The following is a 230,686-nucleotide window of genomic DNA, read 5'->3' as shown; positions in this document are numbered from 1 at the left end:
CCCGGTGAGACGGGCATCGTCACCGTCACCTACAAAAATATCGGCGGTGCCACCGCCTATGACGCAGTCTCCCGCATCAGCGCGGTCGACCCCTTCACGAGCAACGATGACACCGCCTACCTTGGCGATATCGCCCCCGGCGAGAGCGCCGTTGCAAAGTATGAAGTGATCGTCGACAAGGATGCAACGATCAAGACCTACGGTCTCGACTCCGAAGTCCGCTACAAGGATGCGCTCTCCAACAGCCTGATATCCGACCCGGTGAAGGTGCAGATCGAGATTACCGAGGTCTCCGGCCTGATGTCGGCCCTTTCCAACCCGATCGTCATCATCCTGGTGCTCTTCGTCGTCCTTGGAGCAGGATATTATCTATATACGCAGCGCAAAAAGAATGAGTAATGGAGATATTCCCCGATATCCCCCTGCCTGAACCGCAGCTGAGAACCGTGGATGCGATGCGGGCAGTCCTTGCCGACAGGGACTGCCGGGCTTCCGGTCCACTCTATTTTATGTACCGGAGCCTTGCCCGGACGGATGCGGATCGAAAGTGGCTGGAGGAGAACCGTATCCGGTATGATCTGACCGTTATTCCCCCGGCGACGCTCTGCAGTGAGTTTGTCAAGACGAAGGGGCATTATCACCCCGCAAATCCCGCCGGGACCGGATATACCGAACTCTACCAGGTCATCGCAGGTCAGGCGCACTATCTGCTCCAGACGGAGGACGGCTCGGATGCGATGGTCGTGAGAGCAGCCGCCGGGGATGTGGTCCTCATCCCGCCGGGATACGGGCATGTAACCATCAACCCCACGGACGAGGAGCTTCGGATGGTAAACCTCGTCTCCGACGCATTCGACAGCGTCTACGGACCCTTCGAGGGGTTGCGGGGTGCGGCGTTCTACGAGATGTGTTCGGGGTGGGAGAAGAACCCGCTCTATCCCTCTCATCCGGACCTCCGATTTGAAGATGCCTGTGAATACCCCCGCTACGGCATTGCTCACGGGCGGCCCATCTATGATCTCGTCGGGTCGGAGGATATCGCGGGCATCCTCAACCGTCCCGAGGAATACCCGGATCTCTTCTAGCCTTCATTGAGGAGGCTCGGTGCCGGCATCCGTTTGTGCATGGTGGCCCGCACCTTGCCGAGGATCATCTCCTCGGTCGCATTTTGTGCCTGCCACCTGTTCGCCTCGAGAGCCGTGAGCGCGGCGTCGATCTGGGCGTAGGAAAAACCGATGTCGCTCTCGTCCGACTGTCCGGGCCAGAGGCCTGCCGAGGGAGGTTTTTCGATGATGGAGGCGGGGACACCCACCTCCCGTGCACATTCGTAGACCCGGCTCTTGAACATGTGAATGATCGGCTGGATATCGGCGGCGTTGTCACCGTATTTTGTACAGTAGCCGAGCAGGTACTCGGATTTGTTGGAGGTTCCACAGACGAGCCCGCCCAGGCGGTTGGCGTGGTAATAGAGAATGGACATCCGGATGCGTGCCATGAGGTTGCCCTTCAGGTACGGCGTCTCCTCAAAATCCTCCATCTTTGCGGCGGCATCGAGGAAAGGGGCGATGGGAATGACCCTGAAGGGGATGGCGAAGAGTTCGCAGAGTCTGCGGGCATCCTCGATATCGTCCTCATGGGTGACCGGAGAGGGGAGGGAGATCCCGAGGATATTTCCTCCGCCCACGGCCCGTGCGCAGAGTGCCGCTGCAAGGGCCGAGTCGACACCGCCGGAGACCCCGATGACGATCCCCTTTGCACCGGAGGACCAGAGGGTGTGGCGGATCAGCTGTTCGATACGTTCGCATTCGCATCCGATTTGACAGGTACTGGGTGTCATATATTTTCTCCTGAGGTGATTCTGATGAGTTTTCGAAGGGCCCCCTTCGTCCCGACCACGATCACTTCATCGCCCTCCTCCATCATGTAGTCCGGGCCCGGATGGACGATGGATGACCTGCGTGTCCTGACGGCAAGCACGAGAACCCCCGTATCGTGCTGCAGGGATTCCACGGATACGCCTCCCTTCTTTTGAATGTATGCCGCGGCAATCTTTCTGCCGTCGGGAAGGGCGATGAGGATGTGGATGTGATCCGCAAGCACGATATTTGCCGCCATCATTCCCCCGAGGGTGGGGGTGTCGGCTACATAGTCCGCTCCTGCCTTATAGAGCTTGTCGACCGATTCGGGTACATGCGTCGCCGCGAGGATGCGAACCCTTGGGTTCAGGCTGCGGGCCATGAGGGTCGTGAAGATATTCACATCATCGTCATTCGTGCAGATAATACAGACCGATGCCTCCCGGATACCCGCCCGTACCAGGATATCCTCGGACTCCGCATTTTCGTGGATGCCGGGGACGGTGTCCACGTACGGGTCGATGGCGATGGCCTTGATGCCTTCGTTTCTGAGTTCTCCGAAGGCGATCCCCCCGATGCTGCCGTATCCGGCGATGACCGCGAAATAGCCCGCCTCAATCCCACGCCGTAGTTCGCTCTCCCGGAACCCGAGGATTGCCTTCTCCGGCCCGAGGACAAAGAGCATCGTTGATTTGTCTATCACATCATCATCACGGGGGGAGATGACGAACTCCGACCCCCTCCAGTAGGAGAGGATCTGGAAATCGAACCGGTTGTTTTTGTTCAGGTCGCCGATGGTGCTCCCGACACAGGTGTATCCCTCGAGGATCGGGAGCATAAAGATCTTTTTTCGGTCCGTGGAGGCGCACTCGGCCTGGGAGTGGATGTTGCAGTAGGGGTTTTCATCGTAGAGCGTCTCGAAGTAGGGGCCGGGGATGGCGTGGCGGGCGATGTTCTTTCCGGTGACATGCTTGGGGGAGAGCACATATTCCGCTCCGGCAAAGCGGAGGAACCGCTCGTAATCAGGATAGTCCGCGATGGAGATGATCTTCGCCTTCGTCCGGTCCCGTATGCCGAGGATGACCTTTGCCGACGTATGCTCGTCCTCGCAGAGGATGACTGCTTCGGCCCTTTCGATATGGGCGTTCGTCCATGTATCGTCATCATTGTAATCCCCCCAGATGATGTAGGGGGCGGTCCTGCGCATCGAAAGGGCTTCACGCGCCTCGTCGATGTTGTCCTCGACGAGGACGATGTCGATTGAGGAGACCCGCAGCATATCGATGAGGGAGCGTGCGGTCCCGGAGAATCCCACGATGACCACATGATCCCGGACCTTCCGGTTGAGTGTCTTCGGGGGGGTGCGCTGGAAAAGCTTCTCCAGGTACGGGGCAAAGAGGGCCGGCAGGATGAGGAGCACCGTCAGCACGCCGGTGAACATGATGAGGATCATCAGGATGACGGTCAGCTCACTCTCGACCGGGAAGGGGATGCCGTACCCGACGGTGGTGATCGTCATCACGACGAAATAGAGGGCATCCAACATGGTAAACGGGGTCTGCTCCACATAGCGGACGATGACATAGGTGGCAAGGGAGTAGAGGACGATCTGGGCAAAGAGGAGGAGGATATACAGGCGCAGGCGCCGGTCGGGTGCGGCACCGATGATCCGTCGGTGCAGCCGCCTCATCCCCGGTTCACCTCTCTCAGGATGGCGCAGCTCCGGCACGGGCCGAAGGTCGGCTCCCCGCATTCGCTGCAGATGGTGGTGGTCATCGTGGTCCCCTCCCCGCATCCGGCAAGATCATCACGCAGGCCCAAAAGAGCGTATTTCGTGGAGGGGTGCAGCCAGGAGTAGTCATCCAGCAGGCGCCGGACGTCTCCCCGGAGGGCATTGTGGGAGTACGGGCACCCCCGGTCAGGGAGAAGGCCTACCGTAAGGTGGGAGTAGAGGGCCACCTCGCGTTCCGGGACCGCCTCGAAGGGGCGTATTCTCGGCACCATCCCTTCCGCCGGTTTCGGCGACATCGTCACCCGGTCCGTATCGCCACGCAGGACATTCATCAGGACCGACTGGGCCTCGTCGTCGAGGGTAAACCCGAAGGCCACCTTCGTGCACCCCGCTTCCCTGGCCACCCGGTTCAGGAGCCGACGGCGAAGTACCCCGCACCATGAGCAGGACTGCCGGTCCCCCCGCCGGGAGACGATCTCATCGATGGTCGTCGCATACTCGCCTGCAAACGAGGCGGTCGTCCAGGGGATATCATACCGCCGGGCGATCTCCTTCGGCTGGGAGACGTCGCGGTATCCCCCGATACCTTCGTCGATGGTGATCGCAAGAAATTCGATGTCCCGCCGGTCGCCGAAGGTGGTGGCAAAGAAGTGCATCAGGGCAGCCGAATCCTTCCCTCCCGAGAGGGCGATCCCGATTGTATCCCCGGACCGTATCCAGCCGTGCTGTCGAATGGTTCGTTTGGTCCGTGCTTCCACACTTGCAAGAAAATGACGTTCACAGAGGTGGAGGCCGGAATATCGCTGAAAAATGACCGCTTCATGTCGGCACTTGGAACACTGCATGGCTGGTATCAATCAAAGATATATCATCTTCCGTGATAAACCCATACGTACACAATGCCTCTTGATGCCGACGATATCCGGGAACTCCACCGGTTTGAGATAAAGACCCTGCTCGCTCTCGAACGCCTGATGAAGCGGTACCGCTGGGTGCCGGAGGACGTGCTGAGACATCGGACCGGGCTTTCCGCATCGGAGCTGGAGTACCGGCTGGGGCATCTGATGGCGATGGACATGGTCAAGTCGAGCTCGGTCCCGTACAAGGGATACCAGCTCGTCTTCAGGGGGTTCGACGCCCTCGCTCTCCATGCCGTCAGCAGGAAGGGATCGGTCACGGCCCTCGGCTGCATGCTCGGGGTCGGCAAGGAGGCCGTCGTCTATGAAGGGATGGGGCTCGGGCCGGTGGCGCTGAAGTTTCACCGGGTGGGGCAGCAGTCCTTCCAGACGGTTCGCAGGTCCCGCACCTACATGCCGGAGTACCGGCATTTTCCGTGGATCTTTGCGTCAAGTTTTTCCGCACGGCAGGAGTATGATGCCCTGCATGCCCTCCACGGCGAGGTCGCGGTGCCGGTCCCGGTGGACATCAATCGCAACCTGATCGTCATGACGTATATCCACGGCTGCCCCATCGCCCAGGCGACCCTCGAAAACCCTGCCGACGTCTTCGAGGAGGTGGTGGAGAATGTACAGGGCGCCTATGCGCTCGGGTACATCCACGGCGACCTCTCGGAGTTCAATATCATGGTCGACGGCAGGCAGGCGTGGCTCATCGACTGGCCGCAGTGGGTGGACCCCGCCCATCCCTCGGCAGACGAGATCCTCCGCAGGGACGTCACGAACGTATGCACCTACTTTATCCGCAAATATCAGCTCGACATTTCCGTGGAGGAGACCCTTGAACGGGTGGTTGGTTGAAGGTATTCGGAATTGACATCATCAGGGGGTCGGTCCGGTCACGGACCAAACGGCCCCATTTCGCCCTTGTACAACGGGTGGACGGGGAGGAAGTCTCCGTCGGGGAGGTATCCCTGTACCGCCTCCTCCGTACCGTTGCAGACGAGGAGCCCGATATCCTCGCCGTCGACTCGGTGCAGGAACTCGCGCCAACCCCTCAGGATCTCTTTGCCATTCTTCAGGCGCTGCCGCCTGCCACCATTCTCGTGCAGTCGACCGGGGGTGAGAAACAGGAATCCCTCCCCCGTATCGCGGGACGCTACAACCTGAAGTTCAACAAATACGACCCCTACGCCGAGGCACGCGCCTCCGCCCATGTCGCCGAACTGGGCGGGGGGGCCGAGGTGATCGCCTTCGAGAACACCTGTGACATCATCGTCTCCCGCGGCCGCTCGCTCGGGAAGGGCGGGTGGAGCCAGAACCGGTACGCCCGCAAGGTGCACGGCGCCGTCCGCCAGACGGGCCGGGACGTGGAGGCCGTCCTCGACCGGGAGGGGCTCTCCTACACCCGGCACGAGGTGAAGGCGTTCGGGGGGCTCGGCCGCGTTCACTTTGAGGTTGCAGCACCCCGCGAGGACATCCCCGTCAGGAATATGCGGCTTCCCGACGTGCAGGTGAAGGTCTCGGGCCGCCGGCTCGACCGGATACGCTACCGCCCCCTCTCCCCCGCACAGCGGTATCTCATCGTGGGCATCGACCCGGGGACGACGGTGGGTCTTGCCGCCCTCTCGCTCGACGGCGAACTCGTCTGCCAGACGAGCTCCCGGCAGATGGCGATGCCGGATGTTATAGAGGCCCTCTATACCTCGGGAAAACCCCTCGTCGTCGCAACCGACGTCTCCCCCATGCCCGCCTCGGTGGAGCGGATACGCCGGGCCTTTGCGGCCGTCGCCTACACCCCGAAGGGGGATATCTCCGTCGAGGAAAAAAAGGCGCTCTGTGAGGGGTACCCCTTCCACAACGACCACGAACGCGACTCGCTTGCGGCCGCCGTCGCCGCCTACCGTCACTACCAGGGCAAGTTCCGGAACATCGCCAAACGGGTCCCGCCGGGCTCGGACCTCGACGAGATCCGGGCGGGGGTGGTCCGCGGTCTTCCCCTCGAGCAGATCCTCGGCCGAAAGGGAGTCCCTGCCCCGGCAGAGGAGGCGGAAGAGAAGGGGGAGGTCGTCCCCGGGCCGCGGGATGACCGGCTCCTCAAGCTCGACGGGATGGTCAAGTCACTCCGTGCGCACGTCACGGAGTTGCAGGATGAGATGGCGGAGAAGGATCGGGAGATTACCCGCCTGGAGGGCCTGATCGGAAAGGAGCGGAGCCGGCAGGCAAAGGACCTGAGAAAGGAGGCCGAGATCGCAAAGCGGGACGAGATCATCACGACCATCAAGAAACGCCTCCGGCGGGAGGAGCGCAAGAGCAAGAAGCTCATCCGCCAGATCGAGCGGCTCCGGCGCCTCTCCGCACAGCAGGCCGGCGAAGATCGTCTGCCCGTCAAGGTGCTCCCCTCCCTCAGCCGCGACGGGGTGCGCTCGGTCGACGGGGATCTCGGCATCGGGGAGGGCGACGTCCTGTATGTGAAGGCGACCGCGGGGTGGGGGACGAGTGTCCTCGACCTCCTTGCACAGACCGGCATCCGGGCGCTTCTCACCCGCGAGCATGATGCGCGGCTGGAGACGGAGTTTCTCGAACGGGAGCTCGTCCTCCTCGACGCGGATGCGGCAGGGGCCGAGGTCCGCGGACGGGTCGGGTCGGTCCCGAAGGAGGGGCTGGAAGAGGCGGAGGAACGCTGGGAAAAGCGGCGTGCCCGGTGGACAAGGGAGAAGAAATCGGAGATGATAGAATCCATCTACAAGGAATACCTGAGCGAACGCGAACGGGAGGTGAAACGGCATGGATGACCGCGACCTCGTGAAGGTGGTGGCGGAGGTGATCGGCGCGGACCGCACCGCGGACGACTGTGCCATCATCCCGTTCGGGGACGAGGTGCTCGTCCTCACGACGGACATGCTCCACGAGACGACCGATTTTCCCGCGGGGATGACGGACTACGAACGCGGGTGGATGGCGGCCGCGGTGACGCTCTCCGACGTCGCCTCGATGGGCGCCGCACCGGTGGCCCTCGTCCTTGCGGCGGGGCTCGACCGGCCGGAGCGCCTGCGGGGGATTACGACGGGGGCAAACGACTGCTGCACCACTTACGGGTGCCGGCTTGCCGGGGGCGACGTCGATGCCCATGACGAGTGCACGCTTGTTTCGACCGGCCTCGGGAGAGTGGCGGCGGACCGCGTCGTCCGGCGGACCGGGGCGGTGCCGGGAGACGTTGTCGGTGTCGTGGGGGCCTGTGGGTGCGCCCAGGCGGGGCTGGACGGCTCTCCTGACCACTGGAAGGCGCTTGTCATGCCCCGTCCCCGTGTCCGCGAGGGGCAGGCCCTCGGAGAGGGCGGGGCGACTGCCATGATGGACATCTCCGACGGGCTTGCCCTCTCCCTGCATGACCTCGCCGCGGCCTCGGGTGTCGGCATCGAGGTGGCGATGCCCGCCGTTCCCCTCCCCGAAGGCGTAAAGGAACCCGCCGCGTCCCGCTACGCCCTCTATGGGGGCGGGGATTTCGGCCTCCTCTTCACCTGTCCGGCGGAATGCTGGCCGCTGGAGGGGGTTGACAGCGTCATCATCGGGCGTGTCGTGGCAGGGGAGGGCGTCCGCCTCGATGGAAGGCCGCTGCCCGCCCGGGGATATGCCCACCGGTGGGACGGGAATGACAATGGGGACGTGGGCCCTGCCGACAGCTGATCCCCCCGGCATTCCCCCTCTTCCCGGTGGTACCGTTCCTCGCCTGAGAACAGTATTATATCCCTGATGGATGCAGTATGGTCATCGCCGGACGGGCGGCATGGCCGTTAATGTCCGGGGAGATCGGGGATGATGGGATATGTACGGACCGGCAGGAGAGGGCATCTACAATAACCAACGGGTCCTTGCGCTGGTGCCTGCCCTTTCGGCGATGGCGGACTACTCGCTCACCTTCTTCTATGCCGGGGGCACCGGGGAGATTCTGCAGTATGAGTTCTCACCGGTCGTGAGATTTGCCGCCGAAAACGGTATCGTCCCGCTTGCGGTTGTCGCCCTCGTACTCCTGTATTATCTCCTCTCCTACGCCGCCCTCCGGGCGCTGTGCGGCACCTGTGTCTATCCGTTTGCAGTTGCCATACTGATGGCGGTCTCTCTCACCCATGTGATGGGAGGATTTTCCTGGCTCGTCCGGCTGCCGTTCTATTCCTTTATGGTCCACGGTCTTACCATCACGACTCTCCTGCTCTGTGCGACGGGCCTCATATGGGGCCTCTTCCGCTGTCCAGGGCAGTTGCGGATCCGCCGCCCGTGATGGTGCGCCGGAACGATCTCCCGCCCATACGGCCGGGTTGTTTTGGCCTCCGGGACGTCGTGCCCGTCGGACGGGTAAATGACGGAGGACGCCGTCCTGACGATGCCGTTTCCGGGCCAATAAACGGATGTTTTGGAGATATTCGTGGAAAAATAAAAAGGAATCGTCAAATAATTCCCTGTTCAACGAATTAATACCGTATTTTTAGAAAGGAGATTCCATGGCGTCCGTTCCCTGTGTAAAGAACCAGAAAATGCTCTTGTTTGCCATATCCATCGCCGCGTTCATGAGTGCACTGGACAGTTCGATTGTCAATATCGCCCTGCCGACCATCTCCACCTCCTTCGATGTCTCGACGGGGATGGTCACGTGGGTATCGACGATGTACCTGCTGGTGCTGACGAGCTGCCTCCTCATCTTCGGGAAACTCGCCGATCGGCGCGGCTACCGGATGATATTTCTCAGCGGATTTGTCGTCTTCTCCGCAGGGTCCCTTCTCTGCGCCCTCTCTCCGTCATTTCTGGTGCTCGTCGGTGCCCGTGCCCTGCAGGCGGTGGGAGGTGCGATGCTCAGTGCCATCGGTGCCGCCATGGTCTCCGCCTACCTGCCGAAGGAGGACCGGGCGAAGGCGATCGGTTCGGTGGTGACGATGGCGTCCCTCGGGGTTGCCGTCGGGCCGTTTTTAGGTGGCATTCTCACCGGCATGCTCTCCTGGCACTGGATCTTTCTCATCAACGTCCCGGTGGGTATCCTTGCGCTTCTCATCGGCGCCGCCTACATCCCCTCCGCGGTGCCGCAGGGCGGGACGGCGGAGTTCGACGCCCCCGGCGCCGCCCTCCTCTTCATCTCGCTTGCCGCGCTCATCTACGCCCTGAACATGGGGGTCAGCCTCGGGTTCACCTCGCCCGTCATCCTCGGTGCCGCGGTTCTCTGTATCGCAGGGTTCATCCTCTTTGTCCGGAGGGAACGGTCGGTCGGAGACCCGCTCCTCGACATCAGCCTCTACCGGAACCGCAACTTTCTCTTTGCAAACATCGGCGCGATGCTCATGATGCTCGCCTACTCCGGGTCGAACTTCCTTTTGCCGTTCTTCCTCGAGTACGTCCACGGCCTCTCCACCGCGACGGCGGGGCTCTTTCTTACCGTCCCCTCGGTCACCCTGATGGCCGCCGGATACGTCTCCGGCGCCCTCTACAACCGCCTTGGTCCCCGCCGCATCTGCCTCGCGGCAACCGGTATCTATCTGGCCGCCTTCGTTCTCCTCTTCAGGCTGGGGGTCGCCACCCCGCCCTCGGTCATCATCGCCGCCCTTGCCCTCCTCGGGTTCGGCCTCGGCCTCTACTACTCGCCCAACACGAGCGAGATCATGTGCATGGCCCCGAAGGAGAAGCAGGGAATGGTCTCGTCCCTTGCCACCACCGAGCGCAATGCCGGGTCCACGGTCGGCATCGTCCTCTTCGAACTTGCCTTCATCCAGGCGCTCGTCACCATCTCGATGCACGAGGGGGTCACCGATGGGGCCCTTGCCGGGCAGCCTGAAGTGGTGCAGGTCCTCCTCGCCTCGGCGTTTGACATGGCCTTTTTTGTGGGCGTCGTCGTCGCGGCGGCCGCCCTCGTCCTTGCGTTCTTCACGCGTGACCCGGAGAATATCGACGAGTGCGTCGTCGAAGAAGCAGCGATGATGGTGTAGGGAAGGGAAGGACAGGAAGGGAGGGGGATTTTTGCCCCCGTACCATGGTTCATATTTTCATATTCCTCTCGGGCATTCCCCCGCAGGGATTTCGTTACCCGGGTGCAGAGCGCAGGTTCAGGGACTTTGGATGGTCTCGAGAAGGGAGCGCCTGCTTTCTGCCTTTCACGCTGCCTGACCAACCGTCATGCCATCGTTTCGGACGCCGGAGGGTACCGGCGCTGATGGGGGCGGCCGTCCATTCGGGGCATGGAATGTCGAAAAAACGTCCAAAGAATGGATGTACGGCGTATTCTCCTGACAGCCGAATGATGAAAAACGAGTGGACCTGGCGGGATTTGAACCCGCGGCCTCTACGTTGCGAACGTAGCGATCTCCCCCTGATCTACAGGCCCTCGGAACGCTCCCGGCGACCCTGCGTGCGGTCTCCGGTCATTTGTCCAAAATAGTATTGGTGTGGGAGAATATCAAATTAGAGGATAATCTCGATATCCAGTTTCTCCGCAAGCTCCTTGTAGCGGTTGCGGATGGTGACCTCGGTGACGCCTGCGACCTCTGCGACCTCGCGCTGGGTCCGGCGTTCGCCGCCGAGGATGGAGGAGATGTAGATGGCGGCTGCGGCGACACCGGTCGGGCCGCGCCCGCTCGTCAGTTCGCGCTCGCCCGCCTGCCGGAGGATCTCGACCGCACGGGACTGGACCTCGCCCTTGAGGTTCAGACCGGAGCAGAACCGCGGGACGTAGTCGATGGGGGACGTCGGGAGGAGCTTTAACCCGAGTTCACGGGAGATGAACCGGTAGGTCCTGCCGATCTCCTTTCTTGAGACACGGGACACCTCGGCAATCTCGTCGAGGGTACGGGGGACGCTGCACTGGCGGCAGGCTGCATAGAGCGCTGCTGCGGCGACGCCCTCGATCGACCGTCCGCGGATGAGGTTCTTGTCGACCGCATCGCGGTAGACGACGGCGGCGGTCTCACGCACGTTTCGCGGAAGACCGAGTGCGGATGCCATACGGTCCAGTTCGGAGAGGGCGAAGGCGAGGTTCCTCTCTGTTGCGTTTGAGACACGGATACGACGCTGCCACTTGCGCAGACGGTAGAGCTGGGCACGGTTTTTGGAGGAGATGGCACGGCCGTAGGAGTCACGGTTCCTCCAGTCGATCATCGTGGAGAGACCCTTGTCGTGGATCGTAAACGTCATCGGGGCGCCGACACGGGACCGCTTCATCCGCTGGTCGTGGTCGAAGGCACGCCACTCGGGACCGCGGTCGATGAACTCCTCGTCCAGAACCAGACCACAGTTCTGGCAGACGAGTTCGGCACGCTCGTAGTCCTGAACGAGCTGGCGGCTGCCGCACTCGGGACAGACGGTCTTGGTCGTCTCCTCGATCTTTGTTGTTTTCTCCTGTTTTTCCGCAGTTCTCTGGCGCAAAGCCTCGCGCTGGGACTGAAGCTGTTTGAGTTTCTCAATTTCCTGCATTGTATCTCACCTTGATTATTTCGTGAAGAGCTTCTCCCCCGGGATGGTGGTGCACGTGCCTTTGCAGACAACGAGTCCATAGGGCGCTCTGATGTTTCCAAACACCTCAACCAGCTTTCCAACAGGTTTCAGGCGACGGTCCGTGACGGTGGTGTGTAGACGCGGAAGCTGTCCCGGATCGCACTCGATGACGAGGGTCCGACTGCCACAGATATGTTTTACTCGTCCTGCCAGTTTCAATTTAAAAAACCTTCCAAAATGTGGTTGACGGTGTGCTTCGTAACCTATATATGTTTGGCATAAAGGTATAAAAAACCTTTCAATATCCTTATATATCGGTGGAACAATTTCCGATGTCATGCCTGCCACAGCGCCGTGCAAAAACGGGGCGCGAGAGGGTTCCCGGAAAGTTTTTAAACGATATCCGGGATTTTCTGCGGCATGGGTTCCCCTTCCCTGTGGCATTCCCTCTGCTTCCGGTGCGCGGAACCGGGTGGCTGATTTACCTGGGGAGGACGGCAAGTGCCGCGGTGTCGAGGGCGGCGGCGCACTCATCAGCGGTCATGCCTGCCCCCCTTGCAATTGCCATCCGGTCGGCCGCCGTCATCAGGTCTCCGGGGGCATGCCCGTCGGAGTTGACCACCAGCCTGCAGCCGGTCATGCGGGCGAGCTGGACGATGTGTCCGTTGGTGCGGTTGTGCCCGCCCCGTGCGGTGATCTCGAGTGCGATACCGTGTGCGGCGGCCTGGCGTGCATCTTCCGGGGTGATGAGTCCGGGGTGGGCCAGGACGTCCACATCCGGGCAGGTGCATGCGGCGGCATTGGTGCCGGGCGCCACCGGTTCGACCGTCGTCTCGCCGTGGACGATGACGATGTCCGCCCCTGCTGCCTTTGCCCGGGCGGCGAGGTCGGCAATCTCCGCCGGGGGGATATGGGTGAGCTCGACGCCGTTTAACAGCCGAACGCCATAGGCAGCTGCACTGGTGCGGACCTTCTCCGTTGCCGCAATGAGGCTGTCGATATTTGATGCGTCCGCATGGTCGGTGATCCCCACAACGGTGTAGCCGAGAACCGCCGCCCGGCGAATCAGCTCGGTCGGAAGGAGTTCGCCGTCCGACATGATCGTGTGGGTATGGAGGTCATACATGGGTACTCACCGGATCTTTGCCGCAACCCTGCGGATCAGCTCTTCCTTACTCCCCTTCCATTCAACGATGACCCTGCCTTCCTTCTTCAGCCAGCGGCCCGGGTGGGATGCCGCCTCCTCAATCCTCGCGGAAAGGCCGAGGCGTTTTGCCGCCTTATGGATGGCCTTTGCCGTCGGGTTCTCCTGTGCCATTGCTGCCGGCACTCTGCGCCCTCCGCTGCGCGTGAGCGACTGGTCAAAGTAGCACGGGTAGAGGATGCGTTGTGGATCCATGCTGTACTATATGACATTGTGAAGGTATAAACCGAACTTCTGAGATACCACTATTCATGCATCATATTGACGTCAGCATCGAGAAGGATGTCTTCGACGCGAACAACCGCCTTGCGCACCGGAACCATCACCGTCTCATGGACGCCTCGGTACGGGCCTTTGATCTCCTCGGCGCCATCGGATCCGGCAAGACGGCGCTCATCGAGCAGATGGTGCCCCGGCTCAGGGAGCGTGGCCTCGTGGTCGGCGCCATAGCCGGTGATGTCTACGGGGACGACGACTTCCAGCGGATCGTCGCAACCGGTGCCCCCGCGGTGAATGCAAACACCGGAAAGGAGTGCCACCTCGATGCCCATCTCGTCGGGCATGCGCTGGACCAGATTCCGCTCGATGAGATCGACATCCTCTTCATCGAGAATGTCGGGAACATGGTATGCCCCACCGATTTTCAGCTGGGCGCCGAGAAGCGTATTGTCGTCGTCTCCACCACCGAGGGTGACGATGTCGCAAACAAGCACCCGATGATGTTTCGGGAGTCCGATATCGCCGTCATCAACAAGGTGGACCTCGCAGGGTATGTCGGCTGTGATGTCGGGCGGCTCGAGGCGGATATTCACCGCTATAACCCGAATATGCCGGTGTTCAAAACCAACATGAAGACGGGTGAAGGGGTCGACGCCCTCCTCGATGCGATCGTTAAATGATCAGTGCAGTTAAATATCTGCAAAATGAATTATTATAGCACTTCAGTGGGTAGACCGCCGGTACTGCCGGCACCGGCCCGCTCCTGAATATCATCCTACAACCAAAAGGTGCGTATACAATGCAGTGGCATGGCAGATCAGTAAGGAAAGAAACCGGCGGACGGCTCACGCACGCCCGCGGGAAAAGGAAAGCAGAGATTGGAAATGCATCCGCGGATTCACACATCGGTGAAGACCGCCGCCGTATCATGCGGACCATGGGGGGCAACCACAAGGTCCGTGTCCTTCGTGCACAGTATGCAAACGTCTCCGACCCGAAGACCGGTGTAACAAAGAAGGTCGGCATGGAGACCGTCGAACAGAACACCGCAAACCCCAACTTCGTCCGGCGGAACCTCCTGACCAAGGGAGCAATCATCAAGACCGAGATCGGCAGGGCACGCATCGTATCCCGTCCCGGACAGGATGGCGTCATCAACGCTGTCCTTGTTGAGTAGGCGGATACAATATTATTTTTTCCCGCAATGCTTGCGGGTGACACCCTTTTCCTCAGGCACAGGCAGGTCTGGATGAGGTATTGTGACTTTTTGGAAAGCGGATGCTTTTTAGTCAAGCGCCGACTCATACTGTACTGATGCGACGCATATATCATCGGTTTCCCAAGCGGTGTGATCTCGTCTTTGATGTCAATGTCCCGTTCAATGATGCGGTTGCGACGATTGTACGGCTCAACGGCAGTCATGAAGCAGCGAGACTTGGTGATGAAATGGTGAGGATCGATTTCCAGGTACAGGTGGCGGATCATAAGATATCGTTCCAGCCGGTCGATGAGGTGCCTGGTCTGCTCTACGACCTTACGGAGGCGGTCGATTTTCAGATAGAACTCAAGGAGACGGTCCTCAGTTCGGAGCGCAGGATCCCCCGGTCCCGCAATGTGTTTCTCGTCCGGCTCGAGGAAGCGGGGATGGCGACCGAATGCACTATAGCCAAGACCTCTTCCATGGCCGGGCTGGACGCCCTCGACCTGAAACGTTTCATTCTGGGTGCTGTCAGTTGACGCTCGAACAGACGATCGCCGCGCCGTTTAAGGCCATGAGGAAGGAGGGTCTGCGCCCGACCGAATTCATATATTTTTTTGCCATCGATCGCAAGTGGATGGACCGTGACAAGGCCTCCCTTGTCGTCAGCCTCGGGAGGAAGCAGGGGCTCCTCCGGGAGGAGGGGGGCCTTCTCATCCCCACCTTCGATCCCTCGGCAGTGAACATCCCGCTGGGGTTTCGCCCGACAAATGATATCTTCAATGTTCAGGATAACGCCTGTGACCTTCTGATGGGACGGCTCGCGCAGGCCCGCGGTGTCGGGGTGGAGGCGGTGGCGGCCGAGGTCAATGCCCTTATCCGGGAGTCCTTTGACGGCCACCTGCGTCCCGAAGCCGCTCTGGTGATCGTGGCCCGTCGCCATGGCGTCCCGTTTGAGGACATGGTGGGGGCTCTGCGACAGACGCTCTCCGGCGACGGCTGCTGAAACGGCAGACACTTTTTTTTGCAATGTACGGAGATGCATCTCTCCTCCGATTGCGTGAAGGTTCCTGCGGCCGGATCCTTTCAGGGCAGCCCCTGCTCTTGTCCGGGTCTTCGCATTCGAATCCCCTTCTCTGCATGCGGCAGAGAAGAAAAGAGATATGTGTATTTCTCAGGTTCTCTGTTCCTTCACCTGCATGAAAATGCAGGTTACTCTGCAGCTTCTGCCGGGGCGAAGTACTCCTGAAGAGTCTTGTCGCCGTAGCCGGTGACCTTTGCGTTGATCTGGACGAAGTCGCCCGTGATCTCTGCTGCCCGGACACTCTTTCTCCTGCGCTCACCGTGGTAGGTGGGGGCAAACCCGGTACCCTTGGAGAGGAGGAGGCGCCGCCTGCCCGCACCGGGAAGGTCCTTGCGTGCCGGGATGCCGGTCTTGTCGGTACCGCCGGTGATCATAATCGTGTAACCGGCAAATCCGAGTGCGTCGCCGGAAATCTCGTCGCCAATGCTTTTGCCGATAAAGGCATTTGCCACTCCGCCGGTCGCTTCAACTTTGTATGATGCGCCGTCACGGGGGTCAGATAAAACAACTTTGAATTCAGCCATGATGTATTCTGCTCCTGCGAAAGTGTCTATAATATTAGTTGGAATGTATTAAAAATCATGGGTTCCATTACCCGGGGTGCCGCCATGATTACTTGCCCCAGAATGGGCGTTCTTTGCGCTTCATCCGGGTAAATTCGTCCAGAATGTCAATCATTGAGGCGGAGAGGTGATTCATCATCTCATGCTCGAGCACCTTGACGTGATGCTCCGGAATGTCGACGTAGAGGTCGTCGCCCACATTGATCTGCCGCCCCACGGTCGGCCCTTCGATGGAGATGGCAACCTCGAGACCCTGTATAGCCTCGCTGATGTTCTCCTGCCCGCTCTTGATCTGTTTCACCCTGCCGACCTTTCGCCCGTCCAGGTGGACGAGGTTGACGCCCGCCTGCAGTTTGCCGCCGATGATCCTGACGCCGACCACTGCGGGGTTGGACTGGCGGAAGACGCAGTCGGGAAGGAGGGTGATCTTGGCCGGAAGGACAAGTTTTTCAAAACTCTCCTTCTCCATCGTACGCCTTGTCTCCTCCTCCCAGTCGAGGTAATCGTCGATGAGGTGGTAGATGACGCCCGCCTCGAAGAGATGCACATGCCGGTTTCCCGGCTCCTCGAGGGTGTCGAGGGCATCGGGGAGGATGGGGGTGTTAAAGGCGAGGAGGACCGAATGGAGGGGGTTTTTGACGGTGCTGACCTCGATGATGTCGTGCCTGCTGACCGGCCCCACCTCGGCCCGCATGATCGGGATGTTGTTCTCCTCGAGCTCCTTGGAGAGCGCCTCAAGGGCCCCGATGGTGTCCGCCTTGATGAAGATGCCGTCATCCGAGAGGGTGACGGCCACATCCTCCATCTCGTGGATGACTGCCTCGACGATCTCATCCCGATCGCCGCGGATGACCCGGAGGGGCGAACCTGCGATGGCGCCCTCGAGTTTCGGGGCGGAGACCTTGATGCCGGTTGCGGCCGTCACCTGCTTCACCCGGTCAAAACGGTCCTCGGTGAGGATCTCCTGCATCGGGCGGGGCTGCAGGAGGGAGCGGATCTTCGTCTCGATCACGCCGCCCCCCTCGGCCCCAACGACGATGTCGTCGCCCACATTGAGCTGTCCGTCATAGAGGATCACGTCGAGGGTGGTCCCGAGGCCCCGCTCCTCCTTCACCTCAAGGACCGTGCCGATGCCCGCCCCGGCCGTCGAGAGGGCGAGGTCCTGTGTCATATAGCGCTGGGCAAGACCGATCATGACCATCAGGAGGTCGGGGAGGCCCTCTCCCGTGATGCCCGAGACGGGGACGATGGCGATGTTTTTGGCAAAGTCCCTGACCCGGTCGTACCGCTCGCACGAGAGGCCCATCTCAGAGAGTTCCCCGATGAGTTCGTAGGTCTTCATCTCGACATCGGTCTTCACGCGGTCGTTCTGCTGGGCGAAGGTCTGTGCAAAGGGGGCATTATTCTGTTTCTTCCACCCGTGAATTCTATCCACCTTGGTGGCTGCAATCACGAACGGGGTCTTGTAGGTCTTTAAAATCTGGAGCGCCTCGCGGGTCTGCGGCTGGAAGCCCTCATTGATATCCACAACGAGGATGGCCATGTCGGCAAGGGCGCCGCCTCTGGACCTGAGCGTGGTGAAGGCATGGTGTCCGGGCGTGTCGATGAAGAGGAGGCCGGGGACGTCGAACTTCATCTTGCCCGAGGTGCCGCTCATCTCTTCGATTGCGTGGAGCGGCACGATGGTCGCACCGATGTGCTGGGTGATGGCCCCGGCCTCCTTGTCGACGACCGATGACCCGCGGATCTTGTCGAGAAGGGAGGTCTTGCCGTGGTCCACGTGGCCCAGCACGCAGACGATCGGCGTCCGGATCGTCGATGCGACGATTCCTTTCTGCTCTGTTTTCTTCTTTTTTGCCATGGTATTGTCCCTCCGCCCGTTTTATTGGTTGAAAAAGTATTCCGGCACTCCTGCCGGGCCCGCAGCCCGCATCCTGTGCCAGTGTCTTTGGTACTCATATAAATAGTCACCGGGATTCTTAAGAGTGCCTGCGTGGCCCTGCGTGCCCCTCTCCGGGTGGCGGTGGATTGACGGGTCGTTCGGACCTGATCGTGGCGGACGGGGGTGCGTGTTCATCTCTCCCCGGGATGCGCCTCTCCGTGGACGCCTCCGGGTGCCGCCGTTTGGGGGGAGTCGGGGGTATTTCCATGGGGCGTTCCGGCACGTTTCCCCCGTCCGCTGCCCCGGATGTTCCTGTGCGGGCGGAGCAGAATCAATAGATTAAATATTTGGGACGTAGAAAATAGAAAGGCATTTCTGCCGGGGTAGGGTAGTGGTTATCCTCAAGGATTGTGGTTCCTTGGACTCGGGTTCAAATCTCGGCCCCGGCCTTTGTTTTTTCCTTCTGCCTGATGGAGGCGCGGAGGGTTCATTTGTTTCGAGCGAAGGCCCTCTTTTGGTTCGAAGCGTCGCCGGGACGGTATCTTGATTCATCGTCCTCTGCCCTGTGCTTGACCGGCAGTGGGAGGTCTTCCGCATCTCTTCTTCTCCTCTCTCCCGTGTGAGGGTATGTGGATGGGGGATGCATCAGGGGCGGTTCCCGGTTCAGTAATCGACACCGACGCTGACGTCGAGCAGAAATGCGGAGGAGAGGCGTTCAAAGAACTCAATGAACTCTCCGACGCGGGAGTCGTTATCCTCCGGTGGAGGGGGGAGCGAGTGGTTTGCATCCGGCGGCTCGCCGGTCGGGTCCGCTCCCGCCAGAATGAGGAGGAGCATGATGTGTCGGCCCTCAAGGGGGCTTGTGCCGAAGAACAGTTCGAGGAGCTGGCTGGAGGTGATCGTCTCCCTCGTGAACATGTTTTGCCGGATGGTGGCAGTTGCCGCTTCTCTGCTCTCGAAATATGTTCCGCGTCCTTCCTTTCGCATTGCCTCGAAGGCTGCCCCCGTCAGGCCGATACGGGGTATTCTCTCCACCACCGATGCATTCGTCCCCCCTTTCTCAATGGCGGCGGTGCAGAGTGAGCAGAGCCACTGCTCTGCGGAGGCGGAGATGGGGTAGGAGATGGAGCCATAGCACCGGAAGGGGCCGGTTCCTGCGATCGGGCACTTTTTACAGCCTTTTCCCAGGCGGGCGAGCTCATCGCCGAGGTCGAGTGCCTGGCCCACCGTGAAGCGGGTGCTCCGTTCTTCTCCGTCGGGCCCGTAGAGGACGTAGATAAAGGGGGTTGCACGCATCTCCTCCTCTGACGCACCCTCCTGCGGCGGGTGCTGCATGATGGCCCGGGCACTGGTCATGAGTTTTATTCGTGTAACAATATTCCCAATCGGGAGTGCCTCCTTTACCGGACATTCGCGGTGAATGAGGTACTCGATTGCCATGCTACATTGTTGTCAGGGGACATGTTAACTATTCGGCTTTTGGAAGGGGGGTTCTGATCATCAGGAGATAATGATGCTGACGGGATGCGGATAGGTTCTTCACGAGAGCGGTCTTCATCCTGATAAACCGGATGGGGCGGTGGTCACCCGCTGCCGGGCGTCCTCCTTCCTTCGGGTTTATACCCCTTGCCGTGAATATCGGTAGTATGCAGCATCCTGCCGGTCCGGATGTTCTTCGCCGCAACGCCTACCTCCTCATCGTTCTCTTCGGCATTGTCGCGATGTTCGGGGACGTGATCTACGAAGGGGCACGGAGTGTTGCGGGACCGTACCTCTACTATCTTGGTGCAACCGCCTTTGTCGTCGGTCTTGTGGCGGGGGTGGGGGAGTTTCTGGGCTATCTCCTCCGCCTCGTCTCCGGCTATCTTGCCGACATGACGCGGCATTACTGGACGCTGGTCTTCCTGGGCTACGGGATGCTCATTGCGGTGCCGTTTCTTGCACTTGCCGGGTCATGGGAGGCGGCCGCGGGGCTCTATATCGTGGAGCGGATGGGCAAGGGCATCCGGGCGCCTGCCAAGGATGCCATCCTCTCGAACCTGACGGCTTCGACGGGAAGGGGGTGGGGGTTCGGCATCCATGAGGCGCTCGATCAGGTGGGCGCCGTCGTCGGCCCCCTGATCTTCACCGGGGCGTATCTTGCGCAGGGCGATTACCGGGGCGGGTTTGCCCTCCTTGCCGTCCCCTTTGTCCTGATGATCGCCGTCCTCGTCATCATGCGGTTCCGGGCCCCCGACCCCGCCACCTTCGAACCGTACGCGGCGTTGGAAAAGGAGGCCCCGCCCCTCCGGGCCCTCGCCCGGTACGGTATCTTTACGGCGCTGACAGTCGCGGGATTTGCGGCGTTTCCCCTGATCAGCTTCCACTTCGTCGCAGAGGGCATCGTCCCCGGCGCACAGATCCCGCTCTTTTATGCGATTGCGATGGGGGTGGATGCGGTGGTGGCCCTCGTCGCCGGGCGGGCCTACGACCGGTTCGGCCTGGGAACCCTCGTCCTGATGCCGGTCCTGGGGATGGCCGTCCCCCTCCTCGTCTTCGGGACGGCATACGCGGCCGCACTAGCCGGTGCGGTCCTCTGGGGGGCGGTGATGGGGGTGCAGGAGACGGTTCTCCGGGCGGCAGTGGCGGATTACACGCACATATCAAAACGGGGCCGTGCTTACGGCATCTTCAATACGATCTACGGGGCATCCTTCTTTGCCGGCGGCCTTGCCGCCGGGTGGCTCTACATGGTGTCGCGGCCGACCATGATCTTCCTGATGGTCGCCCTGCAGGTGGCAGCCCTCGGGGTTTTTGTCCTCGCAAAGAAGGATCTGGAAGGGAACATGGGGGGCCGGAAGGGTGGTGAACCGGTATGATCAATGAGGGGGGGAATATCCGATATTACGAACGACAGTATATGCGCCATCCATTGCTTCTGGCCGTCGTCGGCTTCATCGGAGCCCTGATGTGGGTGGCCTTTGTGCGGCAGATCATCTATGGCATTCCCTTCGGGACGAACCCGGCTCCGGACTGGCTGATGTGGGTCTTCGTCCTGCTCTTCGGTGTCGGCCTGCCCGCCCTGATGTATGGAGCCCATCTGGAGATACTGCTTCGGGACGGTGTTCTCATGTACCGGTATGTCCCCTTCCACATCCGATGGAAAACGGTGCCCTGCAGCGACATCGTCCGGGCAGAGGCGGTGACCTATTCGCCCCTGCGGGAGTTCGGCGGCTGGGGCATCCGGTGGGGGCGGTGGGGGCGTGCCTACTCCGCCGCCGGCACCCGCGGGGTGCGCATCGAATGTCGTGACGGCGACCGCTTTCTCCTCGGCACGGGCCGTGCGCAGGAGCTTGCGCAGTGCATTGCGGTATGCAGGGGAGGATGAATGTATTCTGTGAGCAAATATCCAGATAAAAGAAAATTCGATGGTTGTATTAAAAAAAATCCCACGGATCTTTCGTTTTTCCTTTCTTCTTTGATCGGCCTGAACCAAAGATGTCAGGAGTATCAATCCTAATCTGATCAAAATTAGGTGATGCAATTTTCACTCCTCTCATTTGAGAGTTCGTGGAATTGTCATTGATTTTTTGTCTATTCCTCAATATATCCTGAATATCTTTTTTGACTTTTTCAGGGCGCTTTTTAATGAATTCTTTTTGCCTTGATTTGGTTATTGCGTTACGAGGTTTAACAGCATGGACATTGTCATGGCAAATAGAACAGAGAACAAGTAGATTGCTTTGAGTATTCAGATCCTTTTGCCCGGATGCGGTGTGAACTGGGACAATGTGGTGAACCTTGAGATTATGTAGGGGATATTTTTTCCTGCACATTTCACATTTATTCCCCGTAGCCTCTTTGATTTTCTTTATTTTGGCCGGTGTTAATGCCTGTCTTGTTCTTTCCGAATCGGAACGATCATCAAAGAATGGATTATTTGGGACCATCTCACTCTCTCCGGACTCCTTTGAATTTCCCTCCTGATTTTTTTGCCCCGACGATCTTACCCGTTTTTGAATCTCTTTTATAATGCAGACCTGTCTTTGGATTTGAAAATTGGCTGGCGTTTTTTACTGCACCTTTTCGGTGTCCCTTTCCTGTGTTCTTCGCCATGCGAGAGAATTGGATTGCCAAAGGAAAAAGTTTGTGTCAATATATTTCAGGGCATATACAATTATAATCCAGAAAAAGAGGGAATATTTTTAGGTATTTTTCAATTCTTTGTCATTATTTGGATCGAAAGAATCATCTCTACTCGGTGGCCGTCCCAACTTCCCGGGCGATCGAACAGAAGTACATCCGGTCATCGTACTGGACAAAGGTCCGGGAGACCTCGACGTCGATGACGGTCCCGTCCTTTCGCCGGTGGACGGAGATGCTCCGTTCCTTTTTTCCCGGCACTGCCCCTGCCCACATCCGTTCCCACCGTTCCTTGCTGATGGAGGGATTGACATCGAAGACGGTAATGGAGCCGAGTTCGTCGTGCCGGTAGCCGAGGAGATCCTCTGCCGTCCGGTTCGCCTTGTAGACCTTCCCTGCCGCATCGAAGAGGAGGATGGAGTCCGAGGCGTGGTCGAAGGCGAACTGGGTGAAAAGTATCTCCCGTTCGAGTGCTTCCTTTTCAGCGATGACCTCCAGAAGCGAGCGGTTGGCGACCTGCATCTCCCGGATCCGCTCCGCGATGAGGGCTTCAAGGTTCTCGTGATACTGGCGGAGCTGTTCGGTGCAGTTTTTGAGGGCCGTGATGTCGTGGCCGGCGGCGTGAAAACCGGTGACCCGTGCCCCCTCGCCGAAGAGCGCCCGGAATGTCCACTTCTCCCATGCGAGGGTCCCCTCGGGAAGGACGGTTCGCACCTCGACAGTCCGGGCGGGTTCATCTGCGGTCAGGGACGTGAGGATATCCTTGACCCGCTCCCTCCCCTCGGCCGAAACCATCGGGAGGAACCTGAGCCCCCGCAGTTCGTCTTCGCTTCGGCCTGTCCGGCGGCAGAATGCGGGGTTGGCAAACGTCACGGTCATGTCGGGTTTCAGGTGGACGATCGATTCGGTCTGATCCATCGTGAGCGCCTCGTATCGTTCCTGCCAGTCGCCTGCGTGCTCCTTTGCCGTCCGGTATTCTGTCTCGTCCGCGAAGACGATGGCACAGCCCTCTTTCCCGTTGTCGAAGACGACGGGTGGGAAGCGGAGGTGGAGGGCCCGTTTTTCCCCTCGAACCCGTGCCCGCAGACGCAGGCTTCCCGGCGTGCCCTGGATGGACAGCCGCACTCTTTCGAGGACGCCGTCATCCCTGAAGATCGAGTGCGGCAACTCCTCAAGGGAGATGCCGTACAGGGCGTCGACCCCGCAGCCGAAGAGGTCGAGAGCCCGCTGGTTTGTCTGTGCAACCTCCATGCGGCGGCTGACGATCACGGCCGGCTCATCGACATAGGCGAGGAGGGCGGCAACGGGAATGCGCCTCGCCGGGTAGTAGTTCTTGGCGGCTCCACTCTGTTTGATATCGACATCGCCCCGCAGCATGAGGATATCGAGATACCTGGCGGCGGTGTTGCGATGGATATGCAGGGCATCTGCGATCTCGGTGATACTCAAACCTTTTGGATTTCCGGCGACAATTTCCCGTACGGATCCCATTTCCGTGAATTTTCCCGTCATATTGTTCTGGTGCCCCCCACGCGGTGTGCAGGATAAATGCAGTGCATATTTGTGGTGCATTCAAAGATTTAATACCTGTTATCTGGCAACTATGATCCATAGTGCACTGCATGGTGCCTGTAAAACCTCCTTCTTCTCAACCGCTATCGGAATGGAAGGGGGGGAAACTCCGGATATTTACATGATTAATCATGTAGGTGAGTGCAATGTCAGGAACATTCGATGTCCCACTGGAAAAAAAATCCTACCGCCCCGACCCGTCATACCGGGACCAGTCATGGCTGGGGTCATACGATGAGGCCTACAAACGGTTTCTGGATGACCCGGAGAAGTTCTGGGCGGATATCGCGGGTGAACTGGACTGGTATCGGCCATGGGATGCGGTCCGGGAATGGGAGCTTCCCTACGCCCGCTGGTTTACGAACGCGAAACTGAATATTACTGCCAACTGTCTCGACCGGCATGCGGCAAGCGAGCGGCGCAACAAGGTCGCTCTCATCTGGCGTGGCGAGGATGAGGAGGTCGAACGGGTGCTTACGTACCGGCAGCTTCACCGCAAGGTGATGCGGTTTGCAAATGCCCTCAGGGATCTCGGGGTGAGGAAGGGGGATACCGTCTGCCTCTACATGCCGCTCGTCCCCGAGCATATCATCGCCCTTCTTGCCTGTGCGAGAATCGGGGCGGTGCACAGCATCGTCTACGGCGGGTTCGGGGCCGCCGCCCTCAATGCCCGCATCCGTGATGCGGGGGCAAAGATCGTCATCACCGCCGATGTAGGATATCGCCGCGGGAAACGTGTGGCCTTGAAGACCATCGTGGACGAGGCGGTCGTCAATGCCCCGACGGTGGAGAAGATCGTCGTCCTGCGGCGCACCTCGCCCTCGCTCGAGCTCTTCTCCGAGATGGAGGTGGATTTTGAGGAGATCATGGAGGCGGCCGACCCCTACTGCGAACCGGAAGTGATGGATGCGGAGGACCCTCTTTTCATCCTCTATACGAGCGGGACGACCGGCCCTCCCAAGGGAATCGTGCACACCTGTGCCGGCTACATGGTCGGGACATACTACACCACGAAGTACATCTTCGACATGAAGGACAACGACGTCCACTGGTGCACGGCCGATCCGGGCTGGATCACCGGTCACAGCTACATCGTCTACGGGCCGCTCGCGGCCGGGGCGACGGTGCTGATCACCGAGGTGGTCCCGGACTACCCGGACCCCGGGATCTTCTGGCGTATCGTGGAGGACTTCGGGGTGACGATCTTCTACACCGCCCCGACGGCGATCCGGATGTTCATGCGGTTCGGCGAGGAGTGGCCACAGAAGTGCAACCTCGATTCCCTCCGGCTCATCGGGTCGGTGGGCGAACCCCTCAACCCCGAGGCCTTCGAGTGGTACTATCACACCATCGGCGGAGCCCGCTGCCCGGTGCTCGACACCTGGTGGCAGACCGAGACCGGGATGCACATGATCACGACCACGGTGGGCGAGAAGATGAAGCCCGGCTTTGCGGGGCGTCCCATCCCCGGTGTCGTCGCCGATGTTGTCGACAGCGAAGGGGCCTCTGTCGCTCCCGGCACCGGCGGCCTCCTCGTGATCAAGGAGCCGTGGCCTTCGATGATGCGGGCGGTGCACAACAACGACGAGCGCTACCGGAAGTACTGGTCGACGATCGACTCGTACTATACTGCAGGGGATCTCGCGGTGAAGGATGAAGATGGCTACATCATGGTCCTCGGGCGGTCGGATGATATCATCATCGTCGCCGGGCACAACCTCGGGACGGCCGAGGTGGAGAGCGCCCTCGTCTCGCACGAGGCGGTCGCCGAGTCGGCGGTGATCGGCAAACCGGATGTGATGAAGGGGCAGGCGATCAAGGCGTTTGTCATCCTCCGGGAGGGGTTCAAACCGAGCGAGAAGCTGAAGAGCGAGCTCACCTACCATGTCCGGATGAGCATCGGCCCGATTGCGATGCCCTCGGAGATCGACTTCGTCGACTCGCTCCCGAAGACGAGAAGCGGCAAGATCATGCGGCGCGTCCTGAAGGCGAAGGAGCTCGGGATTGATCCGGGGGATATCTCGACCTTAGAGGAGTGAAGGGGGCGGAAGGCCTGAGACTCTTCGGGAACACAACAGGCCGGGAATTGGGGGCTTTCCCTGTTCCTCCCTTCTATTCTGATACGGGTGGTCGCTGAGGTCCCCGGGCCTGGTGCGGCACCTCATGTCTGGTTGGGAGCCGGGTGAATTGCATGGGTGGTTTTCCGTCTTTTGGTGTTTTTCTGTATCCCTGATTTGGGGTTGAAATTGGTATTTATTCCTTAATGGTTTTCTTTAGAAATATTGGGGGTAATATGGGCTTATATCCTGTTTTGGTGGACATAATGCAATAATAAAAAAAGATTCAAATAATTTTATTATATTTTATGTTATTTTATGAAAATTTCCTGTAGGAAGTGGGCGGATTTCTGGGAAAACTTAGGTAATAATATTTAAATATTGTTATTTGATCAGGATATTTTAAATATTTGTGTGGGATATAGGGCGAGTGCCCGAACAAAGGGAGATGGGGTGTTTGATCAGAATTTCAATGGGTAAATGTTCAGGGGTAGCAGGCATCCGGTTCCCGGATGCCGTGTGTTGTCCGACACCAATACCATCTGAACACAACCCACATATGACCACTCGGAGGGATGAACCTTAATCTTTATGCAATGAGTTTTCTGGATTGTATGCCGGGCATCTGAGATGGAATACGGCAGTTTTGCAGGTTCGGCTGCGTCTCACATCGCTCATTTTCGTGTGTCTCCCTTACAGCGATTGCATATCTGGATTACGTAAAGTGCCCGATGTCCGGAATCCATGGGTTTCCTGTGAAATCTGTGGATGAATCCTGATTCCCCCCGTGGTCATTGTTTTGACCAAATCGGGATGCGCCAGTATGTAGAAGCAAAAAATAATGGAGAAATTTGAACATGAAACGAAGAAACGTAGTACAACATGAACATGGGGTGCCGGTCCTGCCGGTTCTTCTCGTCGTCCTTGTCGCAGCCCTCGTCCTGACGGCGATGGCGGCGCCGGCGATGGCGGCCCCGCCGGGACAGGACAAGAAGTCCAACGGGCTGACACCGACGATTGACCTGTCCTCTGCGGGGAATGTCGTTGAGTATCAGGGAGCCATCTTTATCCAGGGGCCGCTTCCCGTAGCGACGGGGACCGGAACCTTTGCACCGTTCGTGCGGACGAGCGGGCAGAATGACGTCCAGAAGAACTACAACACCGACTTCCGTCCGATCCAGGAAGGGTTTGATACCGACAAGAACACCCAGTGGACGCACAGCCTCCAGCTGAAGGATGTTCCAATTGTCGAGTATGAGTATCCTGCAGGAACCACGAATTATTACTATGAGTTCAACGGTGACATCAACCAGGTCAATGGGAGGTCCCTCCTGTCGATCGACGAACTCCGGGTGTTTACTGCCGGGCCCGGCGGTGACAACCTGCACATGTATAATGATGGTACCAAAACGTTCGACGATCCCGGTGTTGCGGTAGCGCTTGAATGGAATCTCGATGGCATCACAGAAGATGCGTGGATCAAGCTCGATTACGCCCTGGAAGCAGGGAGCGGAAAGAGTGACCTGACCGTCCTTGCCCCGGTGGGTTTCTTCCCCGCAGACAAGAACGTGTATGTCATCTTCGTAACGAAGAGCGGCGTGGTCTACCCGCACAACGACGGATTTGAAGAGTGGGCGGTCGAGATCGTCGAGAAGGGCTCGCTTGAGGTGACAAAGGATGTCATCTGGAATGGTGTCACTCCTGACGGGACGACGTTTGAGATCTGCATCACCGGACCCTCGTACCCGGACGGCGACTGCAAGACCACCACCGGTGGAACGCTCCTCTGGGAGGACCTGGTCCCCGGCGAGTATATCGTCACCGAAACCTCCCCGGGCAGTGAGTGGGAGGTCCCGGTGATTACGGGCTCGCCTGCGACAGTGGTGGCTGACGAGGTGGCAACAGCGACGGTCACGAACGAGCACAAGCTTGGCTGTCTCGATGTGACAAAAACGATCGACTGGAACGGTGCGGCAGCAAAACCGGTCGAATTTGCGATCATGATCACCGGACCGTCCTACCCCACGGGTGATACGAAGTATGCGACCGCTGATGGGCAGGTCCTGACATGGGACGATCTGATCCCTGGATGCTACACCGTTGAAGAAGTGGACGTTGACCCGGCGCAGTGGACGGTTAAGTACTGTCCCGACAGTGAGGTCATGGTTGAGGCTGGCGAAGCATGTGCCCAGGTAGGTGTGACAAACATATACAACCGTGGCTGTCTTGAGGTGACCAAGATCGTCGACTGGGGTCTGTGCGATCCAAAGTCGGAACAGACCTTTGAGGTCTGCATTACCGGCCCCTCCTATCCGGATGGCAGCTGCAAATGCATCGGTTACATGGGTGGCACAGTGGTCTGGGAGGATCTGATTCCTGGTGAATACACGATCAGTGAAACCGACCCCGGCTCAGCGTGGATGGTCTGCATCGACGGGTCGCCGGTAACTGTCGAGCCCGACGGTGACTGTGCAGAGGCAACCGTGACGAACACCTACGTGCCGGCAACCATCGGTGACTTCGTCTGGGAAGACATGGATGCAGACGGTATCCAGGACGCCGGAGAACCTGGCGTCGCGGGAGTTCAGGTCACGCTCTTTGATGGCAGCAGCATGAAGGTCGCCGAAACGGCGACTGATGCGAATGGCAATTACCTCTTCAACTGCCTGAAGCCCGGCTCGTACTATCTCAACTTTGATCTGCCCGATGGATGGAGATTCAGCCCCGCAAACCAGGGCGCTGATGACGCAAAGGACAGCGATGCAGACCCGTACACCGGTGATACCACCATGACGACACTGAGCGCGGGTGAAACCGACCTCACGTGGGATGCCGGAATGTTCAAGCCGGTCGACATCTGCGTCCGGAAGTTCCAGGACGACGAGCGCGACAAGACCTATGATGGTGATGAAGAGCTCCTTGAAGGCTGGGAGATCAAGCTCTGGACAGGTGTTGACGGGCCGAGTGAGGTCATTGCATGCGGCTTAACCAACTGCGAGGGCATGGTCTGTTTCACCGATCTCGAACCCGGCAAGTACTGGGTGAGCGAGACGATCAAGGGCGGATGGTACCCGACGAACATTGACTTCCAGGTTGATTCACTTGGTGTCATCTATGTCGGCGTTCTCCTGTCCGGCGATGAGGCAACGATCAACTTCGGCAACTTCCAGCCGGTGAAGGTCTGTGCGTACAAGTTTGAAGATGTCAACGAGAACGGGATTCGTGAACCCTGCGAGCAGATGCTCGAGGGCTGGAAGATGACCCTCTGGATTGACGATGATGACTGTGACGGAAAGGATGCGCCGACCCTGCCGGTCGCGTGGGGGTACACCGACGAGAATGGCAAAGTCTGCTTTGATACGTACATGTCTGAATACATGTGTGGCGAACTCCTCATGCCGGGCAAGTACTGGCTGAGCGAAGACATCCAGGAAGGCTGGGTGCCGACAAACGCTGATTTGATAGTGGATTCACTTGCCATCAAGGAGGTCGGTGTTCTCATACCGGGCCAGCTGGCGAAGGAGTACTTCGGCAACTACTACCCGAGAAATGAATGGTGCGGATACACCATCGGATTCTGGAAGAACAACATCTACAAGTACAACGAGGAGTGGACAAATGGCCGTCAGGTGCCTGACTGGTTCTTCGAGGGTATCGATCCCTGCGCCGTCTGTATGGATGTTGATCCGGCATTCTGTTCCGGATGCTGTGGTTGGGAGCATGTCTATGGTCTGATTGCCGACTACGATGCTTCGAATGCTCAGGAGAAGGCCGTTGCCCAGATGCTTGCAATGAAGCTTACCGAGCTCTACGTTGAGGGCGACTTCGGCAACTATGTCATCGACTATAACCGCTACAAGTGGTATGACTGTGATGCCTGCGGGTGGGTCTATGAGGACTGCTACTGGGTCCTGAAGGACGCATCCAAGTGCATTGGAGGAAATCCGATGAATGTCGGGGACCTCTGGGAGCTGATCGAGGATCTCTATTGCGACAAAGACTACAGCGCGGCACAGGAGCTTGCCGACTGCATCAACAATTACAAGTGGGGATGCGAGGACTACGACGGCTATGACAATGGTGTGATCTGCACCTGTGAGGAGAATAGCTGATAATCCTGGAAATGTCGGGGAATGGAGAATGGTCGTTCTCCGGCCCTCCCCTCCCGTGATGCGAATCGCGGGGGGAGGGTTGTCCCTGCAGGCGGTTCACTTGAGCTTGCCTGGTATCCGGGCCCGGGAACGACGGTTGCTGGCCGGAAGGCCTGCCACGCCGGGAGGGTTTGGTTCACAATGGATGTATCGCCACCAGTTGCGGGTCCATTGCCATTTGGATAAGTACATTTTGTGAGATGAATTGGGGTTGTGCTCCGCCGTTGGGGGGAGGCAGGTCTCACCATGTGGCGGGTGGGTGACGTATCGTCCATGAACCCATTTTGATGCGGTATCGATGTTTCCGGTGAAACGTTGCTACCGGGTGACGATGGGAATCGAACGGGCTATTCTCCTCAATACGCAGACGGCTATATTGCCGGGTTGTGGCAGCGGGGTGATGGCCATGATCACGAACGCCTGCGCAACTGAATGGTGCGTATGCCCTGGATTCCGGAAGAACAATATCGTATTTTCTCGCCGGCAACACAAATGCGTTTCAGGTGCCGGATACATCGACATTCCGGACGCCCGGTATGGTGGGTCGTATCATCCCCTGAATGGCGATAAAAGGCTCTTTGATTGAGCATATTTCCTGGGAAAATTTGAATCGTTTCTCCTATGGGTGTAGGGGGGAGTAATGGGGCGGAGATAAAGAAAAACCGGTTTATATTATTTTAATTTATCGATATGCAAAGAGAATTATATATAGTTGGACCCCTAATATGGGCTTAGCCCAAACAAAGGGGGATTGGGGTGAATTTATTGAAGTATAAGTGTTTGTGGACAGATAACGGCATTCTTCTTCGTGAGGATGTCCGCTGGTTGCCACCACTGTCTTTCTGTCCGTATCTGTCGTTCCGGGGGGAATGCCGTACAAGTGAATGATGCATAATTTCTTGCCACAATAACCGGGCAAAAGAGATGGAAACGTTGACTTCCATCAAAAGGGGCTTTTATCTCTTGTATTCAAGTATCCCCCGCACAGCCGTTTCAGCCTCTTCGTAGTACTTCTGTTAGTGTACCAGTTGTAGCTATGCGTCTGGATGGCGAACCCGGTTTTCCCCCCCTGCACTCTGTGTGGCGAGAATGTTTCCCAGGATAATAATTCAAAATTCAGAAAATGGAGTTGAAAAATTCAAGGAGAAAATGAAGATGAAAACAGAAAAAGAAACACGTAATGAACGCGGCATACCGCTTCGGTATGCTGTTCTTATGGTGCTGGTTCTGGCGCTCTGTCTATCGGCCTTTGCGGTGCCGGTGGCAGCTGAACAAGTAGAGCCGGTAGTAGTGTGGAATGGTACTGTATTCCTCACTGAACTGGATCTGTCCGTTGCGGATAATTGGGTTGAGTACCAAGATGTCTGGTTCTTACAGGGTGCCTTACCCTCAGCAACGGGGACAGGTACTTTTAGTCCTTTTGTGCGGACGAAGGGCAATGAGGATATTCAGCAAAACTACAACACGGGATTCCGCCCCATACAGGACGGGTATGAAACCGACAAGAACGTTCAATGGACTCGAAATATCCAGTTGAGCGAATTCCCAATTGTGGAATATCCGGAAGATTCGGGAAATTACTATTACGAAGTTAATGGTGATATCAATCAGGTCGCAAGCGATCCTCTTCTCTCGATCGACGAACTGAGGATTTATTTGGATGATGACCCTGATCTGCACGCTTATAACTGGACAAGCAGAAAATTCGAGTCGCCAGGAGGTGAGAATGCTGTTCTTATGTGGAGTCTCGATGCTGAGGGAGAGGCCTATATTAAGCTCAATTACGTTCTTGAACCCGGCAGCGGGAAAAGTGACCTGACCGTTCTTGCACCGGTGGAACTGATGGGCACAGATCGCTCAAAGTGGGTTTACTTCGTCACTGAGAGTGGTATACAACCCGACATGGAGCACAATGCCGACTTCGAAGAGTGGGCCGTCCGGATCGAAGATAAGGGTTGCCTTGAGGTCGTGAAGAACGTCGACTGGGGTGATATTACTCCGTATACGGTCCAGTTTGAAATCCATGTTGTCGGACCCGGCTATGATGGCTACCTATACTTTGATCAGATCGGTGGAACCCAGACGCTCTACGACCTGACACCTGGTGAGTACACCATCACCGAAACGGCGATAGGGGATGAATGGATTGTGACTGGCAGTCCCCAGACAGTCATGGTGTATGCTGGCAGTGAATGTTCCGTAGCCCCCGTTACGAACACGTACAATCCCGGCTCCCTTGAGGTAACGAAAGATGTCATCTGGAACGGCGTAACTCCCGACGGAACTCTCTTTGAGATCTGTATCACCGGTCCTTCGTATCCGAGTGGTGACTGTAAGAGCACGACCGGCGGCGTCCTGAGATGGGACGACCTGATTCCCGGCACCTACACGGTCACGGAATCTGCTCTCGGCAGTGAGTGGGAAGTCCCCGTCATCGACGACTCCGGCGCTACTGTTACAAGTGGTGGTGTCGGAACCGCGACGGTGACGAACGAGTACATCCTCGGCTCCCTTGAGGTAACGAAAGATGTCATCTGGAACGGCGTAACTCCCGACGGAACTCTCTTTGAGATCTGTATCACCGGTCCTTCGTATCCGAGTGGTGACTGTAAGAGCACGACCGGCGGCGTCCTGAGATGGGACGACCTGATTCCCGGCACCTACACGGTCACGGAATCTGCTCTCGGCAGTGAGTGGGAAGTCCCCGTCATCGACGACTCCGGCGCTACTGTTACAAGTGGTGGTGTCGGAACCGCGACGGTGACGAACGAGTACATCCTCGGCTCCCTTGAGGTAACGAAAGATGTCATCTGGAACGGCGTAACTCCCGACGGAACTCTCTTTGAGATCTGTATCACCGGTCCTTCGTATCCGAGTGGTGACTGTAAGAGCACGACCGGCGGCGTCCTGAGATGGGACGACCTGATTCCCGGCACCTACACGGTCACGGAATCTGCTCTCGGCAGTGAGTGGGAAGTCCCCGTCATCGACGACTCCGGCGCTACTGTTACAAGTGGCGGTGTCGGAACCGCGACGGTGACGAACGAGTACATCCTCGGCTCCCTTGAGGTAACGAAAGATGTCATCTGGAACGGCGTAACTCCCGACGGAACTCTCTTTGAGATCTGTATCACCGGTCCTTCGTATCCGAGTGGTGACTGTAAGAGCACGACCGGCGGCGTCCTGAGATGGGACGACCTGATTCCCGGCACCTACACGGTCACGGAATCTGCTCTCGGCAGTGAGTGGGAAGTCCCCGTCATCGACGACTCCGGCGCTACTGTTACAAGTGGCGGTGTCGGAACCGCGACGGTGACGAACGAGTACATCCTCGGCTCCCTTGAGGTAACGAAAGATGTCATCTGGAACGGCGTAACTCCCGACGGAACTCTCTTTGAGATCTGTATCACCGGTCCTTCGTATCCGAGTGGTGACTGTAAGAGCACGACCGGCGGCGTCCTGAGATGGGACGACCTGATTCCCGGCACCTACACGGTCACGGAATCTGCTCTCGGCAGTGAGTGGGAAGTCCCCGTCATCGACGACTCCGGCGCTACTGTTACAAGTGGCGGTGTCGGAACCGCGACGGTGACGAACGAGTACATCCTCGGCTCCCTTGAGGTAACGAAAGATGTCATCTGGAACGGCGTAACTCCCGACGGAACTCTCTTTGAGATCTGTATCACCGGTCCTTCGTATCCGAGTGGTGACTGTAAGAGCACGACCGGCGGCGTCCTGAGATGGGACGACCTGATTCCCGGCACCTACACGGTCACGGAATCTGCTCTCGGCAGTGAGTGGGAAGTCCCCGTCATCGACGACTCCGGCGCTACTGTTACAAGTGGTGGTGTCGGAACCGCGACGGTGACGAACGAGTACATCCTCGGCTCCCTTGAGGTAACGAAAGATGTCATCTGGAACGGCGTAACTCCCGACGGAACTCTCTTTGAGATCTGTATCACCGGTCCTTCGTATCCGAGTGGTGACTGTAAGAGCACGACCGGCGGCGTCCTGAGATGGGACGACCTGATTCCCGGCACCTACACGGTCACGGAATCTGCTCTCGGCAGTGAGTGGGAAGTCCCCGTCATCGACGACTCCGGCGCTACTGTTACAAGTGGCGGTGTCGGAACCGCGACGGTGACGAACGAGTACATCCTCGGCTCCCTTGAGGTAACGAAAGATGTCATCTGGAACGGCGTAACTCCCGACGGAACTCTCTTTGAGATCTGTATCACCGGTCCTTCGTATCCGAGTGGTGACTGTAAGAGCACGACCGGCGGCGTCCTGAGATGGGACGACCTGATTCCCGGCACCTACACGGTCACGGAATCTGCTCTCGGCAGTGAGTGGGAAGTCCCCGTCATCGACGACTCCGGCGCTACTGTTACAAGTGGTGGTGTCGGAACCGCGACGGTGACGAACGAGTACATCCTCGGCTCCCTTGAGGTAACGAAAGATGTCATCTGGAACGGCGTAACTCCCGACGGAACTCTCTTTGAGATCTGTATCACCGGTCCTTCGTATCCGAGTGGTGACTGTAAGAGCACGACCGGCGGCGTCCTGAGATGGGACGACCTGATTCCCGGCACCTACACGGTCACGGAATCTGCTCTCGGCAGTGAGTGGGAAGTCCCCGTCATCGACGACTCCGGCGCTACTGTTACAAGTGGCGGTGTCGGAACCGCGACGGTGACGAACGAGTACATCCTCGGCTCCCTTGAGGTAACGAAAGATGTCATCTGGAACGGCGTAACTCCCGACGGAACTCTCTTTGAGATCTGTATCACCGGTCCTTCGTATCCGAGTGGTGACTGTAAGAGCACGACCGGCGGCGTCCTGAGATGGGACGACCTGATTCCCGGCACCTACACGGTCACGGAATCTGCTCTCGGCAGTGAGTGGGAAGTCCCCGTCATCGACGACTCCGGCGCTACTGTTACAAGTGGCGGTGTCGGAACCGCGACGGTGACGAACGAGTACATCCTCGGCTCCCTTGAGGTAACGAAAGATGTCATCTGGAACGGCGTAACTCCCGACGGAACTCTCTTTGAGATCTGTATCACCGGTCCTTCGTATCCGAGTGGTGACTGTAAGAGCACGACCGGCGGCGTCCTGAGATGGGACGACCTGATTCCCGGCACCTACACGGTCACGGAATCTGCTCTCGGCAGTGAGTGGGAAGTCCCCGTCATCGACGACTCCGGCGCTACTGTTACAAGTGGCGGTGTCGGAACCGCGACGGTGACGAACGAGTACATCCTCGGCTCCCTTGAGGTAACGAAAGATGTCATCTGGAACGGCGTAACTCCCGACGGAACTCTCTTTGAGATCTGTATCACCGGTCCTTCGTATCCGAGTGGTGACTGTAAGAGCACGACCGGCGGCGTCCTGAGATGGGACGACCTGATTCCCGGCACCTACACGGTCACGGAATCTGCTCTCGGCAGTGAGTGGGAAGTCCCCGTCATCGACGACTCCGGCGCTACTGTTACAAGTGGTGGTGTCGGAACCGCGACGGTGACGAACGAGTACATCCTCGGCTCCCTTGAGGTAACGAAAGATGTCATCTGGAACGGCGTAACTCCCGACGGAACTCTCTTTGAGATCTGTATCACCGGTCCTTCGTATCCGAGTGGTGACTGTAAGAGCACGACCGGCGGCGTCCTGAGATGGGACGACCTGATTCCCGGCACCTACACGGTCACGGAATCTGCTCTCGGCAGTGAGTGGGAAGTCCCCGTCATCGACGACTCCGGCGCTACTGTTACAAGTGGCGGTGTCGGAACCGCGACGGTGACGAACGAGTACATCCTCGGCTCCCTTGAGGTAACGAAAGATGTCATCTGGAACGGCGTAACTCCCGACGGAACTCTCTTTGAGATCTGTATCACCGGTCCTTCGTATCCGAGTGGTGACTGTAAGAGCACGACCGGCGGCGTCCTGAGATGGGACGACCTGATTCCCGGCACCTACACGGTCACGGAATCTGCTCTCGGCAGTGAGTGGGAAGTCCCCGTCATCGACGACTCCGGCGCTACTGTTACAAGTGGCGGTGTCGGAACCGCGACGGTGACGAACGAGTACATCCTCGGCTCCCTTGAGGTAACGAAAGATGTCATCTGGAACGGCGTAACTCCCGACGGAACTCTCTTTGAGATCTGTATCACCGGTCCTTCGTATCCGAGTGGTGACTGTAAGAGCACGACCGGCGGCGTCCTGAGATGGGACGACCTGATTCCCGGCACCTACACGGTCACGGAATCTGCTCTCGGCAGTGAGTGGGAAGTCCCCGTCATCGACGACTCCGGCGCTACTGTTACAAGTGGTGGTGTCGGAACCGCGACGGTGACGAACGAGTACATCCTCGGCTCCCTTGAGGTAACGAAAGATGTCATCTGGAACGGCGTAACTCCCGACGGAACTCTCTTTGAGATCTGTATCACCGGTCCTTCGTATCCGAGTGGTGACTGTAAGAGCACGACCGGCGGCGTCCTGAGATGGGACGACCTGATTCCCGGCACCTACACGGTCACGGAATCTGCTCTCGGCAGTGAGTGGGAAGTCCCCGTCATCGACGACTCCGGCGCTACTGTTACAAGTGGCGGTGTCGGAACCGCGACGGTGACGAACGAGTACATCCTCGGCTCCCTTGAGGTAACGAAAGATGTCATCTGGAACGGCGTAACTCCCGACGGAACTCTCTTTGAGATCTGTATCACCGGTCCTTCGTATCCGAGTGGTGACTGTAAGAGCACGACCGGCGGCGTCCTGAGATGGGACGACCTGATTCCCGGCACCTACACGGTCACGGAATCTGCTCTCGGCAGTGAGTGGGAAGTCCCCGTCATCGACGACTCCGGCGCTACTGTTACAAGTGGCGGTGTCGGAACCGCGACGGTGACGAACGAGTACATCCTCGGCTCCCTTGAGGTAACGAAAGATGTCATCTGGAACGGCGTAACTCCCGACGGAACTCTCTTTGAGATCTGTATCACCGGTCCTTCGTATCCGAGTGGTGACTGTAAGAGCACGACCGGCGGCGTCCTGAGATGGGACGACCTGATTCCCGGCACCTACACGGTCACGGAATCTGCTCTCGGCAGTGAGTGGGAAGTCCCCGTCATCGACGACTCCGGCGCTACTGTTACAAGTGGCGGTGTCGGAACCGCGACGGTGACGAACGAGTACATCCTCGGCTCCCTTGAGGTAACGAAAGATGTCATCTGGAACGGCGTAACTCCCGACGGAACTCTCTTTGAGATCTGTATCACCGGTCCTTCGTATCCGAGTGGTGACTGTAAGAGCACGACCGGCGGCGTCCTGAGATGGGACGACCTGATTCCCGGCACCTACACGGTCACGGAATCTGCTCTCGGCAGTGAGTGGGAAGTCCCCGTCATCGACGACTCCGGCGCTACTGTTACAAGTGGCGGTGTCGGAACCGCGACGGTGACGAACGAGTACATCCTCGGCTCCCTTGAGGTAACGAAAGATGTCATCTGGAACGGCGTAACTCCCGACGGAACTCTCTTTGAGATCTGTATCACCGGTCCTTCGTATCCGAGTGGTGACTGTAAGAGCACGACCGGCGGCGTCCTGAGATGGGACGACCTGATTCCCGGCACCTACACGGTCACGGAATCTGCTCTCGGCAGTGAGTGGGAAGTCCCCGTCATCGACGACTCCGGCGCTACTGTTACAAGTGGCGGTGTCGGAACCGCGACGGTGACGAACGAGTACATCCTCGGCTCCCTTGAGGTAACGAAAGATGTCATCTGGAACGGCGTAACTCCCGACGGAACTCTCTTTGAGATCTGTATCACCGGTCCTTCGTATCCGAGTGGTGACTGTAAGAGCACGACCGGCGGCGTCCTGAGATGGGACGACCTGATTCCCGGCACCTACACGGTCACGGAATCTGCTCTCGGCAGTGAGTGGGAAGTCCCCGTCATCGACGACTCCGGCGCTACTGTTACAAGTGGCGGTGTCGGAACCGCGACGGTGACGAACGAGTACATCCTCGGCTCCCTTGAGGTAACGAAAGATGTCATCTGGAACGGCGTAACTCCCGACGGAACTCTCTTTGAGATCTGTATCACCGGTCCTTCGTATCCGAGTGGTGACTGTAAGAGCACGACCGGCGGCGTCCTGAGATGGGACGACCTGATTCCCGGCACCTACACGGTCACGGAATCTGCTCTCGGCAGTGAGTGGGAAGTCCCCGTCATCGACGACTCCGGCGCTACTGTTACAAGTGGCGGTGTCGGAACCGCGACGGTGACGAACGAGTACATCCTCGGCTCCCTTGAGGTAACGAAAGATGTCATCTGGAACGGCGTAACTCCCGACGGAACTCTCTTTGAGATCTGTATCACCGGTCCTTCGTATCCGAGTGGTGACTGTAAGAGCACGACCGGCGGCGTCCTGAGATGGGACGACCTGATTCCCGGCACCTACACGGTCACGGAATCTGCTCTCGGCAGTGAGTGGGAAGTCCCCGTCATCGACGACTCCGGCGCTACTGTTACAAGTGGCGGTGTCGGAACCGCGACGGTGACGAACGAGTACATCCTCGGCTCCCTTGAGGTAACGAAAGATGTCATCTGGAACGGCGTAACTCCCGACGGAACTCTCTTTGAGATCTGTATCACCGGTCCTTCGTATCCGAGTGGTGACTGTAAGAGCACGACCGGCGGCGTCCTGAGATGGGACGACCTGATTCCCGGCACCTACACGGTCACGGAATCTGCTCTCGGCAGTGAGTGGGAAGTCCCCGTCATCGACGACTCCGGCGCTACTGTTACAAGTGGCGGTGTCGGAACCGCGACGGTGACGAACGAGTACATCCTCGGCTCCCTTGAGGTAACGAAAGATGTCATCTGGAACGGCGTAACTCCCGACGGAACTCTCTTTGAGATCTGTATCACCGGTCCTTCGTATCCGAGTGGTGACTGTAAGAGCACGACCGGCGGCGTCCTGAGATGGGACGACCTGATTCCCGGCACCTACACGGTCACGGAATCTGCTCTCGGCAGTGAGTGGGAAGTCCCCGTCATCGACGACTCCGGCGCTACTGTTACAAGTGGCGGTGTCGGAACCGCGACGGTGACGAACGAGTACATCCTCGGCTCCCTTGAGGTAACGAAAGATGTCATCTGGAACGGCGTAACTCCCGACGGAACTCTCTTTGAGATCTGTATCACCGGTCCTTCGTATCCGAGTGGTGACTGTAAGAGCACGACCGGCGGCGTCCTGAGATGGGACGACCTGATTCCCGGCACCTACACGGTCACGGAATCTGCTCTCGGCAGTGAGTGGGAAGTCCCCGTCATCGACGACTCCGGCGCTACTGTTACAAGTGGCGGTGTCGGAACCGCGACGGTGACGAACGAGTACATCCTCGGCTCCCTTGAGGTAACGAAAGATGTCATCTGGAACGGCGTAACTCCCGACGGAACTCTCTTTGAGATCTGTATCACCGGTCCTTCGTATCCGAGTGGTGACTGTAAGAGCACGACCGGCGGCGTCCTGAGATGGGACGACCTGATTCCCGGCACCTACACGGTCACGGAATCTGCTCTCGGCAGTGAGTGGGAAGTCCCCGTCATCGACGACTCCGGCGCTACTGTTACAAGTGGCGGTGTCGGAACCGCGACGGTGACGAACGAGTACATCCTCGGCTCCCTTGAGGTAACGAAAGATGTCATCTGGAACGGCGTAACTCCCGACGGAACTCTCTTTGAGATCTGTATCACCGGTCCTTCGTATCCGAGTGGTGACTGTAAGAGCACGACCGGCGGCGTCCTGAGATGGGACGACCTGATTCCCGGCACCTACACGGTCACGGAATCTGCTCTCGGCAGTGAGTGGGAAGTCCCCGTCATCGACGACTCCGGCGCTACTGTTACAAGTGGCGGTGTCGGAACCGCGACGGTGACGAACGAGTACATCCTCGGCTCCCTTGAGGTAACGAAAGATGTCATCTGGAACGGCGTAACTCCCGACGGAACTCTCTTTGAGATCTGTATCACCGGTCCTTCGTATCCGAGTGGTGACTGTAAGAGCACGACCGGCGGCGTCCTGAGATGGGACGACCTGATTCCCGGCACCTACACGGTCACGGAATCTGCTCTCGGCAGTGAGTGGGAAGTCCCCGTCATCGACGACTCCGGCGCTACTGTTACAAGTGGCGGTGTCGGAACCGCGACGGTGACGAACGAGTACATCCTCGGCTCCCTTGAGGTAACGAAAGATGTCATCTGGAACGGCGTAACTCCCGACGGAACTCTCTTTGAGATCTGTATCACCGGTCCTTCGTATCCGAGTGGTGACTGTAAGAGCACGACCGGCGGCGTCCTGAGATGGGACGACCTGATTCCCGGCACCTACACGGTCACGGAATCTGCTCTCGGCAGTGAGTGGGAAGTCCCCGTCATCGACGACTCCGGCGCTACTGTTACAAGTGGCGGTGTCGGAACCGCGACGGTGACGAACGAGTACATCCTCGGCTCCCTTGAGGTAACGAAAGATGTCATCTGGAACGGCGTAACTCCCGACGGAACTCTCTTTGAGATCTGTATCACCGGTCCTTCGTATCCGAGTGGTGACTGTAAGAGCACGACCGGCGGCGTCCTGAGATGGGACGACCTGATTCCCGGCACCTACACGGTCACGGAATCTGCTCTCGGCAGTGAGTGGGAAGTCCCCGTCATCGACGACTCCGGCGCTACTGTTACAAGTGGCGGTGTCGGAACCGCGACGGTGACGAACGAGTACATCCTCGGCTCCCTTGAGGTAACGAAAGATGTCATCTGGAACGGCGTAACTCCCGACGGAACTCTCTTTGAGATCTGTATCACCGGTCCTTCGTATCCGAGTGGTGACTGTAAGAGCACGACCGGCGGCGTCCTGAGATGGGACGACCTGATTCCCGGCACCTACACGGTCACGGAATCTGCTCTCGGCAGTGAGTGGGAAGTCCCCGTCATCGACGACTCCGGCGCTACTGTTACAAGTGGCGGTGTCGGAACCGCGACGGTGACGAACGAGTACATCCTCGGCTCCCTTGAGGTAACGAAAGATGTCATCTGGAACGGCGTAACTCCCGACGGAACTCTCTTTGAGATCTGTATCACCGGTCCTTCGTATCCGAGTGGTGACTGTAAGAGCACGACCGGCGGCGTCCTGAGATGGGACGACCTGATTCCCGGCACCTACACGGTCACGGAATCTGCTCTCGGCAGTGAGTGGGAAGTCCCCGTCATCGACGACTCCGGCGCTACTGTTACAAGTGGCGGTGTCGGAACCGCGACGGTGACGAACGAGTACATCCTCGGCTCCCTTGAGGTAACGAAAGATGTCATCTGGAACGGCGTAACTCCCGACGGAACTCTCTTTGAGATCTGTATCACCGGTCCTTCGTATCCGAGTGGTGACTGTAAGAGCACGACCGGCGGCGTCCTGAGATGGGACGACCTGATTCCCGGCACCTACACGGTCACGGAATCTGCTCTCGGCAGTGAGTGGGAAGTCCCCGTCATCGACGACTCCGGCGCTACTGTTACAAGTGGCGGTGTCGGAACCGCGACGGTGACGAACGAGTACATCCTCGGCTCCCTTGAGGTAACGAAAGATGTCATCTGGAACGGCGTAACTCCCGACGGAACTCTCTTTGAGATCTGTATCACCGGTCCTTCGTATCCGAGTGGTGACTGTAAGAGCACGACCGGCGGCGTCCTGAGATGGGACGACCTGATTCCCGGCACCTACACGGTCACGGAATCTGCTCTCGGCAGTGAGTGGGAAGTCCCCGTCATCGACGACTCCGGCGCTACTGTTACAAGTGGTGGTGTCGGAACCGCGACGGTGACGAACGAGTACATCCTCGGCTCCCTTGAGGTAACGAAAGATGTCATCTGGAACGGCGTAACTCCCGACGGAACTCTCTTTGAGATCTGTATCACCGGTCCTTCGTATCCGAGTGGTGACTGTAAGAGCACGACCGGCGGCGTCCTGAGATGGGACGACCTGATTCCCGGCACCTACACGGTCACGGAATCTGCTCTCGGCAGTGAGTGGGAAGTCCCCGTCATCGACGACTCCGGCGCTACTGTTACAAGTGGCGGTGTCGGAACCGCGACGGTGACGAACGAGTACATCCTCGGCTCCCTTGAGGTAACGAAAGATGTCATCTGGAACGGCGTAACTCCCGACGGAACTCTCTTTGAGATCTGTATCACCGGTCCTTCGTATCCGAGTGGTGACTGTAAGAGCACGACCGGCGGCGTCCTGAGATGGGACGACCTGATTCCCGGCACCTACACGGTCACGGAATCTGCTCTCGGCAGTGAGTGGGAAGTCCCCGTCATCGACGACTCCGGCGCTACTGTTACAAGTGGCGGTGTCGGAACCGCGACGGTGACGAACGAGTACATCCTCGGCTCCCTTGAGGTAACGAAAGATGTCATCTGGAACGGCGTAACTCCCGACGGAACTCTCTTTGAGATCTGTATCACCGGTCCTTCGTATCCGAGTGGTGACTGTAAGAGCACGACCGGCGGCGTCCTGAGATGGGACGACCTGATTCCCGGCACCTACACGGTCACGGAATCTGCTCTCGGCAGTGAGTGGGAAGTCCCCGTCATCGACGACTCCGGCGCTACTGTTACAAGTGGCGGTGTCGGAACCGCGACGGTGACGAACGAGTACATCCTCGGCTCCCTTGAGGTAACGAAAGATGTCATCTGGAACGGCGTAACTCCCGACGGAACTCTCTTTGAGATCTGTATCACCGGTCCTTCGTATCCGAGTGGTGACTGTAAGAGCACGACCGGCGGCGTCCTGAGATGGGACGACCTGATTCCCGGCACCTACACGGTCACGGAATCTGCTCTCGGCAGTGAGTGGGAAGTCCCCGTCATCGACGACTCCGGCGCTACTGTTACAAGTGGCGGTGTCGGAACCGCGACGGTGACGAACGAGTACATCCTCGGCTCCCTTGAGGTAACGAAAGATGTCATCTGGAACGGCGTAACTCCCGACGGAACTCTCTTTGAGATCTGTATCACCGGTCCTTCGTATCCGAGTGGTGACTGTAAGAGCACGACCGGCGGCGTCCTGAGATGGGACGACCTGATTCCCGGCACCTACACGGTCACGGAATCTGCTCTCGGCAGTGAGTGGGAAGTCCCCGTCATCGACGACTCCGGCGCTACTGTTACAAGTGGCGGTGTCGGAACCGCGACGGTGACGAACGAGTACATCCTCGGCTCCCTTGAGGTAACGAAAGATGTCATCTGGAACGGCGTAACTCCCGACGGAACTCTCTTTGAGATCTGTATCACCGGTCCTTCGTATCCGAGTGGTGACTGTAAGAGCACGACCGGCGGCGTCCTGAGATGGGACGACCTGATTCCCGGCACCTACACGGTCACGGAATCTGCTCTCGGCAGTGAGTGGGAAGTCCCCGTCATCGACGACTCCGGCGCTACTGTTACAAGTGGTGGTGTCGGAACCGCGACGGTGACGAACGAGTACATCCTCGGCTCCCTTGAGGTAACGAAAGATGTCATCTGGAACGGCGTAACTCCCGACGGAACTCTCTTTGAGATCTGTATCACCGGTCCTTCGTATCCGAGTGGTGACTGTAAGAGCACGACCGGCGGCGTCCTGAGATGGGACGACCTGATTCCCGGCACCTACACGGTCACGGAATCTGCTCTCGGCAGTGAGTGGGAAGTCCCCGTCATCGACGACTCCGGCGCTACTGTTACAAGTGGCGGTGTCGGAACCGCGACGGTGACGAACGAGTACATCCTCGGCTCCCTTGAGGTAACGAAAGATGTCATCTGGAACGGCGTAACTCCCGACGGAACTCTCTTTGAGATCTGTATCACCGGTCCTTCGTATCCGAGTGGTGACTGTAAGAGCACGACCGGCGGCGTCCTGAGATGGGACGACCTGATTCCCGGCACCTACACGGTCACGGAATCTGCTCTCGGCAGTGAGTGGGAAGTCCCCGTCATCGACGACTCCGGCGCTACTGTTACAAGTGGCGGTGTCGGAACCGCGACGGTGACGAACGAGTACATCCTCGGCTCCCTTGAGGTAACGAAAGATGTCATCTGGAACGGCGTAACTCCCGACGGAACTCTCTTTGAGATCTGTATCACCGGTCCTTCGTATCCGAGTGGTGACTGTAAGAGCACGACCGGCGGCGTCCTGAGATGGGACGACCTGATTCCCGGCACCTACACGGTCACGGAATCTGCTCTCGGCAGTGAGTGGGAAGTCCCCGTCATCGACGACTCCGGCGCTACTGTTACAAGTGGCGGTGTCGGAACCGCGACGGTGACGAACGAGTACATCCTCGGCTCCCTTGAGGTAACGAAAGATGTCATCTGGAACGGCGTAACTCCCGACGGAACTCTCTTTGAGATCTGTATCACCGGTCCTTCGTATCCGAGTGGTGACTGTAAGAGCACGACCGGCGGCGTCCTGAGATGGGACGACCTGATTCCCGGCACCTACACGGTCACGGAATCTGCTCTCGGCAGTGAGTGGGAAGTCCCCGTCATCGACGACTCCGGCGCTACTGTTACAAGTGGTGGTGTCGGAACCGCGACGGTGACGAACGAGTACATCCTCGGCTCCCTTGAGGTAACGAAAGATGTCATCTGGAACGGCGTAACTCCCGACGGAACTCTCTTTGAGATCTGTATCACCGGTCCTTCGTATCCGAGTGGTGACTGTAAGAGCACGACCGGCGGCGTCCTGAGATGGGACGACCTGATTCCCGGCACCTACACGGTCACGGAATCTGCTCTCGGCAGTGAGTGGGAAGTCCCCGTCATCGACGACTCCGGCGCTACTGTTACAAGTGGTGGTGTCGGAACCGCGACGGTGACGAACGAGTACATCCTCGGCTCCCTTGAGGTAACGAAAGATGTCATCTGGAACGGCGTAACTCCCGACGGAACTCTCTTTGAGATCTGTATCACCGGTCCTTCGTATCCGAGTGGTGACTGTAAGAGCACGACCGGCGGCGTCCTGAGATGGGACGACCTGATTCCCGGCACCTACACGGTCACGGAATCTGCTCTCGGCAGTGAGTGGGAAGTCCCCGTCATCGACGACTCCGGCGCTACTGTTACAAGTGGCGGTGTCGGAACCGCGACGGTGACGAACGAGTACATCCTCGGCTCCCTTGAGGTAACGAAAGATGTCATCTGGAACGGCGTAACTCCCGACGGAACTCTCTTTGAGATCTGTATCACCGGTCCTTCGTATCCGAGTGGTGACTGTAAGAGCACGACCGGCGGCGTCCTGAGATGGGACGACCTGATTCCCGGCACCTACACGGTCACGGAATCTGCTCTCGGCAGTGAGTGGGAAGTCCCCGTCATCGACGACTCCGGCGCTACTGTTACAAGTGGCGGTGTCGGAACCGCGACGGTGACGAACGAGTACATCCTCGGCTCCCTTGAGGTAACGAAAGATGTCATCTGGAACGGCGTAACTCCCGACGGAACTCTCTTTGAGATCTGTATCACCGGTCCTTCGTATCCGAGTGGTGACTGTAAGAGCACGACCGGCGGCGTCCTGAGATGGGACGACCTGATTCCCGGCACCTACACGGTCACGGAATCTGCTCTCGGCAGTGAGTGGGAAGTCCCCGTCATCGACGACTCCGGCGCTACTGTTACAAGTGGTGGTGTCGGAACCGCGACGGTGACGAACGAGTACATCCTCGGCTCCCTTGAGGTAACGAAAGATGTCATCTGGAACGGCGTAACTCCCGGCGGAACTCTCTTTGAGATCTGTATCACCGGTCCTTCGTATCCGAGTGGTGACTGTAAGAGCACGACCGGCGGCGTCCTGAGATGGGACGACCTGATTCCCGGCACCTACACGGTCACGGAATCTGCTCTCGGCAGTGAGTGGGAAGTCCCCGTCATCGACGACTCCGGCGCTACTGTTACAAGTGGTGGTGTCGGAACCGCGACGGTGACGAACGAGTACATCCTCGGCTCCCTTGAGGTAACGAAAGATGTCATCTGGAACGGCGTAACTCCCGACGGAACTCTCTTTGAGATCTGTATCACCGGTCCTTCGTATCCGAGTGGTGACTGTAAGAGCACGACCGGCGGCGTCCTGAGATGGGACGACCTGATTCCCGGCACCTACACGGTCACGGAATCTGCTCTCGGCAGTGAGTGGGAAGTCCCCGTCATCGACGACTCCGGCGCTACTGTTACAAGTGGTGGTGTCGGAACCGCGACGGTGACGAACGAGTACATCCTCGGCTCCCTTGAGGTAACGAAAGATGTCATCTGGAACGGCGTAACTCCCGACGGAACTCTCTTTGAGATCTGTATCACCGGTCCTTCGTATCCGAGTGGTGACTGTAAGAGCACGACCGGCGGCGTCCTGAGATGGGACGACCTGATTCCCGGCACCTACACGGTCACGGAATCTGCTCTCGGCAGTGAGTGGGAAGTCCCCGTCATCGACGACTCCGGCGCTACTGTTACAAGTGGTGGTGTCGGAACCGCGACGGTGACGAACGAGTACATCCTCGGCTCCCTTGAGGTAACGAAAGATGTCATCTGGAACGGCGTAACTCCCGACGGAACTCTCTTTGAGATCTGTATCACCGGTCCTTCGTATCCGAGTGGTGACTGTAAGAGCACGACCGGCGGCGTCCTGAGATGGGACGACCTGATTCCCGGCACCTACACGGTCACGGAATCTGCTCTCGGCAGTGAGTGGGAAGTCCCCGTCATCGACGACTCCGGCGCTACTGTTACAAGTGGCGGTGTCGGAACCGCGACGGTGACGAACGAGTACATCCTCGGCTGTCTCGAAGTGATCAAGAACGTCGACTGGGACGGCGTCACTCCCGACGATGCCAAGACGTTCGAGGTCTGTATCACCGGACCTTCGTATCCGAGTGGCGACTGCAAGACGATCGGCTACCTCGGCGGCACGCTGAAATGGGACAACCTCGTTCCTGGTGACTACACCGTCAGCGAGACCAACCCCGGTCCCGAATGGCTTGTCAGCATCAGTGACACCACCGTCACGGTCACTCCCGGCAACGATACGTGCAACCAGACCACGATCGACAACGACTATCTCAACGAATGGTGTGGCCTGACCATTGGATTCTGGAAGAATAATGTAGGCAAGTACCTTGACGAAAAGCCAAACGGCCGTCAGGTGCCTGATGAATTCTTCGAGATAGACTATCCAACCCCGCCCTGTGGTATGATAGACCCAACCTGTCTTGCCTGGGAGGATGTCTATGAGCGGCTTGCGAACTATGATGCATCGGATGCGAAGCAGAAGGCTATTGCACAGATGATTGCAATGAAACTCACCTCGGCGTACAGCGAAGACGGGTTCGTATATTCCATTGATTACTCACGGTATTCGTATGAAGACGAATATGGAGCAATCATCTACATGGAATGCTATGACGTTCTGAAGGCTGCATGTGAATCTGAAGAAGTCAACTGCAAAGGAACGATTGTGTCCGTAGCGGAACTCTGGGATTACATACTCAACGTCCTCTACGAGGGAGGAGAGTACGGTGACGCACATGAGCTTGCTGATTGCATCAACAACTACAAGTGGGGATGTGAGGAATTCACTGCATATTATCCGGATGACGGCGTGTGTACTTCAGATGTGTGCATGGCTGGCAGTGCAGAAGCACCTGGACAGTTAAAGAAAGAGGAGAATAAAAACGCGAAGGATGAAAAATTCTTCATTAAAATAATGTGAGGATAGGGCTTTCCCCATCCCCATGTTATAAATCTTCAATTTTTTGTCGAATTGAAGGCTGTTTATTTTGGAATCCTGAAATTGGGGCCGGATACCTGCTGCTTTATGAATTAAATGCTATTGTGCTGGTCTGCCAGTCGGTGGTTATTTATGGTCGTCTGATTACCCTCATCATATGAAGTGGAGACGTTTGTGGGTAGTGTTTCTCGTTTTCATCTGTTGCATGGGTGTTGTCGATGCTCAGGGAAATGAGGGGGAATATTATGCATTTCTTTTCTCATCGAATAGCTGTGGTTCCTGTGAAGATGTGGATATGCATGTTTTTACTGAAATAACTGCATTGTATCCGGAACTGCTGGTGGTTGATTACGAACTTTCTGAGCATACGGAAAATGCTCTATTGAACCGTGATTTCTCAGAAAAATATAGCGTTGTGCAAAGTATACCAAAAATGATCCTAGGTAATAATCACGCTTTCGTCGGAAAGAACACCATCCTCACCAATATCACCCCCATCCTCGATGCACAAAGGAACGGAACCTTTGCAGATTCCACGTCCCTTCTCACTTTCAAGACACTCGATATTTCATCACTGGAAGGCTACCCGAAGCTCTGGCGGGCGAACCGGGTCCTCATCTTCGAAGAAGGCGGTGCGGAGAATGCATTCCTGAAGGATCTGATCAACACCCCGAATATCAATACTACACTCGCCGGTCACCAGTACGAAACCATCACCCCGCCCCCTATCCGGGTCGGAAAACAGAACATCACCTTTGAGCATGCCGTCCATGTCGAAGGATGGGAGCTCCAGTGGAATGATGTGGAATTGCCGGCCGATGCAAACACCTCCGTTGCCACGCCACTCGCTGTCTGGGGTGCACTTGGCGCCTTTGCCGTTGTAGCAGTGGCTGGTGCGAATACAATGACCCGGAAAATCAATTAAGATAGATCCGATCAGCCATACCTATTTTTTAAAAAGAGATTTCGTCCTGAACCATACCGTCCTCCTGGGAAAAGGCTCCCCTCTTCCGGTATGGCTTTCGCCCGGACACATCGTCTACAGAAGACACATGAAAACAACAATCGCAACAATCGTCGCAATGCCATAAATGATGGGTCGATAGCCCCTCTTCTCCACAAAGTTACATCTCATGCCCTCACCTGTTTCATGAATCGTTGTCGAATTATCTTAAGCGCTGTGTTCGCGGCATGGGTCTGATGAACGCATTCTCACTCCAGCATCCCCCGCAGCACCGTCACCGCCCGTCCGGTAAGAAGCACCTCGTCGCCGTCCACCGTCACCATTATCTCCCCGCCCCGCTTGGACGCCTGGAAGGCCTGTAAGTGATCACGTCCCGTCAGGTGCTGCCAGTAGGGGCCGAGAACGCAGTGGGCCGATCCCGTCACCGGGTCTTCGGGAATGCCCGCCGCCGGCGCAAAGAACCGGGAGATGATGTCATACCGTCCGCCGTCGGATGCGGCGGTGAGAATGATGCCGCGGGCGGGGAAGCCCTCCAGCGCCTTCATGTCGGGTGCCGCCCCCTCGACGAGGATGGCGCCGCCGGTACGCACCAGCCAGTCGTAGGTGCTCACCCGGAAGTCCTCCACCGGAACGCCGAGGGCCGCCTCGAGCCCTGCAGGCACCGGGGCCGCCTCGGCGGGAAGGGCGGGGAAGGTGAGTGTCACCGTGCCCGCATCCACCACCGCTTCAAGGTCGCCGCCGGCAGACGAGAAGGAGACGATCGCTCCTTCCTCCTCTTCACCCTCCTCGACGAGAACATGTGCCGCCGCACAGGTGGCATGCCCGCAGAGGTCGACCTCCATCGTGGGGGTGAACCACCGGATCTCCCACCCGGTACCCGAACGACGGACAAATGCCGTCTCCGAGTGCCGCATCTCACCGGCGACCGCCTGCATCCAGTCCGGCGAGACCTCCCCCTCAATCAGGCAGACCCCTGCGGGATTGCCGGTAAACGGCCGGGAGGTGAAGGCGTCCACCGTAAAGTACCTGCATGCCATACCAGCCTGAGGATCAGTCCTCCGGCATAATAAAAGATCGGATGAGGTCCTATTTTCGGCCGTAATAGGAGAAGAGCAGTTCGGTCACCCGCCGGACATCCTCGCCGTCCTTCCGGACCCCCGCGAGATAGGCGGAGAAGACCTCGTCGGTGACCACGTGCAGGCCGGGCTTGAAGAGGTCCGCGTGCTGCTGAAGGTCGAAGGAGCGTGCCTCGGCCTCGGTCAGGTGAAGGGATCGGTATTCCCCTTCATGTGGCCTGTACACGGGGTTCTCCTCCCGGGGCGTCCGCAGGACGAGATCGGCAAGCGGCGTCGAGGGGATGGGCTCTGCGATGGAAACGAAGACATCGTCGAGCCCGTACATCGTAATGAAGTCCTTCGTCTCCTCGTACTCCTCCTCCGTTTCCGTCGGGTATCCGACGATGAAGCTCCCTGCGACCTTCAGTCCGTGTTCGCGGCAGGCCTCCACACCTCTGCCCGCATCGTCGGCGGTCACGCCCTTCCCCATCAGGCGCAGGATGCGGTCGCTTCCGGATTCGAGCCCGAAGAAGACCCAGCCGATTGTATAGTCGCGGATGGCATCGAGGACCGTGTCGGAGATGCAGTCCACCCGGATGTCCGGAGATGAGATGTTCTTCGGACCCATGATCTCCGCCATCCCCTCCAGAAGGGCGGCGAAGGCATCGTCGTTCACCGCCCCGCCGGGACCGCAGCAGTAGAGCGACCCGGTGCCGCCGGAGACCGAGAGACGCTTTGCTCCGGCATCTTTGAACGCCTGCACCTCGGCGAGCACGTCCTCCAAATCGCGGCTGCGGACCTCCCGCCCGAAGAAGCGGGGTACCTGACAGAAGGTGCAGGCGCCGATGCACCCGCGGTGACTCTCGATATAGGCCGACGCCCCGCGGATGTCCTGGCTGCCGATACCGGGAGGTATGAAGGGCAGGGGGCGGTGCACGGACGCCGGGGGGGCGGGGCCGGTGAAGCGCATCTCATCCGCCTCCATCCATGCACATCCGGGGATGCCCTCATGCGGACCTTCCGCCAGTAGCCGGAGCACCGTCTCCTCGCCCTCGCCGACGCAGACCGCATCGGGGGAGAGTTCGCCGAGCACGATATCCGGTGCGGCGGAGACGGGTCCGCCCACATAGACGGCACCGCCCCTCTCCCGGTGGCCGGCGACAAATGCCTTGATGCCCGGGTTCATCAGGTGCTGGGTGGAGTAGAGGGAGAGGAGAACGGTGCTGTCCGGGTCGGCGGCAAGTTCTCTTCTCAGTTCGACCTCATATCCTGCGTCACGAAGCACGCCCCCGATGAGCATCGCCCCGTAGGTGTGCATATCCGGCGAGATGACGGTGACTCTCATATACTCTATTGTTGTGATGGCAGAGGCATATAAGCGATCCATCGGGAACGGGAACATCCACCCTGACCGGTTCGCCCTCAAAGTCACGGGGGTATCCGGCTGGAGAAATTTATGTAAAAATGATTGGTGGTTTTAGTCCCTGCGGCGAGATGCAGCGAGGAGCCCTGCGATGCCGAGACCGGCCAGAAGGCCGAAGACCGGAACCGGGGACTGGGTCGGAGTGCTCGTGGGGGAGAGGCTTGCCGAGACATAGGACGTCGCACCGGAATTCACTTCGACCGTGCTGGAATAATCGGTATACCCGGAGAGCTTGAGGGTCACCGTGTAGCTGCCGGGAGTAAGGTCCGTAAGGGTGACCGGGGTTATGCCCTTGTTGACGTTGTTAAGGTACACCGTTGCACCGGTGGGAGACGAGGTGACATCGATGGCGCCGTTGCCGGTCGCACCGCCCTGCAGGTTTGCGGTCACCGTCGAGGTCTGTCCGGAGTTGACGGTCACCGAGGTGACGGAGTCCTGATAGCCGGCAAGGGTCACCTTCACCGTGTGGGTGCCTGCGGTGACGCCGTTGATGACGAGCGGTGTGCCGGGTTCGGTCTGTCCATGGTAGACGCCGTCAAGGTAGACCGACGCATAAGCCGGGTTGGAGGTGATCGAGACCGTTCCTGTCGTAGGGTTGGGGATCGCCTTCAGGGTCGCGGTCACGTAGGTGACCTGATTGGAGTGGATATTGAATTGGTTGGACCACTCCTCGTATCCGGGCATCGTGATCTCGAGGATGTGAGCGCCCTGGGAGAGGCCGCCGACGGTCCGGGGAGAGGTGCCCTTGTAGTCACCGTCGATATACACCTGCGCATTGGAAGGTGTGGTGGTCACCGAGATGGTGCCGTAGGTCGCCTGTGCCTTGAGGACCGCCTGGGTGGTCACCGTCTGTCCAGCGGTGATGGTGATGGTGTCGTAGTAGTCATTGTAGCCGGGGTACTTCAGGCGCAGGTCGTGGCTGCCTGCCGAAAGGCCGCTCACCGTCTCGGTGGTCGTACCCTTGTAGACGCCGTCGATGTAGACGTCGGCACCGCTCGGGGAGGAACTGATCCTGATGGCGCCGGTCGTTGGCTGGATGGGGTTCAGGGTCAGGTAGACCGACTGGTGTTCACCCGCGCCGGGCATGGTGGGAAGATTTGCGGATGCAGAACTGTAGCCGTTCTTGGAGGCGGTAACGGTGCTGTACGGCGTCGCCGTCGAGTAGACGGCAACACTCAGAATGCCGCCGGTAGTTTCGCCCTTGTATTCGCCGTCGAAATAGATGGCAGCGCCGTCCACGTTTGTATGGATGTCATACCATCCTTCATCTCCGCCGATGGTACCGGCGCACATTGCCGAAGGCACTGCCGCACAGAGGAGAAGCAGAGCCATTGCAGCTGCAGGAATACTGTAGTTCATATGAATCATAGTGGAATTATTGCTGTGCATATAAATAATTGCTGAAAAATTTATCATTCTTCCATTCTGGCCAGAATCGGTCGATTAAGGCTGACGAAATAATTCCCGATTAATATCCGGGGATGATAAGGATTCTTGAAATGGCAAAGAAAAAAAAAGGTTCAGGAATTCCGACGGCGGGCACAGATGAAGATCCCCCGAGGAGGGCAAGAGCGAATGCTGCCATGAGGGTTGATGCAGGGGTCTCTGCCGGAAGGGGTGAAAGGGTCCCCGACACATATGAGGTTGCTCCGGCATTCACGACAGCCTCTCCTGACCAGTCACTGTATCCCGGAAGCCGGAGGCTGATGGCATAGGTCCCTGGTGCCATCCCGTCGATCGTCACCGGGGCGATGCCGCGTTTGGCATTGTCGATATAGACGTCCGCCCCCGTCGGCGAGGAGGAGATGGAAAGTGTGCCGTCCCCGGTCGTGGCAGGCACGAGTTGTGCCTCCACGGTGGTGGTCTGTCCCGAGTTCACCGTCACCTGGCTCATCGAGTCCTCGTATCCTGTCAGCCGGACCATCACCGTGCGGGTCCCCGGGGAAACCCCGCTGATGATGAACGGGGAGCCCGGTTCGGTCTGCCCCTGGTATCCCCCGTCGAGATAGACCGATGCATAGGAGGGGTTGGATGTCACCGCGATGGCTCCGGTCGTCGGAGCACTGACAGGTGTGAGTACCTGGCTCATATAGGTCGTCTGTTTCGCATAGATTCTGGCCGTCCCCGTCCAGTCCTGGTACCCCGATTTTGTCAGCTCAATGAAATGCGACCCCTCGGTGAGACCGCCGACCATCGCCGGGGTGACCCCCTTGTAGGTTCCGTCCACGTAGACATAGGCACCGGAGGGAGAGGTGGTCACCGAGAGTGTCCCGTAGACCGGTTTTTCACTGAGGGTGGGGCTCACATAGGTGGTCTGGCCTGCGTAGACATAGACCGTCGTCTGGTACGAATAATAACCGTCCTTTTCGACGCTCAGGTAATAGGAGTCATGGTTGAGCTGTATCGTCTGGGGTGTACGCCCCCGGTAGCTGCTGTCGACATATACCGATGCCCCTGACGGGACGGAATTGACATTGAGCCACCCGTATGAGGGGACGAGCGGGGAGAGAGTAAGGCTGACCGAATACCGTTTGTCCATCACCGGATAGGGGAGGGAGGCTGAGGCACTGTTGTATCCGCCGCGCCGGGCGGTCACCGTGCTGTAGGATGAGGGGACGGGAACCTCCACCGAGAGGTACCCGTTTGCTGTCTGTCCCTGGTAGATCCCGTCGAAGTAGATGCTCGCCACATCCACGTTCGTGTAGATGTCATACCAGGCGTATCCCTGGATCGGCTGTGAAGCCCCCTGTGCCATGGACGGCGAAACAAGGGCGGCAGCACAAAGAAGGAGGGCTATCAGGAACCATGCATACGTTTTCATGCTGATCAGTCCTCCCTGCCGCAGAATAGTATAAAAGCGTTTGTGAGTCTCCGGGGATTTGCATTCACCGACCGCCGGTATAATCCCTCCCGACCTTCCGGGCATACCTGTCGAGGACGGCGATCGCCATGATGAGCAGGACGGCCATTCCCCCGAGGACGAGCCAGTGGGCAGGGCCCGCGGCACCGACCGAGAGGCGGACGATGAGGTTGGCGGGATTGCCGGGGAGGGCAAGGGCCGCCATGATGACGACCACAAGTGCCGTCGAGAAGATGAACTGGGCATTCGTCCGCTCCCGGTAATGGAGGGCACAAAATGCGGAGAGGAGGATCATGCCGAGGGCGCCGGCACTGACATGCAGGAGAATGGGCATCGTTCCCTGGATTGCAATGCCATTTGCCATAAGAAGGATAAGCCATGCTCCTGACTGTACGGGCACAATCACGAAGCAGGCAAGCACCTTTCCCCAGACCATGTCGGAAAAGGATGCGGGGGTGGAGATCAGGGTCTCGATGGTATTGTGCTGGAATTCCTCGGTGATGAAGTCGATGATAAGGGCGGCGGAGATGATGGCGGGCATGAAGATCAGGAGGGGGATGAGAAGGCCATAGACAAACTCGAAGAAGTTCGTCCGCGGGGCTTCGTTCGGAAGACCGAGATCGACCGGTGGTGCGGTCAGCCGGTCCCCCCGGACTTCCCTCAGGTCTGCCTCATATGCGAGAAAGACATCCTTGAGTTTTGTATTGACGACGGATGACCGGATATCGTTTTGAATGGTATAGAGGGTGATCTTGATCGGCTGTTCGGCATCGGGCGCCGTATCGGGGACCCATACCACTGCGGAGATCTTCCGTTCCTCGAGGGCTGCGATGGCGGTGGAAAAATCCATCTCGTAGACCCTGAAGTCCCCTTCCTCCTTCAGTTGATTGAGAAGCGGCGAAGCGGTCCCCGTGTAGGCGATGGGGTCACGGGTCGTCGAGTACTCCGCGAGTGCATCGGGGTCATACATCGCCGCCAGACCCACCAGTAAAAACGAGGAGAACATGGCGATGAAAATCTGGAGAAGAATGGCAAAGACGATCGTCTTCTCCGTTCCGAGCGAGCGGATCTCTTTTTTTGCGATCGTTCCCACATGGTGCCATCCCATGGTCAGATCCCCCCGGTGAGGATGAAGAGGTTATAGATGCTGTGCACGGCTGTCCCGCCCAGAAGAGCCACAGGGTACGACCGCGGTCCGGCGACCTTCAGGATGGCGGTCACGACAAATGCTCCCGTAAAGTGGAGAGTAAGGGGGAGCCAGAGAACGTGAAGACTCGAGAAGAGTGCCGCTCCGAAGAGTGATTCGGAGATCTGGGCAAGGGTTGCAAAGAGGAGCAGTTTTTCCCCAATGAAAAATCCCGCCATCACCGCAAGACAGCAGAGAATGAGGTTTTTCCATGTCAGGAATGACGGCCGCCGGCTGTACACGGCAAAGATGCCCACTGACTTTGCCCATTCCTCGATGAATGCCGCGATAACGACCAGCAGCACGAGGGAGAGCGGCAATGGGAGATTGAAGAGAACGACAAGCCCCATCATCTGGGCCATGAGCACGAAGGGGATGGTACAGATGGTCAGCCCGAATAGTGCCGCGAAGGGATGCGAGGCCGGAATGAGTGCCGCTACGTATTCCCTCATCTTCATTCTCAGCGGGTGAAGGCTGAAGAGGCGTTCCTCACGGAAATTTACAATGCAGATCGCGAATATGATGGCGCTCGTTGCCCAGAAGAGGAAGGTGGAGTAGAAGTAGTCGCCGAGAGTGAATCCCCCACCCTCCAGATCGTAGATGACGAGGGTGAGGGGGGATATGAGGGAGATGACGTGGATATGGGCAAAGATGCTCGGGAAGAAGAGATAGGAGGTGGCAATCGTCGAGAAGAATATCGAGATGAAGGAGAGCTCCTTGAAGCTGCGCGATGTCATTCCGATGAGGAGGGCACCCGCGAGGAAGAAGAAGATGACGGGGACGAGGGCGACGATGACGGCAAATGTCGCCCCGGTATGGATGGTGAGGATGGCCGTGACCGCCACCATCAGCACGAGATAAGGGAGCATCTTTCCGGCGATGACCACCCATGGCCGGGCAGGAGTCGAAAGGAGGATCTCACCTCTTCGGTCGATTCGCTCGTTCATGATACTCATCATGAAAAATTGCGAGGTGAAGTACAGGGGGAAGATGAAGACGAATATGAGAACGATTGCGTCGAAGGGAAGGGAGGGGGTGATCTGGGAGGGAGTTGCATAGTCCCCGAGGTCCGGTCCGGAGGAAAGGGTGTCGGTATACCGGGCGACCGCACTCTCATCACCCTCGGACGCAACAAGTGCCGCCCGGAGTTCTTCTTTTGATGCACCAAGTTCGGGCGAAGGGGTGGGGAGTTCCACCACCGGCCGGTCCGGGATGAGACTCGCACCCATGCGCCGGAGGCTGCCGATCTGCTGCCCCGACTGGGTAGCCGTAAAGTCGAGTTCGCTTTCGACGTATTGCAGATCGATCCAGAGGGGATAGGCAGCGAACAGGTCCCCCTCGCGGTTATAGACAGCGGTGAGGTAGGAGACATAGTCGGTCTGTATGGCATTTGCCGCTGCCGAACCCTTGTCCGTCTCCGCCACCGAGAGGGCTCCGCGGGTGAACAGCAGATCGGGGTCTGCCGCCTGCAGGAGGGTCTCGTCGGAAGAGAGGAAGGCCACGAAGCGGGGATCGGATGAGAGGAGGGAGGCCACCTCGGGGGAGTCGGTTCCCGCCGTAAACATCCCGTCCTGCAGATGCATACCGGTCTGCTGGACATATCCGGTGGCAAAGATCAAAAGGACAAAGAGGAGGATGGCTACCGGTACCACCTCGCGTGACATCGATGTCGCCGTACGCCGCACTTCCCATCTGCCGATGGAAAGGATGTCTCTCGCCGCCGCCCCCCTCACGTAATCAGAGGTGGCAGGTAATGATACATTAAGATTTATAATGATGAATACAAACCTCTGCCTGATTGGATGATACGTGCGGAAGGGCTCATCAAGGACTATGACGGATTCCGGGCGCTCGACGGCGTCAGTTTTGAGACGGATGAACCCGGCATATTCGGGATTATCGGGCATAACGGAGCGGGGAAGACGACCCTCCTGAAGATCATGGCGGGGCTCATGCAGCCGACCGCCGGAACCCTTGTCATAAATGGTATCGACGTCGTACGCGATCCCGTCAGTCTGAGGAGGACCCTGGGGTACCTCCCCGAAGAGTCCCGCCTCTATGACACGATGACCGTCGATTCCTATCTCTCGTTCTTCGGCGAACTCTACCATCTCGACCGCGCAACGATCGCCGATCGGGGGGAGCGCCTCCTGAGCTCACTCCAGCTGGATCATGGCGGGAAGAAGATCGGCGAACTCTCCAAGGGGATGCGGCGCAAGGTGGCAATTGCGCGCTCACTCATCCACGATCCGTCGCTCCTCATCTATGACGAACCCACCTCCGGGCTTGACCCGATGACCTCTCGCTACATCATCGAGTATCTGGCACGACTCCGGGACGAGGAAGAAAGGACGATCCTCCTCTCCGCCCACAACCTCCTGCAGGTCGAGGAGATCTGCGACCGGATTCTCATTCTCCGGAAGGGTCGGGAGATTGCCTTCGGGACGATGGACGAACTCCGGTCGAAGTTCGGCACGTTCAGCTACCACATCCGGTTCACCGTCCCCGACGCATCAGTTCTGCCGGAAGCACTTGCGGTCTCCCGTGACGCGGGGGAGTACGTCACCGAGGCCGCGGATATGTCCGCCCTCAATGCCGCCACCGCCCTCATAGCAGGCGCGGGAGGGACGGTCAAACGCATCGAATCGAGGTACCCCAGTCTCGAAGAAATGCTCCTGAAAATCGGGAAATAACTTTTTCATGGTGGGCACCGGGGCTTTCCTCCCCGGACATCTGCCGCCCCTTTCTCTCCCCTGCGGTGGGAATACAAAAATTAAAATCCTCAATATCTGCTTAAAATCCGCATAAAAAGATGTAAACGGGCCTGAAGGGATTTGAACCCCTGGCCGACGGATTAAGAGTCCGTCGCTCTTCCTGACTAAGCTACAGGCCCACTCGTTTGACCTAACTACGTGGTAGGTAATTGGTCATATACTTTTCGGAGATCCTTAATTATCCCTGAACAACAGAAACTTACCTTACCATGCCTGAGACGAATCCGCAAGGATCTCAAACGACGGCAACCACCGAATACCTGATACTCGGATGCGGAAGTATCGGATACAATGTTCTCTACGAGCTCCTCAAAGAGACTGCCGACATCGTCATCATAGATAGGGACGAGCACAAGGTGCAGGATCTCAGGGATCAGAAATATGAGGCGCTCGTTCGCGATATCGGAGACCCGGACATGCTCAGGGAAGTCCCGGTACCGCGTGTGGTCTTTGTCCTCGCAAGTGATGAAAAAGGCAATCTTGCGGCAGTCAGGACCATCAAGAGTACATTTCCATCCGCGTACGTCATCGTCAGAGCCGTCGATTCGGGGACCGTTGACCTGCTCTCCGCAGTTGGAGCAGATGAAGTACTCCACCCACAGGAAGTGTTTGCGAAGAAGGCGGTTCACCACGCACGCAAACTGCAGTCCTCCCGTCAGGCACGCAGGTTGAATGACCTGCTCTCCAGCTGGCGGGGTACGATGGGAATCGTCACGCATACCAACCCTGACCCGGATACGATCTCCAGCGCGATGGCGCTGTGCGCTCTCGGAAAAGCGGCGAGTAAGGGTGTACTGGAATGCCGGATTCTCTATGACGGTAAGATTGGTCACCAGGAAAACCGTGCCTTTGTCAATCTCCTCGACATCAGGATGGAGCGCATTACTCCGGACATACTCAGGGACTGCGATTACCTTGCGATCGTCGATTCCCCGGCCCCCGGCGTGAACAACGCGCTTCCAAAGGAGTCCCACGTCAATATCATCATTGATCATCACCCGAATGGCGATCTTGCGAAAAATGCTGCGGATTTTGTCGATAAACGGCCTGACATGGGTGCGACCGCAAGTCTCATGACCCAGTACCTGCGGGAACTCGATGTCCCCGTGGACTCCAACATCGCAACCGCTCTTTTTTATGGCATTATGGCCGACACGCGCTGTTTCCGGCGCAATACCACCCCGCAGGATCTCACCCTAGCCGCGTTTCTCCTTCCGCTGACGGAATCCGAACTGCTGGAAAAGATCACATCGCAGTCGGTTTCGCAGGAGACGCTCGAGGTGCTCGGCAATGCCATTAAAAACCGCCGGCTTCTCTCGGGCTATCTCTTCTCCAGCGTCGGGTACGTCAGAAACCGGGATGCCATCCCGCAGGCGGCGGACCTCCTTATCCAGCTGGAAGGGGTCAACACCTCGCTTGTCTATGGCATCACCGACAATGTGATCGCATTCTCCGCCCGGAACAAGGATATCCGGCTCAATATCGGGCAGGCGATGGAGGAGGCGTTCGAGGGAATCGGCGAAGCGGGGGGGCACTCCGCAATGGGCGCCGCAACAATCCCCCTCTCTGTCTTCACGCTCGCCCGCAACAAAGACGAACTGCTGGAACTCATCATTGATCCGATTCTCAGGAAATTCATGCATATTGTCGGTATAGATGAAGAGGAATCAGCGAATGAGATTTGAGGACTGGGAACCTCACTATCTCCGCATCCTTGATACCTTCGGGTTTGACCGGGAAGGTGACGAGGAGGCTGCGGAGATTGCTGCCGTGCTCACGGCGCAAGACGATGTCGCACGTCTGGAAGAACTCTGTGCCGGGCGGACGGTTACCGTCTGCGGGAATGCACCGTGCCTGAAGGACGACCTTCCCTGCTGCGAAGAAACCGTCTTTGCCGCCGATGCCGCGGCCGATCTCCTCTGGCGTGCGGGCATCCGTCCGGACGCGGTCTTCACCGACCTCGACGGCGCCGAGGAGAGCTTCGTTGCGATGAACCGCGAGGGAACGGTGATGGTGGTTCACGCCCATGGCGACAACATCCCCCTCGTCCGGCGGTGGGTCCCGATGTTCGAAGGGCCGCTGGTCCTGACCTGCCAGACACGTCCGTTCGGCCATGTGCACAACTGGGGGGGGTTTACCGACGGGGACCGTGCGGTCTTTGCAGCCGACGCCCTCGGGGCGGACAAGGTCGTCATCCTTGGGTTCGATCTCGATGACATGTCGGTTCCTCCCATGAAGCGCGGTAAACTTCTCTGGGCGCGGGCCCTCCTCTCCCTCATCGGCTATGACCTCTGATGCATGGATCATCGATGGATATGTGGACGAGCCCGCATGTTTTGGCGTGCCGCCCTACATTGCACCGTACATCCGCTACTGTGCCGGGGTCCTCTCTTCACACGGCTACCGTGTACGGTATGCCACCATCGACCAGATACGGCAGGATGCCGCCCTGTTACAGGAATGCGACCGTGCAGATGTCGTGGTCATGATCGCGGGCGTAACGGTGCCCGGGAAGTATCTCGGCGGCACCCCGGCATCCCTGACCGAGATCCGGCAAATCGGGGCTGCCCTCCGGCATCCACTGACCGCACTCGGCGGGCCGGTCATCTTCGGGAGCTCCGCCGGAGGAGGAGAGGCGGCGGTCCGTCACGCGATATCGGGATTCCGTCATATTCTCAGCGGCGAAGTTCCTGCAGCACTCGACGCCCTTCTTTCCGGCGGTGAACCAGAGGGGACGCTCTCCTACGCTGATATCGATCGATGGGCGGTTGCCGGGGCACCCGTAATAACCGACCATCCATCCTTTCCCCGCGTTATGTGCGAGCTGGAGACCGCACGCGGCTGTTCGCGTGCCGTCACCGGGGGGTGCTCGTTCTGCACCGAACCCTTCTATGGACTGCCACGCCGGCGGGAGATGCCGGGCATCCTGGCGGAAGTGGCGGCCCTCGCATCGGCAGGAGCGGTTCATTTCCGCCTCGGTCGCCAGCCCGACCTCCTCGCCTACGGCGCGACGGGGGGAGGGGAGTTTCCCCGGCCCGACCCGGAGGCACTCGAACGGCTCTTCGAAGGCGTCCGAACGGCGGCCCCCCTCCTCCGGACCCTGCACATCGACAATGTCAACCCCGGCACGATTGCGCGCCACCCGGAGGCTGCCCGCGAATCCCTCGAGTCCATCGTCCGGTGGCACACGCCAGGGGATGTTGCCGCCTTCGGGATGGAGACGGCAGACCCTGCGGTGGTGCGGGCAAACAACCTCAAGGCGCTGCCGGATGACGTGATGGAGGCCATCCGAATTGTCAATACGGTGGGGAGCGGCAGACGGAACGGGGTGCCGGAGCTCCTTCCCGGCCTCAACTTCGTCTGCGGTCTCGCCGGTGAGACGGAGGCCACTTATGACATGAACGAGGTCTTCCTCCGAGATGTCCTTGCGGAAGGCCTCATGGTGCGGCGGGTGAATATTCGTCAGCTCATGCCGTTCGAAGGGACGGCCGCATGGGAAGACAACACCCTCGGAGAGCATGATGCCCGGTTCCGCCTCTTCAAGGAGCGGGTGCGAAAGGAGTTCGACGTCCCGATGCTCAGGAGGGTGTTTCCCGAGGGCACCTGCCTGAAGGATGTGATGGTGGAGGAGAGCGGACAAACCAGTTTCGGCCGGCAGATGGGCTCCTATCCGATACTCGTCGGCATTCCAATGTCCCTCCCGTCAGGGACGACGCTCGATGCGGTCGTCGTCTCGCACGGGATGCGATCGGTCACGGGCCTTCCCGCACCCATAGCCATCAATGCCCTCCCCCCGTCGGCACTGAAGTGGATTCCCGGTGTCGGGAAGAAACGGGTGGCCTCGCTGATGGCCCGGCGCCCCTTTGCCGACATGGCCTCATTCCGGCAGGCGATAGGGACGGAGACGCCTGTGGACCCGTACCTCACGTTCGGGGAACGATAACAACGGATCAGTGGGCCGTCAGGTGGTTGTGACCCTGACTTCCTGCAGTTCCATTATTTTGAGAATGTCCGACCGGGTGACGATGCCCACCACCTCGCCGTCCCGGACGACAGGTATCCTGCCGAAGGTGTTTGGCGCAAGTATCCTGAGCGCCTCGTAGAGGCCGCTGTCGGGGGCGACCGTCACCACCTCGCGTGTCATGATATCGCGGGCCTGGAGGGCCTCCCTGTCGATCTGGGGGGCAGTGTGGATGTCCTGCAGGGTAACCATGCCGACGAGTGCCCCCCGCTCGACAACGGGGAACCCGAGATGCCGCGTCGACTGCATAAGGGCAAGCACCTCGTGGATGGGCATATCGGGGGAGATGACCTTCACCGGAGAGGTCATCGCATCCTTCACATACAAGCCCTTGAGGAGGAGGTTGTAGCGCACCATCGCCGCTTCCTGCCCTGCCCCGAGATAGATGAAGACCGCGATCAGGATCAGAACAAGGTTGAAGGAGAGGATGCCGATGATCCCGAAGATGATCGCGACGATACGCCCGATTTCAGCGGCGATCTTTGTTGCCCTGTCGATGGGAAGCCAGAATGCGAGGATGGCCCTGAGGACACGCCCGCCGTCCATGGGAAATGCCGGCAGAAGGTTGAAGACGAAGAGGATGATGTTGAGGATGCCGAGATACCCGAAGATATAGAAGAAGAGACCGGCAAGCGCATCGTTCGGGATAAAGAGAAGGCTTGCGTATGCGACACCTTCGGAGACTATGCCAAGAAAGAGGCTCATGAGGGGGCCTGCGATTGCCATCGGCAGTTCGTCACGCGGGTTGGGGGAGATCTCGTCCTCGATCTCGGATGCGCCCCCGAGAATGAAGAGGGTGATGGACCCGACCTTCATCCCTTTCCTCAGGGCGACCCATGAATGGGCGAGTTCATGGAGGAATACGCCCGTAAAGAGAAGAAACGAAAGAATGGCTCCCAATACATAGGGCATAACTCCTGTAGTGATGTATTCGGTGCTGATCGGCTCGGTGAGGCCGAAAACCTGTTCGACGAGGGCGACCGTGAGGTCGATCTGCGTCCCGATTATGAAGGCGAAGATCGGGATGATCAGAAAAAAGGTGAAATGTATGCGGATCGGGATGCCGCTGATCGTCCCGATCTGAATGGAACTGTCCATGGAAATGGATTATATTTTTAATATTTAATGATTATACCCTAAAACGATACCAATGAAGAGCGCAATAACGGAAATGTTCGGGATGCACGTCTATACCGATAAAGCGGTGTATGTCGGTGATGTGGACGATGTGGTCATCAATGTCGACGGGAAAAAGATCGAGTCCCTGGCCGTCTCGAAGCTGAATCCCGAACTCATTGAACTGAAAAATTTCAAGGGAATCAAGATCCCCTACCGCATCATACTTGCGGTCGGTGATGTGGTCATCATCCGCCATCTCGTCGGTTCGCTCGAGAAAAAGGAGGATTAAGGCCAAACATCATTTTCCGGCAGTTCCCAATGCCGGACCAATACTTTTTTCGGGAATGCCCCACCCATACCATTGAGCGCTTCTGTCATGGAAGAAAGAGAGATATTTAAAAATCTGACAATATTTGCCCCTCTCATCGTACGTCTCGACGGACGGGCGTTCCACCGCCTGACCCGGGACCTGGGCCTGAAAAAACCATATGACGAGAGGTTTTGCCATGCAATGGCTGACGTCTGCAGGGCGCTGATCGAGGATTCCGGTCTCGAACCCGCCTTTGCATATACCTTCTCGGACGAAATCTCGCTCTGCTTCCTGCAGGCACCATTCAGGGGCCGGGTGGAGAAGATTGATTCCGTCTGCGCGGGGTTTGCCGCAAGTGCCCTGACTCTTGCCCTCGGTGTCTCCTCGCCGCTCTCTTTCGACGCCCGTATCATCCCGGTCGACGAAGCGGCCGCATGTGCCTACTTTGACCTGCGCCAGCGTGAGGCATGGCGCAACCACATCAACGCCTACTGCCAGCAGGCTCTCATCGACGGGGGGATGACCTCCCGGCAGGCGGCGCGGGAGCTGAAGGGCATGAAGGCACCCGGCATGCACGATTTTATGTTCGAGCGGGGGGTCAATCTTGCAAGGACGCCGTCGTGGCAGCGTCGCGGTGTCATTGTCCGGCGGGTGCCGGTCATAAAAAAAGGATTCAATCCTGTCTCCGGGGAGCACGTGGAGGCCGAACGGAGGGTGGTCAGGACCGATGCAGACCTGCCCCTCTTCTCCACCCCGGAAGGGGCGGCCTATATTCGTTCACTCTTCCGCGCGTGAAAGGGCGATGGTGACCGGGATACCTTCGATATCCCAGTCCTGCACGAGGTCGCCCTCGCCGGCGTAATCCGCAATGGCGAAGGCCGTTGCCCGGACCTCGCCTGCAATCTCATTCTCCCAGCCGGCAAGGAGGCCCTGCACCCGTGCGTCTCCGATGACGACGGCCGCATTGATAAAGTCCTCGACGTTCAGGTCCATCTGGCGGCGCATCTCCTGGATACGGCGGATCACTTCCCGGGCGTAGCCTTCGGCCTCGAGCGCGTCGGTGAGGGTCACATCGACGCAGACCGTCGCGGCATTCATGGGGGCGGCAAAGACCCCTCCGGGAAGTTTCTCCGAGAACTCCACGTGGTTTGTCGAGATGGTGAAGCCGCCGACATCGGCACTTCCTTCGGAGAGAAGGGCGCTTCTCAGGGCGGCCGCATCGGCCGCTTCGATTGCCGCCTTCACCTTCGGTCCTTCCTTGCCGAACTCCGGGCCGATGGCACGCATGTTCGCCGCTGCCGCCCAGCCCATCTTCTCCCATGCGCCGGTAACGACGGTCACGCCACGGGCGTTGGCACGCTGGCAGGCAAGAGCGTTCATTGTTCCGATGGCGGCTGCCACCGCGTCATCGTCTGTGAGGACGGTGACCTCGCCCACCGGCCAGCGGAGTTTTCGTCCGCCTTCCTGGCGTGCGGTTGCCACCGCGTCGTCGAAGGACCGGATGACGTCCATCTCCGTCTCGAGGTCCGTGTCAACCAGTGCATCCTCCCCTGCAAACCACGGGAGCATGTGGACGCTCTGCGGGTCGTCACCGGTACGGAGGTTGTCGTAGATATGATCGGTCAGGTGGGGGGCAAAGGGGGCAAGGACAGTGCAAAGACGGCGCATCACATAGTACATCGTCTCATATGCCTGCACCTTCTCCACGGCATCCTCCTCGAGCCACATCCGCTGCCGGACGAGCTGGACATACCAGCGGGAGATGTCCTCGAGGATGGTTGTCAGGATTTCACGGGTGGCCTTGTGCAGCATCCCCTCGGGAATGGCGTTCGTCACTGTTCGGGCCATACTGTTGACACGGGAGATGATCCAGCGGTCCTCGTCCGGCATCTCAGCGAGGTGTTCAGCAACATATTCGGCGTTCCAGACCCCGTCCGCCCCGGTCATGGGGGTAAACCCGTCGAGGATCATATAGGGGAGTGGGAAACGGTAGACGTTCCAGAGGATGTTGACCGTCCGGTTGGTGGTGCGCACGCCCTCCCAGTTAAACTTCAGGTCGTCCCATGGAGCGCTTGCGGAGAGGACGTACAGGCGCAGGACGTCGACGCCCACCTTTGCGATGACCTCTTCGGGGGTGACGACATTGCCGAAGGATTTGGACATCTTGCGCCCTTCGGCGTCGAGTGCGAAGCCGTGCATGAGCACCTTCTTGTAGGGTGCCCGGTCAAATGCGATCGTCGAGGCGCCGAGCTGTGAGTAGAACCAACCGCGGGTCTGGTCCTGCCCCTCGGTGATGAACGATGCCGGCCAGAGGCGTTCGAAGGCCTCAGTTTTCCGGGGGAACCCGAGGGTTGCCCAGGAGGCCATCGCAGAGTCAAACCAGACATCGAAGATGTCCTCCACACGGCGCATTTCGCCGCCGCAGGCGCAGGGAACGGTGATCGTATCGACGTAGGGGCGGTGCGGGTCGGTCAGGTCCGAACCCGCCGCCTCGTTGAGTTCGGCGACGGTGCCGAAGACCCGGCGTGCATCGCAGGACGGGCATTGCCAGACCGGTATGGGGATGCCCCAGTACCGCTGCCGGGAGATGCACCAGTCGCGGGCATCGGCGACGAAGTCGTGGAACCGTGCCGACCCCGCCCAGTCGGGTTTCCACTCGACCTTTGTAATCTCCTCGAGGAGCTTCTCCTTGATTGCCGGGATGGCGAGGAACCACTGCTCGGTGGAGATCATGATGATGGGAGTCTTGCATCGCCAGCAGTGGCCGTACCGGTGGACGATGGTGGTCCGTGCAAGAAGATGGTCGCCGAGGGCCTCCATGACGGCCTCGTCGGCGTCCTTGACGAACATGCCGGCAAAGATGCCCGCATCTTCCGTATAGGTTCCCGAGTGGTCGACGGGGCAGACGGAGGCGAGTCCCTCGCGCTGGCCGACGACGTAGTCGTCCCACCCGTGGCCCGGTGCCATGTGCACGAGCCCGGTGTTTTCCATGGTCACGAAGTCCGCCGCAACGACGCGGTGGGCGATCTCCTTTTGCATCGGGACGACATTTACGAGGGGTGAGTCATAGGTCGTCCCGACAAGGTCGGCCCCGGTGGCGGTCTGCAGCACGGAAAAGTCCTGGTAGCGCCCTTTCCGGAGGACATCCTCCACGAGGGGTTCGCCGATCCAGAGGATCTCCTCCCTGCCGTCCTTGACCGCACGGACCCGGGCATAGACAAAGTCCACATCGACCGCGACAGCGACGTTGGCGGGAAGTGTCCAGGGCGTGGTCGTCCATATGACGAGGTATTCATTGTCACGGCCCTGTACGGGAAATTTCACGAAGATCGAGGGGTCCTCTTCGTCCCAGTATTCCACCTCGGAGTCCGCGATCGCGGTCTCACAGCGGGGGCAGAGGTTGACGACCCGGTACCCCCGTTCGAGGAGGCCTTTCTCCTCGGCCCGCTTCAGGGTCCACCACGCCGCTTCGACATAGTCGGGGGTGATGGTCTGGTACGGGTTGTCAAAGTCCATCCAGACCCCGAGGTTTTTGAACTGTTCGGACATGATGTCCTTGTGGGTGATGGCAAACTCCTTGCACTGCTCGATGAATGAGGCAATCCCGTACGCCTCGATATCCTTTTTAGAGGTGAAGCCCAGTTCGTGCTCCACCCGCACCTCGATGGGCAGTCCGTGCATGTCGTATCCTGCACGGTCGATGACGTTCTGGCCCTGCATCCGCTCGAAACGGAGCATCGAGTCCTTGATGATCTTGTTCCATGCCGTGCCGAGGTGTATATGCCCGGTCGTATAGGGGGGGCCGTCCACGAAGAAATAGTCCGGGTCGGCGGCATGCATCTCTTTGACTTTGCGATAGATATCTTCCTCATTCCAGAAGGTGCGGACCGCGGACTCCACATCCTCTGCCTGATAACTGCTCGTGACCTCTTTCACCAGAATCCCTCGGGTATATATCGGTAAATATTGCACGCAGGGAAACATAGGTATTTGTGTAAATGACGGGGCAGCAGGAAGGAGGAATACGAATGATGCAGGTGGCCGTAATCGGTGCAGGTGAAGCGAACGGGAAAGAACTTTTAGATGCCGCAGAGACCGGACGGTGCATCGGACGGGCGGGTGCCGTTCTCGTCTGCGGTGGCAGGGGCGGGGTAATGGAAGCCGCTTCCCGCGGCGCCCGTGAGGCGGGGGGAATGGTGGTGGGAATCCTTCCCGGCGAGGGGCCGGGGAACCCCTATCTGACCGTTGTCATACCCACCGGTCTCGGGATTGCCAGAAACACCCTCGTTGTTGCAGCCGGGGATGCGGTGATTGCCGTCGGAGGGGGGTACGGGACGCTCTCGGAGATCGCGATGGCCCTGAAGCGGGGCATACCGGTCTTCGGGCTCGGAACATGGGATATTGACGGAGTGATCCCCTGCCCCTCCCCCGCAGAGGCGGTATCGCGGGCACGGGCCGCCACGCGGTATGCCGGGTCTCCCGGCGGCAAGGATTGAAGCCCCGCCGGAACAGACGTTTTCATCAGGTACTGGAGAGGTGCGTGTGGACATTGCCATAGTATATTCGGAAATCGACCCTGCGGGAATGAACATCAGGGATCATCTGCTTCACGAGATGGGGCTGGACGAGGTGCCGGAGGGGGCCGTCCCGTTTGCCGGGCACCACGTCCGGTTCATCGGTGCAAAAGGCCGCCTGATCCACGAGGAGGGTCTGGATGCCCGTGCAGCGGCCGATCTCATCATCTTCATCTCCCGGCATACCAGCAAGAATCCCGTTCGCGCCCTTACGGTGCATGTCACCGGCAATTTTCGCGATGCGGCACTCGGTGGTGCCCCCCGTCAGCTTGCCCGGGCGGCCCCGGAATGGATGCATGCGGTCCTCCTCCGCCTTGCCGCCTCCGCGCCGGACGGCTTTCGTGTGTCCTACGAGGTGACGCACCACGGCCCCACGGACCTTGCAACACCCTCGTTTTTTGTGGAGATCGGCAGCACGGAGGAGGAATGGGTCCGGGAGGATGCGGGCAGGGCGGTGGCACAGAGTGTGGCAGGGGCTCTCCATGACGGCCCCTCGGCTTGTGTCGTCCTCACGGGGTTCGGGGGGAATCACTATGCGGCCCGACAGACGGAGATCGCCATTGCCACCCGTGCCGCATGGGGCCATATCGCCCATACGCGGGAAGTGGGGATGCTGGATGCGGAGATGATCCGCCGGATGACTGCAATGTCCGGTGCAGATGCGGCCTATATCGATCGCAAGGCCCTCTCCCGGGATGACCTTGCCCATGTCATGACGCTCCTCGACGATTGCGGGATTGTCCGCCTGAGCGAGAGCGAACTCAGGCAGATGGGGGATCTCCCGTTTTCAACCTATTGTGCGTTCAGGGCGCGTGCAGCCGAGGAATCGGATGGGGCGCGACTGATAATCCTTGGAATTTCCGGTGAGGGATTCCCCGTACGACTATCAATTCCTCCGGATCTCTTTGATGAGGCTCTCAAAATTGATGAAAACCTCTTTTGGGACTTGATACGGGATATTCCCGCCGCTGGCATCACCACGCAGTCCGGACGGCCGCTTCCGGTGTTTTTTGCCTTCGCCGGACATGAAGTCCAAGTACTGCATCTTTTAATAACATCCTGCGTCAAAATCTTAGTCAACGATGGATCGACTACGGTCAGTGGTGATAGTATCACCATCCGGAGAGTTCGGTTTAACCCCCGGCGGGCAGCTGAACTGGGGGTGCCGAAAGGACCGCTTTTCGGACGACTGGCCGCAGGCCATGAGATTGAAATTGGGGGGACGGTGATCACTCCCTCAATGGTATCTGATGTGTCTGAACAGGTAATCCACGTCCCGGGATTGGAGAGCTATCTATGAGATCAATAGTAGAAGAGGCAATCAAACGGTCGAACAGAGAGACCGGGGTTATTCTGGACACTACATGTGAAGATGACCTTGAACTTGAGGAGATTTTACAGCAGCTCCGGACACAGATCGCCGTCATCGGGTGTGGTGGCGGTGGATCCAACACGATGACCCGGATGAAGGAGGAAGGTATTGAGGGTGCCGAGCTCATTGCGCTCAATACCGATGCCCAGCACCTGATCCGGACAAAGGCGGATACCCGCATTCTCATCGGACGCAAGCGAACCCGTGGCCTGGGTGCGGGCTCGGTGCCGCAGGTTGGTGAAGAGGCTGCTGTGGAGGCGGAAGAGGAGATTCGCAAACATGTCGAGGGGTGTGACATGGTATTTATCACGGCAGGCCTCGGAGGAGGTACCGGTACGGGCTCCGCGCCGGTCATCTCCAAGGCTGCCCGTGATGAGGGGGCACTGACCATTGCCGTCGTCACCCTGCCCTTCACGGCAGAAGGTGCCATTCGCATGGAAAATGCGGAAGCGGGACTCGAGCGCCTGCGCGATGTTGCGGACACCGTCATCGTGGTTCCAAACGACCGGCTTCTTGAAGTCGTTCCGCGCCTCCCCCTCCACGCAGCATTTAAGGTCTCTGATGAGATTTTAATGCGCGCAGTAAAGGGAATTACCGAACTGATTACCCAGCCCGGCCTCGTGAACCTTGACTTTGCCGATGTGCGAACTGTTATGGAGAAGGGCGGCGTTGCTATGATCGGTATGGGCGAGAGCGACAGCGAGGACAAAGCTGCCGACTCCGTCAAGAAGGCGCTCAGGTCGCCGCTCCTCGATGTCGATATCTCCGGTGCGACCGCCGCTCTCGTCAATGTGGTCGGTGGGCCGGACATGACGATGTCCGAGGCAGAAGGAGTCGTACAGGAAGTCTACGAGCGCATCGACCCCGATGCACGGATTATCTGGGGAGCACAGGTTGACCCGGAGATGCAGGGGAGAATGCGTACCATGCTCGTCGTGACGGGTGTCAACTCTCCCCAGATATACGGGCGCAGTGAGAGGTACCCCTCCCATCATGCTGCAATGAAGGAATTCGAGATCGACTTCCTCAGGTGAAATAAGACATGGCAGACCTAAAAAATATCAATGAAGAAGTATTCAAGAAATACATCCGTGTCCTCAAACTTGCGAGGACGCCGACGAGAGATGAATTCAATAAGATTGCTATCGTTGCTGCAATCGGTATTCTGATAGTGGGTATGATTGGGTTTATCCTCTATGAGATCATGGCTCTCGCCCTGTGATTGGAATGAGTGACTTCGGAAATAAAATATACGCGCTGAAGACGACGGCGAACAAGGAACGCAAGGTAGTTGACGACATCGTCAAACTCCTGAAGGACCACCCCGAGTTTGACATCAAGTCCATCATGGCGCCTGATGAACTGAGGGGATATGTGCTCATTGAGACGCCGGACGAGTATGCCCGTATGGAACAGATCGTACGTCTGATCCCGAATGCGCGGGCGGTCGTCAAGGGCGAGACCTCCTTTGAGGAAGTCGAGCACTTCCTTGAGCCGAAGGCAGCGGTCGCCGGTATCGACGAGGGGACCATCGTCGAACTGATCGCCGGACCGTTTAAGGGCGAAAAAGCGGTTGTCAAGCGCGTGGATGCCGGAAAAGAAGAGATTACCGTTGAATTGTACGAATCGATGGTGCCCATCCCCATCACGGTCCGCGGGGACAATGTCCGGGTTATCGAGAAGGCACAGGAATAACGCCCTCTCACATTTTTTGGTTGCGTCTCCCTTACCTTTAAGAGGTTGTACGCAAACCTGTACTGACCCAAGCTGAGTGCCGCTCCTTATACTGCGGTAACGTAGGCATGGTGATATTACAATGGGAGAAGTAGTCGAGGTATTGGTACCCGGCGGAAAAGCCACGGCCGGACCCCCGTTAGGGCCGGCACTGGGACCACTCGGAATTAACGTGAAGGCAGTTGTTGACGAGATCAACAAAAAGACCGCCGAGTTCAACGGGATGCAGGTACCTGTTCGTGTTGAAGTCGACGAGAAGAAGAACTTCACGGTATCCGTTGGTGTCCCGCCCACGACCGCCCTCATCATGAAAGAGGTCGGCATCGAGAAGGGTTCCGGTGAACCCAACACGGTGAAAGTGGGGGACCTTCCGCTTGAGGCTGCTGTCCGCATTGCCCGCATGAAGACGGACGACATGCTGTCCTATGATCTGAAAAACCGCACGAAAGAGGTTATCGGGTCATGCGTCAGTGTCGGCGTAACCGTTGAAGGAAAGGATCCAAAGGAGATCTTTGCCCTCATCGATGCAGGCGAATACGACAGTGTCCTGAATGAATAGACTATAAAAAAAACACCATAGGAGATCTGCTCTCCCGCAGGTCGTACCACTATGGAGGTAATGAATGGTTGAAAGGGTCCAGATTCTGGAAGCCGTAAACGCGGCAATAGAAGCTGCGCCTGAGCGTAAGTTCCAGGAAAGCGTTGAAATCGCAATTAACCTGAGAAACATCGACATGGCGCAACCGAAAAACCGTATTGATGAGACGATGGTTCTGCCAAATGGCACGGGTCGGATCGAAAAGATCGCCGTCCTTGGTAAAGGAGATATCACCACCCAGGCAAAAGCTGCAGGTGTAGACCTCATCATCGGACCTGAAGAAATCGAACGTCTGGGCGGAGAACCCCGGGAAGCTCGCAAAATGGCGAACGAATACCGGTATTTCCTCGCAGAGACCGCGGTTATGCCTCTTGTAGGTCGTTACCTCGGTACCAGGCTCGGTCCACGCGGTAAAATGCCAACCCCCGTTCCCCAGGGAATGGATGTAGGACCCATTGTCGAACGTCTCCGCAAATCCGTCAAGTTCCGTACAAAGGACAAGACCACCTTCCACGTGAAGGTCGGTACTGCCGCTATGGCGCCTGAAGAGGTTGCAGACAACATCGACGCGGTCCTGAAGAAGGTTGAAACATCCCTTGAGAGTGGTGCAATGAACATCCGGTCGGTATACGTCAAGACATCCATGGGTCCGGCAGTGAGGTTAGTGTAATGGCACTATATACAGTGAACCTGCCCCAGTGGAAGAAAGACGAAGTTGAAGTGATCAAAGCGTATGCACAGGAATACGCCCTCACCGGTCTTGTCGACCTGCAGGGCATTCCGGCCAGCCAGCTCCAGGAAATGCGCCGCGACCTCCGCGGCTCTACAGTCCTGAAGATGACGCGCAACACGCTCATTGAGCACGCATTCGGTGAATTGGGCGAGCCCATCTCCGGTCTCAACACCCATATCGACGGACAGAGTGCACTGATCTACACGAATGAAAACCCGTTCGCTCTCTACAGGAAGCTCCAGCAGACGATGAGCAAGATGGTCGCCCGTGCAGGTGACATCGCAGCCCAGGACATCGTCGTCGAGAAGGGTCCGACGTCCTTCAAGCCCGGTCCTATCGTTGGTGTGCTTCAGCAGGCAGGCGTTCCTGCCGCAATTGAAGGCGGAAAGGTCGTCATTCGCGAGACGAAGACGTTCGTCAAGGCAGGGGAAGAGATTACCGCCAAGCAGGCCGACGTGCTTGCAAAGCTTGACATCCGCACGAAGGATGTCGGACTGAGTCTTCAGGTCGCCTACTACGACGGCACGTTCTACGAACCGTCCGTACTGGCAATCGATGAGACAGAATACTTCAACAACATCGTCCTCGCAGCACAGCAGGCGTTCAACCTGTCGGTCAACGCAGTGTATCCGACAGCGGCAACGATCGAGGCTATCATTGCAAAGGCGGCAGGCGAAGCACGCAACCTCGGTGTCGAGGCTGTTGTGTATGAGAAGGGCGTCGTTGAAATGATCATCGGACGGGCAAATGCGCAGGCAAAAGCCCTGAAGGGAGTTGTTGAATAATCAGATTAGAATTGAGGTGTTTGAAAATGGAATACATCTACGCAGCACTTATCCTGCACAACGCAGGCAAGGAAATTACGGAAGAAGCGGTCACCGCAGTACTGGCCGCAGCAGGTACCGACGTTGACGATGCACGTGTGAAGGCACTCATTGCCGCACTTGACGGTGTGGACATCGAAGAGGCCATCGCAAAGGCAGCGGTTGCACCCGCAGCAGCAGCACCCGCAGCAGCACCCGCAGCAGCGGAGGCAGCTGTCGAGGAAGAGGCTGAAGAGGAAGAGGAAGAGGCAGAAGAGGACGGCATGGCCGGCCTCGGTGCACTCTTCGGCTAAATCTTTTTTCTTCACCTCCCTTTCCGGGAGGTAAGACGCAATTCTCTTACGTATCCTGTATATCGTTCCGCATTATTCCATCGGGTTCTTTCGCAGATCTTCCGGCCGATGCCGTTCGTGCCATTCTGTCCGCACGCGGGCTATGGGTTTTTTGAACGTCCATTTTACCTTTTGTTCGTATGTAAGATGCAAAATTGCAGTCGGATTGTAGATAGGGGCCGATGATGGCATATAAGCGGGTGCGGCAGGATTAAGAACCTCCCCAGTCTATATCGAGGTATGGTGCGGGGTGTCTCCCGGGGCGTAGTGCCAATACTTGTTCTCTCCATGCTTGTATGGGGGCTTGTGGCGGGGGCCGGGGCGGCCGACGTCCATTCCTGTACGGGTGCGGTGAATGACGCGGGGCGGGTCGTGTTTTTTTTCTTCAGTGAGACATGTCATGCCTGTACTAAGGCGCATCCTGTAGTGGAGAACCTCTCAGTTGCATACCCTGCGGTTCGTTTTGAATACTGCGATGTGACGGGCAACGCCTCCGTTCGTGACCTCTTTTTCCAAATGGGTCAGGCGCATGGCGAGCCGTATCCGTCGTACCCCGCCGTCTTCACCAGCGACGGCCTCTTCCTCGAAGGGTATACTGCGATTTCGACAAAATTGCCCGGATACCTCGAAAATGGCACGGTTTCCGTTTCCCCCTCTCCCGATGCAACAAGCGATGCGGGGGTGGTTCCGTCTCCTTCCTCGCCTCCCCCTGCCGGGCCGTCGCTTCTCATCATCGCAGGGGCAGCCCTCGTTGACGGGGTCAATCCCTGTGCCTTTGCGGTGCTGGTGTTCCTTCTGGTCACTCTTCTCAGCGCAGGAAGCAGGAAGAGTGTCATTGCAACCGGGTTTGCCTATGCCGCGGGGGTGTTTCTCATCTACATCCTCTCCGGCATCGGCATCCTGGCGGCTGTCCGTGTCCTTGATATCGGCGCAGGGTTCTCCATATTCGCAGCGCTGGTGGCAATTATCATCGGGATATTTATGGTGGCGGAAGGGGTGACGGGCCGGGCGGTTGTCTCTCTTGCCATTCCTGAAGGTGGCAGTGCCATACTCAAGCGCCTGACGGGTAGGCACACGATTCCTGCAGCCTTTGCCATAGGCATTCTGACCGGATTTTTCGAACTGCCATGCACCGGCGGTGTCTATCTTGCCGTGCTGGGAATGCTCGCGTCTGCACCGGGCATCAGGACCGTGGGGGCACTTCTCCTGTACAACCTCATCTTTGTCCTTCCCCTCATTGTCATAACGCTGCTCGTCGCAGGTGGTCTGTCGCCGGAACGTGTCGGCCGCTGGCGTGAGGAGTATCGGCGGTCCCTTCGCCTAAGCATGGGTCTGTGTATGGTTGGGCTCGGACTCTTCATTCTTGCATGGGTCTCTCTCTAAACCGCCCCCCGTGGATTGGAATGGCTGGGCATGAACATGCTTGCGGGCGGAAGGGAGTATCGCATGTGCCGCGGTCCGGTCGGGCAAATTGAGCATACGTGTTCGGCTGTTCCTGCGAGGCTCAATCCGTCCCGAATCTCGGAAAAAGCATATATGATATCTTTTCCGACAGTGCCGCCATGCTCTGATGCCGCCGGGGTCCTCTCCGGGTGACGACGATGTGGCGGTTGGGCCGAATCCCTCGTTGCCTCTCAATTTACTTCGGCGTTTGGGAAAAAAGGGTGCGGTAGGAGCGGTTTTGAGACTGGTTCTGCCCCTGCACTATTTAAATATATTGTGGGTTGGTATGCACTTTGGGAATGTATTATATGTCTGGAAGAGGAACATTGTATCGTTAAGTGATATGCAATAAAGCATATCAATAGGGTGGGACATAATACGTTCATTCGATCTCCCCCTCCGAAGATATACAGGAAGTAACAGCGATGCCTGAAACAACCAGAAAAATACTTGTCATGGATGATGAACCGACCATCCTTGAGGTGACGTGCCTTCTATTGGGGAGGCTGGGGTATGAGACGGTGGCGGCGACCAGCGGTGAGGATGCCCTGGAACAGTACCGGGATGCCATGGCTGAAAACGCCTCGTTTGATGCAGTTATTCTCGATATCACGGTGCCCGGGGGGATGGGTGCAATGGAGACGATTCCGCTTCTGTGGGAAATCGATCCCGGTGTTCGCGCCATCGTAACCAGCGGACTGGCAGGCGATATGGACGAATCTTCGCTCCTTGAAATGGGATTTGCAGGAGTTCTCAAGAAGCCGTATCGGATGTACGACCTGAGGGATATCCTCGATCAAACGATAAATTCCTGATACTATTCGAATTAATTCTTTTCCTGCCTGTGCACTGCCGATGCCCATATGCACTGGCCCGCCGATATGCACCCGTCGCCGAGGGGGTATTCCCGGTTGATGACGGGGGTGAGTCCCTCTTTTTTGATATGTGCGAGGATCGTCTCCCTGATGAACCGGTTGTATGCAACACCCCCCGAGAGGGCAATCCGGTCGATATCCTCTTCATGTGCCGCTCTGACCGCCATCTCCGCAATACCGGTGGCAAGGGTCGCCTGGAACGATGCGGCAATGTCTTCGGCACTGTGGGTCCGCGACGCCTCGCGGGCCTTCTTCATGATGGCACTGGTCAGGAGGATGTCCATCCCGTCCCCGCGGATACATTCCCTCTCCCAGATGGTGGGGGTGCCCCGGAATGCGGCCGATTCAAGGACCTGTGCAGGTTCACCGTCAAAGGTCTTCTCCCGGCATATCCCGAGGAGGGCTGCTGCGGCATCGAGTACCCTGCCGGTGCTGCTCGTCATGCTCACGTTGAACCTGCGGTCGACCTGGCGGGCGAGAATATTTCTCTCCGTCTCGCTCCACCCCCGCTTTGCGAGGAGGTCGAGGGTGCTATCGTCCGGCAGCATGCCATAGAGCATCCGTTCGGGGAAGCGGGTGGCAAGATCGCCTCCCGGCATCAGGACCTGTTCGAGATGTCCGACACGGCGCAGGTCGGGTACCTGCCCGGCAAAGATCTCCCCGCCCCAGATGGTTCCGTCATCGCCGTACCCGACGCCGTCGATGGCGATGCCGATGCAGGGTTCTGTTGTCGTTGCCGCGATATGCGCACGGTGATGCTGGACCGGTACCAGGCGGGCCCCGCTCCGGGCTGCAAGCTCCCAGGCATACCTCGTCGAAAGAAACTGCGGGTGGAGATCATGGGCGATGATGTCACATGACGCCCCCGTAAAGGCACGGATGGTCTCCGCGGTCTCCTTCAGGTAGGCAAGCGTGGAGGGGTTTCGCACGTTGCCGACATGGGGGGACGTGATCAGAAATCCGCCATGGTAGACGGAGACATTGGAGTTGAGTTCCGGACCCACTCCGAGGATTGAAATATCTCCGAGATCGCAGCGTATCCGTTTCGGGGCCAGTCCGCGGGAGAGTCGTATGATATAGCCGTCCCGCACGACGGAGTCGTCGCACCGGTTTTCGATGCGGCGGTTATGGGTGAGATAATAATCGATATGGTCTGCCAGGCGGGAAAATGCCGACTCCGTCGTCGTCATCATCGGCTCGCCCGGTTCGTTGGCGCTCGTCATGATGAGCATCCGGGCCCTCAGGTTCCGGAAGAGGAGATGGTGAAGGGCCGTATAAGGCAGCATGCACCCGAGGGTGTGCAGTTTTGAGATGCCCATGTGTGACGCGGGGTCTTTCTTTTCGAGGACCACTATCGGGTGCGCCGGTCCGCTGAGAAGTGCCTCCTCGTCGGGGGAGACATGGGCCACGCGCCTGATCTCATCGGCTTCCGCCATCACTGCAAGGGGCTGTTCAGGCCGGCCGAGGGTTCCTTTCAGGCGGGAAGCCGAGGATTCGATGCAGGCAATATGAAACCCCCCGAGGCCCTTCACTGCGATGACGGCCCCATCGTCGAGCAGGCCTGCCGCCGTTGGTATCGGGTCCCCTTGAACCGGTTCACCGTTCCTGTCGAGAAGGGCAAGGGAGGGGCCGCAGGCATGACAGGCGATGGTCTGTGCATGGTGGCGGCGTGAGCCGGGGTCGGTATATTCATCACTGCACCCCCGGCACAGGGGAAACTCGTCCATTGTCGTCCGTTCCCGGTCATACGGCAGGGCATGGATGATGCTGTACCGTGGTCCGCAGTTGACGCAGGAGGTTGCCCAGTATCCTTCATATCTGCCGCCTGACTGCATGATGTCTGCGAGGCATTCTTCACAGGTTGCAACATCGGCAGGAATGAACCCCGAGAGTGCTCCAGTCGTACTCTCCAGGATGGAAAAATCCTCCGGGGCGTGACCCTCGACCTCCCTGACATCGACGCTGTCGATGCGGGAGAGCGGGGTGCCGCCGGCGACCGCGCAAAGGAATTCCTCAAAATGGTCCCCCCATGCATTGATGAGGACCTCGGATCCCAGGTTGCGGACATTGCCCGTGATGCCAAATTTTACGGCCGCAGCAAAGACAAATGGGCGAAAACCGACTCCCTGGACGATGCCTTTTATAGAAATCTGTCCGTTTTTGCGCATAGAAAAGTCTGGATAGTATTTAATGTTTTCACGCCCTATATTAAATGGGTTTTTACTTTGACAGGGCATAACAGGATTGTGAATGATCCTCTCGAGATCGTTCCACTTATCATTACATTCAACAATTCCCAGTATAAGAAGGTGTATGATCTTCTTGCAAAACAGTGGATGACTCAGGAGGAGCTGTGTAATGATGTCGGGGCTGATTGCGTGGATGACTGCCTCGCGATTCTCCAGAAGGGGAATCTAATCGAGGAACAGTGGCGGATGCCGGAACCCGGGAAGACCCCTGCCAAGGAATACCGCACCACGTACAGTCGTTTCCGCGCCGGATTCCAGTGTTCGATGGAAGACCTCGGGGATCTCCTGTATGTTGCCAACTCAACGGATGAAGACCTTCGGGAAATGGTGGAAAAGATTGAAGCGGATGTCAGGGCAGGAATGACATCCTACAACGACCTCGCCCGGAAATACCAGGTGAGTCCCATGCTTGTCAAGGGCCTTGCGAAAAGGATGCCGAACCTTGATGTGAAGGGGCAGGGGTTGGTTATCCTTGGCAGACCGGAATAAGGATCCTTTCCATATCATACTCAAGAGCAAGCGGGAAGCGACCCGCTTTCAGATACTTGTCGAAATAGCGGAGCATCAGCCGTCGGTCCGCCAACAGGAGATTGCCGAAAAACTGGGCATTACCCCGCAGGCTGTCAGCGAATACATCCGGGAGATGGTCGATGAAGGCCTCGTCGATTCCCATGGTCGCGGCCGGTACAATGTAACTCACAATGGCGTCGAATGGGTGCTGATGAATGCCGAAGCACTCGAGACCTATGCACATTATGTGACGCATGATGTCGTCCAGCAGGTTTCGGTATGGACGGCGATTGCGGCGGAGGACATTGCAAAGGGGGATGTCGTCGGCGTGTACATGGAGGGCGGCTATCTCTACGCCGTCCGGACGACCCAGGCTGCCATGGGCGAAGCGGCGGGCGATGCCCGAAAGGGGCAGGATATTGGCATAGCCAAACTTTCCGGCATCATCGATCACCACGAAGGAGCCATCCGGGTCTGTAAGGTCCCCCGTATTCAGCGGGGGGGATCACGAAAGGTCACGCCGGAGGCTGTGCTGAATGCCGTCGGTGGCATGGAATATATCGGTGCTGTTGGACTGGAGGCGGTTATCGCGCTGAAGAACGCAGGCATTGTCCCCGACAGCTTTTTTGGTTCCCGGGAGGGGATCATCGAAGCAGCGTTTCATGGTATGAACTGCTCCATGGTCATTGTTGATGAGGAGTTTACCGGATTTCTCAAGCGCCTGGAATCGGCAGGTCTCAGCTATGAAATCCGCGATCTCAGTTCGCCATGAATGTCATCGTACACCCCCGCCGGGGTTCCTACCGGCTCTATTTTTATGACGGTCGCCGGGTGACCGGTACCGGCGATGTCGAACTCGAACGGACCGGTAAAGGTCACCGTCCCCGGAGTTACCGTGCCCGTCTCCCGGGGAAAGGGCAGGTACGGCATGTCCCCACGAAGGAACTGATAGCACAGCTCCGGGAATCGCAGGTCTACCTGACCGGTGAGGACGAGGCGTTCATATCGTTTCTCCGGGATCTCCAGATCTCCTGGTCCCTGCTCAACTCCTGCAGGCCCTGCCTTGCCGCAGACAGGATCACCCCTTTGAAGAAAAAGAATGCAGTCAGATACGGGAAAGAGATCATCTGCATGGACTGCGCCCGCCGGGAACTGAGGCGTGAGGCGGGGTATCTCGGGGGGATGGGTTCGGGGTCCATCACCCATCTCGAACACCTCCTGCAGGAGTACAGGGATCTTGACCGGGTGCTTGCGACACTTCAGCCGGCAACCATCGAGACAGAACGGACCATCTTCGACCGGCTTGATGCACATCCTGTCATGAACACATCTTCGCTGAAGACTCTCCCCATCCCCGAGAAACTGCGGACTGCCTCGGGTGTCGAGAAGCTGATGCCGGCCCAGGAACTTGCGGTCGAGGCCGGCCTTCTAAAGGGGAAGGATCTCCTCGTAGTTGCGGCGACGGCGTCGGGAAAGACCTTCATCGGGGAGATGGCCGGTGTCAAGAATGTGATGGAGAAACGCGGAGCGATGCTCTTTCTCGTTCCGCTTGTGGCGCTTGCGAACCAGAAATACAGTCGGTTTACCGAACGGTACGGGGAATTTCTCGACGTTTCGCTTCAGACGGGGGTCTCAAGGCTCAATCTCCCGGAGACCCGTGTAAAGGCCCGGCGAAGTCTGCGTTCGGCGATCGTGGTGGGAACCTATGAGGGCATTGACAACCAGATCCGCATGGGCAGGAAGCTTCCGAAGATCGGAACGGTCGTCATCGACGAGGTGCAGATGCTGGAGGATGAGGAGCGTGGCCACCGGCTCGACGGGCTTATTGCACGCCTCCGCTATCTTGCACCGCAGGCACAGTTCCTCTTCCTCTCCGCAACGATCGGATCGCCCAATCTCCTCGCAAAGAAGCTGAATGCCGCCCTTGTGCGCTATGACGAGCGGCCCGTCCCTCTCGAGCGGCACCTCATCTTCACCGAACGAAAGGAAAAAACCGCATTCATAAAAAAACTCGTCGCGGACGAGTACCGGCACACGTCCTCACGCGGATTCAGGGGGCAGACGATCATCTTCACCAACGCCCGGGCCCGCTGTCATACCCTCGCGGATGCAATCGGGAAGAAGGCGATGCCGTATCATGCGGGCCTCTCGGCGAAGGAACGCCGGGAGGTGGAGCGCCGGTTCGAAAAGGGGGAGATTGCCGCCGTGGTGACGACGGCAGCCCTTGCGGCAGGGGTTGATTTCCCTGCATCACAGGTTGTCTTCGATTCACTTGCGATGGGGATTGAATGGCTCACCGTACAGGAGTTCACCCAGATGATGGGCCGTGCGGGTCGACCGGATTTCCATGACCTGGGCAAGGTCGTCATCCTCGCAGAACCGGGCGCCACCTATGCCAAGGGACGCGGGTTTACCGAAGAGGAGATCGCCATCCGTCTTCTCAAAGGGGAGATGGAAGAGGTGGCACCGGTCTATGGCATGGAAGAGTCGAGTGAGGAGTACGTTGCAAACGCCATCGCCTGCGGGGGCAGTATGGCAGAACTGGGACGAATCGGGGATTCGATGGTGGGAATCACCGATGATATGGGCCCTCTTCTCCGTAAAGAAGGCTACATCCGGCGTTCAGGTGATACCTTGGACGTTCTTCCTCTCGGACGGGTCATGGCCGAACATTTCATCGGGGTGGAGAGGCTCGACCGTATCCGGGAGCTGGTACGGACACTGGATGACCCCCTTGCCATCGTCACCGAACTGGAATGCGCGATGCCGGAAGAGGCCTAGATGGTTTTCTTTCAGGGAATTGTCCGGACATGGGCATAGGTACCCGCCCGGTTATGCTGGTTTGCGAGAATGTAGTCGTGGAGGAAGATATTCCTGTTCAGCTCCGCCCTGAGTGACTCGCAGGTGCCCGTAAGTGCCCGGTGCTCCTCCAGACCAGCCAGATACTCTTCTTCGGCCCGGCACAGTGCCGTATTGTTATCCGCCGCCGCTGCCGCATTCATCATCTCCAGCATGCCGGAGAGATACGTGTCCCCGGAGGCGATCGCCTGTTCCATTTCTGCTATCCGCGACCGGAGGGTGGGGATCGCCGCACGCGCTTCCATAGCCCTGCGGCCGAGATAGGTGGTCTCGTCGGTGGCGTGGTAGGCGGTGGTACCGTTTCCAACCGGTATGATGACGGGCGCACCGGTTATCGTGACATTCCCGCCCAATGCATCTGCGGGAAGGCCGATGAGGGAGAATTCGGTCGTCTCCGTATAGGCATACCCGGCATACCATGCAAGAGCATCGTCACACCGAATCCCGGCTGCGGTGTGTGCATCTTCACGGAAGACGAGGATTGCCGTATCATATCCCTCGTGGGCCAGAAGTCCCGTAAGGAGGATGGTCTTGTCATCGCAGTCTCCGGTGCCGAGAAGGAGTGTCTCGACCGGGAATTTCGGGGCAGGATTGTCGGGCGCATGATCAAAGGGAATGGACTGAACGAAAACGGTGATGAGCTCTGCATACTCGTCCATTGTCAGGTGTTCGCGGTCGCGAATGCTTCTCAGGGGGACCACAGCGGCCTCATAGACCTGCCCCTGTGCCTTGTCATGGACGAATGAATGGTAATATCCGGCGAGAATCATATCCATCTCCGGTTTTCCGTAAACGACGGCATACTTGGGAGTCTTTGCCGCTGCCATGAATATGGTGCGGTCAACCGGAATTTCGATGGTATGAATTGACGTTGCATAGGGGAATGTATAGGAAACGTTCTCAAATTCGGGAGAGGCAGAGCCGACCGGAACTGAAGGGTAGCGTGCCGATACGGTGCCCGGGGTGAAAAATCCCGGTACGGCAATCGCCATACAAAGAAGTACAGTTAGAATAAGCAGTACCCAGAGAAGCGGACGAACCTGCACCGGCGGTGACCTCGCATCCCTTCTATGCCTCATCCATATATGCATGTTGCGGCGGGGGACACCACCCCCTGCCGGCATGGCATCCCCAGGCCCGTACCGGCCACTACAGGGTGCGTGATGTCCGGTGAATGCGAATGTCTAATATTGCCGGGTTGCAATTATCCTGTGCGACTGCCTCCCTGACGGCCGGATACGGCCTTTCCTGTACGGATGCACGGGACGGCAGCCCTCTGACGGAGGGAAATGACATGAGCACGATGCGGAAGATGAAATGCCAGATATGCGGTCATGTATATGACCCGTCCAAAAAGCGGACCGATGTAGAACCCGGAATTGCGTTTGAGGATCTGCCGGATGCATGGCACTGCCCGATCTGCGGTGCGGAGAAGAAGAACTTCAGGGAGATGTCCTGAGATGGCAGCCCGCGAAATTGTTCCCGACGTCTACAGCGTGGGTGTTATCGACTGGGATCGTGCCGTCTTCGATGAGCTGATGAGGCTGAATGACGGGACGAGCTACAATGCATACGTCGTCCGTGGTTCGGAGAAGACCGCCCTCATCGATACGGTAGACTCCGACTTCGAGGAGACCTACATCAGCAATCTCGTCCGTGCCGGTCTCACATCCATCGATTATATCGTCGTCAATCATGCAGAACAGGATCATTCCGGGTCGCTCCCCCTGGTTCTCGAGCTCTTTCCGCAGGCTGTGGTCGTGACGACGGAGAAGGGACGGGATCTCTGCGGCAGCCTCCACCATGTCCCGCCCGAACGTGTCATGGTGGTCGGCGAAGGCGACACCCTCTCACTGGGAAATAAGACCCTCACGTTCCTGAGCACTCCATGGGTTCACTGGCCGGAGACGATGATGACCTATCTCGAGGAGGATAAGATTCTCTTCTCCTGCGATCTCTTCGGTGCCCACATTGCATCAAGCTCACTCTTTGGCGATGCCTCCTGCCGCTATCAGGTGGCCGCGAGGCAGTACTATGCGGAGATCATGCAGCCGTTCAGAAAGAAGGTCGGGGAATACACAGCCCGGGTACGTGCGCTGGGACCGGCCATCATTGCACCAAGCCATGGCCCCCTCCATCGGGCCCCCGCCGGCATTCTCGATTTATACGAGGATTGGACCTCCGATGAAGTGAAAAACCTCGTCGTCATTCCCTATGTCTCGATGCACGGGAGTACCCGTGAGATGGTGGTCCGCCTTGTGGAACATCTCATCGAGCGCGGCATCGAGGTGCGCCCGTACGATCTCGGCCGCTGCGAACCGGGGCAGGTTGCCTATGATCTGGTCGATGCGGCAACGATCATTCTCGGTGCTCCGACGATGCTCTTTGGTCCTCACCCAAAGGCGGCACATGTTGCCTTTATCACCAATCTCCTCAAACCCCGCGCAAAATGGATCGGGGTGATCGGGTCCTACGGGTGGGGTGGAAAGACGGTCGAAGACCTCACCGCGATGCTTGCCAAGGTGGATGCGGAGATGCTCGACCCCGTCTATGTAAAGGGGAAATCCGACGAGGAGACCAATGTCGCCATTGCCCGTCTTGCGGGGGAAATCTATAAACGCCATCAGGATCATTCCCTCGTCTGAGGGAGAGATCCTTATGGATGAGAAACTATTATTTTTCAAATGCAAGGGGTGCAACGGCACCATCATGGCAATGGATGCGCTGATGTGCAAGGCCCCGACACCGGATGCACTATCGGTCTCCTGTGCCGGAACCGAGATGGATCTTCTCGAGGAGCAGATTGCGGATCCGGCCACCCAGAAGCATGTTCCGATCGTCGAAAAGGCAGAAGGAGGCATCAAGGTAAAGGTGGGTTCGACCGCCCATCCGATGGAGGAGGAGCATTATATCATGTGGATTGCGGTCCAGAAGGGGCGGGATGTGATGATCCATTATCTCAAACCCGGCGATGCCCCCGAGGCGTTCTTCCCCGGCGTCGACACCGAAGTGAAGGCATTTGAATGCTGTAACATTCACAATCTCTGGGTCAACAGGTGAATCCCCGCCCTTTTTTACTTTTTCCTTCCTGCACCTGACAAATGCAAAAAGGATAAGACTCCATCAAAGCTACCAGTATGATAGGTTATGAACCGCTTCCAGCAGTACCTGGTCGTCACCGATGATATCGGCCTGATCCTCAGGTACATCAGCGCAGGAACCTGCATCCCTCTGATCGTTGCCGTGATCTTCGGGGAGTTGGACATGATCATGCCGATGGTCACAGTCCCCGTCGCCCTCTTCTGCATCGGATCCCTCTTTCTGGAGCTTCCTCGCAGTGATAAGGATCCAAAACTTTCCCAGGCGCTCTTTGCCGTTGCAACGATATGGATCATCTGTGCGCTGGTCGGAGCCCTCCCGTTCGTCTTCGGTGCAGGAATGCCATACCTCGACGCGGTATTCGAGGCGATGTCGGGATGGACGGATACGGGAATGACGATGTCCCGTGACGTGGATGCCCTCCCGGAGACCCTCATCTTCTGGCGGACTCTCATGGAATGGTTCGGGGGCATTGGCATCGTGGCATTCAGCGTGGCATTTCTGAACCGCTCCTCTGTCTCGTCGCTGCGGCTCTACAGTTCCGAGCGGATGGAGGGGAAGAAGGATGCCTATTTCCCGAGTGCTGTAGAACAGGGTAAAAATCTCTGGAAGATATACCTTGCACTGACCGTCGCGGGCACCCTCCTCATCTACCTCTCGGGGGTGACGCTGTGGGATGCCCTCAATATCGCGATGACGGCCATCTCAACCGGTGGATTTACCATCCACAACGGGGGAATCGGGTACTATGACAACCGTCTCCTCGAAATGCTGATCATTCCGGTGATGATTGCAGGAGCCCTGCCGTTCAAACTCTACTTCCTCCTCCATCGCACCCATAAGTTCAGGATTCTGGAGGATGATCAGGCGAAACTGCTCTTTGCGATAATCCTTGCGGGCTTCGTACTCATTACAGCGGACCTGCTGGCATTCAACAAGATGGACCCGTTCTCGGCGGTCGTCAACGGGCTGTTCATGGCATCCGCCGCTGCAACGAGTACCGGATTCCAGACTGCAGATATCTCGCTCTGGGCGCCGGTTTCCATCCTGATTCTCACGGTCATGGTCTTCGTCGGTGGTTCGAGCGGAAGTACGGCAGGGGGTGTCAAGCTCTCCCGTGTGATGATCGGTTTCAAGGGGATCAAATGGTGGTTCCAGCGGTCGTTCAAGAGCACAAAGGCGGTCATCCCCTTCCGGTACAACGGGAAGAATATCATCAAATCCGAGGCGGAACTGGAGGTGTCGCGCAACATGCTCACCATGGTGCTCTTCATCATCACGATTGCAATTTCGATGATTGCGATTATGCACTTCGAACGGCCGGATATCGATACCAGCCTCATCATCTTCGATGTCATCTCGGCGACCTGCAACAACGGCATCTCCACCGGGTTCGTCTCCCCGGACATGTCCGCGGCATCCAAGATCGTGCTCATCCTTCAGATGTGGCTCGGACGTCTTGAAGTGATGGCGGTGATCGTATTCTTCATCGGCCTCATCCGCGGGTTTGAGTGGTAGGTTTGCCCCCCCTGCGCACGGGAGCGGGACCACGGCACCCATAACTATATATGGGGTTCTCCGCATCCCTCTGATATACTTGAGGGGGGTCCAATGTTTCTGAAAAATGTGACGCTGTTGACATATATCGTCGTCATTGCCGCCGTATCCTCATTTGCAGGGTCGGTGCTCATGTTTATCATCGGATTTGAGAAGACCATCTCCGCGTGGTACTATTTCATCGGAGGCGTCGAACCCCTGTTTCCCCCGGAGGCGGTCCCCGTCCATCTGACATCGTCGAATGTTGCGACCGTGATTGTCATACAGGCAACGGATGCCTTTCTTCTCGCCCTCGTTCTGATGATCTTCGGGTTCGGGGTGTATTACCTCTTCCTGGCAAATGATGAGGAGAAACAGCAGTCCTACCTCCCAAATTGGCTGAAGATGAAAAATATCATCGACCTGAAGATGATCCTCGGACAGGTGATCGTCTTCATTCTCTTCGTCCATTACCTCGAGATGGCGGTTCTTGTAGGGTTTGAACATCTCACCTACGAAAACCTGGTCATCCCGATTGCCATCGTCCTCCTCTCGGTCAGTCTGATGGTTGTGAAAAGAGGGACCGAGGATGCCGGGGAGTAACAGAGAACTAATGATATAGCACAACTAAATTTTAGTCAATGAAACAAATCGCCCTGTATGGAAAGGGTGGCATTGGAAAATCCACTACCTCGGCAAATCTCTCGGCAGCCCTCGCTGACACCGGCTGCGATGTGATGCAGATCGGGTGCGACCCGAAGCATGACAGTACGAGAATGCTGATGCACGGGGAGTGGATTCCGACAGTTCTGGATCTTGTCCGGGAAAAAGGGGACAGGATCGGGGTTGATGAGGTGGTTTTCGAGGGGTACGGCGGAATACGGTGCGTCGAGGCGGGGGGTCCCGACCCCGGCATCGGCTGTGCGGGCCGCGGGATCATTGCCACGTTTCAGCTCCTCCAGAAACTCGATGCCCTCTACGGGGATGTCATTGTCTATGATGTGCTCGGTGATGTGGTCTGCGGCGGATTTGCCATGCCAATGCGGGAGGGGTATGCGCAGGAGATCTATCTCGTCACATCCGGGGAGTTCATGTCCCTCTATGCGGCCAATAATATCTGCAAGGCCATAGCACGCCTCTCAAAAAGAAGCAAGGCCAAATGCGCACTGGGCGGCGTGATCTGCAATGCCAAGAATATTCCCGGGGAAGAGGAGCTTGTACGGGAATTTGCCGATATGGTGGGGTCGCGCCTCATCGCCTACATCCCACGTGACGGGGTCGTGCAGGTTGCTGAAGTCAACCAGCAGACGGTCATCGAGTTTGCCCCTGATTCGGCGCAGGCGGCAGTGTACCGGCATCTTGCCGAGACAATACAGACCAACACCGAAACGTCCATCCCGACTCCGCTGGAGATGCATGAACTCGAAGCACTTGCCAGAAAGCACATCCCGGTTTGAAGGCTGTACCGTTATGGGGGCGCTTTCCGTGAGCGCCTTTCTGAATGACGCGGTAACAATCGTCCACGGTCCGGACGGATGTACCCATATCAATACCTCGCTTTTGCACACCACTCTCCTCGAGCACGACATCTATACCATACCCCGGATCATATCGAGCGGGCTTGGGGAAGAGGAGGTAATCTTCGGGGGAGAGGAGGCACTGGCGGATGCCATTTCCTTTGCTGCCGAAGGGGGGCCGTCGGCCGTCTGCGTCATATCGACCTGCGTCACCGAAACCATCGGGGATGATACGGCGGCGGTCTGCGCAAGGGACTGGGATGTACCTGTGGTGCATATCGAAAGCTCGGGTTTTCTTGGCGGAACGTTTCACTCCGGATACGCAAGCGCTCTTTTCGCCCTCTCAGATTTCATCGAACCATCGGTGTCCCGCGACGGAGGGGTGAACCTGATCGGGGAGAAGAACCTCGAGTTCGAGGTGGAGGCCAACCATGCCGAGGTGGCACGTCTCCTGGAGGCCCTTGGCCTTGAGGTCAATGTCCGGTTCGTCCGGAACGTCTCTCCGGAAGATATCCGTGGTATGGGTGCGGGATGCCTGAACGTGATGCGGGAAGACCCGCAGGGCACCCTCTCCCGTCATTTCGATGCTCTCACCGGCACCCCGTCAATATCCTCGTTTCCGGCAGGACTTGCCGGAACGATTGCGTTTCTCGGGGAGGCAGGCAGACTGACCGGCATCGATGCGACCGATGCCATACGGGAGGAGAAGGCGCGACAGGAAGAGCTTGCAGATGATTTCAGCGACCTGGCCGGAGCGTGTATCACCTTCGATAATTTCGGGTTTCAGTCAGCGGAGAGTGATCTCTTCGAGGAGATCGCATCCCACCTTGAAATACACGTGGCGCCGGAAGGAACAGTGATCCCCGTCCCGTTTTGTATGCCGGTCGGGACATCCGGTATCCGTGGAATGCTCAGGCAGTGGAGGAGGTTTATCGATGGGCAGGCCATGTGAGAACCCGGTCTGGCCCTGTGCCATGGTGGGGGCGGCATCGGCGCTTGCGGCGGTCGACGGTGTGGGAGTGGTCATCCACGGTTCCTCCGCCTGTTACTTCTATGCCGATGCCGTCATCCCCGACCCTCTCAACTGCACCTATCTCCTCGAGCATGAGGTGGTCTTCGGGACCGAAGACCGGCTGCGCGAGGTCGTCGAGGGGGTCTCCCCTCTCTGCGAACAGGTGGCGGTGGTCAATTCATGCGTCCCCTCGACCATCGGTGAGGATATCCGGCAGTTTCTGGATGATCATCAGGCGGTTGTTGTGGATGCCCCCGGATACGCGGGTGATCTCGGGGAAGGATTCCGGCGTGGCGTAGCGGCCCTCAGCCCCGTCGTCGACCCGTCACGGCCAGGGGTCAATCTGGACGGCTGCATATCGACCGATCTCTTCTCCACCGGCAACCGCCGTGAGGCAGAACGTCTCTGTGCCATGGCGGGCATCCCGGTCGCAGCGTGCTACTGCTCCGATACCCTCGCCTCCGTTCGCCACCCTGCGCCGGTGACGATCTCCCTTGTGCCGGACATGGCGACCGGCATCGGGAAGAACGCAGGGGCATTGCTGGGTCTTTCGGACGTTCGGGATGCGTTCGTACGGCTCTCCTCTCTCTGCCCGGATGCCGATATTACGCCGGTGATGGATGAGGCGGAAGCCGCGGAGGAGCGGATCATCATCGCCTGTGACCGCTATCTCAGGGTGCATGATCCGCCGTTGGTGGGCGTTGTTGCGATGGCCGGATATGCCGGGATGATCGCTGATCTCTGCACCACCTACCTCGATGCGGATATTGCCTTCATGGCGTCCCGGACGGTGCCGCCGGAGAATCGGCGTGACATCGTCTATGCCCCTGATATCGGGTCGGTCAGGGCCTGCCTTGAGGGGACAACGCCGGATATCATCTTCGGGTCCGCCTATGAGGGAGCCCTCGCACCGGCGGCCGTGCAGGTCCAGGTCACCCTCCCGATGAAGAAGTCACTGATGCTCGTCAACAGGCCGCTTGCCGGCATAGAAGGGGCACTCTGGGTCATCGAGCGGGTCCTTGCAGCCGGCCTCTCCTCCTCTTAACGGGACTTGCGGTCTTCCGGACGGATTTCCCGGCCGCAGTGGGGACAGATCTCAATCCGTGGCGATGTGGGGGAATTCCTGTTCATTTTTGCTTTTCTCTTCTCCTCCTCCTCCTCCTCGAGGACCTCGGTAAATCCCGATGCTATGATGCCGGCAGGCAGGGCGAAGACACCGATACCAATGAGGGCGATGACCCCTCCCAGGATTTTTCCAAGCGGGGTTATCGGCACCATGTCGCCATATCCCACGGTGGCAAGGGTGATGAGGCCCCACCACATCGCCGCGGGGATGCTGGAGTAGACGTCGGGCTGGGCAACGTGTTCAGCGTAGTACATGAGTGAGGAGGCGATCACGAGGATGATGAGGAGGACCGAGAGGGCGGAGAGCAGGGACTGCTTGTTGCGGTCGACCACCCGCACCATCAGGGAGAACGATCGTGAGTATTTTCCCAGTTTGATAAGACGCAGCAGTCGCAGCACCCGGAGAAACTCCACATTGAAGGGGAAGAAGAGCGCCAGGTAATAGGGGAGCAGGGCAACGAGGTCGACGACCTGAAAGAGCCCGAGGGCATAGCGTATCCTCCCGGTAACCGGTCGGGCATATGCGGGGTCTGCCGTGCATGCCCAGATTCTCAGAAGGTACTCGATGGTAAAGACGACTCCGGTCAGCAGTTCGATTCCCAGGATGAGGAAGAAGTGGTTCTCGAGGAATGTATGGATGCTGGCAAGGACGAGGCCTGCAATGGAGAGAAAGATCATGGATACGATAAATATGTCAAAGAGAATGCTTGCCCGGTCATCGTCCCGTGGTGTCTCAACTATCTCGTAGATGCGTTGTCTGATTTGTCCCATTTATCTCTCCCTCTCCTGCCAAAAGGCCGTTTCTCTATGCTTTTTTGCGTGCCTTCGGTCATAAATCTTCTATTTTCCGACGCAGCGGATCAGCCCTCCGTCTGACGCCGGCCGGGGAGCGGGTGAGAGGGATTAATCCTGTCCGGAGTCCATCTCTGACCAATGAATGAATTTGCCCGGCAGGCAATCCATCTTCTCGTTGGCCTGGCCATCGCTGCGGTGATCGTTGCCGCCGGTGCGCAGGTCTCCCTGATGCTCTTTACTGCGGGTCTTCTCGGGGGTTTTGCCATCCTTGACAGGGTTGCGGCAGGAAAACATGTCCCGATCGTCTCCGGTATGCTGGACGCCGTCGAACGTGACGTCCGCATTCCCGGGTTCGGGGCGATCTGTTTTGTCATCTCCACCGTCTTCTGCCTCGCCGTCTTTCCGGAGGCGTATGCCCTCGCGGGCGTCGTCACCCTCGCGGTGCTCGACAGCGTCAGTACGATGGCGGGAACCGCGTTCGGGCGTCACCGGATCAGAAACGGGAAGACGTGGGAGGGGTCGCTGTCGGGGCTTGCCGCAGCAGCCCTCGTCCTCCTCGTCCTTCTCCCGCCCGTTCAGGCGGTGGTGGTGGCGGGGTGTGCGGCCGTCACCGAACTGGTCACGCCAATCGAGGACAATCTTGTCATCCCTCCGGTCGTCTGTGTGGTGCTCCTCCTCATCGGAGCATAGGTCTCAGGAGCCGGAAGAGCGATCATTCCCTGGAGAGGAGCTGTCAGTGCATGATGCATGGATCGTCCGGCAGGGACATCACTTTCGCCTGCCGAACAATAACCAATATACCTGCGGGGGATAACCATAACGGACGACTATGACTGAGGTGGAAGCAGCGGGCAGAATATGGCCGGCGCCCGCATTTGATGTGGTGAACGTATGGTTCGCCGAGGTGTATGACCCGACGATCCACCTTGTGATCGAGGTTGACGGCCACCTTGACCGGGCAGCCCTCAGGGCAGCCCTCGGGGACACGGTCCTGGCCGCACCGGTGCTCCGATGCCGGTACGTGGAACGTCATGACCGGGGATACTGGGAGGAACTTCCCCTCTCTTCCGTTGACATGGCGTTTTCGTTCTCAGAAGAACCATTCGCGCCGGATGAGGGCACGTATGCCCTTCCGGTGATTGACGCCTTTGCCGGGCCGCAGATCCGGCTCTCTCTCTTCCGTGACCGTAGGGCGCATGCCGATACGCTTGTCCTGAGCATTCACCATGCTGCGGTGGATGCAAATGGTCTCTTCCAGACAGCCGTTCTTCTGGCGGAATGCTATCGCGAACGGGTAGAGGGCAGAGAACCGGACATTCATCCACTCTGGGAGGAGCGGGGGACAGAAGGGATTCGCGCCGGTTTCACGGATGAGGAGTGTGCACGTGCGTATGCAGATGAATCGGCGTTTGCCGAAAGCTGGGGGTTCCCGTGTCAGTCCCTCTCCCGCAGCATGCCCCGGTGGGCCCGGCTGGACATCCCTGCCGAACGGTTCATCGTTCTGCGGAAGTATGCCCGGGAACGGGGGGCAACACTCAATGATCTTCTCCTTGCCGCCTACTTTGCCGCGCTTCTTGATGCTACCGCGAACGAGGATCTCTATGGCATGGATCTGGGGCTCCTCGGCACTCTTGACCTGCGGCGCTACCTCCGGTGTATCCCTCCCCGGAGCATCTGCAATCTCTCGGTAGGGTATGAACTGCGCCTCTCTGCAGAGAAACAGGACGGACTTGAGGATATCCTGTCCCGCGTTGCGCACATCATGCAGGAGAAGAAGGCCTCCCATGTCGGGCTCGGGACGGTCGTCTTCTACGAAAAAACCTACCTCGCCGGGATATCCGAGGGAGTCGCTCCGCTCTTTGCCGCCATGCGTGAGACTTACGCCGGCGAGTGGCTCAAAAACCCGATCCTGACAAACACCGGAGTCATCCCCTCCGCCGTGGCTTCGTATTTCCGGGGAGAGGAGGGTGGGCCCGTCACGGTCCGCCATGTCTGGTGCCCGGCGCCTGCAACCTATCCTCCGGGTTCGATTCTTCTGGCCTCAACCTTTGAGGGGCATATGACCCTCTCCACCTCGTTCTGCAGCGGGCATGACCCGGATGCCGTGTCCCGGATGATGGAGCGGCTCGATGCCATTCTTCCCGGAAGCGGGAGGTAATTGTTGCGGACACAACCATTAATCTCATGCAGTGTCTACCTATCGGCATGATTACACGCGGGTTCTGCCTGAAGAGCGTGAGGCCGGACCACATTGTCGGGGCCATCTCCTATCTCCACCGCGGGGGGCAGTCCTGCCTTGCCCGTGATCTGGAGGGCCTTCCCCTCCGCACGGGAAATATTGCATTTCTCCTTCACCTCTACCGCTGTGAGGGGGAATCCCAGGACGAGCTTGCCCGTGCCCTCGGGTACGACAAGGCGACCGCCGCCCGGGCATGCCAGGCACTTGAGGAGGAAGGGTTCGTGCGGCGGCTCCGTGACCCCGATGACCGGCGACGTACCCGCCTGTATCTGACGGAGGTCGGGCATGAGGTGCGCCGGACGGCATTGAACGCAGTGGAGGGCCTGAATGAAACGCTCCTTGCCGGAATGGATGAGGAGGAACGCAAGGAAGCGGCCCGTCTCCTGGGCCTGATGGTGTACAATCTTGAACAGACCCGGACTCTGCGGGGGGAGAGGAATGAGTGATTCGGGTGATATGACTGCAGGGGTCCGCACCCTTCTCGGCGACCCGAAGGCCGCCATCCGTGCCCTTGCATGGCCCATGATGGTGGCCATGGCCCTGCAGACGCTCTATAATCTTGCGGATACGATATGGGTGGCCGGCCTCGGGGCCGATGCGCTTGCTGCGGTCGGGTTTGTCTTTCCCTTCTTTTTTGCGGTGTTCGGGCTTGCCAACGGTCTCGGCGTCGGTGCGGGGTCGGCCATCTCACGCCGCATCGGCAGGAAGGACAAGGCCGGTGCCGATCAGGTGGCTGTACATACGATGGTACTCCTTGTGGCGGTATCGGTGGTGATCACGATTGCCGGTGTGCTTGGTGCCCCATACATGAGTGTTTTGACCGGGCCGGGTCCTGTGGCGGAGATGACGACACAATATGCACAGGTCATCTTTTACGGCACCATCTTCATGCTCTTTACCGCCATCGTCACCGCGATGCTGCGTTCCGAGGGCGATGCAAAACGTGCGATGTACGTGATGGTCGCAAGCTCTCTTGTCAACATCGTCCTCGACCCCGTATTCATCTACGTCCTTGGGATGGGTGTTGCGGGAGCGGCATGGGCAACGATCGTCTCGTTTATCGTGGCCGTGGTCCCGATGGTCTGGTGGCTCTTTATCCGGCAGGATACCTATGTCTCGGTCCCGTTTTCCGGGTTCAGGTTTCAGCCGACAGTCATCCGTGAGATTCTCTCCGTCGGCCTGCCGGCCGCCTTCATGCAGATGTCAATGGCGGCGACGACGGTATGTCTGAATGTGATCATCATGTTGGTTGCAACGACGGACGGCGTAGCCATCTATTCGACCGGGTGGCGTGTCGTGATGATCGCCATTACCCCTCTCATCGCCATCACTACCGCTGTCGTTTCCGTCTCCGGGGCTGCCTACGGGGCACGCGACTACCTGAAGATGGAGATTGGGCATCTCTATGCCATAAAACTTGGATTTGGGATCGGATGCGTGATTGCCGTCCTGACCTTCATCTTTGCCCCCCAGATCGCACTCATCTTCACCTTCTCCGAGGGCGCTGCCCATCTCTATGATGAGCTGGTATTCTTCATCAGGGTGATCTGCATCTTCTACCCCACAACAGCCCTCGGAATGTTCTCGTCCGGCCTCTTCCAGGGGACTGGCAAGGGGCTCAATGCACTGATCGTCACCCTCCTGCGCACCATCGTTCTAACCGTCACCGTCAGTTTTGGGCTTGCCGTCGTTGCCGGGTGGGGGCTGCACGGTGTCTGGTGGGGCCTGGTGATTGGAAATGTGATAGGATCGCTTGTTGCCTTTACCTGGGCACGGCTCTACACGAAGAACCTGAAGAAAACAGGGCCGGGACCGGATGCATCACCCTCCGGTTCCGCCTGAAAATGGATTCGGTTTTATTTTACTTATTTATTTTTTCAGTTCATTCCAGGTGTGTCGGAACCTCTGCCAGGCGGTTACATGCCCCAGCACACCGAAGATGAGGAGTAGCCATGCCAGAAAACCGTACCCGAGGATCCCTGCCGGCACGAATGCTGCGAGAATCCCGAAGACAATGAGGAGAAGGAGCCGATCCGCCCGCCCGAGAATCCCGCCATAGAAACGCCCGACACCCACTGCCTGCGCCTGTGTGCCCATATAGGAGGACATCAGGACGCCGGTGAGGGCAAGGATCCCTTCGGGTGCGGATGCAAGCGGCCCGATAAAGATCCCGCAGATGATAACGATATCTGCATAGCGGTCGAGGACATGGTCGAGATAATCCCCCCGCATGGAGGCCGTCCCTGCCTCGCGGGCGATTGCCCCGTCCATTGCATCGAAGAAGGCGTTGAGCATGACCCCCAGGACGCCGAGGAGCGGCATGCTGAAATAGAACGCCACGCCGGCACCGGCGGCGGCCAGAAATGCGATGATGGAGCTTGCATTCGGGGTAATGCCCATCCCTGCCATTGCCCGGGCCACGGGGATGATGATTCCCTGCACCCGGGGCCGAAAGCTGTCTACTCCCATGTGGTTATCCCGAGATATGCCGACCAGTCGACATGCGTACAGGGTTTAGGGCTCTCACCATGGATAAATGCCTCGATTACCCCTGCCGTCGCCTCCGGGCTCATCTCTGTCGTGTCGATCTCGCAGACGCGGGATTCGGGATGGACTTCGAGCGCCTCAACGAGGATCACATCGAGTGCCTCGGCTTCTGCATTCTCCGCCACCTTCTCCGGTGCGTACCCCCGGGTTCGGAGACGTCGTGCGAGGATGTCCGGCCGGCACCGGAGGACGACAACGCAGTCTGCCGGAAGAAGATGCGTCAGGTGGCCCTCGATGATTCCCTCAAAGGGGGTGAACTCCTCTGCCCACAGCTCCTCGTCTATGACGACCGTGTCGCGGTCGTGGTCATCCCCAAGGCGGTACGGACCGGTCGTTTCGTTCTGCCGGACGACTGTCCAGCCACGTTCCCGAAGAATGGCGGCCACCGTTGATTTCCCGCATCCCGGTGTCCCGGAGAGGGCAATCATCATAAGCGGGAGATCTCCTCGAGGAATCGTTCATTCTCCCAGTCCTCACCGATGGAGACCCTGATATAATGGTCGCCAAGACCGGGGAAGCTCGTGCATGACCGGACGATGACGCCGCGGGCTGCGAGCTGTTCGACGACCTCTTCAGCCGTGGCAGGAGCAACATCGACCAGCACAAAATTACCCCCCGACGGTGCGACGGGGTACGGGGACTCCTTTGCAAAGCGGCCTCGCCAGACCTCGACATTCCTGACGATGGGGATGGTGTGCGAGGGGTCGGCAAGGGCTCCCTCTCCCGCCGCCTGGGAAACGCTGTTGAGCGTAAAGGGTGTTGCCGCGGTCATATAGTAGGGTTCGTACCATGTGGGGACGAAGGCATAGCCGATGCGAAGCCCCGCAAGCGAGAAGGCCTTGGACATCGTCCGGCCGATAATCAGGTTGTCATACTCCTTCATCAGCGGGCGGTAGTCCTCGTCGCAGAAATCGATATATGCGGCATCAAGGAAGAGAATCCCCTTGATTTCATCGAGGATGGCTTTGATGTCCTCAACAGGGGTGACGGTCCCCGTCGGGTTGTTCGGGCTGCAGAGAAATGCGAGTTTTCTTCCTTTGCAGGCACGGATGAAGGTCTCAGGGTCGACGGACCAGTCCGCCCTGCGGGCGACACTTACGGGGGTGCCTCCCTGTGCCCGGACGGCGATGCCGTAAAAGGAGTAGGTCGGGGTGCTGACCACGACCTCGTCTCCGTCATTGATGAGGGTTCGGATCACCGTCTCGATGATCCCGTCCATACCGACACTCGCCACGAAACGGTAGTCGCCGTGGTACGCCCGCAGGGCATCCGCAAATCCCCTGTTCGTCTCATCCGGGTACCGGTTGACGCATCCGAGTGCATCGACGGCACGCCGGACCGCCTCGGGTGACGGACCTGCGGGGTTTTCATTGCTTGCGAGGCGTGCCGGACGGGCATGCCCGTGGGCACGGGCAATCTCAGCGGCCCGCGTTGCGAAGACGTAGCCCTCTCCCTGAAAACACTCCCTAATCAAGTGCTTCATTGATGACTCCGACTGCGGCCCCTATCTCCTCGTCGGTGATGACAAGCGGCGGAACGAGCCGCAGGCTGCCGCTTGCGCAGTTGGTCAGAACCCCCGCCTCACGGCACTTCCTCTGAACCTCTGCACACCGGTCGCCGAGCGTGATGCCGATCATCAGGCCGATCTGGCGGGGGGTGTGGGCGGCGAGCCCCTCAGCAAACAGGCGCCCCTTGCGTTCGACGTCCGGAAGGACGCTCTCCACGACCTCAAGTGTTGCCCGGCCCGCCGCACAGGCAAGCGGCCCTCCGTTGTAGGTGCCGCCGTGTTCTCCGGGGAGGAAGGAGAGGCCTTCGCGTGCGACGATCGCGCCCATGGGGAAACCGGAACCGATGCCCTTTGCCATCGAGACGATGTCCGGTTCGATACCCTCGTGCTGGTACCCGAACCATTTCCCCGTCCGGCCGATACCGGTCTGCACCTCATCGAGAATGAGGAGGCTTTCATTGTCCGTGCAGATGTCGCGTACGCCCTTCAGGAACCCTTTCGGTGCGGGCAGGACTCCCGCTTCACCCTGTACCGGCTCGGTGATGACTGCGGCGACAGAGGAGTCGACCACGTCCGACAGGGCGTCGAGATCCCCGTACTCAATGAATTCGCACTCATAGGGGAGGGGGGAGAACGGGACGCGGTATGCCTCTTTGTGGGTCATTGAGAGCGCTCCGCATGTCCTCCCGTGGAATCCGTGGACGAAAGCAACAAACTTCGTCCTGCCGGTCCGAACGCGTGCAAGTTTGATGGCTGCTTCGTTTGCCTCCGTTCCGGAATTCGAGAAGAATGCCCGTGCACCCTTCAGTCCGGTGATGCCCACCAGCTTTTCGGCAAATTCCGCCTGGCCGGGGACGTAGAAGAGATTGGAGATGTGGATCAGCTGCCCTGCCTGTTCACAGATGGCCGATGACACCGCCGGGTGGCAGTGGCCGGTGGAACAGACTGCGATGCCCGCAAAGCAGTCGATATATTCATTCCCCTCATCATCCCAGACCTTTGCCCCTTCGCCCCTTACGATGCGCAGGTCGCGGGCAAAGATCTGCATGACGTATTTCTCGTCAAGTTCCCGGTAATCGTCCCGTAATTCCATATTAGTGTCCTTTTTTATTCTTCGGTTACTTCGTATCCGCTCATTCGTATTCGATCGTCGCGGGGGGCTTGGGGGTGATGTCGTAGACGACCCGTGCAACGCCCGGAATCTCGGCGGTGATGCGTGATGCAATCCGGTGCATCGTCTCCCACGGGAGTTCAACGGGTTCGGCGGTCATCGCGTCACGTGAATAGACCGCACGGACTGCGACGATCCAACCGTGGAGGCGGATGTCGCCCTTGACCCCGGTCCCGAGCCCGAGGACCGCGGCGAAGCACTGCCACGGCATGAACTGCTCCACCAGTTCCTCTTCAGCAATGGCATTTGCCTCGCGGACGACGGCGATCTTATCGGGGGTCACCTCGCCGAGGCAGCGGACCGCAAGGCCCGGTCCGGGGAACGGCATCCGGTGCTGAATCTCCGCCGGCATCTCGAGGGCGCCTGCCACCTCGCGGACCTCATCCTTGTAGAGCTCCACGAGGGGTTCGATGACCCCCTTGAAGTCGATATCGAGGGGAAGGCCACCCACGTTGTGATGGCTCTTTATCCCGCCCTCGCTCTCGATGATGTCCGGGTAGATGGTTCCCTGGAGGAGGTACGCTGCTCCGGTTGCCAGCGCCTCACGCTCGAAGATCCGGATGAACTTCTCGCCGATGATTTTTCGCTTCTGCTCCGGGTCCGTCACACCGGCCAGTGCTGCAAAAAACTCGTCGCCCGCCTCTACCATCTTGAGGTTGATGTCCGAGAAGAGCTCGCATATGCGGTCGCTCTCTCCCTTGCGCATCAGGCCGGTATCCACATAGATGGGGATCAGACGGTCGCCGATGGCGCGTTTTGCAAGTTCTGCACAGACCGAACTGTCGACGCCGCCGGAGAGTGCCATTACAACCTTCTCGTCTCCGGCCTCCTTGCGGATTGCCTCGACTGCCTCTTCAATAAATTTCTCTGCCTTTACCATGGTGTCACCTGTCATTCAGTTTGCTGTCCTTTCATTTCACGGCATGCCCGGACAAATCCAACGTAGGGGGGAGAGGGCCGGGTGGGGGTTGATTTGAATTCGGGATGGAACTGTGTCGCCATGAAGAACGCTCCGTCCTTCAGTTCACAGGACTCCATCCGCCTGCCGCAGGTCCCCGAGAAGACCAGTCCGGCGTCTTCAAGCTGTTCGATAAACTCCGGGTTGACCTCGTATCGGTGCCGGTGACGCTCCACGATGGTCTCGCTGCCGTAGAGCTCATAGATGCGGGTTCCTTTTTTGAGCAGAACCTCACAGTCCCCGAGGCGCATCGTTCCGCCCAGGTCCTCGACATCCTCCTGTTCCGGAAGAATGGCGATGACATGGGAGCCCGGCCCCATCTCCTCGCTCGTTGCATCGGAGATGCCTGCCATGTGGCGGGCGTACTCGATGACGGCGAGCTGGAAGCCGAGGCAGAGGCCAAGATAGGGTTTTCCCTGTGTCCGGGCGTACTCGATCGCCCGGATCTTGCCCTCGATGCCGCGATGGCCGAATCCACCCGGCACGAGGATGCCGTCCACGTCCGCAAGTTCGTCGCAGGTAAAGCTCTCAGCATCGAGCCATTTGATGCCGACTTCGGTTCCCAACGAGAGGCCCGCATGTTTCAGGGATTCCTTGATGCTGATGTAGACATCCTCTATGCCGTACTTGCTGACGATGGCGACCGTCACCCTGCTCGTGCATTCGTTGCCGATCAGGTTGTACCAGCTGTTGTCCGGTTCCCGGTTGCCGAGGTTGAGAAGGGAGGTGAGAACCTCCGGCATGCCTTCCTTCTCCATCTCCATCGGCACCTGGTAGATGTCCGGGGCCGTGATGGCACTGATGACCGCCTTTGCGGGAACGTCGGTGAAGGTTGAGATCTTCTTCTTGGTCGACGGGCTCATGATGATGTCGCTTCTGCCGACGATGATGTCCGGCTGGAGCCCGAGTTCCCTGAGCGCCTTGACAGAGTGCTGGGTCGGTTTGGTCTTGTGGTCGCCCATCGTGTCGGAGGGGACGAGGGTCACGTGGACGAGAATGAGATCGCCTTTTGGGTATTCTCCCCGCATCTGGCGGATCGCTTCAAGAAACGGCATGCTCTCGATATCGCCGACCGTTCCCCCCACCTCGACGAGACAGATGTCGGCGACCCTGCCCCCCTCGAGGGGCCGGTGGGCGGCCGTCTCGATGCCTTCCTTGATCCGGTTGGTGATGTGGGGAATAATCTGGACGGTTGCCCCGAGATATTCGCCCTTGCGCTCTTTGTCTATAACGTCGCGGTAGACCTTGCCGGTCGTGATATTGTGGTCACTGGTGAGGCTGATATCAAGGAACCGCTCGTAGTTGCCGAGGTCGAGGTCCACCTCCCCGCCGTCGGCGAGGACATAGACCTCGCCGTGCTGTGCCGGGTTCATGGTTCCTGCATCGATGTTGAGATACGGATCGATCTTGACTGCCGTTACGGTATATCCCCTGTTCTTCAGGAGTCTTCCAATTGAGGCAGTGGTGATGCCCTTTCCAAGGCCGCTCATCACACCGCCGGTCACGATAATATATTTCACCTGTGATCCCCTCGCTCGCCGGCTCGGTACCGGGAGTTACGTATGCAGGTACTATGTACTCTGAAGCAACATTATCATTGAGGTGGGATACGGAAAAATTGGTGTTTCACCCGGGCGGATCTACCGGCGGATGACGGCAAAAGAAGCATCCGATTTTGAGAGAACCGGGTCCTCCCCGCCTGCCGGCATGATCCTCCCCTCGGCAAAGGCAATTCTTCTTCCTTTGCGGACGACCCGGCCCTCCGCATGGAGCCTGCCTTTTTGCATGCCGCGGTAGAATGAGGTGGTTTCGGAGATGGTTGCAATGGATTCGTTATCATCAAGGATGGTTATCAGGGCAAGCGCCATCGCTTCGTCGGCAAGTGCCGTATATATGCCTCCCTGGAGCCAGCCGTCGCCGTTCATCATATCGGGGGTGACGTCCATCTCAAGGACCGCCTCGCCCCTGCCGTAGGAGACGATCTCGATGCCCATCATCCGGAAGAACGGATTTGCGTCTCTCCCTTTCAGGGAGATTTCGTCCAGGTATGTCATAGTACAGGGTTTTCCCGTGACAGAAATAAGTATTTGGAAGCAGGGGAACGTTCCCTGTCTTTGCGTGCCTTTCCCTGCCTGCTCCCGGACGGGAATCCCAGAGTTTATGAATCTTTGTGCCCGAGTATAGTGCATGAAACTGCTCATGGTTGTTGCCCATGAAAGGTACCGTGATGAGGAATTCGAGGTCCCTGCCCGGGCCTTCGATGACGCAGGCATTGCCTATGATGTGGCGACCGACAGGCCGGGCACCTGTACGGGGATGCTCGGGGCCATCATGGATGTCCCGATGGCAATCACCGATGCAAAAGCCGAAGATTATGACGGCATCGTGATCGTCGGCGGGGTCGGGTCGCAGCAGTATCTCTGGAATAATGATGCGCTCATCTCACTTGTACGGGAGATGAACGAATCGGGCAAACTGGTGGCGGCCATCTGCCTTGCCCCCGTGGTGCTTGCCCTTGCAGGGGCCCTGGAGGGCAGGCAGGCGACGGTCTTCGAGACGCCTCTCTCGGTCAATACCCTCAAACAGCATGGCGCCACCTACCAGACGATCCCGGTCATTGTGGATGACAACGTGATAACTGCAAAGGGACCGGACGCCGCCTCAGCCTTCGCCGAAGAGATCATCGGCTTTTTCACCTGCTGATATCCTATGGTTCCGGCACCCGGGGACTGCACCCTCGTCATACCTGCCTACAACGAAGAGCGGCGCATAGGTGCCGTCCTGGATGATATAGAGGGATTTTCCGGGGAGGTGATCTTCGTCTGCGACGGCACCGACAGGACCGCGGCGATCGTCCGGGAGTATGCATCCTCGCATCCTGACCGGAGCATTACCTGTCTCGAATATCCCCGACGCCTTGGGAAAGGAGGAGGTGTGCGAGCGGGCCTTACGGCGGCGACAACGCCCTGTGCGGGGTTCATGGATGCCGACGGGTCCACGCCGGTCCGGGAAATGGAACGCCTCTTTGCCCATCTCGACGGGCATGATGGTGCAATCGGGTCGCGTTGGGTGAAGGGGGCGAACGTCAGGGTCCCCCAGTCACTTTCCCGGCGTCTTCAGTCCCGTCTTTTTAATCTCTGGGTAAAGGTCCTCTTTGGAATTTCCAACTCGGACACGCAGTGCGGGGCGAAGGTCTTTACGAAGGAGTCGCTGGACGCCGTTCTTCCGCAGATGGTCTCGGACGGGTTCGAATTTGATGCAGAACTCCTCTGGCGGCTGAAAAGGGCGGGATTCGATGTGGTGGAAGTGCCCATTTCCTGGGAGGACCGCGGAGAATCGAGCGTGCGGGCCGGTGCCGGGTTCGGCATGGTCATGCGCCTGATCCGGGTACGTGCGGGAAAACAACCGGAGTGATTGTGGTGGAGAAGAACCAGACTATCAAAGACATACGATCAGGGGATATCGTCGACGCACTGTTTGTGCTGGAAGACCCCTCCCTCCAGAACGGAAAGAAAGGGAAATACATCACGTGCACCATATCGGATGCAACCGGGTCCCTTGCATGCAAGGTGTGGGGGACGGGAAGCGACGAGCAGATCGTCAGCGTATGCGACGGCCTGATGGCAGGGGAGGTATACCGGTGTTTCGGTACTGCCCAGGTGTTCAGGGGAACGGTGCAGCTCAACATCAATGATGGCGTCGGCTATCTCTGCACCCCTATAGGGGCGGAGGTCCTCCGTCCCGAGGACTATGTCTATTCCCCTGCGGATACCCGAGGGAACAAAAAGGCAATAATGGACTTTGTTAACACGGTTTCCCGGGCTCCCCTCCGCGATTTTATCAGGGCCGCACTCGCCCGTCACCCCGGTTTTTTCGAGGTGCCCGCAGCTCGCTATAAGCACCATGCCTACACAGGGGGCCTTGCGGAACATACTCTTGAAGTGGTGCGAATCGCTACGGCAATGGCAGGCGGGGTGAGGGGCGTGGAGATGGACCGGGATATGGTGATCGCCGGCGCCATCCTGCATGACATCGGGAAGGCGGCCTCATTTGAAAAACGGGGATTTGTCTTCACCTCCCTTCCAGCCTATTCACTCGTGGGTCATACGGCCCTTGGCATCCAGATGATCACCCGCCTGCATGATGAACGGCCCCTCCCTGATGCGGACTATGCACACCTGCTGCATATCCTCCAGTCGCACCATGGAGACCATGGCGAGGTCCGGCCGCATTCCCCGGAGGCATGGGCCGTCCATTTCGGGGACAATGCCAGCGCCACGATTCATGAAACCGGAGAAGACCTCCGGGAGGTTTCCTCAGGTGAAGTGGTGAAGGGACGTCGGCTGGGAGGTCCGGTATACCGGTTTGAACGGCCGGATGGTCCGGCTGAACAACCGGAAAAAGAATATCAGGAAAGGCTCTTTTAATTTTTTTTTAAAAAAAGTGGGTGCACGGCCCGAAGGGGACGATTCAGAGGTTGGTTCTCCTGACCCGCACGGATGCTGCGTGGGCGCTGAGCCCTTCTTCCGTTGCAAGGCGTTCCACGATGTCGCCGATGGCCTCCAGTCCACGGGGTTCGAGGATCTGGATGGTGGAGGTCTTGGAAAAGTGGTCCACCGTCAGGCCGGAATACATTCGGGCATAGCCTGCGGTCGGGAGGACGTGGTTGGTGCCGGAGGCGTAATCCCCGCAGGCGACGGGGGTGTACGGTCCGGCAAAGATGGAGCCTGCATGGCGCACCTTCTGCAGGACCGGCAGGGTATCTGTGACCTGGATGGAAAGGTGTTCCGGGGCGATGGTATTGGAATGGACGATTGCCTCGTCGATATCTGCAGCGAGGACGAACCCTGAGTTGCCAAGAGCGCTTCGAATGATCTCCTGGCGGGGAAGTTGCTCCATCTGACGGACAATCTCTCTCCCCGTCGCTTCGGCAATGGCAGGGTCGGTGGTGATGAGGACACACCCTGCATGGGGGTCGTGTTCTGCCTGCGCAAGGATGTCTGCTGCGATGTAGGCGGGGTTTGCCGAGGAGTCGGCGATGATGCCGATCTCCGACGGCCCCGCAGGAAAGTCGATCTCTGCGTATTCGCGCAGCATCATCTTTGCCGCGGTGACGTAGATGTTGCCGGGGCCTGCGATCTTCTGGACCTGCCGTATGCTCTCCGTGCCCAGTGCGAGGGCGGCGATAGCCTGTGCCCCGCCGACCCGGTAGATCTCCCTGACCCCGGCGATGTCGAGAGCAAGGAGGGTGAGGGGGTGGACCGGCGGCGGGGTACAACAGCAGATCTCCGGCACTCCCGCCACCCGTGCGGGTACCGCCGCCATGAGGGCCGTCGAGGGGTATGAGGCCCGTCCGCCCGGCACATAGATGCCAACCCGGTCGAGAGGGGTTGCCTTCATGCCGAGGGTGATGCCCGGTTCGATCTCCCTGAGACGCAGGTCATCGCGTTTCTGGAGTTCATGGAACTGGGTGATGCGGGCCTCTGCCTCGATGAGGCATTCGGTAAGCGACGGGTCCGTAGTATCGTAAGCCGCCTCGATTTCCTCCTCACTGACCCGGAAGTCCTCGATGTCGATGCCGTCGAATTTCTTTGTATATTCCCTGAGTGCTTCGTCGCCGCGGGTGCGTATGTTCTCGATGATCTCGCTGACAGGTCCCCTGACCTGTTCGATATCGCCGCGCCGGCCGGCGACCCAGGTCTCCACGTCCAGAGGTTTCCACATATGCACAAGCGTGTGCTATGTGGAGGTATGATGCTTTCGTCCCGGGGAAAAGTGCGTGATATCATGGAAGACGAGGGAAACCGGGCAGTATCTGACGGGTGTAAATAATATATATTATACCTGGTTAACTGCCTCCGAATAAAAAAGACATAAATGTGTCTGCGTTTTAATTACCCATATGAGTCAAAAGATTTCATTGGTTCTTGTTGGTGCCGTTCTTTTGGCAGCCGTCTTCCTGTGCGGCTGTACCTCAACGGACAGCGGGGCAACACCCACTGCCGAAACCACACCGACAGCGGCACCTGCCGAAACAACTGCAGCACCTGCGGAACAGGTGCAGGTGAAGGTCTTCCATGCCGGAAGCCTGACCAGCCCGTTCGAACAGATGGAACAGGCATTCGAATCGAAGTATCCTGAAGCTGACGTCCTGCTCTATGCGGGTGGCAGTACCAAGATTGTCAAGGATATTACCGAACTCGACAAGGATGCCGACGTCCTTGCCTCGGCAGACTACTCACTCATTCCCTGTCTCATGGTCCCGGACGATGCCGACTGGTATGCCACCTTTGCGAACAACGCAATGGTCCTCTGCTACACGGATGACAGCCTGTATGCCGATGAAGTAAGTGCGGACAACTGGTATGAGATTCTCCAGAAGGATGATGTCAAGTGGGCCTTCTCAGACCCCAACCTCGACCCGTGCGGCTACCGCACGCCGATGGTGATCCAGCTTGCGGAGTTCTACTACAACGATGATACCATCTTCGACAACACCGTCGGTGCCAATAGTGCCATTACCGCGAGCGAGGCTGACGGCGTCTGGACCATCGACGCAACCGATCCCCAGCCGGACGGAACCCTTCAGATCCGCCCGAAGTCCGTTGAACTCGTCCAGATGCTCGAGTCCGGCGGCCTTGACTATGCATGGGAGTACCGCAGTGTCGCCGTGCAGAACGACCTGAAGTTCATCGAACTGCCGGTAGAAATCGACCTGTCGTCTGCTCAGCAGGCAGATACCTATGCCCAGGTGCAGATCGAATGCACCAGCGGAGTCAATGTGGGCAAGCCCATCGTCTATGGCGCAACCGTGCCCCTGAACGCTGAGAATCCTGATTACGGAGAAAAGTTCATCGAGATGCTTATTACCGAAACCGGCAATGACATTATGGCATCCCAGGGACAGCCGCCGATCATCCCCGCAGGTGGATATGGTGACGTTCCCGAGGGTCTTCTCCCGTATGTGGAACTTCTCTAATCTTATTTTTAAACGGTGCAGATGATGAAGGGAGATCAGTCGTGGTGGCCGTCATTCCGTTCATCACATCGCCTGCCCGATGCATGCCTGATCTCCTTCGCCCTGACCGGTTCGCTGATCGTCGTCATCACACTGCTGGCTATTCTCTCCCTTGCCGTCCCTGAATTCGGTGACATTTCGCATCTTCTGCAGGTCGCGGCCCAGGAACGGGTGGTGGATTCGATTCTCCTGACCATGGGGGCCGGCCTCAATGCGGTCCTCATCCTGCTCGTCTTCGGCATCCCCCTCGCCTACATCCTCGCACGGATGAATTTCCGCGGCAAGGGGATCGTGGAGAGTCTTGTGGATCTCCCGCTGATGCTCCCGCACACGATCGCAGGTATCATGGTCTACCTCCTCTTCATGGAGCGGGGGATTATTGGTGCACCCCTTGCTTCTGCAGGGATATTTTTTGAGGACGCCTATCCGGGCATTGTCGTTGCGATGGTCTTTGTCTCATCGCCATATCTGATCAACAGCGTTCGTGAGGGCTTTGAGAATGTGCCGCTCCATATCGAAAATGTAGCGCGTACGCTTGGCGCAAGCCGTTTTCAGGCGTTTGCCAGGGTTGTACTGCCGCTATCGGTTCGGCATATCTATTCGGGTGCCATTCTGGCATGGGGGCGTGCCATCGGCGAGTTTGCGGCGATCATCATGATTGCATATTATCCGATGGTGATCTCGACGGTGATCTACTATACCTTCACTACCCACGGCATCAAGGAGTCGCGGAGCGTCGCATTCGTGTTTCTCATCGTCTGTCTTGCGGTCTTTGCCGTGCTCAGGTTCCTGACGCGGTTCATGGGGAAATACGATGATAGAATTTGATGGTGTGTCACTCAAGCTGGGCGAATTCTCCCTGCAGGATGTCTCTCTGCATATCCACAGAGGCGAATATTTCTTCATCATCGGTCCGTCGGGAGCGGGTAAGACCGTTCTTCTGGAGGCGATTGCGGGACTGCACAAACCCGATGATGGGCGGATTCTTCTTCGGCACAATGATGTCAGAAACACTCCTCCCGAGGAGCGAAGGATCTCGCTGATGTACCAGGACTATTCCCTCTTCCCTCACATGACGGTGGAGGAGAATATTTCATTCGGCCTGAAGATGCAGCAGGTGCCCCCGGAAAAGTCGAAGGAACGCGTCTGTGAGATTATGGAACGGTTCGGCATCACCGCCCTTGCCCATCGCCTCCCCCGGACAATGAGCGGGGGCGAGCAGCAGCGGGTGGCGCTTGCCAGGGCGCTTGTGGTGGAACCGGATGTCCTCCTCCTCGATGAGCCTCTCGCAGCGCTGGACCCCCTCACCCGTGACTTCTTCATTATCGAACTCGCCCGCATCCGTGAGGAGTATGGCCTTACCGTCGTGCATGTAAGCCATTCGAGGGAAGAGGCCCTCCGTCTCGCAACGCGGGTCGCGGTCATCATCGACGGGCACCTGGTAGCCGAAGGGACAAGGGAGGAGATCTTCTCCGCCCCTCCCATACGTGAGGTCGCCAGGTTTGTCGGAATGGAGAATATCTTCGACGGCTCGGTGGAGAGCGTCGCAGAAGGGTACGTGACAATACGAAGCGGAGAATGTCTCCTGCGGGCTCCGGATCGTGGATTTCATGAGGGTGATGCGGTGGCCGCATGCATCCGGGCCCATGAGGTGCGCATCTCACCTGTTCCTCCCCCCGGTCGGGAAGAGAATATCATCAGCGGGAGGATCATCTCCATGCTCTCCGACGGTGCAATGGTGCGAATGACGCTTGAAACCCCATTTTTCCCTGTCATTGCCGATGTTCACCGGAGCAAGGTGATCCGGCACGACCTGAAGGAAGGAATGCAGATTTCCCTGTGGTGCCCGGCGGATGCGGTGGTGGCGGCGCCCCTTCTGAATGCAGACGGAAGTCAATCCTGACGCAGGATCAGGACTTCCCGATTTTTTTTATTTTGCGGTATCTTCGGTCGTTCGTTTCGTGTGCCATTGCAGAATATATGCGAGAATGAGACCGACGACGAATGCGACTGCCATACCTGCGAAAAACGCCAGAATGACCATGATGCCCGAGACCAGCCAGGACTCGGTCTTCAGGCTGTGGCGGCCGAGTTCGATTGCCACAAAGACGAGCAGTGCTCCGAATATCCCCGTGGGGAAGAGGGCAAGCATATCCGAGGACGCAAAGAGCAGGGCGAGGGCGAAGAGGAGAACCCCTGCATACACGTTTGCACCTCCCGTACGGGCGCCGAACCGATACTGGGCGGCAAGTCCTCCTGCTCCGTGGCACATCGGCATGCCGCCGAACGGTACTGAGACGAGGTTCATCAGGCCGATGGTCACTGACAACTTGTCCGGTTCAACATCCCGCTTATACAGGTCCATCGTCAGAAGGGAAGTGGCAAGGATGGCATTCGTGATAGTGAGGGGGATCTGGGGGAGAACCAGATCCCAGGTGACCGATGGATACAGGGAGAGCGGCGGGAGGGAGAATACGGGAAGGGCCGGGGCAGCAAATTCCGGTATCCCCGAGAGATATATGCCGCCCGCAAATCCGAGGGCGATGACGAGGAGTGCCGAGATATCGGGGATACGGGTCTTTCGCGCGAGCAGGAAGAATCCGATGATAATCGCCACGGCAAGAACAAAGGGGAGGATATCATCCGTGCCGTACCCCACTGCCGTTCGGAGGAGAATGAGTGCCAGTCCCCCCTGGACGCCGCGAATCACGCTTTGCGGGATGTACCTCCGCAGCCAGCCCATCCCCTTCAGGAGACCCGCCGCGAGGAAGAATATGCCGATGATGAGCCCGGATGCCGCCACCTCGGCGGAGGTGAGGGACCCTGCAATCACAATCGCCCCGATGGCCTTCATCGGTTCAATCGGAATGGGAAGACGATAGTAGAATCCGGCGATGATGAACCAGAGCCCGAAGAAGAAAAGCATTGTACTGAGATTGAGATCGGTCACCAGTGCGACACCGAGGACGATCGGAAAGATGGTGCCGAAATCCCCCACTGATCCTGCAAGTTCCCCGAAATCGAACCGGAGGGGTGGTGCTTCAGTGTCGTGCTGCATTTCTTTCTCCGCTGGATGGCAGGATTATCCTCCATCCGTGTATCAGGTCCGGATTATGGTTTTGTGCGGTTGGATGGCGATCGTTCGTTTATGTCACGCCTATGGGCGCTGTTCATACGTTCCCCGAACAGGCTGCAACCCGGCTACAGAGTGCATCAAAGGTTTCGTTGCCGAGGAGCTCCTCAGCGGAGGCCTTCAGTCCTTCGTCGAGCATCGAAAAGAACAATGATGTACCTGCCGTGGTCGTCGAGATGCCCACCCGTTCCTCACGCCGGATCAGGTGTTCATCCTCCATCGTGGAAAAATACGGAAGGACATAGTAATGGGGAACATTGAGATATTGTGCGAGGCGGCGGGTGGTAGGGAACTTTATCCTGATCTCACCATCTCCGAATTCGACGGAAAGCCTCCGGTCCTCCTGGATGAGGATCGTTGCTGCCGCGTACAAAATGCGGGGGACATCAAGAGTCGCCATTGGATGATATTACGTGGGAGTATAAAACCATAAAATAGAGGGGTTGATGTTAGGGATAAATGATTTACTTCATCTTCCCTTTTTCTTCTTCGGACATCGGTTCGAGCCAGACGATCTCGCCGCCGGTGTCCTTGGCAATCTGCTCAAGTTCGATCTTGCGGAAGTGAACCGCTTCCACCTTGAACTTGTCGTCCTTGTCCCCAGTCACCGCAACAACCCTGTACTTGGGCTGTTTGACACCCTCGCCGACTTTTTGTCGTGCACGTGCATAAATTTTCATCGCATTCACCTCTTTGCTGCCGTTTTGGCAATGAACCCACATGGCACTGTGTAGATTTATAGGTTTCCCGTCACTGGATGGGACAAAGATGCCGACAAAAAGTACCTGATTTGGCTCAAAACCCGGATATTTGCCCGTCTGAACGGTCCATCATCTTCTGTGACGGGTGACCTTCTGAGTGCCGTGGGTTTGGCATGGGGTAATCAGTTGATATAACAACTGGTTAGGCCACTAATTATATCTTTTTTGATATAACCTTTTAGGTAGTGATACGATGACGAAACGATGGGAGCTTGCCAACAGATTTCAGGGGGAGACCCTTGTCAGGAAATCTTTGAAGTATGGTTCGGAATATGAGATCCAGGTGAAGATTGCTCCTGATCTTAATGTAGTGAAGATCGGCGGGCATGGCACCATCGACTTCGGTTCAGAGGTGGTCCTGCCGCTTCTTGAGGAGGTGGCGGAGCTTGCGAAGACCCATCAGATACTCGTAGTTGTCGGGGGCGGTGTCAGGGTCAGGCATGTGATGGACGTCGGCGTAGACCTTGGGATGCCGACGGGCATTTTGGCCGATCTCTCGGCAGAAATATCCAAGCAGAATTCCATCATGGTTGCAACCCTTCTCTCAGAATATGGGGGAGTGCGCATCGAGGCGGATGATCTGATGAATATCCCGATGCTCATAAAGATGGGAATGATCCCGGTGATGGCGGGCACGCCGCCCTACGGGTTGTATGAAGAACCCTCCAAAGGCAGCATGATCCCTCAGCACCGCACCGATACCGGGGCGTATCTTGCTGCCGAGGTTTTAGGCGCAAGGAGCTGTATCATGGTCAAAAATGTCGACGGTCTTTATACGGAAAACCCATTCATCAACCCGGATGCGAATCTGATAACGGATATCACTGCAACCGAACTCCTTGATCTGAATATGGATGACATGGTCCTCGAACGCAAGGTGGTGGAACTCCTCCCCCACTCGAAAAGTCTCCAAAAGATCAACATCATCAACGGGCATGTCCCCGGCACCCTCACAAAGGCGCTTGCCGGCGAAAGGGTGGGGACCGTTATCCGGGCGAAGTAGCCGGTTCGCAACCGCCGGAATGGTGACCTGATGGCAGACGGCAGTGAGATGAAAACCACCGCCATGGAATAAATCAACCCCGAAGGACGACCGGATGGGGACATATAATACCGTCCGGGCGACAACATACTGACCAATGAAGATCACGGTCCTCGCGAGCGGAAGCAAGGGGAACTGTATCTGCGTCGAGGGGGGGTCCGGCACCATCCTCGTCGATGCCGGCATCTCCAACCGGGAGATCCGGCGCCGCATGGCGGAGGCCGGTGCCGATGCAGGGGATGTGGAAGGCCTCTTTCTGACGCATGAACATTCGGATCATATCCGCGGGGCGGATGTATTCTGCCGGGGAAGCGGCGTGCCCGTCTACGGGACGGAGGGGACGCTCGGGGGTCTCGGGGGGACTTTGAAAAAACCCGGTGCATTGTCGATGCATGCCGTCCTCCCGGGTGCGGAGGTGGCGTGCGGAGACTTCTTCGTGACCGCATTTCGCACATCCCATGATGCGGCAGAACCCTCGGGCTTTTGCATCCGTGAAGGTGATGTGACCGTGGGAGTCTGCACTGATACCGGCATGGTCACCTCCGGCATGCTCTCGTATCTGAAGCGGTGCGATGCGGTGATCCTCGAGAGCAATCACTGCCCGTTAATGCTTGCAGAAGGCCGGTATCCCGCATTTCTGAAACGGAGAATTGCCGATAGGGAGCGGGGTCATCTCTCCAACCCCGCTGCTGCGGCGGTGCTGCGGGAACTCTGTGACGGCCTTAGCCATGTGGTGCTTGCCCACCTGAGCGAGGAGAACAATACCCCGGAAAAGGCCCTTGCCACGGCTCATGAAGGTGTGGGCCTCTATGCCGGGAACCTGGACGTCGGAGTGGCCCGGCAGCATACGATCTCCGATTCGTTCGAGGTATAAGAGCATGGATTTTTCAGAATTTGCCACAATATGCAACCGCCTGGAAGATGTCCCCGGGCGTATTGATATGACTGCTATCGTCAGGGAGGCCCTCGAGGCAGCGGATGAACACGATCTTTCCGTCCTGATTCGTTTCCTGATGGGGCGCATCTTTCCCGACTGGAGCCAGGAGAAGATCGGCATCGGACCGAACCATGTCTATGATGCGGTCGGCTATGTGACGGGAAAGGACCGTGCCGCGGTTATCAGGGAGGTAAACAAAGGGGGCGATCCCGGCCGGGCGGTGGAGCACCTTCTCGCACGAAAGGAGCAGACGTCGTTTTTTACGACCCCGCTCACCCTTGGAGAGGTATATCAGGATTTCACTACGCTGGCCCGCATCGAGGGATCGCGTTCGCAGAAGGAGAAACTGAGGGTGGTGCGGCGCCTTTTTGCCAATGCAACGCCACTTGAGGGGCGTTACCTGGCCCGCCTGATGCTCGGGGAACTCCGCATCGGTATCGGCGAAGGCACGATGAGGGACGCAGTGGCCGCCGCCTTTGGCGTTTCATCGGAACGGGTCGAGCACGCCTACCAGGCAGCAAATGATCTCGGGGAAGTGGGGGTCCTTGCCCGGCAGGGAGACGAGGCCCTTGCGGAGGTCCGGGTCGAGCTCTTCCGGCCGGTGAAGATGATGCTTGCCAAACAGGGGACAATCGCCGCCATGCTGGAGGAGACGGATTACCTTGCCGCGGAATACAAATACGACGGGACGCGGTTCCAGTTCCATAAGAAGGGCGGGGAATGCAGGATGTATTCCCGCAAACTCGAGGAGGTGACGGGTGCGATACCGGATGTGGTTGAAATGCTTTCCGCGGCGACTCCTCACGACCTGATTCTCGATGGCGAGGTCATCGCCGTGAAGGACGGGCGGCCGTTGCCGTTCCAGTATGTCCTGCGCCGCTTCCGGAGAAAACATGACGTTGCTTCGCATATCGAGGAGATCTCTCTCGTACCGAACGTCTTTGACCTGATATGGATCGACGGGGAGACCCTGATTGGTCTCCCGTTCGGGGAGCGGAGAAAACGTCTGGAAGAGGCGGTGAGCGATTTCGTCGCCCCTCAGCTTGTCAGTGGGGACGAAGCGGAGATCGAGGCATTTTATCGTGGGGCACTCGACGAAGGGCATGAGGGGATCATGATCAAGGTGCCCACGTCGGAGTATACTCCGGGTGTCCGTGGAAAAGACTGGATAAAGATCAAACCCGCCGTCGATACCATCGATCTTGCGGTCATTGGCGCGGAGTGGGGTGAAGGGCGGCGGGCCAGACTCTTCGGCTCCTTCCTCCTTGCCTGCAACCATGAGGGTACACTGATCCCCGTCTCAAAGGTCGCAACGGGCTTTTCCGATGAAATGCTGGCCGAGGTCTATGAACTTCTGAAGGACAAGGTCGTGTCATCGGAAGGAAAGACCGTCTATTTTGAACCGGAACTGGTCTTTGAAGTGGGGTATGCTGAGATACAGAAAAGCCCGAATTATGAGGGGGGATTTGCGCTTCGATTCCCCCGGTTTATCAGGATGCGGGATGACAAAGGGGTCGACGAGGTGGAATCCCTCGCCCTGATACAGGAACGGTTTACCCGGCAGTCGTCTATGTGATGGTGGCAATGACCCGGTAATCCTGCCGGTCCTTATCCCCGTCCACATACGGGTAATAGTCATCGTTGGTGCCTTTGAGTTTCCCGAAATTAACGTCTCCCTGAAAATCCGTATATTTGACCATGACAAGGACACCTCCGGTGGTCTCGAGATTGACCTTCCCGTCCACCAGCGGTTCGCCCGTCTCCCAGGACAGCACCCGATAGCTGAGATTCGAATATGGCTGCTTTATCGCTGTCTTCTCATCGATGTCCCCGGTCTCCTGAATATGGTAGTCCTTGGTTCGCAGATCCTTAACCTCCGGGGTGTCCTTGATCATGAAGATGGTATAGATGCCCGCGAGATAGAGAATGAGCCCGACTGCAGCAGTGGCGATGATACCGAAGACGATGTTTGGGAAGTAATACTGGAAGTTGAGGACGACTTCATCAAATGCCGCGGTGTCTGAAAACGGCTCAATGAGAACAATACCTGCGATGAAGAGCAGGAGCGTCCCGGTCAGGAGATACATGACTGCAAGAATGCCGAAGATCGGCCGGACGGTGGGATTCATCTTTGTCCTGACCGCATGGCGGGAGCCTATCATATAAAGAACCGCAATGAATATTGCGAAGAGAACGAGACCGGCAACCGCGATTGTCAGGTACTGGTTCTGACTCAGGGTACTGTAGACGTGGGACGAATCCAGTGCCTGAACTCCCGGGATCATCGCAATGAAGAGCAGTGCACTCAGGAATGCTGGGTGATTCCGTTTCATATCAATTAAGATGTTATATCGGTGGGATATATATATGCCCTTCATTTGTTGAAGTCAAAGAGGGTTCTTTGGGACTCGATTTCGCGCATGAGGGTTGAATATCCTTCCCATTTTGTTGATCCAAGGCATGCCGATGCCGCGGCGGCCGCCTCGCGGAGGGACGGACAGACGAGGGGGTCCGACTGCATCGAGAGGCGTGCCGCCTCGCGAATGACCCACGTGCCGAGGGGGGCCCAGTATGCGGAGGAGACGTTCCTGATGACAATGGCCCGGGCTGTTCTGCCAATCCCGTCAAGATAATCGAGGACAGCGAGCCTGGCGGAATAATATGCACCGGCAATGGGGGAATACCCCTGTTTCTTTCGCCGTTCTCCGTCCACGACGATTGTGTCGCCATCACTTCCCCAGAGGCTCCCTTCTCCCCATATCTCGATCATTTCATAATTCCAGGCGCCGGGGGCAAGAATGCAGACGATCTGATTGCCGTAGATGGTCCCGGAAAAGACACGGTACTCTTCGAGAGGAGGGTTTTTGCCCGTCGTCTGCTTCAGTCCGTTGCCCAGCATGTCGTCCACCGCAGTGATGCCCCATCTCGTCGGAACTGCCTTTCGGCGGACGCCGAGGAGACCGGAAGTGAGAAGCTGCGTGATATGGTAGACATCGACTCCCTCGGCATAGAGAGTGCGCACGGCATCGGTTGCCTTCAGGTCAGTGTCGGCGACCGCCCGTTCGACCGGTCGCGGTGTCCGGGCATTTTCCAGGACATCCATCCGCGTCATCTCGCCATGGAGGCCGACCGGTGTCAGTGTCCCGTCAAAGGTCAGGTTGAATGACACCGGCCGGGTGAAGGCCACCTCCACATCAAGGGGTGTTGCCGAAAGGGCGATCTCCTGCACCCTGTCGAGGTGTCTCCCCGTCTCCCCCGCACCACGAATGGTCCGGGCCCGGATGCCCACGATGTCATCAATCGAATACCCCTCACGGACCCATAACGGCGGGGCATCCGGGTCATCGACGAGGAGAGGGCCCGCCTGCATGCGCGGGTACCCCCTGGTGCCGACGAAGACCGAGGGCGATGCCCCCATGTATGAATCCGACTGCCTTACCCGGACGGATTCGTAGAATCGGGAGGTGATTGGGCAGCGGGGAAGTCCGCACATGCCGCGTCCCTTGCATTCGGGGCAGAGTCGTTTCATGCGCACCTGAGATCGCGGACCACCCGGACCTGTCCTTCAAACCGGTCGATGACGTCCTGCACCCATTCATCCCATATGTGATGCCCATCCGGGATGCCCGCGGCAATCTCCCTGCCGAGGTCATCATCCCGCCCGGAGATGACATGGACGACCACCGACCCGGTGCAGTAGGACGGGCTGATGATTCCGTCGGCGTCCCCGTCCGTCACGCCGAAGACGGGTATGCCGCGGTGGGCGCAGATGTGTCCGCAGACTGCGGTCGTATCATCGCCGATGGCGAGAACGCCGCAGGTCTCCTCACCGATATGCTCATAGAGATCGCATCCCGCATGGTCGATGACGGTGATTATCCCGCGGTTACTGCAGCGACCCGTTGCCACAGGCCCGGCGTTACGGACTCCTCCTGATTTGCACCATGCCGCTGCAAGGTCGGGAAGGCCCTGACGCATCAGTTTCTCCACCCCGTGGGGCTTGAGGGTGATGCCGTCGATGGCAATGATCTCACCTGCCCTGACACCAATCACCGCGGAGGGTGCGGTCGCCGTCCCTATGATGATCCCGTTGACAAAGACCGGTTCGCCGGGGATGCATCCCCGGATGGTCCGGGTGGGGCCGGCAGCGTCAGGGGGGGAGGATGAAGCGGCCTCCGCCCCATATTCCATGCGTGCTGCGAGTTCGCCTGCATAGGTCCGATCGGCCCCGTCCCATGCAATTACCGTGCCGTCGGTGCCTTCCACCTGGATGAGTCCCCTCCCTGTGCGTCCGGCAACGATACTTCCGAATACCCGGGCTGATTCGGAGGATTTCGCGTGGTTGAGGAGGTACGGGCGCTCTGTGTTTGGAAGATGGCGAAGGACCAGGGACGGTGGAACGGTGATGAATTCACAGGGGATGCCGGATTCCTCGGCGGCGGTTCGCCCCATGATGCCGGAGACGATGATTCGTGACGGATGCAGACGCTCCACTGCCCTTGCGACGTCGCCGCTGTCGAAGGCCTCCGGTCCGTGGATGACCATCGTGCCGTTCATGATCTCTGCGGTATCCATATCCTGTCAGGTCACCGGTTGTTTCCCGAGGTCTGCACGGGAAGATAGGGGATGAGGGATGCCGCCAGTTTTGCAATGTCCATCGACTGGAGGACGATTGTTCCTGGTCCGGTGAGGGTGGTCAAAAAGAGCCCCTCCCCTCCGAAGAGGACGGTCTTTACCCCCCCGGCAAATTCGATGGAGTAGTCGACGGAGGCGTCGAAGCCTACGACGAGACCGGTCTCGACCCGGACCGTTTCGCCCGGTGCAAGGGTCATGGTGATCAGATCGCCGCAGCAGTGGAGAAAGGCGGTGCCCTTCCCGCTATAACGCTGGAGGATGAACCCTTCACCGCCGAAGACGCCCGAACGTAGTTTTTTGGTAAAGGCTATATCGAGGTCGACGCCTTCCTCGGCACAGAGGAAGGCATCCTTTTGCGCAAGGAATTCTCCCTCACCTATCTGTGCGGTGAAGATCTTTCCCGGCACGTTTCCGGCAAATGAGACGAAGCCTTCGTCGCCTTCGGGAGTGAAATCGGTCATGAAGAAACTCTCCCCGGTGACCATGCGCTTGAGGCCCTTGAAGACGCCGCCCTTTGCAGCGGTCGACATGGTCATGTTCCCGCTCATGTTCACCATCGCACCGGCCTCCGCATTGATGTGTTCGCCGGCGGTAAGGGTGCAGGTCACCATCTGGAGATTTTCACCGATGATCGTGTATTCCATTTCGTTTCACCTGTCTGAACTATTGCGCACTTTGTATGAAAAATGAATGGATCAACGCTCCTCCCGGGAGCGCCTCTGCTCTCTCTTTCTTCTCTCTTTAGAGAAGGGTGTACTTTCCGAGACCTGCCGTAATCAGGCCGTCTGCCGTATGCCACCCGGATGCCGGGCCGATGAGGGAGATTCCCAGCCGGTTGGTGAATGAATTGCCGCCTGCGAGAGGATACCGCCATGAATTCTCTCCGGCGGAGGTTGTGACAATCGAGGTGACGGCATCGTCGGGGGCGTCAAATCGTGCGTAGACGGTGGAAGAATATGTAATGCCCATATTGTCCTGTTGTACCGCGGAAGCAGGCGAAATCTGCCAGGGGTCATTGAGGGGGTTCTGTGTGTCGATGAGGGATGATGCCGTAACCGTCGCTGTCAGGTGGTACGGGGCGGCGACGGCCGGAAGGTGATCCGCACGAACCTTCAGAAATGCCGCCCCGCTATCGCCGACCAGGATGACGTCCCATCCCTCCGGGTATAACGCCTCCCCGGATGAGACGATGGCATTGCCCAGCGGTGTATCGCCATTTCTCGACGGCAGGGGCACCATCAATTCGAGCCCGTCGAGGTCATGATCGTTTGTGATCGTCAGATCATAGGTATAGGTGCTTTCGATTACGATGCCCGTCGCCTCAAACCCGGCGGGATAAAACATCCCCGCCACCAGTATGATTGCGCCGATAATACACCCGGTCACCAGGATGATGCCGATAAGTAGCTTCCAGCCATTGTCCATTGTATGCAACTCTCCCGTTTTCCGGCGTTTCGCCGGTGGGGACATTTCTGAAGAAAAATGGTTTCTGCAGGTATTTACAGGATCTCCTCGATGACACGCAGGGTTCCGGTCCTCCCATCCTGGTGCCCGAAGAGGTGGGCCACCCCCGGAGGCCGCAGGGCCGCTGCGGCATCGATGGCCGCTTCCAGGTTATCTTCGGTCGCCGTATCGCCCCTCACAATCACCCCTGCGCCCATATCCTGGATCTTTCGTGCATTGTTCCCCTGTTCCGGATGATGGGGGTCGATAACGACGACTACGGGTTTTCCGAAGAAGAGCGACTCATGCAGGCTGGTCAGACCGCCGTGGAGGATGGCGACCTTCGCCCGTGCAAGGTGGGGGTAGAGGTCGGGGACGAAGCCGTAGGGTGTGAAGTTTTTCGATGCGGGCGGGAGTCCGTCGGCATTGGAGAAGACGCTGAAGGAGAGATCCTCCCGCCGCCGGGCGATGTCTGCGAGCCGGTGATAGAGGGGGACCTTGAACGGTTCGCCCCCGAAGCTCGCAAAGACGGTGTCGCTGCTGACCGGGTAGGCTGCGCGGTCGATGGCGAGCATCGGCCCCACAAACCGCACCTTTCCGTTCATGGTGTCGGGAATGGTCAGGTTGTAGCCGGATATCGTGTCTGGCGGTGCGAAGTCGGGAACCACGATCGCATCGGGGAGGGAGAAGAAGGAACTGACCATTCGTCCGAGTGCCTTCCATGCTGCCGCGCTCTCTCCGGAAAGGGTGCAGAACGTATTCTGGTTTGTGATAAAGACCGTTGGAACCCCCTTCCGGCGGGCGGCAACAACGGCGGCATACATGGTATCGGCAACGACAAGGTCGATATGCTCGGCGTCGATGAGGTCCTGCACCATCCGGTATGATCGGTACATGTTGACCGGTACACCCTTCGAGTCGTTGAGGGTGCCGGTGAGGGTAAAAAATCCGTTATTGCCGGCGAGCGTCACCTCCCGCGGCGTCCGGTGAAGGCGTTGCCATCCCTGCCGCTGAAGAAAACGGAAAGAGGTGTCATATGCGGCAAAATGGCAGGTGAATCCGTGCGCTTCGAGATAGCGTGCCGTATGCAGGCACCGTGATGTATGGCCGAGCCCTTCACCGCAGACAACAAAAAGAACGTTCATCGCTGGTTTCCCCTCGTTCGTATCCAGTGTTGGGTTTTGTCCGTTATGGTGATTTCGGGAGGGAATTACCGGATGGACGACATAAGGTGAATTGAAAATTGCAGCCGGGAGGCTGGAGGAGAAAAGATATGAAAAGTGGGCTCGTTGAGATTCGAACTCAAGACCTCCGCCATGTCAGGGCGACGTCATAACCTGCTAGACCACGAGCCCCAGAAACTGGTGCTCTATAGAATATGTGTTCGGGGTATAAATAGTGTTGGTTTTGCATTTAGCGGTCACTGGAAGAGGCGTTCAAACGGTAGTGATCGCGCGAAAATGGAGCCCTCACGGGAGGTTCATAACGTCAGCCCTGATGCCCGGATAATTGAATTCAGCTGCTGTCGACGGCAGTTAAAAAAAAAGGATGGGGCACCGTTTTAGATGCTCGCGTATTTTGCGGTGAAGACGCCCTCGATGGTGAGGATCTCGTCCATCGCTTCCTGAGGTACCGGGGCGTCCACATTGAGAACCATGATGGCCTGCTGTCCCGGCTGGTTGCGGCCGACCTGCATCCCGGCAATGTTTACGCCGTGTCGGCCGATGATGGTCGCGAACTGGCCGATGACCCCCGGCACATCCTGGTGCCGTGAGATGACGACATCGCCGCCGGGTGTCATATCGGTCATGTACTCGCCGATGGCGACGATGCGCAGTTTGTCGGCGGAGGACACGTTGCCGGAAACGGACTCGGACATGGTGTCCGTCGTGACACGGATGGTCATGATATTCGTGAAACCCTTCGACTCCTCCGTAATGGATTCCGAGACCTTGATGCCGCGGGAGGTTGCCTCAAACTCGGCATTGACGATATTGACGCCGCCCTGCAGGATCTGGTCGAGCAGGCCCTTGAGGGCGACCCTTGTGATGTATTTCGTGCTCTGGCCGAACTCGGCTGCCTTGCCGCCGTATTCTATCTCGATGGTTGAGATCCTGCCTTCGATCAGCTGCATCAGGAGTTTGCCCATCTTCTCTGCAAGTTTCGCATAGGGTTCGATACGCTCCTTCTGGTCGGGGGGGACCATGGGGACATTGACGACGAACTTTGCAGAGCCGCCTTCCAGAACCTCGATGCACTGTTTTGCCACCGAGACCGCCACATTCTGCTGGGCCTCGACCGTGCTTGCCCCGAGATGCGGCGTGGTGATGACCTGCTCGAGAGTGACGATCTTCGCATCTTTGGGAGGTTCCTCCTCGAAGACATCGAGAGCGGCGCCTGCAACCTTGCCGGCCACGATTGCGTCATAGAGTGCATCTTCATCGATGATGCCGCCACGGGCACAGTTGATGATCCGCACGCCGTCCTTCATGGTTGCAAGGGTGTCCTTGTTGATCATGTGGCGTGTCTCCTTGACGAGCGGCGTGTGGACGGTGATGAAATCCGCCTGCGGAAACAGTTCGGCCAGGGTGCAGACCTCTACGCCGAGCTGTTTTGCGCGGTCGGCATTGATATACGGGTCGTAGGCGATGCAGCGCATCCTGAGGGCATTCGCACGCTGGGCGAGTTCCTGCCCGATCCTGCCAAATCCGACGATACCGAGGGTCTTCTCATTGAGTTCGACACCCATGAACTTCGACCGTTTCCATTCCCCCGCCTTGACGGATGCCGTCGCCTGCGGGATGTTGCGGGCAAGGGACATCATCATTGCAAGGGTGTGTTCACATGCTGCGAGGGTGTTTCCCGAGGGGGCGTTTGCAACGATGATGCCGCGCTTCGTTGCCGCCTCGAGGTTGATATTGTCGACCCCTGCACCCGCACGGCCGATGAACTTGAGTCTGTCCGCCGCTTCTATGACCGCAGGCGTCACCTGGGTCCCGCTTCTGACCAAAAGGCCGTCATATTCGCCGATGATGCCGACCAGTTCCTCTTCGGGAAGACCGGTCTTTACATCTACGTCACAGTATTCCCGGAGGATATCTACTCCTTCATCTGCCAGTGCATCACTGACAAGAACTTTGAAAGTCACTATTGTTCCCCATATTTACTTCACGTATCGTCTATTCATGGTTTCCCACGGTGGCCCGGTTGGCAAACCTAATTAGGTACTCAGAAGAATATTACACACAATCATCAGGTGGTAATGAGCATGACCAAGATGCCAGATATTCTGTGGCTTGCAGAGATAAAAAAAGAGGACATTCCGTCGGTTGGGGGGAAAGGTGCCTCCCTCGGAGAAATGACCTCGGTCGGTCTGCCGGTCCCCGGTGCGTTCGTCGTCACCGCGCAGGCCTTCAGACGTTTCCTTGAGGAAACCAACATCGATGAAGCGGTTTTTTCCCTTCTGCAGGGGCTTGACGTTGAGGATGCCGACCTCCTTGAATCGACCGCGACACGGGTGAAGGAGATCGTCATGAAGGCGTCAATGCCGATGGACCTGCGCGAGAAGATCATTTCCGCCTACGGCTCCATGGGTGAGGGCGTCATCGTTGCGGTCCGGTCCAGTGCGACGGCCGAAGACCTCCCGGATGCAAGCTTTGCCGGCCAGCAGGAGACCTACCTCAATATCAAGGGGGATGCAAACCTCCTTGAGGCGGTCCAGATGTGCTGGGCGTCCCTCTATGGTGCACGGGCAATCTACTACCGCGCCAAGCAGGGCTTCGACGATCGGAGTGTCGATATTGCCGTCGTCGTGCAGCAGCTGGTCAAGTCAGAAAAGGCCGGTGTCCTGTTCTCCTCGCACCCCGTGACCGGGGAGCCGACCACGATTATCGAAGGGTCCTGGGGTTTGGGCGAGGCTGTTGTTTCGGGTGCCGTATCGCCAGACAATTATGTCTTTGATCAGCGTTCAAAGAAGGTCGTTGACCGGTACATTGCCACCAAAAATATCGAGATCCTCCCGGATGGCGACCATGGCACCAAGGAAGTGCCGGTTCCCGCCGATCGCCGTGACATCCCGGTCCTCTCCGACAGCGAGATTGCCGATCTTGCCCGGTACGGGAAGATCGCCGAGGATCACTATGGAAACCCGCAGGACGTCGAGTGGAGCATTGTGGAGGGCACCATCTACATTCTCCAGTCCCGTCCGATTACCACCATCTCACAAATGCATTCCAAGGAGGCTGCGACCGTGCAGGAAAATGTATCAATAATTCTGGAAGGACAGGGCGCCTCCCCGGGGATTGCCACCGGCGAAGTCGTCATCGTGGATTCGGTCAGGGATCTTGCGAAGGTGAAGGAAGGAGACATCATGGTTGCAAAGATGACCAACCCGGACATGGTCCCGGGTATGCGCAAGGTCTGCGCCATCATCACCGATGAAGGAGGCATGACCTGCCATGCGGCCATCGTCTCCCGTGAACTCGGAACGCCTGCCGTTGTCGGTACACGCACGGCGACCCAGACCCTCAAAGAGGGACAGGTCGTAACGGTCGATGGTGAAAAGGGACTGGTCTTCGAAGGGAGGGTCAGTGCCCCCCGGGAGGAGGCGCCCGCCCCTGTTGGAGGGTTTGTCGCGGCACCGATCATCACCGGCACCTCCATCAAGGTCAATGTCTCACTTCCCGAGGCCGCTGCACGTGCTGCGGCGACCGGTGCGGATGGTGTCGGGCTCCTGAGAATCGAGCACCTGATCCTTGGTCTCAACCGGACCCCCGGCTGGTTTATTGCACACAACAAGGAAGAGGAATTCGTAGAAGAACTCTACCGTGGGATTAAAACGGTCCTCGATGCATTCCCCGGAAAACCGGTCTGGGTCCGCACGCTTGATGCACCCACCGACGAGTTCCGGAACATGGAGGGTGGAGAGAACGAACCCGACGAGCACAACCCGATGCTCGGATGGCGCGGCATCCGGCGCGACCTCCAGCAGACCGAGCAGTTCCGCCTTCAGGTGGAGGCGTTCAAGCGTCTCTGGGCCGAAGGCTACTCGAACATGGGCCTCATGTTCCCGCTCGTCGGCCACCCGCGTGAGTTCATCGCCGCCCGTGCCATGCTCGCGGGATGGGGCGTCGATGTGGCAAACACCACCCTCGGCGTCATGATCGAGATTCCGTCCAGTGCTCTTCTCATCGACGACTTCATCGCGGCGGGCATCAACTTCGCCTCCTTCGGCACGAACGATCTCATCCAGTACACCCTTGCAATCGACCGCAACAACCAGAATGTTGCGGGCATGTACGAACCTAAACATCCGGCAGTACTCAAACTCATCGAGTATGCCATCGGCCGGTGCCGCGAAGGCGGCGTCGAGTGCTCCATCTGCGGGCAGGCAGGGTCCGACCCCGAGATGGTCGAATGGCTCATCCGTACCGGGATTACCAGCGTCTCCGCAAATATCGATGCGGTGCCGAAAATCCGTGAGACCGCTGCACGGACCGAGCAGCGGATACTCCTCGAGATGGCGAGAAAGTAATGCGAACGGCGGGTTGTCCTGAAGAAAAGATCCTCTCTTTTCTCTCTTCTCAGAAAGCAAAAGACCGCTGCTACCGCAAGGTCCTCTCCTCAATGTGCACCCTTCCGCATCCGCTTGCAGTGAAGGTGCAGGAGATGTTTATTGAGTCGAACCTGGGCGATCCGGGCCTTTTTCAGGGGACTGCCGAGATAGAGACCCTTCTGACCGAAGAACTCGGATCACTGCTCCACCTCTCCGGGGTATGCGGCTATGCGACGTCCGGCGGGACGGAGTCCAATATCCAGGCATTGCGGATAGCCCGGAAGGCAAAACCCGTTGCATCGCCGAATGTCGTCGTCCCGGAGTCGGCTCATTTCTCCTTTGAGAAGGCCTGTGATCTCCTCGGCCTTGAGATGCGCACCGTCCCCTCGGACGGAAGGTACCGAATGGATGTGGATGCGGCGGAACGCTTCATTGACGACCAGACGATTGCCCTTGTAGGGATCGCCGGGACGACCGAATATGGTGTTGTCGATCCGATCGAGCGCCTTGCCGAACTTGCCCTCGAACGACAGGTCCACCTCCATGTGGATGCCGCCTTCGGGGGGTTGGTCCTCCCGTTTCTCGAAGACGCACCGGTCTTTGATTTCCGTCTGGATGGTGTCGCAAGCATCTCTGTGGACCCGCACAAGATGGGGATGTCGACGATTCCCGTCGGATGCCTCCTGACGCGGGAAGAATCGATGCTCTGCGCCCTCAATGTTGATACCCCGTACCTGACTGTAAAAAAGGAGTTCACTCTTGCAGGGACCCGCCCGGGCGGTGCGGTCGTCGGGGCATGGGCCGTCCTTCAGCTCCTTGGACGGGATGGCTTTACCCGGATCGTCCGGGAGTGCATGGACAGGACACGCCTTCTGATTGACGGCATGGAAGGCTACGGCTACCCTGTCGTCGTCGAACCCGAGGTCAATGTCGCCGCCTTCGAGTGCCCGAATACCCCGGAGGGATGGCAGGTCTCCCGGACACGGGACGGCCATATGCGCATCGTCTGCATGCCGCATGTCTCCACACAGGCGATTGAGAATTTTTTGCATGATATAGGTGAAATGAATGTTTGACAAACTTGTTGCATCACTGGAGAACTGTCCGATTGTACGTCGCGGCGAATATAACTATTTCATTCACCCGATCAGCGACGGGGTGCCGGTCGTCGAACCGGGCCTCCTGCGGGAAGTGGCCGTCGGCATGGCGCGTGTTCTCGACCTCGAAAATGTCGACAAGATAGTGGTTGCCGAGGCGATGGGCATTCACATCGGGGTCACCCTCTCGTTGATGACCGACATCCCGCTCACCATCGTCCGAAAGCGGCACTACGGTCTGCCCGGGGAGTGTGCCCTTCACCAGACGACCGGCTATTCCAAGGGAGAGCTCTACATGAACGGTGTTGCCGCCGGCGAACGGGTGGCGGTCGTGGACGATGTGCTTTTGACCGGAGGGACGATGGTCGCCATGCTCGAAGGGCTTGAGAAGTGCGGGGCGCATGTGCAGGACGTGCTCGTCGTCATCAAGCGCGGAAACGTTGATATCGGCCGTGAGTACAAGGCACTGGTCGAGATCGAGGTCGATGAAACGGGCGTCAATGTCATCAATACTTACTTCTGATCTCCTTGCCCGTATCCGGGCTACCGGTGCCCGGCGGCTCTCCCTCCAGTTCCCCGAGGGACTCAAGAGGCAGGCATTCCCCGTTGCACGTGCCCTGAGAGCGGAAGGGTACGACGTGATCATCAGCGGAGACCCCTGTTACGGCGCCTGCGATCTCGCCGAGGATACCCTCGCCTTCGCAGACGTTCTCGTCCACTTCGGGCACGCCCCGGTGGAGGACCGGGACGGTGTCATCTACGAATACGTCAGGTACGATTTTGACCCGGCGGTGGTGGAGGCGGTCATCCCTCTTCTTCGGGAAACAGAGGTGGGGCTTGTCACCACCATCCAGCACGCCCATCTCATCGACGATATCGCAGGGGTGCTCGAGTCCCACGGGATCACCGCGGTTATCCGGGACGGTGCACCACGGGCGCCCTTCAGGGGGCAGGTGCTCGGCTGCTCCTTCGAGGCCGCAAAACGAACCGGGGCACGTGAGGTTCTCTTCGTCGGGACGGGAGTCTTCCATCCCATCGGCATCCGGCTTGCGACGGGTGCGAGGGTCGTGGCATTCGACCCCGTGACCGGAACGGCGGGGGAGGTCGATGCCGACGCTCTTCTCCGGCGCCGGTTTGCCCAGATAGAAAAGGCGCGGGATGCGGCGAGCACCGGTATCATTCTCTCGACGAAGACCGGACAGGCCCGCCGGGAGGAGGCCCGCCGCCTTCTTGGTCTCCGGGAAGGAGCATTCTGCATCACGCTTCGTGAGGTCTCCCCCGATGCGCTGCTGAATCTCGGCTTCGGGTGTTATGTCAATACCGCATGTCCCCGGCTTGCCTATGACGACCAGGTCCGCTTTCCCGTCCCCGTTCTCTCCCCGCCTGAGTATGAGATTGTCTGCGGGGTCAGGGACTGGGACGACTACCAGATCGATGAGATCAGGTGAGATTCGTGAAAATCCGGCACCTGGAGATGGAACTCGAGACTCTGGAGGGGTTCGAACGGCCCGAGGCGGCCCTCGAGCAGTATGCCACGCCTGCAACGGTGGCGGCGCGGTTTCTCCATGAGGCAGACCGGCGGGGGGACATTCGGGGCCTCCGGGTGCTTGACCTCGGGTGCGGTGCGGGGATTCTCTCGTGCGGTGCGTGGATGCTCGGCGCCGGTGAAGTGATCGGCATCGATATCGACGGGGCGGCCCTGGATGTGGCACGGCGCAATGCAGCCTGCATCGATGCGGATATCACCTTTCTGGAAGGAGATATCGCCGGAATGACCGTCCCGCCCGCTGACTCCGTGATCATGAACCCGCCCTTTGGTGCCCAGCGTGTCCATGCCGACCGACCGTTCATCGATGCGGGGCTCGCATCTGCAGAGGTGGTGTGGGGGATCTTCAATGCCGGGTCGGCGAGATTTGTGGAGGCCTACATCCGTGGCCGCGGGGTGGTGGATACGCTCATCACACACCGGTTTCCCATCTCGCGAACCTTTGCGCATCACACGAAGGACCGGGTGACGATCCCGGTGGAATTCATCCGCATCGTGCGGGAGGAGGGAGCATGAACGAGACACGTGCCATCTTCGGCCTCTCTGCGGCGCATGTGGTGACCGACATCTACTCCCCGGTCATCGCCGCCATTCTTCCGCTCCTCATTGTCCAGAACAATTATAGCTACTTCATGGCTGGGCTCATCGTCACGGTGTGGAATCTGACCTCCTCGTTTACCCAACCGGTCTTCGGGTGGCTCTACGACGCACGGGGGAAGGCCGTCCCGGTGAAGGTGACGATACTCATCTGTGCGGTCTTCATATCGGCCATCGGGCTGGTGCAGTCATACTGGGTGATCCTTCTCTTTGCCGTCTGTGCGGCGCTTGGGCATGCTCTCTTCCACCCGGCTGCGCTCGGGCTCGTCTCCCGGCTGGCGCACGGCCCGGCCCGCGGGCGGCTCACCTCCTTCTTCGTGGTGGGGGGCAACATCGGCTTTGCCGTGGGGCCGATCATTGCCGGCGGTCTGGTGGCCCTCTACGGACTTCATGGTCTGGCCCTTATGGTGATCCCTGCCGTCCTCATGGCGTTTGTCCTCCACCGCATTCTCCCGTCGGAACAGGAGGTGGCGGCGATACCGCAGCCTCCCCGGATGGTCGGCGGTGACGTGGCGGACCAGCGGCGAATGGTCCGTGCAGCAGGGATCCTCGTCAGCGGTTCGGCGTTTCGGGCCTGGGCGATATTCGGTTCAGTGGCGTTTCTTCCGACCTTCCTGCACCAGGTCAAGGGGCTCGACATCGTCTCCGCCAACCTTCTCGTCTCCTGCATGCTCTTTGCCGGAGTGCTCGGACAGGTGATCGTCGGCACCCTCTCGGATACCTATGGGAGAAAGGAGCTTGTGCTCTTCTTTACCGCACTCTCCATCCCGTTCTTCCTGCTCTTCATGGCAACGTCCGGGATGCTGTCGTTTGTGTTTCTCATCGCATTCGGATTTGCCCTGTGGTCCACCTTCTCGACGACGGTTACCATGGCACATGAACTGGTTCCCGGCAATGTCGGCCTGGTCTCCGGACTGATGCTCGGTCTTGCCGTAGGGGCGGGGGGGGCAGGGGTGGCGGTCAGTGGTTTCTATGCAGATATGACGAGCCTTGCCGCATCGATGCAACTCTTTGTCCTGCCGGTCCTTGTTGCCCTCGTGCTCTTCTTCCTCGTCCCCTATCCATGGAGGCGGTCGGTATCGGCACAGAGAAAGGATATTTAGGTGCACCGCTTATTTTCGGTTACCCATGGTAACCCGGTTCAGGCGATATGGACAGATCGCCGACATCCTCATCAAGTATGGCTTTGGCATTGCCCTGGAACAGATGTATCCCGGCACAACAACCCGGCGGCGTCCGTTCAGGAGGAAGAAAGAGCCGGAGATATACCTGAGCGAGTATGAACGGGTGCGCCTTGCCCTTGAGGAACTGGGGCCGACATTCATCAAATTCGGGCAGATGGTAAGCACCCGAAGGGAGATGCTCCCCCCGGAGCTCATTGAGGAGCTGCAGGCCCTTACTGACAGGGTAAAACCTGTCCCCTTCGATGAGGTTCGGGGAACCATAGAAGAATACTGCGGCCCGATCGAGAAGACGTTCGCATATTTTGAAGAGGTGCCGACCGCATCGGCTTCGCTCTCACAGGTCCACCGGGCAATGCTCAGGGACGGGACAGTGGTGGCGGTCAAGGTCCAGCGTCCGGGCATAGAAGACATCATAGAGGTGGACCTGAAGATCCTCGCCTCCCTTGCCGAACGGGTCGAGAAGAATTTTCCCGAGTATAAAATCTATAATCCGAGCGGGGTCGTCAGGGAATTCTCGGTCCAGATCCAAAAGGAGCTGGATTTTGTCAACGACGGAAAGAATGCCGACCGTCTGCGGGAGATCGTCACCGAAGTTCCTGCTGTGCGGGTGCCGCGTATTCACTGGGAGTATTCGGGGCCACGACTCCTCGTCATGGAATATATCCGGGGAGTCCGGGTCGATGACGTGGACGCGATACGGATCCTCGGGTTCGACACCAAGAAGATCGCCAATCGCGGCATCAAATCCTATATCAAGCAGATCCTCAAATACGGGTTCTTCCACGCAGACCCACACGGGGGCAACCTCCTCGTGGATATGAAGGGGGACCTCGTCTTTCTGGATTTCGGGGCGTTTGCAATTCTCCGGCCCGAGCGGAGGGAGGCCCTTGTTGCCCTCCTGATGGGATTTCTCGACAACGATGTGGATGAGATCATCGCATCGTTCCGCGACCTTGGGGTGGATCTCGATGATCGCATCCTCGATTCCTTCAAGGACGAGACCTACACGATCCTCAGGGAGTATTCCGGGTACGACATCCGGCAGTTTGATCTGGGGGGGCTCATGAAGCAGGTGCCGGGCCTTCTGAACCGGTATCGGCTGGTGGTTCCCATGAGCCTGATGCAGGCCCTCAAGGTCATCATCATGGTACTTGATACCGGGAAAAAGCTGGACCCGCACTTCCATTTCTCCGAGGAGGTCGGCCCCTATGTGGCGGAGATCGAACGGGAGAGTTTCTTCTCCCGGAGCACCCTGAAACGCTTTACCAAGGATACGTTCGATGTTATCGACGACTTCATCTCCCTGCCGCATGTGATCAACCGGGCGCTCATGAAGGCAACCGATGGTAGTGTGAAAATTGAAGTCGTCGGAACGGACATTGCCCGCCTCGCAAACTCCATCGACCGCGCCTCGAACAATCTCCTGATTGGCCTCATCACCGCAGCCATCGTCATCGGGTCGTCGCTGATGCTCTTTCTCTCCGATGAAAAGGGCAGTATCCCGTATAACGCGGCCCTCTTTGGGTACATCATCGCGGTCATCATCGGGCTCGTCTCCATCTACCGGGTCTGGAGGCTGAAGAGCTGAGAGTTAAGGGTCTGTCGTAGTGCATGACGTTCTTCTGTAGCGACCATAGAGCCGAAATCCGGCCTGAAAAATAGTATATTTGCAAATGGGGGATATTTCCCCTCAAGAGAGGTATCAGCTCGTCTTCAGGAGATAATCCGCAATCCAGTCGCCGACGTCGCTTGTCCCAAGCGACCCGCCGAGATCCACGGTGGTGGCACCGGCGGCGATGCTCGCCTCGATGGCACCGACCACCGCCGCCGCCCCTGCATGTTCTCCGAGGTGGTCGAGGAGAAGGGAACCCGCCCAGATGGTGGCAAGCGGGTTTGCCCTGTTCATCCCCTTGTACTTCGGTGCCGACCCGTGGATGGGTTCGAACATCGAGGTCCCCTCCGGGTTGATGTTGCCGCCGGGTGCAAGGCCCAGCCCTCCCTGGATCATTGCGCCGAGGTCGGTGATGATATCCCCGAACATGTTGGGGGTGACCACGACATCGAACCATTCGGGGTTTTTGACGAACCACATGGTCACCGCGTCGACGAAGTTGAACTCCGTGGTGACCTCAGGGTAGCGGGCGGCGGTCTCGGTGAAGACATCACGCCAGAGACCATACACGTCGGAGAGGACGTTTGCCTTGTCGACCGAGCTGACCTTCTTCTCCCGGTTCATCGCCAGCGCAAAGGCGTAGTCCATGACCCGGGCGGACGCCTCTTTTGTGATGATGCCGATCTGGTAGGCTATCTCCTCGGCATCGGTCGTCACGTCGAGGCCGAATTTCACCTGGTAGAGGTCGCGGACGACCTCCAGCTCCTTTGTCTCCCGCCCGCCGGTGAACCGGGATCCGATGCCCACGTAGAAGTCTTCGGTGTTTTCGCGGACGACGACGAAGTCGATGTCCTCCGGTCCCTTGTTTGCAAGGGGCGTTTTCGTCCCGGCAAGCATCTTCACCGGCCGGAGGTTGACGTACTGGTCAAAGGCGAACCGCATCGCAAGGAGGATGCCCTTCTCGAGGATCCCCGGGGTCACCCGGTCATCGCCGATGGCGCCGAAGTAGATGGCCCGGTAGCCTTTGAGCTCTGCCAGTTCCTCCTCTGTGATGAGGTCTCCTGTTGTCAGGTACCGGTCAGCACTGATGTCATAGTCGGTCCAGTCAATATCGAACCCGAACTTCTCTCCTGCCGCGTCGAGGACCGTTTTGCCCGCACCGATGATCTCGGGCCCGATGCCGTCGCCGCCGATGGACGCTACTTTGTACATAATTCCAGCTCCTTTATGATGTGTGCATATTCGACGAGCCCGCCCGCCGCGATGATCTTTCGCATGAAGGGGGGGACCGGTTCGATGTCGTGGCGGATACCGTTTGCCGTCAGGTAGCCCTCGTCGGGGAATATCTCGACCGTGTCGCCTTCCCCGATGGTATCCGCGTTCGGACAGATGACGGGGAGGACGCCCGTATTGATGCAGTTGCGGTAGAATATCCGTGCAAAGGATCGTGCAACGACCACGGTGATGCCTGCTCCCTTGAGGGCCAGCGGTGCGTGTTCGCGGGACGACCCGCACCCGAAGTTCTTCCCGCCGACGATGATATCTCCCTTGCGTGCCTCACGGGCAAAGTCGTCCCTTGTCCCCTCGAATGCATGCGTCGCCAGTTCGGCCGGGTCGTAGATGATCAGGAACCTGCCCGGGATGATCGCGTCCGTGTCGATATCGTCGCCGAATTTCCAGACCCGCATCTTTAGGCCACCTCCCTCGGGTCGGTGATGACACCTGACATCGCGCTCGCCGCCGCCGTTGCCGGGGAGCAGAGATAGACCTCCGCCTCCGTGCTGCCCTGCCTGCCCCGGAAGTTGCGGTTCGAGGTCGACAGCGAGACCTCTCCGGGGGCAAGGAGCCCGAAGGCGCCCCCCATGCACGGGCCGCAGGACGGGCCCTCGACGATCGCGCCCGCCTCGACGAACCGCTCGAGAAGGCCCGCCCGGAGAGTCTTCAGGTATTCGGTCCGGGATGAGGGGACGATGATTACGCGGATGTCCGGGGAAAAGCATCCGTCTTTGAGGACCTCGGCTGCTTCGACGAAGTCCTCATACCGGCCGTTGGTGCAGGAACCGATGAAGACCTGATTGACGGGGGTGCCGGCGACCTCGGTGACGTCGACCACGTTGTCGACATTGTGCGGGACGGCGACCTGGGGCGCAAGGTCGGTGACGTCATAGTCCTTCCATGCCGCGTAGGTGGCATCATCATCAGGAGTGAGATCCTCCTCCCGGGTGGTGCGGGCACCTATTGCGGCGAGGTAGGCACGGGTCGTTGCATCCGGAGGGACGATGCCTGCCTTGCCGCCCATCTCGATTGCCATATTGCAGCAGGTCATCCTGCCGGGAATATCCATTCCCTCGATTGCGGAACCGGTAAACTCCACCGCCTTGTAGGTGGCCCCGTCGGCCCCGAGGTCGCCGATGATGGAAAGTACGAGGTCCTTTGCCCCGACGCGTGGTGCAAAGGCGCCGGACACATCCGCCCGGATACTCTCCGGGATGCGGAAGTAGAGAGCGCCGAACCGGAGGGCAAAGCCCATGTCGGTCGACCCGATACCGGTTGCAAAGGCACCGACCGCACCGTAGGTGCAGGTGTGCGAATCCGACCCGACGACAATGTCTCCGGGGAGAACACGGCCTTTCTCCACGGCAACCTGGTGACAGACCCCCTCGTGGACGTCGTAGTTGAGGATGCCCTGATCATCGGCAAACCGGCGCATCATGACATGGTTCTTCGCCGCCGGGATGGAGTCTGCGGGAACCTGGTGATCGAAGAGGAGAATGACCTTTGCCGGGTCGAAGACGGTGGTCCCCCCCATCTCCACGAATTTGTCGATGGCAAGAGGTCCGGTGATGTCATGGATCATCGCGGCATCGACGGGCGCCATCATCACATCCCCGGCACGGACGTCTTGTGCGCACCGGGCTGAAAAGATTTTTTCGGATATGGTTGCGGACATTGTGTTCCCTTCATGCTTATCTTACGCCTTAAGGCTATTCAATGCACCGTGCCGCAAAAAATAAAATTAAATATCTGGTGCACTTTGGAAAATGCCGTTTCACGCGTGTCATACGTGTGGCGCACGATTCTGTTTCCCCGAATTCAAAGTCCTATGTATTTATTGCCTATGGATTCCCCAAAATGAACTGGGGTGTTTTAGATGAATATAAGAGATTTCTCTCTACCGGGGGGTCTGGTTCCCCGGGCCATGGGTGGGATGAACATGCGGAGCGGTGCGACGGTCATACTGCTTGCCGGATTGTCCCTGGTTCTTCTTCTCTGCAGCGCAGGGTGCACGTCGCCGGTATCGGAGGAGACAATATCTGCCGAGGTTATCGAGGAACGGACGATGGCCAATTATGCCATCTATACGATCGAGGTTACAAATGACGGCATAATGGCTGTCAACGGTCTCAAGCTGAATGTCACCGTCGTCGACGGTCCGGTGGACAAACCGCGTCAGCTTGGCACGAAGATCGTTGAAGTCGGACGAATAGAACCGGGAGAATCGACAACTGTCAACGCAGAATTTTCCAATATGAAGCTCGGCGGGGCCGATGTGCGGGCGCTGGTCGAGGTCATCTGACGATCGAACCGATCTGCCATACGGGACGGCACCCGGTACGGGTGTCACAGCCCGTCCTTCTCTTTTCCCTCGTCCATGACCGAAGCAATAAATCTGCGTGAGGCATATCTATAGTGCAGTCCGGATTTGTGATACCTTTCCGGAAATGCCTGCGGACCCCCGTGGTGTAGTGGTCAATCATACCGGCCTTTGGAGCCGGTTACGGCGGTTCGAATCCGCCCGGGGGTATCTATTTTTGATGGTGTCTGCCATGGTTAAAAACGGTAGATTCCTCCCGTCAGCCTCTCCTCATCCACGATGGGAGCCTGCACCCCCACATTCTGCATATGACGAGGATGTTTATGAGGAGCAGAATGAGGATTATGGCGATCCCTGCCGCCTCGGCGGGGGTGCCGATGAACTCCGTTCCGGGAATGAGACGTGTCCCGGGGAAATCGACATTCGCAAACAGCCGGTATCCCGTGGTGAGAATGAGGACGGCGGGGATCACGTATTTGCAGAGTGGAAGAACGATTGCGGTCACCCGTCCCCCTGCATCAATCTGCGATTCAAGCACACTTTTCTCGAGGAACCAGGTGAAGGTCACCGATGTCAGGAGGGCAGCGATAGGGATGCCGAGCGTACCCACTGTTTCGTCAAGATAATCGAGTACCCGCACCCCGGCTATTGTCAGGGAAAATCCGCTGTAGCTGAGTGCCGAGGGGAGCCCGAGGGCGATGATACCCCCGGTCAAAAGGAGGGTAGTGCGGCGGCGTGTCCATCCAAGAGTCTCCCGGAGAGCGGCGGCGCTCACCTCCATCATGGAGACGGCAGAGGTGATTGCGGCAAAGAAGAGCACAAAGAAGAAGGCGACCGCGAAGAGCTGGCCACCGGGCATCTGGGCGAATGCCTTCGGGAGGGTGGAGAATGCGAGTTCCGAACCGATGGTGGGGGCAAATCCGAAGGAGAAGACAACGGGAAAGATGACTGTGCCGGCAAGAAAGGCCACACTGAGATCTGCGAGAGTGATGATGAGGGCGGAGCGCGGCAGACTGATATTCCGGGGGATGTAGGCTCCGTAGGTGAGGAGAATCCCCTGCCCGACCGAGAGGGAGAAGAACGCCTGACCGAAGGCGGCACTCCAGATGAGCGGGTTTGCAAGCACCGAGAAGTCCGGGGTGAGAAAATACCGCATCCCGTCGGCAAACCCGGGAAGAGTGGTGCCGATGAGGGCGAGGGCAAGAAGGATGAGGATGCAGAGGGGAATCATCACGACGGAGATCTTCTCAATCCCTTTCTGCACACCGATGGATACCACGAGGCCCGTCGCGAGGGCAGCGAGAACGAAGAAGGCAACCGGCTGGTAGGTGGCGGTGAACCCGGCGAAGGTCGTCATGGACCCCGTCGCGGAGAAGAGGGCATACGCGAGCGTCCAGCCGGTAATCACCAGATAGTAACTGAGGACGATGAAGAGGATCGCGCACAGCAACCAGCCGATTATATTAAACCGTGGGCGCACGCTCCTGAATGCAGAGACCACCGTTGCCCGGAAGTGACGACCCATTGAAAATTCGAGGATCATAAGGGGCATGGCGAAGAGGAAGACCGCGATGAGGTAGGGGATGAGATAGGCCCCGCCGCCATTCTGCCCGACCACCGCGGAGAACCGCCAGATATTGCCGATGCCGACCGCCGACCCGATCGCTGCCAGCAGGAACCCTGCTCGTGAAGACCACTGCTCCAAAGCATACCCCTCCGTAAATGCAGGAGGTAGTGTCGTCCGGGGATATATGTGTGTCCGTGGGTCCGGGACGGGTATGCCTGATGCGCAGAGGCGTTCCACGTCGCCGGGGTGGAGAGGGAAGTGGGAATCCTGCCAAAATGAAAGAAAGGAATATCAGACTCCATGAATGGGAGATCCCCGGGTGAGAGACGCATTTTTATAGGATACTGTGATATGAATCCGCTATGGCACTCAAAGGAGAAATAATCGAAAAGATTGCGGCACTCCTGACCGTGGCCTTCGGTCTGGTCGCCGCTCTCGCATGGAACGGTGCGATTCAGGCGATCTTCGCAGAGGTGTTCGGGACCGCCGAAAACATCCCGGCAATGCTTGCCTATGCCGTCATTGTAACAATCATCGCGGTAATTGTCACCATCTGGATAGCACGACTTGCCGACAAGGCAAAGGCTGAAGAATAAGGGGAGAGTGACTCACCGAGGGAGGGCAGGTGTCGGACAGAGCACCACCTGAAGAATCGGGGCTGTGGTCTTCTCTCAGCGAAGGCTCTTTCGGCGACACCCGCCGCTATATATATCTCCTGCGATGCTGATCACACACTATCCACATCGTATGGAGAGGAGAGACCCGAACCGTGGACAAACCAGACCCCGAAGACACACCCATCACCGAGATCATGCAGGAGGACTTTGCCCGTGTCCACCCGGAGACGCCGGTGGCCGATATCTACCAATCATTTACCCGACGTGGATGTGTCGACATCATCGTCTGCGACGAGGAGTGCCGGTTTCTGGGGATCATCACCCGGATGGATCTTCTCTCCGCGATTACCCCCGGCATGGGTATCCGGAGCAGGCGAAAACTTGGGTGCCTGGAGTGTCTGCACAAGAGTGCGGCAAAACATGCCTCTGAGCTCATGACCCGTAGTCATGTGACGGTCCCGGACTCGGCGACAGTGGCGGAGACTCTTCAGGCGATGGAAAAGAATAGGCATCCCGATGTGCTGGTGGTCAATGATGACGGCATCGCCCTGGGACTGGTGGAGATGTGCGATATTATTGCGTTTCTGGTCCGTGAAGGGCATATATAACCTTTGTATTTGCGGGAAGTTTCGCCGGGCATGGTAAAACCGGAGCATGCATGAAGATGGCTCATTGCCCTTTTTTATGAACCGGCGTCCTGGGATGATTCCTTTCCGGGGAGGTTCGCCCATTTGAACGCATGCTTCATGAGGAGGGGGGTGATGATGATCGTTGCAATCACCATCACGGTCACGGCGGAGAAGAGAGCGCTCCCGATAAGGCCTCCGACAAGGGCCACCTTTGCAACGACGAGTGCGATCTCCCCGCGCGGCATCATCCCGAGGCCGACGAGGATGGCCTGTGTTTTTTTCAGGAAATGGATGGACCCGATATATCCCCCCAGAACCTTGCCTGCGATCGCCACAACGACGAGGGGGATGATGTAGGGGGAGAGGAATGTCTCCGCAGTAAAACTGAACAGAAGGCCGATGGACGCAAAGAAGAAGGTCACGAAGAATCCGAACCCGAAGTCCATCAGGCTGTCGAAGAGGAGACGGTCCTTTCGAATCTGGTCGCCGAGGATGAGACCTGCGATAAACGCCCCGATGGAGTAATGCAGCCCTGCGGTGTGGGAGAGCCAGGCGCTCCCGATGGCGAGGATGAGGGCAATCGAATAGACCATCTCGTGTGTCTCAGTCTTTCGCGCCCAATCGAAGATCCACCGGAGAGCCCGGGGTGCGATGAGAACAAAGAGTACGAGAAACACGGCTGCGATGAGAAGTCCCATGGAGAGCGATTCAGCGGCAAGCGTGGTCCCCGGCATCGCAACAGCGGAGAGGATGCCGAGGAGCACAATCCCGATGATGTCATCCAGGACCGCGGCGCTTACGATGGCGGTCCCGACGTCCGTATTCAGCTGTTTGTAATCGACGAGAATCCTGACCGAAACACCGATGGAGGTGATGGAGAGGGCAATCGCTACAAAGAGTGTCTCTTCCTGGGAGAAGTGCAGGAGATACCCGAGGAGCGCTCCGGCGGCAAAGGGGATCACAACGCCTGCCGCCGCCGTTGTGACCGCGATATTGCGCCGTTCCAGGAATGACTTCAGGTTCATTTCCGCTCCGCTCACAAAAAGGAGCGCAATGATACCGATGTCGGCAAATATCTCGATCGTCTCATTCGTGGAGACCCATCCGAGGAGGGAGGGGCCGAGGAGGATACCTGCGGCAATCTCCCCGATGAGGGCCGGGTACCCCGCCCGCTCCACGAGCTCGCCGAAGAGCTTGGCACAGATGAGGAGCAGGAGGATCTCCAGGATGACGTCCATTCAATGGACTATCCGCTGTGGGGGGTGAAAAGTGCTTGGGCGGGGAATAATTGAAAAACCGGCATCCATGTCGTTTCGGATACGGGTGGCCTTAATCCGACGTATCCGGATCCGAAAGCCTGTTTTGGCATTCCTTCCTGGGATGGATGGAGGTTCAGTGGCTGTTTCGTATCATCCTCACCCCAGCCCCACATCGAGAATCATCATCACAACAAACCCAAGCATCGCCCCGAACGTCGCGGCATCCGCATTCCCGTTTCGCTGCGACTCCGGGACAACCTCTTCGATGACGACGAAGATCATCGCACCCGCGGCGAAGGCGAGGGCATAGGGGAGGATGGGTTTGGCGATGATCACCGCAGCCGCCCCGGCGACCGCTGCGACCGGTTCGACGAGGCCGGAGAGCTGGCCGTACCAGAAACTTCGCAGTGAGGAGAACCCTTCCCTTCGAAGGGGCATCGAGATGGCCATGCCCTCGGGGAAGTTCTGAATGCCGATGCCGATGGCAAGAGCGACGGCCGCGGTGAGGGTCTCGACGGGGTATCCTGCGGCAAGGGCCCCGAATGCAACGCCCACGGCAAGCCCCTCGGGGATGTTGTGCATCGTGATGGCAAGGATGAGAAGCGTGCTCCGGTGCCAGGAGGTCGAGATCCCTTCGGCCTCTTCATCGGGAAATCCTATGTGTAGATGAGGAAGCATCTTGTCGAGGGCACCGAGAGTGATTCCCCCCAGGATGAATCCGATGGCGGCGGGGAGCCATTCCGGGAGAGATCCTCCCGCCGAAAGTTCAATCGCCGGGAGAAGAAGCGACCAGAAACTCGCCGCGATCATCACCCCGCCGGCAAACCCGAGCATCACATCCAAAAATTTCCTGTTCACCTCCCTCGTCAGAAATACCGTCCCTGCCCCGAGCGCCGTCAACCCCCAGGTAAAGAGACCTGCCAGAAGCGCCTGCGTCACATGATTGAGATTGAGGAAGAATTCCCACATTGTGATTCACCCGGCGGGGTGCCATGCAGGTCCGGATGTGAAGGCCGCCCGCACATACCGCACCCATTTGATGGTTTCCATTCAAAATCCGAAGCTGTTCAGCTCATTCGTCCGGTCGCAAAGGGGGAAGGGTTTTCCCTCCCTACCGCAGGAACTTTGAGACGAACGGTGACGTCTCCCCCCGCCGGAGGAAATGTCCCGACGGCCCTTCGCCGAGGAACTCCGAGAACCATGATTCGTGCTCGATCTCCTCATGAAGGATTGAGAGGGCCAGATCATAGGTCCGGTGGTCCTTGCCTGCCGTCAGGTTGCAGATATGGGTGTACTGGCGGACCGCACACTGCTCTGCCTGCAGCAGGACCCTGATCATCGCGACGACATCGGTCGGGTCGTCGGGCAGGGACGCCGGAGGGCACCCGGAGATGTTGTGGAATTCCACCATGTCTGCAGGGAGTTCTCCGCCCAGTTCATAAATACGGGGGACCAGCGCCTCGAAGTGATTCCGGTCCTCGATTCGTGCCGTTTCGGCGATCTCCTTGAGCCCCTCGCCCTCCAGGCCGATCAGGTTGACCCGCAGAATCGTGTAGTAGTAAAAGGTCGTCAGTTCGGCCGCCGCATTTTTTACCAGCAGACTGACGAGATGATCGACATCAACTCCTGCATCCTCCACCATTTTTCGTGTAACTGTTGCCATACTGTTCCACCTCCTGGAACGCCCGATACTCACCTTCATGGCTTAAAAAACGTATGGGTCCCCCCCATGCTCCCGGGGATGCTCATCTGCCGGACGCGCTCCTCCATGTTCACCCGTACCTTTCTGCCATTGTGGGCTGATGGTTCAGGCTCCCGGTAATCACGGGTGAAACTCCGCATGTCGTTCGATTGCGACCCGCCCCAATTATTATTGCTTCTTATGGCCCTAACCCATCTCATGACGCAGAGGATTGCGCTTTTACCCCTCGTTCTGATCATCTGCCTCGTGGCGGTGATGAGCCCGGGGTGTACTACTGATCAGCAACCGGCCACCGAACCGACCGCAACCGTCGAACCGACCGTTCCTGCAGGAGAAGATTCCTATGCAACCGTGCTGGAGCCGGGGACCCTTGCATCCTTCATTGACAGGTATCCCGTTGGCACCCTTTCGGCGGAAGAGGAATCGGATATTCTCTTCATGCAGGAAGAAGAGAAACTGGCCCGCGATGTGTATGCGGTCTTCTACGAGACCTGGGGAATGCAGGTATTCAGGAACATCGGGAACGCAGAGCAGACGCATATGGACAGTGTTTCCGTCCTTGTCGAACGATACGGGCTGGAACCATCCTCCCGGATCAACATCCCCGGAGAGTTTGCCAATGCCGAACTCCAGGCATTGTATGACAGCCTGATCGACTCCGGTCTCCAGTCTCCGCAAGACGCTCTCCGTTCCGCCGCTCTTGTGGAAGAGACGGATATCGTGGATCTTCAGGACGCCCTCTCACGGACCGACAAGGCCGATATCGGCTATGTCTATGAAAACCTGATGCGTGGTTCGGAGAATCACCTGCGGGCATTTGTGCGAAACCTCGAACAGCAGGGTGAATCCTATACCCCCAAAGTCCTGACGGAAGACGAGTATGAAGAGATCGTCTCCACCCCCGTCCGGCCGGGAGGGTTTACCTGACCTTCGACAGGGGACTGGACAATCCCTCCCTTACCATCCCGTTGAGTATGGTGGCAGAGGAATGAGCATGATCCTGTTTCCTGTGAATATCCTCCTTAAACGCTGTCCAAGCCCCATTGAATATCAGGTCGCGCAGGCAAACGGACGGGTGCGACATCTCTATGGACGGTGTGATTTCTTGAAAGAAGGTCTGAAATCACTCGCTTTTCATGATCGGGCAGAATAATGTGATATTGCCGTTATTGGCAAATTCCTCTTTCAGAGGGGGAGTGGCGGTTGAAAAAATCGCCATTATGATTGTTTTTTTTGATTCAGGTGAATAATTTCAGTTATTTCTGATTCCGGGTCTTCGCAAGGCCTCCTGAAGTACCTTTATGTAGGGATTGGGTCCAAGGAATGGTGATGAACGGTACGGGTGCGGGGGACGACCTGACGGACAGGAGCATTTTCTTTGTGGAGGATGAGGTCATCATCGCGATGGCACTGGAAGACTCGTTACGTGATTTCGGATACCGGATAGCCGGGCGGGCAACCAACGGCGCGGATGCGATACGACTTGCAATAGAGAACGAACCGGACCTTGCCCTTGTCGACATCCGCCTCAACGGGGATATGGATGGCATCGAAGCTGCGAACAGGATATGTCGTCGGCTGGACATCCCTGTGATATTTTTAACAGCATACTCGGATGACACGACCCTCTCACGGGCGATCAAGACCAACCCCTTCGGCTACCTGATAAAACCAATCCGCCCCCGTGAACTCTATACCTCGATTGAGACGGCAGTCTATAAGCACCGGGCTCTCAGGGCAGAGGCCGAAAAACTGGCATATCTCTCCGCGGTGACGAACAAACTGGAAAATCCGGTCGAGCAGGTGAAGACGAGCCTTGAAGGAATGGTTGCCTCCATAGACCGGGAGCAGATAGACCTTCAGGACGTTTCGGTGATTCTCTCTTCGCAGGTAGAGGAACTCAACAGGGTTGCTGCGAACCTTCGGGATCTCAACAACAGCATATTCAGGGTATGAAATCCCCCTCTCTTTGAACAGCGGTTTGCATCGATCACAATCATTGAACCGTACCGGGGGCAATGTCTGAACACGTGGTGCCCGAAATATCCTGCCTTCCTTCCACTTCCCCGACCTACCGGCTCTCCCCCGACCAACCCTTTGATCTTGACCCCACCCTCTCCTGCGGTCAGGTCTTCCGGTGGGAACGCAGCGGGAGCACCTGGTACGGGGCCATAGACAACAAGCCGGTGGTGATCCGCCAGTCCGGTACTCTTCTGACCTACGCAGGATGCAGCGAAGCTGCCCTTATCCGGTATTTTGGTCTCGATGTCGACCTGGAAGCCGTCCTCCGGAGTGCCGGTGACGACGGCTATCTCGAAGCGGCGGCCCGGCGACACCGGGGTCTTCGGATAATCCGGCAGGATCCGTGGGAGTGTCTGGTCTCCTATCTCTGTGCGCAGAACACGTCCATCCCGCATATCCAGCGCATGCTGCGCAATCTCTGCTCGCGTGCAGGCGAGGAGGTATGCGGACCTGCCGGAACCGGGCATGCCTTCCCGGCGGCGGAGGTGGTTGCCGCCCTTCCGGCGGAAGAGAAGAAGGCCTGTGCATTCGGGTACCGGGCCGGGTATATTCACCGGACCGCCGAAGCCGTCGCGGTGGATGCACAGTGGTCCGAACGGATACGGGAGATGGAGTACGAGGACGCGAGGAGGGAGATGATGCGGTTTCCGGGTGTGGGCCCGAAGGTCGCCGACTGTATCCTCCTGTTTGGCTTCCAGAGGTACGAGTCGTTTCCGGTCGATGTATGGGTTCGGTCAATCATGCACACCTGCTACGGCGTCGGCTCGCAGGCAAGGACCCTCACGCCAAAGGAATATGAGACCATTCGTCGATTCGGACAGCGTTATTTTGGACTCTATGCGGGGTACGCCCAGGAATATCTTTTCGCCGACCGTGAGCACCTGATTCGAGTGAACAGAGTGAAATAATCCATGCACGGGGGTGCCAGCCTGCCGGGATGCAATTGTAAAAAAGAGGGGGGCCTTATGTGCCGATGTCCCAGCTGTTCATATAGGTGCACTGGTCCTCGGTCAGGGTGTCGATGCTGATGCCGAGGGACTGCAGTTTGATGGCGGCAACGGTGGTGTCTATTGCTTCGGGCACTTCATAGACGCCGCCGTTGAGGCTCGCACCATTGGTGTGGATATATTCCGTGCAGAGTGCCTGGAGGGCAAAGGAGAGGTCCATCACCTCAATGGGGTGGCCCATGCCCTTCGGGGTGGCAAGGTTGACCAGTCGCCCTTCGGCGAGGACATTGATGCGCCGGCCATTGATCACATAGGTATCGATGCCATCGCGCGTCTCTTTTGACTCTGCATGCTCCTCGAGCCACGGGATATCGATCTCCACATTGAAGTGACCGGCATTGGAGAGGATGACACCGTCCTTCATCCGGGGGAAGTGCTCCCCGGTGAGAATGGAGGTGTTGCCGGTGGTGGTCACGAATATGTCACCCTCGCGTGCGGCGTCTGTCATGGGCATGACGCTGTAGCCATCCATATGCGCCTCGAGGGCCCGGCGGGAATCGATTTCAGTGACGATCACCCGTGCGCCGAGGCCGTGGGCCATCCGTGCAAGTCCCCTGCCACAGTAGCCGTACCCGGCGACCACGAACGCCTTGCCCCCTATGAGGGTGTTGGTCGTGATCATGATCGAGGAGAGGGCGCTCTCGCCGGTGCCGTGGACATTGTCAAAGAACCGCTTCATGGGGGTGTCGTTGACGGCGATGACCGGAAACGCGAGTTTTCCGTCCGCAGCCATCGAACGGAGGCGGTGAATGCCGGTTGTCGTCTCCTCGCATCCACCGACGATCCCATCGAGGAGGTCGCGCCGTTCGGTGTGGAGGCGGTGGATAAGGTCCATGCCGTCGTCGATGGTAACGGTGGGACGGGCATCCAGCACCCTGTCGATGGCCGCATAATACTCATCCACGGCACACGCCCGTTTCGCGTAGCAGTGCACGCCGGCTACATCGTTTAAGGCCTCGGCCACATCGTCCTGTGTTGAGAGGGGGTTGCAGCCGGTAATATGCACCTCGGCGCCGCCAGCCGCAAGTGTCTCCACCAGCACCGCCGTCTTCGCCTCGACATGCAGCGCCATGCCGATTTTCACACCTTCCAGGGGCCGCTCCGCCTCGAACCGCTCCCTGATTGCACCGAGCACCGGCATATACTGCCGTGCCCAGTCCATCTTCTTTCGTCCGGTATTCGTCATGATCCACACCTGTAGCCGCCGGGAACCGGCGGCAGTCCATATTAGGTGTGTCGGGGGGCCTAATTAGGTTTCATACTTATACAGGATTGTATCCTATGGAGGATCAATGATCCAGCCGTCACGCATCCGGGCCCTGAACGACAGGGATGTAGAGGACGATGGGGCATATGTCCTGTACTGGATGCAGGCGTCGCAGCGAGCAATGGGGAATCATGCCCTTGAATATGCGGTCAGGAGGGCAAATGATCTCGGACTTCCGCTCTGCGTCTGCTTTGTCTGGACGCCGGACTACCCGGAGGCGAATCTGCGCCACTATGCCTTCATGGCCGAAGGACTGGAGGAGACGGCTGCCGCCCTCAAAGCCCGCGGTATCGGGTGGGTGGTCAGGTGCGGCAACCCGCCGGAAGAGGTGCTTCGCCTCTCGGCGGGTGCAGCCTGCACGGTGACGGACAGGAGTTATCTGGCAGCACCAAAATCCTGGCGGGTTGATGTTGCCCGGGAAATATCCTCTCCCTTCATTCAGGTGGAGTCGGACGTCGTCGTTCCGGTCGACACCGCATCGGAGAAGGAGGAGTGGTCGGCCGCGACGCTTCGGCGAAAGATCAACCGTCTTCTCCCTGACTATCTCGTGCCCCTGAAAGAATCCGGACCGGAGATTCCATTTGACAGGAATGAACCGGTGCTCCACGAGAGTGCGGATATTACTGCCTGTCTGTCGGACCCTGCCATCGACCGATCCGTGCCCCCGTCCCCTCTCTACCGGGGGGGAGCAGATGAGGCCCGCCGGTTGCTGAAGGTCTTTCTTGCGGAGAAGCTGGACCATTTCGGTGACCTGAGAAACGATCCATCGCTGGATTACGCCTCCCACCTCAGCCCATACCTTCATTTCGGTCAGATATCGCCGCTTTCGGTGGCCCTCGCTGCCATTGCGACCGGGAAGGACGCCGTCGAACCCTTCCTCGAACAGCTGATCGTCCGCCGGGAACTCGCCGTCAACTTCACCGAGAAAAATCCCGCTCATGCCACCTTTGCAGCACTCCCCGACTGGGCCCGCACCACGCTCTCCGAACACCGGGGGGATCCGCGACCATATGTCTATACCCCGGAAGAGCTGGAGGCGGCGCGGACGCATGATCCCTACTGGAATGCCGCCCAGGAGGAGATGGTTGTCACCGGCATGATGCAGGGATACATGCGGATGTATTGGGGGAAAAAGATCCTCGAGTGGTCCGCAACGCCCGATGAGGCCTTTGCAACCGCCCTTGTTCTGAACAACCGGTACGAACTCGACGGTCGGGATCCCAACAGCTATACGGGTGTCGCCTGGTGTTTCGGGAAGCATGACCGTGCATGGAAGGAGCGGGAGATCTTCGGGAAGGTAAGGTATATGAACGATGCCGGGCTGCGCCGTAAATTCGCCATCGATGCATATGTCGACCGGGTGGAGGATCTGAAGAGACGATATCGTGCCGGGGTGCAGGATACAAAACCCTAATACGCCCCTGCTGCAGAGATTATTCCAGCAATGACACTCACCAAACGTATCATTCCCTGCCTGGATATCAAAGACGGACGGGTAGTCAAGGGAACGAACTTTCTCGGGCTCCGTGATGCGGGAGATCCCGTCGAACTTGCCGCCAGGTACAACGAGCAGGGTGCGGACGAGGTGGTCTTCCTCGATATCACCGCGTCCAAAGAAGCGCGGGGGATTATCATCGATGTGATCCGGCGGGCGGCCGACGAGCTCTTTCTTCCGCTCACGGTCGGCGGCGGTATCCGCAGTCTCGATGATATGCAGCAGATTCTCCGTGCCGGTGCGGACAAGGTGAGTATCAATACGAGTGCGGTGCAGCACCCGGAGCTCATCAGTGAAGGTGCCGCAAAGTTCGGGGCCCAGTGTATCGTAGTTGCAATGGATGTGCGGCGCAATTATGAGATGCGTGAGGGTGTCACTCCCATCGACCTGCCGGACGGTGCCGTCTGCTGGTATGAAGTCGTCATCTACGGCGGCAGTCATCCGACCGGTATAGACGCCGTCGGGTGGGCGCTGGAGGCCGAGCGGCGTGGTGCGGGGGAGATCCTCCTCACCTCCATGGAGACGGACGGTGTGAAGACCGGGTTTGATATCGCCGTCACCCGGGCCATCTCCGAACGGGTGACCATCCCGGTCATTGCAAGCGGAGGTGTCGGTGCCATAGAGCATTTCTACGAGGGATTCGTGGAGGGAAAGGCGGACGCATGCCTGGCGGCGTCGGTGTTCCATTTCGGCGAGATGACGGTTCGGGAGGTCAAGGAAGACCTGGCCGCACGGGGTGTCCCGGTCAGACTCTGACGGGGACAATGTGCCTCTCTCCATTGCCATGCGGTGCAGCGCAGGGGCATTGCGTCCTCCCTGATTCTTTTTGAAACATTTAATGCATCGCCGGAATCATCCACATTCATGCGCAGTGCCAAACAAGTGAAACGGGCTTTTCCGATGGCGATGATGATTCTCCTCGCCGGAGCGGTATTCCTGTGCGGGTGCACGGGATATTCCGGCGGGGAATCTGGTTCTCCGCCGGAAATCACCGTGCTGACAACCTCCCCCACAAAGGTGCCTACAATCGAACCCGCCGCCGGGGAAGAATGGATAGTATGGCGGGAAGGGTCCAACACTCTCAATCCCCTTGGGGATTACTTCGCCTACGGTCCCAATGTGGACGGGAAGAAATTCAATGCCCTGAAGGTCGAGGTGCGCTCGCAGGAACCGGTGACTGTCCTCTTCCTGAATGACCGCGAACTTGCAAAATTCGAGGCGAAGATGGCAACCAATGCCGGGGAATTCATGCCCATTGCCCGGTATGACGATGTCAATTATCAGCTGATCGAGGTGGAATCCGACGAGGATCTCAATGTCGTCGTCTGGAACCAGGGGGCCCGTCTGACCGTGGCAGATTTCAATATCTGGTATAAAGTATAGCGATGTGCGGCCTGAAATTTCCGCAAAAAAAATGATTACGCCCTGAGAACCCGGAGATCGAGTTCGAAGGCTGCAACGGGCTGATCCAGCTCGAAGTTCAGGATCACCGCAGGGGATATCTCCCCGAAGACGCCTACTTTTTTGCCGTCCACGATGATATCACCGCGACGGCCGGGGATGAACGCAGGGTCTGCAGACTCCTCAACCGTATAGGCAAGACCAAGTTCGCGCAGGAGGGCGTCGGTGGTTGCATACATCTCCGAGAAGTCTGCGTCGGTGTGGATGGAGGCGGCGGCCACCTTCTGGAAGGTCCTGAGTCCTTCCACCACATCGCCCGTGGCAAAGATCCGCTGAGGGAGTTCCCGGTGGTGATTGATCTGGAGGGTTTCCATCAGGAGGGGGAGGATATCCGTTCTGACCGTCGTCTGCTCCTCGCTGATGGGGTGCATGACCCACAGGGCGCCGGGAGCGGGTTCGCGCTGCATATTGCGGAAGAGGACGCGTTCGCTCGTCAGGGTGAAGGGCATCAGCTCGACAAACCCGAGTCCGGCAATGATTCGCCGCACTGCTCCCATCATCACATTCACCGGGTGCTCCTTTCCGATGGTGAAGGATGCCGGCAGTTGCGCGTCGAAGTTGTCAAAGCCGTAGGCAATGGCCACGTCTTCGAAGACATCCCAGTCATGCATGATATCTGCACGGTAGCAGGGGATGGTAACCTCAAGGACGTCCTCGCCGGCAGGTTTTGCACCGATTCGCATCTTTGCAAGCATCGATGCCATCGTCGCGGCGTCAAGGTCGATACCGAGAAGCCGGTTGCACTCGGCGACACCGACACGGCGGGTCTGCGGGGCAAGCGAGGGCATCGGGGTGCCATTCACCTCGACGCTCTCTATGGTCGCGCCCGCCTCCGCAAGAGCGGTGCAGATGATGTTGACCGCCGTCATCACCGCCCGCTCGTCGGTCCCCGTGCAGTCGAGGAGGATGTTTGTCGTTGTCTCCGTCACCTTCGTCAGTTCGCCGTTGATGATCGGGGGAAACGAGAGGACGTTGTCCTCGGCATCGACGATGAGAGGCATCAGGTCGAAGGAGTCGACGATATGGGCATAATCGATGCCCTTCGGGTGACGCCCCATGATCTCATCGAGCGTCATCTCCTCCTCGAAATCGAGGGGAACGAAGGACCGGTCCCGCGGCGAGGCGATGTAGGAAAATGGCGCTGTGACCGTGTCCATATCGTGCACGCCGATGGCGACCTTTCCCCTGCCGCGGCCGACTGCCCAGTGCAGCGCCTCCTGCAGGCCCATCAGGGTCTCGATCCTCTCGCCGTTCAGGGAGACGTTGCGGATGACCGCCGAGCCCAGGAAGGGGCGGATTCCTTCAAGGTTCGGGTCGACCGAGAAGGAGATGCCCGATGGCTGCACGTCGTAGGCGGGACATCCCGTCTCCATCCCGAGAAATCCCCGCATCGCCCGGGCCACGCCTTCGGTCGAGAAGAGGTCCGGCCGGTCGGGGAAGAATTCCACGTCGGTGCGTTCCTCCTCGAAGCGTTCGATGTCGGCGCCGATCATCGGCAGCCGCTCGATGATGGTTTCCCGGTCGGTGCCGGTCAGTTCTTCGAGATAGTTATAGGGAAGGTGAATAATCGGCATGTGTCAGTTCCTCCCTCGGGAATATGCGGGATACTCTTTGATCCAGTCGATGTCACTGCGGTAGAGCTGGCGAAGGTCGGTCAGTCCCATGCGCAGCATTGCAACACGGGACACGCCAAGGCCCCATGCGAGGACGGGGGTGGTAATACCCCACGGTGCTGTCACTTCCTCGCGGAAGATTCCCGCACCGCCAAGTTCGACCCACCCGAGCCCGTCAACCCAGACTTCCGGTTCGACGGAGGGTTCGGTATAGGGGAAGTACCCCGGCCGGAAGCGGACATTCTCGAATCCCATCCGTGCATAAAACTCCTTCAAAAATCCCATCAGGTGGCGGAAGGAAACGCCTTCATCCATGACGATTCCCTCCAGCTGCTCGAATTCCGGCGTATGGGTGGGATCGATCGCCTCGCGCCGGTAGACCCTCCCGATACAGAATGCCTTGACCGGCGGTTCGGGATGCTGCACCAGATGCTGGATGGAAAGCCCGGTGGTATGGGTACGAAGCACGTTCTGGCGTGCCTTGTCCTGGTTCCAGATTCCCCCCCAGCCGGCAGATGATGTCGTGCCACCGTGTTCATGCACATCACGGATGCCTTCCCACCCATCAGGCAGGTCTGCCTCTTCTTTGAGGAAGAACGTGTCCTGCATCTCGCGTGCCGGGTGATCCTGCGGCTGGAAGAGGGCATCGAAGTTCCAGAACGAGCTTTGGATGATGCTCCCCTGCATCTCTTCAAAGCCCATCTCCAGGAGAATCTGGCGCATCTCGTCGATGAGGTGCTGATAGGGGTGAATCTTGCCGGGCCACACCTTCTTCGGGAGTTTGCCGACACTGTAGCGGCGCAGGTTCAGGTCCTTCCATGCACCGCTGATGATCTGCTCCCGGGTGAGGGTGCCGACCTCCTCCCTGAGATCAAGACCGGCCGCGACGAGTTCCTTGCCCCCCGGGGTGATGGCGATACGGTACGAAATCGTCTCCTGTTCCTCGACGAGGCCGCGTTTGATGAGTTCGGCGAGGCCGTTCCCGCCTGCGGCCGGATCCCGGAGTGCCCGCTCGTCATCGCCTTCGGCCGCTTCGCCGGTCTTTTTTACCATGCCTTTCTCGATGGCAATCCAGCCCTTCTTCTTCATCCATCCGACCGCGATGCGGGCGAGGGGATGGGCCTGGAGATCCTTCATCGGGATCTCGCCCTCGAAGGAGGCATAGACCTGGCGTTCGGGCAGTCCGAGCGTGCTGTACTGTCGTCCCTCATCGGTCAGTCCGTAGTCGACCTTCACCATCCGTTCGAGAGTGGCAATTCCCTTGTCGGCACAGAGATGGGCGAACTGCACCACTGCCTCTTCGGTGGTGTTCAGTTCGCCGGCGAGGACGGCGGGGTCTGCCTCAGATACGGTATTGAGGACGACCATCAGCCGTTTTTCATTGTACGTTAGTTCTTCCATCAGTCTCCATCCACCTTGTGTTCTACTTCGTCCATCTTCTCCCGGAAGTCCGCAAGGAACTCTCGCACCCGCTCCCACGTCGCCTTCTTGCAGGTCCCGCACATCAGTTCCCCTGCCCGACAGGCACGGTGGACCTCTGCGAGTTCCCCGTCATCCTCGCACATGTGGAAGAGATTGAGGAGATAAACCGAACATTTGTCCGGTTCGCCGCCGAGACGCTTCTGCTCCTCGAGGGTCATCCTGCCGCCGGTGAGCGCCGACATCACCTTCTTTTTAATATCCTTGTCGGGGTCGCAGAACCCGAACGAGCTCTCCGGGATACTGGAAGACATCTTGCCCCCCTGGAGCCCCGGCATGAAGTAGTGATAGGTCGCCGACGGGCTGTAGAATCCGTAGCCTCCGTGGTCGATCTCGATGAAACGAACCCGCGTGCTCACCTCATCATAGGGGGCACCGGGGATATCGACATGCCCCTCGTACTTCTTCGAACCGGCAAACGCCTTGTGGACCGCCGCGAGTGCGGCTTCGGGAGCGTTCTTCGACCGTACGCTCACATAGCCGTCACGCTGTTCGACGGTAAACATCCTGAGTTTGAACGCCACATCACGGGTCAGGCGGATATGGGGATCCTGGTCGAGACCGACCGGGACGATGGTGGGGGCAGGTCCTGCATCCGTCTGGGGATAGAGGATATCTGCAACCTGGGTGGCGACGCTCATGGCATGGGCAAGCGCCGTCTCCTGCCCGAACCCGTATATCGCCTGCAGGTCGGAGAAGTTCATTTTGATGGCCGCCTCAAAGGCGAGGTCCTTGACTCCCGCGTTTCTGCTCTGGTAGTAGGTCTGGCCCTCATATCCCAGTGCATAGAGGCATTTCAGGTATTCCCGTGCATATTCGTCGCATTTATCCCATGAAATGTTACGGACCGCATGAGCCTCGCGGTCGGCCACCGCAACATATCCGTTGCCTCCCTGCCGGACATGCCAGACGACCTCCTTCATCACCATCAGGTGGCCGAGGTGGGGATGGCCGGACGGCATAAATCCGGTGAGCACATGGAAGGGGGCACCGGTGTTCATCGCCTCGACGATGGGGCGGTAATCCCTCTGGCCGATGACAATACCCCGGCGTAAAAAGACCGGTGGGTCTGGAATGTGCTCGAGAACCGTCTCAATCGGTTCAATGCCGAATTCCGTAAAAAATTTCTCCGTATCTATGGACTGGTTTGCAGACCACGGGTTCATCTCCTGCTCCATGGACAGACTCTCTTACAATTTTATTCGGGCAAATTCTATGAATTCAATATTTTTTTGATCTACACATGCAAAAAGCATCTTCTTGCGCACGCTGTGGGCAAGACGGACAGACCGGGAAATCACGCTCATGGGGAGGGCGATGCCGGATGCAATGGCATGAACCAGCAGTTCCGAGTGCTTTTTCCCCCCGGAATAGACCCGGAAGTGGTGACCGAATTTATATGCGGTTCGTGGAATATAGCCGAGGTCACGCATGTGACTGTAGGTGGCGCCTTTCTCGGGGAGCTCAGGGTCTTCGGCGCAGGCGCGACGGAAAAACTCCTCTCCCGCAGCGGCATCGGGCTGGAATACGAGAAGGCCGCGTTCCTGCAGATAGAGTGCTTCCATTGGCGAGAGAAGAAGCCGCGTCTTATCCAACGGCGTCCCTATCCATGCATCATCAGGAAACGCCTCCCGCTGGAGGGTGAGGACCGCACTGCCGAACACCCCCGCCTCGATGGGTGGGCAGGAGATCGCCGGGCCCGCTGATTTGAGCCCATCCGTCTTCACCTCGTAGTAGGTGATCTCGTCTTCATCGTCGACGACTGCAATCACATACTGTTTACGCATGTTTCCCGTCGTTCCGACGTCGGCGGCAATCTCGGTGAAGTTTACCAGATCCCGTTCCGAGAGCACACGGATCATGTACTGGGAACGGCCCTTTCCCGGTTTTTCCCCCCGCCGGAAGACACGGAAGTCATGCGGGCCGGGCTGGATCACATATCCACGCTCACGCATATCGCGATACACGAGAAACCTGCGCATAAATCCATGTTCTACTGAAAAAACCGCCAGGAGCGAGGTAAAGTCTTCACCTTTCACCTCAATCTTGTTCCGGTGGACGAGATAGAGCGCTTCTTCAGGCGCAAGCGTCAGTTTATCCCGTGTGACCCGGCCAAAACCGCTCTGCTCATGGAGTGCTGTGCCATCTTTCCCCAGCACGACCGTTGTGCCCTCGCGCTTTCCAATCACTCTTCAAGCATTGGGTTCGATCCCTAATAATGATCACAGTGGCCCGGTGCCGGTCGTCCCCTCTGCAAGAGAGACGGCGTACCGGATATTGCCGAGATCATCCCGGCGGTCGTCAACGGGTGTCTCGCAGATGAAGGGGAGATGGTGGAGAGCGCGATGCCGCAGAACCGCCGCAAGGCCCTCCGGTCCGATCATGCCTTCGCCCAGGTGTTCGTGACGGTCGCGCCCGGACCCGAGGTCCGCCTTTGCATCGTTCAGGTGAACGAGATGGATTCTCTCACTTCCCACTGTGTCGTCACATTCCTCCATCACCGCATCCACCGAAGCGGAGGTTCTCAGGTCGTAGCCGGCGGCGAAGGCATGGCAGGTGTCAAAACATATGCCGAGCCGGTTATTTTCGCCGGTTTCGTCTAATATGCTCCCGATTTCATCGAATCGATTTCCGATGGTGTTCTTTGAGCCGGCGGTGTTTTCGAGAAGAATGGTGACCTCCGTTGCATGGGTGTTGAGTGCTGCACCGAGTGCCCGGACAACACGCTCCCGACCCTCTTCTGCCGGGGTCCCGAGCGTGCTGCCGAGGTGCGTAACGAGATACGGGATGCCGAGGTGGTGGCAACGCTCCAGTTCCGCGCAGAGCGTAGTGACGGATTTGTCGTAGACCTCATCCCTGGGAGAGGCGAGGTTGGGGAGATAGGGCATGTGGGCGACCACCGGATTCATTCCCGAAGCGGCGACCGCCTCCCTGAAGGCGGCGGAATCCTCCTCTGCGATGTCCTTGTATTGCCAGCCCCGCGGGTTGCGGGTAAAGATCTGGAAAGTGCTGCACTCCCTCTTCAGGGCACGCGGGATGGCAGCGGCAAGGGACCCCGCGATGGAGACGTGGCACCCGATACGAACCTTCATATACATCTCTTGTGGTTCTCCATGGATATAATCGGGGTTGTGTGGGCAGGGATGTGGTCATCCGAAAAAACAGAGCGGTGGATGAAGGGGATGTTCGCCTGCTTCAGGAATTCTTCCGCCGGATGAGGGCCCGCACAAGAGCATCGCCGAACGCCCTGGTGCCGGCGACGCCCCCCATATCCGCGGTCCGGATCCCGAGGGAGAGGACATCTTCGATGGCGGTCCCAATGAGAACGGCGTTCTCATGGTCTCCTGCATGGTCGAGGAGCATTGCCGCACTCCTGACTGCGGCGATGGGGTTTGCCCGGTCGGTCCCCGCGATGTCGGGGGCGCTCCCGTGCACCGGTTCGAAGAGAGCGTGGCGGTCGCCGATGTTCGCGCTGGGGAGGAGGCCGAGGCCCCCCACAAGGTACCCGGCGGCATCGGAGAGGATGTCCCCGAACATGTTTGTCGTTACGATCACGTCATATCGCGCCGGGTGCATCAGGACATCGAGGGTGAGGGCATCTATGAAGGCGGTATCCCAATGGACCCCTGCTGCGATCGCCTCTTCGATGCAGATCTCCCTGAAGAGGACATCGGACTTGAGGACGTTTGCCTTGTTGCCGATGGTCAGGTGCCCGCCGTGCCCCCTCACACGCCCGGCGGCATATCGTCCGATGCGCCGGCTTCCCTTCACGGTGATCACCCGGACGGTGCAGGACCGGTCTTCCTCGCGCCATTCAATCCCCGAGTAGAGCCCTTCCGTATTCTCCCGGACAACAAGGATATCAAATCCTTCGCCCTTCACCGGGCGGACGTTTGCGTAGAGGTCCAGTTCCTTGCGGATCTGCAGGAGGATGCTGTTGTATCCGGGGTCCGGCGGGGTGGTGATCGCCCCGAAAAGGATGGCGTCCGCGGATTTCAGGGCGGCAATGTCGTCGGCATCACAGGCACATCCGGTACGGGCCCATTTCCCATATCCCACCTCGACGGGGAAGAAGTCAATGTCGGGACGTACGGTTGCAAGCACCCGGTGGGCGACCGGGATCACCTCGCGGCCGATGCCGTCCCCCTCGACGACGGCGACCTTCATTGGCACCCCCTCCACCGTTCGATCATCCCAAAGACGGCGTCGGCAATCGTCTTCGGGGTGGCCCCCCAGTGGACGACGGCGCCAAAGTAGCCGTTGTGTTCCCCGATGCCGCTTCGTTCGGAGCGGCAGCACCGGGCAATGAAGGGTTCGGCGTCGACGGCGTCGGCAGGGCAGATATTCACGAACTCGAATGCGGCATCCCTGTAGCATTCCCCCAGAACCTGGCGGGCGGTGAGGCATCCGGCGACCCGTTCGGTCCCGGATAGGGGGTCGTTGTCCACGGTGCAGGAAAATCCCGCCGCCCGGCAGGGATAGGCATCGGCTCCGACTGCCGCGATATCTGCAATATGCCATTCGAAGCGTATACCGAGTTCCCCGAAGAGGCCTGCCGCCTCGAGCTCTCTGAGAGTGTCGGCGAGGTGGGGGCGTGGTGGTGAGACGTCGTAGATATGCACGGTCGTCAACTCCTCCGGGACAGGGTCGAGGATGAAGGTGGTGTGCTCGTCGTGACCGGTGAAGATCGTACCACGGTGTCCCGATGCCGACGCCAGACGGATGAGGCGGGTGCGGTCATGGAGATTCACCCTGCCGGGATACATCTCCACATCCCCGGGTCCCGCAAGGACCGTTGCATTAACGACATCCCTCATCATCCCGCCGGTATCAGAGAGGGTCACAGCGATTATCTCAAACCCGTCCTCCACCGGGTGGATGAGATACCGGGAGAGAAAATAGACTTTCTCGCCGACGGGGAATCCTTCCGCCCATCCGACCTGTTTGCACTCCTCCGGAAAGATCATGCCTTTTCTCTCCAGTAGTTCACGAGGCCGCCCGCGTCAAGGATCTCCTGCATCCGCCCGGAGAGTGGGCGTGCAGGGTAGCGGATGCCTCCCGTCTCCACCCACCCTTCGTCAAGGGAGAAGGAGACACACTCGCCACCTGTGCAGGGGAGACCGTCGCATTCGATGGCCGGAAGGCCGACGTTGATGGCGTTCCTGAAGAAGATGCGGGCAAAGGACGGGGCAATGACCGCCACCACTCCCGCCTCCCTGAGGGCAACCGGTGCCTGTTCTCGCGATGACCCGCATCCCATGTTCTTCCCTGCGACGATGACCGCCCCCCGCAGGCGCGGCGCAAGGGCGGGGTCGTAGTCCTCGAGGACATGCTCTGCCCAGATCGAGCGATCCTTCGTGCGGAGATACCGTCCGGCGATGATGAGGTCGGTGTCGACGTCAGGGCCGAGGCAGACCGCGTGTCCCGTTCCTTCCATCAGAGCACCTCCGGGGAACGGATCTCACCCGCGAGCGCACTGGCAGCCGCTGTTGCGACCGAACCGAGGTAATACTCTGCCCCGACGCCCATCCGGTTCCTGAAGTTCCTGTTGGCCGTCGAGAGAGCCACCTCGCCCTCCCCGAGGACGCCCATATGCATCCCCAGGCAGGGGCCGCAGCCCGGTGACCCGATGATGCACCCGGCCTCGATGAGGTCCGTGAGAAGGCCCGCCCGCCCGGCACGGAGCAGGACGTCCCGGGAAGCCGGCACCACGATGGTCCGGGTCTTTACCTTCTTACCCCGTACAAGGGATGCAAACCGTTCGATGTCCGAATACCTCCCGTTCGTGCAGGTCCCAACAAAGACCTGGTCGAGGGGGGTCCCCTCGTAGGCTGTCACTTCTGCGACGGTATCGACCCGGTGCGGGACGGAGAGTACCGGGGCGACGTCCGCAAGATCGATGGTGATCTCTTCGGCATAGTCCGGGTCGTCCGGCACCTGCTCCGAAACATCGTGCCCGTAGCCGGCGAGGTACTGCCGGGTGATGGCATCGGCGTAGAAGAGGCCGGTCTTCGCCCCCGCTTCGATGGCCATGTTGGAGAGCGTCAGCCGCCCGTCCATGGGTATGCCTGCCGCTCCTTCGCCGGTGAACTCGAGGGCCCGGTAGGTCGCACCGTCCATCCCGAGCCGGCCCACATAGGTGAGGGCGATGTCCTTTGCCTCGGCACAGCCCGCAAGGGTTCCTTCCAGATGTATCCCGGTCGTCTCCGGCACCCGGAACCATGTGCTGCCTCCGGCCCAGATGGCAGCCATGTCGGTCGCCCCCACGCCGGTGGCAAAGGCCCCGAATGCGCCTGCCGTACAGGAGTGCGAGTCGGCACCGACCACGATCTCGCCCGGAAGCACCTGTCCCTCGCTCATCAGCTGGTGGCAGATCCCTTCCCCGACATCACTGAAATGCAGGCCGCACTCAATGGCAAATTCCCGCAGTTCCGCCTGGAGGGTCGCGGTCTGGCTGTTGTTTGCCGGGGCGAGATGATCGAAGAGAATGGATATCCGCTCCGGGTATGCCGGAACCTTTTTTCCCATTTCACGGAATGCTTCCAGGGCGAGGACGCCGGTCCCGTCGTGGGCAAACGCCCGGTCGACGTTCCGATCCACATAGGCACCTGCGGGGGCATCGAGAATGCGCTCAGCAAGTGTCGTCATCGGTGCCCTCCTGCGCTTTTTCGATGACCCTGAGGAGGACATCCTGGGTGACCGCACACTTTCCTTCCGATATCTCCTTGACGCGGTTGAGGACCCAGCCGATCTGTTCGGGGGTGAGTTCGGTACCGGTTTTCTGCAGGATGTGCTCGAGCCCTTTTCTTCCGGTGTGTTTCCCGAGAATGAACTGGCGGTGGCGTCCGACATGCTCGGGGAGGATGTATTCGTATGTCTCCGGGTCTTCGAGTATGGCGGCGATATGGATGCCGCTTTCATGCGAGAACACGTTCCTGCCGACGACCGGTTTTGTCGCCATCATCCTGATGCCCGAATGGTCCTGGACCAACTCGGAGAGGAAGGGGATGCCGGTGAGATCGTAGCGATCGATGCCCCCCTTCATCCTGAGGGCGACCAGTATCTCCTCGAGCGGGGCGTTTCCGGCCCGTTCGCCAATCCCGTTGACGGTTGTATGCAGCTGGAATGCCCCGCACGCCGCCGCGGTGATGGTATTTGCAGCGGCACACCCCATGTCATTGTGGCAGTGCACTGCGACCTTGTTCGGGACGACGGAACAGATGTCACGCATGGCCGCTTCCATTTCGAGAGGGGTGAGATATCCCACCGTATCGGCAAACCCGGAGTATTCCGCTCCGTGCTCCGCACCCCGGAGATACAGATCCTTCAGGACATCGATATCCGTTCGTGAAGCGTCCTCAGCGGCAAACCTGACGGCGATGCCGTGGTCATGGGCATAATCGATCATGCCGAGGGCCTGGTCCGTCATCTCCTCTCGCGAGCACCGGTATTTGACCCGGATGTGACGGTCCGATGTGGCAAAGAAGATACTGACGAGATCGACGCCGCAGTCGATGGCCGCATCCACATCCTGCTTCAGTGCCCGGGAGAGGCAGCAGACACGGGCGTCGAGTCCCATGTTGCAGACCGCACGGACGCATGCCTTTTCGTTCTCCGATACGACAGGAAAGCCTGCCTCGATGACCTCGACGCCGATGGCATCTATCTGCGCAGCGATCTCCATCTTCTCTTCGCAGGTGAAGGAGACGCCGGGAGTCTGCTCCCCGTCTCGCAGTGTTACATCACAGATCTCAACATTCCACGGTTTCATGATGTGCTCCTGGGGGACACTCCCCCACAATACAGATGATACGCAGCCCCTTCCGGGAAGCCTTCTCAGAAAGTAGCTGTTCTTCGATACGGGCGATATCGTCCGCCGCGCAGACGATCGGGTCTGCCCATGAAAGATATGGCAGGATATCGGGTGTTCTTTGGCCGCCGGTCATCCCCATCGTCCCGTTGGCAAGAACCACCAGCAGGAGGTCCCTCTCCTTTTCGGCAATATCGATGAGGGCGTTGATGCCCGAATGGAGGAGGGCATAATCGCCGGTAAGGGCAGTGCCGGTGCTCGTTGCCGCCACAGCGGGGGATGAGCCGAGTGAATAGCTTGCGGCGCAGAGGGAATAGGGGGGATTTTTGGCAAGGACGGCGCATCCGATGTCGCAGACGGGGAGGATCTCCCTCTCGCGCATCAGCCCCAGCACCGGCAGAAACGGACAGTCATGACAGAAGGTGCGGGCATAGCCGCGTGTGTGGACGGTCTGTGGCGGATCTCCGCTGATATCGATGGTGGTGCATCCGCTCTCACTGCCGACCTTTGGAGGGTAGGTGATATAGCGGGGGGCAGAGGATGACGCCCAGATGCACATCTCCATCCGCCGGTATTCTGCCGCTTCTGAGCGACCCCGCATGGTGAGCCCCCGGTCGTCGGGACGTGGTTTTTTGATGCCCTTTCGTTCGAGCGGAACCCCGCCCGCGGGCCGGGTGAGCATCCCTGAGGCGATGCGGAGGATCGCAGGCCGGGAAAACATCTCAGAGGCACGAAATGCCGTCTCAACCGCCTCACCAAACTCATCCGGGCGGGGGGAGAAGACCGGGACTCCCGCCACCTTGCCGTAGCAGCGGGAGTCCTGGGCATGCTGGGATCCACTCACCTCCTCATCGTCACCGGCGAGGATGACCACCCCTGCACGGGTTCCCTCCACCGCTGCAGCAACGAGCGTATCGGCACAGGCATTCAGCCCCACGTTTTTCATGATGACGGCAGCCCGCCTGCCGGAGAGCGAGTCCCCGAGTGCGTATTCGAGGGCGACCTTCTCGTTTACCGTAATCTCGGCCCGACAGGCATCCGCAATCCCGGTAACCGGGTAGCCCGGCACCGCATACCACCGGTCCGCTGCGGCATTGAGCGCCCGTGAGAGTGTCGCTTCGCCGTTCACAGATCCACCCCCGGTACCAGGTCGCACCCGGTACATGCCGAACACATCGTCCGTGCCTGTGAAGGGTCGAGACCCGCCTGTGCGAGCGCCTCTTCCTGGATATCAGCTATATGCAGGATGCGGTCCGCACCGGGGCGGGGGAGGTGGGCCACCCCGGCCGCCGGCGTCAGGGGGCGGATCACCGGGATGACTCCCATCTCCGTCAGGCGGCGGATGCATGCCGCCATCTCGTCGTCGGTCTCTCCGAGACCCAGGATCACATTGGAGAAGACCCGGTTCCTTCCAAAGAGAGCGACGGACTCTCTCAGGACCTCCCAGATCAGTTCATACTCCAGTCCGGGGCACATCTCAGCGAAGAGATCGGCTGTTGCAGTCTCCACATTGAATTTCACCTCGGCCACCCCCAGGTCATGGAGGCGTCGCGGTGTCTCCCGCGTCGGGTAAATGGAGACTCCGACCGGGATGCCAAACTGCATCACCCGTTCGACAACCACAAGCGCACGTGCCTCGTCCGCTGCGACGGAGCCGAGCACCCCGCTCGTAATCGATATGGCATCAATCCGGTCGAGGACGGTTCTGACGAGCGTCTCGACGTCGTCGGCGGTCTTGTAGCGACCGGGCCCCGACGGGACAGCACAATACCTGCACCCGAAGATGCACCCCTCCGAGAGGGTGATATAGGCCTGCCGGGGACAGTGAAGGGCGACCTTCTCCAGCCATCCCTTCACCTGCATGTCCGGCCCGGTGATCACCGCCGTTCCGTCATCGGCGACCTTCAGGGATAACGGACTGTCGGGATTGACTGCCACCCGGACCCGTCCGGCATCGGTGGCAAAAAAATAGCTTCCAGGTCCCCGGGCACCGGGACCTGCAGTCGACCGGTCTCTCCACCGGTCCGGCACGCCTTCCGGGCGTGCGCCGCCATGTGCAAGTATTTCGGCCTTTAGCCGTCTCCAGTGCATAGTTCAAGTGCCTCCTTATAGCGGGTGGCAAACGGAATGGCCGCCGCCGCGCCGATGATCCCTCTCCCCTCCATCCGGATATCGAGAAGCGGACGGATGGCGTCGAGGTCGCTGCGTGATACCTCTCCCCTCTTGACTGCCCATCCGAAGGGGCGAAGCGGGGCCGGATCAAATCCCCGGAATGCAGCCATTCCGGTATCCTCCGAGAGGGTGTACTTCTCAAGAAGAGCGGCAAACCGGGTGATGAGGCCCTCCGCATCGGTGGTGGCAAATTCGCATGCGAGTCCGACACAGTTTTTCGTCCTGTACGGGACCGGGAAGAGCTGAACAATCGTGTGCGAGAGGTAGCGTGTCGCCTTATCCTCCACCGCCCGGGAAATGTTATGAGCGAGGGTCCATGTGGCTCCCTCCTCGGGGGTGTCCGTATCGTCGATGCCGATTACCACCCGCTCCCTTCTGGGCAGCCAGATCCGCGAACCAGCCTCACGTCCTCCGCCCGATGGATCGGTATCCGCCCGCAGGACACCGTGAGCCGTTGCCCGGCAGACACTTGCACCCACGCCGCCGCCTCCCATGCCGCGGTAGGAGATCCCGATGGTATCCTCGGTGACCTCGACCGCGCTGATTCCCGCAGGAAAGTGTGATCCCACCAGTTCGAGGTCGACACACCCTGTATCGAGGAGAAAACGCTGCGTATTCCCAAGAACCCTGATGTCGCGGACGAGGGGGCTTTTCCGGTAGTGATGGCCCGCCCAGAGGGCGCCGCCTACACAGTCGAATGTCTCGATAAGTTCAACCGCGGTGCCTTCGCTGTCCGCAACCGCCGTGATGTCGGGGTAGGATATCGCATATGGTTCAGAGATGTTCTCCATAGAGGCCTGCCGCTTCGATTCCTTCATTTGCCCAGAGTACTGCTCCGAGTGCTCCGATACGCCCCTTACCGCCGCATGTGTCGATATATGTAATCCCGAGGCGTGCCGCCTCCTCCTCGCAGACATCCTTGGTGAGGACCTCCGTCTTCACGCGTTTCTTTATTGAGGACTCGAACGGCAGCTCGATTCCCCGGTAAACAGCGATCCCGGTGTCGCTGCTGACCGAATTTTCCTGGATGAAATCACGCACAAAGGCGCAGAGGTCATCGACGGCCTCCGGGCGGACCGCAAAGTTGAGGGCAGAGCCGACACAGTTCGTCGTTTTGTTCGGAACCTTCGGGTTGAGCTGGATCAGGCGCATATTCAGGTATTCGACGCCCGGGATGGTGCATGCCTCCGCACATTTGCTTGCAAGCACCCATGTGGCCCCCTCCTCCTTCGTGTCGGTGTCGTCGATGCCGATGGTGACCTTTTCATAGCGGGGGAGGATGATGTTGGCACGGTTGGCACGGGCTCCGCCGACTTTCAGGTCCTCTTCGCTTGCATATTCGGTGCGAAGGACACCCGGCGCCTGGGGAAGGCATGCGGCAACTCCCACGCCGGCGCCGGCGATACCTGCCCAGCGCGTGATGACCTCGTCACCGTCAACCTCGACCCCTTCGAGGGCCTGTCCGCCGATCTCTGCATCCGCCGCACCAAAGTGGGCCGCATGGGTACCCAGTTTTGCGGTGATCGTCATTGTCGAGCCTTCCACGGTGATCTTCCTGACCGCTCCGCCGGCACGATTCCTGTTCATCACATCCCATTCTATGGAACCCCGGTGACGGCACTCTTCGATGATCTCAGCAAGTTGTGCACGTTCATCGACCATTACCAGGAGCCGCCGTGAAAAAAGGGGCCCGAATCTCTCTTTGACTTCTTCCGGGGTCAGTACAACCATATTTTCGTCACCGAAATTTTCGTTAACAGGAATATCGGCAACAAGATATTTAACAATTCGTTCGTGACCTCTGCAAAACATGCCGCATGGGCGTGATAAAAAAAAGATTAGAGGATGTCCTTCAGGACAAACTTGAATGGGCCAAGGTTTCCGCCGAAGTTGCCGGCACTGATGAGAAGGACGCCGTCAATCTTGGTTGCCGCCTCGATGCCTGCCTTCGTCGCCGCCTTGATGGCCGCTTCGTCGACACCGTCAATGACGATTTCGTAGACTGCCTTTACTCCCTCGGGGACCTTGCTGTCTTCCACCTGGTCACGGATGGTTGGGCAGTATTTCTCGTTGGTCGTTGCAACCATGAATTTGTACTTGTTGCTGCCCACCTTCGAGCCGGATGCAACGACCGGGAAGGAGCAGATGCTGCCTGCCTCTTTTGCAATGGCGTCAACGGCTGCTTCTGCTGCCATGAGTGCCGCGGGGACGCTCTCGCCCATGATGAAGAAGTTGCCGCCTGCAATACCCTTGACAATACCAAATTCTTCTTCGCCGATGTATTCGCCGTTCATGATGGGGATTGCCCAGCAGTTGCGGCCACCTACTTCGATCTTGTGTTCGTAACCGTCGCCGAAGAAGTGGAGTTTGACATCGATGCGTTCCTCAGCTTCCGGCATACCATCGAAGACAGCCGTGGTGGGTGAGGTCAGTACACACTCTGCAAGGCGCTCAACGACCTGCTCCTTGAGCTTCTTCTTGCCGCCGGCAAAGAACATGACTGCAACACCGGGACGTCCGTCAGGAGTCTCGGAGGGGTCGAGAATGCGCTCGATGCCTGCTTCGCAGGGGCATCCGATGGCCGAGGTTGCAAAGCCGGTGGCTTCGGTTGCTGCCTGGATGGCCCACTTTTCGTTGATTGCAGTAATAACGACGCGGCATGCCCAGTTGGGGAATGCTTCTGCGTACTCGTCTTCGATAAGTACTCCGTTTAATTCCATGAATAATACCTCGTTTCAGTAATTCTTTAGGTGAGGTTTCGGGATACTATAAGGTTTCTTTTTTAGGAAGGCGTCTGTCAGGAGGATAACGCAGGACAGTCTTTTCTTCCGGCATGGAATGGGACGACTGCGAAGCTGAAGGTATTTTAAAAAAACTGACAAATTCCCGTATTTTTAGGATTGTGGGATAAAACGAATTTTATGTCCCCCGGCTCCGTGCTAACCATAGCAATAGATTTAAATTTCACAAAATAGAACGTTAATTTAGAGGAGATTGGATTATGGGCGTTTCTACAGATTCAATGAACTCGTACATTTCCCGTGACCTCAAGCGTCAGTTTTCCCCCAAAGAAGGCTGGATGATTGAGAAAACGCCGGACTGTGGTGGTGTTACCTTCCCATATGTCGTGTGGCGCAAGCGTTTTGGCCAGACGAAGCGGTATCCGGTCGAAGTGGTCATCGAACCGTCAGTTTCGGGAAAGAAGGTCGAGGAGTTCGCAACAAAGATAGCAGCAGCAAAGAAGGCAAAAATTGCACTCGAACCGCTGATGCTGTTTGTACCGACAGATGCAGATGTCTCCGCAATTCCGGATGGCATCGTGGTGAAATATCTCAAAGTTCTCAAGGTCGAGGACGGTCAGATTCTCTGGTGGAAGAAGACCCTTCCCGCTGAATAAATCGTGTTGAATGGTGCTCCCGGAAGGGAGCATATATTTTCCCTTGTCTTACCGGTCAGGGGACCGTCCGGATAGCTCCCGTCTCTTCCGTCCGGTATCCGCCGAGATGCTTCAGGCATTCCCGGAACCGCTCCGATGCGATGGTTTTCAGGAGTCCTGCCACCTGCTCGTTTTCTTCAACATCACGTGTGCGACAGACCATCTCATACCGTTCCGTCCCTATGGCTCTGAATGCGAGTCCCAGGGTCTTTGCGGCACTGTACACCCCAATGCCTGCGTCACACTCTCCTGCACTGACGGAGAGAGCTACGGCGAGATGGGTGGTGACCTCGTGATCATACCCGGCAACAGAGACGGGATCGATCCCTTTCTGTCCGAGGAGATGATCGAAGAGGACCCTGGTCCCGGAGCCCCGCTGGCGGTTGATGATGCGGGCAGTGCCCAGGTCTTCAAATCCAAGCCCGTCTCTTGAGATGACTCCCTGTTCTCTCTCTGCAACACAGATCAGCGAGAGCTCCTCATCAGGAAGATAGCGCTTCAGATAAGGGATATTGTACTCGCCGCCTTCCCCGAGGAGATGCATGGGTGCAGTATGGCAGGCTCCCTGTCTGAGTGCGAGAATACCTCCCATGCTCCCGACGTGGGTAGAGTGCATGAGGACGCCGTCTGCGGTCAGATAGTCTGCCAGGTAATCCAGCGCCGGGTCATGGCTGCCGGTGACAAGCAGCGATTCCCCGGCCACCCTGCGGGGGACGCTTAGGAACGCCGATACTTCCTCGCCTGCCATCAATCCTTCCCGTGATGCGGGAATCCGGAGGTAGGCGTTGGCACGGACTGCACTCATCTGGACCCCCGCTCCCCGTGACTGGGGGACGGCTACCCATCGACCATTGACATTTCCTACCGAGAGAAGGACGAACTCGTCGGTTCCGGCCGCCGAATCGAGGGTCGTTGCAAGATGCACCTGCAACTGTTCGGGGGCGGGCGGCTGCAGGCCATACCGGTCCATCATCGGGCGGATGACCTCGCGAAGGATGGTAAATGCGGCGAGCGGGTAGCCGGGCATGCCGATGACCGGTTTGTCCTCGATTTTTCCAATGATGACCGGTTTGGCCGGTTTTATGGCGACACCATGTATCATCAGTTCCCCGAGTTCACCGATGAGGTCGGCGGTATAATCCCGCGTCCCCTTCGATGAACCAGCTGAGATGACAAGCATATCATTTTCCCCGACCCCCCTCATGATGGCATCCCTGATGACCTCCTGATCATCGGGGACGATGCCGTACTGGCGGGGGGTGGCTCCCAGTTCCTGGAGATATGCCGCAGCCATCTGCATATTACTTTCAACAACCTGACCGGGGAGGGGTCTGGTGCCGGGGGGAACGAGTTCACTGCCGGTCGGGATGAGCCCTACATGGAGATCCCTGACCTCGACCTCCGTTATCCCGTACGCCGCAAGGGCTCCTATCTCATGGGCGCGGATGCGGTGGTTCGAGGGAATGACCATCTCGGACTCTGCAATGTCCTCTCCGACGGGGCGGATATGCTGCCATGGTGCTGCCGCCCTTCGGATAACGAAGGTGTCGTCAGCTCCGATCTCCACATCTTCTATCATCACCACTGCGTCATATCCTTCCGGGACGACGTTTCCGGTGTTGAGGCGTACGGCGTCATGGAGAGTGACCGGGCGCTGTTCATGAGCACCGGTGGTGTCGGCACTTCTGACGGCAATGCCGTCCATCGCCGAAAGATGAACGGGGGGGATGGAGGATCGGGCAAAGACCGGAGCGGAGGTAATCCTGCCGGCCGCTGCAGAAAGCGGGACCCTGCTGTACCCCGGCACAAAGGAAAATGAATCTGCAATCGTCTGTTGTGCCTCTTCGAGTGAGACGAGACTGAAATACCGTTTTACCATAAAATGACCTCCACCTCTTCTCCTGTCTCCAGTCCTTCCCTGGACTCCGGGACCCGGACAAGCCCACTACTATAAATGAGCGTATTTGTCAGGCCCGACTTTCCAAAGAGGGGTGTCGCCTCGTCACCTGTGAGGCGGACCCGTACATAGTCTTCCCGTCCCCGTGCAGAGGCAATATTCGTCCTAAGGGTCGCTTTTCGTATGTTCCGGTGGACTCCTGAGCGCGTCATCGCCCCGATTAGTTCGTCCACGAGGGCGATGAGCACGACATACGATGATGCCGGGTGGCCGGGAAGGCCGATGACCGGCGTTGTTCCTATGGTTCCAATGATTGTCGGTTTGCCCGGTGCGAGTGCTATGCCATGAATATGGACTGTCCCCATTTCCTCTATGATGGCAGCGCACATGTCACGCTCACCCTTGGAGCTCCCTCCCGAAATCAGGACAATGTCGCATGATTCGACTGCCCGGGAAATGGCTTCTTCCAGCGCCTCGCGTTCGTCGGGTACGATCCCGAAGATCTCCGGATCTCCGCCGCGTTCCATGACATACCCATGGCAGAGATACGTATTCACATCCCGGATCTCCCCGGGGGCTGGCACCTGATCCACCGGGACGAGCTCGTTGCCGGTGGATATGATGCCCACCTTTGGTCGTCTGACAACGTTCACCGTGTCGTACCCGAGTCCCCCCAGCACACCCAGATCACGCGGTGAGAGACGTCTGCCGGTTTCGAAGACCTCGACGCCCGCACGAAAATCGTCCCCGCTGAGGGTCACATTCTCCCCCTGTGCCACCGCCCGGCGCACCAGGACGTCTCTGCCCATCTCCTCCGAGTATTCAATCATGGCCACAGCATCGGCGCCATGGGGGAGGACTCCTCCCGTGGGGACATACATGCACTCGCCCCGGTTGAGGGGGGGAATGCTGCCCTCCCCCATGCTGATTCTGCCGGTGATGGTCAGTAGTGCGGGAATGGCTTCTCCTGCCCCTGTGGTGTCGGCCGCATATACCGCATACCCGTCAACGACCGATCGGGAAAACCCGGGAATGTCCTCACGGGCGCTGACCGGTGCTGCAAGTATCCGTCCGAGTGCTGCCGGGAGAGGCACCGTCTCACCCGGAAGCCGCGGCGCACAGGTTTGAAGAACCCTTGCAGCCTCTGTCACCGGAACAAGATCAAGAAAGTAATTCATCTGAAACAACCGAGCTGGCAGCCTCTGATTTTGATTTTTGGATCGTGCGTGTTGCAGTATCTGGCGATATCCAGTTTTTTGATATCATATTTCTCACAGATCTCAAATGCCTGCTCGCACCGGATTTCATTTGTGATCCCAAATTCCCTGAATGCATCTTCGATGAGTTGTTTGTCCATGATGTAGTGTGGTCTTCGATTGAAATTAGGTTTACTGATATGTAAAATCAGCGAGCGCTCGTTATTGAAATCCGTTCAAAACGGCTTTTGAGGAGGCGGAAGGGCAGCGCATAAAAAATGTACAGAAATGATTGGTTTTCAGGTGTTTTTCGCATAGAATTCCACAGGTATTCGTGGGGCATTTGGTGGAAATTCCTCTGGTCGAATATATTGCAGATTTGGTGAATATCTGTGGAAAAAAAGCGTATGAATTAACATTTACAATTTAATTTATTCTCATTGTAAATCAATAATTGTCAATATAAACCGAGATTTGCGCTTTTTTTCTCCACATCCAACTTCAATACCTTTATCTATTCTTTTCAACAACTTTTCCTGTAATCGATTTAATCGATGATACTGGTGCGTGAAACCATGGCATTTGCATTGCATATCAACATGGAGCGGTGTACCGGTTGTAACGCATGCGTGGTCGCATGTCCTGTTGATGCACTGGAGCTCTTTACACTGGATCCAGTCACCAACGAAAAAATCTACAAAGTGAAAAATGGCAAGGCCATGATTCTCGATGTTGATAATGAACTCTGCGCCGGTTGCGGTGTATGTGTTGAGGCATGTCCATTCAATGTGATACGGCTGGCAGGACCGTGGGACTCAATTTCCAAATCCCTGGCAGAAGGAATGGAGTGAGGTTTAAACATGGAAACATTCTTCCCGAAATTCTCCAAGAAGCGTGAAGGTGTTAACGTTATTATGGAGCAGAAGCTCCTGAAGAACGTAAACAACCTGATTCTTAATGCACAGACGTGTACCGGATGTGGGATCTGTTCTGAAGCATGTCCGGAGGAAGCAATCAGCCTTGGTCTGGTTGGTGCAGTTATTCGTGGAGCGGTCGACTACGCTGAACCTGTTTACATTGACGAGAAGAAATGCTCGTATTGTGGTGTCTGCGTCGTTATGTGCCCCTTCAATGCACTGACTCTTAAGATCGACGGCGAGGAAGCCCTCCCGATTATTGAGCGTGAAGGATTCCCTGAGTATGATATGGTCACAGCGATCGACCAGGAAAAGTGTGTCCGCTGTACCATATGTGAAGATGTCTGTCCCCGTGACGCAATCGACCGTCAGGTCGCTGTGTACGAAGGGGCAGAAGAGGGCGCGAAGGCACGCCAGACCGCACTTGAGGCAACGACGAAGTTCACCGTCGATGACGAGAAGTGTACGAAGTGCGGTATCTGTGGCGACCTCTGCCCTGCAATCGATGTAAACCGCAAGCCCTTCAGCGCCGAATCCGGCAAGGTTGAGGGAGAAGTGGTCTGGAACGAAGAGCTCTGCGACGGCTGTACGGTCTGTGTCGAGGCATGCCCCGAAGAGGCAATCACCGTTGAGCGCATCGTTTCCTCCGGCAAACTCGATGGCACCGTCTCGATTATGGACGAGAACTGTTGCACCTGCCGCTGGTGTGCAATCAACTGTCCGACCGAGGCAATCACCGTTGAGAAGATCTTTGAAGGTGACATAGAATTCAACGCGGAGAAGTGCCCCTCAGGGTGTTCCACCTGTGTTGAGGTCTGTCCGGCAAACGCAATTTACCTGCCGTCTGCAAAGCCTGCAAAGGAGCTGAAAGGCGAAGTCGAGCCTGTCATTGCCGTCAACAAGGATTTCTGTATCCTCTGTGGTGCATGCGTCAATGCCTGCCCGGGTGAAGATATCATTACCCTCAAGCGCACCGGCATCCGCATCAAAGGCAAGGAAACCGACCTCTTCCTGAAGATTAAGGACAAACTCTGCACGCCGCGTACCTCAAAGGTCAAAGAGGGCGCAGCCGACAAGGTTGAGCTTAAGATGGTTGAAACCGCGTGAGGGAGAAGGATATGGCAACTGAGAAAAATTACGGCAATCCCGAACTGGAAAACAAACTCAGGGACCGGTACTTCTATACGACCGATTCAAACCCTGAATTCCTTGCCGATGTGAAAAAAATCAGCCGCACTATTGCACACATGTGCTACCAGTGTGGTACCTGTACCGGGTCGTGCCCATCCGCACCGAGGAGCTCCTACCGGATTCGTCTCTTCATGCGCCGGGGAGTTCTCGGACTCGAGCAGGAAGCACTGAATGATCCGGACCTCTGGCTCTGTACGACCTGTTATTCGTGTACGGACCGCTGTCCGCGTGACATCGCCCCGACAGATGTTATCATGGCAATGAGGAACCTCGCGTTCAAGTACGATATCGTGCCCCGCAACTTCCTCAAGACCGTGCAGCTCATCTACACCACCGGCCACGGTGTACCGAACAATGATGTCAACAGGGCAGCCCGCGAGAAGCTTGGCCTGACCGCCGACCCGCCCACGACACACAGCTATCCCGAGTTTATGCCGGGTATCCAGAAGATCATGGACCACTACAAGATGAAAGAGAATGCAGACAGGATTCTCGCCGAGGAGGGTCAGTAACATGGCTGGAAATATGCATCAGTACGCGTTCTTCCTTGGCTGTATCGCCCCCAACCGGTACCCCGGATGTGAGGCAGCCGCCATCAAGACCAGTGAAAAGGTCGGCATCGAGCTCCTTCCCCTGAAGGGTGCGGGATGCTGTCCGGCACCTGGTGCGTTCGGAGCAATCGACCTGAACGTCTGGTACGCCCTTGCAGCACGCAACATCGTGCTTGCCGAACAGATGAACATGGACATTGCGCTCATCTGCAACGGATGTTACAAGTCCATCTGGGAAGTCAACCACATTCTCAAGCACAACGACGAACTCCGTGATGGTGTCAATGAGGTTCTCAAGGAAGTCGACATGGAATTCAAGGGTTCCATCGATGTATGGCACCTTGCAGAGCTCTACTATGACGAGAAGATCTGCGGTGCAAAGAAGCTCGCAGCGTCTGTCACCCGTCCCCTGACCGGAACCAAGATTGCAGTCCACTACGGCTGCCACCTGATGAAGCCGGGCAAGGAACGCCACTTCGGCGACACCGAGCACCCCATGTGGATTGACGAACTCGTCGCGGCACTCGGTGCGGAGCCGGTTCAGTATCGCAACAAGATGCAGTGCTGTGGTGCCGGTGGCGGTGTCCGTGGATACGACATTACCCATGCCCTGGACATCACCAACGAGAAGATGATCAATATTCGCGAGGTCGGTGCAGATGCAATCACGGAGGTCTGTCCGTTCTGTCAGCTTCAGTTCGACCGCGGTCAGATTGAGATCGAGGAGAAATTCGGTCAGACGTACAACATTCCGGTTCTCCACTTCAACGAACTCCTCGGCCTTGCCCAGGGCATGAGCCCGCAGGAGCTTGCACTTGACCTGCACGGAATCGACTGCAAACCATTCCTGGAGAAGATCCTTTGAAAGAGGTGTGATGAATGGCTGAAGCAAAAGAAGAACCAAGAATTGGTGTATTCATCTGTCACTGCGGTACGAACATCGCAGGTTCTCTCTCTATTGAGGAGGTCATGGAATACGCAAAGACCCTTCCCGGCGTCATCGTTGCGGATGAATACCAGTATATGTGTTCCACCCCCGGACAGAAGAAGATCGTCGAGGCAATTGCAGAACACAACCTCAACGGCATCGTCGTTGCGGCCTGTTCCCCGCGTCTCCACGAGCCGACCTTCCGTACGGCAACCCAGGAGGGTGGCCTGAACAAGTTCCGGTTCGAGATGGCAAACATCCGTGACCAGAACTCATGGGTTCACATGCACGACTGGGAAGGTGCAACCGCAAAGGCAAAGGACCAGGTCCGGATTGCCGTTGCAAAGGCCCGCATGCTTGAGGACCTTATTCCCAAGAGTGTACCTGTCGAACACTCCGCACTCGTCCTCGGTGGCGGTGTCGGTGGTATGCAGGCAGCACTTGACCTTGCAGGTGCGGGAATCAAGACGTATCTCATCGAGAAGTCCCCCTCAATTGGTGGACGCATGTCCCAGCTTGACAAGACCTTCCCGACACTTGACTGTTCACAGTGTATCCTGACCCCGAAGATGGTGGATGTCGGACGCCACCCCAACATTGAACTCTATACGTACGCGGAAGTTGAGAATGTTGAGGGGTACATCGGTAACTTCACGGTCACCATCCGGAAGAAGGCACGCGGTGTTCTCTCTCCTGATGAGGCGGAAGCACGCGGCATTATCGGTGGCGGCTGTAATGGCTGTGGTGACTGTGCAGAAGTATGTCCTGTCATCAAGCCGAACCCGTTCGAGTTCGGGATGGCCCCCAGAAAGGCAATCTACATCTATCACCCGCAGGTCATGCCCCTGCAGTTTACCGTTGACTTCGACTCCTGTGTGAAGTGCGGTCTTTGTGTCGAGGCATGCGGTGAAGAGAAGAAAGCCATCGACCTCGATATGGTCGACACCTTCGAGGAGGTCAAGGTCGGTACCTGTATCCTTGCAATCGGATATGATCTCATTCCGATCGAGGAGAAAACCGAGTGGGGATACAAGCGGTATGACAACGTCATCACCGGTCTTGAGTTCGAGCGCCTGATCTGTGCATCCGGACCTACCGGCGGCAAGCTGATTCGTCCGTCCGACGGTCAGATCCCGAAGAAGGTAGGATTCGTCCTCTGTGCAGGATCCCGTGACAACACCGGCGGTGTGGCAAAGCCGTACTGTTCCCGGTTCTGTTGTATGTACTCGCTCAAGCACGCCCACCAGATCATGGAGAAGATACCCGGCGCAGTGCCGTACATTTTCTACATGGACATCCGGTCGTTCGGCAAGATGTACGAGGAGTTCTACTACCGTATCCAGAATGAGGGTGCAAAGTTCATCCGCGGCCGTGTGGCCAACATTCTCGAAGACCCGAGCACGAAGAACCTGACCGTCTTTACCGAAGACACCCTCCTCGGCAGGCCACTCAGCCTTGAGATGGACATGGTCGTCCTCGCAGCGGCAATCCAGCCCAAGCCCGAGGCAGAGCGTATCCGTCAGATGTTCGGTGTCTCCAAGTCGCAGGACGGATGGCTCCTTGAGGCCCACCCGAAACTCAACCCGTGCGGCACCACGACTGCAGGTATCTACCTTGCCGGTGTCTGCCAGGGTCCGAAGGATATTCCCGACACGGTTGCACAGGCAGAAGGTGCGGCATCCGCAGCATCCATCCCCATTCACACCGGAGAAGTCCAGCTCGAGCCGTATTTCGCCATATGCATGGATGATCTCTGCGCAGGCTGTGGAATGTGTGTCCCGCAGTGCCCGTATGGTGCACTTGCCCTCGTTGAGAAGAACGGTCGCCAGGTCATGGAAGTGACCGAAGCGAAGTGCAAGGGCTGTGGAACCTGTGGAGGATTCTGTCCGGGTGGCGCAATCAAGATGCAGCACTTCACCTCTCCGCAGATCTGTGCTCAGATTGATGCATTCCTTCTTGAAGGAGGCGAACAGTAATGGCTGACGAGAACTGGAATCCGAAAATTATCGCAATCATCTGCAACTGGTGTTCCTATGCCGGGGCTGACCTGGCCGGTGGTGCCCGTATTCAGTACCCTCCCGACATCCGCGCTATCCGTGTGATGTGTACCGGACGTGTGGACCCGCTCTTTATCATGAAGGCGTTCCAGGACGGTGCCGATGGCATGCTCATCTCGGGATGTCACTTTGGTGACTGCCACTACCTTGAGGGCAACTACAAGTGCGCCAAGCGTATGTTCCTCGTGAAAAACGTCCTCAAAAACATTGGTCTCAACGACAAGCGTCTCCGCATGACTTTCGTTTCTGCATCCGAGGGTGCAAAATGGGGTATGGTCATGGAAGACGTTGTCAAAACGGTCAAAGAACTCGGCCCCAGCCCATTGTCGGAGTACCAGAAGTAATCCCGAAATTGGAGATGAGGTTGTGCCAGAAATAGAGATTAACCTGATTTCAGGTCGTACGATTGACCAGGGCGTCAGTATGGAGAATGGCAAGGAAAAACTTGCCTACCGTAACGCCTGTGGTATAATCGAGCTCGATGACGAGGAGTTCAAAAAACTCGGTGCATACCGGAATACGAACGTCCGCGTCACGAGCGAATATGGGAGCGTCATCGTCAAGGCGATCCAGGCGACCCAGGGTCCACACCCTGGCCTCGGCTGGATCCCGATGGGACCCTGGGCGAATGCGGTTGTCGACCCCAACACCTACTCCACCGGTATGCCTACATTCAAGGGCACACCCGTGAAGGTTGAGGTTGCATCCGATGAGCCCGTCCTTGATGCGATTGCGCTCATTACGCAGGAGTGCTTATAGGCAGGTGGGAAATTTGGCTAAAATTGTAACAGACGTCGTATGCCCGTTCTGTGGTACGCTCTGTGATGACCTTGAGGTCGCACTTGATGACAGTGGCGAAAAGATCCTTGAGGTCTATAACGCATGCGCAATCGGTGCGACGAAGTTCCTCCACTCACAGGCAGAAGACCGTCTTACCCGGCCACGAATGAAGCAGGAAGACGGCTCCTGGAAAGATGTAACCTATGATGAGGCAGTAGAATATACCGCGAAGATGCTCGTCGATGCGAAAAAGCCGCTTATGTACGGCTGGTCCTCAACGAGCTGCAGTGCGCAGTCCATCGGTTCCGAACTCGGTGAAGAGGTCGGTGCCTGCATGGATAACACCGCAACAGTGTGCCACGGTTCAACCCTGATTGCTGTCCAGGACGTTGGTGTCCCCTCGGCAACTCTCGGTGAAATTGCAAACCGTGCAGACCGTGTGGTCTTCTGGGGCTGCAATCCGGCACATGCACATCCGCGTCACATGTCGCGCTATTCGATCTTCCCCCGTGGTTTCTTCACCGGCAAGGGATCGAAGTCGAGAAAGATGGTCGTCGTCGACCCGCGCAAGACGGACACCGCCAAGATGGCGGACATCCACCTTCAGCTTGAGCAGGGCCGCGACTACGAACTTCTCAGTGCAATCCGTATCGCCATCCGTGGTGAGAAACTCCCGGAGACCGTTGCAGGCATTCCGGCAAAGACGATCAAAGAAGTTGCCGACACGCTTAAGTCCGGCAGGTTTTCGGTCATCTTCTTCGGTATGGGTGTAACTCACTCGCTTGGAAAGAATCACAACATCGACATCGCCATCGCGGTCACCCGTGACCTGAATGACTACACAAAGGCAGCCATCATTCCGATGCGTGGCCACTACAACGTCACAGGGTCCGGTCAGGTCTGGGGATGGCAGTTCGGATACCCGTTCTGTCTTGACCTGAGCCGTGGATTCCCCCGGTACAATCCGGGTGACTCGTCCTCGAATGATCTCCTCATTCGTGATGAGGTCGATGCGGTCTTTACGCTTGGCAGTGATCCGGGTGCACACTTCCCGGTCGGCTCGGTCAAAAAGATCGCACAGCTTCCGTCGGTCTGTATCGATCCGCACATCACCCCGACGTCCGCCGTCTCGAAACTTCACGTTCCCGTGGCGTTTGTCGGTGTTGAGGTGGGAGGTTGTGCATATCGTATGGACAATGTCCCGATTGAGACAAGGAAGGTTGTCGAACCGCCCGAGGGTATGCTCACGGATGAAGAGTTCCTTGCAAAGGTTCTCGACCGTGTAAAGAAGATTAAGGGGGTCGCGTAAGCATGGCAGATTATATTATCAGAAATGGTTTTGTCTTCGACCCGATCCTTGGCATCAATGGCGACATCATGGATGTCGCTGTCAAAGACGGCAAGATCGTCGATGCCGGCGATGTCACGAAGGCAACCGAGATCGATGCATCCGGTATGACCGTCATGGCTGCCGGTGTGGATGTCCACGCCCATGTTGCAGGCCCCAAGGTCAACGTCGGACGGAATTTCCGTCCGGAAGACAAGCTCTTCAGCTGCTCTCCGCGTTCCGGTATCAAGAGGATGGAAGCAGGATTTTCCGTCCCGACCACGATCCGGACCGGGTACCTGTATGCACGGATGGGATTCGGCTTCTCGATGGAAGCTGCAATGCCTCCGCTGTATGCACGCCACACGCACGAAGAGATCGTCGACACCCCGATCATCGATCAGGGCGCACTTCCGGTGTTCGGGAACAACTGGTTTGTTCTTGAATACATCAAGGAGAATGAAGTAGAGAACACCGCAGCATACATCGCATGGCTTCTGGCACAGACCAAGGGCTATGGTGTGAAGTGTGTGAACCCCGGTGGCACCGAGTCATGGGGATGGGGTATGAACTGTGAGACGGTCGACGATGTCGTCCCGTACTTCGATGTTACCCCGCGGCAGATCGTCGACGGCCTCATTGCCGCAAACGAGATGCTCGGACTTCCGCACTGTATGCATGTCCACGGCAACTCCCTCGGAGAGCCCGGCAACTACGGTGTTACCCTTGATACGCTCAAGATCGCAGAAGGGCACAAGCCCAACAACGAGTTCGGTCGTGAGTCGGTTCTCCACCACACTCACCTGCAGTTCCACTGCTATGGTGGTGAGAGCTATGCCTCCAAGTCTTTCGAGTCCAAGTCAAAGGAAGTCATGGAATACGTCAACTCGACGGACAACATCACCTTCGACCTTGGTGTCGTGACGCTTGACGAGACGACCACGATGACCGCGGACGGTCCGTTCGAGTTCCACCTCTCCCACATGAACAACCTCAAGTGGGCAAACACCGATGTGGAGCTTGAGACCGCTGCCGGCGTTGTGCCGTTCATCTACAACCCGAAGACGTTCATCGCCGGTGCCCAGTGGGCAATCGGTCTTGAACTCGGACTGTTGATCAAGGACCCGATGAAAGCCTACATCACGACCGATGCACCCAATGCAGGTCCGCTGATGCGCTACCCGCGTGTCTACAAGTGGCTCATGTCGGCGAAGGCCCGTGATGACATGCTTGACAATGTCCTGAAGTACGGCGATTCGGTCCGCGAACGGTGTTATATCGGCGAACTTGACCGTGAGATATCCCTCTACGAACTTGCAATGATGACCCGTGCAGGTCCCGCGAAGACGCTCGGTCTTTCGCACATGTTTGGTTCACTCAAGGCAGGTCTCGAGGGAGATGTCGTGGTCTACCCGTACAACCCCGAATCCGACACCGACGACCCCGAGAAGATCGAGTACGCATTCGGCAACTGTAACACCCTTCTTAAGGGTGGCGAACTCATCGTCAAGGACGGCGAAGTGGTCTCGAACGGCAAGCAGAAGCGTACCTTCTGGGTTAACGCCAAGACCAACGAGAACCCTGTTGTCGAACGTGACATCTCGGAGAAGTTCAAGCGGTACTACACTGTTACCCAGAACAACTACGCGGTTGAGGGTCACCACTATGTCCCGAACCCGTATGTCATTGAGGTTGATGCAACGAAGTGAGGTGGATTTGAATGGCAAAGATTACACTTACAGCTACCAAAACCCCCGAACTCAGGCTTGAGGCAGAGAACATCTCACCCGATATCTTTGCAGGAAAGTCTGTTGCTGAAATTGCACAGCTCCATGTCTTTGTGGGTAAGGAAAGCCAGAAGCTCGGTGACTACTTTGAGGTTGCCGGGGAGTCCGGCAGCACCGCTGCGAACACCACGATCGTCATCAACGGCGACGTCAGCCGTGTCAAATACATTGGCATGAAGATGACCGATGGTGAGGTCATCATCAACGGCGACGCTGACATGTACGTCGGTGCCTGGATGAGCGGCGGTAAAATCACTGCCAATGGCAGCGTGGATGCATTCTCCGGTCTTGGTATGACCGGCGGTGAACTCACTGTCAAAGGCAATGCAGGCAACTACCTTGGAGCTGCGTACCGCGGCGACTGGCGCGGTATGCAGGGCGGCATCATCCGTGTATCAGGCAACGCAGGCAGCGATATTGGTACATTCATGCGGGGCGGGACCATCATCATCGGCGGCAATGTTGATGTCCACGTCGGTACCCACATGGAGGGCGGCACCATAATCGTCAAAGGCGATGCGAAGTCACGCGTTGGCGGCCAGATGGTCAAGGGAGAAATTTACGTATTCGGCGATATCGAAGTTATGATGCCAGGTTTCCAGTACCGGAAAGATGTCGATATCGAAGTAGATGGTACCGAAGGATCGTTTGCCCTGTATGAGGGTGACATCGGCGAGCGTCACGGTAAGAAGAAGGGCGAAACCATCTACGGCCAGCTCTATATGAAATACTAACCCTCTTTTTTTCTCATCCTTCGTATTCAGGGACTGTCCGGAAGAACCGGTGGTTTTGGAAAACCGGCATTTTCTTCTTGAATGGAATAAAACCATTTCGCACCAGACGATTGAGCCGGGGGCAAAATGACAGAAGGGGGAATGGTGTACGACCGATGCATCACGCGAGCATAGACGGCTCATCATTATTTCCGTTATTCTTGGCTGCATCGTCGGTTTCGGGACCCTGATATTTTTCTGGGGCATGGCCGTTGCAGTGGATTTCTTCATGAATACCGTCGTCGGCATCAATCTGCCCTCTCCCGGTCAGAGTTTCGAGAGCATGGCAGGTTGGGAGGCCCCGGACAGCATTCTTCTTCTCCTGCCGGTAATCACCCTCGGGGGCCTTGTATCAGGCTATCTTGTATGGCGGTTCTGTCCGGAGGCAGAAGGAGCGGGAACCGATGCGGCCATCAGCAGTTATCATAACGAAGGCCGTATCCGCTGGCGTGTACCGTTCATTAAGGGCATCAGTTCTATTCTTATCATCGCGACAGGGGGAAGCGGAGGGCGTCTCGGACCGGTCGGCCAGATATCGGCGGGATTTGGCTCCATGGTGGCCGATATGTTCGGGCTTACCGAAAAAGAACGGCGCATCATCATTGCCGCAGGATTTGGAGCAGGAATTGCAACAATCTTCAAGGCTCCGCTCGGAGGTGCCGTACTTTGTGGCGAGATCCTGTACCGGCACGACTTCGAATCCGAGGTGCTCATCCCGGCGTTCCTCTCATCCATTGTCGGTTATTCAATATTCGGGTATTTTGTCGGATATATGCCAATCTTTGCGACTGCTGAGATGTACTGGACATATGCCCAGATTCCGTTCTTCCTCATTGCCGGCCTCGTAACCGGTCTGATGGGGCTTCTCTATATAAGGACCTATATCGCATCCCGCGTTTCTTTCAGCGGATTTATCGAGTCAAGCGGGCTTCCTCCATATTTAAAGCCCGCGGCAGGTGCTTTTCTCGTGGGCGTGCTTGTTATTGCTCTCAGTCTCCTCTCACCTGAGACCTTTCTGGCAGGCATTGCAAGTCTCGGGACGGGGTATGGCGCCCTGCAGATGATTATCTATGCAATGATTCCGCTCTCCGTTCTTCTCCTCCTCCCTTTCATGAAGATCGTCACCACTTCGCTTACCATAGGGTCCGGGGGGAGCGGAGGAGTCTTTGCTCCGGCACTTGTCATCGGTGCCGCAACCGGTGGGGCACTCGGGACTCTCCTGCATATCCTTCTGCCGGCGTATGTCCCGGCAGCGTCCATACCCGCATTTGCCGTGGTGGGCATGATATCCCTTTTTGGCGGCATTTCCCATGCCCCTGTGGCAGTGCTCATCATGATTGTCGAAATGACCGGTAATCTCTCCCTTTTTGTGCCTGCAATGGCCGCTGTGGCTGTATCCTCGATAGTGACCTGGGATTCGTCCATCTTTCTGGCTCAGGTGGAAGACCGTGCACATTCTCCTGCACATCGTGGGGATTACCGGATCGATATTCTCCAGGAAATCGGGGTGGCCGGTGCAATGATCACCGGGGATGCGGTGATTACGGTGACCGGGGATATGGAGACGAACGAGGTGCTGGAGATCATTGAACGTACCGGGCATACCGGATATCCGGTCATCGAGGAGGGTCGACTGGTGGGGATAATAACCATAGGGGATCTCCGGGGCGGAACGGCCCCTGACAACCGCTCCCTGACAGTGCGTGACTGCATGACGACTCCGTTGATTACCCTTTCCACCGCCGATACCCTCGAAGATGCGGTTCTTCTGATGACGGGAAAAGACATGCATCACATCCCTGTTGTATTTTCCAACGAGAAGGACAGGCTTGCAGGATTTCTCACTTCAACGGATATTATGCGTGCATATGCGAAGGCCCTGCAGCTGGATACGGGTGCCTCCTGAGCAGTGGTTTGGGGCTGTGGAGCCCCTAATTCCTGATTAGGGGCCTGAAATGCAACTCAATTGTTCATTTTGGACACTGGTCCTCCGAACAATGTGCCGCAGTCTCTATTATGATCAAGGTCATAAATGGTGACCAATGAAACTGGTCACAGAAGGTATAGACGCACTTCCCGGCGTCATTGTTGAAGAAGGGGCCCGGAGCTACACTGTCCGACTGAGAGTCCCGGCAGGGGTCATCACCCCCGGGCAGATTAAGAAGGTGGCCGACCTTGCTCAGGAATTCGGGACCGATATGCTGCATCTGACTACACGCCAGACGATCGAGATACCTCATGTCACCGAAGAGAACGTTGCGCCTCTGCAGATCGCTCTCGAGGAGAATGGTACGCCCATTGGTGCAGAGCATGAGACCGTCGTCAATATCACCGCCTGTCCCGGGAATGAGCGATGCCGTCTTGCGAATGTCGATTCGCTCTCTCTTGCCATGGATGTCGACAAGAAATATTTTGGCCGTGATATGCCGGTAAAGACAAGGATCGGTATTTCTGCGTGCCCGAACGCGTGTGTTAGCGAACGACTCTGTGAGGTGGGTGTGACAGGACTTCTCAAGCCGGTACGGCACCCGGAAAAGTGCACCGGCTGTGGCACGTGTGTAGAATACTGCAAGGAGGATGCCCTTGAGGTCGTCAACGGTGTCATCATTCTGAATAATGACCGGTGTATACGCTGCGGGTCCTGTGTCCATACCTGTCCGTATGACGTCATCACCGCGGGTGAACCGTGGTACCAGATTACATTCGGGGGAAAGAGGGGACGCCATCCCAAGCTTGGGCACCATATCATCACCGTATCGGGGGTGGAGACGGCATCAAAGGTAATCGACATTCTGATGTACAGAATTTACCGGCATGCGGTGAGTGGTCTCCTCCTCGGCGACCAGTTGGATGATGCATATCTCAGCATAATCCTCTCGGAAATTGAGAAAAAAATTCCTCCGGAAAATATTGTGTCCGAGTGGTGAAAGGCCCCGTTTCATCTCATTTTTACCGGAGGGGTAAGAGTCCGGATTTTGTTCTCATGTATGTTCCTTTCGATTTGCTTTTTTAGCCCCATGCGCTTGCAATACGGCGTTTAATCGATAATTATGGAGCGCATTGATTTATTGAGAAAACCCCGTCCCGGAGTTATACATAGTGCTACGCGGAACGAATATTCGTATTACAACCTGTATAAAAAGCCTGATTTGAGCTTTTTCTCGAATTATAGGTGAAAAATGGGATTTATTCAAATCGGATTATACGCCAAGTTTTTAGCAATCCTTATATCCTTCGATAAGGAATATCCTCTTGTCCCATGCGGGGACGTGCAGTAGTTACCCTCATCGATATCCGGTCAGGTTCGCCTGACGTTGTTCAGTAAATGTAATGCATTGCACTAATGGGTAATTGGAGGAAAATAAATGGCAAAATATTCCGACACAATCGATCTCTATTCGGATGACGGAAAGCTGCTGAAGAGCGATGTCGTGCTTGACAAGATCAGCCCGCTCGTGAACCCGGCAACCATGAAGATCATCGACCTCACCAAGAGGTCCATCGCAGTCAACCTCGGTGGAATCGAGGCTGGCCTGAAGTCCGGCAAGCTCGGCAAGGGCAAGATCCTCGGCCGTGAGCTCGACCTTCCGATCATGGCAAACAAGGACGCCATCGTCGGCTCAATCAAGGAGATGCTCGACATCGAGGGCGGCGAGACCGTCGTCAACGAGTTCAAGGGCGGAAACCTTCTCCTCATTGAGGTCCCGAAGGCACGTCTCGAGGCAGCATCCACCTACGATGCAGCTATCACGTCAGTTGCAGCAGCAACCACCTACGCAATTGTTGACCAGTTCAACATCGATGCATTCAATGCATCCACCGTCAAGGCCGCATGCTGGGGCGGATACCCGCACACCATGGACATGCCCGGAGCAGGCGTCTCCTCAGTGCTTTCCATCCCCCAGAACAACGAAGGTCTTGGTTTCGCACTCCGTAACATCGGTGTCAACCACGTGGTCATGATGACCCAGCGCAATGCAATGCAGGGTGCAACCCTCGCAGCCACGCTCGAGACTGCCGGTGAGTTCGAGATGGGCGGTGCAATCGGCCCGTTCGAGCGCCACATGCTCCTGCAGTACGCATACCAGGGTCTGAATGCAAACAACCTCGTCTACGACCTCGTCAAGGAGAACGGTCAGACCGGTACCATCGGTACTGTCGTCCAGTCGCTTGTCGAGCGTGCAATCGCTGACAAGGTCATCGTGCCCGGCAAGAAGGGCGGGTACTTCCAGTTCTACGACACGAAGGACCCCATGATGTGGAACGCATACGCAGCAGCCGGTACCATGGCAGCTACCATGGTCAACTGTGGTGCAGGACGTTTCGCACAGGCAGTCTCCTCGACTCTCCTGTACTTCAACGACCTGCTTGAGCACGAGACCGGTCTCCCCGGCACCGACTTCGGTCGTGTCATGGGTACTGCCGTCGGTTTCTCGTTCTTCAGCCACTCCATCTATGGTGGCGGTGGTCCCGGTATCTTCAACGGTAACCACGTCGTGACGCGCCACGCAAACGGCTGTGCAATTCCGTGTGTGGTAGCAGCCTGTGCACTCGATGCAGGAACCCAGATGTTCACTCCTGAGGGCACCTCTGCCATCATGGGCGAGACCTACGGACAGATTGACGTGTTCAGCAAGCCGATCCAGCAGATCGCCAACGGCGTCTGAATTGAGATTCGATCCGAATGACTGAAGCAGATTACCCTCAGTGCAGAATCGTCCCGCTTCGCATGCTTAAGCCGGAGTCCTCCGAGAAGCTTCTCAATCTTATTGTGAAGGTTCCCGGAATCCGCCGCATGATGATAAACGGCCCAAGTCTTCCCCGGACAGTACCATACGGTCCGGCCCGGGGAAAACCGAACCCCAATACCAACCGTAGAGTGATCACAGTCGGTACGTCCGACTTTGAACTCCAGGTGCAGGTGGGTTCGATCACGATGGAAGTCGAGGACGATAGTGTTATTGAGGAAATCCGAGCCCTTTGTGACGCCTTTTTTGAAGAGAAAAAATTCCCGTATCAACTTCAGAGCGGGAGAAAATTCATGAAAACTCAGGCGACTACCGCTGATTACGCGAAGTATGGTCCGCATGCGGACCCCGCAGTGATTGGGCTCACGGACCCACGGAAGAAAGAAGGTCCGATCATTATACAGGGAAGATAACGCATGCCGATTGGACGTGTAACCCAGGTTGTTGACTGTCGCGAATCCATGGGGATGGGGAAAGGCGGTGGCCTTGCCCAGCGTGGCACTATTTCAGAGTGCCGCCATCCGGATGTGATCGTCGTCGGGATGTCACCCGGGCGCAGACACGTTACCAAGCCGGTGTGTGACATTACCTCTGCCCTTCGCAGGGAAGGAGTGGAATTTTCGGTGAGCACACTTGTGCTCAATGCCGGAAGCGGCGTACCCGCCGACGCTCCGAAGATTGCCGGTTCCGTGCTGGGAGCGTATTTCGGCCTCTCGGCAAAGGAAGTGTCCCAGATTGAACAGCATAAAGTTGCAATTCTCCATCACGGGAATGTGCGTTCCCATGTCGTCGAGAAGGTCAGGTTCATTCTGGCGCAGGCGGATGTGAAGGCAGTGGTTGTCTCACAGGCACCGATCGATTACGAGGACCTCGCAAAGGTCGGTGTAAAGACAGCGTATGTGATGCCCCCTGAGGGCGCTATCCGCACCAAAGGTACGGTTGTTGCCATCGTCGGCGGTGTCACGCGTGGTCAGACCCCTCCACGGGAGAAACTCTCTGAAGTCATTCAGGCTGTAATGAAAGAGATGAAAAAATCTAATTGAGGTGAAATATATGGCATACAAACCGCAGTATGGTCCGGGTACCTCTACCGTCGCCGAGAACAGGCGCCGCCAGATGAACCCCGCCGTCGAACTTGAGAAAGTTCGTGAAGTCACTGATGAAGATGTCGTGCTTGTCCTCGGACACCGCGCACCTGGTTCCGCATATCCGACCGCACACCCGCCGCTCGCAGAGCAGCAGGAACCCGACTGCCCCATCAGGAAGATCGTCGCCCCGACCGAGGGTGCAAAGGCAGGAGACCGTGTCCGTTACGTCCAGTTTGTCGACTCGATGTTCAACGGCCCTTCACAGCCCTACCAGCGTACCTACACCGAGTGCTACCGCTTCCGTGGTATCGACCCCGGTACACTCTCCGGTCGCCAGATCGTCGAGTGCCGTGAGCGTGACCTCGAGGCATACTCCAAGTGGCTCATCGAGACCGAGATGTTCGACCCCGCACTGACCTCCATCCGTGGTGCAACCGTGCACGGTCACTCACTCCGTCTTGCAGAAGACGGCCTGATGTTCGACATGCTCCAGAGGTGCATCCTCGGAGACGACGGTGTCGTCCGCTACGTGAAAGACCAGATCGGTGAAGCACTTGACCGTGAAGTCCTTGTCGGCAAGCCGATGGACGAGTCATGGACCAAGGCAAAGTCGACCATCTTCCACTCTCTCGTCGGTGAATCATACCGTGACGACGAGGAGTATGTAGAGTACATCGTGCGTGTCCACACGCTCAGGACAAAATACGGCTTCATGCCGAAAGAGGAGTGATTTAAATGGGAAAAATTGAGAGATCACAGAAGCTCTTCCTCAACGCACTGAAGGAGAAGTTCGAGGGCGAGGACCCCGAGTCAGTAAAGACCACCTTCTACAACTTTGGCGGCCTCAAGCAGTCTCCGCGTAAGCGCGAGTTCATGAAGGCAGCAAAGGGCATCGAGATGGAGCGTGGAATTTCCATGTACGACCCCGAGCACTGCCACCTTGGCGGTCTGCCCATGGGTCAGAGACAGCTCATGACCTACGAGGTCTCCCAGACCGGAGTCTTCGTGGAGGGTGATGACCTGCACTTCGTCAACAACGCCGCCATGCAGCAGATGTGGGACGACATCCGCCGTACCGTGGTTGTCGGCATGGACCTTGCACACGCAACGCTCCAGAAGCGTCTCGGCAAGGAAGTTACCCCCGAGACCATCAACGAGTACCTCCACATCCTCAACCACGCAATGCCCGGTGCAGCAGTGGTTCAGGAACACATGGTCGAGACCCACCCCGGCCTCGTCGATGACTGTTACGTGAAGGTCTTCACCGGCGACGACGCCATGGCAGACGACATCGAGCCCCAGTTCCTCATCAACATTGAGAAGCTCTTCCCTGCAGAGCAGGCAGAAGTTCTCAAGAAGGAAGTCGGCAAGTCGATGTACCAGGCAATCCACATCCCGACCACCGTATCACGCACGTGTGATGGTGGAACCACCTCCAGGTGGTCTGCAATGCAGATCGGTATGTCCTTCATCGCAGCATACAGGATGTGCGCCGGTGAAGCAGCAGTCGCTGACCTCTCCTACGCCGCAAAGCACGCCGGTGTCTCGCAGATGGCATCCATCCTGCCCGCTCGCCGTGCCCGTGGCCCGAACGAGCCCGGTGGTATCAAGTTCGGTGTCTTCTCCGATATTGTCCAGGCAAACCGCAAGTACCCGAAGGACCCCGCCCGTGCATCCCTTGAGGTTGTCGGTGCAGGTACCATGCTCTTCGACCAGATCTGGCTTGGTTCCTACATGTCCGGTGGTGTCGGATTTACCCAGTATGCAACCGCAGCATACACCGACAACATCCTTGACGAGTACACCTACTACGGTATGGACTACCTGAAGGACAAGTACGGCTACGACTTCAAGAACCCGAACCCCGACACGATCGTTGCACCGACCCAGGAAGTTGTCAACGACCTTGCAACCGAGGTCAACCTCAACGCAATGGAGCAGTACGAACAGTACCCCACCATGATGGAGGACCACTTCGGAGGTTCCCAGCGTGCTGGTGTCATGGCAGCAGCCTGTGGTCTGACCTGTTCCATCGGTACCGGCAACTCCAACGCCGGTCTGAACGGATGGTACCTTTCCATGCTCATGCACAAGGAAGGATGGTCACGTCTCGGCTTCTTCGGATACGACCTGCAGGACCAGTGTGGTTCCGCAAACTCTCTCTCCATGGAGCCCGACCGCGGTCTGATGGGTGAACTTCGTGGACCGAACTACCCGAACTACGCCATGAACGTGGGTCACCAGGGAGAATACGCAGCTATCGTCGGTGGTGCACACTACGGCCGCAACGACGCATTCTGCTTCGACCCGCTTGTGAAGATCTGCTTCGCAGACCCGTCACTCACCTTCGACTTTGCCGAACCGCGCCGCGAGTTCGCAAAGGGTGCAATCCGCGAGTTCAAGCCTGCTGGCGAGCGCTCACTCATCATTCCGGCACGCTGATCGCGGAACCGGAACTACCCCATTTTTTTTTATTTAATTCAATCTATTGTGACATAACAGGGGTATTGATCTCAAATACCGCTGAATTTGGCGCTATTTTTTAAAATAAGGCAAATTGATTTTTCGAAACCTTTAATAAAATACCTATCAACCTTATTTTGAACCAAAAAGGGTTTGTGTAACGTGTTACTCTGGTGCATGTTGGCACACAGGAGGATGCCTGAATGGAAGAAATACTGTTTGGCATCGGTATCAGCGCTTTAGCTGGCGCTCTTGCCACCGTGGCCGGCGCAGCGGAGGATACTGAATCTGATATCGGATCACAGGGTGACCCGAACTCACAGGTTCAGCTTGCTCCGCAGATGGGATACGTTCACCGCATATACAACAAAGCTGTATCCGGTGAACCCCCTGCGTATGGTCTCTGGGTGGCATTGGCTGCCGGCGTCGCATGGGCGCTGATGGCGATTCAGTTTAATGCAATTCTTGCTCTCGTCATTGGTTCGGCGGTTGCAGTGTTTGTGCAGGGCGTGTACGCCACAACTGCATATCTCGGCCGTACGGCAAGTCTTGCAAAGTTTGAACAGCCGGTGTACATCGATATCTTAAAATCGGTGACATCCGTGACTATGGCACACGCATTTGTGGCCATCTTTGCGACCGTAACTATGTGTTTCCTTATGATTGAAGCACTTGGACACCCGTTCCCCCTTCCCCTGATGGGTATCGTCTGGGGTATTGCGCTTGGTGCGGCAGGTTCTGCAACCGGTAATCCGTTCTACGGAAAGGAACGCCAGTACCAGAAGTATGCCTTCGGCGCGGGTCTGCCCATTTCTGCATCCGGAGACATTGTCCGGTATGCTGAAGCAGGTCAGAGGAGCTCCCTTGACAACGGGTGGTTTACCTCGAAGGGCGCAGGCCCTGCATCGGGTATCTGTTTCGGTCTCATTGTATTCTTTGAACTCTGGCGTACGATCCTCTTCGAGCCGTTTGCGGCTGGATGGGGTGCGGTTATCGCCGGTGTTGTAGTAATTATCGTCTTCATGGTAATCGACCGCTATGTAGAGACCTGGGCACGCAAGACCTACGGTCCGTACACGGAAGAGGCAGCAGAAGAGGAGGCAGCAGCATGAGCGCACTTGGTGGTGGATCTTCCGGAGGAGAAGGCATCAACCCGACGGCTTCGCTTATCGCGCTTGTCATTGTCCTTGTCGCTGTTGCTGTCGTCTTTGTCGCCTACCCTGCAGCTCTCGTTCCGCTCATCGGTGTTATCATCGGCGGCGTGCTCATCTCATTCGGTGTGCACTTCGTGCCGGTCGGTGGTGCTCCCGCAGCTATGGGACAGGCACCCGGTATTGCAACCGGTGTCGCAATGCTTGCAGCCGGTGGTGGCCTTGCAGGTCTCTTCGGAGGCGCATGGGCAGCTGAATTCGGTCTCGCTCTCTCTCTTGCCGCAGGTGCAATCGGCGGTGCACTTCTGATGGCAATCACCTGTCTGATGGTGAATGTTGTCTACGTCTACGCCATGGGTATTCCCGCTGCATCCGGTAAGGTTGACAAGGACCCGATCACGGGCGACACCTTCCCTGCATACAAGTCACAGGGTACTGAAGGTCACGGCCTCCCGTTCATCTCCTATGTCGGAGGTGTCATCGGTGGTTTCTTCGGTGGTCTCGGCGGTACGCTCATCTATTACGAACTTCTCCAGGTCTATGAGGAGGCACTCCCCTCGTTCCTCGGTGTCACCGAGGGCATGAGCATTCTTGCTGTCTCTCTCGCCGGTATCTTTGCTGTCGGTATGTTCCTCGTTGCGGCTGTTCTGACCGCGTACAACATTACCGGTACCATCGAAGGTCCGCACGACCCGAAGTTCAAGCGCTGGCCCCGTGCAGTTATCGGATCAAGTGCAGCTTCCGCAGTCTGCGGTCTGTTTGCAATTCTTCTGGTGGTTATCTGAGGTGAGACAAGATGTCGGTTAAAATTGAAGCATCCGAAGGCGGCATGCCCCATGACAAAATGCTGGGCATCGGCGTTGTCGGAGCACTGGTATGTCTGTACATTGTCTACCTCAACAGCCTGATGTCTACTGAGGTCTTTGCCTTCTTCGGCGGCCTTGCAGCAGTCATCGCACTGTGGTGGGGTACTGACTCCATCAAGACGCTGTGCAGCTATGGTCTTGGTACCGGTGTCCCGTCAGCGGGTATGATCTCGCTCGGGTCCGGTGTCATCGCGTTCCTCTTTGCAACGAAACTCGCGGGAATCTCCCCGCTTGCAGTCCCTATCGGCTGTGTCGTCATTGCAGCAATTATCGGAGCAATCCTCGGATTTATTGCAGACAAGGTTCTGAACATGAACATCCCGGTCATGACCCGCATGATTGCCGAGCTGACCATCGTCGGTTCCCTGACGATGCTCGGATTCACCGCAATGGTCTCCGGTTCGTTTATCTTCACTGACCTGATTGCAGGATCCGTCTCGTTCCTCGGCATGGAAGTCACCAGCTACGCGGCGTCCGTCATCGGAGGCTGTGTGCTTGCAACGATCTTCATGCTTGGTGCAATCGCAATCCAGCACCCGTTCAACGCCTGCCTTGGCCCGAACGAATCCTGGGACAGGACCCAGATGTGCGCTCTCGAGTGCGGGTTCCTGAGCATGCTTGTAGTTGCAATCATGTCCGTTGCATTCCTTGGCCTCTTTGCAGTCGTGATTTCCTTTGCGATCTCCGTCATTCTCTGGGGCTGGTCTTACAGCGAGTACATCAAGCTCTCGAAGCGTGACGCATTTGACTGGCTTGACTCCAAGCCGATCCGAGAGGTTGGAGGTGAGTAAGAATGGGATATGTAGAAGTACTGCCTGAGTTCGGACTCGTCGCTGACCCCATCGTCGGTCTTGTGACCACTGCCGGAGCATCTCTTGGCCCGGTTATCGAGCGGGTCGACGAGCTCGACAAAATTGCAGATGACATTGTGAACATGCTTTCCGGTGAAGGCAACTTCAAGGCGTCGTTCCCCAACCGTGAGAAATCACTCCTCTATGCAGGAAGTGTCACGGCAATGTGGTATGGCCTTGCAGTCGGTCTCTTCATCGCGGGAGTAATCGCGTTTGGGTTCATTTGAGGTGGTGAAAGATGGCAAACAAGAAATCACCAGCATCCGGATGGCCTATTATCGCAGGCGATTATCACTCCGGAAACGCAGAGAGCTGTGTTGCAGTCTGTACCTTCGGGTCTCACCTGGATGAGCAGGGTATCTGTGATGCAGGCGCCGCAATCTGTGGTTCCTGTAAGACGGAGAACCTTGGTCTCGAGAAGCTGATTGCAAACACCATATCGAACCCGAACATCCGCTTCATCCTCTTCTGTGGAACAGAAGTGAAGGGTCACCTTTCCGGTCAGTCGCTCAAGGCACTGCACGAGAATGGTGTCGAAGGCGGAAAGATCGTCGGTTCACAGGGTGCAATCGCATTCATCGAGAACCTCGATGCAGCCGCAATCGAGCGGTTCCAGCAGCAGGTCGAGATCATCGATATCATGGAATCCGAGGACATGGGCGCAATCACCGGCAAGATCAAAGAGTGCGAGGGCAAGGACCCTGGTGCATTTGATGCCGACCCGATGGTTGTCGAAGTGTCCGAGGAAGAGGGTGGCGCCGGTGGAGAAGGTGCGGGCGAGGAAGTCCCCCTGACCGCTGAGCTTGCACTCATCCATGCCCGGATGAAGACCATCCAGATGATGGTGACCAGCATGGGATACCGTGACCGCTATGCGGCCGGTGTGTATTCAGGAAAAATTGAAGGAATCATGATTGGGTTGATCATTTCGTTCATCCTGCTTGGATTCCTGTTGATAGGGTGATGTAAATGGCAGAAGGAAATCAATCCGGACCAATTCGCACCGCTGCCATCGACCAGATCATGTCGGACATCAAGTACAAGGGCCAGATTCTCGCCCGTACCAACAAGCTTGAGTCTGCAATCCAGTCGGGCGGTGTCATGGGCTTTGCAATAGGCCTTATCGTTGCACTCATCCTTGTGCTCGTTCCGGGCCTGATGCTGGGAGGTATCTGATATGGCAGCGAAAAAGTCTCCGGCATCCGGATGGCCTATTATCGCAGGCGATTATCACTCCGGAAACGCAGAGAGCTGTGTTGCAGTCTGTACCTTCGGGTCTCACCTGGATGAGCAGGGTATCTGTGATGCAGGCGCCGCAATCTGTGGTTCCTGTAAGACGGAGAACCTTGGTCTCGAGAAGCTGATTGCAAACACCATATCGAACCCGAACATCCGCTTCATCCTCTTCTGTGGAACAGAAGTGAAGGGTCACCTTTCCGGTCAGTCGCTCAAGGCACTGCACGAGAATGGTGTCGAAGGCGGAAAGATCGTCGGTTCACAGGGTGCAATCGCATTCATCGAGAACCTCGATGCAGCCGCAATCGAGCGGTTCCAGCAGCAGGTCGAGATCATCGATATCATGGAATCCGAGGACATGGGCGCAATCACCGGCAAGATCAAAGAGTGCGAGGGCAAGGACCCTGGTGCATTTGATGCCGACCCGATGGTTGTCGAAGTGTCCGAGGAAGAGGGCGGCGCCGGTGGCGCAGTATCGGCAACTGCAAACCCGCAGTTCCTTGAAATTGAGGCAAAACTCAATGCAATCGAGGAAAAACTCGAGTTCGCAGAAGCAGAACTTGCACAGAGATTCGGACGCAAGGTAGGCCGTGACATCGGTATTCTCTATGGCCTTGTGGCTGGTCTGATCGTATTCATGATGTTGTTGGTATTACTCCCCAAATTAGGCGGATTCATCTGAGGAGGAGTGACAGGTATGTTCAAATTTGAAAAAGAGCAGGCGGTACACGACTTTAACGGTACCAAGATAGGCGGGCAGCCCGGGGAATACCCGCGGGTTCTCGGAGCCTCCATCTTCTATAACAAGCACGAGACTGTTATCGACGATGAGAAGGGCATAATTGACAAGGATCGCGCAGAGGCGCTCTGGAACAGGTGTCTTGAACTTTCAGATCAGACTGGAATCAAACACTTCATCCAGATCATCTCTGAATCAGGAGAGGCATTTGAGAGCTACTTCTCATGGTTTGACTCCATTGACAACAAGAATGCATTTCTGATGGACTCATCCATGCCTGGGGCACTTGCCCACGCATGTGAGTACGTAACCGAGGTTGGTCTTGCAGATCGTGCAATCTACAACTCGATCAATGGTTCAATCCTCCCGGAGAACATTGAGGCACTGAAGAACAGTGACGTCAATGCAGCAATCGTCCTCGCCTTCAACCCTGGCGATGCCTCGGTTATCGGCCGTGAGAAGGTGCTCGCAGAGGGTGGCGTTGCAGGACAGGCAAAGTCCATGCTTGCAATCGCAGAAGAGTGCGGTATCACCCGCCCCATTCTCGACACAGCGGCAACTCCCCTCGGTCTTGGTTCCGGCGGTTCATTCCGTGAGATTCTCGCCTGCAAGGCAATCCACGGTCTCCCCACCGGTGGTGCCTACCACAACATGACCGTGTCCTGGACCTGGCTGAAGCGCTGGAGGAAAAATGTTCTTGCCCAGCAGTACGAAGGCAAGGACATCCTCCTTGAGCAGATGGCCCACCACCACTTTGGCGGTTTCGAAGGTATCAGGCAGGCTGCATGGTCGGCTCCTGATATCGGCTGTAACATCATGGCAGCAACCCTTGGTGCAGACCTCATCATGTACGGACCTATCGAGAACTGTGAAGCAGCAACGACTGCAATCGCCTTCTCCGATATCGTACTCGCCGAGGCAGCAAGAGAATTCGGCCTCCAGCCGCAGACCGAAGAGCACCCGCTCTTCAAGCTGTGCTGAAATTCTCCCTCAAATATTCTTTTTTCCGTGTTTTCCCATCCAGAATATCATGCTGAATGAGGAATCTGTTTTCCGATTCAGAGAATAATGGTGAATGTGGAATCTGATGTCCTGTTCCGGAAAAGATGAGGTATGGGCTATGGTGTACGGATCCGGACACAGTAAATCATCAGTATGGTTTCCATTCGAATATCTGGTATAGATTGACTGGATCGCCATTTTTTCCGGGGATGCGGGAGAAGGCCGGATGCTTTTCTCACCTTCCGGAATTCCGGTATCCGCAAGTGGCGTTATGGTTGATGTTCATGGAGTCTCCTGGAAAAACACGATTATCAGGCTTTCATCCGGCAGAGTCCGGCTTTCCGGATGGATTTATGCAAATGTCGGTTTGAGCGGAAAAAAGGCAAAAAGGGTTACAACCGGATGGTCTGCATGCCGGGAAGGATCTCGAGGGAGACGTCGGTGTTGACGACACTGTGAGTGAGGCTTCCCATACTGATGAGGTCGATATCGAGAACTGCATATGCCTCAAGGGTTTCTTCGGTAATGGTCCCGGACACCTCGATGAGCACGTTCCTGCGCACATCCCTGCTCTCGAGAAGGTCCAGAGTCTTCTGGACCGTGATCGGTTTCATATTGTCGAGGAGAAGGATGTCCGCTCCTGCCTGTGCTCCGCGCAGAGCCTCTTCGGGTGTTTCGACCTCCACTTCGATCGTTTTGTACCGGGTTACAGCGCGGGCCCGGGCCACGGCCTCCTCGATGGGAATGATCTCGAGATGATTGTCCTTGATGAGTATCTGGTCGGAGAGGCTGGACCGGTGCGGGTCACCACCACCAAGCCGAACAGCCTTTTTGTCAAAGAACCTGAGTCCTGGAGCGGTTTTTCGTGTTCCTGCGACCCGGACACGGGAATTTGCCTCCCGTGCCAGTCCGGCCGCACGGGCGGTGGCAGTGGCGATCCCGCTCATACGTCCCATCAGATTGAGGACGGGGCGTTCCAGCAGGAGAATAGTAATGGTTTTCCCGGAGATCTCGATGACGGTTGCCCCGGACGACAGTTTGTCTCCGTCCTGAACGCTCCGCCGCACCGTGCATCCGTAGTGCGTGAAGAGGAGCGATGCCTCCTCCACCCCCGCGATGGTACACGCCTGCCGGGTAAGGATTCGTGCACTGCATTCCCGTTCCGGCGGGATCAGTGATTCTGATGTAATATCGCCATACGGGGAATCTTCTTCAATGAATTGGAGAAGACGTTCTATTTCGGTCATCCTTCTACCTCAGGGCAAGCATACGTTCGATGGGTACTTTCGCCCGCTCCATAATTTCATCGGGGAGTTCAATCTCATAGGTGTCGGTCCTGAGTGACCGAAGGACCGAATCAAGGGTGATCTTTTTCATATCCCTGCATACCGCTCCCTCCTTCACGTGGAAGATCCTGTCGGGGTAGAGGGTGCGCAGGCGGTACGCCATGTCGCGTTCGGTCAGGAGTGTCCAGGTACGGGCACTCTCTGCCATCCGCACCATTCCTCCGGTCGATGCAACAAGGTCGGACCCATTGCGCACCTCACGTGGACATTCAGGGTGACATATGGTCACATCGCCCCGTTCGGCAGCTTCGATGACATCGTCACAGGTGAACTGCTGATGCACATAGCAGTGACCGCCGCGGGGAAGAGGAATGATCTGCTTCTCCGGAATTTTTGACTGGACATAGTCGGCCAGATTCGAATCCGGGCCGAAGAGGACGGTTTCGGCCTCGAGCGACCGCACGACATCCACCGCATTGGCCGAGGTGCAGGTGATATCCGCCTCCGCCTTTGAGGCGGCGGTGGAGTTTACATAGAGGACGACAGCGGCACCCGGATGCTCCCTGCGTGCCTCCCTGATCATCTCCGGTGTGAGAAAATCTGCGAGGGGACATCCTGCGTCCTTTTCCGGAAGCAGAACGGTCTTTGATGGATTGAGGATCTTTGCAGTCTCTGCCATGAAGAGAACGCCACAGAACACGATGACATCTTCCCGTGCCTCCTTTGCCCGTATCGCAAGCTCGAGACTGTCACCCAGGATATCGGCGATATCCTGAATTTCCGGGGGCTGATAATTATGTGCAAGAATCACGGCATTTCTGCGTTTTTTCAGTTCCAATATTTCGCGAATGATTTCTTCGTTCATGGTTTTCAGGTTCCAATCTGTAACGGTCGGTCGAGATTGCGCAGCAGGGTGAGGATGGACAGGGCAGCAAGATAACTTGTTGCAGGATTGTCCGGACTTGGATTGTTCCTGACGGTGATCGTCACTTCACCGAATTCTCCTTCATATGTGAGTTCATGAATATTCCTTATTGCTGCGGGATCAGCCCAGAGTTCGACCTCTGCCTTCACACCGGATGCAAGTTCAATTGCAACTGCGACATTAATATTTTTCGGGAATTCCCTGATACAGTCCGCTGCGGTTCCCTTGAAGACAAGCATCCTCTCATTTGTGGCAATCCCGAGGGAGGCGGGGTTCTTGGTTGTCCGCAGAACGACACGGGTGATATTTGCAAATTCACCTGTCTTGAGTCCGTCGAGCCCGACAATAGCCCCTGATGGAATGTAGACCCTGTGGTCTGTCGCAGCGGCAAGCTGCTCGATGCCCCTTCTGAGTTCTTCATCGGCTAGCGCGCCAACGCTGAGTATTACGATGTCCTTTCCCTTTGTGAGGATCGTCTGTGCATATTCCCTGACGGCCGCGACCGATGCCGCCTCGACGATGATGTCGGCATCGGATTCCAGAAATCTGTCAAAGTCGGGATATACTCTCGCACCACAGAGGTTTGCGACCTCTTCGGCCCTTCTGGTATCCACATCAAAGACTGCAGTTACGACGAATCCGTCACACCTTTCGGCAATGATATGACCGACATTGCCACACCCAAGGAGTCCGACCTTTTTCATCTGTATATATTCATTGCGATGGCAGGGTTAATGTATTTCGCCCGCCGGGGGAAACGGATGCCACCGGTAACCGGCATAACCTATTTATATTGGCTGGGACGAACATTTCCCCAATGTGTGGTGAATGTTTTTTTGCCCGTGATTGCTTTTATCACCTCTAGCCCGGGCCACGCAGACTGCACATATCGTTTTAGCACTTTTTTCCAGCACTATAGCGGAGAGAGCGTAATCTTTAACTGGTTTACGCAGACTCTCTGGTAGATGCCGGAATTTTTCTCCTGTTCCCGTTCGCATCCAACCGGGGAGGAATACCTATGAGAGGAAAAGAAATTCGTCTTGAAAGAATCATGAACCGTGAAACGGGCACCACCGTCATCGTGCCCATGGACCACGGGGTATCGTCGGGCCCTGTCGCAGGTCTTATCGACCTTGATGATGCGGTCGGCAAGGTCGCCCGCGGCGGAGCAAATGCCGTAATAGGCCACATAGGACTTGCATTGCACGGTCATCGGAAGGGAGGGCCGGACATCGGGCTCATCCTGCATCTCTCTGCAAGCACCGACCTCGGACCCGACCCGAATGACAAGGTGATCGTAAATACGGTCACCAATGCCCTGAAGATGGGCGCCGACGGGGTCAGCGTGCACTGCAACATCGGTGCCGAGTCGGAAGCACGGATGCTTGCAGACCTCGGCAGAATTGCTGTGGAATGTATGGAATGGGGCATGCCGCTCCTTGCCATGATGTACCCGCGCGGAGCAAAGGTCGAGGATGAAAAGGGTGTGGAGAACGTCAAACACGCGGCACGTGTCGCATCCGAACTCGGGGCGGACATCGTCAAGACTCCCTACACCGGCGATCCGGACTCATTCCGTGAGGTGACGATGGGCTGCCATGTGCCGGTGGTCGTCGCCGGCGGGTCGAAGACCGATGATCGCACCACCCTCGAACTGATAGAGGGGGCGATGGAAGCGGGCGCCGCAGGAATATCCATCGGGCGCAATGCATTTCAGCATCCGAATCCTGACCTCTTTGTACGGGCAATGGCCATGGTCGTGCATGAACACCGGAGCGCCGAAGAGGCAATGGAGATTCTGAGGGTATAATATGGAAATCGGAAAGGCGATACGTCTGGAGCGGATCATGGACAGAAACACCGGGAAGTCGGTTATCATACCGATGGACCATGGCTTTTCCCTCGGCCAGATATACGGCCTTGGGGATATGTCGCAGGTGATATCCGATGTCAGTGAAGGAGGGGCGAACGCCATCGTTCTCCACAAGGGCATGGTACGACACGGTCACAGGAAACATGGCCGGGATATCGGCCTCGTCGTCCACCTGTCGGCAAGCACCAGCATGAATCCCGACCCAAACGACAAGGTGAGTGTCTGCACGGTGGAAGAGGCGATCGCGCTCGGAGCCGATTGTGTTTCCATTCATGTGAATCTGGGAGCATCCAACGAGTCGAGAATGCTCGAGGAAGCGGGAGCAATCTCAAAGGAATGCACGCGGTGGGGAATGCCGCTTCTCGTGATGATCTACCCACGGGGTGATCATATCGACCCCACCGACCCGCATGCCATCGGCCACTGTGTCCGGGTGGCCGAAGAGCTCGGTGCCGATATCATCAAGACCAGCTATACTGGCGATCCGGCAAGTTTTGCCGCCATCACAGGCGCCTGTGCCATCCCGGTGGTGGTTGCGGGCGGGGAAAAAGGCGATGACCTCGCGGCGCTTGCCATGATTCGTGATGCAATAAGTGCCGGGGCTGCGGGTGTTGCGATGGGGCGCAATGCCTTCCAGCGCGAAAACCCATCAGGGTTCATCCGTGCCATATGCCGGGTGGTGCATGGAGGCGAGGATCCGCACACCGCCCTGGAGGAATGCCGGTGAAGCTCTTCTGGGTGGATGTGCGCCCGTGGAACAAGGAGATCGCAACGACGGCACTGGAACGGGGTGCAGGGGCGCTCTTTGTCGAGGATCCGGAAAAGGCCCGCGCACTCGGCAGAGTGACCACCATCGCCCCCGGCGGGGATCTCGAACCGGGCCGGGATGTCTTTGAAGTCGTCATCGACGGAAAGGCGGGAGAGGAGGAAGCGCTGGCCCGTTCGAGGCAGGGCTATGCCATTGTCTCGACCACGGACTGGTCGGTCATCCCCCTGGAGAACCTCGTCGCCCAGTCCGACAGGATAATTGCCGTCGTCACGGATGCCGAAGAAGCCCGCGTCGCACTGACTGTTTTGGAGAAAGGCTGTGCGGGGATTCTCCTCCGGACGAATGATCCTGCGGTCGTACCGGCGGTGGCCGCGGTCGCCGAGAGCACAGCCGCCACCTGTGTTCTCGTTCCCCTGACGGTCAGGAACGTGGAGCAGGGCATCATGGGCGACCGGGTCTGTGTCGACACCTGTTCTCTTCTGCATGACGGTGAAGGGATGCTCATCGGCAGTTCGTCGTCGGCATTTCTTCTCGTCCATGCAGAGACGCTGGAAAACCCCTATGTCGCACCGCGGCCGTTCCGGGTGAATGCCGGGGCCGTCCATGCCTATGCGATGATGGCGGACGGCAAGACCAAATACCTCTCGGAAGTCCGGGCGGGCGACCGCGTACTCGTTGCAGCCGCCGACGGTTCGGCACGCGAGGCGATGGTGGGAAGAGTGAAGGTGGAGCGCCGTCCCCTCGTGGTGATCGACCTGGAAGGGCCCGACGGGACGACGTTCAGCGCCGTTCTCCAGAACGCAGAGACGGTACGACTGGTGGCTCCGGACGGGTCCGCCCTCTCGGTTGCGGCCATCCGTCCGGGAGATGTGGTTCTCGGCCATGTGCAGCGCGGCGGCCGCCATTTCGGCATTGCGGTCGAAGAGACCATCATGGAACAGTGATATGAAGACGGTAGGAATTATTGGCGGGACCGGCGCGATGGGGGGGCTCTTTGCTCCTGTCTTTTCCCGTGCGGGATTTGATGTGGAAATCTCGGGAAGAACGACACCCCTGAGCAATCGGGACCTTGCGATGGATTCGGATATCGTCATCATCTCGGTTCCCATCCGGGAGACGGTGAAGGTCATTGAGGAGATAGCACCGTTTCTCTCGGCGGATCAGGTCCTCTGCGATTTCACGTCCCTGAAGGTGAAACCCATTGCTGCAATGCTTGGAACACCGGCGCAGGTGTTGGGCCTGCATCCGATGTTCGGGCCGGGGGTTGCATCCCTTGCCGGACAAACGGTGATTGCAACGCCAGCCCGGTGTGCGTCACCGGTCTGTACTGAGATCCTGGATGTATTCAGGAACGAAGGTGCCCGGGTAACAATCACCACTCCGGAGGAGCACGACCGAATCATGGCGGTCATCCAGGGCCTGATGCATTTTTCGACCCTGGTCGTTGCAGAAACGATGCGGAGTGCAGGGGTCTCCCCGGTTGAGATGCAGCGGTTTACGAGTCCTGTTTACCGTATCGAAACCGGGATCGTCGGACGAATCCTCGGTCAGGAGGCTGATCTCTATGGCCCCATCCTCCAGGAGAATCCCGAAGTTGGAAGAATCGTCTCTTCCTTCGTCCAGGCCTCTGAACGTCTGGCAGAAATTGTTACAGGTGGCGATACCGGAAAATTCGATGCGTTCTTCGCGGCGAACCGTGAGTTCTTCCTGCCGGTGATCCCCGAAAGTACGGATGTGACCGACCGTCTTATTGCGTCGCTGGTGAATCCATGAACGTGGTTTGTCTTGGCCCCTACGGAACGTTCAGCCATGAGATGGCGATGAAGGTGTATGAAGGCGATATCCTCCTCCTTCCCACGATAGGGGATGTATTTGCAACGGCCATCGATCAGGGCTGTCCTGGTATTGTCCCGGTTGAAAACAGCGACGCAGGGGCTGTCGGGCCTGTGATGGACTGCCTGCGTGAATACCCCGTATTCATCACCGGCGAGGGGTATCTCAATATCCGGCATCACCTGGCGGCAAAGAATCCTGCCGGGCCGATTTCAGTCATCTATGCCCATCCGCAGGCCCACGACCAGTGTCGGCGGGTTCTTGAGACGCTGGGGGCAGAGATCATCCATACCAGCAGCAACAGCGCGAGCGCCAGAATGGCCGCACAGTCCGTAGATGCGGCTGCCGTTACGACGAGTGCTGCTGCGCTCAGCGAAGGACTTACGATCGTGCAGGAGGATATCCAGAACGTCCATACGAACATCACACGGTTCATCCGTATCGAACGCTCTCCCGGACCCGCAGTGACATCGGGAAAGTGCAGTTTCATCATCGACCCCCGGGAAGATCGTCCCGGCCTGCTGTATGAGATCCTGGGGATATTCTATTCGCTCTCCCTCAACCTCACGAGGATTGAATCGCGACCATCGAAGCGGGACATTGGGAACTATGTCTTCTTCATCGACGTAGCCGTAGGCGAGGGGCTCGATTGTGCCCTTTCCAGGCTCCGCTCGATGGCAGAGGTGAAGCATCTGGGATGCTATGGCTTGATGGAGGAGAAATAAGTGAATATCCGTCTCCCCCGCCTTGAAAATATTGAACAGAGGTTTACTGCGCCCCCCTCAAAGAGCGGCACCCACCGTGCCTTCATTGCAGCATCCCTTGCAAACGGAGGTTCTTCCGCCATCACCCGCTCTCTCCGGTCGGAGGATACCATGTGTACCCGTACCGGACTTGCGCAGATGGGAGTCCTGATGGAGGATGTGGGAGATGATATCATTGTTGATGGGGCAGGATGTACTCTTGACAGCGGCAGAGGGGCGGTGACCCTGGACTGCCGCAATTCCGGGACAACCCTGCGGCTTCTCGCATCTGTTGGCCTTCTCCACCGTCACCCCGTCACCCTGACCGGTTCATCCCGGATGCAGGAACGCCCGATAGGGCCCCTTGCCGAGGCGCTCAGGACGATCGGGGCCGCGGTGGTCTATGAAAATCAGGAGGGATACCCACCTGTCACCGTCACCGGGAGGCTCATGGGTGGACCGGTCGCCATCGATGCAGGGATCTCCAGCCAGTTCGTCTCCTCTGTCATGATGGCGGCCCCCTGTGCAGAAGAACCGGTGGAGATCACGCTCATGAGCCCGGGTGTGTCGCGTTCATATGTGGACCTTACTGCCGATGTGATGGGCCGTTTCGGCGCGGATGTGATCCATAGGAGCGATGGAAGAATGGTGATTCACAATCGGGGATACCGCGCCTGCGACTACCGTGTCGAAGGGGACTATTCGTCAGCATCCTACTTCTTTGCGATAGCCGCGGTATGCGGCGGATGTGTCACCGTCAGTAATCTCAATCCATCCTCTCTTCAGGGCGATCGCCGAATGCTTGACATCCTTGAGGAGATGGGGTGCTCGGTCCATACGGGGGCCGGGATTGTGACCGTCGAACGGGACGGGCCCCTTGTGGGAGTCTCCCTCAATATGGCCCAGACCCCCGATATCATCCAGACCGTGGCCGCTGTTGCGTCCTTTGCGGCGGGCCCGACCAGCATAGAGGGGACGGCAAACCTCCGGCACAAGGAGAGTGACAGGGTTGCAGCCGTTGTGGCAATCAGCGCATGTGCCGGTGCCTCTGTGGATGTCGGGGATGATTCTCTTACCATCCATCCGGGAACCCGGCCCGGCGGCGGGATGCTTGACCCGGTTGATGATCACCGGACGGCCATGAGTGGTGCGGTGGTTGCCCTTGGTCGCGGGGATGTCACCATCAAAGACGCTGAGTGCGTCAGCAAGTCATTTCCCGGGTTCTGGGATGCCCTCGGGGGGGCGGGAATATGAAGCGCATCGTCCTCATCGGACCACGGGGTTCCGGCAAGTCCACGATCGGGCCCATGGTGGCACAGGCATGTGGTGTCCCGTTCATTGATACAGATGAGGAAATTGTGAGCCGGACCGGGCGGACGGTGGAGGAGTTGTTCCGTGCGGATGGAGAGGATGCTTTCAGGGACTATGAAACAGAGGTGATACAAAACCTTCCCGAAGGCCCCCTGGTGATCGCAACCGGCGGGGGGGCAGTCTGCAGGACTGAGAATGTCCGAATGCTGCGAAGGGAGGCCATGGTGGTCTTTCTCGAGGCCTCCGCGGCGGTTCTTGCTGACAGGACCCGGGGGGGCATGCGCCCTGCGCTGACCTCCCTCTCTCATGATGAGGAGGTGGCAGCGGTTCTTGAGCGCAGGCGTGCCCGCTACCGGGCAGCGGCCGATCTCTGCCTGAGGGCCGATGAAGAGACGCCCGCAGCACTCTGCAGGGTGATTCTTGAAGCGGCGGAGAAGGGGTCCCTCCCGGTGAATGCACTGTCGGAGTTGCTGTCGTTTCTTGACACGACCATGATTCCGGCGGGCGAGCGGAATGTGGTTCATACCCGCATACGGACAGGGGCATCCTGGCATAACGGTCTGTATGCCGTCATCGGCAACCCATGTCTGCATTCGATAAGTCCGTCCGTCTTCAACCCGCTCTTTGAAAAGTACCGGCTCGATGCGTTCTATACCCGCATTGAACATCCCGACCTTGCAGCTATCATGGCACAGTTCAACAGGGCCGGGATGAAGGGCCTCTCCGTCACTATTCCCTTCAAGCAGGACGTCATGCGGTACTGTGATGCCATCACCCCTGATGCCCGGGAAATCGGTGCGGTCAATACGGTGGTGCAGTGTGGGGGACGAACCATGGGTTCGAATACCGACTGGCTGGGTATTCGCCGTCCTCTCGAGGATACTCCGGCAGGGGAGGCGGTGGTCTTTGGTGCGGGCGGGGCCGCGTATGCCGCCATCTACGCTCTCCAGTCGCTGGGGTGCGGGGTGACCGTACTGAACCGCACCGCGGCTCGTGCCAGGGAGGCGGGAGAACGGTTCGACTGTGCCGCCGGGGTTCCGGATGATTATAAGGCGGATGCATTCGATATCATCATTAATGCGACGTCCGTCGGAATGGGGGGCGCCCTGCCGCCTCTTCTCCGGCGGGATCAACTGCACGAAGGGCAGACGGTCTTTGATTTGGTCTATACACCACCCGCGACCCCGCTCATCCGTGAGGCCCGGGCGGCAGGATGCATCTGCATACCGGGAACAGAGATGTTCATTCACCAGGCGTGCGGCCAGTTCGAGCGGTTCACCGGTATCGCCTTGGAACCGGATGAAGTCAGGGAGCTGATATGATGAACACATTCGGGAATTTCTTCAGGTGCACGACCTTCGGGGAGAGCCACGGGAAGGCGCTGGGGGTCGTCATAGACGGATGTCCTCCGGGAATTGCGTTTTCAGCAGATGATGTCCAGCCGTATCTCGACCGCCGCCGTCCGGGGACAAGTGATTTGACTACTCCCCGCAGGGAAACGGACCGTGTTGACATTCTCTCCGGTGTCTTTGAGGGGCGGACCACCGGGACACCCATCGCGATGATCGTTGGTAACATCGATGCCCGGAGCGGCGATTATGCCGAGCTGCGGGACAGGTTTCGCCCGGGGCATGCCGATCTGGTCTATGAGCAGAAATATGGCATCCGTGACTTCCGTGGCGGCGGCAGGAGTTCCGGTCGTGAAACGGTTGCACGGGTGATGGCCGGTGCGCTTGCCGCCCGCATACTTGCCGCTGATGGGATGGCCGTCTCCTCCCGGATCCTGTCGATTCACGGGAATACGGATCCCGGCCGGTTTGAAGACGAAATCCGAGCCGCAAAGGAGGCGGACAACTCCGTCGGGGGCGTCGTGGAGATCACGGCAACAGGATGCCCTCCCGGTCTGGGTGACCCGGTTTTCGGGAAACTGGATGCCGCTCTTGCCTCGGCGATGATGTCGATAGGATCGGTCAAGGCGGTGGAAATTGGTGACGGGTTTGCCGTGACGGACCGGTTTGGCAGTGAAAATAACGATGAAATCGGTCCGGACGGATACCTGACGAACCATGCAGGTGGTATCCTCGGCGGCATATCGACCGGGGAGGCTATTGTCATACGGATTGCCGTCAAGCCCACTCCCTCCATCTGTCTCCAACAGCGGACGCTGGACTCCGCCGGGAGGCCCGCCGTTCTGTCGGTTGACGGCCGACATGATCCCTGCATCGTCCCCCGGATTCTGGTCGTTGCTGAGTGCATGGCGGCCATTGTACTTGCGGATGCCAGCCTTGCCCAGTCGGTGAACCGATGGTTCGCCGGAAAGGGGACGAACGCGGAGAAGGAGAAATTTAGATGAGTGGCGCCTTCATCCGGCCATACAGCGATGCCGATTTCGATGATGTCTGCCGGATGAATGCCGGCATGCATCCGGCATCCTATGCAGGAGCCGTCTTCGTCCGGCAGGCGGGGGCACTGTATCCCGAATCTTTTTTTGTAATACAGGGTCCTTCCGGCGTGGCCGGGTTTACGATTGCCGCCGTAGTACAGGGTCGCCCTTCGGAGGGATGGATACTCAGGCTTCATGTCTCAGAAGAATGCCGGAGAAGCGGGTACGGAAGAATGCTCCTTAGGGCCGCGATACGTTCTCTTGCGGTATCGGGGGCAACATCGGTATTTCTGTCGGTTGCACCTGCGAATGCTGCCGCAACCGACCTCTATGCGAGTGAGGGGTTCGTGCCCGTCTCAAGGGCCGAGCGGTATTTTGGAGATGGAGAGGACCGTCTCATCATGGAGAAGGCCCTCTAAAGGCCGGACGACCCGCTGCAGGAAAGCTACTTTTTACCATCTCGGAAACGAAATTGAGTACATCAGACCGGGTGGTCTCTTCCGGAGTTCTACATGCACGAGCTTGTTAACCGCAGATTTCATATCGAATCGTATGGCTGTACCTACAACCACGCCGATGCACAGAAACTGATTGCCATCGCCACATCACAGGGGTGCGTCCAGGTTCCCGCGGAAGAAGCGGAGGTTGTCATCATCAATTCCTGTACAGTAGTCGCTGCGACCGAAAGAGCGATGCTGAGGCGTCTGAAGGCCTTTCAGGCGAAGGAAGTGATCATTACCGGGTGCATGCCGGTCGTCCAGAAGGAGCGCATTTTGGAAGAATTCCCCCGCGCCCGGATTCTCCTCCCGGACGAGGTATATCGGGCCCATCCATGGACGGGGGTGATGATCGCTCCTGCGGTCGGTGTTATGCAGGTCGGGCCGGGATGTATGGGCGCCTGCACATACTGTATTACACGGTTTGCCCGGGGGCGTATGCAGAGCCTCCCCGTCAGTAGCATTGTACATGAGATCGAGGAACTCGGCCGGGCCGGTGCAGCGGAAGTTCAGCTGACCGGCCAGGACCTGAGTGCCTACGGCATGGACTGCGGGACGGATCTTGCGGTGCTGTTGCAGGCGATCGACCGGAGCACTGCCGACGTTCGTGTCAGGGTGGGTATGATGAATCCGGCAACAGTTCTGCCAATCCTTGACCGCCTTGTTGATGCCTTCCAGTCAGAGAAGATCTTCGGTTTCGCCCATCTCCCGGTTCAGGCAGGTTCCGACAAAGTTCTAAAAGACATGAACCGGGGATACACCGGAGCGGAGTACTGCAGAGTCGTGGAGGCCTTTCGAAGAGAGATCCCGGATATCCGCATCTCCACGGATTTTATCGTCGGATTTCCTACGGAGACCGACGCGGACTTCGAGGAGACTCTTTCCCTCCTCAGGAAAACAAGCCCCACGAAGGTCAATATCACGCGATTTTCGGTCAGGGACGGCACCCCGGCAGCGGCATACCGGGATATTCCCGACAGGGTGAAAAAGGACCGTTCAAGGGCATTGACGGCGGCCGCCGGCACCATCAGCGACCGTCACAACGAAGGCCTTCTGGGTGAGGAATTTGAGGTCATAGTCACTGAACAGAAGAGGGGCGGGTCGGTTGTGGCACGCAGTCCCGGGTATGAAAACATCGTTATCAGGGAAGAACTCCCCCTCGGGTCGAGGTGCCGTGTTCGGATAACGGGTCACCAGAGGCATTATCTGATAGGAAGCAGATCTGACAGGGGATAGGCCTGCCGGGTGAAGGATCCTCCAAAAGGAAGCGTTAATGCAAAGGGCGGGCAACCGATACAATATCAGGAGTGAACAAGAGACATGGACATTATTGAAGAAGGCTATAAAACAGCGGTCGAGAAGTCGAAGGAATACAAGGATCAGATCTCCGCCCTCTCTGCCGAGGCTGTAGGGGAGACTGCTTCTCTTCTGAAGAAGATGGCTGATATGGCCCGCCCCATCGTCCCCGAGGCCGGCCTGCAGATGATGACCCGGGGGAAGCAGGACGGGAAGGGCGAACTCTACGATACCGTCTATTATGAACAGAAGTTTCTCCTCCTCGGAAAGACCGAACCGATGCCGTATCGGCCGGATGATATCGAGAAGAAGGTCGATAACCAGTACTGTGTCCTCGGAGAGGACGGGGTATTTTATGAGCTCATGTACAGTGCGGATGGTTTTCTCATCGATTCGTACCAGCGTGAGATCAGTCCGGAGGACATCATCGATCTCTATGGATTTGATATTATCGTGATGCTCTATAAGGCGATAGAGGAGTATGTCTCCGACCAGAAGGAGCTGGTGGACGCCCTCGAAAAAGTCATCGCCTTTATTCGGGAATAAAAAAATCTATTTTTTTGGTTTTGAGTCAAAGAGCGGAAACATCGGTTTTAGGAGATCATCCTCTCCCTTTCCAAGAGCCGAGAGTCTGCTCTCATTGGAGTATGTCCTGCCATCCGTATCATGCCAGATGATGGCCGCCTTTGCCTCCTGAATCATCTCTTCCGCCTCCCATACATATTTTCCATCCGGATCGATGCTTTCTGCATCAAATTCCTTGTTCAGCGGAACGATGGCGACATGAACGGCTACAGCCGGACCATTTCCGTGGTTTCGTATGATGATCCGTTTTGCATCACTGGAAAGGACTGCATCCAGGTCGGGTATCTCTCCCAGTTGCCTTCCTTTTTCATTGAGATAGAGGGACACTGCAAGGGTGAGGACAAGGATGAGGCCGATACCTCCGATGAAGATCCCGCCGACGGCAACCATTGCAAGGACGACGAGTATTCCGCCAATCATGAGCAGGAGGGGACGATTGTTCATATTCGATAGTTAGTCCTCATGAACATATTAAGGCTGATGATTTGGTCCGCAATGGTGCCCGAAGGAGCATCTGCTCATCGAATAACTTTGGAAAAAGTGGTGATGGGCCCGGTGCGACTCGAACGCACGACCTCCCGGTTATCAGCCGGGTGCACCACCGACTATGCTACGGGCCCTTGCTGAATTACCTAATTAGATGAGATATCGAACCTAATAAGGGTTTTGGATTTGCCTTGCAGGATTTGACCAATTCGGATCAGAATACTATAAACCACAGCTTATCGAACCTTTGAGCAGGTATGGTTACACGCTATATGCTGGGAAATGAGGTGATAGCCCACGCCTGCTGTGAGGCGAACATCGATTTTGCCAGCGGATACCCGGGGACCCCGTCATCAGAAGTCATCGATATCCTCCGGACTCAGAATGATCGGGATTTTTATGTGGAATGGTCGGTGAATGAAAAGGTTGCTCTCGAAAACGCCCTTGCAGCGGCATGGACCGGTATTCGTTCACTTGCGACCATGAAGCATGTCGGACTGAATGTTGCGGCCGACCCGCTTATGACCAGCGCATACACGGGGATTACGGGGGGCCTTGTCATTCTTTCAGCGGATGATCCGTTCGCCCACAGTTCCCAGAATGAGCAGGACAGCAGGAGATATGCACTCTTTGCCAGGATTCCCTGTCTGGACCCCGCAAGCGTGCGCGAGGCGCGGACGATGATGATAGAGGCCTTCGCACTCTCCGAGGAGTTTGGGCTTCCCGTCCTCTTCCGGCCGACGACGCGCATCTGCCATTCAAAGAGCGATGTTGAACCCGGGGAAGTCGGTACCGATCACCGCACAGGACACTTTGAGCGCAACCCACAGCAGTATGTGGTCATTCCCGCACATACCCGGGTGCTTCATAAAAAACTCAATGAAAAGCTGGGTCCGCTTGCCCGTGCACTCGTCGCAAAGGGCCTCAATACCGCCGAGGTGAAGGGGTCGACCGGCATCATTGCGGGTGGGATTGCGGCATCCTATGTGCAGGAACTTCTTCCGGATGGCGTCTCGTTTGCAAAGATCGGTGCGTACCCGGTTGATCTGGAATGGCTTGGCGGGTTTGTTGCGCAGCATGAGAAGATTCTGGTGGTCGAAGAACTTTCCCCTGTCATCGAAGAAGCGGTGCGCATGGTTGCAACATCCACCATTGTCAACGGCAAGATGGACGGCTATATTGCATACGAGGGTGAACTTGACCCCGCATCGGTTGCCACGGCGATGGGAAAGGCCGGCTTTGTGCCGACAGAGGTCTTCCCTGAGGTGACTGCGGTCCCGGATATTCCCCGACGCCCACCCCTCCTCTGTGCAGGATGTGGTCACCGGTCGGTCTTCTATGCGATGAAGCGGGTCTTCAAAGACGGCATATTCCCGAGCGACATCGGATGCTATACGCTGGGAATTCAGCTCGGGGTGGTGGATACCACGATATGCATGGGAGCCTCCATCACGGTGGGAAGCGGGATTGCCCAGTCCGGCGAGGAACGGGATGTCGTATGCACCATCGGGGACTCCACCTTCCTTCACACGGGTATTCAGGGGCTCCTGAATGCAGTGTACAACGGGGCGAACATGACGGTCGTCATCCTCGACAATCGGATCACCGCCATGACCGGGCACCAGCCCAACCCGAATACCGGAATGACGGCGAGGGGGGTGGAATCCCCTCCCGTCTCCCTTGAGGCCATCTGCCGGTCGTGTGGGGCGGCCTATGTTGAGAAGGTCAACTCCTATGATCTGACACAGTGCCTTGAGGCGATGAAGGCTGCAAAGGCACGCAGAGGGGTGAAAGTCATCATCGCCTACCAGCCATGCGTGATCAATGCACGTCGTGCCGGGATCAGGAGAAAACCATTCACCGTGGATACAGACGCATGCACCGGCTGCAAGGCATGTGTCAGGTTTGGGTGCCCTGCCATCGAATTCCATGATGAGAAGGCATCCATCAATACGCTGTGCAGCGGGTGTTCGGTCTGTGCGCAGATCTGTCCCACCGGCGCCATACGAATGGAGGGAAAGAAATGAGTGGAAGTTATGATGTCCTGATCGTTGGTGTCGGCGGGCAGGGAACGATCCTTGCCTCGAACATTCTCGGTGAGGCATGCCTCCTCGAAGGGAAGAGTGTGCGAGGCGCAGAAACCCATGGCATGGCCCAGCGCGGGGGTTCGGTGGAGACCCATATCCGGATTGACGGGAAGTACGGTCCGCTCATCTCACCCGGCACCGCGGACCTGATCATCTCGTTCGACCTCCTTGAGGCGCTCAGGTATTCGCATTTCCTGAAAGATGGCGGAACGATCATCTCCAACACGGAGACGATCATCCCGACCTCCGCTTTCCAGTATGATGCGGAGGTGCCGGAAGCGGAGGACATTTCCCGGCAGCTTGCCGGACGGGATGTCCTCACCGTCGACGCTGCTGCACTGGCCCTCGAAGCAGGCACCATCCTTGCGCAGAATGTTGTGATGCTCGGGGCGGCGTCCCGGCACATTCCGCTCACCGTCGAAAGCCTCAAAGAAGCGGTCCGGCGTTGTGTCCCTCCGAAAACCGTAGATACCAACCTGAAGGCGTTCGACCTCGGCCGCGCCGCCCTCGAATAATCCTTTTTTTCACTCCGATCCATCATCCAAATGGTTCCCTGTTCATCTCCACAATCGAAAATGGTCGGGCACAGGAATTCCTGAACTGCAGTGAGAATTTCCATGAGGGTGAGGATGACGGAACAGATCGCTTCGACATAGCAATAAATAGCATCAATTCCTTTAGAGGGCGTATGAAACCATGTGTGATGGGGGCGATGGGGGCTCTCCTCCTCCTTGGAGTAATTGCCTGCGGGTGCACGACGGCGCCCGGTGAAGGGGAAACGATCACAGGTGAGGTGTGGCTTCTCAATGCCTATATGGATGAAAACGGTGCAATGGCTGCACCGCTTGTATCGGCACCGGTGACGGCGGAATTCATGGACGGCAGTCTGGGGGGTTCCGGCGGATGCAACAGCTACGGGGCGTCCTATGAGACGTCGGGGACGTCGATGACGATTGAAATGCCGGTCTCGACACTGATGTACTGTCCGGAACAGGGAGTGATGGATCAGGAGCAGCGGTATCTGACCCTTCTTTCCGATGTTGCGTCCTACTCGGTACATGAGGGCGTCCTGACGATGATGGATGGGTCCGGTGCGATGATTCTGCGGTTCGAAGCGATCGTTCAGACCCTTGAAGGAACGAAATGGCTTCTTGCCGGGCATCACGACGGGCAGAATGGATTTGTATCGGTATTAGCCGGAACGCGTGTCAGCGCTGAATTCGGGGCCGATGATCAGATGACGGGAAGTGCGGGGTGCAACAACTACTTTGGACCCTATTCTGCGGATAAGGGAACGATTGCCATCGGCCCGCTGGCGTCGACCGAGATGTACTGTGCAGACCCGGAAGGAGTGATGGATCAGGAGACCGCCTATCTTGCCGCGATTCAGACGGCAGCTGAATATAGAGTCGGTGCAGGGGAACTGATGCTCATGGACGAGGACGGCATGCGGCTTGCCCGCTATGTCGTCTCTACGGAGACGTCGGCGGAAAACCTGATGGCAACGGAGTGGCGGATGACCTCCTATTCCACGGGCACGGGGTCTGTCCGGTCCGTCCTCGAAGGGACGGTAGTTTCCGCAAATTTCGGTGCTGACGGGCAGGTGGCGGGAAGTGCAGGGTGCAACAATTACTTTGGTCCGTTCACCGTTACGGGGGACCGCATTGCCATCGGGCCACTCGGTTCCACAAAGATGATGTGCGGGGAACCGGCGGGAGTAATGGAGCAGGAGAGTGCCTACCTTGATGCTCTGGCATCCTCTGTGGCCTATCGTATCGAAGGGAGCGTACTTACACTGAAGGACGCGGGCGCAGTCATGGTGACCTTCACTGAGGATACCACGAGCCTCACCGGCCGGCAGTGGATGCTTACGTCCTATACCAACGGTGTGGGCGGCGTCGTTTCCATGCTCCCTGAAACCCGTATCACTGCCACCTTCGGTGCCGATGGTCAGGTGACGGGAAGTTCGGGATGCAATAACTACTTTGCAGAGTATATGGCAGCAGACGACGTCCTCGCTGTTGGTGCGGCGGGGATGACGCAGATGTACTGTGAACAGCCGGACGGGGTGATGGACCAGGAGACACTGTATCTTCAGGCACTGGAAAGGTCATCATCCTATCAGATTCGGTCGGGGACCCTTACTGTCATGGATGAAGACGGCGCGACACTTCTTGTCTTCAGTTAGCACCGGGTAGGAGATATCAATTTTTTTCTGACAGGAAGAAGGATCCGGCGCATAGCCATGAGATCAGGTGCAGAAATGCCCTTGTTTACTCCTCGCGTTCTGCATACCGTCGTCTGATGTCATTGCTGAGAATCACCAGAAAATAGGAGGCGGCGGCGATGAGAATGATCGCCCCCCCGGAGGGGACATCCAGTGCATACGAGAGCCAGATCCCCGTGGTGGTGAAGACGGCCCCGAGAAGGGTGGCACGGAGGATCATTGCCTTCATGCTTGAACTGTATTCGCGGGCAATGGCGGCAGGAAGGGTGAGCAGTGCAATCACCAGTATGACGCCCACCACCTGGATAAGCATGACGACCGTCAGTGCCGTAAGCCCGATGATGGCGAGCATCAATGTCTTTGCGTGAAGGTTCATCACGATAGCATACTCCTCGTCGAAGGTCACGGCGACGAAGAGGTGGTAAAAGATGGCTACGGTTGCAATGATGATCCCGACCAGAAGTGTCATGAGAACAAGGTTTTCCGCCGGAACGAGGAGGATATTGCCGAAGAGATAGCTGAAGAGGTCCGGTGCAAAGCCGGGAGCAAGATAGATGAAGAGGATGCCGAGCGCCATTCCCGATGCCCACAACGCTGCTACAAGTGTGTCGAGATGCTGGTGGCCCTGGTTTCTGAAACGGCTGATGATGCCTGCCGTCCCGAGGGAGAAGACGGTCGCACCGAGGATGGGGTCGATGCCGAGGTAATATCCGAGACCAATCCCGCCGAAGGCCGCATGGGATATCCCGCCCGCGAGGGAGACCATTCGTTTCACCACGATGAAACTGCCGATGAACCCGCAGGCGATACTCGCAAGCACTCCGGCCATGAGAGCATTTCTGAAGAATTCGTATCCGAGCGCCTCCAGGACCATCAGGCATTCTCCTTTATCCTTTCTTCTTCTTCTGTTCCGTCCATCTCCTCATGATGCCGGAAGACCCGGTGGGGAATTCCATGAGCGATGAGGTCCACCGGGCAGGGGTAGACGGCACCTATCATCTCTTCGGTAATCTCACGGGCATCATGGGTGAAGATGCGGTGGTTGAGGCAGGAGACGGTGGTGATGTCGGGAGAGAGTGCCCCGACATCATGGGTGACAAGCACGATGGTCATCTCTCGTCTCAGCTCATCGATGATCTCGTAAAAATGGGTGGCCGTCGGTGTATCCACATAGACGGTCGGTTCATCCAGAAGCAGGACCTGTGGCCTGCCCACCAGCGCCCGCGCAATGATTGCCCGCTGGCGCTGCCCACCTGAGATGTCGGCAATCTCCCGGTCCGCGATGTCGGCGATGTCCATCGCCTCCAGTACATCATCTGCGGTGGCATGGTCATCAGGTCCGTAGTTCAGTTTTCCCGGCCCATGTCCGAGCCGTCCTGAAAGGACCATCTCACGTACCGAGATGGGGTAGTGAAAGTCAAAGGTTCGAAACTGGGGCACATACCCGAGATGGCGCCTGTTATCCCGAACACTGCCGCCGAGTATCCGTACTGACCCTTCCTGTGGTTCAAGGAGCCCGAGCATGATCTTGAGGAGCGTCGTCTTCCCACCGCCATTGGGACCTATGATGGCATGGTATTCTCCTTTCCGTATGGCAAGCGAGACATCGTCAAGTACCGGATGCCGGTTGAACCTGAAGGTCACATTTGAGAGTTCGATTACCGGGGATGTCATGGATATCATGGGGTGTTGGCCACGTCAGCAATACGGTGCATCATGGCGAGGTAGTCTTCTTCAAGGGAGCTGATATAGATAATTCCGGCCCCCGTTTCACGGGCGATGACTTCGGCGTTTTTCGTGGTCTGTTCCGGCGCCACAACAATGGCGGTCACCTGCTCCTCCGTTGCCCGGTCTATCATCGTCTGGAGGTGTGTCGGTGAGGGTTCCTTGCCGTCTGTTTCAATGACGATCAGGGGGATGTCATATTCATGGGCAAAGTATCCCCATGCGGGATGATATACCATCAATGGACGGGTAGGGTTGCCCTCCCGTGATGCACGAATCTGCGCATCGAGTTGTTCCAGACGGGCGACGTAATCATCCGCACCGTGGGAAAATTCGTCTGCATAAGCAGGATAGTGGCGACTGAGTCCATCCTCGATTGTCCGCACCATGCGGACGGCATTGGCCGGGGACGTCCAGATATGCGGATCGGTGCCTCCGTCTCCTGTGCTGTCTTCGGATAAGGGTTCGATGCCAGTTGAGGTGTCAATGACTTCCATATCTGAATTCATCGACATTATCCTCTCCATCCAGACGTTCTCGAATTCTATGCCCGAACCGACCATGACATATACATCGGTTTCCGAAAGCGCTCTGAGCTGGCCGGGTGTCGGTTCATAGGTGTGGGGGCTTGCGCCGGGAGGGACCATGACCATGACGGATACCCGGTCCCCGCCGACGGCTTCGACGAACTGGCGCAGGGGGGGGATGGTGACGGCGACGGTGATTGGGATTTTGTCATCGTCTTCGGACAGGGTGGGTTGAGGTGATGAGGGGGGGGGCGTGTCCTCCTGAGGTGATATGCACCCTACGCAGAGAAGAATGGCAAGAAGAATGAATATGACGGCAAGGCATCGTTTAGTGGTTCGTATCTTTCTGAGATTCATGGAAACCAGGACTCCTGAATCATGAAATCCGACAGGGGTTTTGTGGTGTGCGTTGATGCTACTTGAATGGGAGAGTGGATAAATGTTCATGCCGCAGAGAATGGCGGAAGGATTGTATCTCTCTCTGAAGGCATGAAAAGGGGCAGACGATGTTTCCCACAATCATGAGGGCGCGGATGTCCCCGGGCCGCATCCCACTTCTCCCCAAGATATATATTCACTGCAGGCACTCTCACCATCATGGAAACCTATCGATGCACGAAATGCGGGTATGTCTATGTCCCGAAGACCGGTGATTATACACAGGACGTTGCGCCCAACACTCCGTTTGAGAACCTCCCGAAGACATGGGTATGTCCGAGGTGCGGCGCCCTTCAGAAGAACTTTGTTCGTGTCGAATAAGGGTGGCATTGACGATGCCTCCCAATGTCTCTCTGTTGGCAAAATATCCCCGCTTATTCCGGCGATATGATAATTCCTGAGAGAATGGGACGCTTCAGAATCTTTGCGGATATCTGCTAATCCTTCTTGCAGGGGCGTTCTGTTGAATATCTGCCGAATCGTTAATAAACGGTTTATTCTATCTCCCTTTTCTTCCCTCCCAAGAGGAAAGCGCTTTCATAATGGAAAGTAAAGAATTGATATTGCGTATGGGACGAAAGACGAAACCGGAGACCTGTAGACATCCGGCTGATGGCTTCCCGGTAATAAAAGGGATGTGTGCTGCTATCCGGTGATTGGAATGCCTGAGATGCCAATGATCGTCATAGCAGCCCTTGCCGGTTTCTCTCTCTTTTCTGCACTCATCACATATGGTCTTGGGGTCTTTGTCTACGCACAGAAGACCACGTCGCACATTCACCGGCTTTTTCTTGCGATGACTCTTGCAGCAACGTACTGGGCGCTGGGGGAGTTTTTCATCTGGCAGGCAGTCGATTATGCCGAGAGCCTTTTCTGGCTGAAAGCCAGTTCTTTCTGGACAATTACCATCGCTCTTGCGGTCCATTTCATCATTTCATATACCGATGCCATTCCGTCCCGGGGTCGGCAAAGGGCGATTCTTGTCGGTTCGAGCCTCTATCTCCCTGCCGTTCTCTTTTCTCTTATTGAGATCTTTACCGGATGGATCTATGTGGTGACTTACGAACCGGGGGCTGGCTATGTCTATCTCCCTGTGCTGACGAATCCCGTCTGCTGGATCATGCTGGTATACTACTTCCTCATCATGGTCTGGGCGCTTTTTGCGAGTTATCTCTCATGGCGGCGCGTACCCGAAGGAACCATTCGCCGCCAGAACTGTCTTGTCTGTATCGGTATCGCCGCCGTCATCATCTTTGGGTCCCTCTCGGGCGGGGTGTTACCGGTGTTAGGCATACACGTGCCGAATATGGTGTTTATCGGGATTGTCATCTTCTCCGTGCTCATTGCATACGCGATTCGCCGGTACGGGCTTTTCGTTCTGAGCCCGGAGAACGCAGTCATGGATATTCTCCGGACCATGCCGGACGGAATGGTCCTCACGGACAGGGATGAGAGGATAATTGCCGGGAACAGGTCCCTGATGGAGATATTCCCGGACATTGAGACGGACTATTGTGGCAGAACCTTTTCGTCGCTCATAGGAACGGATGCCTTTGAATCTATCCGGGAGGCGATCGGTGCGGACAGGAGAGTTTCGGATTTCGAGGTCATCCTTCAGAACGGGGAGCCACGCATTATCAGTATTACCGGATCGATCGTTTTGGATCAGGATGAGGAGCCGGTCGGAAGCGTGTTCATCCTTCGGGATATCAGTGACCGGAAAGCATCGGAGACGGCCCTTCGAATCGCAAATGAAAAATTATCCCTGCTCTCCCAGCTGACACGGCATGATATCAGCAACCTTGTCACCGCACTCTACGGCTATCTGACCTTTCTCGAAGAAGACCGCAGTAGCGAGGCGAGCGGGCGGTATGTTTCCCTCTCTTTGACTATCGTCGACAAGATCATACTGCACCTCCGATTTTCCCGGGAGTACCAGGAGATCGGTATGAAAAGGCCTGTCTGGCAAAGGCTTGAAACGATGATCGATCGTGCAGCGTCCGGTCTTCCCTACGAGGTCGACATACGGGTGAGTGTTGCCGCAGTTGAGATATACGCAGACCCTCTTGTGGAAAAGGTAATGTACAACATTCTCGAGAATGCAGTCCGGCACGGTGAATCGGTCACCAATGTTCTTATCGCGACGGATGAACAGGCAGACGGGACATTGGTGCTCGCATTCGAAGATGATGGCACGGGTGTCAGCGATCATGAAAAGGAAACGATATTCGCATTCGGGTACGGAAAGAATACCGGATTTGGGCTGGCGTTCTCACGCGAGATTCTTTCTGTAACCGGAATAAAAATTTTTGAGACCGGGACCTATGGGAAAGGGGCCCGTTTTGAGATACGCGTTCCCCGCACAGGATGGAGACCCACGGAATGATTTCTTCTCCATCATTCAATGGAGATGGAGCATCCTTGTAATCGGGCCTCCTCGTAAGGACCTGAATTGTGCCTTTCTCTTTTGATTGACATGGGGGGGCGGATCCTTTTTTTGATGTGGTATGAGCATTATCACATTTCATGACCCTGCGAGTCATGCCGATTCCCATCGATGATACCTACACTCGGGTGCGGAATAATAAATGACGCTGAGGGGGAGATTTGAACTCCCGAGGGGCTAAAGCCCCACAGGCTTTCCAGGCCTGCGCCCTACCAGACTAGACTACCTCAGCAAGAGAACAGTTTGTCTTCATCTATATTCGGGAGGAATTTTATTAAGGCTATGGGTTTGGGTGTGTGGGCCGGGGCCTATCTGCCTCCCGGCCGCGCTCTTAGTCCTCGTCCACGCGATGCTTCTTCCATCCGGGAGGATAGGTGCCGGGCGCCATGATCACCGCTGTCGGGCGGACGACGAGGCCGGGGGTGCCCGGTTCATAGTCTTCCGATGCAACGAGGGCAGACCCGGTACAGACCAGCTCCCCCTTTGTGGTCAGCACGGCGACTTCTTCCCCTTTTTTATGTGCCTCGCGGGAGATCACTCCAACGCCCGCGAGGACGGCGCCGTGGCAGATGGCGTCGACGGCCGTATCCCGGATGACGATCGTGGGGAGAGCGGCCGCGACTTCATCCGGCGGGCGGATGAGGCGCAGGAGAGGGGCAGAGTCGCCGTTGTGCAGGGCGACAGTGGCATCCTTGAGCTCATGGAGCGTGCAGGTGTCCTGCTCGGTAAAGAGGCCCGACCGGGTCCTGCGCAGTTCCTGCATGTGCCCCCCGACACCGAGGGAGAGGCCGATGTGACGGCAGAGGGAGCGGATGTAGGTTCCCGCCTCGCATTGCACCCGCATGAGAACGAGGCGTCCCTGGACATCAAGAATATCGATGGCATAAATCTGGCGTATCCGCAACTGCCTGCTCACCGCACTGCGCTGCGGGGGGCGCTGGTAGATCTTGCCTGCGTATTCTTCGATGACCCGGTCGAGCTCGGCTCGCGAAACATCTCCGTGGAGACGGAGAAGGGCGATATATTCCTTGTCTTCATTAAGAAGGAGGGGAGCGAGTTTGACTGCCCGGCCGAGCATGACAGCCAGCACTCCCGAGACTTTCGGGTCGAGGGTCCCGCCGTGGCCGGCGGGAACACCGATCATCTTCTGTGCCCATGCAGCCACCTCATGACTGGAGGGTCCGCGGGGTTTGTCGATGATGATGATGCCTGCATGCAGGCGGCGTTCGAGTTCCTGGTCCTTCATGATTCATCCTGGTTCAGATAGATATTCAGTTCGCGCAGCGTCCCTTCCAGCGTCCCGTCTCCGGTGATATCCGGCTCGTCCCCTCCTTCCTGCATCCGCTCTGCCGTGATCTCACCGATGGCGATGAGCAGAAGCCCGGGACGGTTCTGCCACTTTGCAAGGGAGTAGGAGTTGGCACTGGTAAAGAGGATGGCATCGGCACCGGCGAGGTTGAGGGGAGTTCCGGTCGCCTCCAGTGCATAGACGGGAATCTCCGCCGCTGTTCCCCCGTAGTCTTCTATTGACGTGAGGAGTGCAGGATTCGGCACATCGGCACGGGGGATGCCGACGGTTTTTCCCCGGAGCCATTCGCCGAGGTAGGGGGCAAAATCGCGTGAATAGTGGGTGGGCAGGATTTCACTTGTGATTCCCGACTCCGCTAATGTGCGAGCCGTCTGCGGCCCGATGGCAATGACGCGCGCATCAGTTCTTAGTTCAGGGGCAAGGTACCGGGCAGGAAGCGCGCTGGTAAAGAAGATGCAGTCAAAATCACCGCGGTTTGCTGCTGTCAGGAACTCGCGGCATTTCCCTTCATAGGCGGTGGCCTCCAGCGGCGAGACAATGAGGCATTCATGCCCATACTGCATGCAGAGGGCCTGATCGGTGTCCGCTTTTTCCGGGAGTCGTGTGATGGCGATCTTCATCTGTGTATACCTTTTGCCTCGATCCATAATCTTCCTTTGTTCCGGTGAATTTATGGGAGAATCCGTTCGACCGTAGAGTACGTGCTTTCTGCAGTATGCGCCGGAATTGCCACCGGCATTGCACTGGGGACATTCAGCGGACTGGTGCCCGGCATACATGCCAATACCATGGCTGGTGTCCTTCTGGCTGTCCAGGGCCTCATGGCAACCGTGTTTGGCGTAACCGGTGTCGCCGTTTCCCTCTTCTGTGCCCTTGTCACCCATACCTTTCTGGACTGCGTCCCTAGTACGGTACTCGGGGTGCCGGATGCAGATACCGCCCTTTCGGTCCTGCCTGCCCATCGGCTCTCGCTGGAGGGCCGTGCGGAGGAGGCAATCCGCCTGTCGGCTCTGGGAAGCGCTCTTTCGGTCCCCCTCGTTCTGCCGCTTTTCGCTCTCTTCTTTCTCTATCTCCCCTCGATACAACCGGTGCTGGACTGGTGGATTGGCGTCATCCTCCTTGGAGTCGCCGGGGTTCTCATCATACATGCCGAATCTCCGGGGTGGTCCCTTGTTGTTTTCTGTTCCTCGGGCATTCTCGGTCTCTTTACCTTCCGCTACGATTACCTCTCATGGCACCCCTTCGGCACGTCATCGCTTCTGATGCCGCTTCTCACCGGTCTCTTCGGTATTGCTGTTCTTGCGGTATCGACGCATGGTCTGCTGCCGGCACAGGCCCGGGTGGCTCCCTCCATGGAGAAGGGACGCCTTGTCCGCAGCACCGCCATCGGGACCGTCGCAGGGGCGCTCGTCGGGTGGATGCCGGGGCTCTCGAATGCGACTGCAAATGCCCTTCTTTCGCCGGGTATGCAGGATGGGGAGAGTGGGAAGGAGTTTATCGTCGCGACGAGCGCGGCCAATTCGGCCAATGCATTTCTCGGGCTTGCCGCGCTCTTTGCGCTTGGGAGGACGAGAAACGGGGTGATGGCGGCACTTTCGGAGATTGCCGTTCCGCCATTGGGCATTCTTCTCATAGCAGGTGCCGTCGCCGCCCTTGCCGCCTATCTTCTGACCATTGGCTGTTCCCGGGGTGCGCAGCGTATTTCAGGCTTTCCTGTCAGGCACGTGAGCGCGGTGGTTATTGTCTTTGTAATCATCCTGGCGGGGGTTACCACCGGGCCCTTCGGCCTCTTTATTCTCGCCTGTGCATCGGCCTTAGGGTTTGTCCCGCCGCTCGTGAATGTCCGGCGTACGATGTGCATGGGAGTGATCATGCTCCCGCTCATTCTCTCTTCCCTGGATTTGTTCATTTATTAAAGCCCGGAAAGATCGAGGGGGTACAGGATACCCCATATGCGGGTTGGATGAATCTCTTTGTGGAAAGAGTTGGTCACCCTCATATTCCGGTGTACAGGAAGACCATATAGGCGATATACCCCGCAAGGAGCACTCCGCCCCATATGCGTGTGACCTTCGGCGACCCCTTCACGAGGGGGATGACTGCAAGTGAGAAGAGAACGAGAATGACGATGTCGCTGAAGTGGGGGATGGCAAGCGGGCGGATAAGGGCGCCGGTGCCGAGCACCATGAGAAGGTTGAAGATGTTGCTGCCGAGAAGGTTGCCTGCTGAAATGCCTGCATCGCCTTTGAGGATGGCAACAAGGGAGGTTGCAAGTTCGGGAAGCGAGGTTCCGACCGCGACCATGGACATCCCGATCACAAAGGCGGGGATGCCGAGTGCCGTTGCGATGGTCACGGCGCTGTCAAGGACGAACTGGGACCCGATGATGACGGCCACAAGACCCCCGACGGTGTATCCCCAATCGAGGTTTCCATGAATCTCGATTTTTGTTCCCGGTTCCTTTCCTATCCTCTTGTAGATGATATAGAGAATGATGACGAAGGCGATGAGAAGGATGATGCCGTCGACAAGACCCACCATGTTGTCCAGGCAGACCACCGCAAAGACGGCGGTCGCGGCAAGCATAAGCATGGTCTCGGTGTAGACCTTGCTCTTCTCTCCTTCGGCACGTGCGATGACTGCGGGGCTGATCATCGCACAAAGTGCTAGGACAAGGGCGATGTTTGCGATGTTGCTGCCGAGAATGTTTCCCAGCGCTACATCAGGATTGTCCGTGACGATGGCGTTGATGCTCACGACAAATTCCGGAAGGGAGGTCCCGAATGCGATGATGGTAAAGCCGATGACCGCCGAGGGGACGCCGTACCGGGCGGCAAGACCCCCTCCCCCTTCCACGAAGTAATCTGCCCCCTTGATGAGAAGGGCGAGGCCGACGATGAAGAGGAGAACGGTCAGAATCATTACAGGCACGTCCGTGGATTTCCGTAATGTTGGTTGTTGGTATTTATCCGTTTTTGGTTCCTCTTATGGCCGTGCAAAGAGAGGTGCTTTTTTGTGATGGAGGTGGATAGTAAGGATACATATGCGCAGGTACTGGTTTGGGGATATTGAAGGGGATGCGTGCACCTGTGCGGGGTACGAGACCGATACACTTGTGGAGCGGTACCTGGCACTTTTGGAAGATGGGGGGAAGGATGTTCCTGCTCTTCCTGATGTTCAGGAGGCCGTACGGTGTGGCTGCTTTGCCGATCGTGACCAGTACATCGCAACCCTCCGGGATGTTACCATTGCTCTTGCAGAGGAGGAAATCAGGGAGTGTTTTGGGAAAGGTGACGTCGAACTCGTCCAGATGGTCCGCCTGATGGATGAACTGGACGAAGTGATCAATCTCCTGACAGAGAAGTCGACCGAGTGGTACCTTGTCAAAAACCCTGCATTCTCGAGAAAATACCGGTCCTGCAATGCAAAAAAAATGGTCGGCATCATGAAGCGCGACCGTACGTCGCTCGGCCGGGTGGCAGGGGAAGTGGATCGCCTCTCGGCAACGCGCTCCTCGCTTATGAAGGAGATTTCACACCGGGCCGATCTTCTTCTCCCGAACTGCTCGGCCCTTGTCGGGGGGCTGGTGGCCGCCCGAATCCTTGCGCGTGCGGGGGGGCTGGAGGCGCTCGCATCATTCCCTGCATCCACAATTCAGGTGCTCGGAGCGGAAAATGCGCTCTTCACCCACCTGAGGGCGGGGTCTCCCTCGCCGAAACACGGCATCATCTTCCAGCACCGCCGCGTCCATAACGCCCCACGGAAAATCAGGGGCCGTGTGGCGCGTGTGCTCGCGGGAAAACTGGCCATTGCAGCCCGCATCGACGCGTATCGCGGTGAAGCCGATGAAGTATTCCTTGAAAAGGCCCAGGCGGCCATCGACAGGGCGGGTGTAGCCGAATGAAATTCATCGACGGGACCCTGGTGTCGCCGGGAAAGGGCGGCGTTTATGGCGAGCGGACCCTCGGCGAGTGGCGGATATGGGATCCGTACAGAAGCAAACTCGCAGCCCTCGTCCTCAAGGGGACTGAAGTGACGCTCGATGCATCGGTGCATGTCCTCTATCTCGGGGCGGCAAACGGCACGACGGTGTCGCATGTCGCGGATTATGCCGGGACGGTCTATGCGATTGAATTTGCGCCGCGTCCGATGCAGGACCTCATTGAGGTGTCACGGCGCAGAAAGAACATTGTGCCGATTATGGCGGACGTAAACCGCATGCAGGTTTATGAGCCGCTGGTCGAGCAGGTGGATTTCATTTACCAGGACGTGGCGCAGCCCAATCAGGTGGCAATCGCCGTCAACCACCTGAAATTCCTGAAAAGAGGCGGAACATACATTCTGATGCTCAAGACGAGGAGTGTCAATGTCCGTGAGGATCCGAAGGACGTCTGCGAGGCATCAGTACAGGCCCTTGAGGCAGCGGGGCTCGTTGTCCAAACCGTCCAGTGGCTGGACCCGTATCATCGTGATCATGCGGCACTGGTGTGCCGCCTGCCGGAGGATTAACGGGTGCGCCAGTACTATTTCAACCCGTTTTCCATCATACTCATACTATTTCTCATAGCGATTCTCATCTTCCTTATACCGCTTCTTCTGCTCGGCATTATCGGCGGGGCGCTCGAAAGTCTTGGATTCTCCGGCTGGACGATTCTCCTCCTTATCGTTTCAATCATTGCGGGAAGTTTCATCAACATCCCGCTCACGAAGATCAAGGGTGCGAGAAAGCCTGATTATGTCTTCCGCAACCGGTTCGGTCGGGTCTATACGGTTCATGACTCCGATGACACCGTGGTCGCCGTCAATGTGGGGGGTGCGGTGATTCCTGTTCTGATCTCGCTCTACATGTTCCTGAATGTGGCCACCAATGCAGCGGCCTTTCCCGACCCCGGCGCGGTGATCCTCGCGGCCCTTGCCGGTATCTGCATCGTCGCCGGGGCAACGCACGCCGCCGCACGGGTGGTACCGGGACTGGGTATTGCGACGCCGTTTTATGTGGCGCCGGTGGTGGCGCTTCTGTGCGGGGTCGTCCTTGAGTTTTCCAATCCGCTTGCAGGGCCCGTCATCGCCTTTGTCGCAGGAACGATCGGGACGCTTGTCGGCGCGGACCTTTTGAATATCCGGCATCTCGGCCGTGTCGGAGCCCCGATGGTGAGTATCGGCGGTGCCGGGACGTTCGACGGGATATTTCTGAGCGGTGTTCTGGCGGCGTTTCTTGCGTGAATGTATGAAATTTGGAAAAGGATGCGCTCTGCTCTCCTGAAATTTCGGTGGCGGTGAATGGGGGATGTCCGGATTCATCTGCCGTACGAGAGATAATTCCGAAAGGTGCTGAGAAATATTGGGATTGGCGATCAAAATCTTGAAAAAAATAATTCTAAAAGATGATAGTCCGGAGCAGATTCGAACTGCTGTCGCAAGATCCAGAGTCTCACATGATTGACCACTACACTACCGGACTTCTGAAATTACCTCTAGTTGTCTGTCGGTGAGAGATATTAATGTGACGATTTGGGCCGAACGGGCGTCTCAGGTTCTGTCGGATTGGTGTATGTCCGTATATTAATTGATCCCAGAAATGATGGGGCATGACGGCATGGTTTATGTACGATGACTTCTTTGGCAAATAGTCGAAAGAATATCTGGTGGAATACGCGCCTCTCCTCCGGAATCCCGGAAGTTACATTCGGGGGCAAATTACGGGCGAATGAGGATGATTCGGGCGATATTCGCGGTCTCTCTCCGCCCTCCTGTTTCCGTCAACCACAAAGGATATATTAAGTGTTCTCCAAATATTGGAACATATTCCGTCGTTCGGAGTATGGAACAAAGTGAAGCGTTTTTCGGCGATTGCCGAAGATGTTGCATGATGTTCCCTCAATGTATTGTAAGGAGGTTATGAATGAAAACAAAACTAGGAATTGCCCTGGTAGCCATGATTGCACTGGCATTTGTTGCAGCAGCACCTGCAGCAGCAGACACCAGATACATGAATTCGACCGGGCTTACCGCATTCGCTGGTGAAGAGGACCTTAACTGGGATGCCGTCACCGGTGGAGTAGACACTTGGGTTGCCGTATGGTTCCCCGATGGAGCTGACACAAGCTCAGCATCTTGGGCAGATACCTATTCAATTACCCCTGGTTTCACCAACTATATCGATCCCTCGAAGTTTGGTACGAAGACAGGAGCATGGTATGTTGATCAGGACAGCCTGACGGATCCCCAGCTCAATGGTAACTGGACCGTTGCATTCTATGCGGCAGTTCCGACCATTGATGTGAAGGCATACGAGATTACTGGTGCAAGTACTTCCAAAGACCGCACAGATGGCAATGTCATTACGAACTCTAACTTGACGTTCAGAATTGACACCAACCTGTGGAAGATCTTTGACCGTACTGGTTACGAAGCTGGCGATGATGCTATTACCATCACCGTGAAGGACGAACAGGGTACCAAATATACGGGCCTTATCAATGCGGCTGGTACAACCACATCCATTAAGGACTTCGCAGTTGACAGCCAGCTTGACTATGTTCTTGGTCAGTATGACCCTATCTGGTACACCTCCAGCGCTAACTACGCATCCGGTGTCTACACGTTCTACGCATCCTGTGATGTCAACAGCATGGATGACAACTATGCCGTCACCGGCTCAACCGTCTCCAAGGTATACACCGTCACCATTGCAAAGGACACCGTGACCATTGAGGCAAACAAGGACACCGTCGTCCGCAACAACGACTTCTCCGTGACCGTGACCGGTAGGCCCAACACGAACTACGCCCTCTGGCTTGAGGGTTCCAGCAGTGTTGAGCAGCCCCCCGAGATCAAGTTGAACCAGGACTCCGTTACTGTCAATGACACCGATGCAGGTGACTATGAGTTCTCCTCCGGCAAGACTGTCCGGGCAGACACCGCAAATGCAAATGGATTTGCAAAGATCACCACCTCTGGGTCCGGCACCCGCACGATTGGTTTTGCAACCAACCAGACGACCACCGACCAGAGCTACACCATCCGCGTTCAGCAGATGACCGACTATGCAACTGCAAAGTACGACAAGGTCAAAGTGAAGGTTGAGAAGGGCGATGTTACCGTCACCGCATCCGGCGACGCATCCTACTTCCTCGGCGAGGAGATCATTCTCTCCGGAACCAACACTGACAGTGACTACGTCTACCTGTTCATCACTGGTCCCAACCTGTGGGCCAACGGTGCAAAGCTCGTAGACCCGAAGAACACTGACAGCAAGACCACCACTGGTGTCGACACCACCTTCATCGAAGAAGCTGTTGAGACCGATGACACGTGGGAATACAAGTGGGACACCTCTTCAGTTGACCTTGATGCAGGCACCTACACCATCTACGCTGTCACCGACGACATCGACAAGGGCGACCTCGGAACCCTGAGTGCAACCTATGCAACCGTTTCGATCGTCATCAAGAAGCCGTTCGTGACTGCAACCACCAGTGCAGCAACCGTCGCAAAGGGCGACGACCTGTACATCACCGGTACTGCAGAGGGTGACCCCTCCAACGTCTACGTCTGGATCCTTGGCAAGAACAAAGCCATTGCAACCTCCGAGACCGTTGAGGATGACGGCACCTTCGAATACAAGTTTGCAACTGACAGCTCCCTTGCAGCCGGACAGTACTTCGTGGTCGTTCAGCACCCGATGTACAACGGACAGCAGGACATTTACGAACTGAACGGCAACGTCTACAACAAGATCAGCGACGACCTTCTGCTCTTCAAGCTCGAGGGCCAGGGCAGTCTCCAGGGCTCCGACGCTGCAGAGGCACTCGTTCAGGCAATCAACTCTCCGAACGTTGATGATACCTACTACAAGCTCACCTTCATGGTCGAAGAGCCGTGGATCATCATCGACGCAATCGGCGACCGCTATGTTGGCGAGACCTTCACCATCACCGGAACCACCAACCTCGCTGTTGGCGACTCCCTGATTGTTGAAGTTGTTTCTTCCTCATTCCAGCCGACCGAGAAGACCCAGTCCGGCGCATTCAGCGGCGCATCCGGCACTGTCCTCGTCACCGAGGGTGACGACGGCAATGCATGGGAGTTTGCAGTTGACGCATCCAACTTCAAGCCCGACGAGTACATCGTCAAGGTCGAAGCTGTTGAAGCTGACAACACTGCAACCCAGACCTTCAACGTTCTGAAGGCCGTCCCGACCGCAGAGCCGACTGCACAGCCGACCGCACAGCCCACCGCACAGCCCACCGCTGAGCCGACTGAGGAGCCCACTCCTGAGCCGACCGCAACTCCGGGCTTTGGTGCAGTCTTTGCACTGATCGGCCTCGGTGCTGTTGCAGCACTGGTCCTCCGGAAGGACTAAACCCCCCAATTTTTTCTTTATTTTGACCGTCTGTGTGACGGGGCGTTTTTTTAAATTGTCCCTAAACAGGGAACCTTATCTACTCAGCAATCAAAATTCCGTTTATCCAACAGGAGATACCGGAGTTTTGGAATGAATCTGCTCGTACAACATGTTGATGTCAGTAATCGCGGTGCACTGCTGCACAAGAATGATGCCCGCATTCTGGGTGTCCTCGATGGTGACCGTATACGCATCGTCAATCATACAAACGGCAAATCGGAATCGGTGGTCATAGACACGACCCCTTCACTCGTAGAAGAGGGCCACATCGGCGTCTACTCCCTGACGTTCAGTGGCATAGGTCTTGAAGATGGGCATGAGGCAGAGGTCTTCGAGTCCATCCCGCCGGCATCAATCCGCACCATCCGCAAAAAGATGGACGGGGGGCGGCTTTCAAAGGATGAGATCTACGAAGTCGTCTCCGATATTGTCCTGGAAAATATTTCCCTTACCGAACTGACCGCCTTTGTGACCGCATCCTATATCCATGGCCTCGACATGGACGAGGTGGAATACCTCACCCGTGCGATGGTCGATACCGGCGATTCGCTTGAGTTCAGTACCAAGCCGGTGGTAGACAAGCACTCGATCGGTGGAGTTCCCGGGAACAAGATCACGCTGATTATCGTGCCGATCCTGGCGGCAGCCGGACTCAAGGTCCCGAAGACGAGTTCGCGTGCGATCACCGGGGCTGGTGGGACGGCGGACCTGATGGAGGTTCTCGCCCCTGTCGAATTTAGCGCGATCGAGGTACAGGAGATGACCGAGAAGGCGGGAGCGGTGATTGTGTGGGGAGGATCCACGAACATCGCCCCAGCCGACGACCGTATCATCAATGTCGAATATCCGCTCAAGATCGACGCCCGTGGTCAGATGATTGCAAGCGTGATTGCCAAAAAGAAGGCAGCCGGTGCAGATATCGTCGTCATCGACATCCCTGTTGGAAAAGAGGCGAAGGTTGAATCACTTCAGGAAGCCCGCAAACTCGCTCGTGAGTTCATCGAGATAGGGGAGCGCCTGGACCTTGAGGTCGAATGTGCGATTACCTTCGGCGATCTGCCGGTTGGCCGGACAATCGGGCCGAACCTGGAGGTCGCCGAAGCGATGCGGGTTCTCGAAGGGTCACCGTCACCCGGATCGCTTGTCCAGAAGAGTCTTGCTATCGCAGGTATCGCCCTTGAGATGGCCGGCAAGGCGGCACGGGGCGAGGGGGAGCCCGTCGCACGCGAGATTTTGCAAAGTGGAGCAGCGCTTGCAAAGATGAAGGAGATCATAGCCATTCAGGGAGGAAATGCGGACATTAAAGCTGATGATCTCAAGCCCGGCATCTACATGGCTGATGTGCCGGCTCCGGCCGACGGGTATGTGATCAACATCGCCAACCGTGCGCTCATCACCATCGCACGACTCGCGGGGGCCCCCAACGACAAGGGTGCCGGCATCTGGCTGCATGCCAAGCGTGGGTCTCAGGTGAAGAAGGGCGATGCGATCATGACGATCTATGCCGACAATGAACAGAAACTGAAGAATGCTCTGGAAGAAGGTCGGCGCCTGATGCCGATCCTGGTGGAAGGAATGCTGATCGACCGCCTTCCCTCGGATACCCTGCACTTCAACCGAATGGACTAACATCCATAAAAAAAATTACTTTGTATGGATATTCACCGTATAGTTCCGGCTTTGGTTGCCCTTCTCTGTCTTTGCGGTGCCGTCCAGGGGGTCTCGCTTCGGGTGACGGTGACAGACGACGTGAGTGGGGACCCTGTTTCGGATGCAAACATCTACGTTGAGGGGACGTACGAGGGCGAGACAAACTCCGAAGGGGTTTATATTTATGAGCATTCCCTGAATGAGTCGTTCCGAATGGGAATCGAAAAGACGGGCTATATCAGCTGGCAGTCGATGGTCTCTGCCACCCAGTCAACTCTTGCGGCCGAACTCTCGCGAAAGGCGGTGACACTTACTGTCTCCCTCTATGATGCGGACACGCTCGAACCGGTCGACGGTGTTCTCGTGAAGGTCTCCGGGGAGGACTATCTCTCGACGGATACCACCGATGGGTCAGGGGATGCCGTATTCGAGGTGAAGGCCGGCATGCAGTATAGTGTGGAGGTCAGCGCTTCCCACTTTGAACTCCTCAATAAGATCGTCGAGATGGGAAATGAGGCCAGATTTGTTGATTACCGCCTCATTCGTGATGATATCTTTGTCGTGGAAGTGACGGATGCAAAAGACGGGTCTTCCCTGAGTCAGGCGGATGTGTATATCGACGAAAAATTCGTCGGTGCCACCGGTTCGGATGGGAGAGTGACGGCATACGTAGAGCGGGGGCGAACTTATCCCATCTCGGTAGCCAAGGATGAATATTCCACCTTCACGGATCAGCTCTATATTGAAAGCGACCTTCTCATCTATCCTGTTGTTCTCTCAAAGGCCCTCTATCCGGTGGCAATCTCGGTCTATGAGGCGGACCGGACGCCGATCGAAGGGGCAAAGATCTATATTGATGAGGATTTTCACGGAACGACGGATGAGTTCGGCCATTCGGGGATTGCCAGACTCATTGCCGGAGTCCATGAAGTGGAGGTCAGGGCAGATGCATATGAGACAGTTGTCCGGGAAGTGACCGTCGATGAATCTGTCGAGGATATCATCATTCAGCCTGAATTCGCGATGGCATCTGTTACCATTCTCGCAGAAGAAGACGACCACACCCCGGTCGAAGGTGCGACTGTCCGTGTGGACGGAACCTATGTCGGGACGACCGATGCAACCGGACAGTTTGAGACGGTTCTCCGGACGAATGCGGCATATGTCATATCCGTCAGCGGGGATGCGTACAATGAAGCATCAGTGGAGGAGAGCATACCGAAAGGCACCAGTGTATATCAGATTGAGGTTACAATGGAGAAGTCCATAAACATTGGTCTTATCATCGTGGTTGGAGGAATCGTTGTTATTGGTGTTGCGGGTATCATGGGCGTTCGACATCTCAGAAACAGGCCGGGTAAGCGCAATCCGCAGAAGAAAAATCAACTATGATTTTTTCTTAAAAATCCGGCGAATTCTCTTTTTTCTTCAAGAAAATATTTATTCTTTCAATTGATAGAATGTATTAAATAGTGTATCTGCCCGTCAGATATATAAACACGAGCTCTATGAAGGCAACATATATATTGGTCCTTCTCCTGGCATTTCTCATCGTCTGGCCGGTGTGTGCTTTGGGCGATGGAGATGTCACCGTGAGTGTTATCGGCAGTCCCGGTCACGGAGACTGGCTCATCGCAGGGGATGGCGCGGCGATCATCACCGTCAAAGTTCACACGGAAGGCGAAACGATACGCGAAGTGCGGTTTGACTGTGTGGAAGCCTCCGTCTATGGCGACGTTGACAGATACGTAGTGACAGAATTGCCGTATCGCACGACATTTTCGACACAGAAAAGCGGGAGCGTCCCGATCCGTATTGCTATATCGTATATTAATGAAACGGGATGTCCGGCCGAATTTGAGAAGGTGTACTCTCTCGACGTTGATCATGCAGCACCATACAGGATTCGAAGTATCGATTTTTCCGCAGAGGCCGGAGTGTATGACATCATCCCCATTACGGTGGTTATGGAGGACAGGTATGGAAATGTCATTGACAGTCGGTATGAAGACGATGGTGGTGACGAGACCTCGGAAAGTGTCCTCTTATATGGAACCGTGAGTGATGAGGCGGGTTTTTTTGACGGCGAAACATACGGGCATGACTCTGCCGTCTGCCATGCCGGACCGGATGGGGCCTGTGCGGCATACTACCGAACCGGTACTCGTGCCGGAGAGTATATCATACATGTAATGCCCGAGGCAATGGGCGGGGAAGATGCCTGGATTAGAATTACCGCCGGGGGCGGGGGGGTTCCTGTTTCAATATCTGTTGCAGTGGACCCCTGTGAAGGAAATCCGGGGGTACCTGCGCCGGTTCCGGCGGATGGGATGAGCGGCTATTCTTTGGTCTTTGCCCTTAAGGACCAGTTTGGAAATCCGTGCGCAAAGACCCCCGTACGTGTCCGTGCCGGTGAAGATGGAGAGGTGCGGGACCTCCTGACGACCTTCGACGGGACCGCAATGGTATCATATGGTCCCCGGAATACGGTCGGGAATGTTACCATAACCGGCGAATCAGTTCTCAATCCATCCGTTTCGTGTTCCGTCGACCTGAGCTTTGCGAGCAGTGAACCGGTAACGATGATTCTGATGGCGAACCCGCAGTCGATGGCGAGCAGTGATGTGGATGGCGCTCCCACAGCAGAGATCATGGCCAAGGTGATGGATATCTGCGGCAACCCGGTTGCGGGAGAGACGGTACTCTTCAGTATCTATCATCCTGTCTATCCCTCCTCCCAGGTCGAAGAACCGTACCTCACAGACACATCGGTTATGACCGATGAAGACGGGATGGCTTCGGTCACCTTTGTGCCTGGAGCCTTCAATACCGCCCCCGGGATGCCGGGACATGAGGCGGTATGTCCCTACGATGAGACGGCGGTTGCCACGTGCACAATAACGGCGCTCTGGGGAGGTATGTCACGTGATATTGACCTCGAGTGGAGAAATTATCCCTATCTCAGGGTAGAGACGGGTCTTTCCGGGGATACAGTGGCTGTCAATGACACCGTTGACGTCACCATCAGCCTTGTTGGCGACGGGTGGGCTCTCCACCCTGCCCCGGTGGATGTAGTGGTGGCTGTGGACAGGTCGGGGAGCATGCTCATGGATGACATCGATCGAATGGTGTACGAGATGGCGGCCCTCAAGACTTTCATCTCCCGGATGAACGAAGGAAAAGACCGCATCGGGATGGTCACTTTCGGCAGCTCCGGGTACTGCGATTCGCGCTGGGGAAAACCCGGGGTGGACTACAGCTGGAATGATGATCTCACCTACGTTGCCACCCATTATCCTGGCTCCCCGAAGACGTATACGGATTATGCGACGCTGGACCTTGGACTGACGGGCATCCGGGCAGATGTCTCGGCTGCCGTCGAAGGGATTGTCCCCTGGGGCGGTACGCCTATGCGCTATGCCCTCTATACCGGCCTGCGCGAGATTGTACAGAACGGCCGTGATGACGCGGTTCGTGCCGTCATCCTGCTCTCGGACGGGGATTACAACTGGTACGGAGATCCCCTTGCCCGGGGCAACGGAAAGACCCCTGCGCAGAAGAGTCCGACGGATATGAATTACTTTTCCGATGGTACGGAGAAATATACCATCTTTGAGGATCTTGGGGCGGTGCAGAACCTGAGCGAATACGCAGCCGGGGCAAATGTAAGAATATATTCGATTGCCTTTGCGGACTCCTTTTCGGTCGAAGGGAGGGAAACTCTGCGGATTCTCGCCGAGTCGACGGGAGGCAAATTTTATGAGGCTCCCAACGGGGGCCAGCTGGCCGGTATCTATACGGACATTGCCGGCGACCTCAGAACGGTTGCCGGTGTTGATACCGAAATGGAGATTCCATTTGGAACGGTCGCCATCAACAATGACTCAGTTCCCAACACCCCTGCCGACCCGTCACTGGAATGGGTCTATTGTGAGGGGAAGTCAACGACCATAGCAAGCATGATGAACGATGCCGCTCCCTCACTTGTTATCGTCCCCCGATACACCGTCGATGAGGACGAAGAACAGGCCGACTGGGAGGATGACCGCAGCCTGAGCTGGGATGTCGGTTCTATCGTCCTCAACCAGGTATGGGAGACAGAGTTTAGCCTGGAGATCTTTACTCCCGGTACAATCAATATCTTTGGTGACAGTTCCAGGATTCGCTTCAATGGCGGCGAGGAGACGCTTACCCTTCCGGATACCTATGTGACGGCACTTGAGGGACTCGACGGGACCGGCCTTCTCTCGCACCAGATGGCGATACGGGGGGTAAACTGTACGAACAGGGATATGGTTGAGGATTATTTCGAGATTGTCTGGGACCTCGAGTATGACGGCGTCCTACCGGTAATTCAGGAGATATACTACATGCGGGCGGAAGAAGGGATGTGGTATCTCTATGACAATGCAGCACTGCCGGGTGGACCTGTGAATGAGGAGAAGTTCACCTCTCACCTCTATGTCGCTGATTTCCCTCCGGGGGACTACCATATCCGGGTGTATGCCCATGCACCGGATGCGGATGCCATCAATCAGACTGCGGCGGCAATCAGTCTCGGGAACATGGACGAGAACTATATCAAAATTACCTAAAGTCCCCAACTGATGATGAAGGATGGACGAAGGTGACTTTATTATCGGAATATCGGCCGGTTTGTTTTCAATATCGGGAAGGTGCCCCGAAGGCCTGCCTCCTGAGAGGATTGCGTAGCTGTGATAAAAACGGACGGATCCAGCGGGAATCGAACCCGCGTCCTTGGGTTCGAAGCCCAAGAGGATATCCTCTACCCTATGGATCCACTCATTGATTGGGTTTGCCGGATAATTAACCATTCTGCTTCTGCAGTTCTGCACCGGCAGGTTCTTCCGCCGTTTTCTTTCAGTCCATTCATCAGCGAATTTATGAGATTTCCGGAAAGAACTCATAAGCAATGATTCTCTCGGATACTGAAATACAAAAGAGAATCCGGGACGGTGCCCTTGTCCTGGACCCATACAGCGAAGCGTCCCAGCAGCCCGCATCCTATGATCTGCGTGCGGCTGAGACGGTGGTTCTTGCCCGCGGAGCGTGTACCCTCGTTCCCTCTCTCGAATGGGTGGAACTGCCGGCAGATGTTGCGGCGACACTCCGGTGCCGGTCTTCGTTTGGCAGACGCGGAGTCCTCATCGGCGGGGGGTTTGTGGACCCGGGTTTTCGCGGCCAGCTCACCCTCTGTCTGGTCAATATGGGAGCAGATGATGTTGCGGTTGAAAAAGGAGAACGGATTGTCCAGATAATTATGCAGACCGTTGCCGGCGGGGATCGCCTCTATGAAGGGCGGTACCAGGACAGCAAAGGGGCTGTCGGCAACCGTGACGGTGCTATGTGATCCAGAAGAGGTCGTCTGCTTTCTCCTCTTCTTCTTCCTCTTGCGAATTCTTTTTTGTGTAAGTGCTGCTGATGGTCCCTGCCTTATAGGAGGGTTCTTTCTGCGGCTGTGCTGTCTGTTCCTTTGTCTTCTTCATCCG

General features: G+C 57.6%; 204 protein-coding genes and 9 tRNA genes (2 of these 213 running past the window's edge). 127 read left to right on the top strand and 86 right to left on the bottom strand.

Annotated elements, in window-relative coordinates; translation table 11 throughout:
* Both AZH53_RS07540 and AZH53_RS07535 read left to right on the top strand, forming a co-directional pair.
* Window positions 1-399, top strand: partial view of a COG1361 S-layer family protein gene (locus AZH53_RS07540; protein WP_319642901.1) — the 3' portion only. The gene continues 831 nt to the left of window position 1, outside the view; the window shows 399 of its 1,230 coding nt (coding positions 832-1,230); its start codon lies off the left edge, out of view; it ends in the stop codon at window positions 397-399.
* Window positions 399-1,085: a glucose-6-phosphate isomerase family protein gene (locus AZH53_RS07535; RefSeq protein WP_319642900.1), complete on the top strand. Its 687-nt coding sequence runs from the start codon at window positions 399-401 to the stop codon at window positions 1,083-1,085. The genes AZH53_RS07540 and AZH53_RS07535 overlap by 1 nt, the downstream gene beginning before the upstream one ends.
* Here AZH53_RS07535 and AZH53_RS07530 read toward each other — a convergent pair.
* From AZH53_RS07530 to AZH53_RS07520, 3 genes are read right to left on the bottom strand one after another with little or no spacing between them, the layout of a single operon-like run.
* Window positions 1,082-1,837: an NAD+ synthase gene (locus AZH53_RS07530; protein WP_319642899.1), complete on the bottom strand. Its 756-nt coding sequence runs from the start codon at window positions 1,835-1,837 to the stop codon at window positions 1,082-1,084. The two genes, AZH53_RS07535 and AZH53_RS07530, sit on opposite strands and share 4 nt — an antisense overlap.
* Entirely contained in the window at window positions 1,834-3,546 is a 1,713-nt protein-coding gene (locus tag AZH53_RS07525) for a potassium channel family protein (protein ID WP_319642898.1), read from the bottom strand. Before AZH53_RS07525 ends, AZH53_RS07530 begins: the two co-directional genes overlap by 4 nt.
* Window positions 3,543-4,433 carry an ATP-binding protein gene (locus AZH53_RS07520; protein WP_406600378.1) on the bottom strand — a complete coding sequence of 297 codons (891 nt, stop codon included), beginning with the start codon at window positions 4,431-4,433 and terminating at the stop codon, window positions 3,543-3,545. Before AZH53_RS07520 ends, AZH53_RS07525 begins: the two co-directional genes overlap by 4 nt.
* Before the next feature lie 54 nt (window positions 4,434-4,487).
* Between AZH53_RS07520 and AZH53_RS07515 the strand changes: the two genes are divergently transcribed.
* The 5 genes from AZH53_RS07515 to AZH53_RS07495 all read left to right on the top strand — a co-directional run bounded on the left by AZH53_RS07515 (window position 4,488) and on the right by AZH53_RS07495 (window position 10,453).
* Window positions 4,488-5,345: an RIO1 family regulatory kinase/ATPase domain-containing protein gene (locus AZH53_RS07515; RefSeq protein ID WP_319642896.1), complete on the top strand. Its 858-nt coding sequence runs from the start codon at window positions 4,488-4,490 to the stop codon at window positions 5,343-5,345.
* Window positions 5,342-7,279 (top strand): DUF460 domain-containing protein, encoded by a 1,938-nt coding sequence (locus AZH53_RS07510; RefSeq protein ID WP_319642895.1) that lies wholly within the window; start codon window positions 5,342-5,344, stop codon window positions 7,277-7,279. The genes AZH53_RS07515 and AZH53_RS07510 overlap by 4 nt, the downstream gene beginning before the upstream one ends.
* Entirely contained in the window at window positions 7,272-8,171 is a 900-nt protein-coding gene (thiL, locus tag AZH53_RS07505; RefSeq protein WP_319642894.1) for a thiamine-phosphate kinase, read from the top strand. Before AZH53_RS07510 ends, thiL begins: the two co-directional genes overlap by 8 nt.
* A gap of 139 nt (window positions 8,172-8,310) precedes the next feature.
* The gene (locus AZH53_RS07500; protein WP_319642893.1) at window positions 8,311-8,763 is read left to right on the top strand and encodes a hypothetical protein; all 453 of its coding nucleotides are present in this window, start codon (window positions 8,311-8,313) and stop codon (window positions 8,761-8,763) included.
* Between the two features lie 220 nt (window positions 8,764-8,983).
* Complete coding sequence (locus tag AZH53_RS07495; protein ID WP_319642892.1) at window positions 8,984-10,453, top strand: DHA2 family efflux MFS transporter permease subunit; 1,470 nt, start codon at window positions 8,984-8,986, stop codon at window positions 10,451-10,453.
* Between the two features lie 323 nt (window positions 10,454-10,776).
* Here AZH53_RS07495 and AZH53_RS07490 read toward each other — a convergent pair.
* From AZH53_RS07490 to AZH53_RS07470, 5 genes are all read right to left on the bottom strand, one after another.
* A tRNA-Ala gene (locus tag AZH53_RS07490) sits at window positions 10,777-10,848 on the bottom strand.
* Between the two features lie 77 nt (window positions 10,849-10,925).
* A complete protein-coding gene (locus AZH53_RS07485) occupies window positions 10,926-11,933 on the bottom strand; it encodes a transcription initiation factor IIB (protein ID WP_319642891.1) in 1,008 nt (335 codons plus the stop codon).
* Window positions 11,934-11,948: 15 nt separating this feature from the next.
* Window positions 11,949-12,173 (bottom strand): H/ACA ribonucleoprotein complex subunit GAR1, encoded by a 225-nt coding sequence (locus tag AZH53_RS07480; RefSeq protein WP_319642890.1) that lies wholly within the window; start codon window positions 12,171-12,173, stop codon window positions 11,949-11,951.
* Between the two features lie 262 nt (window positions 12,174-12,435).
* Window positions 12,436-13,080: a histidinol phosphate phosphatase domain-containing protein gene (locus tag AZH53_RS07475; protein ID WP_319642889.1), complete on the bottom strand. Its 645-nt coding sequence runs from the start codon at window positions 13,078-13,080 to the stop codon at window positions 12,436-12,438.
* A gap of 6 nt (window positions 13,081-13,086) precedes the next feature.
* Complete coding sequence (locus AZH53_RS07470; protein ID WP_319642888.1) at window positions 13,087-13,353, bottom strand: signal recognition particle subunit SRP19/SEC65 family protein; 267 nt, start codon at window positions 13,351-13,353, stop codon at window positions 13,087-13,089.
* 56 nt (window positions 13,354-13,409) lie between these two features.
* On the opposite strand from AZH53_RS07470, the gene hypB reads away from it, so the two are divergent.
* From hypB to AZH53_RS07450, 4 genes are all read left to right on the top strand, one after another.
* Entirely contained in the window at window positions 13,410-14,057 is a 648-nt protein-coding gene (gene hypB / locus AZH53_RS07465; RefSeq protein WP_319642887.1) for a hydrogenase nickel incorporation protein HypB, read from the top strand.
* 119 nt (window positions 14,058-14,176) lie between these two features.
* On the top strand, window positions 14,177-14,554 hold the full coding sequence (locus tag AZH53_RS07460; RefSeq protein WP_319642886.1) for a 30S ribosomal protein S8e: 378 nt from the start codon (window positions 14,177-14,179) through the stop codon (window positions 14,552-14,554).
* A 137-nt stretch (window positions 14,555-14,691) separates the two neighbouring features.
* Entirely contained in the window at window positions 14,692-15,114 is a 423-nt protein-coding gene (locus AZH53_RS07455) for a hypothetical protein (RefSeq protein ID WP_319642885.1), read from the top strand.
* The gene (locus tag AZH53_RS07450) at window positions 15,111-15,581 is read left to right on the top strand and encodes a DUF2240 family protein (RefSeq protein WP_319642884.1); all 471 of its coding nucleotides are present in this window, start codon (window positions 15,111-15,113) and stop codon (window positions 15,579-15,581) included. The genes AZH53_RS07455 and AZH53_RS07450 overlap by 4 nt, the downstream gene beginning before the upstream one ends.
* 206 nt (window positions 15,582-15,787) lie before the next feature.
* On the opposite strand, the gene AZH53_RS07445 is transcribed toward AZH53_RS07450, so the two are convergent.
* A complete protein-coding gene (locus tag AZH53_RS07445; protein WP_319642883.1) occupies window positions 15,788-16,183 on the bottom strand; it encodes a 30S ribosomal protein S6e in 396 nt (131 codons plus the stop codon).
* 88 nt (window positions 16,184-16,271) lie between these two features.
* A complete protein-coding gene (infB, locus tag AZH53_RS07440) occupies window positions 16,272-18,083 on the bottom strand; it encodes a translation initiation factor IF-2 (RefSeq protein ID WP_319642882.1) in 1,812 nt (603 codons plus the stop codon).
* A 398-nt stretch (window positions 18,084-18,481) separates the two neighbouring features.
* Here infB and AZH53_RS07435 point away from each other — a divergent pair.
* Window positions 18,482-18,553 (top strand) — tRNA-His (locus AZH53_RS07435).
* Between the two features lie 214 nt (window positions 18,554-18,767).
* Here the strand turns inward: AZH53_RS07435 and AZH53_RS07430 are convergent.
* Window positions 18,768-19,544 carry a hypothetical protein gene (locus tag AZH53_RS07430; protein WP_319642881.1) on the bottom strand — a complete coding sequence of 259 codons (777 nt, stop codon included), beginning with the start codon at window positions 19,542-19,544 and terminating at the stop codon, window positions 18,768-18,770.
* 206 nt (window positions 19,545-19,750) lie between these two features.
* On the opposite strand from AZH53_RS07430, the gene AZH53_RS07425 reads away from it, so the two are divergent.
* Window positions 19,751-20,962, top strand: a complete 1,212-nt coding sequence (locus AZH53_RS07425; protein ID WP_319642880.1) for an MFS transporter — start codon at window positions 19,751-19,753, stop codon at window positions 20,960-20,962.
* Window positions 20,959-21,471 carry a DUF6141 family protein gene (locus AZH53_RS07420; RefSeq protein ID WP_319642879.1) on the top strand — a complete coding sequence of 171 codons (513 nt, stop codon included), beginning with the start codon at window positions 20,959-20,961 and terminating at the stop codon, window positions 21,469-21,471. The genes AZH53_RS07425 and AZH53_RS07420 overlap by 4 nt, the downstream gene beginning before the upstream one ends.
* 49 nt (window positions 21,472-21,520) lie before the next feature.
* On the opposite strand, the gene AZH53_RS07415 is transcribed toward AZH53_RS07420, so the two are convergent.
* The 3 genes from AZH53_RS07415 to AZH53_RS07405 all read right to left on the bottom strand — a co-directional run bounded on the left by AZH53_RS07415 (window position 21,521) and on the right by AZH53_RS07405 (window position 23,717).
* Window positions 21,521-22,033 (bottom strand): HNH endonuclease, encoded by a 513-nt coding sequence (locus AZH53_RS07415; protein WP_319642878.1) that lies wholly within the window; start codon window positions 22,031-22,033, stop codon window positions 21,521-21,523.
* A gap of 1 nt (window position 22,034) precedes the next feature.
* Complete coding sequence (locus AZH53_RS07410; RefSeq protein WP_319642877.1) at window positions 22,035-22,199, bottom strand: hypothetical protein; 165 nt, start codon at window positions 22,197-22,199, stop codon at window positions 22,035-22,037.
* A 138-nt stretch (window positions 22,200-22,337) separates the two neighbouring features.
* Window positions 22,338-23,717 carry a PAS domain S-box protein gene (locus tag AZH53_RS07405; RefSeq protein ID WP_319642876.1) on the bottom strand — a complete coding sequence of 460 codons (1,380 nt, stop codon included), beginning with the start codon at window positions 23,715-23,717 and terminating at the stop codon, window positions 22,338-22,340.
* Between the two features lie 227 nt (window positions 23,718-23,944).
* On the opposite strand from AZH53_RS07405, the gene acs reads away from it, so the two are divergent.
* The 4 genes from acs to AZH53_RS07385 all read left to right on the top strand — a co-directional run bounded on the left by acs (window position 23,945) and on the right by AZH53_RS07385 (window position 48,739).
* Window positions 23,945-25,837 (top strand): acetate--CoA ligase, encoded by a 1,893-nt coding sequence (gene acs, locus AZH53_RS07400; RefSeq protein WP_319642875.1) that lies wholly within the window; start codon window positions 23,945-23,947, stop codon window positions 25,835-25,837.
* Window positions 25,838-26,712: 875 nt separating this feature from the next.
* Window positions 26,713-29,967: an SdrD B-like domain-containing protein gene (locus AZH53_RS07395; RefSeq protein WP_319642874.1), complete on the top strand. Its 3,255-nt coding sequence runs from the start codon at window positions 26,713-26,715 to the stop codon at window positions 29,965-29,967.
* A 1,194-nt stretch (window positions 29,968-31,161) separates the two neighbouring features.
* Entirely contained in the window at window positions 31,162-47,796 is a 16,635-nt protein-coding gene (locus tag AZH53_RS07390; protein WP_319642873.1) for an MSCRAMM family protein, read from the top strand.
* A 451-nt stretch (window positions 47,797-48,247) separates the two neighbouring features.
* Window positions 48,248-48,739, top strand: a complete 492-nt coding sequence (locus AZH53_RS07385) for a hypothetical protein (RefSeq protein WP_319642872.1) — start codon at window positions 48,248-48,250, stop codon at window positions 48,737-48,739.
* Window positions 48,740-49,026: 287 nt separating this feature from the next.
* Here AZH53_RS07385 and AZH53_RS07380 read toward each other — a convergent pair whose 3' ends face one another.
* The 6 genes from AZH53_RS07380 to AZH53_RS07355 all read right to left on the bottom strand — a co-directional run bounded on the left by AZH53_RS07380 (window position 49,027) and on the right by AZH53_RS07355 (window position 57,035).
* Window positions 49,027-49,815: a PhzF family phenazine biosynthesis protein gene (locus AZH53_RS07380; protein WP_319642871.1), complete on the bottom strand. Its 789-nt coding sequence runs from the start codon at window positions 49,813-49,815 to the stop codon at window positions 49,027-49,029.
* A 49-nt stretch (window positions 49,816-49,864) separates the two neighbouring features.
* Complete coding sequence (locus AZH53_RS07375; protein ID WP_319642870.1) at window positions 49,865-51,178, bottom strand: methyl-coenzyme M reductase glutamine C-methyltransferase; 1,314 nt, start codon at window positions 51,176-51,178, stop codon at window positions 49,865-49,867.
* A 132-nt stretch (window positions 51,179-51,310) separates the two neighbouring features.
* A complete protein-coding gene (locus AZH53_RS07370; protein ID WP_319642869.1) occupies window positions 51,311-52,615 on the bottom strand; it encodes a PEGA domain-containing protein in 1,305 nt (434 codons plus the stop codon).
* A 109-nt stretch (window positions 52,616-52,724) separates the two neighbouring features.
* Window positions 52,725-54,077, bottom strand: coding sequence for a PEGA domain-containing protein (locus AZH53_RS07365; protein ID WP_319642868.1), 1,353 nt, complete (start codon window positions 54,075-54,077; stop codon window positions 52,725-52,727).
* A 64-nt stretch (window positions 54,078-54,141) separates the two neighbouring features.
* Entirely contained in the window at window positions 54,142-55,224 is a 1,083-nt protein-coding gene (locus AZH53_RS07360) for an ABC transporter permease (RefSeq protein WP_319642867.1), read from the bottom strand.
* A gap of 2 nt (window positions 55,225-55,226) precedes the next feature.
* Window positions 55,227-57,035 carry a PrsW family intramembrane metalloprotease gene (locus tag AZH53_RS07355; RefSeq protein WP_319642866.1) on the bottom strand — a complete coding sequence of 603 codons (1,809 nt, stop codon included), beginning with the start codon at window positions 57,033-57,035 and terminating at the stop codon, window positions 55,227-55,229.
* Window positions 57,036-57,104: 69 nt separating this feature from the next.
* On the opposite strand from AZH53_RS07355, the gene AZH53_RS07350 reads away from it, so the two are divergent.
* The gene (locus AZH53_RS07350; RefSeq protein WP_319642865.1) at window positions 57,105-57,995 is read left to right on the top strand and encodes an ABC transporter ATP-binding protein; all 891 of its coding nucleotides are present in this window, start codon (window positions 57,105-57,107) and stop codon (window positions 57,993-57,995) included.
* Window positions 57,996-58,121: 126 nt separating this feature from the next.
* Here the strand turns inward: AZH53_RS07350 and AZH53_RS07345 are convergent.
* Window positions 58,122-58,195: transfer RNA gene (locus AZH53_RS07345), tRNA-Lys, on the bottom strand.
* Between the two features lie 90 nt (window positions 58,196-58,285).
* On the opposite strand from AZH53_RS07345, the gene AZH53_RS07340 reads away from it, so the two are divergent.
* The 3 genes from AZH53_RS07340 to AZH53_RS07330 are packed head-to-tail and all read left to right on the top strand — an operon-like array spanning window position 58,286 to window position 62,019.
* A complete protein-coding gene (locus tag AZH53_RS07340; RefSeq protein WP_319642864.1) occupies window positions 58,286-59,761 on the top strand; it encodes a DHH family phosphoesterase in 1,476 nt (491 codons plus the stop codon).
* Window positions 59,751-60,371, top strand: a complete 621-nt coding sequence (locus AZH53_RS07335; RefSeq protein WP_319642863.1) for a 6-hydroxymethylpterin diphosphokinase MptE-like protein — start codon at window positions 59,751-59,753, stop codon at window positions 60,369-60,371. The genes AZH53_RS07340 and AZH53_RS07335 overlap by 11 nt, the downstream gene beginning before the upstream one ends.
* Complete coding sequence (locus AZH53_RS07330) at window positions 60,361-62,019, top strand: radical SAM protein (protein WP_319642862.1); 1,659 nt, start codon at window positions 60,361-60,363, stop codon at window positions 62,017-62,019. Before AZH53_RS07335 ends, AZH53_RS07330 begins: the two co-directional genes overlap by 11 nt.
* Before the next feature lie 18 nt (window positions 62,020-62,037).
* On the opposite strand, the gene AZH53_RS07325 is transcribed toward AZH53_RS07330, so the two are convergent.
* Window positions 62,038-63,195, bottom strand: a complete 1,158-nt coding sequence (locus tag AZH53_RS07325) for a CBS domain-containing protein (protein WP_319642861.1) — start codon at window positions 63,193-63,195, stop codon at window positions 62,038-62,040.
* Between the two features lie 52 nt (window positions 63,196-63,247).
* On the opposite strand from AZH53_RS07325, the gene AZH53_RS07320 reads away from it, so the two are divergent.
* Entirely contained in the window at window positions 63,248-63,505 is a 258-nt protein-coding gene (locus tag AZH53_RS07320; RefSeq protein ID WP_319642860.1) for a PRC-barrel domain-containing protein, read from the top strand.
* Window positions 63,506-63,577: 72 nt separating this feature from the next.
* On the top strand, window positions 63,578-64,321 hold the full coding sequence (locus tag AZH53_RS07315; RefSeq protein ID WP_319642859.1) for a tRNA(His) guanylyltransferase Thg1 family protein: 744 nt from the start codon (window positions 63,578-63,580) through the stop codon (window positions 64,319-64,321).
* Here AZH53_RS07315 and ileS read toward each other — a convergent pair.
* The gene (gene ileS, locus AZH53_RS07310; protein ID WP_319642858.1) at window positions 64,304-67,462 is read right to left on the bottom strand and encodes an isoleucine--tRNA ligase; all 3,159 of its coding nucleotides are present in this window, start codon (window positions 67,460-67,462) and stop codon (window positions 64,304-64,306) included. The genes AZH53_RS07315 and ileS overlap by 18 nt on opposite strands.
* A 92-nt stretch (window positions 67,463-67,554) precedes the next feature.
* Between ileS and AZH53_RS07305 the strand changes: the two genes are divergently transcribed.
* From AZH53_RS07305 to AZH53_RS07255, 11 genes are all read left to right on the top strand, one after another.
* Window positions 67,555-68,022 carry a TIGR00725 family protein gene (locus AZH53_RS07305; RefSeq protein ID WP_319642857.1) on the top strand — a complete coding sequence of 156 codons (468 nt, stop codon included), beginning with the start codon at window positions 67,555-67,557 and terminating at the stop codon, window positions 68,020-68,022.
* A 46-nt stretch (window positions 68,023-68,068) separates the two neighbouring features.
* Complete coding sequence (locus AZH53_RS07300; RefSeq protein WP_319642856.1) at window positions 68,069-69,400, top strand: D-aminoacyl-tRNA deacylase; 1,332 nt, start codon at window positions 68,069-68,071, stop codon at window positions 69,398-69,400.
* Entirely contained in the window at window positions 69,397-70,506 is a 1,110-nt protein-coding gene (gene ftsZ / locus AZH53_RS07295) for a cell division protein FtsZ (RefSeq protein ID WP_319642855.1), read from the top strand. The genes AZH53_RS07300 and ftsZ overlap by 4 nt, the downstream gene beginning before the upstream one ends.
* 8 nt (window positions 70,507-70,514) lie before the next feature.
* A complete protein-coding gene (locus AZH53_RS07290; RefSeq protein WP_319642854.1) occupies window positions 70,515-70,694 on the top strand; it encodes a protein translocase SEC61 complex subunit gamma in 180 nt (59 codons plus the stop codon).
* Window positions 70,695-70,699: 5 nt separating this feature from the next.
* A complete protein-coding gene (locus AZH53_RS07285; protein WP_319642853.1) occupies window positions 70,700-71,167 on the top strand; it encodes a transcription elongation factor Spt5 in 468 nt (155 codons plus the stop codon).
* Between the two features lie 121 nt (window positions 71,168-71,288).
* Window positions 71,289-71,765, top strand: a complete 477-nt coding sequence (locus tag AZH53_RS07280; protein WP_319642852.1) for a 50S ribosomal protein L11 — start codon at window positions 71,289-71,291, stop codon at window positions 71,763-71,765.
* Between the two features lie 64 nt (window positions 71,766-71,829).
* Window positions 71,830-72,474 (top strand): 50S ribosomal protein L1, encoded by a 645-nt coding sequence (locus AZH53_RS07275; protein ID WP_319642851.1) that lies wholly within the window; start codon window positions 71,830-71,832, stop codon window positions 72,472-72,474.
* Window positions 72,474-73,322 carry a 50S ribosomal protein L10 gene (locus AZH53_RS07270; RefSeq protein ID WP_319642850.1) on the top strand — a complete coding sequence of 283 codons (849 nt, stop codon included), beginning with the start codon at window positions 72,474-72,476 and terminating at the stop codon, window positions 73,320-73,322. Before AZH53_RS07275 ends, AZH53_RS07270 begins: the two co-directional genes overlap by 1 nt.
* Before the next feature lie 26 nt (window positions 73,323-73,348).
* Window positions 73,349-73,654 carry a 50S ribosomal protein P1 gene (gene rpl12p / locus AZH53_RS07265; protein ID WP_319642849.1) on the top strand — a complete coding sequence of 102 codons (306 nt, stop codon included), beginning with the start codon at window positions 73,349-73,351 and terminating at the stop codon, window positions 73,652-73,654.
* Between the two features lie 306 nt (window positions 73,655-73,960).
* Window positions 73,961-75,076 carry a hypothetical protein gene (locus AZH53_RS07260; protein ID WP_319642848.1) on the top strand — a complete coding sequence of 372 codons (1,116 nt, stop codon included), beginning with the start codon at window positions 73,961-73,963 and terminating at the stop codon, window positions 75,074-75,076.
* 485 nt (window positions 75,077-75,561) lie between these two features.
* Entirely contained in the window at window positions 75,562-75,951 is a 390-nt protein-coding gene (locus AZH53_RS07255) for a response regulator (RefSeq protein ID WP_319642847.1), read from the top strand.
* 11 nt (window positions 75,952-75,962) lie between these two features.
* On the opposite strand, the gene hypF is transcribed toward AZH53_RS07255, so the two are convergent.
* Complete coding sequence (hypF, locus tag AZH53_RS07250) at window positions 75,963-78,179, bottom strand: carbamoyltransferase HypF (protein WP_319642846.1); 2,217 nt, start codon at window positions 78,177-78,179, stop codon at window positions 75,963-75,965.
* Window positions 78,180-78,257: 78 nt separating this feature from the next.
* Between hypF and AZH53_RS07245 the strand changes: the two genes are divergently transcribed.
* The 3 genes from AZH53_RS07245 to AZH53_RS07235 are packed head-to-tail and all read left to right on the top strand — an operon-like array spanning window position 78,258 to window position 81,551.
* The gene (locus tag AZH53_RS07245) at window positions 78,258-78,749 is read left to right on the top strand and encodes an ArsR family transcriptional regulator (RefSeq protein ID WP_406600377.1); all 492 of its coding nucleotides are present in this window, start codon (window positions 78,258-78,260) and stop codon (window positions 78,747-78,749) included.
* Window positions 78,733-79,542, top strand: a complete 810-nt coding sequence (locus AZH53_RS07240) for a DUF7839 domain-containing protein (RefSeq protein WP_319642844.1) — start codon at window positions 78,733-78,735, stop codon at window positions 79,540-79,542. Before AZH53_RS07245 ends, AZH53_RS07240 begins: the two co-directional genes overlap by 17 nt.
* On the top strand, window positions 79,539-81,551 hold the full coding sequence (locus AZH53_RS07235) for a DEAD/DEAH box helicase (protein ID WP_319642843.1): 2,013 nt from the start codon (window positions 79,539-79,541) through the stop codon (window positions 81,549-81,551). Before AZH53_RS07240 ends, AZH53_RS07235 begins: the two co-directional genes overlap by 4 nt.
* A gap of 11 nt (window positions 81,552-81,562) precedes the next feature.
* On the opposite strand, the gene AZH53_RS07230 is transcribed toward AZH53_RS07235, so the two are convergent.
* Entirely contained in the window at window positions 81,563-82,621 is a 1,059-nt protein-coding gene (locus AZH53_RS07230) for a hypothetical protein (protein ID WP_319642842.1), read from the bottom strand.
* 188 nt (window positions 82,622-82,809) lie between these two features.
* Here AZH53_RS07230 and AZH53_RS07225 point away from each other — a divergent pair, with 188 nt between their 5' ends.
* The 8 genes from AZH53_RS07225 (at window position 82,810) to AZH53_RS07190 (ending at window position 89,838) form a co-directional block, all read left to right on the top strand.
* Window positions 82,810-83,088 carry a rubredoxin gene (locus AZH53_RS07225; protein WP_319642841.1) on the top strand — a complete coding sequence of 93 codons (279 nt, stop codon included), beginning with the start codon at window positions 82,810-82,812 and terminating at the stop codon, window positions 83,086-83,088.
* Window position 83,089: 1 nt separating this feature from the next.
* Complete coding sequence (locus AZH53_RS07220) at window positions 83,090-84,274, top strand: FprA family A-type flavoprotein (protein ID WP_319642840.1); 1,185 nt, start codon at window positions 83,090-83,092, stop codon at window positions 84,272-84,274.
* A gap of 13 nt (window positions 84,275-84,287) precedes the next feature.
* The gene (locus AZH53_RS07215; RefSeq protein ID WP_319642839.1) at window positions 84,288-84,689 is read left to right on the top strand and encodes a desulfoferrodoxin family protein; all 402 of its coding nucleotides are present in this window, start codon (window positions 84,288-84,290) and stop codon (window positions 84,687-84,689) included.
* A gap of 87 nt (window positions 84,690-84,776) precedes the next feature.
* Entirely contained in the window at window positions 84,777-86,246 is a 1,470-nt protein-coding gene (locus AZH53_RS07210) for a TrkH family potassium uptake protein (RefSeq protein WP_319642838.1), read from the top strand.
* A gap of 93 nt (window positions 86,247-86,339) precedes the next feature.
* A complete protein-coding gene (locus AZH53_RS07205) occupies window positions 86,340-86,867 on the top strand; it encodes a YqhA family protein (RefSeq protein WP_319642837.1) in 528 nt (175 codons plus the stop codon).
* Window positions 86,868-86,905: 38 nt separating this feature from the next.
* A complete protein-coding gene (gene cfbC / locus AZH53_RS07200) occupies window positions 86,906-87,721 on the top strand; it encodes a Ni-sirohydrochlorin a,c-diamide reductive cyclase ATP-dependent reductase subunit (RefSeq protein WP_319642836.1) in 816 nt (271 codons plus the stop codon).
* Window positions 87,681-88,733, top strand: coding sequence for a nitrogenase component 1 (locus AZH53_RS07195; protein ID WP_319642835.1), 1,053 nt, complete (start codon window positions 87,681-87,683; stop codon window positions 88,731-88,733). Before cfbC ends, AZH53_RS07195 begins: the two co-directional genes overlap by 41 nt.
* Window positions 88,717-89,838 carry a nitrogenase component 1 gene (locus AZH53_RS07190; RefSeq protein WP_319642834.1) on the top strand — a complete coding sequence of 374 codons (1,122 nt, stop codon included), beginning with the start codon at window positions 88,717-88,719 and terminating at the stop codon, window positions 89,836-89,838. Before AZH53_RS07195 ends, AZH53_RS07190 begins: the two co-directional genes overlap by 17 nt.
* Here AZH53_RS07190 and AZH53_RS07185 read toward each other — a convergent pair.
* On the bottom strand, window positions 89,835-90,689 hold the full coding sequence (locus tag AZH53_RS07185) for an ion transporter (RefSeq protein WP_319642833.1): 855 nt from the start codon (window positions 90,687-90,689) through the stop codon (window positions 89,835-89,837). The genes AZH53_RS07190 and AZH53_RS07185 overlap by 4 nt on opposite strands.
* Window positions 90,690-90,851: 162 nt before the next feature.
* Here AZH53_RS07185 and AZH53_RS07180 point away from each other — a divergent pair, with 162 nt between their 5' ends.
* The 4 genes from AZH53_RS07180 to AZH53_RS07165 all read left to right on the top strand — a co-directional run bounded on the left by AZH53_RS07180 (window position 90,852) and on the right by AZH53_RS07165 (window position 94,794).
* On the top strand, window positions 90,852-91,403 hold the full coding sequence (locus tag AZH53_RS07180) for a phosphatidate cytidylyltransferase (protein ID WP_319642832.1): 552 nt from the start codon (window positions 90,852-90,854) through the stop codon (window positions 91,401-91,403).
* A gap of 139 nt (window positions 91,404-91,542) precedes the next feature.
* Window positions 91,543-92,871 (top strand): hypothetical protein, encoded by a 1,329-nt coding sequence (locus tag AZH53_RS07175; RefSeq protein WP_319642831.1) that lies wholly within the window; start codon window positions 91,543-91,545, stop codon window positions 92,869-92,871.
* Between the two features lie 47 nt (window positions 92,872-92,918).
* On the top strand, window positions 92,919-93,398 hold the full coding sequence (locus tag AZH53_RS07170; RefSeq protein WP_319642830.1) for a MarR family winged helix-turn-helix transcriptional regulator: 480 nt from the start codon (window positions 92,919-92,921) through the stop codon (window positions 93,396-93,398).
* Window positions 93,391-94,794, top strand: coding sequence for an MATE family efflux transporter (locus AZH53_RS07165; RefSeq protein WP_319642829.1), 1,404 nt, complete (start codon window positions 93,391-93,393; stop codon window positions 94,792-94,794). The genes AZH53_RS07170 and AZH53_RS07165 overlap by 8 nt, the downstream gene beginning before the upstream one ends.
* Before the next feature lie 27 nt (window positions 94,795-94,821).
* On the opposite strand, the gene AZH53_RS07160 is transcribed toward AZH53_RS07165, so the two are convergent.
* The 7 genes from AZH53_RS07160 to AZH53_RS07130 form a co-directional block, all read right to left on the bottom strand.
* Entirely contained in the window at window positions 94,822-95,421 is a 600-nt protein-coding gene (locus tag AZH53_RS07160; RefSeq protein ID WP_319642828.1) for a CDP-alcohol phosphatidyltransferase family protein, read from the bottom strand.
* Window positions 95,412-95,930, bottom strand: coding sequence for an adenylate kinase family protein (locus AZH53_RS07155; protein WP_319642827.1), 519 nt, complete (start codon window positions 95,928-95,930; stop codon window positions 95,412-95,414). Before AZH53_RS07155 ends, AZH53_RS07160 begins: the two co-directional genes overlap by 10 nt.
* A complete protein-coding gene (locus AZH53_RS07150) occupies window positions 95,927-96,982 on the bottom strand; it encodes a pyridoxal phosphate-dependent aminotransferase (RefSeq protein WP_319642826.1) in 1,056 nt (351 codons plus the stop codon). The genes AZH53_RS07155 and AZH53_RS07150 overlap by 4 nt, the downstream gene beginning before the upstream one ends.
* On the bottom strand, window positions 96,966-98,099 hold the full coding sequence (locus AZH53_RS07145) for an aspartate aminotransferase family protein (RefSeq protein WP_319642825.1): 1,134 nt from the start codon (window positions 98,097-98,099) through the stop codon (window positions 96,966-96,968). The genes AZH53_RS07150 and AZH53_RS07145 overlap by 17 nt, the downstream gene beginning before the upstream one ends.
* 40 nt (window positions 98,100-98,139) lie before the next feature.
* Window positions 98,140-99,057, bottom strand: a complete 918-nt coding sequence (guaA, locus tag AZH53_RS07140) for a glutamine-hydrolyzing GMP synthase (protein WP_319642824.1) — start codon at window positions 99,055-99,057, stop codon at window positions 98,140-98,142.
* Between the two features lie 11 nt (window positions 99,058-99,068).
* Window positions 99,069-100,655, bottom strand: a complete 1,587-nt coding sequence (locus AZH53_RS07135) for a CTP synthase (protein WP_319642823.1) — start codon at window positions 100,653-100,655, stop codon at window positions 99,069-99,071.
* Window positions 100,656-100,775: 120 nt separating this feature from the next.
* On the bottom strand, window positions 100,776-101,189 hold the full coding sequence (locus tag AZH53_RS07130) for a PaaI family thioesterase (protein WP_319642822.1): 414 nt from the start codon (window positions 101,187-101,189) through the stop codon (window positions 100,776-100,778).
* Between the two features lie 133 nt (window positions 101,190-101,322).
* Here AZH53_RS07130 and AZH53_RS07125 point away from each other — a divergent pair, with 133 nt between their 5' ends.
* Genes AZH53_RS07125 through AZH53_RS07115 form a run of 3 tightly spaced genes read left to right on the top strand, consistent with a single transcriptional unit; the run spans window position 101,323 to window position 103,562 of the window.
* Entirely contained in the window at window positions 101,323-101,838 is a 516-nt protein-coding gene (locus AZH53_RS07125; protein ID WP_319642821.1) for a DJ-1/PfpI family protein, read from the top strand.
* A 6-nt stretch (window positions 101,839-101,844) separates the two neighbouring features.
* A complete protein-coding gene (locus AZH53_RS07120) occupies window positions 101,845-102,549 on the top strand; it encodes a dolichyl-phosphate beta-glucosyltransferase (protein ID WP_319642820.1) in 705 nt (234 codons plus the stop codon).
* A gap of 5 nt (window positions 102,550-102,554) precedes the next feature.
* Window positions 102,555-103,562, top strand: a complete 1,008-nt coding sequence (locus AZH53_RS07115; protein ID WP_319642819.1) for an HD domain-containing protein — start codon at window positions 102,555-102,557, stop codon at window positions 103,560-103,562.
* A gap of 43 nt (window positions 103,563-103,605) precedes the next feature.
* Here the strand turns inward: AZH53_RS07115 and hisD are convergent, their stop codons facing one another.
* Window positions 103,606-104,859 (bottom strand): histidinol dehydrogenase, encoded by a 1,254-nt coding sequence (gene hisD / locus AZH53_RS07110; RefSeq protein ID WP_319642818.1) that lies wholly within the window; start codon window positions 104,857-104,859, stop codon window positions 103,606-103,608.
* A 178-nt stretch (window positions 104,860-105,037) separates the two neighbouring features.
* Between hisD and wtpA the strand changes: the two genes are divergently transcribed.
* From wtpA to AZH53_RS07095, 3 genes are read left to right on the top strand one after another with little or no spacing between them, the layout of a single operon-like run.
* The gene (wtpA, locus tag AZH53_RS07105) at window positions 105,038-106,114 is read left to right on the top strand and encodes a tungstate ABC transporter substrate-binding protein WtpA (RefSeq protein WP_319642817.1); all 1,077 of its coding nucleotides are present in this window, start codon (window positions 105,038-105,040) and stop codon (window positions 106,112-106,114) included.
* A 21-nt stretch (window positions 106,115-106,135) separates the two neighbouring features.
* Window positions 106,136-106,981, top strand: coding sequence for an ABC transporter permease (locus AZH53_RS07100; protein ID WP_319642816.1), 846 nt, complete (start codon window positions 106,136-106,138; stop codon window positions 106,979-106,981).
* Window positions 106,968-108,056, top strand: coding sequence for an ABC transporter ATP-binding protein (locus AZH53_RS07095; RefSeq protein WP_319642815.1), 1,089 nt, complete (start codon window positions 106,968-106,970; stop codon window positions 108,054-108,056). Before AZH53_RS07100 ends, AZH53_RS07095 begins: the two co-directional genes overlap by 14 nt.
* A 27-nt stretch (window positions 108,057-108,083) precedes the next feature.
* Here the strand turns inward: AZH53_RS07095 and AZH53_RS07090 are convergent, their stop codons facing one another.
* From AZH53_RS07090 to AZH53_RS07080, 3 genes are all read right to left on the bottom strand, one after another.
* Complete coding sequence (locus AZH53_RS07090; RefSeq protein WP_319642814.1) at window positions 108,084-109,211, bottom strand: putative sulfate/molybdate transporter; 1,128 nt, start codon at window positions 109,209-109,211, stop codon at window positions 108,084-108,086.
* A 112-nt stretch (window positions 109,212-109,323) separates the two neighbouring features.
* Window positions 109,324-109,686 (bottom strand): hypothetical protein, encoded by a 363-nt coding sequence (locus tag AZH53_RS07085; protein ID WP_319642813.1) that lies wholly within the window; start codon window positions 109,684-109,686, stop codon window positions 109,324-109,326.
* 64 nt (window positions 109,687-109,750) lie between these two features.
* A complete protein-coding gene (locus AZH53_RS07080) occupies window positions 109,751-109,966 on the bottom strand; it encodes a hypothetical protein (RefSeq protein ID WP_319642812.1) in 216 nt (71 codons plus the stop codon).
* A 274-nt stretch (window positions 109,967-110,240) separates the two neighbouring features.
* On the opposite strand from AZH53_RS07080, the gene AZH53_RS07075 reads away from it, so the two are divergent.
* The 3 genes from AZH53_RS07075 to AZH53_RS07065 all read left to right on the top strand — a co-directional run bounded on the left by AZH53_RS07075 (window position 110,241) and on the right by AZH53_RS07065 (window position 113,602).
* Window positions 110,241-111,050: an amino acid kinase family protein gene (locus tag AZH53_RS07075; RefSeq protein WP_319642811.1), complete on the top strand. Its 810-nt coding sequence runs from the start codon at window positions 110,241-110,243 to the stop codon at window positions 111,048-111,050.
* Window positions 111,051-111,186: 136 nt separating this feature from the next.
* A complete protein-coding gene (locus AZH53_RS07070) occupies window positions 111,187-111,963 on the top strand; it encodes an MBL fold metallo-hydrolase (protein WP_319642810.1) in 777 nt (258 codons plus the stop codon).
* 4 nt (window positions 111,964-111,967) lie between these two features.
* Window positions 111,968-113,602, top strand: a complete 1,635-nt coding sequence (locus tag AZH53_RS07065) for an ATP-dependent DNA ligase (RefSeq protein ID WP_319642809.1) — start codon at window positions 111,968-111,970, stop codon at window positions 113,600-113,602.
* Here the strand turns inward: AZH53_RS07065 and AZH53_RS07060 are convergent.
* The 8 genes from AZH53_RS07060 to serA all read right to left on the bottom strand — a co-directional run bounded on the left by AZH53_RS07060 (window position 113,595) and on the right by serA (window position 121,252).
* Entirely contained in the window at window positions 113,595-114,359 is a 765-nt protein-coding gene (locus AZH53_RS07060; RefSeq protein WP_319642808.1) for a hypothetical protein, read from the bottom strand. The two genes, AZH53_RS07065 and AZH53_RS07060, sit on opposite strands and share 8 nt — an antisense overlap.
* Window positions 114,360-114,400: 41 nt before the next feature.
* Window positions 114,401-115,555, bottom strand: coding sequence for a hypothetical protein (locus AZH53_RS07055; RefSeq protein WP_319642807.1), 1,155 nt, complete (start codon window positions 115,553-115,555; stop codon window positions 114,401-114,403).
* The gene (locus AZH53_RS07050) at window positions 115,552-116,601 is read right to left on the bottom strand and encodes a DUF2117 domain-containing protein (RefSeq protein WP_319642806.1); all 1,050 of its coding nucleotides are present in this window, start codon (window positions 116,599-116,601) and stop codon (window positions 115,552-115,554) included. Before AZH53_RS07050 ends, AZH53_RS07055 begins: the two co-directional genes overlap by 4 nt.
* Window positions 116,602-116,612: 11 nt before the next feature.
* On the bottom strand, window positions 116,613-117,305 hold the full coding sequence (locus AZH53_RS07045) for a TIGR00266 family protein (protein WP_319642805.1): 693 nt from the start codon (window positions 117,303-117,305) through the stop codon (window positions 116,613-116,615).
* A gap of 97 nt (window positions 117,306-117,402) precedes the next feature.
* Window positions 117,403-118,086: a hypothetical protein gene (locus tag AZH53_RS07040; RefSeq protein ID WP_319642804.1), complete on the bottom strand. Its 684-nt coding sequence runs from the start codon at window positions 118,084-118,086 to the stop codon at window positions 117,403-117,405.
* 74 nt (window positions 118,087-118,160) lie between these two features.
* Entirely contained in the window at window positions 118,161-119,249 is a 1,089-nt protein-coding gene (locus AZH53_RS07035) for a glycosyltransferase family protein (RefSeq protein ID WP_319642803.1), read from the bottom strand.
* Between the two features lie 136 nt (window positions 119,250-119,385).
* Window positions 119,386-119,459: transfer RNA gene (locus tag AZH53_RS07030), tRNA-Val, on the bottom strand.
* A 206-nt stretch (window positions 119,460-119,665) separates the two neighbouring features.
* Window positions 119,666-121,252, bottom strand: coding sequence for a phosphoglycerate dehydrogenase (gene serA, locus AZH53_RS07025; RefSeq protein ID WP_319642802.1), 1,587 nt, complete (start codon window positions 121,250-121,252; stop codon window positions 119,666-119,668).
* 120 nt (window positions 121,253-121,372) lie between these two features.
* Between serA and ppsA the strand changes: the two genes are divergently transcribed.
* The 7 genes from ppsA to AZH53_RS06990 are packed head-to-tail and all read left to right on the top strand — an operon-like array spanning window position 121,373 to window position 129,670.
* Window positions 121,373-123,637, top strand: a complete 2,265-nt coding sequence (gene ppsA / locus AZH53_RS07020) for a phosphoenolpyruvate synthase (protein WP_319642801.1) — start codon at window positions 121,373-121,375, stop codon at window positions 123,635-123,637.
* Window positions 123,637-124,734 carry a tyrosine decarboxylase MfnA gene (gene mfnA / locus AZH53_RS07015; RefSeq protein ID WP_319642800.1) on the top strand — a complete coding sequence of 366 codons (1,098 nt, stop codon included), beginning with the start codon at window positions 123,637-123,639 and terminating at the stop codon, window positions 124,732-124,734. Before ppsA ends, mfnA begins: the two co-directional genes overlap by 1 nt.
* Window positions 124,727-125,278, top strand: a complete 552-nt coding sequence (hpt, locus tag AZH53_RS07010) for a hypoxanthine/guanine phosphoribosyltransferase (protein ID WP_319642799.1) — start codon at window positions 124,727-124,729, stop codon at window positions 125,276-125,278. The genes mfnA and hpt overlap by 8 nt, the downstream gene beginning before the upstream one ends.
* Window positions 125,256-126,203, top strand: coding sequence for a diphthamide biosynthesis enzyme Dph2 (gene dph2, locus AZH53_RS07005; protein ID WP_319642798.1), 948 nt, complete (start codon window positions 125,256-125,258; stop codon window positions 126,201-126,203). Before hpt ends, dph2 begins: the two co-directional genes overlap by 23 nt.
* A 5-nt stretch (window positions 126,204-126,208) precedes the next feature.
* Entirely contained in the window at window positions 126,209-126,817 is a 609-nt protein-coding gene (locus AZH53_RS07000) for an METTL5 family protein (RefSeq protein ID WP_319642797.1), read from the top strand.
* Window positions 126,814-128,001, top strand: coding sequence for an MFS transporter (locus AZH53_RS06995; RefSeq protein WP_319642796.1), 1,188 nt, complete (start codon window positions 126,814-126,816; stop codon window positions 127,999-128,001). The genes AZH53_RS07000 and AZH53_RS06995 overlap by 4 nt, the downstream gene beginning before the upstream one ends.
* Window positions 128,002-128,026: 25 nt before the next feature.
* Window positions 128,027-129,670 (top strand): ABC1 kinase family protein, encoded by a 1,644-nt coding sequence (locus AZH53_RS06990; protein WP_319642795.1) that lies wholly within the window; start codon window positions 128,027-128,029, stop codon window positions 129,668-129,670.
* A 114-nt stretch (window positions 129,671-129,784) separates the two neighbouring features.
* On the opposite strand, the gene AZH53_RS06985 is transcribed toward AZH53_RS06990, so the two are convergent.
* The 3 genes from AZH53_RS06985 to AZH53_RS06975 are packed head-to-tail and all read right to left on the bottom strand — an operon-like array spanning window position 129,785 to window position 132,644.
* Entirely contained in the window at window positions 129,785-130,906 is a 1,122-nt protein-coding gene (locus AZH53_RS06985; RefSeq protein ID WP_319642794.1) for an isocitrate/isopropylmalate dehydrogenase family protein, read from the bottom strand.
* Window positions 130,894-131,382, bottom strand: coding sequence for a 3-isopropylmalate dehydratase small subunit (locus AZH53_RS06980; protein ID WP_319642793.1), 489 nt, complete (start codon window positions 131,380-131,382; stop codon window positions 130,894-130,896). Before AZH53_RS06980 ends, AZH53_RS06985 begins: the two co-directional genes overlap by 13 nt.
* 2 nt (window positions 131,383-131,384) lie before the next feature.
* A complete protein-coding gene (locus AZH53_RS06975; protein ID WP_319642792.1) occupies window positions 131,385-132,644 on the bottom strand; it encodes a 3-isopropylmalate dehydratase large subunit in 1,260 nt (419 codons plus the stop codon).
* Window positions 132,645-132,845: 201 nt separating this feature from the next.
* Here AZH53_RS06975 and AZH53_RS06970 point away from each other — a divergent pair, with 201 nt between their 5' ends.
* Together AZH53_RS06970 and AZH53_RS06965 are read left to right on the top strand one after the other, a co-directional pair.
* Window positions 132,846-133,271 carry a hypothetical protein gene (locus AZH53_RS06970; RefSeq protein ID WP_319642791.1) on the top strand — a complete coding sequence of 142 codons (426 nt, stop codon included), beginning with the start codon at window positions 132,846-132,848 and terminating at the stop codon, window positions 133,269-133,271.
* Between the two features lie 155 nt (window positions 133,272-133,426).
* A tRNA-Gln gene (locus tag AZH53_RS06965) sits at window positions 133,427-133,499 on the top strand.
* Window positions 133,500-133,548: 49 nt separating this feature from the next.
* Here AZH53_RS06965 and AZH53_RS06960 read toward each other — a convergent pair.
* On the bottom strand, window positions 133,549-134,994 hold the full coding sequence (locus tag AZH53_RS06960) for a sodium-dependent transporter (protein ID WP_319642790.1): 1,446 nt from the start codon (window positions 134,992-134,994) through the stop codon (window positions 133,549-133,551).
* A gap of 224 nt (window positions 134,995-135,218) precedes the next feature.
* Here AZH53_RS06960 and AZH53_RS06955 point away from each other — a divergent pair, with 224 nt between their 5' ends.
* Window positions 135,219-135,452: a DUF5654 family protein gene (locus AZH53_RS06955; protein ID WP_319642789.1), complete on the top strand. Its 234-nt coding sequence runs from the start codon at window positions 135,219-135,221 to the stop codon at window positions 135,450-135,452.
* Between the two features lie 173 nt (window positions 135,453-135,625).
* Window positions 135,626-136,081 (top strand): CBS domain-containing protein, encoded by a 456-nt coding sequence (locus tag AZH53_RS06950; RefSeq protein WP_319642788.1) that lies wholly within the window; start codon window positions 135,626-135,628, stop codon window positions 136,079-136,081.
* 74 nt (window positions 136,082-136,155) lie between these two features.
* Here the strand turns inward: AZH53_RS06950 and AZH53_RS06945 are convergent, their stop codons facing one another.
* The 3 genes from AZH53_RS06945 to dps form a co-directional block, all read right to left on the bottom strand.
* The gene (locus AZH53_RS06945) at window positions 136,156-137,340 is read right to left on the bottom strand and encodes a cation:proton antiporter (RefSeq protein WP_319642787.1); all 1,185 of its coding nucleotides are present in this window, start codon (window positions 137,338-137,340) and stop codon (window positions 136,156-136,158) included.
* A gap of 177 nt (window positions 137,341-137,517) precedes the next feature.
* Window positions 137,518-138,330: a ZIP family metal transporter gene (locus AZH53_RS06940; protein ID WP_319642786.1), complete on the bottom strand. Its 813-nt coding sequence runs from the start codon at window positions 138,328-138,330 to the stop codon at window positions 137,518-137,520.
* A gap of 142 nt (window positions 138,331-138,472) precedes the next feature.
* Window positions 138,473-139,024 (bottom strand): DNA protection during starvation protein, encoded by a 552-nt coding sequence (gene dps, locus AZH53_RS06935; RefSeq protein ID WP_319642785.1) that lies wholly within the window; start codon window positions 139,022-139,024, stop codon window positions 138,473-138,475.
* A gap of 237 nt (window positions 139,025-139,261) precedes the next feature.
* On the opposite strand from dps, the gene AZH53_RS06930 reads away from it, so the two are divergent.
* The 3 genes from AZH53_RS06930 (at window position 139,262) to AZH53_RS06920 (ending at window position 141,993) form a co-directional block, all read left to right on the top strand.
* Entirely contained in the window at window positions 139,262-139,990 is a 729-nt protein-coding gene (locus AZH53_RS06930) for a DUF2202 domain-containing protein (RefSeq protein ID WP_319642784.1), read from the top strand.
* A gap of 402 nt (window positions 139,991-140,392) precedes the next feature.
* Entirely contained in the window at window positions 140,393-141,019 is a 627-nt protein-coding gene (locus tag AZH53_RS06925) for a response regulator (protein WP_319642783.1), read from the top strand.
* Window positions 141,020-141,081: 62 nt separating this feature from the next.
* Window positions 141,082-141,993 carry a DNA-3-methyladenine glycosylase family protein gene (locus AZH53_RS06920; protein ID WP_319642782.1) on the top strand — a complete coding sequence of 304 codons (912 nt, stop codon included), beginning with the start codon at window positions 141,082-141,084 and terminating at the stop codon, window positions 141,991-141,993.
* 55 nt (window positions 141,994-142,048) lie between these two features.
* Here AZH53_RS06920 and AZH53_RS06915 read toward each other — a convergent pair whose 3' ends face one another.
* Window positions 142,049-143,278: an adenosylhomocysteinase gene (locus tag AZH53_RS06915; RefSeq protein ID WP_319642781.1), complete on the bottom strand. Its 1,230-nt coding sequence runs from the start codon at window positions 143,276-143,278 to the stop codon at window positions 142,049-142,051.
* Between the two features lie 106 nt (window positions 143,279-143,384).
* On the opposite strand from AZH53_RS06915, the gene AZH53_RS06910 reads away from it, so the two are divergent.
* The 3 genes from AZH53_RS06910 (at window position 143,385) to AZH53_RS06900 (ending at window position 146,237) form a co-directional block, all read left to right on the top strand.
* Window positions 143,385-144,773 carry a deoxyribodipyrimidine photo-lyase gene (locus tag AZH53_RS06910; RefSeq protein ID WP_319642780.1) on the top strand — a complete coding sequence of 463 codons (1,389 nt, stop codon included), beginning with the start codon at window positions 143,385-143,387 and terminating at the stop codon, window positions 144,771-144,773.
* Between the two features lie 30 nt (window positions 144,774-144,803).
* Window positions 144,804-145,610, top strand: coding sequence for an imidazole glycerol phosphate synthase subunit HisF (hisF, locus tag AZH53_RS06905; protein ID WP_319642779.1), 807 nt, complete (start codon window positions 144,804-144,806; stop codon window positions 145,608-145,610).
* Between the two features lie 108 nt (window positions 145,611-145,718).
* On the top strand, window positions 145,719-146,237 hold the full coding sequence (locus tag AZH53_RS06900) for a hypothetical protein (protein WP_319642778.1): 519 nt from the start codon (window positions 145,719-145,721) through the stop codon (window positions 146,235-146,237).
* A 35-nt stretch (window positions 146,238-146,272) separates the two neighbouring features.
* On the opposite strand, the gene pheT is transcribed toward AZH53_RS06900, so the two are convergent.
* From pheT to fhcD, 15 genes are all read right to left on the bottom strand, one after another.
* A complete protein-coding gene (gene pheT / locus AZH53_RS06895; protein ID WP_319642777.1) occupies window positions 146,273-147,889 on the bottom strand; it encodes a phenylalanine--tRNA ligase subunit beta in 1,617 nt (538 codons plus the stop codon).
* 3 nt (window positions 147,890-147,892) lie between these two features.
* Window positions 147,893-149,329: a phenylalanine--tRNA ligase subunit alpha gene (pheS, locus tag AZH53_RS06890; protein ID WP_319642776.1), complete on the bottom strand. Its 1,437-nt coding sequence runs from the start codon at window positions 149,327-149,329 to the stop codon at window positions 147,893-147,895.
* Window positions 149,329-150,585 (bottom strand): tryptophan--tRNA ligase, encoded by a 1,257-nt coding sequence (locus AZH53_RS06885; RefSeq protein ID WP_319642775.1) that lies wholly within the window; start codon window positions 150,583-150,585, stop codon window positions 149,329-149,331. Before AZH53_RS06885 ends, pheS begins: the two co-directional genes overlap by 1 nt.
* A 12-nt stretch (window positions 150,586-150,597) precedes the next feature.
* The gene (gene endA / locus AZH53_RS06880; RefSeq protein WP_319642774.1) at window positions 150,598-151,596 is read right to left on the bottom strand and encodes a tRNA-intron lyase; all 999 of its coding nucleotides are present in this window, start codon (window positions 151,594-151,596) and stop codon (window positions 150,598-150,600) included.
* 33 nt (window positions 151,597-151,629) lie between these two features.
* A complete protein-coding gene (locus AZH53_RS06875; RefSeq protein ID WP_319642773.1) occupies window positions 151,630-152,505 on the bottom strand; it encodes a deoxyribonuclease IV in 876 nt (291 codons plus the stop codon).
* A 97-nt stretch (window positions 152,506-152,602) separates the two neighbouring features.
* Window positions 152,603-153,574, bottom strand: coding sequence for an isocitrate/isopropylmalate dehydrogenase family protein (locus AZH53_RS06870; RefSeq protein WP_319642772.1), 972 nt, complete (start codon window positions 153,572-153,574; stop codon window positions 152,603-152,605).
* Complete coding sequence (locus tag AZH53_RS06865) at window positions 153,571-154,374, bottom strand: DUF7714 family protein (protein ID WP_319642771.1); 804 nt, start codon at window positions 154,372-154,374, stop codon at window positions 153,571-153,573. Before AZH53_RS06865 ends, AZH53_RS06870 begins: the two co-directional genes overlap by 4 nt.
* On the bottom strand, window positions 154,371-154,844 hold the full coding sequence (locus tag AZH53_RS06860; RefSeq protein WP_319642770.1) for a LeuD/DmdB family oxidoreductase small subunit: 474 nt from the start codon (window positions 154,842-154,844) through the stop codon (window positions 154,371-154,373). Before AZH53_RS06860 ends, AZH53_RS06865 begins: the two co-directional genes overlap by 4 nt.
* Window positions 154,844-156,055, bottom strand: coding sequence for an aconitase/3-isopropylmalate dehydratase large subunit family protein (locus tag AZH53_RS06855; protein ID WP_319642769.1), 1,212 nt, complete (start codon window positions 156,053-156,055; stop codon window positions 154,844-154,846). Before AZH53_RS06855 ends, AZH53_RS06860 begins: the two co-directional genes overlap by 1 nt.
* Window positions 156,039-157,178, bottom strand: coding sequence for a homocitrate synthase family protein (locus AZH53_RS06850; protein WP_319642768.1), 1,140 nt, complete (start codon window positions 157,176-157,178; stop codon window positions 156,039-156,041). Before AZH53_RS06850 ends, AZH53_RS06855 begins: the two co-directional genes overlap by 17 nt.
* Window positions 157,159-158,346, bottom strand: coding sequence for a thiamine pyrophosphate-dependent enzyme (locus AZH53_RS06845; RefSeq protein ID WP_319642767.1), 1,188 nt, complete (start codon window positions 158,344-158,346; stop codon window positions 157,159-157,161). Before AZH53_RS06845 ends, AZH53_RS06850 begins: the two co-directional genes overlap by 20 nt.
* Entirely contained in the window at window positions 158,343-159,308 is a 966-nt protein-coding gene (locus AZH53_RS06840) for a radical SAM protein (protein WP_319642766.1), read from the bottom strand. The genes AZH53_RS06845 and AZH53_RS06840 overlap by 4 nt, the downstream gene beginning before the upstream one ends.
* The gene (mmp11, locus tag AZH53_RS06835) at window positions 159,290-160,180 is read right to left on the bottom strand and encodes a methanogenesis marker protein 11 (protein WP_319643660.1); all 891 of its coding nucleotides are present in this window, start codon (window positions 160,178-160,180) and stop codon (window positions 159,290-159,292) included. Before mmp11 ends, AZH53_RS06840 begins: the two co-directional genes overlap by 19 nt.
* Window positions 160,164-161,120 carry a tRNA(Ile2) 2-agmatinylcytidine synthetase gene (locus tag AZH53_RS06830; protein WP_319642765.1) on the bottom strand — a complete coding sequence of 319 codons (957 nt, stop codon included), beginning with the start codon at window positions 161,118-161,120 and terminating at the stop codon, window positions 160,164-160,166. Before AZH53_RS06830 ends, mmp11 begins: the two co-directional genes overlap by 17 nt.
* Before the next feature lie 107 nt (window positions 161,121-161,227).
* Complete coding sequence (fhcD, locus tag AZH53_RS06825) at window positions 161,228-162,109, bottom strand: formylmethanofuran--tetrahydromethanopterin N-formyltransferase (protein WP_319642764.1); 882 nt, start codon at window positions 162,107-162,109, stop codon at window positions 161,228-161,230.
* Window positions 162,110-162,390: 281 nt separating this feature from the next.
* On the opposite strand from fhcD, the gene AZH53_RS06820 reads away from it, so the two are divergent.
* A complete protein-coding gene (locus AZH53_RS06820; protein ID WP_319642763.1) occupies window positions 162,391-162,786 on the top strand; it encodes a hypothetical protein in 396 nt (131 codons plus the stop codon).
* Between the two features lie 55 nt (window positions 162,787-162,841).
* Here AZH53_RS06820 and AZH53_RS06815 read toward each other — a convergent pair whose 3' ends face one another.
* Genes AZH53_RS06815 through AZH53_RS06805 form a run of 3 tightly spaced genes read right to left on the bottom strand, consistent with a single transcriptional unit; the run spans window position 162,842 to window position 166,079 of the window.
* Window positions 162,842-164,704, bottom strand: coding sequence for a molybdopterin biosynthesis protein (locus AZH53_RS06815; protein ID WP_319642762.1), 1,863 nt, complete (start codon window positions 164,702-164,704; stop codon window positions 162,842-162,844).
* Window positions 164,698-165,900 (bottom strand): molybdopterin molybdotransferase MoeA, encoded by a 1,203-nt coding sequence (locus AZH53_RS06810; RefSeq protein ID WP_319642761.1) that lies wholly within the window; start codon window positions 165,898-165,900, stop codon window positions 164,698-164,700. Before AZH53_RS06810 ends, AZH53_RS06815 begins: the two co-directional genes overlap by 7 nt.
* Window positions 165,897-166,079 (bottom strand): hypothetical protein, encoded by a 183-nt coding sequence (locus AZH53_RS06805; protein WP_319642760.1) that lies wholly within the window; start codon window positions 166,077-166,079, stop codon window positions 165,897-165,899. Before AZH53_RS06805 ends, AZH53_RS06810 begins: the two co-directional genes overlap by 4 nt.
* A 414-nt stretch (window positions 166,080-166,493) precedes the next feature.
* Between AZH53_RS06805 and AZH53_RS06800 the strand changes: the two genes are divergently transcribed.
* The 25 genes from AZH53_RS06800 to mtrH all read left to right on the top strand — a co-directional run bounded on the left by AZH53_RS06800 (window position 166,494) and on the right by mtrH (window position 190,352).
* Window positions 166,494-166,769: an indolepyruvate ferredoxin oxidoreductase subunit alpha gene (locus AZH53_RS06800; protein WP_319642759.1), complete on the top strand. Its 276-nt coding sequence runs from the start codon at window positions 166,494-166,496 to the stop codon at window positions 166,767-166,769.
* 9 nt (window positions 166,770-166,778) lie between these two features.
* Complete coding sequence (locus AZH53_RS06795; protein WP_319642758.1) at window positions 166,779-167,942, top strand: 4Fe-4S binding protein; 1,164 nt, start codon at window positions 166,779-166,781, stop codon at window positions 167,940-167,942.
* Between the two features lie 11 nt (window positions 167,943-167,953).
* Window positions 167,954-168,538 (top strand): CoB--CoM heterodisulfide reductase subunit C, encoded by a 585-nt coding sequence (gene hdrC / locus AZH53_RS06790; protein WP_319642757.1) that lies wholly within the window; start codon window positions 167,954-167,956, stop codon window positions 168,536-168,538.
* Between the two features lies 1 nt (window position 168,539).
* Complete coding sequence (gene hdrB, locus AZH53_RS06785) at window positions 168,540-169,442, top strand: CoB--CoM heterodisulfide reductase subunit B (RefSeq protein WP_319642756.1); 903 nt, start codon at window positions 168,540-168,542, stop codon at window positions 169,440-169,442.
* Window positions 169,443-169,456: 14 nt separating this feature from the next.
* Window positions 169,457-171,481: a CoB--CoM heterodisulfide reductase iron-sulfur subunit A family protein gene (locus AZH53_RS06780; RefSeq protein WP_319642755.1), complete on the top strand. Its 2,025-nt coding sequence runs from the start codon at window positions 169,457-169,459 to the stop codon at window positions 171,479-171,481.
* Window positions 171,481-171,906: a hydrogenase iron-sulfur subunit gene (locus AZH53_RS06775; RefSeq protein ID WP_319642754.1), complete on the top strand. Its 426-nt coding sequence runs from the start codon at window positions 171,481-171,483 to the stop codon at window positions 171,904-171,906. Before AZH53_RS06780 ends, AZH53_RS06775 begins: the two co-directional genes overlap by 1 nt.
* A gap of 22 nt (window positions 171,907-171,928) precedes the next feature.
* A complete protein-coding gene (locus AZH53_RS06770; protein ID WP_319642753.1) occupies window positions 171,929-172,321 on the top strand; it encodes a molybdopterin dinucleotide binding domain-containing protein in 393 nt (130 codons plus the stop codon).
* A gap of 13 nt (window positions 172,322-172,334) precedes the next feature.
* A complete protein-coding gene (locus AZH53_RS06765) occupies window positions 172,335-173,651 on the top strand; it encodes a formylmethanofuran dehydrogenase subunit B (protein WP_319642752.1) in 1,317 nt (438 codons plus the stop codon).
* A 2-nt stretch (window positions 173,652-173,653) separates the two neighbouring features.
* Complete coding sequence (locus AZH53_RS06760) at window positions 173,654-175,378, top strand: formylmethanofuran dehydrogenase subunit A (RefSeq protein WP_319642751.1); 1,725 nt, start codon at window positions 173,654-173,656, stop codon at window positions 175,376-175,378.
* Window positions 175,379-175,389: 11 nt separating this feature from the next.
* Complete coding sequence (locus tag AZH53_RS06755; protein ID WP_319642750.1) at window positions 175,390-176,190, top strand: formylmethanofuran dehydrogenase subunit C; 801 nt, start codon at window positions 175,390-175,392, stop codon at window positions 176,188-176,190.
* 244 nt (window positions 176,191-176,434) lie between these two features.
* Window positions 176,435-178,135: a chloride channel protein gene (locus tag AZH53_RS06750; RefSeq protein WP_319642749.1), complete on the top strand. Its 1,701-nt coding sequence runs from the start codon at window positions 176,435-176,437 to the stop codon at window positions 178,133-178,135.
* A gap of 136 nt (window positions 178,136-178,271) precedes the next feature.
* The gene (locus AZH53_RS06745; RefSeq protein ID WP_319642748.1) at window positions 178,272-179,156 is read left to right on the top strand and encodes a 4Fe-4S binding protein; all 885 of its coding nucleotides are present in this window, start codon (window positions 178,272-178,274) and stop codon (window positions 179,154-179,156) included.
* Window positions 179,157-179,594: 438 nt separating this feature from the next.
* Window positions 179,595-180,896 carry a coenzyme-B sulfoethylthiotransferase subunit beta gene (gene mcrB / locus AZH53_RS06740; protein ID WP_319642747.1) on the top strand — a complete coding sequence of 434 codons (1,302 nt, stop codon included), beginning with the start codon at window positions 179,595-179,597 and terminating at the stop codon, window positions 180,894-180,896.
* 17 nt (window positions 180,897-180,913) lie between these two features.
* Window positions 180,914-181,390: a methyl-coenzyme M reductase operon protein D gene (mcrD, locus tag AZH53_RS06735; RefSeq protein WP_319642746.1), complete on the top strand. Its 477-nt coding sequence runs from the start codon at window positions 180,914-180,916 to the stop codon at window positions 181,388-181,390.
* A gap of 3 nt (window positions 181,391-181,393) precedes the next feature.
* Window positions 181,394-182,020, top strand: coding sequence for a methyl-coenzyme M reductase I operon protein C (mcrC, locus tag AZH53_RS06730; RefSeq protein ID WP_319642745.1), 627 nt, complete (start codon window positions 181,394-181,396; stop codon window positions 182,018-182,020).
* 10 nt (window positions 182,021-182,030) lie between these two features.
* Window positions 182,031-182,795, top strand: coding sequence for a coenzyme-B sulfoethylthiotransferase subunit gamma (gene mcrG / locus AZH53_RS06725; protein WP_319642744.1), 765 nt, complete (start codon window positions 182,031-182,033; stop codon window positions 182,793-182,795).
* A 5-nt stretch (window positions 182,796-182,800) separates the two neighbouring features.
* Window positions 182,801-184,507: a coenzyme-B sulfoethylthiotransferase subunit alpha gene (gene mcrA, locus AZH53_RS06720; RefSeq protein WP_319642743.1), complete on the top strand. Its 1,707-nt coding sequence runs from the start codon at window positions 182,801-182,803 to the stop codon at window positions 184,505-184,507.
* Window positions 184,508-184,731: 224 nt separating this feature from the next.
* On the top strand, window positions 184,732-185,640 hold the full coding sequence (mtrE, locus tag AZH53_RS06715; protein ID WP_319642742.1) for a tetrahydromethanopterin S-methyltransferase subunit E: 909 nt from the start codon (window positions 184,732-184,734) through the stop codon (window positions 185,638-185,640).
* The gene (gene mtrD / locus AZH53_RS06710) at window positions 185,637-186,464 is read left to right on the top strand and encodes a tetrahydromethanopterin S-methyltransferase subunit D (RefSeq protein WP_319642741.1); all 828 of its coding nucleotides are present in this window, start codon (window positions 185,637-185,639) and stop codon (window positions 186,462-186,464) included. Before mtrE ends, mtrD begins: the two co-directional genes overlap by 4 nt.
* Before the next feature lie 11 nt (window positions 186,465-186,475).
* Window positions 186,476-187,336 (top strand): tetrahydromethanopterin S-methyltransferase subunit MtrC, encoded by an 861-nt coding sequence (gene mtrC / locus AZH53_RS06705; protein ID WP_319642740.1) that lies wholly within the window; start codon window positions 186,476-186,478, stop codon window positions 187,334-187,336.
* Window positions 187,337-187,338: 2 nt separating this feature from the next.
* Window positions 187,339-187,623 carry a tetrahydromethanopterin S-methyltransferase subunit MtrB gene (mtrB, locus tag AZH53_RS06700; RefSeq protein ID WP_319642739.1) on the top strand — a complete coding sequence of 95 codons (285 nt, stop codon included), beginning with the start codon at window positions 187,339-187,341 and terminating at the stop codon, window positions 187,621-187,623.
* An 11-nt stretch (window positions 187,624-187,634) separates the two neighbouring features.
* On the top strand, window positions 187,635-188,360 hold the full coding sequence (mtrA, locus tag AZH53_RS06695; RefSeq protein ID WP_319642738.1) for a tetrahydromethanopterin S-methyltransferase subunit A: 726 nt from the start codon (window positions 187,635-187,637) through the stop codon (window positions 188,358-188,360).
* Between the two features lie 5 nt (window positions 188,361-188,365).
* Window positions 188,366-188,572 (top strand): tetrahydromethanopterin S-methyltransferase subunit F, encoded by a 207-nt coding sequence (locus AZH53_RS06690; protein ID WP_319642737.1) that lies wholly within the window; start codon window positions 188,366-188,368, stop codon window positions 188,570-188,572.
* 1 nt (window position 188,573) lies between these two features.
* Window positions 188,574-189,314 carry a tetrahydromethanopterin S-methyltransferase subunit A gene (gene mtrA / locus AZH53_RS06685; protein ID WP_319642736.1) on the top strand — a complete coding sequence of 247 codons (741 nt, stop codon included), beginning with the start codon at window positions 188,574-188,576 and terminating at the stop codon, window positions 189,312-189,314.
* Window positions 189,315-189,329: 15 nt separating this feature from the next.
* Entirely contained in the window at window positions 189,330-190,352 is a 1,023-nt protein-coding gene (gene mtrH / locus AZH53_RS06680; RefSeq protein WP_319642735.1) for a tetrahydromethanopterin S-methyltransferase subunit H, read from the top strand.
* A gap of 413 nt (window positions 190,353-190,765) precedes the next feature.
* Here the strand turns inward: mtrH and nadC are convergent, their stop codons facing one another.
* The 3 genes from nadC to nadX are packed head-to-tail and all read right to left on the bottom strand — an operon-like array spanning window position 190,766 to window position 193,288.
* Window positions 190,766-191,620: a carboxylating nicotinate-nucleotide diphosphorylase gene (gene nadC / locus AZH53_RS06675; protein ID WP_319642734.1), complete on the bottom strand. Its 855-nt coding sequence runs from the start codon at window positions 191,618-191,620 to the stop codon at window positions 190,766-190,768.
* Between the two features lie 4 nt (window positions 191,621-191,624).
* A complete protein-coding gene (nadA, locus tag AZH53_RS06670; protein WP_319642733.1) occupies window positions 191,625-192,524 on the bottom strand; it encodes a quinolinate synthase NadA in 900 nt (299 codons plus the stop codon).
* 5 nt (window positions 192,525-192,529) lie between these two features.
* Window positions 192,530-193,288: an aspartate dehydrogenase gene (gene nadX, locus AZH53_RS06665; RefSeq protein ID WP_319642732.1), complete on the bottom strand. Its 759-nt coding sequence runs from the start codon at window positions 193,286-193,288 to the stop codon at window positions 192,530-192,532.
* A gap of 314 nt (window positions 193,289-193,602) precedes the next feature.
* On the opposite strand from nadX, the gene AZH53_RS06660 reads away from it, so the two are divergent.
* From AZH53_RS06660 to AZH53_RS06610, 11 genes are all read left to right on the top strand, one after another.
* A complete protein-coding gene (locus AZH53_RS06660) occupies window positions 193,603-194,394 on the top strand; it encodes a 2-amino-3,7-dideoxy-D-threo-hept-6-ulosonate synthase (protein WP_319642731.1) in 792 nt (263 codons plus the stop codon).
* Between the two features lies 1 nt (window position 194,395).
* A complete protein-coding gene (locus AZH53_RS06655) occupies window positions 194,396-195,184 on the top strand; it encodes a 2-amino-3,7-dideoxy-D-threo-hept-6-ulosonate synthase (protein ID WP_319642730.1) in 789 nt (262 codons plus the stop codon).
* Entirely contained in the window at window positions 195,181-196,170 is a 990-nt protein-coding gene (locus tag AZH53_RS06650; protein WP_319642729.1) for a 3-dehydroquinate synthase II, read from the top strand. Before AZH53_RS06655 ends, AZH53_RS06650 begins: the two co-directional genes overlap by 4 nt.
* Before the next feature lies 1 nt (window position 196,171).
* Window positions 196,172-196,999 (top strand): prephenate dehydrogenase/arogenate dehydrogenase family protein, encoded by an 828-nt coding sequence (locus AZH53_RS06645; RefSeq protein WP_319642728.1) that lies wholly within the window; start codon window positions 196,172-196,174, stop codon window positions 196,997-196,999.
* On the top strand, window positions 196,996-197,784 hold the full coding sequence (locus AZH53_RS06640; protein ID WP_319642727.1) for a prephenate dehydratase: 789 nt from the start codon (window positions 196,996-196,998) through the stop codon (window positions 197,782-197,784). The genes AZH53_RS06645 and AZH53_RS06640 overlap by 4 nt, the downstream gene beginning before the upstream one ends.
* Window positions 197,785-199,056 carry a 3-phosphoshikimate 1-carboxyvinyltransferase gene (gene aroA / locus AZH53_RS06635; protein ID WP_319642726.1) on the top strand — a complete coding sequence of 424 codons (1,272 nt, stop codon included), beginning with the start codon at window positions 197,785-197,787 and terminating at the stop codon, window positions 199,054-199,056.
* On the top strand, window positions 199,053-200,435 hold the full coding sequence (aroE, locus tag AZH53_RS06630; RefSeq protein ID WP_319642725.1) for a shikimate dehydrogenase: 1,383 nt from the start codon (window positions 199,053-199,055) through the stop codon (window positions 200,433-200,435). Before aroA ends, aroE begins: the two co-directional genes overlap by 4 nt.
* Window positions 200,435-201,466, top strand: coding sequence for a chorismate synthase (locus AZH53_RS06625; RefSeq protein ID WP_319643659.1), 1,032 nt, complete (start codon window positions 200,435-200,437; stop codon window positions 201,464-201,466). The genes aroE and AZH53_RS06625 overlap by 1 nt, the downstream gene beginning before the upstream one ends.
* Complete coding sequence (locus tag AZH53_RS06620) at window positions 201,463-201,915, top strand: GNAT family N-acetyltransferase (RefSeq protein ID WP_319642724.1); 453 nt, start codon at window positions 201,463-201,465, stop codon at window positions 201,913-201,915. Before AZH53_RS06625 ends, AZH53_RS06620 begins: the two co-directional genes overlap by 4 nt.
* 93 nt (window positions 201,916-202,008) lie before the next feature.
* Window positions 202,009-203,229 (top strand): tRNA (N(6)-L-threonylcarbamoyladenosine(37)-C(2))-methylthiotransferase, encoded by a 1,221-nt coding sequence (locus AZH53_RS06615; RefSeq protein WP_319642723.1) that lies wholly within the window; start codon window positions 202,009-202,011, stop codon window positions 203,227-203,229.
* Window positions 203,230-203,313: 84 nt separating this feature from the next.
* Entirely contained in the window at window positions 203,314-203,835 is a 522-nt protein-coding gene (locus AZH53_RS06610) for a hypothetical protein (RefSeq protein ID WP_319642722.1), read from the top strand.
* A gap of 6 nt (window positions 203,836-203,841) precedes the next feature.
* On the opposite strand, the gene AZH53_RS06605 is transcribed toward AZH53_RS06610, so the two are convergent.
* On the bottom strand, window positions 203,842-204,318 hold the full coding sequence (locus AZH53_RS06605; RefSeq protein ID WP_319642721.1) for a hypothetical protein: 477 nt from the start codon (window positions 204,316-204,318) through the stop codon (window positions 203,842-203,844).
* Window positions 204,319-204,421: 103 nt separating this feature from the next.
* Window positions 204,422-204,494, bottom strand: a tRNA-Ile gene (locus AZH53_RS06600).
* A gap of 123 nt (window positions 204,495-204,617) precedes the next feature.
* Between AZH53_RS06600 and iorA the strand changes: the two genes are divergently transcribed.
* The 3 genes from iorA to AZH53_RS06585 all read left to right on the top strand — a co-directional run bounded on the left by iorA (window position 204,618) and on the right by AZH53_RS06585 (window position 208,635).
* Window positions 204,618-206,387, top strand: coding sequence for an indolepyruvate ferredoxin oxidoreductase subunit alpha (gene iorA, locus AZH53_RS06595; protein WP_319642720.1), 1,770 nt, complete (start codon window positions 204,618-204,620; stop codon window positions 206,385-206,387).
* Window positions 206,384-206,962, top strand: a complete 579-nt coding sequence (iorB, locus tag AZH53_RS06590) for an indolepyruvate ferredoxin oxidoreductase subunit beta (protein WP_319642719.1) — start codon at window positions 206,384-206,386, stop codon at window positions 206,960-206,962. The genes iorA and iorB overlap by 4 nt, the downstream gene beginning before the upstream one ends.
* A gap of 173 nt (window positions 206,963-207,135) precedes the next feature.
* Entirely contained in the window at window positions 207,136-208,635 is a 1,500-nt protein-coding gene (locus AZH53_RS06585; protein ID WP_319642718.1) for an META domain-containing protein, read from the top strand.
* A gap of 85 nt (window positions 208,636-208,720) precedes the next feature.
* On the opposite strand, the gene AZH53_RS06580 is transcribed toward AZH53_RS06585, so the two are convergent.
* From AZH53_RS06580 to AZH53_RS06570, 3 genes are read right to left on the bottom strand one after another with little or no spacing between them, the layout of a single operon-like run.
* Window positions 208,721-209,548: a metal ABC transporter permease gene (locus AZH53_RS06580; RefSeq protein WP_319642717.1), complete on the bottom strand. Its 828-nt coding sequence runs from the start codon at window positions 209,546-209,548 to the stop codon at window positions 208,721-208,723.
* Window positions 209,548-210,348, bottom strand: a complete 801-nt coding sequence (locus AZH53_RS06575; RefSeq protein WP_319642716.1) for a metal ABC transporter ATP-binding protein — start codon at window positions 210,346-210,348, stop codon at window positions 209,548-209,550. Before AZH53_RS06575 ends, AZH53_RS06580 begins: the two co-directional genes overlap by 1 nt.
* Window positions 210,349-210,353: 5 nt before the next feature.
* Window positions 210,354-211,283: a metal ABC transporter solute-binding protein, Zn/Mn family gene (locus AZH53_RS06570; protein WP_319642715.1), complete on the bottom strand. Its 930-nt coding sequence runs from the start codon at window positions 211,281-211,283 to the stop codon at window positions 210,354-210,356.
* A 240-nt stretch (window positions 211,284-211,523) separates the two neighbouring features.
* On the opposite strand from AZH53_RS06570, the gene AZH53_RS06565 reads away from it, so the two are divergent.
* Both AZH53_RS06565 and AZH53_RS06560 read left to right on the top strand, forming a co-directional pair.
* A complete protein-coding gene (locus AZH53_RS06565; protein ID WP_319642714.1) occupies window positions 211,524-211,685 on the top strand; it encodes a rubredoxin in 162 nt (53 codons plus the stop codon).
* Between the two features lie 340 nt (window positions 211,686-212,025).
* The gene (locus AZH53_RS06560) at window positions 212,026-213,750 is read left to right on the top strand and encodes a histidine kinase N-terminal 7TM domain-containing protein (RefSeq protein ID WP_319642713.1); all 1,725 of its coding nucleotides are present in this window, start codon (window positions 212,026-212,028) and stop codon (window positions 213,748-213,750) included.
* A 206-nt stretch (window positions 213,751-213,956) separates the two neighbouring features.
* On the opposite strand, the gene AZH53_RS06555 is transcribed toward AZH53_RS06560, so the two are convergent.
* The 3 genes from AZH53_RS06555 to AZH53_RS06545 all read right to left on the bottom strand — a co-directional run bounded on the left by AZH53_RS06555 (window position 213,957) and on the right by AZH53_RS06545 (window position 215,739).
* A tRNA-Ser gene (locus AZH53_RS06555) sits at window positions 213,957-214,042 on the bottom strand.
* 99 nt (window positions 214,043-214,141) lie between these two features.
* Window positions 214,142-215,056, bottom strand: coding sequence for an RNA-guided pseudouridylation complex pseudouridine synthase subunit Cbf5 (locus AZH53_RS06550; protein WP_319642712.1), 915 nt, complete (start codon window positions 215,054-215,056; stop codon window positions 214,142-214,144).
* The gene (locus AZH53_RS06545) at window positions 215,053-215,739 is read right to left on the bottom strand and encodes a uroporphyrinogen-III synthase (RefSeq protein ID WP_319642711.1); all 687 of its coding nucleotides are present in this window, start codon (window positions 215,737-215,739) and stop codon (window positions 215,053-215,055) included. The genes AZH53_RS06550 and AZH53_RS06545 overlap by 4 nt, the downstream gene beginning before the upstream one ends.
* An 81-nt stretch (window positions 215,740-215,820) precedes the next feature.
* Between AZH53_RS06545 and AZH53_RS06540 the strand changes: the two genes are divergently transcribed.
* Window positions 215,821-217,035: a tripartite tricarboxylate transporter permease gene (locus AZH53_RS06540; RefSeq protein WP_319642710.1), complete on the top strand. Its 1,215-nt coding sequence runs from the start codon at window positions 215,821-215,823 to the stop codon at window positions 217,033-217,035.
* A 79-nt stretch (window positions 217,036-217,114) separates the two neighbouring features.
* Here AZH53_RS06540 and AZH53_RS06535 read toward each other — a convergent pair whose 3' ends face one another.
* Window positions 217,115-218,041, bottom strand: a complete 927-nt coding sequence (locus tag AZH53_RS06535; protein WP_319642709.1) for a calcium/sodium antiporter — start codon at window positions 218,039-218,041, stop codon at window positions 217,115-217,117.
* 121 nt (window positions 218,042-218,162) lie between these two features.
* Here AZH53_RS06535 and AZH53_RS06530 point away from each other — a divergent pair, with 121 nt between their 5' ends.
* Genes AZH53_RS06530 through AZH53_RS06520 form a run of 3 tightly spaced genes read left to right on the top strand, consistent with a single transcriptional unit; the run spans window position 218,163 to window position 220,342 of the window.
* The gene (locus AZH53_RS06530) at window positions 218,163-219,023 is read left to right on the top strand and encodes an NOP5/NOP56 family protein (RefSeq protein ID WP_319642708.1); all 861 of its coding nucleotides are present in this window, start codon (window positions 218,163-218,165) and stop codon (window positions 219,021-219,023) included.
* Window positions 219,020-219,628 (top strand): fibrillarin-like rRNA/tRNA 2'-O-methyltransferase, encoded by a 609-nt coding sequence (locus tag AZH53_RS06525; protein WP_319642707.1) that lies wholly within the window; start codon window positions 219,020-219,022, stop codon window positions 219,626-219,628. The genes AZH53_RS06530 and AZH53_RS06525 overlap by 4 nt, the downstream gene beginning before the upstream one ends.
* A 3-nt stretch (window positions 219,629-219,631) precedes the next feature.
* On the top strand, window positions 219,632-220,342 hold the full coding sequence (locus AZH53_RS06520; RefSeq protein WP_319642706.1) for a DUF1614 domain-containing protein: 711 nt from the start codon (window positions 219,632-219,634) through the stop codon (window positions 220,340-220,342).
* Window positions 220,343-220,507: 165 nt separating this feature from the next.
* Here AZH53_RS06520 and AZH53_RS06515 read toward each other — a convergent pair.
* Window positions 220,508-220,580: transfer RNA gene (locus AZH53_RS06515), tRNA-Gln, on the bottom strand.
* Window positions 220,581-221,021: 441 nt separating this feature from the next.
* Between AZH53_RS06515 and AZH53_RS06510 the strand changes: the two genes are divergently transcribed.
* From AZH53_RS06510 to AZH53_RS06495, 4 genes are all read left to right on the top strand, one after another.
* The gene (locus AZH53_RS06510; RefSeq protein WP_319642705.1) at window positions 221,022-223,484 is read left to right on the top strand and encodes an MEMAR_RS02690 family S-layer glycoprotein; all 2,463 of its coding nucleotides are present in this window, start codon (window positions 221,022-221,024) and stop codon (window positions 223,482-223,484) included.
* Between the two features lie 132 nt (window positions 223,485-223,616).
* Window positions 223,617-225,155: an AMP phosphorylase gene (locus AZH53_RS06505; protein ID WP_319642704.1), complete on the top strand. Its 1,539-nt coding sequence runs from the start codon at window positions 223,617-223,619 to the stop codon at window positions 225,153-225,155.
* A 24-nt stretch (window positions 225,156-225,179) separates the two neighbouring features.
* Complete coding sequence (locus tag AZH53_RS06500; protein WP_319642703.1) at window positions 225,180-226,568, top strand: PEGA domain-containing protein; 1,389 nt, start codon at window positions 225,180-225,182, stop codon at window positions 226,566-226,568.
* A gap of 116 nt (window positions 226,569-226,684) precedes the next feature.
* Window positions 226,685-229,771, top strand: coding sequence for a VWA domain-containing protein (locus AZH53_RS06495; RefSeq protein ID WP_319642702.1), 3,087 nt, complete (start codon window positions 226,685-226,687; stop codon window positions 229,769-229,771).
* A gap of 134 nt (window positions 229,772-229,905) precedes the next feature.
* Here AZH53_RS06495 and AZH53_RS06490 read toward each other — a convergent pair.
* A tRNA-Arg gene (locus AZH53_RS06490) sits at window positions 229,906-229,977 on the bottom strand.
* A 132-nt stretch (window positions 229,978-230,109) separates the two neighbouring features.
* On the opposite strand from AZH53_RS06490, the gene AZH53_RS06485 reads away from it, so the two are divergent.
* Window positions 230,110-230,547, top strand: coding sequence for a dCTP deaminase (locus AZH53_RS06485; protein WP_319642701.1), 438 nt, complete (start codon window positions 230,110-230,112; stop codon window positions 230,545-230,547).
* Here AZH53_RS06485 and AZH53_RS06480 read toward each other — a convergent pair.
* Window positions 230,540-230,686, bottom strand: the 3' portion of a protein-coding gene (locus AZH53_RS06480) for a tubulin/FtsZ family protein (RefSeq protein ID WP_319642700.1). Its footprint extends 2,013 nt past the window's final position; only the last 147 of its 2,160 coding nucleotides appear in the window; its start codon lies beyond the right edge, outside the window; it ends in the stop codon at window positions 230,540-230,542. The genes AZH53_RS06485 and AZH53_RS06480 overlap by 8 nt on opposite strands.

Source organism: Methanovulcanius yangii (assembly GCF_018687785.1).
Lineage (GTDB): Archaea > Halobacteriota > Methanomicrobia > Methanomicrobiales > Methanomicrobiaceae > Methanovulcanius > Methanovulcanius yangii.
This window is presented reverse-complemented; position numbering and strand designations above follow the sequence as displayed.

What these genes read in the sequence shown, in the direction of transcription:
- AZH53_RS07535 (WP_319642900.1), top strand. Translation starts at nt 399, where the DNA reads ATGGAGATATTCCCCGATATCCCCCTGCCTGAACCGCAGCTGAGAACC.
- AZH53_RS07530 (WP_319642899.1), bottom strand. Translation starts at nt 1,837, where the DNA reads ATGACACCCAGTACCTGTCAAATCGGATGCGAATGCGAACGTATCGAA.
- AZH53_RS07525 (WP_319642898.1), bottom strand. Translation starts at nt 3,546, where the DNA reads ATGAGGCGGCTGCACCGACGGATCATCGGTGCCGCACCCGACCGGCGC.
- AZH53_RS07520 (WP_406600378.1), bottom strand. Translation starts at nt 4,433, where the DNA reads ATGCAGTGTTCCAAGTGCCGACATGAAGCGGTCATTTTTCAGCGATAT.
- AZH53_RS07515 (WP_319642896.1), top strand. Translation starts at nt 4,488, where the DNA reads ATGCCTCTTGATGCCGACGATATCCGGGAACTCCACCGGTTTGAGATA.
- thiL (WP_319642894.1), top strand. Translation starts at nt 7,272, where the DNA reads ATGGATGACCGCGACCTCGTGAAGGTGGTGGCGGAGGTGATCGGCGCG.
- AZH53_RS07500 (WP_319642893.1), top strand. Translation starts at nt 8,311, where the DNA reads ATGTACGGACCGGCAGGAGAGGGCATCTACAATAACCAACGGGTCCTT.
- AZH53_RS07495 (WP_319642892.1), top strand. Translation starts at nt 8,984, where the DNA reads ATGGCGTCCGTTCCCTGTGTAAAGAACCAGAAAATGCTCTTGTTTGCC.
- AZH53_RS07485 (WP_319642891.1), bottom strand. Translation starts at nt 11,933, where the DNA reads ATGCAGGAAATTGAGAAACTCAAACAGCTTCAGTCCCAGCGCGAGGCT.
- AZH53_RS07475 (WP_319642889.1), bottom strand. Translation starts at nt 13,080, where the DNA reads ATGTATGACCTCCATACCCACACGATCATGTCGGACGGCGAACTCCTT.
- AZH53_RS07470 (WP_319642888.1), bottom strand. Translation starts at nt 13,353, where the DNA reads ATGGATCCACAACGCATCCTCTACCCGTGCTACTTTGACCAGTCGCTC.
- hypB (WP_319642887.1), top strand. Translation starts at nt 13,410, where the DNA reads ATGCATCATATTGACGTCAGCATCGAGAAGGATGTCTTCGACGCGAAC.
- AZH53_RS07460 (WP_319642886.1), top strand. Translation starts at nt 14,177, where the DNA reads ATGCAGTGGCATGGCAGATCAGTAAGGAAAGAAACCGGCGGACGGCTC.
- AZH53_RS07455 (WP_319642885.1), top strand. Translation starts at nt 14,692, where the DNA reads ATGCGACGCATATATCATCGGTTTCCCAAGCGGTGTGATCTCGTCTTT.
- AZH53_RS07445 (WP_319642883.1), bottom strand. Translation starts at nt 16,183, where the DNA reads ATGGCTGAATTCAAAGTTGTTTTATCTGACCCCCGTGACGGCGCATCA.
- infB (WP_319642882.1), bottom strand. Translation starts at nt 18,083, where the DNA reads ATGGCAAAAAAGAAGAAAACAGAGCAGAAAGGAATCGTCGCATCGACG.
- AZH53_RS07430 (WP_319642881.1), bottom strand. Translation starts at nt 19,544, where the DNA reads ATGGCAATCGAGTACCTCATTCACCGCGAATGTCCGGTAAAGGAGGCA.
- AZH53_RS07425 (WP_319642880.1), top strand. Translation starts at nt 19,751, where the DNA reads ATGCAGCATCCTGCCGGTCCGGATGTTCTTCGCCGCAACGCCTACCTC.
- AZH53_RS07420 (WP_319642879.1), top strand. Translation starts at nt 20,959, where the DNA reads ATGATCAATGAGGGGGGGAATATCCGATATTACGAACGACAGTATATG.
- AZH53_RS07415 (WP_319642878.1), bottom strand. Translation starts at nt 22,033, where the DNA reads ATGGTCCCAAATAATCCATTCTTTGATGATCGTTCCGATTCGGAAAGA.
- AZH53_RS07410 (WP_319642877.1), bottom strand. Translation starts at nt 22,199, where the DNA reads ATGGCGAAGAACACAGGAAAGGGACACCGAAAAGGTGCAGTAAAAAAC.
- AZH53_RS07405 (WP_319642876.1), bottom strand. Translation starts at nt 23,717, where the DNA reads ATGGGATCCGTACGGGAAATTGTCGCCGGAAATCCAAAAGGTTTGAGT.
- acs (WP_319642875.1), top strand. Translation starts at nt 23,945, where the DNA reads ATGTCAGGAACATTCGATGTCCCACTGGAAAAAAAATCCTACCGCCCC.
- AZH53_RS07395 (WP_319642874.1), top strand. Translation starts at nt 26,713, where the DNA reads ATGAAACGAAGAAACGTAGTACAACATGAACATGGGGTGCCGGTCCTG.
- AZH53_RS07390 (WP_319642873.1), top strand. Translation starts at nt 31,162, where the DNA reads ATGAAAACAGAAAAAGAAACACGTAATGAACGCGGCATACCGCTTCGG.
- AZH53_RS07385 (WP_319642872.1), top strand. Translation starts at nt 48,248, where the DNA reads ATGATCCTAGGTAATAATCACGCTTTCGTCGGAAAGAACACCATCCTC.
- AZH53_RS07380 (WP_319642871.1), bottom strand. Translation starts at nt 49,815, where the DNA reads ATGGCATGCAGGTACTTTACGGTGGACGCCTTCACCTCCCGGCCGTTT.
- AZH53_RS07375 (WP_319642870.1), bottom strand. Translation starts at nt 51,178, where the DNA reads ATGAGAGTCACCGTCATCTCGCCGGATATGCACACCTACGGGGCGATG.
- AZH53_RS07370 (WP_319642869.1), bottom strand. Translation starts at nt 52,615, where the DNA reads ATGAACTACAGTATTCCTGCAGCTGCAATGGCTCTGCTTCTCCTCTGT.
- AZH53_RS07365 (WP_319642868.1), bottom strand. Translation starts at nt 54,077, where the DNA reads ATGAAAACGTATGCATGGTTCCTGATAGCCCTCCTTCTTTGTGCTGCC.
- AZH53_RS07360 (WP_319642867.1), bottom strand. Translation starts at nt 55,224, where the DNA reads ATGGGATGGCACCATGTGGGAACGATCGCAAAAAAAGAGATCCGCTCG.
- AZH53_RS07350 (WP_319642865.1), top strand. Translation starts at nt 57,105, where the DNA reads ATGATACGTGCGGAAGGGCTCATCAAGGACTATGACGGATTCCGGGCG.
- AZH53_RS07340 (WP_319642864.1), top strand. Translation starts at nt 58,286, where the DNA reads ATGCCTGAGACGAATCCGCAAGGATCTCAAACGACGGCAACCACCGAA.
- AZH53_RS07335 (WP_319642863.1), top strand. Translation starts at nt 59,751, where the DNA reads ATGAGATTTGAGGACTGGGAACCTCACTATCTCCGCATCCTTGATACC.
- AZH53_RS07330 (WP_319642862.1), top strand. Translation starts at nt 60,361, where the DNA reads ATGACCTCTGATGCATGGATCATCGATGGATATGTGGACGAGCCCGCA.
- AZH53_RS07325 (WP_319642861.1), bottom strand. Translation starts at nt 63,195, where the DNA reads ATGGACAGTTCCATTCAGATCGGGACGATCAGCGGCATCCCGATCCGC.
- AZH53_RS07320 (WP_319642860.1), top strand. Translation starts at nt 63,248, where the DNA reads ATGAAGAGCGCAATAACGGAAATGTTCGGGATGCACGTCTATACCGAT.
- AZH53_RS07305 (WP_319642857.1), top strand. Translation starts at nt 67,555, where the DNA reads ATGATGCAGGTGGCCGTAATCGGTGCAGGTGAAGCGAACGGGAAAGAA.
- ftsZ (WP_319642855.1), top strand. Translation starts at nt 69,397, where the DNA reads ATGAGATCAATAGTAGAAGAGGCAATCAAACGGTCGAACAGAGAGACC.
- AZH53_RS07290 (WP_319642854.1), top strand. Translation starts at nt 70,515, where the DNA reads ATGGCAGACCTAAAAAATATCAATGAAGAAGTATTCAAGAAATACATC.
- AZH53_RS07285 (WP_319642853.1), top strand. Translation starts at nt 70,700, where the DNA reads ATGAGTGACTTCGGAAATAAAATATACGCGCTGAAGACGACGGCGAAC.
- AZH53_RS07280 (WP_319642852.1), top strand. Translation starts at nt 71,289, where the DNA reads ATGGGAGAAGTAGTCGAGGTATTGGTACCCGGCGGAAAAGCCACGGCC.
- AZH53_RS07275 (WP_319642851.1), top strand. Translation starts at nt 71,830, where the DNA reads ATGGTTGAAAGGGTCCAGATTCTGGAAGCCGTAAACGCGGCAATAGAA.
- AZH53_RS07270 (WP_319642850.1), top strand. Translation starts at nt 72,474, where the DNA reads ATGGCACTATATACAGTGAACCTGCCCCAGTGGAAGAAAGACGAAGTT.
- rpl12p (WP_319642849.1), top strand. Translation starts at nt 73,349, where the DNA reads ATGGAATACATCTACGCAGCACTTATCCTGCACAACGCAGGCAAGGAA.
- AZH53_RS07255 (WP_319642847.1), top strand. Translation starts at nt 75,562, where the DNA reads ATGCCTGAAACAACCAGAAAAATACTTGTCATGGATGATGAACCGACC.
- hypF (WP_319642846.1), bottom strand. Translation starts at nt 78,179, where the DNA reads ATGCGCAAAAACGGACAGATTTCTATAAAAGGCATCGTCCAGGGAGTC.
- AZH53_RS07235 (WP_319642843.1), top strand. Translation starts at nt 79,539, where the DNA reads ATGAATGTCATCGTACACCCCCGCCGGGGTTCCTACCGGCTCTATTTT.
- AZH53_RS07230 (WP_319642842.1), bottom strand. Translation starts at nt 82,621, where the DNA reads ATGGCGATTGCCGTACCGGGATTTTTCACCCCGGGCACCGTATCGGCA.
- AZH53_RS07225 (WP_319642841.1), top strand. Translation starts at nt 82,810, where the DNA reads ATGTCTAATATTGCCGGGTTGCAATTATCCTGTGCGACTGCCTCCCTG.
- AZH53_RS07220 (WP_319642840.1), top strand. Translation starts at nt 83,090, where the DNA reads ATGGCAGCCCGCGAAATTGTTCCCGACGTCTACAGCGTGGGTGTTATC.
- AZH53_RS07215 (WP_319642839.1), top strand. Translation starts at nt 84,288, where the DNA reads ATGGATGAGAAACTATTATTTTTCAAATGCAAGGGGTGCAACGGCACC.
- AZH53_RS07210 (WP_319642838.1), top strand. Translation starts at nt 84,777, where the DNA reads ATGAACCGCTTCCAGCAGTACCTGGTCGTCACCGATGATATCGGCCTG.
- AZH53_RS07205 (WP_319642837.1), top strand. Translation starts at nt 86,340, where the DNA reads ATGTTTCTGAAAAATGTGACGCTGTTGACATATATCGTCGTCATTGCC.
- cfbC (WP_319642836.1), top strand. Translation starts at nt 86,906, where the DNA reads ATGAAACAAATCGCCCTGTATGGAAAGGGTGGCATTGGAAAATCCACT.
- AZH53_RS07195 (WP_319642835.1), top strand. Translation starts at nt 87,681, where the DNA reads ATGAACTCGAAGCACTTGCCAGAAAGCACATCCCGGTTTGAAGGCTGT.
- AZH53_RS07190 (WP_319642834.1), top strand. Translation starts at nt 88,717, where the DNA reads ATGGGCAGGCCATGTGAGAACCCGGTCTGGCCCTGTGCCATGGTGGGG.
- AZH53_RS07185 (WP_319642833.1), bottom strand. Translation starts at nt 90,689, where the DNA reads ATGGGACAAATCAGACAACGCATCTACGAGATAGTTGAGACACCACGG.
- AZH53_RS07180 (WP_319642832.1), top strand. Translation starts at nt 90,852, where the DNA reads ATGAATGAATTTGCCCGGCAGGCAATCCATCTTCTCGTTGGCCTGGCC.
- AZH53_RS07175 (WP_319642831.1), top strand. Translation starts at nt 91,543, where the DNA reads ATGACTGAGGTGGAAGCAGCGGGCAGAATATGGCCGGCGCCCGCATTT.
- AZH53_RS07170 (WP_319642830.1), top strand. Translation starts at nt 92,919, where the DNA reads ATGATTACACGCGGGTTCTGCCTGAAGAGCGTGAGGCCGGACCACATT.
- AZH53_RS07165 (WP_319642829.1), top strand. Translation starts at nt 93,391, where the DNA reads ATGAGTGATTCGGGTGATATGACTGCAGGGGTCCGCACCCTTCTCGGC.
- AZH53_RS07160 (WP_319642828.1), bottom strand. Translation starts at nt 95,421, where the DNA reads ATGGGAGTAGACAGCTTTCGGCCCCGGGTGCAGGGAATCATCATCCCC.
- AZH53_RS07155 (WP_319642827.1), bottom strand. Translation starts at nt 95,930, where the DNA reads ATGATGATTGCCCTCTCCGGGACACCGGGATGCGGGAAATCAACGGTG.
- AZH53_RS07150 (WP_319642826.1), bottom strand. Translation starts at nt 96,982, where the DNA reads ATGAAGCACTTGATTAGGGAGTGTTTTCAGGGAGAGGGCTACGTCTTC.
- AZH53_RS07145 (WP_319642825.1), bottom strand. Translation starts at nt 98,099, where the DNA reads ATGGAATTACGGGACGATTACCGGGAACTTGACGAGAAATACGTCATG.
- guaA (WP_319642824.1), bottom strand. Translation starts at nt 99,057, where the DNA reads ATGGTAAAGGCAGAGAAATTTATTGAAGAGGCAGTCGAGGCAATCCGC.
- AZH53_RS07130 (WP_319642822.1), bottom strand. Translation starts at nt 101,189, where the DNA reads ATGACATACCTGGACGAAATCTCCCTGAAAGGGAGAGACGCAAATCCG.
- AZH53_RS07125 (WP_319642821.1), top strand. Translation starts at nt 101,323, where the DNA reads ATGAAACTGCTCATGGTTGTTGCCCATGAAAGGTACCGTGATGAGGAA.
- AZH53_RS07120 (WP_319642820.1), top strand. Translation starts at nt 101,845, where the DNA reads ATGGTTCCGGCACCCGGGGACTGCACCCTCGTCATACCTGCCTACAAC.
- hisD (WP_319642818.1), bottom strand. Translation starts at nt 104,859, where the DNA reads ATGTGGAAACCTCTGGACGTGGAGACCTGGGTCGCCGGCCGGCGCGGC.
- wtpA (WP_319642817.1), top strand. Translation starts at nt 105,038, where the DNA reads ATGAGTCAAAAGATTTCATTGGTTCTTGTTGGTGCCGTTCTTTTGGCA.
- AZH53_RS07100 (WP_319642816.1), top strand. Translation starts at nt 106,136, where the DNA reads ATGATGAAGGGAGATCAGTCGTGGTGGCCGTCATTCCGTTCATCACAT.
- AZH53_RS07095 (WP_319642815.1), top strand. Translation starts at nt 106,968, where the DNA reads ATGATAGAATTTGATGGTGTGTCACTCAAGCTGGGCGAATTCTCCCTG.
- AZH53_RS07090 (WP_319642814.1), bottom strand. Translation starts at nt 109,211, where the DNA reads ATGCAGCACGACACTGAAGCACCACCCCTCCGGTTCGATTTCGGGGAA.
- AZH53_RS07085 (WP_319642813.1), bottom strand. Translation starts at nt 109,686, where the DNA reads ATGGCGACTCTTGATGTCCCCCGCATTTTGTACGCGGCAGCAACGATC.
- AZH53_RS07080 (WP_319642812.1), bottom strand. Translation starts at nt 109,966, where the DNA reads ATGAAAATTTATGCACGTGCACGACAAAAAGTCGGCGAGGGTGTCAAA.
- AZH53_RS07075 (WP_319642811.1), top strand. Translation starts at nt 110,241, where the DNA reads ATGACGAAACGATGGGAGCTTGCCAACAGATTTCAGGGGGAGACCCTT.
- AZH53_RS07070 (WP_319642810.1), top strand. Translation starts at nt 111,187, where the DNA reads ATGAAGATCACGGTCCTCGCGAGCGGAAGCAAGGGGAACTGTATCTGC.
- AZH53_RS07065 (WP_319642809.1), top strand. Translation starts at nt 111,968, where the DNA reads ATGGATTTTTCAGAATTTGCCACAATATGCAACCGCCTGGAAGATGTC.
- AZH53_RS07060 (WP_319642808.1), bottom strand. Translation starts at nt 114,359, where the DNA reads ATGAAACGGAATCACCCAGCATTCCTGAGTGCACTGCTCTTCATTGCG.
- AZH53_RS07055 (WP_319642807.1), bottom strand. Translation starts at nt 115,555, where the DNA reads ATGAAACGACTCTGCCCCGAATGCAAGGGACGCGGCATGTGCGGACTT.
- AZH53_RS07050 (WP_319642806.1), bottom strand. Translation starts at nt 116,601, where the DNA reads ATGGATACCGCAGAGATCATGAACGGCACGATGGTCATCCACGGACCG.
- AZH53_RS07045 (WP_319642805.1), bottom strand. Translation starts at nt 117,305, where the DNA reads ATGGAATACACGATCATCGGTGAAAATCTCCAGATGGTGACCTGCACC.
- AZH53_RS07040 (WP_319642804.1), bottom strand. Translation starts at nt 118,086, where the DNA reads ATGGACAATGGCTGGAAGCTACTTATCGGCATCATCCTGGTGACCGGG.
- AZH53_RS07035 (WP_319642803.1), bottom strand. Translation starts at nt 119,249, where the DNA reads ATGAACGTTCTTTTTGTTGTCTGCGGTGAAGGGCTCGGCCATACATCA.
- ppsA (WP_319642801.1), top strand. Translation starts at nt 121,373, where the DNA reads ATGACCAAGATGCCAGATATTCTGTGGCTTGCAGAGATAAAAAAAGAG.
- mfnA (WP_319642800.1), top strand. Translation starts at nt 123,637, where the DNA reads ATGCGAACGGCGGGTTGTCCTGAAGAAAAGATCCTCTCTTTTCTCTCT.
- hpt (WP_319642799.1), top strand. Translation starts at nt 124,727, where the DNA reads ATGTTTGACAAACTTGTTGCATCACTGGAGAACTGTCCGATTGTACGT.
- dph2 (WP_319642798.1), top strand. Translation starts at nt 125,256, where the DNA reads ATGTCATCAATACTTACTTCTGATCTCCTTGCCCGTATCCGGGCTACC.
- AZH53_RS06995 (WP_319642796.1), top strand. Translation starts at nt 126,814, where the DNA reads ATGAACGAGACACGTGCCATCTTCGGCCTCTCTGCGGCGCATGTGGTG.
- AZH53_RS06990 (WP_319642795.1), top strand. Translation starts at nt 128,027, where the DNA reads ATGGTAACCCGGTTCAGGCGATATGGACAGATCGCCGACATCCTCATC.
- AZH53_RS06985 (WP_319642794.1), bottom strand. Translation starts at nt 130,906, where the DNA reads ATGTACAAAGTAGCGTCCATCGGCGGCGACGGCATCGGGCCCGAGATC.
- AZH53_RS06980 (WP_319642793.1), bottom strand. Translation starts at nt 131,382, where the DNA reads ATGCGGGTCTGGAAATTCGGCGACGATATCGACACGGACGCGATCATC.
- AZH53_RS06975 (WP_319642792.1), bottom strand. Translation starts at nt 132,644, where the DNA reads ATGTCCGCAACCATATCCGAAAAAATCTTTTCAGCCCGGTGCGCACAA.
- AZH53_RS06970 (WP_319642791.1), top strand. Translation starts at nt 132,846, where the DNA reads ATGAATATAAGAGATTTCTCTCTACCGGGGGGTCTGGTTCCCCGGGCC.
- AZH53_RS06955 (WP_319642789.1), top strand. Translation starts at nt 135,219, where the DNA reads ATGGCACTCAAAGGAGAAATAATCGAAAAGATTGCGGCACTCCTGACC.
- AZH53_RS06945 (WP_319642787.1), bottom strand. Translation starts at nt 137,340, where the DNA reads ATGGACGTCATCCTGGAGATCCTCCTGCTCCTCATCTGTGCCAAGCTC.
- AZH53_RS06940 (WP_319642786.1), bottom strand. Translation starts at nt 138,330, where the DNA reads ATGTGGGAATTCTTCCTCAATCTCAATCATGTGACGCAGGCGCTTCTG.
- dps (WP_319642785.1), bottom strand. Translation starts at nt 139,024, where the DNA reads ATGGCAACAGTTACACGAAAAATGGTGGAGGATGCAGGAGTTGATGTC.
- AZH53_RS06930 (WP_319642784.1), top strand. Translation starts at nt 139,262, where the DNA reads ATGACGCAGAGGATTGCGCTTTTACCCCTCGTTCTGATCATCTGCCTC.
- AZH53_RS06925 (WP_319642783.1), top strand. Translation starts at nt 140,393, where the DNA reads ATGAACGGTACGGGTGCGGGGGACGACCTGACGGACAGGAGCATTTTC.
- AZH53_RS06920 (WP_319642782.1), top strand. Translation starts at nt 141,082, where the DNA reads ATGTCTGAACACGTGGTGCCCGAAATATCCTGCCTTCCTTCCACTTCC.
- AZH53_RS06915 (WP_319642781.1), bottom strand. Translation starts at nt 143,278, where the DNA reads ATGACGAATACCGGACGAAAGAAGATGGACTGGGCACGGCAGTATATG.
- AZH53_RS06910 (WP_319642780.1), top strand. Translation starts at nt 143,385, where the DNA reads ATGATCCAGCCGTCACGCATCCGGGCCCTGAACGACAGGGATGTAGAG.
- hisF (WP_319642779.1), top strand. Translation starts at nt 144,804, where the DNA reads ATGACACTCACCAAACGTATCATTCCCTGCCTGGATATCAAAGACGGA.
- AZH53_RS06900 (WP_319642778.1), top strand. Translation starts at nt 145,719, where the DNA reads ATGCGCAGTGCCAAACAAGTGAAACGGGCTTTTCCGATGGCGATGATG.
- pheT (WP_319642777.1), bottom strand. Translation starts at nt 147,889, where the DNA reads ATGCCGATTATTCACCTTCCCTATAACTATCTCGAAGAACTGACCGGC.
- pheS (WP_319642776.1), bottom strand. Translation starts at nt 149,329, where the DNA reads ATGGAAGAACTAACGTACAATGAAAAACGGCTGATGGTCGTCCTCAAT.
- AZH53_RS06885 (WP_319642775.1), bottom strand. Translation starts at nt 150,585, where the DNA reads ATGGAGCAGGAGATGAACCCGTGGTCTGCAAACCAGTCCATAGATACG.
- AZH53_RS06875 (WP_319642773.1), bottom strand. Translation starts at nt 152,505, where the DNA reads ATGTATATGAAGGTTCGTATCGGGTGCCACGTCTCCATCGCGGGGTCC.
- AZH53_RS06870 (WP_319642772.1), bottom strand. Translation starts at nt 153,574, where the DNA reads ATGAAGGTCGCCGTCGTCGAGGGGGACGGCATCGGCCGCGAGGTGATC.
- AZH53_RS06865 (WP_319642771.1), bottom strand. Translation starts at nt 154,374, where the DNA reads ATGATCTTTCCGGAGGAGTGCAAACAGGTCGGATGGGCGGAAGGATTC.
- AZH53_RS06860 (WP_319642770.1), bottom strand. Translation starts at nt 154,844, where the DNA reads ATGGAAGGAACGGGACACGCGGTCTGCCTCGGCCCTGACGTCGACACC.
- AZH53_RS06855 (WP_319642769.1), bottom strand. Translation starts at nt 156,055, where the DNA reads ATGACGACACTTGCTGAGCGCATTCTCGATGCCCCCGCAGGTGCCTAT.
- AZH53_RS06850 (WP_319642768.1), bottom strand. Translation starts at nt 157,178, where the DNA reads ATGAAACCGTGGAATGTTGAGATCTGTGATGTAACACTGCGAGACGGG.
- AZH53_RS06840 (WP_319642766.1), bottom strand. Translation starts at nt 159,308, where the DNA reads ATGCACTGGAGACGGCTAAAGGCCGAAATACTTGCACATGGCGGCGCA.
- mmp11 (WP_319643660.1), bottom strand. Translation starts at nt 160,180, where the DNA reads ATGGAGAACATCTCTGAACCATATGCGATATCCTACCCCGACATCACG.
- AZH53_RS06830 (WP_319642765.1), bottom strand. Translation starts at nt 161,120, where the DNA reads ATGGTTGTACTGACCCCGGAAGAAGTCAAAGAGAGATTCGGGCCCCTT.
- fhcD (WP_319642764.1), bottom strand. Translation starts at nt 162,109, where the DNA reads ATGGAATTAAACGGAGTACTTATCGAAGACGAGTACGCAGAAGCATTC.
- AZH53_RS06820 (WP_319642763.1), top strand. Translation starts at nt 162,391, where the DNA reads ATGGGCGTTTCTACAGATTCAATGAACTCGTACATTTCCCGTGACCTC.
- AZH53_RS06815 (WP_319642762.1), bottom strand. Translation starts at nt 164,704, where the DNA reads ATGGTAAAACGGTATTTCAGTCTCGTCTCACTCGAAGAGGCACAACAG.
- AZH53_RS06810 (WP_319642761.1), bottom strand. Translation starts at nt 165,900, where the DNA reads ATGAATTACTTTCTTGATCTTGTTCCGGTGACAGAGGCTGCAAGGGTT.
- AZH53_RS06805 (WP_319642760.1), bottom strand. Translation starts at nt 166,079, where the DNA reads ATGGACAAACAACTCATCGAAGATGCATTCAGGGAATTTGGGATCACA.
- AZH53_RS06800 (WP_319642759.1), top strand. Translation starts at nt 166,494, where the DNA reads ATGGCATTTGCATTGCATATCAACATGGAGCGGTGTACCGGTTGTAAC.
- AZH53_RS06795 (WP_319642758.1), top strand. Translation starts at nt 166,779, where the DNA reads ATGGAAACATTCTTCCCGAAATTCTCCAAGAAGCGTGAAGGTGTTAAC.
- hdrC (WP_319642757.1), top strand. Translation starts at nt 167,954, where the DNA reads ATGGCAACTGAGAAAAATTACGGCAATCCCGAACTGGAAAACAAACTC.
- hdrB (WP_319642756.1), top strand. Translation starts at nt 168,540, where the DNA reads ATGGCTGGAAATATGCATCAGTACGCGTTCTTCCTTGGCTGTATCGCC.
- AZH53_RS06780 (WP_319642755.1), top strand. Translation starts at nt 169,457, where the DNA reads ATGGCTGAAGCAAAAGAAGAACCAAGAATTGGTGTATTCATCTGTCAC.
- AZH53_RS06775 (WP_319642754.1), top strand. Translation starts at nt 171,481, where the DNA reads ATGGCTGACGAGAACTGGAATCCGAAAATTATCGCAATCATCTGCAAC.
- AZH53_RS06760 (WP_319642751.1), top strand. Translation starts at nt 173,654, where the DNA reads ATGGCAGATTATATTATCAGAAATGGTTTTGTCTTCGACCCGATCCTT.
- AZH53_RS06755 (WP_319642750.1), top strand. Translation starts at nt 175,390, where the DNA reads ATGGCAAAGATTACACTTACAGCTACCAAAACCCCCGAACTCAGGCTT.
- AZH53_RS06750 (WP_319642749.1), top strand. Translation starts at nt 176,435, where the DNA reads ATGGCCGTTGCAGTGGATTTCTTCATGAATACCGTCGTCGGCATCAAT.
- AZH53_RS06745 (WP_319642748.1), top strand. Translation starts at nt 178,272, where the DNA reads ATGAAACTGGTCACAGAAGGTATAGACGCACTTCCCGGCGTCATTGTT.
- mcrB (WP_319642747.1), top strand. Translation starts at nt 179,595, where the DNA reads ATGGCAAAATATTCCGACACAATCGATCTCTATTCGGATGACGGAAAG.
- mcrD (WP_319642746.1), top strand. Translation starts at nt 180,914, where the DNA reads ATGACTGAAGCAGATTACCCTCAGTGCAGAATCGTCCCGCTTCGCATG.
- mcrC (WP_319642745.1), top strand. Translation starts at nt 181,394, where the DNA reads ATGCCGATTGGACGTGTAACCCAGGTTGTTGACTGTCGCGAATCCATG.
- mcrG (WP_319642744.1), top strand. Translation starts at nt 182,031, where the DNA reads ATGGCATACAAACCGCAGTATGGTCCGGGTACCTCTACCGTCGCCGAG.
- mcrA (WP_319642743.1), top strand. Translation starts at nt 182,801, where the DNA reads ATGGGAAAAATTGAGAGATCACAGAAGCTCTTCCTCAACGCACTGAAG.
- mtrE (WP_319642742.1), top strand. Translation starts at nt 184,732, where the DNA reads ATGGAAGAAATACTGTTTGGCATCGGTATCAGCGCTTTAGCTGGCGCT.
- mtrD (WP_319642741.1), top strand. Translation starts at nt 185,637, where the DNA reads ATGAGCGCACTTGGTGGTGGATCTTCCGGAGGAGAAGGCATCAACCCG.
- mtrC (WP_319642740.1), top strand. Translation starts at nt 186,476, where the DNA reads ATGTCGGTTAAAATTGAAGCATCCGAAGGCGGCATGCCCCATGACAAA.
- mtrB (WP_319642739.1), top strand. Translation starts at nt 187,339, where the DNA reads ATGGGATATGTAGAAGTACTGCCTGAGTTCGGACTCGTCGCTGACCCC.
- mtrA (WP_319642738.1), top strand. Translation starts at nt 187,635, where the DNA reads ATGGCAAACAAGAAATCACCAGCATCCGGATGGCCTATTATCGCAGGC.
- AZH53_RS06690 (WP_319642737.1), top strand. Translation starts at nt 188,366, where the DNA reads ATGGCAGAAGGAAATCAATCCGGACCAATTCGCACCGCTGCCATCGAC.
- mtrA (WP_319642736.1), top strand. Translation starts at nt 188,574, where the DNA reads ATGGCAGCGAAAAAGTCTCCGGCATCCGGATGGCCTATTATCGCAGGC.
- mtrH (WP_319642735.1), top strand. Translation starts at nt 189,330, where the DNA reads ATGTTCAAATTTGAAAAAGAGCAGGCGGTACACGACTTTAACGGTACC.
- nadC (WP_319642734.1), bottom strand. Translation starts at nt 191,620, where the DNA reads ATGACCGAAATAGAACGTCTTCTCCAATTCATTGAAGAAGATTCCCCG.
- nadA (WP_319642733.1), bottom strand. Translation starts at nt 192,524, where the DNA reads ATGAACGAAGAAATCATTCGCGAAATATTGGAACTGAAAAAACGCAGA.
- nadX (WP_319642732.1), bottom strand. Translation starts at nt 193,288, where the DNA reads ATGAAAAAGGTCGGACTCCTTGGGTGTGGCAATGTCGGTCATATCATT.
- AZH53_RS06660 (WP_319642731.1), top strand. Translation starts at nt 193,603, where the DNA reads ATGAGAGGAAAAGAAATTCGTCTTGAAAGAATCATGAACCGTGAAACG.
- AZH53_RS06655 (WP_319642730.1), top strand. Translation starts at nt 194,396, where the DNA reads ATGGAAATCGGAAAGGCGATACGTCTGGAGCGGATCATGGACAGAAAC.
- AZH53_RS06645 (WP_319642728.1), top strand. Translation starts at nt 196,172, where the DNA reads ATGAAGACGGTAGGAATTATTGGCGGGACCGGCGCGATGGGGGGGCTC.
- AZH53_RS06640 (WP_319642727.1), top strand. Translation starts at nt 196,996, where the DNA reads ATGAACGTGGTTTGTCTTGGCCCCTACGGAACGTTCAGCCATGAGATG.
- aroE (WP_319642725.1), top strand. Translation starts at nt 199,053, where the DNA reads ATGAAGCGCATCGTCCTCATCGGACCACGGGGTTCCGGCAAGTCCACG.
- AZH53_RS06625 (WP_319643659.1), top strand. Translation starts at nt 200,435, where the DNA reads ATGAACACATTCGGGAATTTCTTCAGGTGCACGACCTTCGGGGAGAGC.
- AZH53_RS06620 (WP_319642724.1), top strand. Translation starts at nt 201,463, where the DNA reads ATGAGTGGCGCCTTCATCCGGCCATACAGCGATGCCGATTTCGATGAT.
- AZH53_RS06615 (WP_319642723.1), top strand. Translation starts at nt 202,009, where the DNA reads ATGCACGAGCTTGTTAACCGCAGATTTCATATCGAATCGTATGGCTGT.
- AZH53_RS06610 (WP_319642722.1), top strand. Translation starts at nt 203,314, where the DNA reads ATGGACATTATTGAAGAAGGCTATAAAACAGCGGTCGAGAAGTCGAAG.
- AZH53_RS06605 (WP_319642721.1), bottom strand. Translation starts at nt 204,318, where the DNA reads ATGAACAATCGTCCCCTCCTGCTCATGATTGGCGGAATACTCGTCGTC.
- iorA (WP_319642720.1), top strand. Translation starts at nt 204,618, where the DNA reads ATGGTTACACGCTATATGCTGGGAAATGAGGTGATAGCCCACGCCTGC.
- iorB (WP_319642719.1), top strand. Translation starts at nt 206,384, where the DNA reads ATGAGTGGAAGTTATGATGTCCTGATCGTTGGTGTCGGCGGGCAGGGA.
- AZH53_RS06585 (WP_319642718.1), top strand. Translation starts at nt 207,136, where the DNA reads ATGAAACCATGTGTGATGGGGGCGATGGGGGCTCTCCTCCTCCTTGGA.
- AZH53_RS06580 (WP_319642717.1), bottom strand. Translation starts at nt 209,548, where the DNA reads ATGGTCCTGGAGGCGCTCGGATACGAATTCTTCAGAAATGCTCTCATG.
- AZH53_RS06575 (WP_319642716.1), bottom strand. Translation starts at nt 210,348, where the DNA reads ATGACATCCCCGGTAATCGAACTCTCAAATGTGACCTTCAGGTTCAAC.
- AZH53_RS06570 (WP_319642715.1), bottom strand. Translation starts at nt 211,283, where the DNA reads ATGAATCTCAGAAAGATACGAACCACTAAACGATGCCTTGCCGTCATA.
- AZH53_RS06565 (WP_319642714.1), top strand. Translation starts at nt 211,524, where the DNA reads ATGGAAACCTATCGATGCACGAAATGCGGGTATGTCTATGTCCCGAAG.
- AZH53_RS06560 (WP_319642713.1), top strand. Translation starts at nt 212,026, where the DNA reads ATGCCTGAGATGCCAATGATCGTCATAGCAGCCCTTGCCGGTTTCTCT.
- AZH53_RS06550 (WP_319642712.1), bottom strand. Translation starts at nt 215,056, where the DNA reads ATGAAGGACCAGGAACTCGAACGCCGCCTGCATGCAGGCATCATCATC.
- AZH53_RS06545 (WP_319642711.1), bottom strand. Translation starts at nt 215,739, where the DNA reads ATGAAGATCGCCATCACACGACTCCCGGAAAAAGCGGACACCGATCAG.
- AZH53_RS06535 (WP_319642709.1), bottom strand. Translation starts at nt 218,041, where the DNA reads ATGATTCTGACCGTTCTCCTCTTCATCGTCGGCCTCGCCCTTCTCATC.
- AZH53_RS06530 (WP_319642708.1), top strand. Translation starts at nt 218,163, where the DNA reads ATGCGCAGGTACTGGTTTGGGGATATTGAAGGGGATGCGTGCACCTGT.
- AZH53_RS06525 (WP_319642707.1), top strand. Translation starts at nt 219,020, where the DNA reads ATGAAATTCATCGACGGGACCCTGGTGTCGCCGGGAAAGGGCGGCGTT.
- AZH53_RS06510 (WP_319642705.1), top strand. Translation starts at nt 221,022, where the DNA reads ATGAAAACAAAACTAGGAATTGCCCTGGTAGCCATGATTGCACTGGCA.
- AZH53_RS06505 (WP_319642704.1), top strand. Translation starts at nt 223,617, where the DNA reads ATGAATCTGCTCGTACAACATGTTGATGTCAGTAATCGCGGTGCACTG.
- AZH53_RS06500 (WP_319642703.1), top strand. Translation starts at nt 225,180, where the DNA reads ATGGATATTCACCGTATAGTTCCGGCTTTGGTTGCCCTTCTCTGTCTT.
- AZH53_RS06495 (WP_319642702.1), top strand. Translation starts at nt 226,685, where the DNA reads ATGAAGGCAACATATATATTGGTCCTTCTCCTGGCATTTCTCATCGTC.
- AZH53_RS06485 (WP_319642701.1), top strand. Translation starts at nt 230,110, where the DNA reads ATGATTCTCTCGGATACTGAAATACAAAAGAGAATCCGGGACGGTGCC.